This window comes from Bifidobacterium asteroides (genome assembly GCF_009683175.1).
Lineage (GTDB): Bacteria > Actinomycetota > Actinomycetes > Actinomycetales > Bifidobacteriaceae > Bombiscardovia > Bombiscardovia asteroides_H.
In genome coordinates this window covers 287,609-518,294 of sequence record NZ_WKKW01000001.1, presented here as the reverse complement: position 1 = coordinate 518,294, position 230,686 = coordinate 287,609, and the positions used below count along the sequence as shown (strand labels likewise).

211 protein-coding genes, 9 tRNA genes and 1 pseudogene (2 of these 221 cut by a window edge) are annotated in these 230,686 nt (G+C 60.6%); 158 read left to right on the top strand and 63 right to left on the bottom strand.

Annotation, left to right across the window (positions count from 1 at the left end; genetic code table 11):
- The 3 genes from GKC41_RS02375 to dapC form a co-directional block, all read left to right on the top strand.
- Positions 1-159: the 3' portion of an amino acid permease gene (locus tag GKC41_RS02375; RefSeq protein WP_154312780.1), read on the top strand. Its footprint begins 1,365 nt before the window's first position; 159 of the gene's 1,524 nt are visible here — the last part of the coding sequence; its start codon lies off the left edge, out of view; its stop codon occupies positions 157-159.
- A gap of 57 nt (positions 160-216) precedes the next feature.
- A complete protein-coding gene (fdxA, locus tag GKC41_RS02370; RefSeq protein WP_015022367.1) occupies positions 217-534 on the top strand; it encodes a ferredoxin in 318 nt (105 codons plus the stop codon).
- A gap of 70 nt (positions 535-604) precedes the next feature.
- Positions 605-1,759, top strand: coding sequence for a succinyldiaminopimelate transaminase (dapC, locus tag GKC41_RS02365; protein ID WP_154312779.1), 1,155 nt, complete (start codon positions 605-607; stop codon positions 1,757-1,759).
- Here dapC and dinB read toward each other — a convergent pair.
- Positions 1,756-3,027: a DNA polymerase IV gene (gene dinB, locus GKC41_RS02360; protein ID WP_154312778.1), complete on the bottom strand. Its 1,272-nt coding sequence runs from the start codon at positions 3,025-3,027 to the stop codon at positions 1,756-1,758. The genes dapC and dinB overlap by 4 nt on opposite strands.
- A 226-nt stretch (positions 3,028-3,253) precedes the next feature.
- Here dinB and GKC41_RS02355 point away from each other — a divergent pair.
- Positions 3,254-3,340: transfer RNA gene (locus tag GKC41_RS02355), tRNA-Ser, on the top strand.
- Positions 3,341-3,479: 139 nt separating this feature from the next.
- Here GKC41_RS02355 and GKC41_RS02350 read toward each other — a convergent pair.
- A complete protein-coding gene (locus GKC41_RS02350; protein ID WP_154312777.1) occupies positions 3,480-4,142 on the bottom strand; it encodes an IMPACT family protein in 663 nt (220 codons plus the stop codon).
- Between the two features lie 107 nt (positions 4,143-4,249).
- Here GKC41_RS02350 and GKC41_RS02345 point away from each other — a divergent pair, with 107 nt between their 5' ends.
- The 3 genes from GKC41_RS02345 (at position 4,250) to rpsI (ending at position 6,047) form a co-directional block, all read left to right on the top strand.
- A complete protein-coding gene (locus GKC41_RS02345) occupies positions 4,250-4,882 on the top strand; it encodes an AbrB family transcriptional regulator (RefSeq protein ID WP_154312776.1) in 633 nt (210 codons plus the stop codon).
- A gap of 203 nt (positions 4,883-5,085) precedes the next feature.
- The gene (gene rplM, locus GKC41_RS02340) at positions 5,086-5,535 is read left to right on the top strand and encodes a 50S ribosomal protein L13 (protein WP_045935716.1); all 450 of its coding nucleotides are present in this window, start codon (positions 5,086-5,088) and stop codon (positions 5,533-5,535) included.
- Between the two features lie 20 nt (positions 5,536-5,555).
- Positions 5,556-6,047, top strand: a complete 492-nt coding sequence (gene rpsI, locus GKC41_RS02335; protein WP_015022361.1) for a 30S ribosomal protein S9 — start codon at positions 5,556-5,558, stop codon at positions 6,045-6,047.
- Between the two features lie 30 nt (positions 6,048-6,077).
- Here the strand turns inward: rpsI and GKC41_RS02330 are convergent, their stop codons facing one another.
- Entirely contained in the window at positions 6,078-6,224 is a 147-nt protein-coding gene (locus tag GKC41_RS02330; RefSeq protein ID WP_154312775.1) for a hypothetical protein, read from the bottom strand.
- A gap of 93 nt (positions 6,225-6,317) precedes the next feature.
- Here GKC41_RS02330 and adhE point away from each other — a divergent pair, with 93 nt between their 5' ends.
- From adhE to GKC41_RS02190, 28 genes are all read left to right on the top strand, one after another.
- Positions 6,318-9,140 carry a bifunctional acetaldehyde-CoA/alcohol dehydrogenase gene (gene adhE, locus GKC41_RS02325; protein ID WP_324612007.1) on the top strand — a complete coding sequence of 941 codons (2,823 nt, stop codon included), beginning with the start codon at positions 6,318-6,320 and terminating at the stop codon, positions 9,138-9,140.
- 287 nt (positions 9,141-9,427) lie between these two features.
- A complete protein-coding gene (gene rpsJ, locus GKC41_RS02320) occupies positions 9,428-9,736 on the top strand; it encodes a 30S ribosomal protein S10 (RefSeq protein ID WP_006295278.1) in 309 nt (102 codons plus the stop codon).
- 16 nt (positions 9,737-9,752) lie between these two features.
- On the top strand, positions 9,753-10,406 hold the full coding sequence (rplC, locus tag GKC41_RS02315) for a 50S ribosomal protein L3 (RefSeq protein WP_015022359.1): 654 nt from the start codon (positions 9,753-9,755) through the stop codon (positions 10,404-10,406).
- A gap of 4 nt (positions 10,407-10,410) precedes the next feature.
- A complete protein-coding gene (rplD, locus tag GKC41_RS02310) occupies positions 10,411-11,085 on the top strand; it encodes a 50S ribosomal protein L4 (protein WP_045935715.1) in 675 nt (224 codons plus the stop codon).
- Between the two features lie 5 nt (positions 11,086-11,090).
- Positions 11,091-11,393, top strand: a complete 303-nt coding sequence (rplW, locus tag GKC41_RS02305) for a 50S ribosomal protein L23 (protein WP_015022357.1) — start codon at positions 11,091-11,093, stop codon at positions 11,391-11,393.
- Between the two features lie 35 nt (positions 11,394-11,428).
- Positions 11,429-12,259 (top strand): 50S ribosomal protein L2, encoded by an 831-nt coding sequence (gene rplB / locus GKC41_RS02300; protein ID WP_015022356.1) that lies wholly within the window; start codon positions 11,429-11,431, stop codon positions 12,257-12,259.
- Between the two features lie 15 nt (positions 12,260-12,274).
- Complete coding sequence (gene rpsS / locus GKC41_RS02295; protein ID WP_154312773.1) at positions 12,275-12,553, top strand: 30S ribosomal protein S19; 279 nt, start codon at positions 12,275-12,277, stop codon at positions 12,551-12,553.
- Between the two features lie 21 nt (positions 12,554-12,574).
- On the top strand, positions 12,575-12,934 hold the full coding sequence (gene rplV / locus GKC41_RS02290; RefSeq protein WP_024626790.1) for a 50S ribosomal protein L22: 360 nt from the start codon (positions 12,575-12,577) through the stop codon (positions 12,932-12,934).
- Positions 12,934-13,779, top strand: a complete 846-nt coding sequence (gene rpsC, locus GKC41_RS02285) for a 30S ribosomal protein S3 (RefSeq protein ID WP_154312772.1) — start codon at positions 12,934-12,936, stop codon at positions 13,777-13,779. Before rplV ends, rpsC begins: the two co-directional genes overlap by 1 nt.
- 3 nt (positions 13,780-13,782) lie before the next feature.
- Positions 13,783-14,202, top strand: coding sequence for a 50S ribosomal protein L16 (rplP, locus tag GKC41_RS02280; protein WP_015022352.1), 420 nt, complete (start codon positions 13,783-13,785; stop codon positions 14,200-14,202).
- Positions 14,202-14,465, top strand: coding sequence for a 50S ribosomal protein L29 (gene rpmC, locus GKC41_RS02275; protein WP_154312771.1), 264 nt, complete (start codon positions 14,202-14,204; stop codon positions 14,463-14,465). The genes rplP and rpmC overlap by 1 nt, the downstream gene beginning before the upstream one ends.
- Before the next feature lie 2 nt (positions 14,466-14,467).
- Entirely contained in the window at positions 14,468-14,734 is a 267-nt protein-coding gene (rpsQ, locus tag GKC41_RS02270) for a 30S ribosomal protein S17 (protein ID WP_015022350.1), read from the top strand.
- A 79-nt stretch (positions 14,735-14,813) separates the two neighbouring features.
- Positions 14,814-15,182: a 50S ribosomal protein L14 gene (rplN, locus tag GKC41_RS02265; protein WP_015022349.1), complete on the top strand. Its 369-nt coding sequence runs from the start codon at positions 14,814-14,816 to the stop codon at positions 15,180-15,182.
- Between the two features lies 1 nt (position 15,183).
- Complete coding sequence (gene rplX / locus GKC41_RS02260) at positions 15,184-15,519, top strand: 50S ribosomal protein L24 (protein ID WP_015022348.1); 336 nt, start codon at positions 15,184-15,186, stop codon at positions 15,517-15,519.
- Positions 15,516-16,088, top strand: coding sequence for a 50S ribosomal protein L5 (gene rplE / locus GKC41_RS02255; RefSeq protein ID WP_024626788.1), 573 nt, complete (start codon positions 15,516-15,518; stop codon positions 16,086-16,088). Before rplX ends, rplE begins: the two co-directional genes overlap by 4 nt.
- Position 16,089: 1 nt before the next feature.
- Entirely contained in the window at positions 16,090-16,275 is a 186-nt protein-coding gene (locus GKC41_RS02250) for a type Z 30S ribosomal protein S14 (RefSeq protein ID WP_015022346.1), read from the top strand.
- A gap of 80 nt (positions 16,276-16,355) precedes the next feature.
- Positions 16,356-16,754 carry a 30S ribosomal protein S8 gene (gene rpsH / locus GKC41_RS02245; RefSeq protein WP_024626787.1) on the top strand — a complete coding sequence of 133 codons (399 nt, stop codon included), beginning with the start codon at positions 16,356-16,358 and terminating at the stop codon, positions 16,752-16,754.
- A 16-nt stretch (positions 16,755-16,770) separates the two neighbouring features.
- Positions 16,771-17,310, top strand: coding sequence for a 50S ribosomal protein L6 (gene rplF / locus GKC41_RS02240; protein ID WP_015022344.1), 540 nt, complete (start codon positions 16,771-16,773; stop codon positions 17,308-17,310).
- Position 17,311: 1 nt separating this feature from the next.
- A complete protein-coding gene (gene rplR, locus GKC41_RS02235; RefSeq protein WP_015022343.1) occupies positions 17,312-17,683 on the top strand; it encodes a 50S ribosomal protein L18 in 372 nt (123 codons plus the stop codon).
- Positions 17,680-18,441, top strand: a complete 762-nt coding sequence (rpsE, locus tag GKC41_RS02230; RefSeq protein ID WP_024626785.1) for a 30S ribosomal protein S5 — start codon at positions 17,680-17,682, stop codon at positions 18,439-18,441. The genes rplR and rpsE overlap by 4 nt, the downstream gene beginning before the upstream one ends.
- Entirely contained in the window at positions 18,441-18,626 is a 186-nt protein-coding gene (rpmD, locus tag GKC41_RS02225; protein WP_015022341.1) for a 50S ribosomal protein L30, read from the top strand. Before rpsE ends, rpmD begins: the two co-directional genes overlap by 1 nt.
- 2 nt (positions 18,627-18,628) lie before the next feature.
- A complete protein-coding gene (gene rplO / locus GKC41_RS02220; protein WP_154312770.1) occupies positions 18,629-19,093 on the top strand; it encodes a 50S ribosomal protein L15 in 465 nt (154 codons plus the stop codon).
- Positions 19,094-19,278: 185 nt separating this feature from the next.
- A complete protein-coding gene (gene secY, locus GKC41_RS02215; protein WP_324612006.1) occupies positions 19,279-20,607 on the top strand; it encodes a preprotein translocase subunit SecY in 1,329 nt (442 codons plus the stop codon).
- A 248-nt stretch (positions 20,608-20,855) separates the two neighbouring features.
- Entirely contained in the window at positions 20,856-21,428 is a 573-nt protein-coding gene (locus GKC41_RS02210) for an adenylate kinase (protein ID WP_154312769.1), read from the top strand.
- A 314-nt stretch (positions 21,429-21,742) separates the two neighbouring features.
- The gene (locus tag GKC41_RS02205) at positions 21,743-23,548 is read left to right on the top strand and encodes an ABC transporter ATP-binding protein (protein ID WP_418904374.1); all 1,806 of its coding nucleotides are present in this window, start codon (positions 21,743-21,745) and stop codon (positions 23,546-23,548) included.
- Positions 23,541-25,553, top strand: a complete 2,013-nt coding sequence (locus GKC41_RS02200; RefSeq protein ID WP_154312767.1) for an ABC transporter ATP-binding protein — start codon at positions 23,541-23,543, stop codon at positions 25,551-25,553. Before GKC41_RS02205 ends, GKC41_RS02200 begins: the two co-directional genes overlap by 8 nt.
- Positions 25,554-25,842: 289 nt before the next feature.
- Positions 25,843-29,202 carry a DUF5107 domain-containing protein gene (locus GKC41_RS02195; RefSeq protein ID WP_229281562.1) on the top strand — a complete coding sequence of 1,120 codons (3,360 nt, stop codon included), beginning with the start codon at positions 25,843-25,845 and terminating at the stop codon, positions 29,200-29,202.
- Positions 29,199-31,877: a glycoside hydrolase family 2 TIM barrel-domain containing protein gene (locus tag GKC41_RS02190; RefSeq protein WP_154312765.1), complete on the top strand. Its 2,679-nt coding sequence runs from the start codon at positions 29,199-29,201 to the stop codon at positions 31,875-31,877. The genes GKC41_RS02195 and GKC41_RS02190 overlap by 4 nt, the downstream gene beginning before the upstream one ends.
- Positions 31,878-31,964: 87 nt before the next feature.
- Here the strand turns inward: GKC41_RS02190 and gdhA are convergent, their stop codons facing one another.
- Positions 31,965-33,311: an NADP-specific glutamate dehydrogenase gene (gdhA, locus tag GKC41_RS02185; RefSeq protein ID WP_154312764.1), complete on the bottom strand. Its 1,347-nt coding sequence runs from the start codon at positions 33,309-33,311 to the stop codon at positions 31,965-31,967.
- A gap of 385 nt (positions 33,312-33,696) precedes the next feature.
- Here gdhA and GKC41_RS02180 point away from each other — a divergent pair, with 385 nt between their 5' ends.
- The 9 genes from GKC41_RS02180 (at position 33,697) to GKC41_RS02140 (ending at position 38,775) form a co-directional block, all read left to right on the top strand.
- On the top strand, positions 33,697-34,158 hold the full coding sequence (locus tag GKC41_RS02180; RefSeq protein ID WP_045935704.1) for an Hsp20/alpha crystallin family protein: 462 nt from the start codon (positions 33,697-33,699) through the stop codon (positions 34,156-34,158).
- A 184-nt stretch (positions 34,159-34,342) separates the two neighbouring features.
- Complete coding sequence (gene infA, locus GKC41_RS02175; protein WP_015022331.1) at positions 34,343-34,561, top strand: translation initiation factor IF-1; 219 nt, start codon at positions 34,343-34,345, stop codon at positions 34,559-34,561.
- Between the two features lie 25 nt (positions 34,562-34,586).
- Positions 34,587-34,700, top strand: coding sequence for a 50S ribosomal protein L36 (gene rpmJ, locus GKC41_RS02170; protein WP_015022330.1), 114 nt, complete (start codon positions 34,587-34,589; stop codon positions 34,698-34,700).
- Positions 34,701-34,832: 132 nt separating this feature from the next.
- On the top strand, positions 34,833-35,210 hold the full coding sequence (rpsM, locus tag GKC41_RS02165; protein WP_015022329.1) for a 30S ribosomal protein S13: 378 nt from the start codon (positions 34,833-34,835) through the stop codon (positions 35,208-35,210).
- 87 nt (positions 35,211-35,297) lie between these two features.
- Complete coding sequence (gene rpsK / locus GKC41_RS02160; protein WP_015022328.1) at positions 35,298-35,696, top strand: 30S ribosomal protein S11; 399 nt, start codon at positions 35,298-35,300, stop codon at positions 35,694-35,696.
- 75 nt (positions 35,697-35,771) lie between these two features.
- On the top strand, positions 35,772-36,767 hold the full coding sequence (locus GKC41_RS02155) for a DNA-directed RNA polymerase subunit alpha (protein WP_015022327.1): 996 nt from the start codon (positions 35,772-35,774) through the stop codon (positions 36,765-36,767).
- Between the two features lie 126 nt (positions 36,768-36,893).
- Positions 36,894-37,538: a 50S ribosomal protein L17 gene (gene rplQ / locus GKC41_RS02150; RefSeq protein WP_154312763.1), complete on the top strand. Its 645-nt coding sequence runs from the start codon at positions 36,894-36,896 to the stop codon at positions 37,536-37,538.
- 80 nt (positions 37,539-37,618) lie between these two features.
- The gene (locus GKC41_RS02145) at positions 37,619-38,581 is read left to right on the top strand and encodes a tRNA pseudouridine synthase A (RefSeq protein ID WP_154312762.1); all 963 of its coding nucleotides are present in this window, start codon (positions 37,619-37,621) and stop codon (positions 38,579-38,581) included.
- Positions 38,582-38,689: 108 nt separating this feature from the next.
- Positions 38,690-38,775 (top strand) — tRNA-Ser (locus tag GKC41_RS02140).
- A 556-nt stretch (positions 38,776-39,331) separates the two neighbouring features.
- Here the strand turns inward: GKC41_RS02140 and GKC41_RS02135 are convergent.
- On the bottom strand, positions 39,332-40,213 hold the full coding sequence (locus tag GKC41_RS02135; RefSeq protein WP_229281561.1) for a hypothetical protein: 882 nt from the start codon (positions 40,211-40,213) through the stop codon (positions 39,332-39,334).
- 71 nt (positions 40,214-40,284) lie between these two features.
- Between GKC41_RS02135 and nusA the strand changes: the two genes are divergently transcribed.
- The 5 genes from nusA (at position 40,285) to ribF (ending at position 47,232) form a co-directional block, all read left to right on the top strand.
- Complete coding sequence (nusA, locus tag GKC41_RS02130) at positions 40,285-41,343, top strand: transcription termination factor NusA (protein ID WP_154312760.1); 1,059 nt, start codon at positions 40,285-40,287, stop codon at positions 41,341-41,343.
- A gap of 183 nt (positions 41,344-41,526) precedes the next feature.
- Positions 41,527-44,298: a translation initiation factor IF-2 gene (gene infB, locus GKC41_RS02125; protein WP_324612005.1), complete on the top strand. Its 2,772-nt coding sequence runs from the start codon at positions 41,527-41,529 to the stop codon at positions 44,296-44,298.
- A 129-nt stretch (positions 44,299-44,427) separates the two neighbouring features.
- Entirely contained in the window at positions 44,428-44,931 is a 504-nt protein-coding gene (gene rbfA, locus GKC41_RS02120; protein ID WP_154313065.1) for a 30S ribosome-binding factor RbfA, read from the top strand.
- A complete protein-coding gene (gene truB, locus GKC41_RS02115; protein ID WP_154312759.1) occupies positions 44,915-45,973 on the top strand; it encodes a tRNA pseudouridine(55) synthase TruB in 1,059 nt (352 codons plus the stop codon). Before rbfA ends, truB begins: the two co-directional genes overlap by 17 nt.
- A 119-nt stretch (positions 45,974-46,092) precedes the next feature.
- The gene (gene ribF, locus GKC41_RS02110) at positions 46,093-47,232 is read left to right on the top strand and encodes a bifunctional riboflavin kinase/FMN adenylyltransferase (protein ID WP_154312758.1); all 1,140 of its coding nucleotides are present in this window, start codon (positions 46,093-46,095) and stop codon (positions 47,230-47,232) included.
- 14 nt (positions 47,233-47,246) lie between these two features.
- Here ribF and GKC41_RS02105 read toward each other — a convergent pair whose 3' ends face one another.
- The 4 genes from GKC41_RS02105 to radA all read right to left on the bottom strand — a co-directional run bounded on the left by GKC41_RS02105 (position 47,247) and on the right by radA (position 51,291).
- Positions 47,247-48,014, bottom strand: a complete 768-nt coding sequence (locus GKC41_RS02105) for an amino acid ABC transporter ATP-binding protein (protein WP_154312757.1) — start codon at positions 48,012-48,014, stop codon at positions 47,247-47,249.
- Positions 48,011-48,868: an amino acid ABC transporter permease gene (locus GKC41_RS02100; RefSeq protein ID WP_154312756.1), complete on the bottom strand. Its 858-nt coding sequence runs from the start codon at positions 48,866-48,868 to the stop codon at positions 48,011-48,013. Before GKC41_RS02100 ends, GKC41_RS02105 begins: the two co-directional genes overlap by 4 nt.
- 25 nt (positions 48,869-48,893) lie before the next feature.
- Positions 48,894-49,757, bottom strand: a complete 864-nt coding sequence (locus GKC41_RS02095; RefSeq protein WP_154312755.1) for an ABC transporter substrate-binding protein — start codon at positions 49,755-49,757, stop codon at positions 48,894-48,896.
- A 124-nt stretch (positions 49,758-49,881) separates the two neighbouring features.
- Positions 49,882-51,291, bottom strand: coding sequence for a DNA repair protein RadA (gene radA, locus GKC41_RS02090; RefSeq protein ID WP_154312754.1), 1,410 nt, complete (start codon positions 51,289-51,291; stop codon positions 49,882-49,884).
- 90 nt (positions 51,292-51,381) lie between these two features.
- Here radA and GKC41_RS02085 point away from each other — a divergent pair, with 90 nt between their 5' ends.
- Both GKC41_RS02085 and GKC41_RS02080 read left to right on the top strand, forming a co-directional pair.
- Positions 51,382-52,035: a hypothetical protein gene (locus tag GKC41_RS02085; protein WP_154312753.1), complete on the top strand. Its 654-nt coding sequence runs from the start codon at positions 51,382-51,384 to the stop codon at positions 52,033-52,035.
- 67 nt (positions 52,036-52,102) lie between these two features.
- A complete protein-coding gene (locus tag GKC41_RS02080) occupies positions 52,103-52,192 on the top strand; it encodes a 30S ribosomal protein bS22 (RefSeq protein WP_004268639.1) in 90 nt (29 codons plus the stop codon).
- 155 nt (positions 52,193-52,347) lie between these two features.
- Here the strand turns inward: GKC41_RS02080 and rpiA are convergent, their stop codons facing one another.
- From rpiA to GKC41_RS02060, 4 genes are all read right to left on the bottom strand, one after another.
- The gene (rpiA, locus tag GKC41_RS02075) at positions 52,348-53,046 is read right to left on the bottom strand and encodes a ribose-5-phosphate isomerase RpiA (RefSeq protein WP_029678040.1); all 699 of its coding nucleotides are present in this window, start codon (positions 53,044-53,046) and stop codon (positions 52,348-52,350) included.
- Between the two features lie 106 nt (positions 53,047-53,152).
- Positions 53,153-54,148, bottom strand: coding sequence for a ribonuclease H family protein (locus GKC41_RS02070; protein WP_154312752.1), 996 nt, complete (start codon positions 54,146-54,148; stop codon positions 53,153-53,155).
- A gap of 86 nt (positions 54,149-54,234) precedes the next feature.
- The gene (gene pgm, locus GKC41_RS02065; RefSeq protein WP_154312751.1) at positions 54,235-55,908 is read right to left on the bottom strand and encodes a phosphoglucomutase (alpha-D-glucose-1,6-bisphosphate-dependent); all 1,674 of its coding nucleotides are present in this window, start codon (positions 55,906-55,908) and stop codon (positions 54,235-54,237) included.
- A 76-nt stretch (positions 55,909-55,984) separates the two neighbouring features.
- Positions 55,985-57,079, bottom strand: coding sequence for a diacylglycerol/lipid kinase family protein (locus GKC41_RS02060; RefSeq protein WP_154312750.1), 1,095 nt, complete (start codon positions 57,077-57,079; stop codon positions 55,985-55,987).
- A gap of 220 nt (positions 57,080-57,299) precedes the next feature.
- Here GKC41_RS02060 and GKC41_RS02055 point away from each other — a divergent pair, with 220 nt between their 5' ends.
- The 7 genes from GKC41_RS02055 to GKC41_RS02025 all read left to right on the top strand — a co-directional run bounded on the left by GKC41_RS02055 (position 57,300) and on the right by GKC41_RS02025 (position 63,492).
- Positions 57,300-57,977 (top strand): serine dehydratase beta chain, encoded by a 678-nt coding sequence (locus GKC41_RS02055; RefSeq protein WP_154312749.1) that lies wholly within the window; start codon positions 57,300-57,302, stop codon positions 57,975-57,977.
- A gap of 12 nt (positions 57,978-57,989) precedes the next feature.
- Positions 57,990-58,865 (top strand): L-serine ammonia-lyase, iron-sulfur-dependent, subunit alpha, encoded by an 876-nt coding sequence (gene sdaAA / locus GKC41_RS02050; protein ID WP_154312748.1) that lies wholly within the window; start codon positions 57,990-57,992, stop codon positions 58,863-58,865.
- Positions 58,866-59,039: 174 nt separating this feature from the next.
- The gene (serS, locus tag GKC41_RS02045) at positions 59,040-60,326 is read left to right on the top strand and encodes a serine--tRNA ligase (protein ID WP_154312747.1); all 1,287 of its coding nucleotides are present in this window, start codon (positions 59,040-59,042) and stop codon (positions 60,324-60,326) included.
- Between the two features lie 93 nt (positions 60,327-60,419).
- Positions 60,420-60,504, top strand: a tRNA-Ser gene (locus GKC41_RS02040).
- Positions 60,505-60,694: 190 nt separating this feature from the next.
- The gene (locus GKC41_RS02035) at positions 60,695-61,192 is read left to right on the top strand and encodes a hypothetical protein (RefSeq protein ID WP_029678033.1); all 498 of its coding nucleotides are present in this window, start codon (positions 60,695-60,697) and stop codon (positions 61,190-61,192) included.
- A 10-nt stretch (positions 61,193-61,202) separates the two neighbouring features.
- Complete coding sequence (locus GKC41_RS02030) at positions 61,203-61,802, top strand: YbaK/EbsC family protein (protein WP_154312746.1); 600 nt, start codon at positions 61,203-61,205, stop codon at positions 61,800-61,802.
- A 130-nt stretch (positions 61,803-61,932) separates the two neighbouring features.
- Positions 61,933-63,492, top strand: coding sequence for a ClC family H(+)/Cl(-) exchange transporter (locus GKC41_RS02025; RefSeq protein WP_154313064.1), 1,560 nt, complete (start codon positions 61,933-61,935; stop codon positions 63,490-63,492).
- Between the two features lie 27 nt (positions 63,493-63,519).
- On the opposite strand, the gene GKC41_RS02020 is transcribed toward GKC41_RS02025, so the two are convergent.
- Positions 63,520-64,131, bottom strand: coding sequence for a Type 1 glutamine amidotransferase-like domain-containing protein (locus GKC41_RS02020; protein ID WP_154312745.1), 612 nt, complete (start codon positions 64,129-64,131; stop codon positions 63,520-63,522).
- A 146-nt stretch (positions 64,132-64,277) separates the two neighbouring features.
- On the opposite strand from GKC41_RS02020, the gene GKC41_RS02015 reads away from it, so the two are divergent.
- Positions 64,278-65,012 carry a hypothetical protein gene (locus tag GKC41_RS02015; RefSeq protein ID WP_229281560.1) on the top strand — a complete coding sequence of 245 codons (735 nt, stop codon included), beginning with the start codon at positions 64,278-64,280 and terminating at the stop codon, positions 65,010-65,012.
- Between the two features lie 8 nt (positions 65,013-65,020).
- On the opposite strand, the gene GKC41_RS02010 is transcribed toward GKC41_RS02015, so the two are convergent.
- Entirely contained in the window at positions 65,021-65,722 is a 702-nt protein-coding gene (locus tag GKC41_RS02010) for a LuxR C-terminal-related transcriptional regulator (RefSeq protein ID WP_029678028.1), read from the bottom strand.
- 99 nt (positions 65,723-65,821) lie between these two features.
- Positions 65,822-67,135 carry an ATP-binding protein gene (locus GKC41_RS02005; protein WP_229281559.1) on the bottom strand — a complete coding sequence of 438 codons (1,314 nt, stop codon included), beginning with the start codon at positions 67,133-67,135 and terminating at the stop codon, positions 65,822-65,824.
- A gap of 113 nt (positions 67,136-67,248) precedes the next feature.
- Here GKC41_RS02005 and GKC41_RS02000 point away from each other — a divergent pair, with 113 nt between their 5' ends.
- Positions 67,249-69,153 (top strand): PspC domain-containing protein, encoded by a 1,905-nt coding sequence (locus GKC41_RS02000; RefSeq protein WP_154312743.1) that lies wholly within the window; start codon positions 67,249-67,251, stop codon positions 69,151-69,153.
- A gap of 346 nt (positions 69,154-69,499) precedes the next feature.
- Here the strand turns inward: GKC41_RS02000 and GKC41_RS01995 are convergent, their stop codons facing one another.
- From GKC41_RS01995 to GKC41_RS01985, 3 genes are read right to left on the bottom strand one after another with little or no spacing between them, the layout of a single operon-like run.
- Complete coding sequence (locus GKC41_RS01995; protein ID WP_154312742.1) at positions 69,500-71,056, bottom strand: alpha/beta hydrolase family protein; 1,557 nt, start codon at positions 71,054-71,056, stop codon at positions 69,500-69,502.
- A gap of 44 nt (positions 71,057-71,100) precedes the next feature.
- Complete coding sequence (locus GKC41_RS01990) at positions 71,101-71,757, bottom strand: DUF4125 family protein (protein WP_154312741.1); 657 nt, start codon at positions 71,755-71,757, stop codon at positions 71,101-71,103.
- Between the two features lie 12 nt (positions 71,758-71,769).
- The gene (locus GKC41_RS01985; protein WP_154312740.1) at positions 71,770-73,782 is read right to left on the bottom strand and encodes a DUF4037 domain-containing protein; all 2,013 of its coding nucleotides are present in this window, start codon (positions 73,780-73,782) and stop codon (positions 71,770-71,772) included.
- A 401-nt stretch (positions 73,783-74,183) separates the two neighbouring features.
- On the opposite strand from GKC41_RS01985, the gene GKC41_RS01980 reads away from it, so the two are divergent.
- The 4 genes from GKC41_RS01980 to GKC41_RS01965 all read left to right on the top strand — a co-directional run bounded on the left by GKC41_RS01980 (position 74,184) and on the right by GKC41_RS01965 (position 78,650).
- Positions 74,184-75,761, top strand: a complete 1,578-nt coding sequence (locus GKC41_RS01980; RefSeq protein ID WP_154312739.1) for a PTS transporter subunit IIC — start codon at positions 74,184-74,186, stop codon at positions 75,759-75,761.
- Between the two features lie 115 nt (positions 75,762-75,876).
- Complete coding sequence (locus tag GKC41_RS01975; RefSeq protein ID WP_195760119.1) at positions 75,877-76,878, top strand: LacI family DNA-binding transcriptional regulator; 1,002 nt, start codon at positions 75,877-75,879, stop codon at positions 76,876-76,878.
- A 12-nt stretch (positions 76,879-76,890) separates the two neighbouring features.
- Positions 76,891-77,574: a ribulose-phosphate 3-epimerase gene (rpe, locus tag GKC41_RS01970; RefSeq protein WP_154312737.1), complete on the top strand. Its 684-nt coding sequence runs from the start codon at positions 76,891-76,893 to the stop codon at positions 77,572-77,574.
- Positions 77,575-77,750: 176 nt separating this feature from the next.
- Entirely contained in the window at positions 77,751-78,650 is a 900-nt protein-coding gene (locus GKC41_RS01965) for a ribokinase (protein ID WP_154312736.1), read from the top strand.
- Positions 78,651-78,772: 122 nt separating this feature from the next.
- On the opposite strand, the gene GKC41_RS01960 is transcribed toward GKC41_RS01965, so the two are convergent.
- Positions 78,773-78,846 (bottom strand) — tRNA-Pro (locus GKC41_RS01960).
- Between the two features lie 128 nt (positions 78,847-78,974).
- On the opposite strand from GKC41_RS01960, the gene lysS reads away from it, so the two are divergent.
- The 4 genes from lysS to GKC41_RS01940 all read left to right on the top strand — a co-directional run bounded on the left by lysS (position 78,975) and on the right by GKC41_RS01940 (position 83,427).
- Positions 78,975-80,603 carry a lysine--tRNA ligase gene (gene lysS, locus GKC41_RS01955; RefSeq protein WP_154312735.1) on the top strand — a complete coding sequence of 543 codons (1,629 nt, stop codon included), beginning with the start codon at positions 78,975-78,977 and terminating at the stop codon, positions 80,601-80,603.
- 21 nt (positions 80,604-80,624) lie between these two features.
- On the top strand, positions 80,625-81,605 hold the full coding sequence (gene menA / locus GKC41_RS01950; RefSeq protein ID WP_154312734.1) for a 1,4-dihydroxy-2-naphthoate octaprenyltransferase: 981 nt from the start codon (positions 80,625-80,627) through the stop codon (positions 81,603-81,605).
- A gap of 66 nt (positions 81,606-81,671) precedes the next feature.
- The gene (gene menA, locus GKC41_RS01945) at positions 81,672-82,619 is read left to right on the top strand and encodes a 1,4-dihydroxy-2-naphthoate octaprenyltransferase (RefSeq protein ID WP_154312733.1); all 948 of its coding nucleotides are present in this window, start codon (positions 81,672-81,674) and stop codon (positions 82,617-82,619) included.
- Between the two features lie 67 nt (positions 82,620-82,686).
- Positions 82,687-83,427 carry a phosphoglyceromutase gene (locus tag GKC41_RS01940; RefSeq protein ID WP_154312732.1) on the top strand — a complete coding sequence of 247 codons (741 nt, stop codon included), beginning with the start codon at positions 82,687-82,689 and terminating at the stop codon, positions 83,425-83,427.
- A 184-nt stretch (positions 83,428-83,611) separates the two neighbouring features.
- Here GKC41_RS01940 and phoU read toward each other — a convergent pair whose 3' ends face one another.
- A complete protein-coding gene (gene phoU, locus GKC41_RS01935) occupies positions 83,612-84,289 on the bottom strand; it encodes a phosphate signaling complex protein PhoU (RefSeq protein ID WP_154312731.1) in 678 nt (225 codons plus the stop codon).
- A 201-nt stretch (positions 84,290-84,490) separates the two neighbouring features.
- Between phoU and GKC41_RS01930 the strand changes: the two genes are divergently transcribed.
- A complete protein-coding gene (locus GKC41_RS01930; RefSeq protein WP_229281558.1) occupies positions 84,491-85,741 on the top strand; it encodes a sensor histidine kinase in 1,251 nt (416 codons plus the stop codon).
- Here GKC41_RS01930 and GKC41_RS01925 read toward each other — a convergent pair.
- Positions 85,674-85,961, bottom strand: coding sequence for a hypothetical protein (locus tag GKC41_RS01925; protein WP_045935671.1), 288 nt, complete (start codon positions 85,959-85,961; stop codon positions 85,674-85,676). The two genes, GKC41_RS01930 and GKC41_RS01925, sit on opposite strands and share 68 nt — an antisense overlap.
- 139 nt (positions 85,962-86,100) lie before the next feature.
- Between GKC41_RS01925 and manA the strand changes: the two genes are divergently transcribed.
- The 4 genes from manA (at position 86,101) to GKC41_RS01905 (ending at position 90,698) form a co-directional block, all read left to right on the top strand.
- Positions 86,101-87,486: a mannose-6-phosphate isomerase, class I gene (gene manA, locus GKC41_RS01920; RefSeq protein ID WP_324612003.1), complete on the top strand. Its 1,386-nt coding sequence runs from the start codon at positions 86,101-86,103 to the stop codon at positions 87,484-87,486.
- Between the two features lie 293 nt (positions 87,487-87,779).
- Complete coding sequence (locus tag GKC41_RS01915) at positions 87,780-88,691, top strand: CHAP domain-containing protein (RefSeq protein ID WP_154312730.1); 912 nt, start codon at positions 87,780-87,782, stop codon at positions 88,689-88,691.
- Between the two features lie 49 nt (positions 88,692-88,740).
- Positions 88,741-89,481, top strand: coding sequence for a C40 family peptidase (locus GKC41_RS01910; RefSeq protein WP_229281557.1), 741 nt, complete (start codon positions 88,741-88,743; stop codon positions 89,479-89,481).
- Positions 89,482-89,651: 170 nt separating this feature from the next.
- Positions 89,652-90,698, top strand: a complete 1,047-nt coding sequence (locus GKC41_RS01905; RefSeq protein WP_154312729.1) for a universal stress protein — start codon at positions 89,652-89,654, stop codon at positions 90,696-90,698.
- A 72-nt stretch (positions 90,699-90,770) separates the two neighbouring features.
- On the opposite strand, the gene GKC41_RS01900 is transcribed toward GKC41_RS01905, so the two are convergent.
- Complete coding sequence (locus tag GKC41_RS01900; protein WP_045935666.1) at positions 90,771-91,184, bottom strand: OsmC family protein; 414 nt, start codon at positions 91,182-91,184, stop codon at positions 90,771-90,773.
- A gap of 143 nt (positions 91,185-91,327) precedes the next feature.
- Here GKC41_RS01900 and GKC41_RS01895 point away from each other — a divergent pair, with 143 nt between their 5' ends.
- From GKC41_RS01895 to GKC41_RS01885, 3 genes are all read left to right on the top strand, one after another.
- Positions 91,328-92,203, top strand: coding sequence for a thymidylate synthase (locus GKC41_RS01895; protein ID WP_154312728.1), 876 nt, complete (start codon positions 91,328-91,330; stop codon positions 92,201-92,203).
- Positions 92,204-92,292: 89 nt separating this feature from the next.
- Positions 92,293-92,961, top strand: a complete 669-nt coding sequence (locus tag GKC41_RS01890; protein ID WP_154312727.1) for a dihydrofolate reductase — start codon at positions 92,293-92,295, stop codon at positions 92,959-92,961.
- Entirely contained in the window at positions 92,961-93,500 is a 540-nt protein-coding gene (locus GKC41_RS01885) for a low molecular weight protein-tyrosine-phosphatase (RefSeq protein ID WP_154312726.1), read from the top strand. Before GKC41_RS01890 ends, GKC41_RS01885 begins: the two co-directional genes overlap by 1 nt.
- Before the next feature lie 66 nt (positions 93,501-93,566).
- On the opposite strand, the gene GKC41_RS01880 is transcribed toward GKC41_RS01885, so the two are convergent.
- From GKC41_RS01880 to galE, 3 genes are all read right to left on the bottom strand, one after another.
- Positions 93,567-93,642 (bottom strand) — tRNA-Phe (locus tag GKC41_RS01880).
- A 47-nt stretch (positions 93,643-93,689) separates the two neighbouring features.
- Positions 93,690-93,763, bottom strand: a tRNA-Asp gene (locus GKC41_RS01875).
- Positions 93,764-93,835: 72 nt separating this feature from the next.
- On the bottom strand, positions 93,836-94,846 hold the full coding sequence (galE, locus tag GKC41_RS01870) for a UDP-glucose 4-epimerase GalE (RefSeq protein WP_154312725.1): 1,011 nt from the start codon (positions 94,844-94,846) through the stop codon (positions 93,836-93,838).
- 148 nt (positions 94,847-94,994) lie between these two features.
- Here galE and trmB point away from each other — a divergent pair, with 148 nt between their 5' ends.
- From trmB to GKC41_RS01850, 4 genes are all read left to right on the top strand, one after another.
- Complete coding sequence (trmB, locus tag GKC41_RS01865) at positions 94,995-95,837, top strand: tRNA (guanosine(46)-N7)-methyltransferase TrmB (protein WP_154312724.1); 843 nt, start codon at positions 94,995-94,997, stop codon at positions 95,835-95,837.
- Between the two features lie 11 nt (positions 95,838-95,848).
- On the top strand, positions 95,849-97,870 hold the full coding sequence (locus tag GKC41_RS01860) for an elongation factor G (RefSeq protein WP_154312723.1): 2,022 nt from the start codon (positions 95,849-95,851) through the stop codon (positions 97,868-97,870).
- A gap of 112 nt (positions 97,871-97,982) precedes the next feature.
- Positions 97,983-98,369, top strand: a complete 387-nt coding sequence (locus GKC41_RS01855; protein ID WP_154312722.1) for a VOC family protein — start codon at positions 97,983-97,985, stop codon at positions 98,367-98,369.
- A gap of 57 nt (positions 98,370-98,426) precedes the next feature.
- Positions 98,427-99,959, top strand: coding sequence for a xylulokinase (locus GKC41_RS01850; RefSeq protein ID WP_195760118.1), 1,533 nt, complete (start codon positions 98,427-98,429; stop codon positions 99,957-99,959).
- A gap of 301 nt (positions 99,960-100,260) precedes the next feature.
- Here GKC41_RS01850 and GKC41_RS01845 read toward each other — a convergent pair.
- Together GKC41_RS01845 and GKC41_RS01840 are read right to left on the bottom strand one after the other, a co-directional pair.
- A tRNA-Glu gene (locus tag GKC41_RS01845) sits at positions 100,261-100,332 on the bottom strand.
- Between the two features lie 60 nt (positions 100,333-100,392).
- Complete coding sequence (locus GKC41_RS01840) at positions 100,393-101,286, bottom strand: glycosyltransferase (protein ID WP_045935657.1); 894 nt, start codon at positions 101,284-101,286, stop codon at positions 100,393-100,395.
- Positions 101,287-101,376: 90 nt separating this feature from the next.
- Here GKC41_RS01840 and GKC41_RS01835 point away from each other — a divergent pair, with 90 nt between their 5' ends.
- From GKC41_RS01835 to GKC41_RS01790, 10 genes are all read left to right on the top strand, one after another.
- Positions 101,377-102,816, top strand: a complete 1,440-nt coding sequence (locus GKC41_RS01835) for an AI-2E family transporter (protein ID WP_052690779.1) — start codon at positions 101,377-101,379, stop codon at positions 102,814-102,816.
- On the top strand, positions 102,816-104,042 hold the full coding sequence (locus tag GKC41_RS01830; protein WP_154312720.1) for a glycosyltransferase family 2 protein: 1,227 nt from the start codon (positions 102,816-102,818) through the stop codon (positions 104,040-104,042). Before GKC41_RS01835 ends, GKC41_RS01830 begins: the two co-directional genes overlap by 1 nt.
- Before the next feature lie 34 nt (positions 104,043-104,076).
- The gene (locus tag GKC41_RS01825; RefSeq protein ID WP_154312719.1) at positions 104,077-104,922 is read left to right on the top strand and encodes an ABC transporter ATP-binding protein; all 846 of its coding nucleotides are present in this window, start codon (positions 104,077-104,079) and stop codon (positions 104,920-104,922) included.
- Positions 104,919-106,550: a hypothetical protein gene (locus GKC41_RS01820; RefSeq protein ID WP_154312718.1), complete on the top strand. Its 1,632-nt coding sequence runs from the start codon at positions 104,919-104,921 to the stop codon at positions 106,548-106,550. Before GKC41_RS01825 ends, GKC41_RS01820 begins: the two co-directional genes overlap by 4 nt.
- An 86-nt stretch (positions 106,551-106,636) precedes the next feature.
- A complete protein-coding gene (gene dacB, locus GKC41_RS01815) occupies positions 106,637-108,088 on the top strand; it encodes a D-alanyl-D-alanine carboxypeptidase/D-alanyl-D-alanine-endopeptidase (protein ID WP_195760117.1) in 1,452 nt (483 codons plus the stop codon).
- Positions 108,030-109,217: a tRNA lysidine(34) synthetase TilS gene (tilS, locus tag GKC41_RS01810; RefSeq protein ID WP_229281556.1), complete on the top strand. Its 1,188-nt coding sequence runs from the start codon at positions 108,030-108,032 to the stop codon at positions 109,215-109,217. Before dacB ends, tilS begins: the two co-directional genes overlap by 59 nt.
- Positions 109,204-109,806 (top strand): hypoxanthine phosphoribosyltransferase, encoded by a 603-nt coding sequence (gene hpt / locus GKC41_RS01805; protein ID WP_154312716.1) that lies wholly within the window; start codon positions 109,204-109,206, stop codon positions 109,804-109,806. The genes tilS and hpt overlap by 14 nt, the downstream gene beginning before the upstream one ends.
- Positions 109,803-111,917, top strand: a complete 2,115-nt coding sequence (gene ftsH, locus GKC41_RS01800; RefSeq protein ID WP_154312715.1) for an ATP-dependent zinc metalloprotease FtsH — start codon at positions 109,803-109,805, stop codon at positions 111,915-111,917. Before hpt ends, ftsH begins: the two co-directional genes overlap by 4 nt.
- Positions 111,918-111,997: 80 nt before the next feature.
- The gene (locus tag GKC41_RS01795; protein WP_195760116.1) at positions 111,998-113,080 is read left to right on the top strand and encodes a dihydroneopterin aldolase; all 1,083 of its coding nucleotides are present in this window, start codon (positions 111,998-112,000) and stop codon (positions 113,078-113,080) included.
- Between the two features lie 20 nt (positions 113,081-113,100).
- Complete coding sequence (locus GKC41_RS01790; RefSeq protein ID WP_324612002.1) at positions 113,101-113,634, top strand: DUF3180 domain-containing protein; 534 nt, start codon at positions 113,101-113,103, stop codon at positions 113,632-113,634.
- A 105-nt stretch (positions 113,635-113,739) separates the two neighbouring features.
- Here GKC41_RS01790 and GKC41_RS01785 read toward each other — a convergent pair whose 3' ends face one another.
- Positions 113,740-114,654 (bottom strand): acyl-CoA thioesterase, encoded by a 915-nt coding sequence (locus tag GKC41_RS01785; protein ID WP_154312712.1) that lies wholly within the window; start codon positions 114,652-114,654, stop codon positions 113,740-113,742.
- A 39-nt stretch (positions 114,655-114,693) separates the two neighbouring features.
- Positions 114,694-116,370, bottom strand: a complete 1,677-nt coding sequence (gene ettA / locus GKC41_RS01780; RefSeq protein WP_024626701.1) for an energy-dependent translational throttle protein EttA — start codon at positions 116,368-116,370, stop codon at positions 114,694-114,696.
- Between the two features lie 304 nt (positions 116,371-116,674).
- Between ettA and GKC41_RS01775 the strand changes: the two genes are divergently transcribed.
- The 3 genes from GKC41_RS01775 (at position 116,675) to GKC41_RS01765 (ending at position 119,180) form a co-directional block, all read left to right on the top strand.
- The gene (locus GKC41_RS01775; protein ID WP_154312711.1) at positions 116,675-117,301 is read left to right on the top strand and encodes an ECF transporter S component; all 627 of its coding nucleotides are present in this window, start codon (positions 116,675-116,677) and stop codon (positions 117,299-117,301) included.
- A 103-nt stretch (positions 117,302-117,404) separates the two neighbouring features.
- Positions 117,405-119,033 (top strand): peptide ABC transporter substrate-binding protein, encoded by a 1,629-nt coding sequence (locus tag GKC41_RS01770; RefSeq protein WP_154312710.1) that lies wholly within the window; start codon positions 117,405-117,407, stop codon positions 119,031-119,033.
- Positions 119,034-119,103: 70 nt separating this feature from the next.
- Positions 119,104-119,180, top strand: a tRNA-Ile gene (locus GKC41_RS01765).
- A gap of 165 nt (positions 119,181-119,345) precedes the next feature.
- On the opposite strand, the gene GKC41_RS01760 is transcribed toward GKC41_RS01765, so the two are convergent.
- From GKC41_RS01760 to GKC41_RS01745, 4 genes are all read right to left on the bottom strand, one after another.
- Positions 119,346-119,546 (bottom strand): hypothetical protein, encoded by a 201-nt coding sequence (locus tag GKC41_RS01760; protein WP_154312709.1) that lies wholly within the window; start codon positions 119,544-119,546, stop codon positions 119,346-119,348.
- 2 nt (positions 119,547-119,548) lie between these two features.
- Entirely contained in the window at positions 119,549-119,899 is a 351-nt protein-coding gene (locus GKC41_RS01755) for a hypothetical protein (RefSeq protein ID WP_154312708.1), read from the bottom strand.
- Between the two features lie 1,141 nt (positions 119,900-121,040).
- Positions 121,041-121,481, bottom strand: coding sequence for a helix-turn-helix domain-containing protein (locus tag GKC41_RS08940; protein ID WP_195760115.1), 441 nt, complete (start codon positions 121,479-121,481; stop codon positions 121,041-121,043).
- Entirely contained in the window at positions 121,478-121,795 is a 318-nt protein-coding gene (locus GKC41_RS01745; RefSeq protein ID WP_195760114.1) for a PAS domain-containing protein, read from the bottom strand. The genes GKC41_RS08940 and GKC41_RS01745 overlap by 4 nt, the downstream gene beginning before the upstream one ends.
- A gap of 140 nt (positions 121,796-121,935) precedes the next feature.
- Between GKC41_RS01745 and GKC41_RS01740 the strand changes: the two genes are divergently transcribed.
- Positions 121,936-123,147 (top strand): MalY/PatB family protein, encoded by a 1,212-nt coding sequence (locus GKC41_RS01740; RefSeq protein WP_154312705.1) that lies wholly within the window; start codon positions 121,936-121,938, stop codon positions 123,145-123,147.
- Positions 123,148-123,235: 88 nt separating this feature from the next.
- Here the strand turns inward: GKC41_RS01740 and GKC41_RS01735 are convergent, their stop codons facing one another.
- Positions 123,236-124,009: a (S)-acetoin forming diacetyl reductase gene (locus tag GKC41_RS01735; RefSeq protein WP_154312704.1), complete on the bottom strand. Its 774-nt coding sequence runs from the start codon at positions 124,007-124,009 to the stop codon at positions 123,236-123,238.
- 207 nt (positions 124,010-124,216) lie between these two features.
- On the opposite strand from GKC41_RS01735, the gene rpmE reads away from it, so the two are divergent.
- The 8 genes from rpmE (at position 124,217) to GKC41_RS01695 (ending at position 132,457) form a co-directional block, all read left to right on the top strand.
- Positions 124,217-124,429: a 50S ribosomal protein L31 gene (rpmE, locus tag GKC41_RS01730; protein ID WP_015022244.1), complete on the top strand. Its 213-nt coding sequence runs from the start codon at positions 124,217-124,219 to the stop codon at positions 124,427-124,429.
- Positions 124,430-124,532: 103 nt separating this feature from the next.
- Positions 124,533-125,621, top strand: a complete 1,089-nt coding sequence (gene prfA, locus GKC41_RS01725) for a peptide chain release factor 1 (protein WP_101432704.1) — start codon at positions 124,533-124,535, stop codon at positions 125,619-125,621.
- 23 nt (positions 125,622-125,644) lie between these two features.
- Positions 125,645-126,577 (top strand): peptide chain release factor N(5)-glutamine methyltransferase, encoded by a 933-nt coding sequence (prmC, locus tag GKC41_RS01720; RefSeq protein ID WP_154312703.1) that lies wholly within the window; start codon positions 125,645-125,647, stop codon positions 126,575-126,577.
- 76 nt (positions 126,578-126,653) lie between these two features.
- Positions 126,654-127,313, top strand: coding sequence for an L-threonylcarbamoyladenylate synthase (locus GKC41_RS01715; RefSeq protein WP_154312702.1), 660 nt, complete (start codon positions 126,654-126,656; stop codon positions 127,311-127,313).
- Positions 127,310-128,500 (top strand): MraY family glycosyltransferase, encoded by a 1,191-nt coding sequence (locus tag GKC41_RS01710; protein WP_324612001.1) that lies wholly within the window; start codon positions 127,310-127,312, stop codon positions 128,498-128,500. Before GKC41_RS01715 ends, GKC41_RS01710 begins: the two co-directional genes overlap by 4 nt.
- Before the next feature lie 66 nt (positions 128,501-128,566).
- Positions 128,567-130,114 (top strand): IMP dehydrogenase, encoded by a 1,548-nt coding sequence (gene guaB, locus GKC41_RS01705; RefSeq protein WP_029678705.1) that lies wholly within the window; start codon positions 128,567-128,569, stop codon positions 130,112-130,114.
- Positions 130,115-130,308: 194 nt separating this feature from the next.
- Positions 130,309-131,010 (top strand): oligoribonuclease, encoded by a 702-nt coding sequence (orn, locus tag GKC41_RS01700; RefSeq protein ID WP_154312701.1) that lies wholly within the window; start codon positions 130,309-130,311, stop codon positions 131,008-131,010.
- A 40-nt stretch (positions 131,011-131,050) separates the two neighbouring features.
- Complete coding sequence (locus GKC41_RS01695) at positions 131,051-132,457, top strand: PIF1 family DEAD/DEAH box helicase (protein WP_154312699.1); 1,407 nt, start codon at positions 131,051-131,053, stop codon at positions 132,455-132,457.
- Between the two features lie 45 nt (positions 132,458-132,502).
- On the opposite strand, the gene GKC41_RS01690 is transcribed toward GKC41_RS01695, so the two are convergent.
- The 4 genes from GKC41_RS01690 to GKC41_RS01675 form a co-directional block, all read right to left on the bottom strand.
- Positions 132,503-132,973: a GNAT family N-acetyltransferase gene (locus GKC41_RS01690; RefSeq protein ID WP_154312697.1), complete on the bottom strand. Its 471-nt coding sequence runs from the start codon at positions 132,971-132,973 to the stop codon at positions 132,503-132,505.
- Positions 132,974-133,193: 220 nt separating this feature from the next.
- Positions 133,194-133,925, bottom strand: coding sequence for a hypothetical protein (locus GKC41_RS01685; RefSeq protein ID WP_154312695.1), 732 nt, complete (start codon positions 133,923-133,925; stop codon positions 133,194-133,196).
- 80 nt (positions 133,926-134,005) lie between these two features.
- Positions 134,006-135,520, bottom strand: coding sequence for a hypothetical protein (locus GKC41_RS01680; RefSeq protein WP_229281555.1), 1,515 nt, complete (start codon positions 135,518-135,520; stop codon positions 134,006-134,008).
- Entirely contained in the window at positions 135,508-136,293 is a 786-nt protein-coding gene (locus tag GKC41_RS01675) for an ABC transporter ATP-binding protein (RefSeq protein ID WP_154312691.1), read from the bottom strand. Before GKC41_RS01675 ends, GKC41_RS01680 begins: the two co-directional genes overlap by 13 nt.
- A 314-nt stretch (positions 136,294-136,607) precedes the next feature.
- Between GKC41_RS01675 and GKC41_RS01670 the strand changes: the two genes are divergently transcribed.
- A complete protein-coding gene (locus GKC41_RS01670) occupies positions 136,608-138,422 on the top strand; it encodes a proline--tRNA ligase (RefSeq protein ID WP_154312689.1) in 1,815 nt (604 codons plus the stop codon).
- A 134-nt stretch (positions 138,423-138,556) separates the two neighbouring features.
- On the opposite strand, the gene GKC41_RS01665 is transcribed toward GKC41_RS01670, so the two are convergent.
- Positions 138,557-139,411, bottom strand: a complete 855-nt coding sequence (locus tag GKC41_RS01665) for an exodeoxyribonuclease III (protein ID WP_154312687.1) — start codon at positions 139,409-139,411, stop codon at positions 138,557-138,559.
- A 369-nt stretch (positions 139,412-139,780) separates the two neighbouring features.
- Between GKC41_RS01665 and GKC41_RS01660 the strand changes: the two genes are divergently transcribed.
- Complete coding sequence (locus GKC41_RS01660) at positions 139,781-140,281, top strand: single-stranded DNA-binding protein (RefSeq protein ID WP_154312685.1); 501 nt, start codon at positions 139,781-139,783, stop codon at positions 140,279-140,281.
- 119 nt (positions 140,282-140,400) lie between these two features.
- Here the strand turns inward: GKC41_RS01660 and GKC41_RS01655 are convergent, their stop codons facing one another.
- Positions 140,401-142,494, bottom strand: a complete 2,094-nt coding sequence (locus GKC41_RS01655; protein ID WP_154312683.1) for a M13 family metallopeptidase — start codon at positions 142,492-142,494, stop codon at positions 140,401-140,403.
- Positions 142,495-142,668: 174 nt separating this feature from the next.
- Between GKC41_RS01655 and GKC41_RS01650 the strand changes: the two genes are divergently transcribed.
- The 3 genes from GKC41_RS01650 to GKC41_RS01640 all read left to right on the top strand — a co-directional run bounded on the left by GKC41_RS01650 (position 142,669) and on the right by GKC41_RS01640 (position 145,900).
- The gene (locus tag GKC41_RS01650; protein ID WP_154312681.1) at positions 142,669-143,382 is read left to right on the top strand and encodes a DUF308 domain-containing protein; all 714 of its coding nucleotides are present in this window, start codon (positions 142,669-142,671) and stop codon (positions 143,380-143,382) included.
- Between the two features lie 103 nt (positions 143,383-143,485).
- On the top strand, positions 143,486-144,262 hold the full coding sequence (gene map / locus GKC41_RS01645; protein ID WP_154312679.1) for a type I methionyl aminopeptidase: 777 nt from the start codon (positions 143,486-143,488) through the stop codon (positions 144,260-144,262).
- A gap of 348 nt (positions 144,263-144,610) precedes the next feature.
- Positions 144,611-145,900 (top strand): citrate synthase, encoded by a 1,290-nt coding sequence (locus GKC41_RS01640; RefSeq protein ID WP_324612027.1) that lies wholly within the window; start codon positions 144,611-144,613, stop codon positions 145,898-145,900.
- An 18-nt stretch (positions 145,901-145,918) separates the two neighbouring features.
- Here GKC41_RS01640 and dapD read toward each other — a convergent pair whose 3' ends face one another.
- Entirely contained in the window at positions 145,919-146,878 is a 960-nt protein-coding gene (gene dapD, locus GKC41_RS01635) for a 2,3,4,5-tetrahydropyridine-2,6-dicarboxylate N-succinyltransferase (RefSeq protein WP_154312674.1), read from the bottom strand.
- 147 nt (positions 146,879-147,025) lie between these two features.
- Between dapD and GKC41_RS08935 the strand changes: the two genes are divergently transcribed.
- From GKC41_RS08935 to ftsE, 3 genes and pseudogenes are all read left to right on the top strand, one after another.
- The gene (locus tag GKC41_RS08935; RefSeq protein ID WP_255297770.1) at positions 147,026-147,157 is read left to right on the top strand and encodes a hypothetical protein; all 132 of its coding nucleotides are present in this window, start codon (positions 147,026-147,028) and stop codon (positions 147,155-147,157) included.
- 107 nt (positions 147,158-147,264) lie between these two features.
- A complete protein-coding gene (gene prfB / locus GKC41_RS01630; protein WP_154312672.1) occupies positions 147,265-148,398 on the top strand; it encodes a peptide chain release factor 2 in 1,134 nt (377 codons plus the stop codon).
- A gap of 97 nt (positions 148,399-148,495) precedes the next feature.
- Positions 148,496-149,527, top strand: a pseudogene (ftsE, locus tag GKC41_RS01625) (cell division ATP-binding protein FtsE); the annotation flags it as partial.
- Positions 149,528-150,141: 614 nt separating this feature from the next.
- Here the strand turns inward: ftsE and GKC41_RS09070 are convergent.
- Positions 150,142-150,201 carry a hypothetical protein gene (locus GKC41_RS09070; protein WP_367379055.1) on the bottom strand — a complete coding sequence of 20 codons (60 nt, stop codon included), beginning with the start codon at positions 150,199-150,201 and terminating at the stop codon, positions 150,142-150,144.
- A gap of 75 nt (positions 150,202-150,276) precedes the next feature.
- Here GKC41_RS09070 and ftsX point away from each other — a divergent pair, with 75 nt between their 5' ends.
- The 9 genes from ftsX to GKC41_RS01575 all read left to right on the top strand — a co-directional run bounded on the left by ftsX (position 150,277) and on the right by GKC41_RS01575 (position 161,381).
- Positions 150,277-151,200: a permease-like cell division protein FtsX gene (gene ftsX, locus GKC41_RS01615; protein ID WP_154312669.1), complete on the top strand. Its 924-nt coding sequence runs from the start codon at positions 150,277-150,279 to the stop codon at positions 151,198-151,200.
- A gap of 85 nt (positions 151,201-151,285) precedes the next feature.
- Positions 151,286-152,710 (top strand): CHAP domain-containing protein, encoded by a 1,425-nt coding sequence (locus tag GKC41_RS01610; protein ID WP_154312667.1) that lies wholly within the window; start codon positions 151,286-151,288, stop codon positions 152,708-152,710.
- Between the two features lie 92 nt (positions 152,711-152,802).
- The gene (smpB, locus tag GKC41_RS01605) at positions 152,803-153,279 is read left to right on the top strand and encodes an SsrA-binding protein SmpB (RefSeq protein ID WP_110413238.1); all 477 of its coding nucleotides are present in this window, start codon (positions 152,803-152,805) and stop codon (positions 153,277-153,279) included.
- 297 nt (positions 153,280-153,576) lie between these two features.
- Positions 153,577-154,515 (top strand): ABC transporter substrate-binding protein, encoded by a 939-nt coding sequence (locus GKC41_RS01600; protein ID WP_154312666.1) that lies wholly within the window; start codon positions 153,577-153,579, stop codon positions 154,513-154,515.
- A 107-nt stretch (positions 154,516-154,622) separates the two neighbouring features.
- Positions 154,623-155,597, top strand: a complete 975-nt coding sequence (locus tag GKC41_RS01595; RefSeq protein WP_154312664.1) for an amino acid ABC transporter permease — start codon at positions 154,623-154,625, stop codon at positions 155,595-155,597.
- A 16-nt stretch (positions 155,598-155,613) separates the two neighbouring features.
- Positions 155,614-156,426, top strand: coding sequence for an amino acid ABC transporter ATP-binding protein (locus tag GKC41_RS01590; RefSeq protein WP_154312662.1), 813 nt, complete (start codon positions 155,614-155,616; stop codon positions 156,424-156,426).
- An 86-nt stretch (positions 156,427-156,512) separates the two neighbouring features.
- Complete coding sequence (glmS, locus tag GKC41_RS01585) at positions 156,513-158,405, top strand: glutamine--fructose-6-phosphate transaminase (isomerizing) (RefSeq protein ID WP_154313057.1); 1,893 nt, start codon at positions 156,513-156,515, stop codon at positions 158,403-158,405.
- 9 nt (positions 158,406-158,414) lie between these two features.
- Complete coding sequence (locus GKC41_RS01580; RefSeq protein ID WP_154312660.1) at positions 158,415-159,167, top strand: pseudouridine synthase; 753 nt, start codon at positions 158,415-158,417, stop codon at positions 159,165-159,167.
- A 111-nt stretch (positions 159,168-159,278) separates the two neighbouring features.
- Entirely contained in the window at positions 159,279-161,381 is a 2,103-nt protein-coding gene (locus tag GKC41_RS01575) for a beta-galactosidase (RefSeq protein ID WP_154312658.1), read from the top strand.
- On the opposite strand, the gene GKC41_RS01570 is transcribed toward GKC41_RS01575, so the two are convergent.
- Positions 161,338-162,135 carry a type III pantothenate kinase gene (locus tag GKC41_RS01570; RefSeq protein WP_154312656.1) on the bottom strand — a complete coding sequence of 266 codons (798 nt, stop codon included), beginning with the start codon at positions 162,133-162,135 and terminating at the stop codon, positions 161,338-161,340. The genes GKC41_RS01575 and GKC41_RS01570 overlap by 44 nt on opposite strands.
- A gap of 145 nt (positions 162,136-162,280) precedes the next feature.
- Between GKC41_RS01570 and GKC41_RS01565 the strand changes: the two genes are divergently transcribed.
- The 10 genes from GKC41_RS01565 (at position 162,281) to GKC41_RS01520 (ending at position 172,652) form a co-directional block, all read left to right on the top strand.
- Positions 162,281-163,927 carry an ABC transporter substrate-binding protein gene (locus GKC41_RS01565; RefSeq protein WP_154312654.1) on the top strand — a complete coding sequence of 549 codons (1,647 nt, stop codon included), beginning with the start codon at positions 162,281-162,283 and terminating at the stop codon, positions 163,925-163,927.
- A gap of 2 nt (positions 163,928-163,929) precedes the next feature.
- The gene (locus GKC41_RS01560; RefSeq protein ID WP_154312653.1) at positions 163,930-164,907 is read left to right on the top strand and encodes an ABC transporter permease; all 978 of its coding nucleotides are present in this window, start codon (positions 163,930-163,932) and stop codon (positions 164,905-164,907) included.
- Positions 164,907-165,959 carry an ABC transporter permease gene (locus GKC41_RS01555; protein ID WP_154312651.1) on the top strand — a complete coding sequence of 351 codons (1,053 nt, stop codon included), beginning with the start codon at positions 164,907-164,909 and terminating at the stop codon, positions 165,957-165,959. The genes GKC41_RS01560 and GKC41_RS01555 overlap by 1 nt, the downstream gene beginning before the upstream one ends.
- Positions 165,943-166,737 (top strand): ABC transporter ATP-binding protein, encoded by a 795-nt coding sequence (locus tag GKC41_RS01550; protein ID WP_154313056.1) that lies wholly within the window; start codon positions 165,943-165,945, stop codon positions 166,735-166,737. The genes GKC41_RS01555 and GKC41_RS01550 overlap by 17 nt, the downstream gene beginning before the upstream one ends.
- Positions 166,724-167,572 (top strand): ABC transporter ATP-binding protein, encoded by an 849-nt coding sequence (locus tag GKC41_RS01545; RefSeq protein ID WP_154312649.1) that lies wholly within the window; start codon positions 166,724-166,726, stop codon positions 167,570-167,572. Before GKC41_RS01550 ends, GKC41_RS01545 begins: the two co-directional genes overlap by 14 nt.
- 245 nt (positions 167,573-167,817) lie before the next feature.
- A complete protein-coding gene (locus GKC41_RS01540) occupies positions 167,818-168,183 on the top strand; it encodes a GntR family transcriptional regulator (RefSeq protein WP_154312648.1) in 366 nt (121 codons plus the stop codon).
- Positions 168,180-169,040 carry an ATP-binding cassette domain-containing protein gene (locus tag GKC41_RS01535; protein ID WP_154312646.1) on the top strand — a complete coding sequence of 287 codons (861 nt, stop codon included), beginning with the start codon at positions 168,180-168,182 and terminating at the stop codon, positions 169,038-169,040. Before GKC41_RS01540 ends, GKC41_RS01535 begins: the two co-directional genes overlap by 4 nt.
- Positions 169,037-169,999, top strand: coding sequence for a hypothetical protein (locus GKC41_RS01530; RefSeq protein ID WP_154312644.1), 963 nt, complete (start codon positions 169,037-169,039; stop codon positions 169,997-169,999). Before GKC41_RS01535 ends, GKC41_RS01530 begins: the two co-directional genes overlap by 4 nt.
- Positions 170,000-170,087: 88 nt before the next feature.
- Complete coding sequence (locus GKC41_RS01525) at positions 170,088-172,091, top strand: RecQ family ATP-dependent DNA helicase (RefSeq protein ID WP_154312643.1); 2,004 nt, start codon at positions 170,088-170,090, stop codon at positions 172,089-172,091.
- A 78-nt stretch (positions 172,092-172,169) separates the two neighbouring features.
- On the top strand, positions 172,170-172,652 hold the full coding sequence (locus tag GKC41_RS01520; RefSeq protein WP_029678668.1) for an S-ribosylhomocysteine lyase: 483 nt from the start codon (positions 172,170-172,172) through the stop codon (positions 172,650-172,652).
- A gap of 58 nt (positions 172,653-172,710) precedes the next feature.
- On the opposite strand, the gene GKC41_RS01515 is transcribed toward GKC41_RS01520, so the two are convergent.
- Positions 172,711-173,721, bottom strand: coding sequence for a LacI family DNA-binding transcriptional regulator (locus GKC41_RS01515; protein ID WP_154312642.1), 1,011 nt, complete (start codon positions 173,719-173,721; stop codon positions 172,711-172,713).
- A gap of 349 nt (positions 173,722-174,070) precedes the next feature.
- Here GKC41_RS01515 and GKC41_RS01510 point away from each other — a divergent pair, with 349 nt between their 5' ends.
- From GKC41_RS01510 to dnaG, 9 genes are all read left to right on the top strand, one after another.
- A complete protein-coding gene (locus GKC41_RS01510; protein WP_229281554.1) occupies positions 174,071-175,384 on the top strand; it encodes an ABC transporter substrate-binding protein in 1,314 nt (437 codons plus the stop codon).
- A 99-nt stretch (positions 175,385-175,483) separates the two neighbouring features.
- Positions 175,484-176,404, top strand: a complete 921-nt coding sequence (locus tag GKC41_RS01505; RefSeq protein WP_154312638.1) for a carbohydrate ABC transporter permease — start codon at positions 175,484-175,486, stop codon at positions 176,402-176,404.
- An 8-nt stretch (positions 176,405-176,412) separates the two neighbouring features.
- Positions 176,413-177,231: a carbohydrate ABC transporter permease gene (locus tag GKC41_RS01500; protein WP_154312637.1), complete on the top strand. Its 819-nt coding sequence runs from the start codon at positions 176,413-176,415 to the stop codon at positions 177,229-177,231.
- Positions 177,232-177,268: 37 nt separating this feature from the next.
- Positions 177,269-179,272, top strand: coding sequence for a glycoside hydrolase family 127 protein (locus GKC41_RS01495; RefSeq protein ID WP_154312635.1), 2,004 nt, complete (start codon positions 177,269-177,271; stop codon positions 179,270-179,272).
- Between the two features lie 188 nt (positions 179,273-179,460).
- The gene (locus GKC41_RS01490; protein ID WP_154312632.1) at positions 179,461-180,096 is read left to right on the top strand and encodes an N-acetyltransferase; all 636 of its coding nucleotides are present in this window, start codon (positions 179,461-179,463) and stop codon (positions 180,094-180,096) included.
- 42 nt (positions 180,097-180,138) lie between these two features.
- Positions 180,139-181,497 carry an alanine racemase gene (gene alr, locus GKC41_RS01485; protein ID WP_154312630.1) on the top strand — a complete coding sequence of 453 codons (1,359 nt, stop codon included), beginning with the start codon at positions 180,139-180,141 and terminating at the stop codon, positions 181,495-181,497.
- Positions 181,498-181,567: 70 nt separating this feature from the next.
- Positions 181,568-182,026, top strand: coding sequence for an Ohr family peroxiredoxin (locus GKC41_RS01480; protein ID WP_045935606.1), 459 nt, complete (start codon positions 181,568-181,570; stop codon positions 182,024-182,026).
- An 18-nt stretch (positions 182,027-182,044) separates the two neighbouring features.
- Positions 182,045-183,328 carry a deoxyguanosinetriphosphate triphosphohydrolase gene (locus GKC41_RS01475; RefSeq protein WP_154312628.1) on the top strand — a complete coding sequence of 428 codons (1,284 nt, stop codon included), beginning with the start codon at positions 182,045-182,047 and terminating at the stop codon, positions 183,326-183,328.
- A gap of 57 nt (positions 183,329-183,385) precedes the next feature.
- The gene (dnaG, locus tag GKC41_RS01470) at positions 183,386-185,464 is read left to right on the top strand and encodes a DNA primase (protein WP_154312626.1); all 2,079 of its coding nucleotides are present in this window, start codon (positions 183,386-183,388) and stop codon (positions 185,462-185,464) included.
- 121 nt (positions 185,465-185,585) lie between these two features.
- On the opposite strand, the gene GKC41_RS01465 is transcribed toward dnaG, so the two are convergent.
- Entirely contained in the window at positions 185,586-185,795 is a 210-nt protein-coding gene (locus GKC41_RS01465; RefSeq protein WP_154312624.1) for a hypothetical protein, read from the bottom strand.
- A 145-nt stretch (positions 185,796-185,940) separates the two neighbouring features.
- Here GKC41_RS01465 and GKC41_RS01460 point away from each other — a divergent pair, with 145 nt between their 5' ends.
- Together GKC41_RS01460 and GKC41_RS01455 are read left to right on the top strand one after the other, a co-directional pair.
- Positions 185,941-186,219 (top strand): helix-turn-helix domain-containing protein, encoded by a 279-nt coding sequence (locus GKC41_RS01460; protein WP_154312622.1) that lies wholly within the window; start codon positions 185,941-185,943, stop codon positions 186,217-186,219.
- Between the two features lie 49 nt (positions 186,220-186,268).
- The gene (locus GKC41_RS01455) at positions 186,269-187,042 is read left to right on the top strand and encodes an HAD family hydrolase (protein ID WP_154312620.1); all 774 of its coding nucleotides are present in this window, start codon (positions 186,269-186,271) and stop codon (positions 187,040-187,042) included.
- Between the two features lie 10 nt (positions 187,043-187,052).
- Here the strand turns inward: GKC41_RS01455 and GKC41_RS01450 are convergent, their stop codons facing one another.
- Entirely contained in the window at positions 187,053-187,385 is a 333-nt protein-coding gene (locus GKC41_RS01450; protein WP_154312618.1) for a nucleotide pyrophosphohydrolase, read from the bottom strand.
- A gap of 67 nt (positions 187,386-187,452) precedes the next feature.
- Between GKC41_RS01450 and GKC41_RS01445 the strand changes: the two genes are divergently transcribed.
- The 5 genes from GKC41_RS01445 (at position 187,453) to GKC41_RS01425 (ending at position 194,838) form a co-directional block, all read left to right on the top strand.
- Positions 187,453-189,606: a DUF2075 domain-containing protein gene (locus tag GKC41_RS01445; protein ID WP_229281552.1), complete on the top strand. Its 2,154-nt coding sequence runs from the start codon at positions 187,453-187,455 to the stop codon at positions 189,604-189,606.
- 105 nt (positions 189,607-189,711) lie between these two features.
- Entirely contained in the window at positions 189,712-190,656 is a 945-nt protein-coding gene (locus GKC41_RS01440; protein WP_154312614.1) for a nucleoside hydrolase, read from the top strand.
- Positions 190,657-190,748: 92 nt separating this feature from the next.
- Positions 190,749-192,110 (top strand): MFS transporter, encoded by a 1,362-nt coding sequence (locus tag GKC41_RS01435; RefSeq protein ID WP_229281592.1) that lies wholly within the window; start codon positions 190,749-190,751, stop codon positions 192,108-192,110.
- Between the two features lie 244 nt (positions 192,111-192,354).
- The gene (locus tag GKC41_RS01430) at positions 192,355-193,536 is read left to right on the top strand and encodes an SLC13 family permease (protein ID WP_154312611.1); all 1,182 of its coding nucleotides are present in this window, start codon (positions 192,355-192,357) and stop codon (positions 193,534-193,536) included.
- A gap of 54 nt (positions 193,537-193,590) precedes the next feature.
- Positions 193,591-194,838 carry an MFS transporter gene (locus tag GKC41_RS01425; protein WP_154312609.1) on the top strand — a complete coding sequence of 416 codons (1,248 nt, stop codon included), beginning with the start codon at positions 193,591-193,593 and terminating at the stop codon, positions 194,836-194,838.
- 46 nt (positions 194,839-194,884) lie between these two features.
- Here the strand turns inward: GKC41_RS01425 and GKC41_RS01420 are convergent, their stop codons facing one another.
- Genes GKC41_RS01420 through GKC41_RS01410 form a run of 3 tightly spaced genes read right to left on the bottom strand, consistent with a single transcriptional unit; the run spans position 194,885 to position 196,601 of the window.
- A complete protein-coding gene (locus tag GKC41_RS01420; protein ID WP_154312608.1) occupies positions 194,885-195,490 on the bottom strand; it encodes a DNA-3-methyladenine glycosylase in 606 nt (201 codons plus the stop codon).
- On the bottom strand, positions 195,487-195,873 hold the full coding sequence (gene fdxA / locus GKC41_RS01415; protein ID WP_029678651.1) for a ferredoxin: 387 nt from the start codon (positions 195,871-195,873) through the stop codon (positions 195,487-195,489). The genes GKC41_RS01420 and fdxA (GKC41_RS01415) overlap by 4 nt, the downstream gene beginning before the upstream one ends.
- Complete coding sequence (locus GKC41_RS01410; protein WP_154312607.1) at positions 195,873-196,601, bottom strand: helix-turn-helix transcriptional regulator; 729 nt, start codon at positions 196,599-196,601, stop codon at positions 195,873-195,875. The genes fdxA (GKC41_RS01415) and GKC41_RS01410 overlap by 1 nt, the downstream gene beginning before the upstream one ends.
- 58 nt (positions 196,602-196,659) lie before the next feature.
- On the opposite strand from GKC41_RS01410, the gene GKC41_RS01405 reads away from it, so the two are divergent.
- Entirely contained in the window at positions 196,660-199,314 is a 2,655-nt protein-coding gene (locus GKC41_RS01405) for a multicopper oxidase domain-containing protein (RefSeq protein WP_154312606.1), read from the top strand.
- A gap of 25 nt (positions 199,315-199,339) precedes the next feature.
- On the opposite strand, the gene GKC41_RS08705 is transcribed toward GKC41_RS01405, so the two are convergent.
- Positions 199,340-199,585 (bottom strand): TM2 domain-containing protein, encoded by a 246-nt coding sequence (locus GKC41_RS08705; protein ID WP_172636718.1) that lies wholly within the window; start codon positions 199,583-199,585, stop codon positions 199,340-199,342.
- Between the two features lie 833 nt (positions 199,586-200,418).
- Between GKC41_RS08705 and GKC41_RS01395 the strand changes: the two genes are divergently transcribed.
- Both GKC41_RS01395 and GKC41_RS01390 read left to right on the top strand, forming a co-directional pair.
- The gene (locus GKC41_RS01395; RefSeq protein ID WP_154312602.1) at positions 200,419-201,975 is read left to right on the top strand and encodes a hypothetical protein; all 1,557 of its coding nucleotides are present in this window, start codon (positions 200,419-200,421) and stop codon (positions 201,973-201,975) included.
- Between the two features lie 156 nt (positions 201,976-202,131).
- Positions 202,132-202,617: an NUDIX hydrolase gene (locus GKC41_RS01390; RefSeq protein WP_154312600.1), complete on the top strand. Its 486-nt coding sequence runs from the start codon at positions 202,132-202,134 to the stop codon at positions 202,615-202,617.
- A 14-nt stretch (positions 202,618-202,631) separates the two neighbouring features.
- On the opposite strand, the gene GKC41_RS01385 is transcribed toward GKC41_RS01390, so the two are convergent.
- Positions 202,632-202,708: transfer RNA gene (locus tag GKC41_RS01385), tRNA-Arg, on the bottom strand.
- A 38-nt stretch (positions 202,709-202,746) separates the two neighbouring features.
- Positions 202,747-204,648, bottom strand: coding sequence for a 1-deoxy-D-xylulose-5-phosphate synthase (locus GKC41_RS01380; RefSeq protein WP_154312598.1), 1,902 nt, complete (start codon positions 204,646-204,648; stop codon positions 202,747-202,749).
- Between the two features lie 178 nt (positions 204,649-204,826).
- On the opposite strand from GKC41_RS01380, the gene purE reads away from it, so the two are divergent.
- The 3 genes from purE to GKC41_RS01365 all read left to right on the top strand — a co-directional run bounded on the left by purE (position 204,827) and on the right by GKC41_RS01365 (position 206,996).
- Positions 204,827-205,333: a 5-(carboxyamino)imidazole ribonucleotide mutase gene (purE, locus tag GKC41_RS01375; protein WP_154312595.1), complete on the top strand. Its 507-nt coding sequence runs from the start codon at positions 204,827-204,829 to the stop codon at positions 205,331-205,333.
- Entirely contained in the window at positions 205,317-206,483 is a 1,167-nt protein-coding gene (gene purK / locus GKC41_RS01370; RefSeq protein ID WP_154312594.1) for a 5-(carboxyamino)imidazole ribonucleotide synthase, read from the top strand. The genes purE and purK overlap by 17 nt, the downstream gene beginning before the upstream one ends.
- 69 nt (positions 206,484-206,552) lie before the next feature.
- A complete protein-coding gene (locus tag GKC41_RS01365; protein WP_154312593.1) occupies positions 206,553-206,996 on the top strand; it encodes a Fur family transcriptional regulator in 444 nt (147 codons plus the stop codon).
- Here GKC41_RS01365 and GKC41_RS01360 read toward each other — a convergent pair.
- Both GKC41_RS01360 and GKC41_RS01355 read right to left on the bottom strand, forming a co-directional pair.
- Positions 206,968-209,553, bottom strand: coding sequence for a bifunctional lysylphosphatidylglycerol flippase/synthetase MprF (locus tag GKC41_RS01360; protein WP_154312591.1), 2,586 nt, complete (start codon positions 209,551-209,553; stop codon positions 206,968-206,970). The genes GKC41_RS01365 and GKC41_RS01360 overlap by 29 nt on opposite strands.
- A gap of 52 nt (positions 209,554-209,605) precedes the next feature.
- On the bottom strand, positions 209,606-210,970 hold the full coding sequence (locus GKC41_RS01355; RefSeq protein ID WP_154312590.1) for an alpha/beta hydrolase: 1,365 nt from the start codon (positions 210,968-210,970) through the stop codon (positions 209,606-209,608).
- Between the two features lie 189 nt (positions 210,971-211,159).
- On the opposite strand from GKC41_RS01355, the gene GKC41_RS01350 reads away from it, so the two are divergent.
- Positions 211,160-212,080: a metal ABC transporter solute-binding protein, Zn/Mn family gene (locus GKC41_RS01350; RefSeq protein WP_154312589.1), complete on the top strand. Its 921-nt coding sequence runs from the start codon at positions 211,160-211,162 to the stop codon at positions 212,078-212,080.
- Positions 212,081-212,207: 127 nt separating this feature from the next.
- A complete protein-coding gene (locus tag GKC41_RS01345) occupies positions 212,208-214,361 on the top strand; it encodes an LTA synthase family protein (RefSeq protein WP_324612000.1) in 2,154 nt (717 codons plus the stop codon).
- Here GKC41_RS01345 and purD read toward each other — a convergent pair.
- From purD to purT, 6 genes are all read right to left on the bottom strand, one after another.
- Positions 214,358-215,629 (bottom strand): phosphoribosylamine--glycine ligase, encoded by a 1,272-nt coding sequence (purD, locus tag GKC41_RS01340; protein ID WP_154312588.1) that lies wholly within the window; start codon positions 215,627-215,629, stop codon positions 214,358-214,360. The genes GKC41_RS01345 and purD overlap by 4 nt on opposite strands.
- 15 nt (positions 215,630-215,644) lie before the next feature.
- Positions 215,645-216,697, bottom strand: a complete 1,053-nt coding sequence (gene purM, locus GKC41_RS01335) for a phosphoribosylformylglycinamidine cyclo-ligase (protein ID WP_154312587.1) — start codon at positions 216,695-216,697, stop codon at positions 215,645-215,647.
- A gap of 45 nt (positions 216,698-216,742) precedes the next feature.
- Positions 216,743-218,248, bottom strand: coding sequence for an amidophosphoribosyltransferase (gene purF / locus GKC41_RS01330; protein WP_154312586.1), 1,506 nt, complete (start codon positions 218,246-218,248; stop codon positions 216,743-216,745).
- Between the two features lie 16 nt (positions 218,249-218,264).
- Positions 218,265-222,044, bottom strand: a complete 3,780-nt coding sequence (locus GKC41_RS01325; RefSeq protein WP_324612026.1) for a phosphoribosylformylglycinamidine synthase — start codon at positions 222,042-222,044, stop codon at positions 218,265-218,267.
- A 79-nt stretch (positions 222,045-222,123) separates the two neighbouring features.
- A complete protein-coding gene (purC, locus tag GKC41_RS01320; protein ID WP_324611999.1) occupies positions 222,124-222,876 on the bottom strand; it encodes a phosphoribosylaminoimidazolesuccinocarboxamide synthase in 753 nt (250 codons plus the stop codon).
- Between the two features lie 77 nt (positions 222,877-222,953).
- Entirely contained in the window at positions 222,954-224,261 is a 1,308-nt protein-coding gene (gene purT, locus GKC41_RS01315) for a formate-dependent phosphoribosylglycinamide formyltransferase (protein ID WP_154312584.1), read from the bottom strand.
- Between the two features lie 135 nt (positions 224,262-224,396).
- Between purT and GKC41_RS01310 the strand changes: the two genes are divergently transcribed.
- The 5 genes from GKC41_RS01310 to GKC41_RS01290 all read left to right on the top strand — a co-directional run bounded on the left by GKC41_RS01310 (position 224,397) and on the right by GKC41_RS01290 (position 229,180).
- Entirely contained in the window at positions 224,397-225,449 is a 1,053-nt protein-coding gene (locus GKC41_RS01310) for a methionine ABC transporter ATP-binding protein (RefSeq protein ID WP_324611998.1), read from the top strand.
- On the top strand, positions 225,446-226,126 hold the full coding sequence (locus tag GKC41_RS01305; RefSeq protein WP_154312583.1) for a methionine ABC transporter permease: 681 nt from the start codon (positions 225,446-225,448) through the stop codon (positions 226,124-226,126). The genes GKC41_RS01310 and GKC41_RS01305 overlap by 4 nt, the downstream gene beginning before the upstream one ends.
- Positions 226,127-226,151: 25 nt before the next feature.
- The gene (locus GKC41_RS01300) at positions 226,152-227,033 is read left to right on the top strand and encodes a MetQ/NlpA family ABC transporter substrate-binding protein (RefSeq protein ID WP_324611997.1); all 882 of its coding nucleotides are present in this window, start codon (positions 226,152-226,154) and stop codon (positions 227,031-227,033) included.
- A 33-nt stretch (positions 227,034-227,066) separates the two neighbouring features.
- On the top strand, positions 227,067-227,930 hold the full coding sequence (locus GKC41_RS01295; protein ID WP_154312582.1) for a MetQ/NlpA family ABC transporter substrate-binding protein: 864 nt from the start codon (positions 227,067-227,069) through the stop codon (positions 227,928-227,930).
- Between the two features lie 77 nt (positions 227,931-228,007).
- A complete protein-coding gene (locus GKC41_RS01290; protein ID WP_154312581.1) occupies positions 228,008-229,180 on the top strand; it encodes a glycosyltransferase in 1,173 nt (390 codons plus the stop codon).
- Here the strand turns inward: GKC41_RS01290 and GKC41_RS01285 are convergent.
- Positions 229,177-229,953 carry an ABC transporter permease gene (locus tag GKC41_RS01285; RefSeq protein ID WP_154312580.1) on the bottom strand — a complete coding sequence of 259 codons (777 nt, stop codon included), beginning with the start codon at positions 229,951-229,953 and terminating at the stop codon, positions 229,177-229,179. The genes GKC41_RS01290 and GKC41_RS01285 overlap by 4 nt on opposite strands.
- On the bottom strand, positions 229,950-230,686 hold the 3' portion of the coding sequence (locus tag GKC41_RS01280; protein ID WP_154312579.1) for an ABC transporter ATP-binding protein. Its footprint extends 196 nt past the window's final position; 737 of the gene's 933 nt are visible here — the last part of the coding sequence; its start codon lies beyond the right edge, outside the window; the stop codon is at positions 229,950-229,952. The genes GKC41_RS01285 and GKC41_RS01280 overlap by 4 nt, the downstream gene beginning before the upstream one ends.

Below are 230,686 nucleotides of genomic sequence, written 5' to 3'. Positions count from 1 at the left end.
CTCATGCTCAACCTGACCGTGCTGACCTGGATCCGGTTCGTTGTCTGGTTGGCTGCTGGACTGGCCATCTACTTCGGCTATTCCTACCGGCACTCCCTGCTCGGTCGGCATCAGCTGAGTGGGAAGATATCCAAGGCCACCCAGGCCGGTCTGGACTGACCTGGAGCGTCGGCGCTGGAGTGTAGAGTGAATACTCGCATACTCAGGAGGTAACTCATGACCTACGTCATCGCTCAGCCCTGCGTGGACGTCAAGGACAAGGCCTGCGTGGACGAATGCCCGGTGGACTGCATCTACGAGGGCGTCCGCTCGCTCTACATCAACCCCAACGAGTGCGTGGACTGCGGCGCCTGCGAGCCGGTCTGCCCGGTGGAGGCCATCTTCTACGAGGACGACCTGCCCGAGGAGTGGACCTGGTACAAGGACGCGGCGACTGATTTCTTCGCCCAGGTGGGGGATGCCGGCGGCGCTGCTGCGGTCGGCCCCTACGATCACGATCCGGAGGGTGTGGCAGCACTGCCGCCCAACAAGTAGTCGATTAAGGCTGACGAGCCGCGGATGGGAGCCAACCCACCGCGGCTTATTCATAAGAGAAAGGCGGGCCATGGGTTTTCACTCTTTCCGATCCCCCTACGACTGGTCAAGGATTGACCCCTACCGGCGGCGTGCTGAGCAGTGCCCCGGCGGTCTGGTTGACCTCTCGGTGGGTTCGCCGGTGGATCCTGTGCCCAGGTCGGTCAAGGAGGCCTTGGCTGCGGCTGCGGATGATGGACAGGCACGAGGATATCCAAAAACTACCGGTGACGGCCTCCTGAGGCAGGCCGCGACCGACTGGTTCCGTCGTCGCCGCGGGGTCGATCCGGATGCCATTGGCGCGGATCTGGTGCCCACGGTCGGGTCCAAGGAGGCGGTGGCACTCATGGCCTCCCTCCTGCATCTGGGACCGGGGGACCGGGTGGTGCAGCCGAGGGTATCCTATCCCACCTATGCCATCGGAACCCAGCTGGCCGGGGCCCAGGTGACGACCGTGGACGATCCTGCTGATACGGATTCATGGATGAACCTGCCTGGTGTGCGAGCAATATGGATCAATTCGCCAGGCAACCCCAGTGGGCGGATCATCGACCGAGCCGGGTTGGCCAAGATCGTGCGGGCGGCCCGTTCGATAGGGGCCACGGTCCTGAGCGACGAGTGCTATGCCCTGCTGGATTGGTCAGAGCCGGATCGAGTCGGGCGGAATGCGCAGATCCCCGCCTCGCCCTGCATCCTGGAATCGGAAGTTTGTGGCGGCGATGCCAGCGGGATACTCTGTCTGTACTCAATGAGCAAGCAGTCCAACATGGCCGGGTATAGGGCGGCCCTGGTGGCTGGCGATGCCCAACTGGTGAAGGCCATGACCGCCTACCGCAAGCAAGTGGGATTGATTGTGCCAGGTCCGGTGCAACGGGCCATGCGGGCCGCGCTGGAGGATGGCGAGGCTGTGAGGGTCCAGCGCAATATCTACGCCCGTCGCCTGCATGCCCTGGATGAAGCCCTCAGTTCTTACGGATACGATGCCGTCATGCCCCAGGGCGGCCTGTATATCTGGGCACCGGCCCGCTCGGGCGACTGTTGGGCCGATATGGCGGACCTGTCCCGCCTGGGTATTCTGGCCAGTCCAGGGGAGTTCTACGGGGATGGCCACTATCTGCGATTTTCGTCAACCATCACTGACGAGCAGCTGGAGCTGGCCCTGGGGCGTCTGCAGAGCGCCGCTTAGAGGCCCATGCTGACTGAGCCCTTGCCGTAGCGGCTTCTGATGGAGTCCATGGTGGCCTCTGCCTGATCCAGGCGCTGGGACTCGCTGCCGGTGCGACGTTTGCTCTCGTGGATGATGTCTTCCAAGGAAGGCTGGATGGGAGTGTCCTCCACCCGGCTCAGACCGGATGCGCTGACACCGGCCAGACGGATCAGCCTGGGCAGGGGTGTGTCCATGGGCACGCCGTCGGGCAATCCCAGCATGGCCTTGAGCAGACCGACCGCTTGCGGATAGATGCGGTTGGCTGAGTTGACCGGGGTTTCCAGGGTGTGGGCCTTGGTCATATAGCGCAGATCATCGAAGCGCAGTTTGACGGTGATGGTCCGGGCGATCAGGTCGTGCGATCGCAGTCCGGTGGCGACCTCGTTGCTGCAGACGCGCAGGAGGTCGCAGACCTGCTTCATGCTGGTGGTGTCGTGTAGAAAGGTGCGTTCCGCACCCAGGGACTTCTCCGGCGCCCGCGGTTGGACCGGATCGTCGTCCAGTCCGTGGGAGGCCTGTGCCAGCTTCCTGGCTGTAAGGTTCGAGCCCGTGGCCCGAGTCAGATCCCGCTCGTTCATGGTGGCCAGGTCGGCCACGTCCTTGATGGCCCAGGCGTTGAGCCGCTTCTCCAGGGCCGGTCCGATTCCGGGAATGCCACGCAGGGGCATCAGCTGGACGAACTCGGCCTGCCGGGCCCTGGGAATCAGCAGCATACCGTCGGGTTTGGCGTTGGTGGAGGCCATCTTGGCCACCAGCTTGTTGGTGGCGACGCCTACCGAGCAGGTTACGTGGAATTGACGTGCCACGCTGGCCCGGATCCACCGGGCGATGGCCGTGGGCATGCCCCAGCGGATGAGCGCCCCGGACACGTCCATGTAGCATTCGTCCACAGAGACCTGCTCGATCTGATCGGTGATTCGTGAGAAAACCGTATCAAATATCCGTCGTGAGATGCCTCGGTAATAGGCCATGTCAACCGGGAGGAAGACCCCTTGAGGGCACAGTCGTCTGGCGCGTGCCAGGGGCATGGCCGAGTTGATGCCGAAGGCCCTGGCCTCGTAGCTGGCCGCGGAGACCACAGAACGCCGTCCGGTGCCGATGATGACCGGCCGGCCTTGCAATTGCGGGTGTCGAGCGACTTCGCAGGAGGCGTAGAAGGCGTCCATGTCAATGTGCAGCACCGTGCAGCCGGTCTCGTCATGTCCCCAGTCCTTCTTGGCGGCTGCAAGCCTTGGTGCGGTACTCATGGCTCCATGATAGAAGGGGGTCCCGGAGGAACATGCGATAAATTATTCTCAGGCATCGATTCTTGGAGAAGGTTCGTTTTTATGGTTTTTATCCATAAAAGTGAACGGTTCCGTGCCCTGCCTTGCCGCTTCCTGTCGCCCCGGCGAGTCAGGTCGGTCAATCATGGTATTCTATTGTTTTGTTCTCGAAACTCTGGGGCTAGGGCCCCGGCTCGGGAGCCTGCATGGAGACGTGCCTGAGTGGCCGAAAGGGGCACCCTGCTAAGGTGTTGACTGCGCAAGCGGTCCAGGAGTTCGAATCTCCTCGTCTCCGCCTGATGACCGGTGATCGTTGATCCTGCTCGATTGCCGGTCTTATTCATTATCAGTTCATTATCAGTCGGTGCTTGGCATAAGCCTGTCCGGAAGGATATACCCCAGCCAGGCAATGGCTGTATGGATTGCTTTGACTGTTATGAGGCAGACGAAGCCTTGTTCCCGGACAGAGGAATCAGCCTGCGGCCTTCCCCCAGTGTGCTGGGCTGGGCCCGGCCCTGCAGAAGATCATCCAGTCGGCCGTGAAAGGCCGGTACCGCTGCGGGCTCCAGGTCGTAGGTCAATCGGACCCTATCGGTGAAGTCTTCGGTCTCCACGTGTCCTCCCGAGTTGCGGATCAGACGGCGGAGGGGTTCGTACTCTGGATAGTCCACAGCGATCGTGAAGCGCTGCGTCGGGAGCACGCGTGCCGATCTGGCCGCCTTGAGCGCCAGGGAGGCTGCTGAGGAGTAGGCGCGGATCAGTCCACCTGACCCTAGAAGAATCCCTCCGAAGTATCGGGTCACCGTCAGGGCGCAGTCGGTCAGCCCCTGCCGACGCATGACCTCAAGTATGGGCTTGCCGGCCGTTCCGGAGGGCTCCCCGTCATCGCTCATGCGCTCGCTGGTGCGGCCCTCGGGTCCCCAGATCGCGCAGTGGCAGACGTGTCGGGCCTTGGGGTGTTGCAAGCGGACCTCCTGGACGAAGGCCATGGCCGCCTCCTGGTCCTCCACGTGGCAGGCCTGGCCGATGAACTCGGACTTGCGCTCGGTCAGGGAGCCTGTGGCCGGTTTCTGCGGCGTATCCAGTATGGTGAGCAATCGGCTTGCCTCCTATGCCTATCGTCTCCTCGGTTCCTGCGTTATCTCCATGCTAGAGGGGATCCCGGGTCGAGCCCGTTATCAAGGAGACGACCTAAGCTGGCCCCATGACCAATCCCCAGGACCAACCGGAAACCGAATCACCGTCAGCCGGCAAGCCCCACGAGGCCCTGACCGTTTTCTACGAAAGGCTCAGGCACTCTACGGATACGGCCGAGCTGCATGAATTCGCCCGCAGTCCCCTGCCCGACAAGTCCGATCAGGCCGCCTTCTCCCGCTTTACGGCACTGCTGGAGGCCGTCGCCGGCAATGAGCACACGCCGGTGGAGGACAGGATCTACCTGGCACAGACCATGCCCTTCCCCAACATCCTGGTCAAGCTCTCCCAGGATTCCAGCGTGGAGGTCCGTCGGGCGGTGGCCGCCAACAAGGACGACAAGAACTGGTTGGCCGGTCTGCTCACCAAGGACGAGGATGCCGGAGTCAGGGCTGCAGCGTTGACCAATCCCATGACCTCCTGGAAGATGCGCCTGGAGGGCGCCCAGGACGAGCGTACCGATGCTGATACCTTGGACTTTCTGGGAGCTCTCGGCACTCGCGAGGAGCAAAATGCCCCCCATGTGCTGGCTGCCATGGTGCGCCGGGCCGTGGCCCTGAATCCCAACACCGGGCAGGCCACCCTTGATGCCCTGCGCAAGGACCCGGACGGGCAGGTGGCACGGGCAGCAGCCTCCCGCTGAGACCGGGGCGGACGCGAATTTTGACGAATGGCACTCAGGCGTTACAATAATGGATTGTTGTGTTTCCCTAAGGGGTCCTCAAAGCGCTTTTCCCACTCGCCGTCTAGGACTTTAAGGGAGCCCACGGAATACATGGCTTTCGGCCAGCATGGCAGCATGCGGCGCGGAGAGCCCGAAACACAATGCAAGGAAAAGGTTGAATCGTGAAGACTTTCACCCCGAAACCAGCCGATCTGACACATGACTGGTATATCGTCGACGCCTCCGGTGTGGTGCTGGGTCGTCTGGCAGCCCAGGTGGCCGATCTGCTGCGTGGCAAGAACAAACCCACCTATGCGCCCTACGCCGACTCCGGCAACAACGTCATTGTCATCAACGCCTCCAAGATGGTGCTGACAGGCAACAAGAGCGACAAGGTGCTCTACACCCACTCCGGCCGCCCCGGCGGTCTGCGCCGCGACTCCTACGGGCAGTTGATGGAGCACAATCCCGAGCGCATCATCATGACGGCGGTCAAGGGCATGCTGCCCAAGAACAAACTGGCCAAGGTCCAGCTGACCAGGTTGCGGGTCTTCGCAGGCGAGGAGCATCCTCACACCTCCCAGCAGCCCATTGAGTACAAGATCCATCAGGTCGCCCAGCAGGCCAAGTAGGACCAGAGGAGATAATCATCATGGCTGACAACAACAACAGCTCCGCGGTTCTTGAGGCCGAGGAGACCAGCGCTTCCTACACTTCCGAGACCAACGCCGGTGCAGGCACCGGCACCTCCGCCATCGAGCCGGGCTATGGCACCGGCCGCCGCAAGGAGGCAGTCGCCCGCGTCCGTCTGATTCCGGGCTCCGGAAAGTGGAGCATCAACGGGCACACCCTGGAGGAGTACTTCCCCAGCAAGCTGCACCAGCGCGAGGTCAACTCGCCCATCGTGCTGCTCAAGCTCGAGAACAAGTTCGACGTGGTTGTGCGCGTCGAGGGCGGCGGCGTGACCGGCCAGGCCGGCGCAGTCCGTCTGGGCGTTGCACGCGCCCTGAACGCCATCGATCGGGATGCCAACCGTCCTGCCCTGAAGAAGGCCGGGTTCCTGACCCGTGACGCCCGCGTGGTGGAGCGCAAGAAGGCCGGTCTGCACAAGGCCCGTCGCGCCCCGCAGTTCTCCAAGCGCTGACGTTCGCAGTTTCTTCCATCCCCAAGGTCCTCACGGACCTTGGGGATTTTTCATGCTTGGATCCATGCCTGGCCAGCCCAGTTCCAAGCGAACGACAAAGCGCACGTTGGGGTGCGGAAAATGACCAGGAAAACCACGAATTCCCACACGACACGCTTCAAGCGAACGTTCGCTCATCCGGGGGCTCAATGGTGCCCCCTTGGGTCTATATTGTGACTTTCGTCACGTTATGACGGATGTCTTTCGTGGACCGCCACGGTCTGAGACTGTATGAGACCTTCTGCCGGCCCTCATCGGCATCCGCGGAACATGAGGAGGGCCAATATCTTGGCTGGAACGCAGAAGCAGAAGCAAGAGCATCAGGTGAAGGAGCCGGCAACCGGCAGGGAAGACACCCGGGCCGACGGCAGTGAGCTGGCCCGCAAGGAGGTGGATGCCCTGGTCGTCCGAGCGCAGTCGGCTTTACATGCCTTTGAGGAGCTCGACCAGAGCCAAGTGGATCGGATTGTGGCCAAGGCCTCGATTGCGGCCCTGAACAAGCATCTGTCCCTGGCTCAGATGGCCGTGGAGGAGACCGGACGCGGCCTGGTGGAGGACAAGGCCACCAAGAACATCTTTGCCTGCGAGCATGTGACCAATTACCTGGCCAGGCAGCGCACCGTGGGCATCATCAGCGAGAACGATGTGGACGGCATCATCGAGGTGGCCGAGCCGGTGGGAGTTGTAGCCGGCGTGACCCCGGTGACCAACCCCACCTCGACAGCCATCTTCAAGTCGCTGCTGGCCCTGAAGACCCGCTGCCCCATCGTCTTCGGATTCCACCCCTACGCACAGCGCTGCTCGGTGGAGGCGGCCCGGATTGTCCGCGACGCCGCCATCGAGGCGGGCGCTCCGCGCGATTGCATCCAGTGGATCGAGCACCCCTCAGTCGAAGCCACCGGCGCCCTCATGCAGCACCCCGGCGTAGCCACCATTCTGGCCACCGGGGGCACCGGCATGGTCAAGGCCGCCTATTCCTCGGGCAAGCCGGCATTGGGCGTAGGTGCCGGCAATGCCCCGGCATATGTGGACCGCAGGGTCAACGTGCCCCGGGCCGTCAACGACCTGATCCTGTCCAAGCATTTTGACTACGGCATGATCTGCGCTACAGAGCAGGCCATCATCGCCCATCAGGATGTGTATGGCCGGGTGATCGAGGAGATGAAGCGGCGCAAGGCTTACTTCGTCAACCCCGAGGAGAAGGTCAAGCTGGAGGAGTACATGTTCGGCGTGCGGGCCCATGCCGGTACCGATGCGCCCGCTCCCAGGCTCAACTCCGAGGTTCCGGGCAAGTCCCCCCAGTTCATCGCCCGCCAGGCCGGCTTCAAGATACCCGAGGATGTGACCATTCTGGCCGCCCAATGCGACCAGGTCGGCCCCATGGAACCCCTGACCCTGGAGAAACTGGCACCGGTTCAGGCCGTGCTCAAGGCCAGCAACAAGGAGGAGGGCTTCACCCTCTGCCAGCAGATGCTGCGTTATGGTGCCGGACATACGGCGGCCATCCACACCGACGATGAGAGGCTGGTGCGTGAGTATGGACAGCGCATGCATGCCTGCCGGATCGTCTGGAACCAGCCCAGCTCCCTGGGCGGCATCGGCGACATCTACAATGCCATCGCCCCCTCCCTGACCCTGGGTTGCGGCTCCTACGGCGGCAACTCGGTCTCGGGCAACGTCCAGGCGGTCAATCTGATCAATATCAAGCGGATCGCGCGGAGGAACAACAACATGCAGTGGTTCAAGGTGCCCCCCAAGACCTACTTCGAGCCCAACTCCGTCCGCTATCTGCGCGACATGTTCGGCATCCGCCGGGCCGTCATTGTCTGCGACAAGGTCATGGAGCAGCTGGGAATCGTCGACAAGATCATCGATCAGCTGCGGGCCCGGCCCGAGCCGGTCACCTTCCGCATCATCGACTACGTGGAGCCGGAGCCCAGCGTCGAGACGGTGGAGCGCGGTGCGGCCATGATGCGCGATGAGTTCGGCCCCGACACCATCATCGCTGTGGGCGGCGGCAGCCCTATGGACGCAGCCAAGATCATGTGGCTGCTCTATGAGCACCCGGAGATTTCCTTTGCCGATGTTCGGGAGAAGTTCTTCGACATCCGCAAGCGGGCCTTCAAGATTCCGCCCCTGGGCACCAAGGCGAGGCTGGTCTGCATTCCCACCTCCTCGGGCACGGGTTCGGAGGTCACCCCATTCGCGGTCATCACCGACCACAGGACCGGATACAAGTACCCCATCACCGACTACGCCCTGACCCCCAGCGTGGCCATCGTGGATCCGGTTCTGGCCCGCACCCAGCCCAAGCAGCTGGCCTGCGACTCGGGCTTCGATGCCCTGACCCACTGCATGGAGGCCTTCGTTTCGGTCTATGCCAATGACTACACCGACGCCATGGCCCTGCACGCCGCCAAGCTGATCTGGGACAACCTGGAGTCTGCCGTGGGCACCGCCGGCGGCGAGGCCAAGGTGCGCGCCCAGGAGAAGATGCACAATGCGGCGACCATGGCTGGCATGGCCTTCGGCTCGGCCTTCCTGGGCATGTGCCACGGCATGGCGCATACCATCGGAGCCCTCTGCCATGTGGTCCATGGGCGGGCCAACTCCATCCTCCTGCCCTATGTGATCCGCTACAACGGGCGGATCCCGGACGAGCCGACCAGCTGGCCCAAGTACAGCGAGTATGTGGCCCCGGAGCGCTACAGGCAGATGGCCCATGTATTGGGCATCGAATCCGCTACCCCCGAGGAGGGCGTGGAGCTCTTGGCCCGTGCCGTGGAATCCTACAGGGACGAGCGCCTGGGCATGGATGCCTCCTTCCAGGCTGCCGGAGTGGACGAGGACCTCTACTGGCGGTCCCTGGATCAGATCGGCATGCGCGCCTATGAGGATCAGTGCACGCCGGCCAACCCCCGCATTCCGCTGATTGAGGACATGAAGGACATCGCCGTGGCCGCCTACTATGGAGTCACCCAGGAGGAGGGCCACCGGATGAGGGTTGCCCGCCAGGGCGAGGATGTGCTCCAGGAGGCCTCCCGGCGGTCCTGACAGGGCCGGAATTGAGCCGGGGGGTTCCCCTGGAAGCGGTGCGACACGCCCGGATTCTTCTAGGGGAACCCTCGTGCTTTAATAAGAAAGTTGCCTGTTTTGGGCTCGCATTTTGTCAATCACAATAGCGGGTGCAGCGAGGAGTCCCATCCCCACGGGATTCTCCACGGCTGCGCATGGATCCGGCTGAGGCCTGTCGGGAGGAATGTCTCCTTGCGGCCGTCGTTCCGTGCCCTCGAAACAGACTGGGTAATCAGTTCATAGATCGCTAGAAAGGGCGGACGGCAATGGCGGGACAGAAAATCCGCATCAGGCTAAAGTCCTATGACCATGAGGTCATCGACCAATCGGCGAAGAAGATCGTCGAGACGGTGACGAACGCGGGCGCAACTGTGGTTGGCCCCGTTCCGCTGCCGACTGAGAAGAACGTGTATGTCGTCATCCGTTCTCCTCATAAGTACAAGGACTCCCGCGAGCACTTCGAGATGCGCACCCACAAGCGCCTGATCGACATCGTGGATCCCACGCCCAAGGCTGTGGATTCGCTGATGCACATCGATCTGCCGGCGGACGTCAACATTGAGATCAAGCTGTAGGGGAGGAGGAAACCGCATGGCTGAAGAGCAGAGGAACCGCAAGGCTCTCCTGGGCCGCAAGCTGGGCATGTCCCAGGTCTGGGACGAGAACGGCTTCTTCGTCCCGGTGACCCTGGTGGACGTGTCCACCAACGTGGTGACCGCGGTCAAGAACCAGGAGAAGGACGGCTACCAGGCCATCCAGATCGGCTACGGGCAGATCGACCCCACCAAGGTGACCAAGCCGCTGGCTGGACACTTCGCCAAGGCCGGAGTGACCCCGCGTCGTCACCTGGTCGAGGTCCGCACCGCCGATGCCGACAGCTATCAGCCCGGCCAGGAGCTGGGCCTGGACCTGCTGCCCGAGGGCAGCGAGGTCGATGTGACCGGAACCACCAAGGGCAAGGGCTTTGCCGGCACCATCAAGCGCTGGGGCTTCAAGTCCTACCGCCGCACCCACGGTTCGCACAAGAACGAGCGTCGTCCCGGTTCAGTGGGCGCCTGCGCAACGCCCAGCCGCATCCTCAAGGGCAAGCGGATGGCCGGCCGCATGGGTCACGACACCTCGACCGTCCAGAACCTGACCATCGTCTCCGCAGATGCCGAGAAGGGCGTCATCGCCATCAAGGGTGCCTTGCCCGGGCCCCGCGGCGCCATCGTCCTGGTTCGTTCGGCAGTGAAGGGAGCCTGAAACCATGGCTAAGTTGACTCTGAACATCACCGACGCCCAGGGCAAGAACACCGGTACCGTGGATGCACCCGAGCAGATCTTCGGCATTGCCGAGGAGGATGTCCGCTCACACGTGCCGCTGATCCACCAGGTGGTTGTCGCCCAGCTGGCAGCAGCCCGCCAGGGCACGCATTCGGTCAAGACCCGGTCCACCGTCTCAGGCGGCGGCCGCAAGCCTTGGAAGCAGAAGGGCACTGGACGTGCCCGTCAGGGTTCCATCCGCGCTCCCCAGTGGACCGGTGGCGCCATTGTCCACGGCCCGCAGCCGCGCGATTACTCCCAGCGCACCCCCAAGAAGATGAAGGCCGCAGCCCTGCGCTACGTCCTGTCCGACCGGGTCAACGCCGGACGCGTGCACGTGGTCGACTTCGGCATTGGCGAGACTCCGTCCACCAAGGCAGCCAAGGCGGCCCTGCTGCCCCTTGTCGACAACAGATTCACCACCGTCGTGCTGTCCCGTGAGAACATCAACGAGTGGCTCTCCGTGAGGAACCTGCCCACCGTCCATGTCCTCTTCGCCGATCAGCTCAACACCTACGATGTGGTCACGGCCGAGGATGTCGTCTTCAGCAAGGATGGCTTTGATGCCTTCCTGGCTGCCAAGAGCGGCGTCAAGTCCGAGACCGTCAAGGAGGCCTGATTTTCATGGCAGCTATTCACAAGCCAGCACACGACATCATTCTGCGCCCGGTAGTCTCCGAGAAGAGCTACGCCAACTCGGACCGCGGCCAGTACACATTCGTGGTTGACCCTGATGCCAACAAGGTCGCCATCAAGCAGGCCATCGAGCAGATCTTCAACGTGAAGGTCACATCGGTCAACACCCTCAACCGCCAGGGCAAGCGGACCCGGACCCGTACGGGCTGGGGTCGTCGCGCCGCCGAGAAGCGCGCCATCGTCAAGGTGGCCGAGGGCCAGTCGATCGATGTCTTCGGTACCAACAACTGAAGGCTAGCCGAGAAAAGTTAAGGAAGAACTAGATTATGGCTATCCGTACATACAAGCCGACGACCGCGGGCCGTCGCAACGCCTCGGTTTCGGACTTTGCCGAAATCACGCGCTCCAAGCCCGAGAAGTCGCTGGTTCGCAAGCTGAGCAAGACCGGCGGACGCAACTCCTATGGCCGCGTCACCAGCCGCCATCGCGGCGGCGGGCACAAGCGCCAGTACCGCCTCATCGACTTCCGTCGCTGGGACAAGGACGGCGTGCCCGCCAAGGTTGCTGAGATCGAATACGATCCCAATCGCTCGGCCCGCATCGCCCTTCTGCACTTTGCAGACGGTGAGAAGCGCTACATCATCGCCCCGCAGGGCATCAAGCAGGGTGACGTCATCGAGACCGGTCCCCAGGCCGACATCAAGCCCGGCAACAACCTGCCCCTGCGCAACATCCCCACCGGCACCATCGTCCACGCCATCGAGCTGCGGCCCCTGGGCGGCGCCAAGATCGCCCGCTCGGCCGGTGCTGCCGTCCAGCTGGTGGCCAAGGACGGGGCCTACGCCCAGCTGCGTATGCCCTCAGGAGAGATTCGCAATGTCGACTCCCGCTGCCGCGCAACGGTGGGTGAGGTCGGCAACAACGACCACGCCAACGTCCAGCTTGGCAAGGCAGGACGTGCCCGCTGGATGGGACGCAGGCCCATCACCCGTGGTGAATCCATGAACCCGGTCGACCACCCGCATGGCGGGCGCACCCGTGGCGGCAAGCCACCAGTGTCTCCCTGGGGCAAGGGCGAGGTCCGCACCCGCAGGCCCAAGAAGGCCTCCAACAAGATGATCGTGCGTCGTCGTCCAAATGGTAAGAACCGCAAGTAAGGGAGTGTCGGAAAGATGACTCGTAGCATCAAGAAGGGCCCATTCGTCGACGCCCACTTGCAGAAGAAAGTCGACGAGCAGAACGAGAAGGGCACCAAGGACGTCATCAAGACCTGGTCCCGTCGTTCCATGATCACCCCGGACTTCATCGGGCACACTTTCGCTGTGCACGATGGCCGTAAGCATGTCCCGGTCTTCGTCACCGAGGCCATGGTCGGCCACAAGCTCGGCGAGTTCGCCCCCACCCGGACCTTCAGGGGTCACGTGAAGGACGACAAGAAAGCACGCCGCTGAGGCGAGGGAGAGTAGAGACACATGGAAGCTAAGGCAATTGCACGTCACGTTCGCGTGACGCCTCGCAAGGCTCGCCGCGTCGTCGACCTCATCCGAGGCAAGCAGGCGACCGAGGCCGTGACCATTCTGAAGTTCGCCCCCCAGGACGCGGCCGTTCCGGTCCGCAAGTGCCTGGAGAGCGCCATCGCCAACGCTCGCGTCAAGGCGGACAAGGCCAACCAGCCCTTCCGCGAGAACGAGCTGATGGTTCGTGAGACCTACGTGGACGAAGGAACCACCCTGAAGCGGTTCCGCGCCCGCGCCCAGGGTCGTGCGGCCCGCATCAACAAGCGGACCAGCCACATCACCGTAGTGGTGGCCGACAAGGAAGGAGCCCGATAATGGGGCAGAAGATCAACCCGTTTGGGTACCGACTCGGCATCACCGAGGAGCACCGCAGCAAGTGGTACTCCGACTCCAACAAGGCGGGGGAGCGTTACAGCGACTTCGTGCTTGAGGATGACAAGATCCGCAAGGAGATGAACAAGGACCTGGAGCGCGCAGGCGTTTCCAAGATTGTCATCGAGCGGACCCGCGACCGTGTGCGCGTCGACATCCACACCGCCCGGCCGGGCATCGTCATCGGTCGTCGTGGAGCAGAGGCCGAGCGTGTGCGCGCCAAGCTGGAGAAGATCACCGGCAAGCAGGTCCAGCTGAACATCTTCGAGGTCAAGAACGCCTCCATCGATGCCCAGCTGGTGGCTCAGGGCATCGCCGAGCAGCTGACCAACCGCGTCACCTTCCGCCGGGCCATGCGCAAGGCTCAGCAGGATGCCATGCGCGCAGGCGCCAAGGGCATCAGGATCAAGCTGTCAGGTCGTCTGGGCGGAGCCGAGATGAGCCGTTCGGAGTTCTACCGCGAGGGCCGTGTGCCCCTGCAGACTCTGCGCGCCCTGATCGACTACGGCTTCTTCGAGGCCAGAACCACCTACGGTCGCATCGGCGTCAAGGTCTGGATCTACAAGGGCGATATGACCGAGCGTCAGTTTGAGGAGCAGCAGGCTCAGCAGAACAACCGCCCCGGTCGGCGCGGCGATCGTCGTCCCCGTCGTGGCGTCCGTCCCTCCGAGGGACGCACCCGCCGCGAGCAGGATGCAGCCAAGCAGAACAGCGGTGTGGCCACGCCGCCGGCGGCGGCTCAGGAGCAGACCGCCTCGGCGCCCGTCGCAACCGAAGCAAAGGAGTGAGCCGTGCTTATCCCAAAGAGGACTAAATACCGCAAGCAGCATCGTCCGGGTCGTTCGGGCATGTCCAAGGGCGGCAACGAGATCGCTTTCGGCGATTACGGCATCCAGGCCCTGGCTCCTGCCTACCTGACCAACCGGCAGATCGAGGCGGCCCGTATCGCCATGACCCGGTACATCAAGCGTGGTGGCCGCGTCTGGATCACGGTCTTCCCGGATCGCCCCCTGACCAAGCATGCCCTGGGATCCCGAATGGGTTCCGGCAAGGGTGCGCCCGAGTTCTGGGTGGCCAATGTCCGTCCCGGCCGGGTGCTTTTCGAGATCGGCGGCGTGAGCGAGGATGTGGCCCGCGAGGCCCTTCGCCGCGCCACTGACAAGCTTCCCATGAAGTGCCGGATTATTGCACGTGAAGGCGGTGACATCTGATGTCAGTCGGAACAGCCGAGTATTCCATCAAGAATCTGAATGAAAAGACCAATGCGGAGATCGAGGATTTCCTGAAGAAGTCCAAGGAAGAGCTGTTCAACCTGCGCTTCCAGTCGGCCACCGGTCAGCTGGAGAACACCTCCCGCCTCAAGGCCGTCAAGCACGACATCGCCAGGATGTACACCGTCCTGCGTGAGCGCGAGCTGGGCATCAGCCAGGAGCCCGCCGAAGCAAAGGCCAAGAGCAAAGCTGAGGAGAAGTAAGCATGGCTGACAAGCAGGAGCGCAACTTCCGCAAGGTTCGCAGCGGCTACGTCGTGTCCGACAAGATGGACAAGACCATCACCGTTGAGCTGGAGCAGCGTTCGACCCACCCCCTGTACGGCAAGGTCGTCCGCAGCAACCGCAAGGTCAAGGCCCATGATGAGAAGAACGAGGCCCATGTGGGCGACTTCGTGAGTATCATGGAGACCCGTCCTCTGAGCAAGACCAAGCGCTGGCGTCTCGACTCCATTGTCGAGCGCGCCAAGTAACAAGTTCGGCCAGGCTCCGCATTTCATCCCGCCCTGGTGCGGGGTGTCTGCGGAGAACCAGCGCGGCTAAGGAGAATCAATGATTCAGCAGGAATCGCGGCTTCAGGTCGCCGACAACACGGGTGCCAAGGAGATTCTGGCCATCCGCGTGCTCGGCGGGTCGAAGCGACGCTATGCCGGCATTGGCGATGTGATCGTCGCCACCGTCAAGGATGCCATTCCCGGCGGGTCGGTCAAGAAGGGCGAGGTCGTCAAGGCGGTCGTCGTCCGTACGGTCAAGGAGCATCGTCGGCATGACGGCTCCTACATCAAGTTCGACGAGAACGCGGCGGTCATCCTCGGCACCGGTCGTGAACCCCGCGGCACTCGTATCTTCGGACCGGTCGGTCGTGAGCTGCGCGACAAGCGCTTCATGAAGATCGTGTCCCTGGCACCGGAGGTGATCTGAAGTGGTAGCCAAGATCAAGACAGGCGACCAGGTCAAGGTCATCCGCGGCAAGGATCGCGGCAAGGAGGGCAAGGTTCTGCGGATTCTGCCCAATGACCGTCTGATCGTCGAGGGTATTCAGATCGTCAAGAAGCATGTGCGGGCCACCCAGCAGGGTCAGGAGTCGGGCATTGTCCCGACCGAGGCGCCCATCCATCGTTCCAACGTGATGGTCATCGACCCGGAGACCAAGAAGCCGACTCGCATCGGCGTGAACATCAAGGAGGAGGCGCGTGACGGCAAGGTCAAGGTCGTGCGTACCCGCTTCGCCAAGAAGTCAGGCAAGGAGCTGTCATGAGCGATACCACCGTTGAAGCACCGGCAGTCCCTCGTTTGCTGCAGCAGTACCGCGAGAGCATCGTCCCCGAGCTGGAGAAGGAGTTCAAGTTCTCCAACCCCATGCAGGTGCCCAGGATCGAAAAGGTCGTGGTCTCCATGGGCGTGGGTGCCGCGGCACGCGACTCCAAGCTGATTGAGGGCGCGGTCAAGGACCTGACGGCCATCACCGGCCAGAAGCCCAAGATCACCAAGGCCAAGAAGTCCGTGGCGCAGTTCCACCTGCGTGAGGGACAGGCTATAGGCGCCTTCGCCACCTTGCGCGGCGTGCGTATGTGGGAGTTCCTGGATCGTCTGTTGACCCTGGCTCTGCCCCGCATCCGCGACTTCCGCGGCATCAGCGACCGTCAGTTCGACGGCCAGGGCAACTACAACTTCGGTCTCACGGAGCAGTCCATGTTCCACGAGATCGATCCTGATCAGATCGATCACCAGCGTGGTATGGATATCACCGTGGTGACCTCCACCAAGAACGATCAGGAGGCCCGGGCGCTGCTCAAGCAGCTGGGCTTCCCCTTCAAGGAGAACTGATATGGCAAAAACCGCTCTGAGAAACAAGGCGGCACGCAAGCCGAAGTTCAAGGTGCGTGGATACACGCGCTGCCAGGTCTGCGGTCGTCCTCATTCCGTCTATCGCAAGTTCGGCCTGTGCCGCATCTGCCTTCGCGAGAAGGCCCATCGCGGCGAGCTGCCGGGTGTGACGAAGTCCAGTTGGTAAAGATCGACGCTGAAGGTCCGCGGTCGCGGCAGCTTGCTGCCCGGCGGCGGAAACCACGGCGAGGAAGGGCATAAGCCCACATGACAATGACAGATCCCATCGCAGACATGCTGACACGTCTGCGTAATGCGAGTGCGGCCAAGCATGAAACAGTCGACATGCCGTACTCCAAGTTCAAGGCGAACATCGCGCAGATCCTCAAGCGCGAAGGTTTCATCGCCGATTACCGCGCCAAGGAGGCGCGGGTCGGGCAGGATCTGGAGATCACGCTCAAGTACGGCCCCGATGGACGCCAGTCCATTCAGGGAATCAAGCGCGTCTCCAAGCCCGGTCTGCGACGGTACGCCAAGTCGGATTCCCTGCCCATGCCCTTGGGCGGGCTGGGAATCGCCATCATCTCGACCAGCTCGGGACTGATGACCCAGAAGGAATGCCTCGACAGGGGCATCGGCGGCGAAATCGTCGCCTACGTATGGTGAGAAAGGAGAGCTGAACATGGCATCGCATATCGGTAAGCTCCCCATCGCTGTTCCGGCAGGTGTGGAGGTGGCCTTCAAGGGCCAGGAATTCACCGCCAAGGGCCCCAAGGGCTCTGACGGATACACGCTGCCTGAAGGCATCACCGGCAAGGTCGAGGGTAATGAGATCATCATGACCCCCGCCGACGAGGACCGCACCACCAAGGCCAAGCATGGACTGAGCCGCTCCATCGTGGCTTCCATGGTCGAAGGCGTCTCCAAGGGCTACAGCAAGCACCTGCAGATCGTCGGCACCGGCTACCGCGTGGTCGCCAAGGGCAAGTCCCTGGAGTTCTCGCTGGGCTACTCGCACACCATCACTGTTGACCCTCCGGAGGGCATCACCTTCGAGACGCCGAACGCCAACGAAGTGGTCGTCTCCGGCATCGACAAGCAGGCTGTCGGCCAGGCTGCGGCCAACATCCGCGCCCTGCGTGCTCCCGAGCCTTACAAGGGCAAGGGCATCAAGTACGCCGACGAGCACATCCTGCGCAAGGCTGGAAAGGCTGGTAAGTGATATGACGGTCTCGATACTAGGCAAAGGCAAGAAGATCGCCCGTCTGCGCCGCCATGCCCGTCTGCGCAAGCACGTCTCCGGCACGGCAGAGCGCCCCCGTCTGGTGGTCACTCGGACCAACCGCAACATGATCGCCCAGATCGTCGACGACACCAGGGGCGTCACCCTGGTCAGCGAGTCGACCATGGCTTCGGACTACGGCTCCTTCAAGGGCACCAAGACCGAGGCCGCCCGTAAGGTGGGCGAGCAGATCGCGGCCAAGGCCAAGAAGGCCGGCATCACCACCGTGGTCTTCGACCGTGGTGGCAACAAGTACCACGGAAGGGTCGCAGCGGTTGCGGAAGGCGCCCGTGAGGGAGGTTTGGCACTGTGAGCGACAACGAAACTACAAAGGAAACAACCCAGGTGACTGAAGATTCCACAAACGCTCAGTCCAGCCAGGGTGGCAGAAGGGACCGGAACGACCGGAACGATGATCGTCGCGGTGGTCGTCGGGGCGGTTCCCGTGACGGCCGCAGGGATGGTCGTCGTGGCCGTCGCGATCGCGACGAGCGTGACGACATGCTCGACAGGGTCGTTACCATCAACCGCGTCTCCAAGGTCCACAAGGGAGGCCGAACCTTCAGCTTCGCGGCCCTGGTGGTCGTGGGCGACGGCAAGGGCACCGTGGGCGTTGGCTACGGCAAGTCCCGTGAGGTTCCCGCAGCCATCTCCAAGGGTCAGCTGGACGCCAAGAAGCACATGTTCACTGTTCCCCGCATCCGCGGCACCGTCACCCATCCGGTGATCGGGCACGATGCGGCCGGCACGGTTCTCCTGCGGCCTGCAGCCCCCGGAACCGGCGTTATCGCCGGTGGTCCGGTTCGCGCCGTCCTGGAGTGCGCCGGCATCACTGACATCCTGAGCAAGTCCATGGGATCGGCCACGGCTGTCAACATGGTGCGGGCCACTGTGGCTGCCCTGAAACAGCTGGAGGAACCCGAGGAGATCGCGGCACGCCGCGGTCTGCCCTTGGAGGAGGTTGCCCCCGACTCCCTCCTGCGCGCCCGTGCAGCCGGCATCGCCGACGAACGCAAGGAGCGCGAAGAGGCCAAGGCCAAGGCTGACGAGCAGTCGAAGGCAGGTGAGTGATGACCAAGCAGATCAAGATCACCCTGGTCAAGGGCGTGGCTCACGCCACTGACCGCCAGAAGGAGAATGTCAGGTCTCTGGGCCTTCACAAGATCGGCCAGTCAGTCCTGCGTGAGGACACCCCCGTCTACCGGGGAATGGCTGACAAGGTCCGCCACCTGGTGAACGTAGAGGAGGCAGACTGATTATGGCCAGCGACAAGCAAGAGCCAACCATCCTGCAGATGCATGACCTGCGTCCCGCTCCGGGCGCCAAGCGCGACCGCATCCGTGTGGGTCGTGGCGAGGGGTCCAAGGGCAAGACCTCCGGTCGTGGCACCAAGGGCACCAAGGCCCGCTACCAGGTCCGTCCGGGCTTTGAAGGTGGCCAGCTGCCCCTGTACATGCGGCTGCCCAAGCTGCGCGGGTTCAGAAGCCCCTTCAAGAAGGAGTACCAGGTGGTCAACCTGGGTGCTCTGGAAGGGCTCTTCCCCAAGGGCGGCGAAGTCACCGTCGAGGATCTAGTCAACAAGGGAGCGGTCCGCAAGGGCCGCCCTGTCAAGGTCCTGGGTGATGGTGACGTCAAGGCTGCTTTCACCCTCAAGGGCGTCAAGGCCTCGGCCTCGGCCAGAAGCAAGATAGAAGCCGCAGGCGGGTCCGTCTCCGAGGACTGATACTCATAGGGGACAGACCGCAAGGCAGATGATTCCGGCCCTCCCCGCTCCAAGCGGGCGGGGGCCGGAACTCGTTTCCGGCCTGGTTGCCGTCGGGATTTGACGGAGCCATCGGTTAAGCTGGTCGGAGCAAGAAGGTGCGATGCACCGGGACCAACGCGCGGGCGCGTAGGGAGGGAACTTAGGTGAGGACGTTAATCCAGGCCTTCAGGACCAAGGAGTTGAGGAAGAAAATCTTCTTCGTTCTTGGCATCATCATCATCTATCGCATCGGGTCGTTCATACCTACCCCAGGCGTGGATTATCCCGCCGTGCAAAAGTGCATCACCACGGCCGGCAATGAGGACTTCATCGGTCTGGTGAACCTGTTTTCGGGCGGAGCCCTGCTGCAGCTGTCCATCTTTGCACTGGGCATCATGCCCTACATCACTGCTTCAATCGTGGTGCAGTTGCTGCGCGTGGTCATTCCTCGCTTCGAGGCTCTGCACAAGGAAGGCCAGTCAGGCGAGGCCAAACTGACCGAGTACACCAGGTATCTGACCATCGGCCTGGCGGTGCTGCAGTCCACAACCATTCTGGTTACGGCCAACAAGGGTGCGCTCTTCGGCGGTGCCTGTCAACAGCAGGTCATTCCTGACAGCTCCTGGTGGAATATGGCCGTCATGGTTCTGATCATGACCGGCGGCACCGGTTTTATTATGTGGATGGCCGAGTTGATCACCGACAAGGGCATCGGCAATGGTATGTCCGTCCTGATCTTCATCTCCATCTGCTCCGGCTTCCTGCCCCAGCTTTGGAACATCGGTTGGGGGACCAATGGCAAGGACGGCGACTGGGTCAAGTTCGGCATTGTCGTGACCGTTCTGCTGGTTATTCTTATTCTGGTCGACTACGTGGAACTGGCTCAGCGCCGCATTCCGGTCCAGTACACTCGAAGGATGATTGGTCGCAAGATGTACGGCGGCTCTTCCACCTATCTGCCCCTCAAGATCAATATGTCCGGCGTGATTCCACCGATCTTCGCCTCCTCCATTTTGGCTATTCCGACCCTTATTGCCCAGTTCGGCAATTCCGATCAGAGCTGGGTCAAGTGGATTGATGCCAACATGGCAAATACGACCTCGGTCTGGTACATCGTGCTCTACTCGGTCATGATTGTCTTCTTCTGCTTCTTCTACACGTCCATCACCTTCAACCCTGATGAGACGGCCGACAACATGAAAGAGTATGGCGGCTTCATCCCGGGTATCAGGGCCGGACGGGCCACCAGCCGGTACTTGTCATACGTGATGAATCGACTGAACACGGTGGGCGCCATCTATCTGCTCTTTGTGGCTCTGATTCCCACGGTGCTGATCATGCTGCTGAAGATCAACTCCAAGCTGCCTTTCGGCGGCACCACCATTCTGATTATCGCCGGTGTCGGCCTGGACACCCTGCGCCAGGCCAGGGCACAGACCGAACAGTTCCAGTACACCGGCTTCCTGCTGGAGGGCGAACACAAGGAGGGCTGACCCTTCTGCCGAACACCCGCGAGTAATGGCTGACTGAAACAGTTGAAGGTCCGACCCTGGCCCTAGGTGGCATGTGGTCGGACCCTCTTGTATCCGGAAGACGGTTTGCACGAGTTTAGTGAGTGCAACCTGTGTTGGGCCAGGTAGCCACTAGCATACGTAAATGAGGGTTCTGCACGGCTCAGACAGCTAAAATCGTCTGGGCCTTAGAGCTATAAAACAATGGAAGATCGAACAAAGGATAGGGAATGGCACAGCGACTGTTGATCATGGGACCTCAAGGTGTTGGCAAGGGCACACAGGCGGCCTTGCTCAGCAAGCATTACGGGATTCCTGCCATCTCCACCGGCGACATTTTCCGCTACAACCTGAAGAACGGAACCGAGTTGGGCAAGCAGGCCAAGGCCTACACCGACAAGGGTGAGCTGGTGCCAGACGAGCTGACCAACAAGATTGTCAAGGACCGCCTTGGCATGGACGACTCCGCCCAGGGCTGGATTCTGGACGGCTACCCCCGTTCGGCCTCCCAGGTCGAGGCGCTGGACAAGATGCTCCAGGAGCTTGGCACTCCGCTGACAGCTGTGGTGGCCCTGGATGCAGACCATGACGTGCTCATGCAGCGCATCGCCAAGCGGGCCAAGGAAGAGGGGCGGGCAGACGATACTCCCGAGGCCATTGCCAAGCGTCTGGATATCTATGCCAAGGAGACTGCACCGCTGCTGAACACCTATAAGTCCCGTGGCCTTCTGGTTGCAGTGGATGGCCAGGGCGAGGTCGACCAGATCTCCAAGGAGATCATCACCAAGTTGGATGAGCGCTAATCCATAGCCTATTGGGCGAGAGGCCTGTCGACAGCTGAATCAACTCTGAGGATGCCTAGTTCATGACACGCTGGTAAGACTCGCTGATAGGACTGACTGAAGCATAGAAGCTGCATGACCCCAAGGGGCGTGACAGCTTCTTTTTGTGGAGGGCGGAAATCCCCGCGCGTCCGCCCAACCCTGGCGGACAGGATGATAGCCTAGGTGCATTCAGGCCCTCTTTCGAGGGTGTTGCATGTCGGTGATTGGCCGTAAAAGATAGAGAAACCAGTACAGAAACAGAAGAGGTCCATTTGAAGGGGTCTACGGCATCCGTGGTCAGATCGGATAAACAGGAACCAGCGCGTCCGAAGCACACCATCCGAACCATCCTGCGCTCCCTGCGCGAATACCGGAAGGCCAGCTTTCTGGCTCCGGCCTTCGTCTTTCTTGAGAGCGTTCTAGAGATTGTGATCCCGACCATCATGGCCTCCCTGATCGACCAAGGGGTCTCGGGGAGGTCCATGCCGGCCATCTTCAAATTCGGGCTGATTCTGCTGGCCTGCTCAGCCGTCTCCCTCTTCTCCGGGTTCATGTCCGGGCGGTACGCGGCCATCGCCTCTTCCGGCTTGGCCAGGAATGTCCGCAGCGATCTGTTCGCCAAGGTGCAGTCCTTCAGCTTCACCAACATCGACCGTTTCTCCACCGGGTCCATCATCACCAGGCTGACCACCGATGTGACCAATCTGCAGAACGCCTATCAGATGGTCATCAGGGTCGGGGTCAGGGCGCCGATCATGGTCATTGTGGCCTGGCTCTTTTCTTATAGGATCTCCAGGCCCATATCCCTGGTCTTCCTGATTGCCATCCCCATCCTGGGCTTCGGACTGATCGGCCTGTCCCTGCTGGTTCACCCCATCTTCGAGCGGGTCTTCCACACCTACGACCACCTCAACAACGTGGTGGACGAGAACCTCCAAGGTATCAGGGTTGTCAAATCCTACAACCGGGAGGACTACGAGGAGCGCAAATTCAACAGTATCTCTTTGTCCATCTACCGGGCCTTCTGCAAGGCCGAGCGGATCATGAGCCTGAACCCGGCGCTGTTGAACTTCTGCATCTACGCCTCTCTGCTGGTCATATCCTGGATGGGCGCCTCCCAAATTGTGGCCTCTGGGAACAATGCTGCCCTGGGGCTGACCACAGGCGATCTGACCGCTCTGGTCACCTATGCCATCCAGATCATGATGGCCATGAACATGGTCTCCATGATCGTGGTCATGGTAGTGATCTCCCAGGCCTCGGCCGAGCGCATCTGCCAGGTGTTGAATGAGGTCAGTACCGTACACGATCCCGCCAAGCCGGTCATGAAGGTGGCCGACGGATCCATCAGCTTCCAGGATGTGACCTTCCGCTACTCGGACCGGTCCGAACGTCCTGTTCTGAGCCACATCAATCTGGACGTTCCCTCGGGCTCCACCCTGGGCATCGTGGGCGGGACCGGTTCCTCCAAATCCAGCCTGGTCCAGCTCATTCCCCGCCTCTATGACGTCACCGATGGGTCCCTCCAGGTGGGCGGGGTGGACGTGCGCCAGTATGACCTGACGGTCCTGCGCGACCAGGTGGCCATGGTGCTCCAGAAGAATGTCCTTTTCACCGGGACCATCGCCGAGAACCTGCGCTGGGGCAACCCTGAGGCCACGGACGACGAACTGGTGCGCGCCTGCACCCTGGCCCAGGCCGACGGTTTCGTGCGGGAGTTTCCCGATGGCTATCAGACCTACCTGGACGAGGGCGGCACCAACCTCTCCGGCGGCCAACGACAGCGTCTGTGCATCGCACGGGCCCTTCTGAAGAAGCCTGACATCCTGATTCTGGATGACTCAACCAGCGCCGTGGACACCAAGACCGACCAGCTGATCCGCCGGGCCTTCAGCCAGGAGATCCCCGACACCACCAAGATCATCATTTCCCAGCGTCTGGCCTCCGTAGAGGACGCCGATATGATCGTGGTCCTGGAGGAGGGCAGGATTCTCGACAAGGGCACCCACCAGGAGCTCCTGCGAACATGTCAGGAGTACCGATCCATCTACGAATCACAGACCAGGAACCAGAGCGAGGAGGCCAATGACCATGAGTGACGGATCATTCAAGGACCGCAGGCCCCTCCTGGACAAGGCCGCGCCGGGAACGACCCGTCGTATCCTGAGCTACTTGTTCGCCTACCGCTGGCAGCTGGCGGTGATCGTGGTCTGCATTATCATCAGCGCCGGGGCCCAGGCGGCATCGGCCTTCTTCCTCCAGCCGCTGATCGACCACTACATCCTGCCGCTGGTCGGGGCCTCCGACCCTGACTGGGGACCGCTGATGAGGACCCTGATACTGATGGGCTGCCTCTATGCGGTGGGGACCTTCTGCTCCTGGTTCTGGAACTGGCTGATCGTCAAGGTGGAACAGGGCACCCTGAAGACCATCCGCGACCAGATGTTCGCCCACCAGCAGGAGCTGCCCATCGGTTTCTTCGACACCCATGAGCATGGCGACACCATGAGCCGCTACACCAACGACACGGATACACTCCGTCAGGCCATCTCCCAGTCCTTCCCGCAGATGGTCTCCTCGGTCCTGTCCGCGTTGGCGGCCCTGATCTCCATGCTCTGGCTCTCCATTCCATTCACCGTCCTGACCCTGGTCTTCGCGGCGGTCCTGATTGTCGTGGTCCGCGTTCTGGTCACCCGAAGCGGCCGGTACTTCGTTCACCAGCAGCGTTATCTGGGCCAGGTGAACGCCTTCGTTGAAGAGGCCGTCAACGGCCAGAAGGTCATCAAGGTCTTCAACCACGAGGATGCCACCGCCAAGGTCTTCGAGGAGAGGAATGAGGAGCTCTTCCAGGCCTCGGCCCAGGCCAACACCTACGGCAACGTCACCATGCCGGTCGTGGGTAACATGGGCTACCTGCTCTATGTCATCCTGGCCATCGTCGGTGGGCTGGCCGGCATCGCTGGCATGGGCAACGTGGGACTGACCGGGGCAGGGCCGCTGACCCTGGGAACCATCGTTTCCCTTCTGACCCTCTCCCGCTCCTTCATCAACCCCATCGGCCAGGTCTCCATGCAGTTCAACATGGTCATGATGGCCTTGGCCGGCGCCTCCCGGATCTTCGATCTGATGGACCAGCCCGTCGAGTCCGACCAGGGTACGGTCAGATTGGTCAGCGTCGAACTGGCCTCGGATGGCCGGACCATGACCCCCGTCGACCACGAAACAGGTCACTGGGCCTGGAAGCGCGAAGCTGACGACGACGGCAGGCGCTCGCTGGAGGCCGCCATGAAGCTTCCCGGCGATGCCCGCGACGTTGCCCTGAAGGCCAAGGATCAGGCAATCACCTCTCCTGACGGGCGATACACCCTCCTCCAGGGGGATGTGCGGTTCACCGATGTCAGCTTCGGGTATGACCCGAGCAAGCCTGTCCTGCACGACATCACCTGGTTCGCCAAGCCCGGGCAAAAGGTGGCGCTGGTCGGTGCCACCGGTGCCGGCAAGACAACGATCACCAACCTGATCAACCGCTTCTACGACATCCAGCAGGGCCAGATCCTCTATGACGGGATCGATGTGAAGAACATCCGCAAGCCTGACCTCCGTCGCTCCCTGGGCATCGTCCTTCAGGATGTCAATCTCTTCACGGGCACCGTCCTGGACAACATCCGCTACGGGCGCTTGGATGCCACGGACGAGGAGTGCATCGAAGCTGCCAGGATGACCAACGCCGACAGCTTCATCCGCATGCTTCCACAGGGCTACCGGACCGTGCTCGAGGGGGATGGAAGCGGACTGTCCCAGGGTCAGCGTCAGCTGATCTCCATTGCTAGGGCGGCTGTGGCCGATCCTCCGGCCATGATCCTGGACGAAGCCACTTCCTCGATCGACACCAGGACCGAGGAGGTGGTCCAGCAGGGCATGGACGCACTCATGCGCGGCCGGACTGTCTTCGTCATCGCCCACCGGCTCTCCACAGTTCGCAACTCTGATGTGATCATGGTCCTGGACCATGGGCGGATCATCGAGCGCGGCAACCACGATGAGCTGATAGCCAAGCATGGCGAGTACTACCAGCTCTACACCGGAGCCCTGGAGCTGGAGTAGGGCTCTACGGGATTGCCGAAGATCGCAGGAAGATGTTGAAAGGCTTGATCGGCATTAAGTGAACGTCAGCCTAGGGGGTCGGTCCTTGATGGGCCTGCCCCCTTTCATGTGTATGCATCCGTGCATTTTCAGCATTCGACCCGAGCTCAACAGATGCTGGTCAGTCATGACGAACTAGTAGCAATTTTTTAATATTTTCAAACAATTTATGCGGTTCTGAGGCCTGATTCCGACTATAGACTGAGAGCAAATATATACAGTTTGCTGAGCAGACAAGGGGCTGATGACCATGGGCGTCACAGTAAAAGTCACAGAGCTTACGATTCCAACCTACGGGATTGGAAAGCCGGACAAGAATCCGCAATTTATTGAAAATCGAGTCTACCAAGGCTCTTCGGGGCGGGTCTATCCTTACCCGGTCATCGAGACCATCTCGGATGAATGCAAGAATCAGGACTACAAGGCGGTCATCCTGGAGAACGAATACCTTGAGGTGACCGTCCTGCCCGAGCTGGGCGGACGAATCCAGTATGCCCGGGACAAGACCAACGACTATGACTTCGTCTACCGTAACCGGGTCATCAAGCCTGCTCTGGTGGGGCTGACCGGCCCTTGGATTTCCGGCGGCATCGAGTTCAACTGGCCGCAGCACCATCGGCCCAGCACCTTCCTTCCGGTGGACTACACGCTCAAGGACCTGCCGGACGGTGGCAAGGCTGTAGTCTGCCACGATACCGACCGCATCTACGGCACCCAGGTCACCACCACCATCGCCCTGCATCCCGGGGTCAGCGTCATCGAAATATCGGCCCGGCTCTACAACGGCACGCCACTGCCCCAGTCCTTCCTCTGGTGGGCCAACCCGGCCGTGGCGGTCAACGAACACACCAGAACAGTCATGCCACCCGATGTCACTGCGGTCATGGACCACGGCAAGCGCGACGTCTCCCGCTATCCCATCGCCACGGGAACCTACTACAAGCACGACTACTCCCAGGGAGTGGACATCAGCCGCTACAAGAACGTGCCGGTGCCCACCTCCTATATGGCCGCCCATTCGGATTATGACTTCGTCGGCGGCTACGATTTCTCCCGGCAGGCTGGCATTCTGCATGTGGCTGACCATCACATATCCCCGGGCAAGAAGCAGTGGACCTGGGGCTGCGGGGACTTTGGCCACGCCTGGGATCGCAATCTGACCGATGCCGATGGCCCCTATGTGGAGCTGATGACCGGCGTCTTCACCGACAACCAGCCTGACTTCACCTGGCTCAAGCCCTACGAAGGCAAGACCTTCACCCAGTACTTCATGCCCTACAAGCAGGTGGGCCTGGTCAAGAACGCCAGCGTTGATGCGGCCCTCAACCTGGAGGTTGGCCCCGAGCAGACCTTCGGGGCTGCCGGCGAGCATGAGGGGATCGAGGCCCAGGGGCTGAAGGCCGGGCAAGGGCGGGTCACCGTCTACGCCACACGGGTTCAAAAGGACGCACGCGTCCAGGTCGCGGCAGATGACGGATCCATCCTCTACCAGTGGCAGGGCACCCTTGGCCCCGACAATCAGGTCAGGGCCGAATTCGAGACAGGCGATCATCCGGCCACTGCACTGACAGCCCGGGTGGAGGACGCTCAAGGACGGCTCCTGGTCAGCTATCGTCCACAGCCGCCCGCCGGGGGCAAGATTCCCGAGCCGGCACAGGCCGCCGATCGGCCGGAACGTATCGCCACCAACGAGGAACTGCTGCTGACCGGTCTGCACCTGGAACAGTACCGCCATGCCACCTACCGGCCTGATCCCTACTACCTGGAGGGGCTCAAGCGTGACCCGGGCGATGCGCGCATCAACAACGCCTACGGCCGACTCCTGCTTCGACGCGGGGACTTCGCCGGAGCCGAGCAGCACTTCCGCACGGCCATCAAGCGGCTGACCTGGCGCAACAGCCAACCCTATGATTCCGAGGCTCATTACAATCTGGGTCTCGCCTTGGGCTATCAGGGACGAACGGACGAGGCCTACGACGCCTTCTACAAGGCCACCTGGGATGATGCCCAAAAGGAACGGGCCTTCTTCTGCCTGGCCTGCATCGCGGCATGTCGCGGCCAGCTGGAGCAGGCTTTGGATTTCGTCCAGCGTGCCCTGACCCGCAACACCGACAACATCAGGGCCCGCGGGTTCAAGGCCTATCTGCTGCGTCGGCTGGGCAGGCAGGATCAGGCGGACCGAGCGGTCCGCGAGAACCTGGCCCTGGATCGTTTCGACTTCGTATCCGGCTACGAGCGGGTCCTGGCAGGCGGTGATCCGGACGAGCTGTCCGGACTGATGCGCGGGGATTACCTCAACCTGCTGCGGACGGCACGAGACTACGCCGCATTCGGCGCCTATGAGGAGGCTCTACAACTGCTGGACCAGGCTGATCAGCATCAACCCATGGTCCGGTATTATCAAGGTTGGTATCTGCACCTGCTGGGTCGGAAGGATCAGGCCTTGCAGGCCTTCCAGGCGGCCGAGGCGGCACCTTCGGACTATTGCTTCCCCAATTCCCTGGATGATATCGCCCCACTGCGAATGGCCATGGACATGGTCGATGGTCCCAAGGCAGCCTATTATCTGGGCTGCCTCTACTACGACAAGTCGCTGACGGACCGGGCCATCAAGCTTTGGGAGCACTCCCGGCAATTGGACCCCGACTTCGCCACCGTCCACCGCAACCTGGCCATCGCCTACGGCAACAAGAAACACGATTGGCAGGCCGCCGATCAGGAAATCGAGACCGCCTGCCGGTTGGATCCCGAAGACGCCCGGGTCTTTTTGGAGCGGGATCAGCTCCATAGGCTGATGGGCTGGAGCTTTGCCCGTCGGCTGACGGAATTTGAAAAGCATCCAGCGGTTGTGGCCCGCAGGGACGATCTCTATATCGAATACCTGAGTCTGCTCAACCAGACCGGCAGCTATGAACGGGCCTATCAGCTGATGAGAGGCCGGCGATTCCATCCCTGGGAGGGCGGCGAGGGCAAAATCACCGCCCAATACCGAATCTCCCTGAAGCTGATGGCCAAGGATGCCATGGCGGCTCAGGACTGGGATCGTGCTGCGGACCTGCTGGAGCGAGCCATGACCTATCCGGAGAACCTGGGCGAAGGCAAACTGGAAGGTCAGAAGGACAACGATCTGCACTACTACCTGGGGCTGGTCAGGCGAGCCGCAGGTGACCAGGAAGCTGCTGATCAGGAGTTCCGTCTGGCCTGCCTAGGCTCCGGACAGGTGGGGGAGTCGCTCTACTACAACGATCAGCCCGCCGAGATGGTCCTCTTCCAGGGGTTGGCCCACCAGGCCCTGGGCGAGCAGGGTCCGGCCAACGCCTGCTACTACCGGTTGCTGGACTTCGGCGAGCAACACTTGGACGACCATGTGGAAAAGGACTACTTTGCAGTCTCCCTGCCTGACTTCCTGACCTTCGATGCGGACTATACCCGCATGAACCGGGTCCACTGCCTCTACCTGATGGCCCTGGCACACATCGGCACAGGGCAGATCGACCAGGCTCGGGAGTGCCTGAAGCAGGTTCTGGAACTGGATGCCGGTCATATTCAGGCCGGGTTGTTCACTGATGAATTGGACCACAGGACAATTCTTGCCGGGAGGAAGTCATGACCAAGGTTGCATTGGCTGGAGCCTGGCAGGTTCAGTCCCCGTCTGAACTGCGGGGAACCGTCCTGTTGCCAGGCACACTGGACACCAACGGACTCGGACATGATGATCAGGAGTTGTCTGCTGACTATGGCAGCGGCAAGCCCGGACCCATCGGCTCCCGGCTGACCAGGCGGCACACCTTCGAGGGGACAGTCAGATTATCCCGGCAGATTCGATGGACCCCGCAGCCGGGGCAGAGGGTCTTCTTCGAGGTGGAGCGCGCTCGCCGCCTGGAGGTCAGGGTCGGTGAACGCCTGGTTGAGCCCTACCGTCCTCAGACTTTGAACACCCCCCATGTTTTCGAGCTGACTGGACTGCTGACGGGCGATGACCTGCTGCAGGTGGATTCCGACAACGCCTATCAGGGCATGCCCCACGACGCCATTCTGGATTCCTCGACCGCCACTGACCACACCCAGACCAACTGGAACGGGCTTCTGGGAGAGATTGGCCTGCGTGTGGAGGAGGACACCTTCCTGGATAGGGTTCGCGTCTACCCCCATGGCGATGTGCTGACCGCAGAGGTTGATGTGGATTCGGGCCAAGGATTCCATGGCCGCCTGAGGCTCTCTTCCGATGCGCTGGCCCAGCCTATGGAGGTTGCTGCAGACCTGGAACCTGGGCGGCGAACACTGACTTGGCCAGATCTTCCGCTTGACGCCCATGCGGATCGCTGGGACGAATACCAGGGCTGTCTGCACGGCATAACGGTTGAACTTTTGATGCCAGACGGATCCAGGGTGCTCTCGCGGGTCAGCACGGACTTCGGCATCCGTGACTTCGCTGCCGATGAGCAGGGGAGACTGGCTCTCAATGGCAGGGCCTTCTTCCTGCGTGGAGAGGCCAATTGCGCTGAGTTCCCGCAGACCGGTTTCCCGCCCATGGACGTGGGCTCCTGGATTCGTATTCTGGAGGCCTACCGTTCATACGGAGTGAATGTGGTCCGCTTCCATTCGCACTGCCCGCCCGAGGCAGCCTTCGTAGCGGCGGACCGGATGGGGATGATGATGCAGCCCGAGCTCTCCCACTGGGACCACCAACATGCCTTCCAGGAGGATGTCAGCTACCGCTATTACCGCACCGAACTGGAGCAGACACTGCTCTTCCTGGCCAACCACCCCTCCTTTGTCATGCTCACCCTGGGCAACGAGCTGTCTGCGGATGCGACCGGTCACCAGCGCATGGCTCAGCTGGTGCAGGATGCCCGGAGCATTGACGATACCCGGCTCTATGCCAATTCCTCAAACCCGCACTATGGTCAGCTTGGCAGCGACGACTGCAACGAGGTCTACACTTCTGAGTCTTATAAGGGCCACGACCTGCGCTGCTGCTTTGCCAACATGCGTGGGTCCACCAACGCGGTTCATCCGGGCACTGCCCACAATTTCGAGGACACCATGCAGGAAGTCCGCAAAGAGTGCGAGGTGCCGGTCTATGGATTCGAGGTAGGGCAGTATGAGGTGCTGCCTGACTTCCGGGAGATTGAAGAGTTCACCGGGGTCACCCGTCCTGACAATTACGAAATGATCCGTGACAGGGTTCGTGAATCGGGCCTTGACCAGCGTACCTGGTTTGATTGGGTGGCCGCTACAGGCGAACTGTCACGGATCTGCTACCGGGAGGAGGTGGAGTCCGTCCTGCGAACCCCTTCCATGTCCGGGCTATCGCTGCTGGGTCTTCAGGATTTCCCTGGACAAGGCACGGCTTTGGTGGGCATGATGGATGCCCACCTACGCCCCAAGCGCTTCCCCTTCGCCCGCCCTGAACGCTTCCGGTCCTTCTTCACCGACCAGTTGCCGCTGGCAGTCATGGACCGCTATGCCTATACCAACCGGGAGAAGCTCTCAGGGACGGTCAAGGTGGCCAACTACGGTCGATGTACACTGCAGGGTGATCTGCGGCTGCGGTTGCAGGGCCGGGGGGTTGATCAGGAGCGTGTCTTCCGTCAGGTCACATGTCCGGTGGGCAAGCTGACCGAACTGGGGGCCTTCGAACTGCCTCTGGACGGAGTTGAAGGCAACCAACGCTGCCGTCTGAGTCTGGAGATCGACGGCGTGGCCAACGTCTATTCGGTCTGGGTCTACCAGGACAGCCAGTCTGACCGTCCAGACGGTCTGTACGAAGCCAGGAGGTTCGACCAGCAGGCGCGTCGGGTCCTAGACCAGGGGGGCACGGTCTATCTGAGTCCCGACTCCACGGCCCAGTCCCTGCCCGGATCCGTTCAGGCCCACTTCTCCACGGACTTCTGGTCGGTGGGAACGTTCAAGGATCAGAGCGGCACCATGGGGCAGTTCATTCAGGCCGACCACCCTGTTTTTGCCGATTTTCCGACCGACTCGCACACTGACTGGCAGTGGTGGCCCATGGCCACCCAGCGGGCCATCGTTCTGCCCGAGCGCTACCAGTCCATCATCACCGAGATGGACAGCTACGCCTACCTGCGACCCATGACGCAGCTGCTGGAATGCCGTTGCGGCAAGGGCCGGCTTCTGCTCTCCTCCATGGGCCTGCAGAATCTGACCGAATATCCGGAGGCCAGGGCTCTACAGGCCAGCATCTACCGGTATCTGGGCTCCAAGGACTTCAACCCGCGCCAGAGGATCGATCCCGAGGTCATCGACCAGCTGGTCGCCTGAGTCCTGCTGTTCGCTAAAGCGCAATAAGGGGTCCGACGCAATTTCTGCAGGTCGGACCCCTTCTGTTCAGATGGGCTAAGTCCCATCTCAGAGGATGCCCTGGGCCACCATGGCATCGGCCACCTTGGTGAAGCCGGCCACGTTGGCGCCCAGCATCAGGTCGCCCTCATGCCCGTATTCCTTGGAGGCCTGGTAGGACTTCTGGAAGATCCCGGTCATAATGTCCTTCAGCCGCTGGTCCACTTCGTCGAAGGTCCACTGCAGGCGCAGCGAGTTCTGGCTCATCTCCAGACCGGAGACTGCCACGCCGCCGGCGTTGGCGGCCTTGGCGGGCCCGTAGAGCACTTTGTTGTCCTGATAGACCTGGATGGCTTCGGGGGTGGAGGGCATGTTGGCGCCCTCGCAGACCACGGTGCATCCGTTGGCGACCAGGGCCTTTGCGGATTCCTCATCGATTTCGTTCTGCGTGGCGCAGGGCAGGGCGATGTCGCAGGGCACAGTCCAGACTCCCTTGCAGCCCTCGTGGTACTCAGCGGAGTCCACGCGGTCCGCATATTCGCGAATTCGGCCGCGGTGACCCAGCTTGATGTCCTTGACGATATCGAGGTCAATCCCGTTGGGATCGTAGACGTATCCGTTGGAGTCGGATGCCGTCACCACCTTGGCGCCCAGCTGCTGGGCCTTTTCGGTGGCGAAGATGGCCACGTTGCCCGAACCGGAGATGACGACGGTCTTGCCCTGGAAGGAATCCTTGCGCAGCGTCTGCAGGGCTTCCTGGGTGTAGTAGCACAGGCCGTATCCCGTGGCCTCGGTCCTGGCCAGGGAGCCGCCGAAGGTCAGGTCCTTGCCGGTCAGCACGCCCGAGTACTCGTCGCGTATTCTCTTGTACTGGCCGAAAAGGTAGCCGATCTCGCGCGATCCCACGTTGATGTCGCCGGCCGGCACATCGGTGAACTGTCCGATGTGGCGCTGCAGCTCGGTCATGAAGGCCTGGCAGAAGCGCATGACCTCGGCATCCGAACGGCCCTTGGGGTCGAAGTCGGATCCGCCCTTGGCGCCGCCCATGGGCAGCCCGGTCAGCGAATTCTTCAGAATCTGCTCGAAGCCCAGGAACTTGATGACCGACTCCGTCACGGTCGGGTGGAAGCGCAGGCCGCCCTTGTAGGGGCCGATGGCCGAATTGAATTGGATCCGGTAGCCGCGGTTGACCTGGACATGGCCCTGGTCATCGGTCCAGGCAACACGGAACTTGACCGCACGCTCGGGCTCGACCAGGCGCTCCAGAACGCCGTTGGCCTCATACTCGGGATGCCGCTCCACCACGGGCTCCAGGCTGGAGAAAACTTCACGCACAGCCTGCAGGAATTCCGGCTGGTCGCCGTCGCGCTTCTCAACCTGCTGGTAGACGCGCTTGATGTATTCGTTGGTGAGCATCTGAGCTCCTTTGACTAGGAATGGCCGGTCCGTCCGGTCCACACACGATTGGGTCCGCCCTCAAGAGCCTACGGGGGCTGGCGGAATCTTATCCTATGGTAAATGCCTCAAAGTTACGTCACAAGAATTTTGGCCCGTAATGTCTGACATGTGGTCGTTCAAGGCCCGAAGAATGAGAGAGCAGGGATGAGCAATCAAGGCTGCTAGCGAAAGTTGAGTCTCTATGACTCAACTTTTTATTCCTTGGGTGAACATCGGGCATGGAACCCCCAGCCCGCGGTTTGGACAAAGTGAAGGGCAGGGAGCCCGGGAGGACAGGTCAGGATGTCCGCCTGGGGTTCCGGTCTGCAGAAACTACGACTTTAAAGAATCAGGAGATGTGATTATGGCTATGTTTCCCGCACTGATGAACAATTCGATCTTCGGCGACTTCTTCGACGACCCCTTCTTCAACAACTGGCGTGACGGGCGTCGGCAGGGTCAGGGCGCCAAGAACGCGCTGAACAGCCCCCTGATGAACACGGATGTGCGTGAGAAGGACGGACAGTACCAACTCTCCATCGACATGCCCGGCTTCGACAAGAAGGACATCGGCTTGCGTCTGGAGGACGGCTACCTGATTGTCTCCGCCCAGAAGAACAGCGACCAGGGTGACAAGGACGACCAGGGTCGGTGGATCCGGCGTGAGCGCTACACCGGGTCCTGCTCCCGCAGCTTCTATGTGGGCGACAAGGTCCGCCAGGAGGACATTCATGCCCACTATGCAAACGGCACCCTGGAGGTGACCCTGCCCAAGACCAGCATCGAGCCGGCTGACAACACGCAGAACATCGCCATTGAGGACTGAGGGATTCTGGTCCTTATCGGACCGCCTGAACGACTGCTATACTGATTGAGCGACAGCCGTTCAGACGGCCCTTTTGTCGTGTCAACACGCTATTGCCCAATTTTGGGTCCATTAATGCTATACTTGCCATTTGGCGTGTCTTTCGGCGCGCTGTGTAACCGGCCGAGGATCGGATAGAAGGCTTATGGCAAAAGATGGTGTGATCGAGGTGGAAGGGCGTGTGGTTGAGGCCCTCCCGAATGCGATGTTCCGCGTCGAGCTCGAGAACAAGCACCTGGTGCTGGCCACCATTTCCGGCAAGATGCGCAAGAATTACATTCGCATTCTGCCCCAGGATCGGGTGGTGCTCGAAATGAGTCCCTATGATCTGAACCGCGGACGGATTACGTACCGGTACAAGTAACAAGGTACACAAGCAAAGGAAAACCATGAAGGTCAGCCCTAGTGTGAAGAGAATCTGCGAGAACTGCCGCGTGATTCGTCGTCACGGCCGCGTCATGGTGATCTGCAAAAACCCACGCCACAAGCAGCGCCAGGGCTGAGCGGATTCCCAGCGGCAACGAACACCAAAGGCGCTGAGTCACAGCCAACAGGCTGAACCCCGGGTGCGCAGGCCCGGGCCGGGAGACCGGAAGACTCGGTGCACGACCTGCGTAGAACAAAAAGGAATCGCAATGGCACGTCTTGCCGGAGTCGACATCCCCAACGAGAAGCGCATAGAGATAGCCCTCACCTATATCTTCGGTGTGGGGCGTACTCGCGCCAAGGAAACACTTGCCGCGACCGGAGTGAATCCGGACACCCGCGTCAAGGATCTCACGGACGAGCAGCTCATTACGCTGCGTGATTACCTCGAGGGAAACTACAAGATCGAGGGTGATCTGCGTCGTGAGATCGACGCTGATATTCGCCGTAAGATCCAAATCAACTGCTATCAGGGCCAGCGCCACCGCCGGGGCCTGCCCGTGCGCGGCCAGCGGACCAAGACCAACGCCCGCACCCGCAAGGGACCCAAGCGCACCGTCGCCGGGAAGAAGAAGGCGACCAAGTAAGGCCGAATGCGAAGCGGGGATGAGGGTCCCCGATGGTTCGCACTAGCAATCAGTTATTCGTTATTCGTGACAAGGAAACGAGGATCAATGGCAGCAGCAAAGCAGGCCGCGCGCAAGCCTCGTCGTCGGGATCGCAAGTCGGTTCCGGTCGGGCAGGCGCATATCAAGTCAACATTCAACAACACCATCATCTCCATCACCGATCCCTCCGGTGCTGTAGTGGCCTGGGCTTCAGGCGGCGACGTAGGCTTCAAGGGCTCCCGCAAGTCCACTCCTTACGCTGCGGGCATGGCCGCCGAATCCGCAGCCCGCAAGGCCATGGAGCATGGGGTCAAGAAGGTGGATGTCTTCGTCAAGGGCCCGGGTTCGGGCCGTGAGACCGCCATCCGCTCCCTGCAGTCCGCAGGCTTGGAGGTCGGTTCCATCTCCGATGTGACCCCCCAGGCACACAATGGCGTTCGTCCTCCCAAGCGCCGTCGCGTCTGAGCACTAGAAAACCCATGAATCCACCCGCGAAGATCGGTGAGTGCACCACCGGTCGGAGCTGAAAGGATAGCAACAGTGCTTATTGCACAGCGTCCGACTCTTACTGAAGAAGTCGTCAATGCCCAGCGCTCCCGTTTCACCATCGAGCCCTTGGAGCCCGGATTCGGGTACACCCTGGGCAACTCCCTGCGTCGTACCCTGCTGAGCTCCATACCCGGTGCGGCTGTGACCTCGGTCCGCATTTCGGGTGCCCTGCACGAGTTCACCACGCTGCCTGGTGTGGAGGAGGACGTCACCGAGATCCTGCTCAACATCAAGGGCATCGTGCTGACCAGCGAGTACGACGAGCCTGTGGTCATGTATTTGCGCAAGAGCGGCAAGGGCGAGGCCACCGCCGGGGACATCACCCCGCCGGCCGGTGTCACCGTGGCCAATCCTGATCTGCATATTGCGACCCTGGCCGAGGATGGCGAGCTGGAGATCGAGTTTACGGTGGAGCGTGGGCGTGGATACGTCCAGGCCCAGCTCAATAAGCAGGACAACGATGAGATCGGCCGCATCCCGGTTGATTCCATCTACTCTCCTGTGCTCAAGGTCAGCTACAAGGTCGAGGCCACCCGTGTCGAGCAGCGCACGGATTTCGACAAGCTGATCCTGGACGTGGAGACCAAGCCCGCCATCTCGCCGCGTGACGCGGTGGCGTCCGCCGGGTCGACCCTGGTCGAGCTCTTCGGCCTCTGCCGCGAGCTCAACACCCAGGCCGAGGGCGTGGAAGTCGGACCCGAGCCTGTGGTGGAAGAGGCGGATCCGCAGATGTCCGTGCCGATTGAGGACCTGAACCTGACGCAGCGTTCCTACAACTGCCTCAAGCGCGAAGGAATCCACACCATCGGCGAACTGGTCTCGCATACCGAGCAGGATCTGCTGGACATCCGCAACTTCGGCATGAAGTCCATCGACGAGGTCAAGGAGAAGCTTGAGGGCATGGGGCTGTCGCTGAAGGCCTCCCCGCTGGGCTTCGACACCAACAATCTCGAGGGAGGCACCTTCTTCTCGCCTGACGACGAGTGAAGGGTTGCAGCCCTCGTATGAGCGGGCGAGGGGGAAGGGTTCCGTCGCCTGCTGACAGAAATTCCGGGAAGTCGGATGTTCGGGCGTATGCCCACCTGTCCTCCCGGGCCGTAAGGAGATAATCCAATGCCAAAACCTAGCAAGGGCCCACGTCTGGCCTCCAGCCCGGCACACGAGCGGCTGATGCTGGCCAACATGGCCACCAGCCTCTTCGCCAACGGCCGTATCACGACCACACTGCCCAAGGCCAAGCGCCTGCGTCCGCTGGCTGAGCGGCTGATCACCTTCGCCAAGCGGGGGGATCTGCCCGCCCGCCGCCGCGTTATGCGCGTCATCCGTGACAAGTCTGTGGTCCACATACTGTTCACGCAGATTGCCGAGCAGATGCAGCAGCGTGAGGGTGGCTACACCCGCATCACCAAGATCGCACCCCGCCGTGGAGACAACTCTCCGCAGGCCGTGATCGAGCTGGTCACCGAGCCTCTGTCGGCCAAGAAGGCCGTCGTCAAGGAAGCTGAGTCCGCGGCGAAGGTGGCTGCCAAGGACGACAACGCCGAGGTGGCAGCAGCCACTGATGCGGCTGTCGCCGAAGGCGCTGCCAAGGATGCCGTCGACCAGGCCGTTGAGGCCAACGAGTCCGATCAGGACGTGGCCCAGGCCGACCAGGCGGCCGAGGATCTGGAGCAGACCGCTGACAAGGCTGATCAGGCTGAAGCCCAGGCTCAAAAAGATGCCGACGTGGCTGAGGATGCCGAGAAGGCTGCCGAGTAATCGGTCCTTGTGTATCTGGTGACGGGGTCGGGGAGCGTGGCTCTCCGGCCCCGTTTGTCATTGCTGCCAAGGAGGTCGTGATGGAGGATCAGGAAGGGAGGATGTCCCTTGTCAGGCTGCGTATGGACCTGGCCTACGACGGCGGCGGCTTCCATGGTTGGGCCCGGCAGCCCGGGCTACGCACGGTCCAGGGTTGCATCGAGCATGCTCTGTCTCTGATTACCGGAGCCCGCAGATCGAATGGTGAGGTTTCCTATCGCCAAGCCGACTGGGAACCCAGACTGGTCGTGGCTGGAAGGACAGACACTGGGGTCCACGCATCTCACCAGGTGGCACACTTGGACGTTCCCGACGCTGTGCTCGAATCCTGCAGGGGACATATGGGGGTCGATGGTGTTTTGGCTCTGGAACGCCGTCTCCGGCACCTGTTGCCTGCCGACATCGTTCTGCTTGGTCTCGGATTGGCCCCTACAGGTTTCGATGCCCGCTTCTCTGCCCTGGAACGGACCTATCTGTATCGGGTCAGCCAGGGGGGTCAGCCAGGGGATCCGCGCATGCGGGGCTATGTGCTTGACTTGGAAGGGAGCCTGGATCTGCGAGCTATGAACGAGGCCGCAGCGAAGTGTATCGGTCTGCATGACTTCGGATCCTTTGCCAGGCCAAACCCTGGCGGCACGACCATCCGCAAGGTCCTGGCAGCACACTGGGACCTGGTTCCCACTGTGAATCTGTGCGAGGCTGCCCAGGGACAGAATGCCGTCGGATACCTTCCGACCTTTATGGAGTCCGGGCTGACCGTCTTTCGGATTGTAGCCGATGCTTTTGCGCATAACATGGTCCGCTCACTGGTTGCGGCCTGCATCCAGGTGGGCCAGGGGCGACGCTCCGTGCAATGGTTTGCCGACAAGGTGGCCCACCCCCTGCGTGAAGGTTCCACTGGTCCTATAGATGCTCGAGGGTTGACTCTGGAGCATGTAGCCTACCCGCCTGATGACCAGCTTGCTGAGCGGGCGCAGGCCATCCGGGCACGCCGGACACTGTGATTCCCTGGTTGTTCACAGTGGCCGTTGGCTGCGCCACGCCGCTTGCCAGGTAGGGACTCTGTGGCATAATAGAAAAGTTGTTGTTCGGCAGTGTCGGGCAACGACTATGGTTGAGTGTCCGAGCGGTCTAAGGAGCACGCCTCGAAAGCGTGTGAGGGCAACTCCCTCCGCGAGTTCGAATCTCGCCTCAACCGCCCTTATTGGCCCCGGCCCGATGGCCGGGGCCTTTTACGTTTTACCCTGTTGTTGCCTTTCACGGTTTCAGCGGCACACTTGGAGTATCAGGTTTCATAATTGCTGCTGATATGCGGTCCATAGAAGACCGACTTTTTGCGGAGTGACCGAGAGAATGGCACCCTTTTGGTTCATGGATGTCAGATGCGATTGGTCTTCCGTATGCAATATTTGACTACCTAGTTTGGCATGACCATGAGCAGCAATACTCAGCAAATGAAAAGACCGTCCAATGCAGAAGGCGATGTGGTGGTCACACCGGCTCGCCTCCTACATTGCACGGGTTCATACCCCCCTGCGTTCCTGTGGAATACTCCTGTGGAACACGTTCTATAATAGCACCGTCTGAAACTTTGGCGCCACTCGTAAAGTTTTGTGAAATCTGCGGTAAGCAATAGTTAATGTATTGTGCTTGATGATTGCACTTCATGATTGACCAGGTTTTGGGCATGAATGGGCAAGGGTTGCTCGCATATGCGGATGAGGAACCTGCGAGTAGTTGGTCCGTCCTGGACGTCAGTGCTTTGGCACCTGTAGCAGGGCTGACGAAGCGGCCGGGTAGCCGAGGTTCATGGCCATGGACATGTGGGCTACGATCATGTCGACCAGGGCCGATGTGGCCTGCCGGTGGCTTTTCTCGTTCTGACTGGCATCGGTTCGTATGGCGCCTGAGGAGCCGTTCAGTTTTCTCCCCACAGCCAGTAGGGTTCGTGCCGTATCCATCTCGATCAGGGCAGGGGTAGGGGTCTGTATTCCGTTGGCGGGGTCGGTGGACTTTTCAGGGTGCGCCAGCAGATCAGTGGTGGAATAGACCCCCTGCCGGGGATCGTGCTTGGCGCGACCGACCAGAATCTGCGCGGCCGCAGTGTGTGCATCGGCCAGGGTGAGCATCCACGCGGCATCCGTCTTGCGTGCTGCGAGCACCGAAAGTTCGAATCCTGAACGGTCTTCGCCTATGATGGCCTGATCGGCCAATTCGACCGGCAGTGCCTTGGCCAGTGGATCCAACTGCTGTGCAGCCTGAACCAGCCTCAATGTAGCTGTTTGGCGATTGGCCTGTCCGCCCTGGGAGGCCGTCAAAGCCTGGGCTGCATGTACCGTGGCTTCGTCCAAGCGGGCAGGGCACTCACGGGCCGCTTGGATCCAGGCCTGGGCCCGGCTATTTGCCCGATCCCTCTGAATCTGTTCCGACTGCCGGGCTCGCGTCCATGCCTGCTCACATGCTGTGGGACGGAGATTGTCGGGGTCGTGCTGGCTGACATGCACCGCTGAGGGTGCGCATCCTGAGATGGTGGCAGCCAGCAGAAGAACTGCGATACCGGCCCTCATTCGTCGTGCCGGGGTCGCCGGCCGACGACTCGCCCACCCGTGGTATTCAGGAACCGGCTGTGTCTGCATGAAAGGCTAGAATAGTAGGCATTGCAGACTAAAAGAAGCACGGTCTGAATAACTTCATAGGAGGTCTTGACATGGAACTGGACCTGGCTGAAATTCATCAGCTGGCACACGAACAAGGGATTGATGCCGAGACCTTGGATCAAGCATTGAGCGAGGCCCTTCTTCTGGCCTACCAGAAATCGCCTCATGCAGCCAAGCACGCACGGGTTGAGCTGGATGAACGTGCGGGAACCTTTACCATCTGGGCACAGGACGAAATTGCTCGCGAACCCACGCCCGACGAGCCTGAACCGGGATACGATTTGGGCGAGGAATATGATGACACGCCGAAGGACTTCGATCGGCTGGCGGCCTCCACGGCCCGCCAGGTCATCCGCCAGCTCTTCCGCCAGGCAGATGATGAGCGAGTCTTCGGAGCTTTCTCGGGTCAAAAGGGCCATCTGATCACCGGAGTCGTGCAGCAGGATGCCAGCGATCCCGGCAACGTGCATGTGGCCGTAGATAATGTCGAGGCCATTTTGCCCCGTCGTGAGCAGGTGCCTGGAGAGCATTACCAGCACGGCCAGCGGATCCGTATCTACGTGGTCAATGTCTCCCGTGGGCTCAAGGGACCGGAAATCATCGTGTCGCGTTCCCACCCGGAGCTGGTTCGCCGCCTCTTTGAGCGGGAGGTGCCCGAGCTGATCTCCGGTGCAGTCTCCATCATGGCCATTGCCCGTGAGGCCGGGGCCAGAACAAAGATCGCGGTCCGTGCCAACACCAAGGGGGTCAATCCCAAGGGCGCGTTGATCGGCCCGGCGGGTGCTCGCGTTCGTGCCGTCATGGAGAACCTGGGGCCTGAGAAGATCGACATCGTGGACTGGTCCAAGGACCCCGCCGAATTCGTGGCTGCGGCCCTATCCCCGGCCGTGGTCCGTCAGGTGCAGATCGTCAGCGAGCCCAACCGCACGGCCATTGCCTTCATCAAGGATGCCCAGCTCTCCTTGGCCATTGGTAAAGAGGGCCAGAACGCCCGTCTTGCCGCCAAGCTGACCGGATGGAAGATTGGCATCGAGTCCGAGGAGGCCCACCAGCAAAAACTACGTGAACTGCAGGCGCAATCGGCTTCGGCTGCTGGTGAAGACGCCTGAGAGCAAACATCCGACGACGCGAGTATGCTGGACCCGGTATCCCGAGTCCGGAGGTTCATGCCGTCGGCCCCGGCACAGAGACGAGGTAACACGATCATGGTCGCACGATGAGACAGGATATGTTCGCCGTCATGAAAGAGTGATCGCGCCGGTCATATGCGCGGTCCGGTAAGGAGAAAGTAAGTGCCCAAAGCACGCGTGTATGAGCTGGCCAAGGAATTTGGCGTAGACAGCAAGACTGTTCTGGCGAAATTGAAGGACATGGGCGAATTCGTCAAGTCCGCATCCTCCACTGTCGAGGCCCCTGTGGTTCGTCGACTCAAGAACGCTTTCCCTCAGAAGGGACAAAGCGACGCTGGGCAGGCCGCTGCGCGAAATGCCCGCCCCGGTAGCCCTAATCACGGAAGCGGCCAGGGTCAGCATGGCCGTGCGCAATCCAGCGGTACCCAGCTGCCAACACCTGGGCCCAAGCCCGGACAGAATCATCGGTCCTCGGTCGGCGGCGAGGCGCCACGGGGTCAGCAGCGTCCCGGTGGCCACTTCCCCAAGCCCGGCGCATCCCAGGGTAATCGCAACGAGCACGAGCAGCGCAACCAGTCCCGTGGCCCCAAGCCTTCAGCCATGGGCAGGCCCGGCCCCCAGGGCTCGCGCAACAACGGTCGTCCCGGTGGCTCCAACGCTGCGGCGGCACGTCATGGCGCACGGCCGGGAGCATCCGCGCCTCGTCCAGGCAACAATCCCTTCAGCCGCAAGCAGGGGATGAAGGCCCCTATGCCTTCGGACATCCCCAGGCCGCACCCCATGGCCAGACCCACCGTCAACGACTCCCGCAGGGGTCGGGGCGGATTCCGCAACGGTCGTGGCGGCCGCCCCGGGCAGGGCGCCCGTCCAGGGCAGTGGGGCCATAGCCGTCCAGGCCAGCAGACCCACCAGGGCGGCGGCAGCCGTTTCGGGGGTGCTTCGTCGGCGCCTTCAGGTGGCTTCCGTGGCGGTTCCGGCCGTGGTGGTCGTGGTCGCGGCGGTGCTGCTGGAGCATTCGGTCGCCAGGGAGGCAAGTCCTCCAAGGCCCGCAAGAATCGGATGGCCAAGAGGCATGAATTCCAGGAGATGAAGGCACCCGTCATCGGCGGTGTGCGCATCCCCGCAGGCAATGGACGTACCGTCAAGCTGCGTCAGGGCGCCACCCTGGCCGACCTGGCCGACAAGATCAACGTCAACCCTGCCGCCCTGGTCACGGTGCTCTTCCACCTGGGAGAGATGGCTACTGCCACCCAGTCCCTGGATGAGGCCACTTTCCAGATTCTGGGCGACGAGATTGGATGGAAGATCCGCATCGTCTCCGCCGAGGAGGAGGACAAGGAGCTCCTTCAGCAGTTCGACATCAACCTGGACGAAGAACGTGAGGACCAGGACGACAAGAACCTGCAGCCCAGGCCTCCGGTGGTTACGGTCATGGGCCATGTCGACCATGGTAAGACCCGGCTGCTGGACACCATCCGCAAGACCAACACGACCACCCAGGAGGCTGGCGGCATCACCCAGCGCATCGGGGCCTACCAGGCCACGGTCACCCTGGATGGGGAGGATCGCAAGATCACCTTCCTGGATACCCCTGGCCACGAGGCCTTTACGGCCATGCGTGCCCGTGGTGCCGAGCTGACTGATGTGGCTGTCCTGGTGGTGGCCGCGGACGACGGCGTCATGCCGCAGACCGTGGAGGCCATCAACCATGCACAGGCCGCACATGTGCCCATCGTGGTGGCTGTCAACAAGATTGATGTCGAGGGAGCCAATCCCCAGAAGGTACGTGGTCAGCTGACCGAGTTCGGACTGGTATCCGAAGAGTACGGCGGCGACACTATGTTCGTCGACATCTCCGCCAAGCTGGGTACCAACGTGGACAAGCTCCTGGAGGCCGTCCTGCTGACTGCCGATGCAGATCTTGACCTTCGGGCCAACCCTGACATGGACGCTCGCGGTGCCACGGTCGAGGCCCGCCTGGACAAGGGCCGTGGAGCTGTGGCCACTGTGTTGGTCCAGCAGGGAACCCTGCATGTAGGCGATGCCATTGTGGCTGGATCGGCCTATGGCCGTGTACGTGCCATGCTGGACGAGAACGGTCGGCAGATGGACGCTGCCGGTCCTTCCACACCTGTCCAGGTGCTGGGCCTTACCTCGGTGCCTACCGCCGGCGACCTTTTCCTGGTCGCGCCCGACGACCGCACAGCCCGTCAGATTGCCGAGAAGCGCGAGGCTTCGGCCCGCGCCGCACAGCTGGCCAAGCGCCGCAAGGTGGTCTCCTTGGAGAGCTTGAAGGAGCAGTTCGCCAAGTCCGAGGTGGACATGCTCAACATCGTCATCAAGGGCGACTCCTCCGGTTCGGTCGAGGCCCTGGAAGACTCCCTGATGAAGATTGAGGTCTCCGACGAGGTCGGGATCCAGGTCATCCACCGGGGCGTGGGCGCCATCACCCAGAACGACGTCAACCTGGCCACGGTCGACAAGGCCGTCATCATCGGCTTCAACGTCCGGCCTAACCGGCAGGTCCAGGACCTGGCAGACCGCGAGGGCGTGGAAATCAAGTACTACTCGGTCATCTACAACGCCATCGAGGACATCGAGGCGGCGCTCAAGGGCATGCTCAAGCCGGAGTACGAGGAGGTCACCACCTCCCACTCCGAGATCCGCGAGATCTTCCGCTCTTCCAAGTTCGGCAACATCGCTGGCGTCATGGTCCAGGACGGCACCGTCAAGCGGGGCACCAAGGCTCGCATCGCCCGCAACGGGGTGGTCACCATCAACGACCTGGAGATTTCCTCGCTGCGCCGGTTCAAGGACGACGTCAACGAGGTGTCCGAAGGATACGAGGCTGGCATCAACCTGGGCTCCTTCAACGACATCGAGGTGGGCGACATCATCGAGACCTATGAGATGCGGGAAGTGGAACGCAAGTAGGGCCTATCGACCATCCGACCACATGTCGGAGGGTCTGTGGTGATCCGCCCCGGTCTGGGTACTCCCTGGCCGGGGCGGATCACCATGAATGAGACGATTGGTCATGGACGGTTCGAGAAAGGAATCATGATGGCTGGAAATCCCCGCGCTGTACGCATAGCAGCCCTGATACAACGGGTTGTGGCCTCTGCGCTGGAGTCCCAGATGCACGACAAGCGCCTGGCAGGGGTCACCGTCACTGAGGTCCGGGTCACCAACGACCTGCAGATAGCCAAGATCTACTGGACCCAGCTGGGTCGGTCCGGACACGAGGCCGGGGAGCGCAAGCGGGCCCAGCAGGCCCTGCGGCAGGCATCCGGCAGGCTTCGCACCCTGGTCGGCGCCCGGGCCGGTCTGCGATTGACGCCTACGCTGCGCTTCATCTACGATGAGGTGCCTGCCGAGGCTACCGAGATTGAGGATGTGTTGACTGCGGCCCATCACCGAGACGAGGCCATGGCCAAGGCCCGGGTCAATGCCAGCTATGCCGGTGATCCCGATCCATATCGGCATGACGACGAGGAAGAGACCGATGGGTCGGACTCCGTCCCTGATGAACCTGCGGCGGAGGATGCGGATGAAGCCGACCGCTGAGCCGTCGGACGGTATTAAGTCCGGCGCCGGTGAACAGACCTCGGGCATCATCCTTGTTGACAAGCCGAGCGGTGTGACCAGCCATGACGTGGTGGCAGCCGTTCGGTCCAGCCTCGGCATGCGTCGTGTAGGTCATGCCGGGACCCTGGATCCCATGGCCACCGGCCTGCTGGTCCTTGGATTCGGCCAGGCCACGCGGTTGCTGACGGTCATCGTCGGCCATGACAAAACCTACCGGGCCACCATGCGCCTGGGACTGGGCACGACGACGGACGATGCGGACGGGGATTTGCTGCCGGTGCGCCCTGGAGCTGCGCAGAGGGTGGACGAGCTGACAGCCCAGGGTCTGCAGGATCTGATTGATCGCTGCTTCACCGGCTGGATCGACCAGGTGCCCGATGCCTTCTCCGCCATCAAGGTCAAGGGCAGGCGGGCCTATGACCTGGCTCGCGCAGGCCAGGAGGTCAGGCTGGAACCCAGACGTATTCGGATTGCGTCCTTCCGTCTGCTCGACTTCCGTCGTGTGGAGTTGTCCGACCAAGGCGCCAGGGTGGTCGATGTGGATGTGGAAGTGACCTGCTCCAGCGGCACCTACATCAGGGCCCTTGCTCGCGATTTGGGTGAGCGGCTGGATCTGGGCGGCCACCTGACCGCCTTAAGAAGGATTCGCGTGGGCCCGTTCGACCTGGAGGATTCCAATCTGGCATCCAGGGTTGTGGGCGGTAAGGCCGTCCCCCGCACCTACCGGAACCGACAAGGTCAGACCGTTGTTCGCAACCGTATGGTCCCGGACCACGACCGGCAGGGCATGTTGGATGGCTCGCTGAGTCTCGTGCAGGCGGCACGCATGAGCATGCCCGTCCTGAACCTGGATGTCGACCAGGCCGCCAGAGTGGCCAATGGCGGATTCATGGATCTGTCTGTAGCCGAGCCCACGGCAGCCCTGGCCGGACCTGAGGGCAGGCAGCGACTGGCTGCCATCCTGGTGCCCAGTTCACGAGGCGGGGCCAAACCGGATGTGGTCTTCCATCCCGAGGCTTGAATGTGCAGGTCCGTGTTTGGCCTCAGGGTCTTGTCAGGATGAGACGGTGGGAATACAGTGCTTAAGGAATTTTCGGCGCCCGGGTTCGGGGGCCGCCATGACCAAGTGATGGGAAACGGATGAAGGTCAGCCAGGTCAGCCCGGATGAGTCGGGTATTGTCAGGTGGCCGGGAACCTTGGGGACCCGGTCCAGCGTGGTTACCATCGGTGTCTTCGACGGCATGCATCGGGGTCATCAGGCCATCCTGCGCCGGGTGGTCGAGCTCGCTGCCAAGGATCGGGACCGGCCCATGGCCCTGGTCTTCGACCCTAGTCCCAAGCTGGTCCATAGCTATGCCGACAGCCATGACATGATTGAACCGCCCTCGGATCTTATTCGCCATGACCCTGATCAGATCATGCCGATGGAGGAGCGCTTGCGGCTGATGGCCCAGCTGGGACTGGATCAGGTTGTGGTGGTGCGATACACGCTGGCTTTTGCCGCCAAGTCCTATCGATTCTTCCTCAAGCAGCTAACCGAACAGCTGGCCATGCGAACGCTGGTCCTGGGCCGCGATGCGCAGATGGGCGCTGGTCGGGTCGGCGATATCAACGCCATTGGTGATCTGGCGGACACTGGACTGTTCAACCTGGAAGTCGTGAAAGATCAAGGACCCGGGGACTGCACCCTGCCTGACGCTGACGGCCTGGAGCGGCGTCGGGTACGAGCCTGGAGCAGCTCCCACCTTCGGCAGCTGATCCTGGATGGCGATGTGGATACGGCACTGGATATTCTGGGCCGGCCGCACATGGTTCAAGGCACAGTGGTCCATGGGGAGCAGCGGGGCCGCCGCTTGGGATTTCCGACTGCCAACCTTGCTCCCGACGGCCAGGGGATGATGCCCGCTGATGGAGTCTATGCAGGCTGGCTGGTCGACCTGGGACTGCCTACGGATCCGATGGCGACGCCAGAGGGCCGGGAGGGTCGGCTGGCTCAGGGTTCGCCCTGGCGGATGCCCGCCGCCATCTCCATCGGTACCAAGGAGACCTTCCTGGCACCGGGGGAGCGGATGCCGAGAATCCTGGAGGCCAATGCCGTCCGGCCGGATTGGGTGGACCTCTACGGCCACCGGGTCCGGGTGGAGTTCCTCAGCCGTCTGCGCAGTCAGAAGCGGTATACGGGCGAGGAGCCCCTCAAACGACAGCTGGCCTTGGACGCCGATCGCACCCTGGAACTGACCAAGGCCACAGGAAGAGTGTTCTCCGCCACTGAAAGCTGAAGGTACTGGGGAACTCACAGTCCCCGGAAGTGGCTGAAGAACTCCCTGGTGCGCGGATTCTCCGACTCGTCCATGACCTCTTCCGGAGTTCCGTTCTCGGCGATGACACCGTCCAGCAGCAGAACCACCCGGTTGGCTGCGTGATGCGCGAAACTCATTTCGTGGGTGGCCATGAGGATAGTGGTGCCTCCGGCGGTCAGCTCCGAGACCATGGCCAGTACCTCGCCCACCAGCATGGGGTCCAGGGCTGAGGTGATCTCATCCAACAGGAGCAGTTCCGGGTCGGTCATCAGGGCTCGGACGATGGCCACCCGCTGTTGCTGACCGCCGGAGAGCTGGTCGGGGTAAGCCCCGGCCTTCTTCCTCATACCGATCCGATCCAACAGATCCAGGGCCCGCTCCTTGGCCTGGTCCTTGGGCATGCCGTGGACCTTGATGGCTCCCAGGGTCAGGTTTTTCAGAACGTTCATGTGGGGGAAGAGGTTGAACTGCTGGAAGACCACGCCGATTCTGGCCCGGCAGGCATCCTGGTTGATCCTGGGATCGGTGATGTCGGTGCCGCCCAGCCAGATCCTGCCGTCGTTGACGGTCTCCAGCAGGTTGATGCACTTCATCAGGGTGGACTTGCCTGACCCGGATGGACCCAGAAGGGCCACGGTCTCATGAGGCATGATGGTCATGGAGATGCCGCGAAGGACCTTGTTGCCCCCAGGGTAGGTTTTCCGCACATCCTCCAGACGGAGCACCGGCTGGTTCTGATCGGTGCCTGCTTGTTCGCTCATACCATGCCTCCGCTCTGTTCGCGCTTGCGCAGTCGGTTGGAATACCAGTCGTTGAGAAGAATGAAGGGGACCGAGGTGGCGATGAAGAGCACAGAGGCCACCACGTAAGGGGTGAAGTTATAGGAGGTGGCCACAATGATCTGGGCCGCTCTGACCGCGTCAACAGCTCCCAGAACCGAGATCAGACCCACGTCTTTCTGCATGGAGATGAAGTCGTTCATCAGTGCCGGAGCCACCTTGCGCAGGGCCTGGGGGATGACCACCAAACGCATGGTCTGTCCTGAGGTCAAGCCCAGGGAGCGTGCAGACGCCCTCTGGGAGGGGCCGACGTCCTGGAAGCCGGCCCGCAGCACCTCGGCGATGTAGGCCGAATAGGAGAGGATGACCGCCACGGTGCCCAGCAGTGCTGCCGGAATCCGGTTGAAGATGGCCAGTCCGGGGATGCCGAAGCCAATCAGGTAGAGGACCACAATCATGGGGATGCCCCGCATGATCGTGGTGTAGACCTGGGCCAGCACCCGCAGGGGAAAGAGCAGTGGGTTCCGGCTGGTGCGGATCATAGCCAACAGGGTGCCCAGCAAAGCTACGCCGATGACTGCGAAGAAAAGGACCTCCAGATTGAGCCAGAGCCCCTGGAGGACCTTGGGGAAGGCTTGGGCGAAGTAGGCGCCGGAGAAAAACGACTGCTTGACTCGGGGCCAGCCAGGTGAGGCGTGCAACCCCAGGGCGATCAGCAGGGCCAATACAAGCGTACTGGCGATGCTGACCGCCACGGAGCGCAGATTCTGTCGACGGCCGTAGCGTTCCCGTTCCCGTTGGATATCGCTGACCGCATCCTGTGCCGAGGTGGCCATGAACGACAAGGTTTCCTTTCTTCTCTCAGCCCAGGGTAGGCAGGGAGGTGTAGACGTGCAGCCACTGCTTCTGCAGCTTGTCCAGGGTTCCATCCTTCTTCAGGGCGGTGACAGCCTTGGAAGCCGCCGGGGTCAGCTTGGAGCCCTTGGGCAGGACTATGCCCATGCCCTCCGGGTCCTGCGAGCCCTTGATCTGTCCGAGGATCTTGGCGTTCTTGACCTGCCCGGAATCGACCATGGTCACGGCTGAGGGAGTGTCCACGACAAGTGCGTCGATCTGATTGGCATCCAAGGCCTGGGATGAAGCCACGTCGTCGTTGAAGGTGTCGATGTCAGGCTTGACCAGCTTGTGAGCCATCTCGTATGAGGTGGAGCCGACCATGGCCCCTATCTTGGCGTCCTTGATCTGGGCGAGGGAGGTTGCGGAAGCGTATGGAGAATTGTTCCTGACGACCAGCGACTGGGTGGAGTTGTAGTAGCTGGGTGTGAAGTCCACAGCCTGCCGACGCTCCGGGGTGATGGAGAACTGCTGGATGTTCAGGTCGTAGTCCTTGCTTCCCGGGGCGATGGCGGCATCGAAGGTGGTCCTGGTCCAGGTGACGTGTGCCTTGTCGAAGCCCATTTTCTTTGCTACGGCATAGGCCACGGCCGCCTCATAGCCCTTGCCGGATTCGGGCTTGTTGTCCTGCACGTATGGGGCGTATGCCGGGTCTCCGGTGGCGATGGTCAGGGTGCCGGGCTTGATGGTCTGCTGGGTGATGTCCTGCTTGTCTGCCGACTGCCCACTGTTGCTCGATGAGGAGCCACAGGCCGCGCCGGCCATGAGCGTGACTGCCGTGAGTGCGGCCGCTGTCAGCCTGCGTATGGTTTTCCTAGTGAAGATGGTCATGCTGATCTGCTCCTCGCGATGATGATGGGTGTCGGTCTTCCAGCGACTCCATCCTAGTCCGGCAGGGTAACGAGTCGGCAGGTGAACGCCATATGGTGCGATAGGGGACCAGCGGCCACCGGGTTCAGACCAGTCCCAGGGCTTCCAGGGCCTCGGCCAGACAGGTGACCTCGACCACCTCCAGTCCCTGAATGGGCTTTCGGCCTCCCGAGTGCCGGTCTGGCGGGACCAGCGCCCGGGTGAATCCCAGCCGGGCAGCCTCCTGCAGCCGGTGGTTGAGCTGAGGCACCGGCCTGACCTGCCCGGTCAGGGATATCTCGCCCATGGCACAGGTCGTGCGCAGGATGGGCCGGGATTTGGCTGCACTGGCCAGCGCGGCCACGATGGCCAGGTCACATCCGGGCTCCTTGGCCAGTCCGCCGGCAATGGTGGACACATACAGGTCCCGTGTCAGCAGGTTGACGCGGCCGTGACGGTAGAGCACCGCGGCCAGCATGGCCAGACGGTTGGCGTCGATCCCGTTGGTGTTGCGTCTGGGCGTGGGCAGAACAGATGACGTGACCAGGGCTTGGATTTCGATGGGCAGGCTACGGTGGCCGTCCAAGGTGAAGGTCACGCAGGTGCCCTCCACCTCCTGCCCGGTCGTGGACAGGAAGAGTCCCGTGGGGTCGCTGACCTCCTCGATGCCCTGCTCGCCCATGTCGAAGCAGCCCACCTCGTCGGTGGGGCCGAAACGGTTCTTGACAGCCCTCAGCAGGCGCAGGGCGGTCTGGGAGTCGCCCTCGAACTGGCAGACCACATCGACCAGATGCTCCAGGGTCCGCGGCCCGGCGATGGAGCCGTCCTTGGTCACATGGCCGACCAGGAGGGTGGGGATGTCTTGCGATTTGGCCATGTCGATCAGGCTGATGGCCACTTCGCGCACCTGCGTTGAGCCCCCGGAGATGCCGTCGACCTGGCTGGAGACGATGGTCTGGGCGGAGTCCACAATGGCCAGTGCCGGCTTCTCGCGCTCGATCAGCCCCAGCACCGTGGCCAGGTCGGTGGTCGAAGCCAGGAGCAGCGAATCCTTGAGTGCTCCCACCCGACTGGCTCGCATCCGCACCTGGGCCTGGGACTCCTCGCCCGATATGTAGAGCACCTTGCCTCCCTGGCCGCCCCGGTCGGCCACTCGGCCGGCGGTCTCCAGCAGGAGGGTGGACTTGCCTATGCCTGGCTCGCCGGCCAAGAGGATGACCGACCCGGGTACGATGCCCCCGCCCAGGACCCGGTCGAACTCCTCGAATCCTGTGGGGATGCGCTTTACCTGGTCCGTACCTACCCGGGTGATGGGTCGGGCCATGCCGTTCTTCGGGGGCGCAGGTGCCGTATGGCTGCCGCCGGAGGAGGACAAACCCCCGCCTGCACCTACGACATGGGCTTCGTGGAATTCCTCGATGGTTCCCCACTGGCCGCATTCTGGGCAGCGTCCGAACCACTTGCCGCCGGTCCATCCGCACTCCGTGCACACGTATTGCGTCGTCGTCTTGGCCATACCTGCACGCTATCGGGATTCAGGGACGAGGAACTGGGCTTTTACGGCATCTTCGCAGTGCCGACACCCTGCCCATGAGAGAATGGAGACATGGCTGACAATCCTTCTGCACCCCTGTCCTCTTCCTCTGACTCCTCCGCGCACGCCAAACAGCGCCGTCGACGGATCGGTCTGGTCATCGCTCTGGCGGCGGTGGTGGTCCTGGTGCTCCTATCGGCCTTCGTCTGGCCTCACTGGGCGGTGCGCAGCCAAGAGCCCGTCGCTCAGGCTTCGGCCTCCGCATCTTCACAGCCTTCGCAAGCCAGCAGTCCCAAGGCTAAGGCGGTTCCTCTGCCCGATTCGGCTTCCGAGCTGCTCAAGGCCATGCCCGATACGGTGGGCGAGTTCGCCCGCGTCAAGGCGGATCCTGACAGTGAGTGGAGCACCCGTACACCTATCGAGGAGTACAACCTGGTCTACTCCACAGGAAGGTCGGGCGGGGATGTGACCCTTCACCTGGCTCAGTGGTCCAGGAGCGAGGATGCCAAGGCACTCTATGACAGCCAGTCCACGGGCATGTCCGGTAAGGAGCTGGCCTCGGGCAATGTTCGTAGCGGCGGCACGGTCACCGGATCCTACCTGGAGAAGGCGGATGGCGACGACGAGCACAAGGCCCTGGTCATCTGGCAGAATGATACAGTGGTCTTCCGTGCCCAGGGCCAGCGGACTGCGCTGGAGGCTTTTTACAAGGCCTTCCCGCTTTAGTCGTCCCGCAAGCGGTGTACGATAAGCAAGTTGGACACTTCCAGGTAACTAAGGATCGGAGGCTCGGATGGGTTCTGTCATCAAGAAGCGCCGCAAGCGGATGAGCAAGAAGAAGCACCGCAAACTGCTGCGCAAGACTCGTCACCAGCGCAAGTAGCTTTATGACTTATGGCCCATCAGGGCCAACGAAGCCCCCCGCATCGAATGGACGCGGGGGGCTTCATGTTCATATCATCGCTGGTCATCGTGGCCAGCCGGATGTCCCCGGGTTTTTAGGTACCGTCAGCCGGGAGGCAAGATGTTCGCTGATGGTCACTTGTTGGCGTTGGTCATGACCCGGGGCCCGTTGGGGTCGCCCACGATGACCGTGTCGACCATGTTGAGGAAGAGGCCGTGTTCCACGACACCCACGGTTGTGATCAAGTCCTGGGCCAGATCCTGCGGGTGCTCGATCCGATCCAGATGCAGATCGATGATGTGGTTGTGCTCGTCGGTCAGAACAGGCTGCCCCTGGCCGTCCAGCCGCAGTACCGGGTTGTATCCGCGCTCCTTGAAGCGATCCAGGACGTGGCGCTCGCCGAAGGGGATGACCTCCACTGGCAGCGGGAAGCGGCCGATCGTGTCGACCACCTTGGACTCGTCCACAATCCAGACGATCCTTCGGGAGTTGACGGCCACGATCTTCTCCCAGAGCAGGGCTGCGCCGCCGCCCTTGATGCCGTTGAAGTCCTTGTCGACCTCGTCGGCCCCGTCGATGGTGACATCGATGTGATCCACCTGATCGATGTCGACAATGCGGATTCCATAGCCCTCAGCCTGCTCCTTGGTCCGCCGGGAGGTGGTCACGCCGGTGAACTCCAAGCCCTCTTCCTTGACGCGCCGTCCCAGTTCATCGACGAAGAACCGGACCGTGGATCCGGTGCCCAGTCCGGCGGTCATGCCATTCTCGACCAACTTGGCTGCTTCGATGCCGGCGGCCTTCTTCAGTCTGTCCTGCTCGGTCTTGTCCATACACGCTCCTTCATGCCCGCATGCGCTCAACCGCTGATGTCTGCGGGTCTTGTTGGTTCAGGTTCACTCCAGTGTAGACGATGGCCCCTGACGGTCCAGGAACCGCTCAATCCTCCACTTCGATGGCATGCAGGCGGAAAGGCGCCTCCTGGATGGCCACGTAGCCGTCAGGGTCGATGTCCGCATCTATATCGATGCTGCCGACGATATGCAGGTCCTGCCCGGTGAACATGCTGCTGCCGGACGGGGGTGGCGTGATGCGGATGCGGCCACTGGCTCTCAGTCCCCGAGCTCCGGAGTTCTTGGTCTCCTGGTCAGCTGTATCGGCGTCCGAGGTTTCCTTGAGCGCCGATACAGGTTCGTCTTCCTGACCATCGGCTATGTCGGGGTCGGGTGTGACATTGGCTGCGTCAGCCGTCGCTGCCACAGGTTCGGCCTGCTCGGCATCCACAGCCTCGGACTCGACGGCGGTTTTCGCCAGGTCTTTCTGCTCCTCCTGGTTCAGGCGAGCCTTCTTTCGACCCAGCTCGTCCAGGACTTGGGGTCCTCCGTCCAGCTCAGCCTTGACTGCGGGCGGCACCTGTGTGCCCTTGGCGTAGGGGGAGGCCAGCAGTGAGCGCCAGCCTTCGATGGGCAGACAGCCTTCCCGGTCGCCCTTGCCTGCAGCTGTGGCGTAGCCGCGTGCCAGGGTGTCCACTTTCTCGTTGAAGGTGTTGCCCGCGTGGCCCTTGACCCAGACAAACCTGACCGATCCCGTCCGTGCCCGGATCTCCCGGTCGATTGCTTCGATAAGAGGGCGGTTCTTGACCGGCTTACCCTGGGAGTTCTTCCAGCCCTTCTTCTTCCACCCGGGCACCCAGGTGGTGGAGCAGTTGATGGCGTATTGGGAGTCGGTTTCGATGACCAGAGGGCGTTCGCCTGGATGGGCGCGCAGGGCCTGCAGCACGGCGCACAGTTCGCCGATCTGATTGGTGCCGTTGCTGGCGCCGCCCGCATCCGCGTCGCCGCCCTCGTGATCGGCCCAGGCCCAGCCCATGGGGCCATTGGGATTGCTCAGTGCGCTGCCGTCGGTGGAGACGACCAGATTCTTGTCATTGGTCATGGTTCCAGTCTAAGCAAGAAAATAGAGACCCCCGCACCAGCGATGGCTGATGCGGAGGAGGGAAGGCAGGCGGTCTTGTCTGCAGCTCAGCCCAGGGCCTTGGCGACCACCTGGTCGGCATCGTCCAGAACCTGGTCCAAGGCCTCAGGGGAGACGAAGGATTCAGCGTAGACCTTGTAGATGTTCTCGGTGCCGGAGGGGCGAGCGGCGAACCAGTTGTTCCGGGTGGTCACCTTGATGCCTCCGATTTTGGCCCCATTGCCCGGGGCCTCGGTCAGCCTGGCAGTGATGGGCTCGCCGGCCAGGGTGGAGGCCGTCACATCGTCGCCGTTCAGCCGGGCGAACTTCTGCTTCTGCTCCAAGGTGGTCGGGGTGTCCACCCGCTTGTACCAGCTTTGGCCGAAGCGCTCCACCTGCTCCTGGTGGAGCTGGGCCGGGTTCTTTCCGGTCTTGGCTGTTATTTCGGCAGCCAGGAGGTCGGGAATCAGCCCGTCCTTGTCGGTTGTCCAGATACGGCCGTCACGGCGCAGGAAGCTCATCCCGGAGCTCTCCTCTCCTCCGAAGGCCACCTCGCCCTTGAAGAGGGGGTCAACGAACCACTTGAAGCCCACAGGCACCTCGATCAGCCTGGCACCGATGGAGGCAGCTACGCGGTCGATCAGGGAGGAGGAGACCAAGGTCTTGCCGATACCGGCACCCTGGGGCCATCCGGGTCGGTTGCCCGAGAAGAGGTATTCCACGCAGACGGCGATGTAGTGGTTGGGGTTCATAACGCCGGTCCCCGGGCAGACGATGCCATGACGGTCGGCATCCGGATCAGTGCCGCCCACCAGGTCGTAGGAATCCCAGGCCCCGGCGTTGAGGCGATCCACCAGACCCTTCATTGCATATGGGGAGCTGGGATCCATGCGGATCTTCCCATCGTGGTCGATGGTCATGAACCGCCAGGTCGGATCCACCTCAGGGTTGACGACGCCAATGTTCAGGCCGTACTTTTCATTGATCAGCGGCCAGTAGTTGACCGAGGCGCCGCCCAGCGGGTCAATGCCCAGACGGACCCCGGAGGATCTGATCAGATCAAAGTCGATGACATTGCCCAGATCGGCCACGTAGTGCTCCCGGTAGTCGAAGCGCTCCACCAGGTCGGATTTGATGGCATCCTCGAAGGGAATCCGCCTGACCTGTCTGTAGTCGCCCAGAAGCTCGTTGGCCCGTTGGGCGACTGCGTTGGTGGTTTCGGCCGGAGCCGGACCGCCTGTGGGCGGGTCATACTTGAATCCGCCATCAGTGGGCGGGTTGTGGGAGGGGGTGACCACGATGCCGTCGGCCAGGTCCTTGCCGGAGAAGCGCTGTGTGCCGTCGGCTGCCCGGTTGTGTGTCAGGATGGCCTGGGAGACGGTTGGAGTGGGAGTGTAGTCATCATTGGCATCAATGCGCACCCGTACTCCGTTCGCGGTCAGGACCTCGATGGCCGTCTTCCAGGCGGGCAGGGAGAGGGCGTGGGTGTCGCGGCCCAGATAGAGCGGACCGGTTACTCCGTCCTTGGCCCGCTGTTCGGCTATTGCCTGGCTGATGGCCACAATGTGGGCCTCGTTGAAGGATGTGGTCAGGGCGGAGCCACGATGCCCGGAGGTGCCGAAGGACACCCGCTGGGAGGGGATGGAAGGGTCGGGGACGAGATCGTAGTACCTGCCGATCAGATCGTCGACGTTGATCAGATCTTCGGGGCTGGCAGGCTTGCCCGCATTCTGTGCTGTCATGGCTCCCATCATGCCACCCCGGCATGAGAAAGCGGACAGATGCGCAACAGGCTCCTTGGGTCTAATTCAGAAGGCCTTAGTCAGACTGGGGCACCCGCACGTCCAGGGCCTGGCGTTCCACGCTGAGTGCGATGTGGCGGGTCTCGCCCAGAATATCGCCGTCCACCTGGGCCAGAGCGGGCTTCTCCAAGCGGATCTCCGCCTTGGTCCCCTGCAGCTGGACGATGGTGGAGTTGGTCGACAGGGGGCTCTGGCTGGACTTGCGGGTGATGGTCTGATGCATAACATCGCCGAAGAGGTTGGCCCAGCCGATCAGGCCGGCGGAGGTGTCGATGATCTCGAAGTCCAGGATGCCGTCATCGTAGGAGGCGTCGGGCATCAGGGAAAATCCTGGAATCTCCCCGCAGTTGCCGGCCATGAAGGTGCGGAAGGTCACTGAGGTATTGGTCTGCGTGACTTGGTCGGGCCGGGTGATGGCGATGTCGGCGGTGTACTTGGGTGCGAACAGATGCTTGGCGCCGCTGATGAAATAAGCAAGCCAGCTGACGGTCTTCTTCAGGTTGGGGTCGGTGTCATCGATCATCAGGGCGTCGAAACCGATGCCGGCAATGATCAGGAAGGCGTGACCATGGCCTTGCTCCTGACCGTCTGCATCGAGCAGGGCCATGCGACCCACATCCACCTGGGTGGACCCGTGCGAGGTGGCCACGGCCAGGGCAGCGTCCAGATCGCCTACGGGAATGCCCATGTTCCGTGCGAAGAGGTTTCCGGTCCCGATTGGGATGATGCCCATGACATGGTCGCTGGAAGCCATGGCGCTGGCTACGGTGCGCACGGTCCCGTCCCCGCCCACGGCAACGACTACGTTGGCCCCACGCTCCAGTGCCATGCGGGCACAGGCTTTCCCGTCCCGATCCAGCTGGGTTTCGATGAAGCTGAATTCGCGGATGCCCTTGTCCCGGCAGTATTGCTGGATGCGCTCGCGGGCGGCGGCGGCCTGGGGTTTGGAGGGGTTGATAACGAAAGCGTAGCTGAGCTGGTCGTCGTCCCGGGCCAGGATTTGCATGGCGAACTTATGCCGTCTTTGGGCGCGGACGATCAGCACCACCGCAGTGACGACAATGGCCGCCGCTGCCAGGATGGCGAGGATGACGACCGCTGGAATTGGCATGACTCTATTTTGCGCGCCGTGCCGACCCGATATCTCTGGGTGTGTCCGACGTGAACGAACCCTCTACAGCAATCACGCTGACAGTATGAGCTGATTGAGTTATGAAAACCGCAAAGTTATGATTGCACTCGGTCCATGTGGTCCCCTCGGTCTAGAGCTGCAACGGCTTCGTACGCGGGAAGTCTGGGAAAGCCAGGGGGTATGGGGAGAGGAGGCAGTCATGGACAAGTACAAGAGCGTGTTCGACATCATAGGTCCCATCATGATTGGACCCTCCAGTTCGCACACAGCTGGGGCCGTGGCCATCGGCCGGGTTGGGCACATCCTTGCCGGAGGTGTTCCGAGCCGTGCTGATATTCATTATTATGACTCTTTCGCCCGCACGCACAGCGGCCACGGTACCGACTATGCCATCATCAGCGGCCTGCTGGGTTTTGCCCCGGACGACCCCCGGGTGCCTGATGCCATTGGCATCGCCCGCAGGCAGGGCATGGAGCTGACCTTCCATGAGGAGGACGAACCCAGCCCCATCGACCACCCGAACACCGCCGTCCTGGACCTCCAGGGACCAGCCGGGCGGGTGATCTATGCGGCTTGTTCCATCGGGGGCGGGACCATTGAAGTGCGGCGTATCAACTTGGACGGCTGCCTGATCACTCCTCCAGGGCTTCTACCCATTCTGCTGGTGGAACTGGATGAATCCGCAAACGATGCCGGTCGGCGATTGGAGCGCATACGCGATCTGCTTCGGGAGGAGGGCGTGACCAAGCAGACCAGGTATGAACCCCATGGTCCGGCTGGCATGGCGGTGTACGAGTTTGATTTGGACAATCCGCTGTCCGCGCAACAGCAGAAGCAAATCGCGGGTCACTCGTCCCGGATGATTTATATCGACTAGGAGGCATGGCGCATGTTCACTTCAATCGCTGAACTTGTGAGTATGGCCGAAGAGCGCGGCTCGTCGATATCTGAGGTGGCCATCGACGAGGAGGTGCGGCGTTCGCATCAGACCCGTGAACATATCTGGGCAAGAATGGCCAAGAACCTGCATGTCATGCAGGCCGCCGTGGCCAGGGGATCCCAGGGCGATGGCGTGTTCTCCAAGACTGGGCTGAGTGGTGGTCAGGCGGCCCTGCTGGAGCATTACCGGAAGACACGAACCAGCCTGAGCGGCGATGCCATCCTGCAGGCCGTTGAGGCCGCTATGGCTACCAATGAGGTCAATGCGGCCATGGGCATCATCTGCGCGACGCCTACTGCCGGCTCCTCCGGGACCCTGCCCGGAGTGCTCACCGTGCTCAGGAACCGACTGGGGCTGGATGACGATGGGCTGATCCGCTGCCTGTTCACTGCAGGGGCTTTTGGACTGGTTACGGCCAACAAGGCGATGATCTCCGGAGCTACAGGCGGCTGTCAGGCCGAGGTGGGCAGCGCATCCGGCATGGCTGCCGCTGCAGCGGTTGAGGGCGCAGGGGGCGATCCTGATGCCTGCGCCCAGGCTTTTGCCATAGCCATGAGCAATCTGCTGGGCCTTGTCTGCGATCCCGTGGCTGGCCTGGTGGAGGTGCCTTGCGTAAATCGCAACGCCATCGGAACCGCCAACGCTTTGATTGCTGCTGACATCGCCTTATCGGGCGGCGTCAGCAGGATTCCGCCCGATGAGGTCATCGCAGCCATGAAGTCCATAGGCGAGAGCATGCCCTCATCACTGAGGGAGACCGGCATCGGCGGGCTGGCGGGCACTCCCACCGGCAAACGGTTCCGCAGGACTGTATTTGGCAAGTGATGCGGGGCAGGCGCATATATAAGGGACGGATGGCTCCCCCGCTCGCCTTCTCGCCGTGGTTGCTCTTCCTGACTGGTCCGCGGTGGCCAGGCCGGTTGCGGCAGAGGTCATAAGGCTCGGAAAGAGGTGTGCGGGGCCGGTTTTCGTGTCCCCTGAAAGTCATAGAATTCAGATATGTTAGATATCAGGTTCATTCAGGAACATCCGGATGTTGTCCGTGAATCACAGCGCAAACGCGGCGAATCGGTCGAACTCGTCGACGAAGTGCTGAAGGCGGACAGCGAGCGCAGGGCTGCGCTCAAGGATTACGAGAGCTACAGGGCCGAGCAGAAGTCGCTCGGTAAGCGCATGGGCTCGGCCTCTCCTGATGAGAAAGCCGACCTTCTGGCCCGGACCAAGAGCCTGTCGGACAAGGTGAACGCCAGCAAGGCAACCTCAGACGAGGCCAACGCCAAGTACACCGATTTGATGTGGAAGTTCAGCAACGTAGTGGAGCCCGAGGCTCCCGAGGGTGGCGAGGACGACTACGTGGTGGTCAAGAAGATCGGCACTCCGCGCGACTTCGCCAAGGAGGGCTTCGAACCCAAGAACCACCTGGACCTGGGCGTGGGCGTGGCCGGCATCGATATGCGCAGGGGCGTCAAGGTTTCCGGATCCCGCTTCTACTTCCTGCGCGGGGATGTGGCCCGGCTGGAGATCGCCATGCTGACCATGGCCGTGGACCAGGCCATGGAGCATGGATTCATTCCTACCATTACGCCCACCTTGGTCCGGCCTGAGGTCATGGCCGGCACCGGCTTCCTGAATGCCCATGCCGACGAGATCTATCGCCTGCGTGAGCCCGACGACCAGTATCTGGTGGGCACCTCCGAGGTCTCCCTGGCCGGCATGCACGAGGACGAGATTCTGGACCTGAGCAAGGGTCCGCTGCGCTACTGCGGCTGGTCCAGCTGCTACAGGCGAGAGGCCGGCTCCGCCGGCAAGGACACCATGGGCATCATCCGCGTCCACCAGTTCGACAAGGTGGAGATGTTCGTCTACTGCAAGCAGGAGGATTCCCGCGACCAGCACCAGCAGCTGCTGGCCATGGAGCAGGAGATGCTGGCCAAGGTGGACGTGCCCTATCGGATCATTGACACCGCTGCAGGAGACCTGGGATCCTCGGCTGCGCGCAAGTTCGACTGCGAGGCCTGGGTGCCCACCCAGGGTCGCTACCGCGAGCTGACGTCAACCTCCAACTGCACCGAGTACCAGGCCCGCCGTCTCAACGAGCGCGAGCGGCTGGAGGACGGCTCTACGCGTCCTGTCAGCACCCTGAACGGGACCCTGGCCACCACCCGCTGGTTGGTCGCCATCCTGGAGAACCATCAGAACGCCGACGGCTCTATCGTCATCCCTGAAGCCATGCGCTCCTATGTGGGCGGCAAGGAGGTCATCGAGCCCAAGACCTGGGAGGCCTGAGCCGCTTCTGTTGGAAGCAACCGACATTCCGTTGGTGGTTGGACCAACCTTGATGTCGTATGATGAGTGACGTGTCTGATTGGCACGTCTTTTGGACAGGTGTCTGAGCGGCCGAAAGAGACGGTCTTGAAAACCGTTGTGGCGCAAGCCACCGCGGGTTCGAATCCCGCCCTGTCCGCTTGGTCGATGCCCCGGAGCCATATCCGGGGCATTTTTGTATTTGCTGGAATCCTATGCTTGCAGTCCTGAGGTCAGCGATTGCAGAGCGGTTTGGGCTGGAACCTGGTGTCTACAATGATGGATGGTAGCCATGCTTAATCACGCGAGCCGACCCTTGGGTGCCGACTCTGCAAGGGAAAGGTCGGGTCGTGGATCAATTCATCGCCATTGTCTCTCTGATCGGGGATTGGTTGCTTTTCACATTCCCACTCTTCCAGGGGCTGATGGAGCTGCAGGAATATCAGGAGCTCCTGGACGACTTTGATCAGCTCAGCAAGAATTGGGATGAGGTCTCGCCCTGGTGGTGGCTGGCCCCCATCGTCAAGATCCACTTGGAGCGCAAACGCGGGCACGAAATTCTCCGTCAGGCCACCAGGACCCGATCAGAACGGCGACGGGCGCTGAGCTTCCTTGACCAGGCGACTGCCTGGTACTTCGTGTCAGTTGCAGGTTGGTTGAAGATGATCTCCTCCTCTTATGAATTGCTTGAGACATACGAGGCCAAAGAGAACATATGGCTGCTGGTCCTTCTGATCGTTCTACTGACCTCCGGCGGTCTCTTCAATGCTTACTACCGCATAGACAGGAAGCGGATAGGCCAGAAGGAGAAGGAGCTGAAGCCCGACTCAGAGGTGGCTAACGACTGACGAGGCGTCCATGAGACCAGGCAATGGCAGCACCGATCCTGCAGCCAGAGCAGAGCTTGACGCCTCAGCCGGTATGGATAAGGGATCATTAGGCTCGGGGGACAGGATGGTTCCCCAGCCGGTGCGAGAGCTTCTGGATGGTTTGAGAACAAATTGGCGAGTCGCTCAACACCCGCCCTTGGACACCATTGACCAGGGCATGGAGCTGGGCATTGCTGACCTGCTGGGGATTTCTATAGAAAACCTCTCCAAGTTCCTGCTGCTGGAGGATGCTGGAGGTCTGCTGATACTTCTGGTGGCCAAGGGCATAGAGCGGCCTGATCTGCGCCAGGTGCGAGAAGTGGTCGGATGCCGGAGGCTGCACATGGCCTCGGCTGCCACCCTGCGCCAGTGTCTGGATACGGTGCCGGGTCGGGTCTCGCTGCTTGATCTTGTGGGCCATCGCGGCCAGGTGGACACCGTCGTCCTGGACGGTAATCTGACGGCAACAGACGAACAGACAGCACTGCCGTTGGGCTCTGACGATGTGTCCGTCTGCTTGCCCGGCTCCTGCCTGCCGGATCTTGTTCGGAAGCTGGTATCCCGGGTGTTCATACTCTCTGAGAGCTGAAGTCGTCGACTCAGCCATTGCTCCTGGTCTCTGCCTTGGGGGATGCTGGAAACCGTTGTGCGCGAAGGAGGGAAGGAGCAGGCCGGTGAGGCTGAATCTGTCTTGGAGAAAAGGGCCATCGGCAGATGAGATGGATCAGACCCATCCTTCCGACCAGCTGCAGGCGACCAGATCGGGTCGAGCCAGCCGGTGGCTGGTGGCGTTCAGGGCCGCCTGTTGCGGACTGCTGGTGGGAGTACTGGTGGTGCTCTACCGGCAGGGCATCGGTTATGGCACAAGGTTCGCTCGATGGGCCTACGCGCAGATGCGTGACCAGACCCTGATGATTCTTCCTTGGCTGCTGGCCGCCCTGCTGGTAGGACTGGCCTTGGCCTGGATGGTCCGCCGGGTTCCTATGGCCTCGGGCTCCGGCATTCCGCAGGTGGAGGGAGTGGTCATCCACGGCATGCGCATGCCTGCCCTGCCTGTGCTGGGCGTACGGTTCCTGGGCGGTCTGGCCTGCGGCATGTTCGGCCTGTCTCTGGGACGCGAAGGGCCCTCGGTGGAGATCGGCGCGGCCGGTTCCCAGCTAGTTTCCCGAGGATTGCGCCGAGACCGTGTGGAGGAGACCTGCCTGGTTACCTCTGGCGCGGCTGCCGGTCTGTCTGCGGCATTCAACGCGCCCCTGTCGGGGATGGTCTTCGCCCTGGAGGAGATCCACAGGTCTTTTTCTCCCATGATTCTTCTTTCGGCGGCCATGGCCTGCCTGAGTGCTGATTTCATCGCCAAGAACCGCTTCGGCCTGCGCCCGGTCCTGGACTTCACCGCTATGCCCCAGCTGACCATCGCCCAGTATCTGCTGATGATCCCCCTTGGGTTGGTGGCCGGCCTGGTGGGAGCTGCCATGAACCGTCTGTTGCTGGGTGCACAGAGCCTTTACAGCCATCTGTCCTCGAAACTGGGGCCGGTGATCTCCCTCTTCCTGGCCCTGCCGGTCGGATTGATGCTGCCTGCCGTCCTGGGTGGCGGCGAGGACCTGATCGGCAAGGCGGAAGGCGTTCGCGAGGTGGCTTGGTCGGTGGCCGTCAACCTGCTGGTCCTGCTCCTGGTCAAGATGCTCTTTACGGCCACTTCCTTCGGCAGTGGCGCCCCTGGTGGCATCTTCATGCCCATTCTGGCTGTCGGTACGCTGACCGGGTCCCTGTGCGGGATGGGTGCGGCCGCCCTGGGAATGCCCGTTCGAATCATTCCGGTCTGCGCGGTCTGTGCCATGGCTGGCACCCTGACGGCCTCGGTCAAGGCCCCCATAACCTCCATCCTGCTGACAGTGGAGATGTCTGGCTCCTTGGTTCACATGCTCCCCGTGGCCCTGTGCGCTTTTACTGCTCTGATGGTGTCCGATTTGTTGCATGTCGAGCCTATTTACGAGGCTCTTCTGGAGCGTTACCGTCGAGGGCATGCTCCCGATGACCAGGCCCCTGACAGGGTGACTGTCGAGTTTCCCATAGAGCATGGCAGCCCGGCGGCTGGTCGTCTGCTGGGACAGGTTCCCTGGCCGCACGGATGCGCCGTTGTCGGTCTGCGCAGGGGCGAGCATCGGCTGATTCCCGCTGGTGATCTGCGACTGCTCGCAGGAGACGGTGTCATCCTGCTCTGTCCGGGTGATCGCCTGGACCAGGCCCGTCAGGTCATGGAAGGCCTCTGTCGCTGAGGGGTGCTTTTCCAACTGGTGTTTTCTCTAAAGGATGGTCAGGCACTGCCCGTGGACTGCCACGGCCTGGCTGTTGCTGATGGCCACCATGGGTCCATCATCGTTGTAGCGGTCCATAATTTTCCTGGTTACCTCGGCGAAGGGCTCGGAATCCAGGTGGGGGAGGATGCGGAAGCCCACCAGACCCAGTCCGGCGGTGGTGTCCAGATCCGGGGCGGCCGAGCGCGGATCCATGGCATCCAGGAAGCCGATATCGGGACCGGTCACCACAGCGCCAGCCGATTCGCCGATGTAGGGTTTGCCCTGATTCACCTGCTGTCTGATCAGATCCGCAGCGCCTGAGCGACGCAGCTCCTGCAGCAGGAAGAAGGTGTTACCGCCGGACAGGTAGATTAGGTCGTCCTCCTCCAGGCTTCGGCGTATGGTCTCCAGATCGGCGGTCGAGACTTCCAGGTCGTCGATCCTGCAGCCCATGTCAGTGAATGCCTTGCGAGCTTCTTGGACATAACCATCCGAACGCTGTGGGAGGTTGGCCGTGGGAATGAAGGCCACCGTACGATTCTTGGGCGAGTCCTCAAGGAAGGCGGGCAACCTGTCAGCGGTAGCGGAGAATGAGGATGTGAGCAGCAGCCGACGCATGACGGCTCCTTTCGTACCGGGCGGGACTTCCGCCCAGGGCAGGTTGCAAAACATAAGATTAGACCATGGCTGGCTTCAATATATCCATGCATGACCTTCGCCTGGTGATTGACCACGTTGTAGGTTCGGATGCCTAGTCTGGGGGCATGGCAAGGCAGCATCAGGAGTTCCGGAAGGAATCGGGTCAAGACATCTCGAGTGACATGTCTGGTTATGATTTCTCCGGCAACGACAGGTTCAGCGATGACCGCCCCGATCCTGCGGCCCCCGGCGGCAGCATCATCTTCGCGTTGCCCGGGACCTTGGTGGATTGGGATCCGCGCAGAGCCCTGGTCGGGCAGTACCCTGACGGGGTGATCGATATGGTGCTGGACCCGGAGGACCCTTGGGGTTTCGCCTGTGTCAGCAGGCAGATCAATCTGGGCGTGGATCCGCAACAGGCACTGGCCGACTATGAAACCACTCACGGGCCTGCGGTCGCCTGGGTGGTCCGCGTCTGTCTGGAAAACTACACCCTGGCAGTGAAGGGCCTGCTTCCCGGGGCGTCGGAGCTGTTGGAGGATCTGCGGCGGGCAGGCCTGACCCTATGGGGCCTGGCGGCAACGACCCGTCAGCTGATCGAAGCGGCATCCGAGGTCCTTTCACCGCTCTCTGCGCTGAAAGGTGTACTGATCTCATCCGAGGAGCATATGGACCTTTCCGATCCGCTCTTCTATCGTCTGGCCCTGCGCCGCTTTGCCATCAGCCCCGGGCATACGATCTTCGTTGATGCGGATCCTGAGCATGTTGCTGTGACTGACCGACTGGGCATGGATGGGATTGTTGCCGATGATATCCGCGGTCTGCGTCAGCTCCTTCGTCAGCGCGGCATCGTCTGCTGAGCGGACTTTCAGACGATGCGGCGGTCTGCGGCCCAGCGGGTCAGTTCGGTCCGGTTGGACAGCTGAAGTTTGCGCAGGACGTTGGAGACGTGGGTCTCAACCGTCTTTATGGAGATGAACAGCTCGGAGGCCACCTCGCGGTAGGTGTAGCCCCGGGCGATCAGGCGCATGACCTCCTGTTCGCGCGCGGAGAGCCGGTCCAGTTCGTCGTCTTCTGCCAGGCCGGCATCTGCGACCTCGTCCTCCTGGAAGGCGGAGAGCACGAATCCGGCCAGCTTGGGCGAGAAGACGGCGTACCCTTCGTGCACCTGGCGGATTGAAGAGACCAGATCTTTGGCGGAGATGGTCTTGGTCACGTAACCACGGGCTCCGGCACGGATGACCGAACCCACGTCCCTGGGTGAGTCGGATACGGAAAGGGCCAGAAAGACCGACTGGGGGGAGAGGGGATGGGAACGGCTCAGAATTTCGGCACCTCCGCCGCCCTGGCCGCCGGGCACGTGCACATCCAGCAGAACCACGTCGGGACGGGTCTGCCTGACCATGAGGATGGAGGACTCCACATCCGCCGCCTGACCCACGATGTGAAAATGCGGCTGCAGGGTGGTGATGACGCCGGTGCGGAACATCTCATGGTCGTCGACGACGGCTACGCGAATGTTTGCGGACCCATCCTGGGCTTGATGGGGCTCTGCTGCAGTCGTGGTCATGGGCGTGGTTCAGCCCGCCTTTCCCGACGCAGGGTCCTCAAGTGTGAATGGGATCGGACCGGCATGCGTCTGTGAATGAATGGTTCACCATGCATCCTATCATTGCTGGGCATCGGTCCCTTTTTCGGCCTGACCGACCTTGCCCTCCTGATGCTGGCTGGCCTCGGACAGCGGCATGTGCATCCTGACCTCGGTGCCCCAATCAGGGCGGGAGACGATTTCGACCCTGCCGCCCCGCCGACGAATCCGGCCGATAATGGACTCGCGTATTCCCATACGGTCAGCTGGAATCGCATCCATATCAAAGCCCGAACCGTGGTCGCGCACGTAGACCTCAACCTGATTCCTGCGGGCCTCGCAATATACGGAGATGGGTTCACCGCCGTGGGTGACGGCATTGACCAGGGCTTGCCGGGCCGCGTTGAGCAGGGCATCGGTCTGGGCGCAGGGCATGGCGTCGCCCACGGTGACCACCTCGATTGGCTTGCCTGAATCGTCCTCCACCTGTGCGGCTATCTGGCTCAGTCCGGTGCTGACGGACCGGTCTGAAGGGGTGCGTTCCTGATAGAGCCAGTTGCGCAGATCGCGCTCCTGGGATCGGGCCAGGGTGAAGACGGTATGTGGGTCGTCGGCATGCAGCTGAATCAGGGCCAGGGTCTGCAGAACGCCATCGTGCAGATGGGCTGCCATATCGGCCCGCTCCTCCTCGCGTTCCTTCATGGCGCGTTCATCGCCCAGCTGGCTAATGATTGAGCCGACCCAGGGCACGACCACTGCGGTTACGCCTACAAGAAGCAGGCCGGCCAGGACTATCAAGGTCAGGGCCCAATGCAATTCCTGGGTGGACAGCAGGAAGATTACCGCAGCCGACAGGATCAGGGCCAGGCTTCCGATCAGGGCCGGCAGGTGGTAGCCGGTTCCTTGGTTCTCCGGCCTCAGCCAGGCCAGGACCAGTCCAGCGCAGAAAAGCAGGCAGGGGACGACAAAGGCGGGGCGCATACCGCTGCTGAGCAGAATGACCGCGGTCAGCAGGAGGATGATGCCCAGACCTGCCAGCAGTCTGGTTACCCGCCCGGGGGTGATGCTGTGATCCTCCTTCTGACCTGGTTGCCCAGTAAGGATGCTGGGCGCCAGCGGGGCTGACCGCGGATCATGCGGTTGGACTGCCTGGGTGGGATCGCCCTGGGGAAGTGTCAACCAAAGAAAGCAGTAGACCACGCAGGTGATCATTTTGGGAGCCAGGAGAACCATGACCAGGCGTATCCAGAAGACGGGGATACCCAGGTGCAAACTGACGCCCTTGCAGACTCCGCACAGGATCCTGCCCTTGTGCGGCCTCATCAGGGGCATGCGCGCAGGGTGCAGAGGAGGCGGTTCCTTCAGCGTTTGCTGTTCCTGCATGGTTGCGTTCATGCTTCCATTATCGTTTTCGGACGGTGCCGATAAGGCAGTAAGGGGAAGAAATCAGGGTTGAATCAGGGTGTTCCCCCATAAGATTCACGCTCGCTGGGTGTTGTAATGAAGACATGAATGGTGAGATGAACGGCAATGGCCCTGAGAACGGCTGGCAGTGGAAGTCCGACAGGTTCTTCCGTGCCTGCAGGGAGTCCTATCTGATTCGTGACCAGGGATGGATCGGTGGCGTCTGCGTAGCCTTGGCCCGTCGGCTGGGCTGGAGCGTGACCCTGGTCAGAGCGCTGATGATTTTGGCGGTCTTTTTCTTCGGCACCGGTGCTGCCTTCTACGGTTTTGCCTGGTTCGTCTTGCCGGACCGGCGTGGGGTCATCATTGCCCAGGAGCTGATTCACGGGATTTGGCACGCTTCCATGGTGGGCATCATCATTTATTGGCTGCTGGCAATCCTGATTCCTGGAGTCGGAATCTTTTCCCTGGCTTTGGGTGCGTTGATCCTGTACCTGCTCATCCGGTGGAGCCGCAACAAGGCCCTGGAGTACCAAAGAGGGTACTGGGCTGGGCCGGATGCCGGCAGGCCGGTTTCGGGCGATCCTTGGGTGATGGGACCGCAGTATTCGGAACGGCCGAGTGGCACAGGTTCGCAGTGGTATTCGAATCAGCCTGAGTACCCAAGCTTTTCGGGGTATGAGGGATACCAGGATTACACAGGGACGCGAAGCGATGCACAGACGGCAAGTAATGCGAGCTCGGAAGGATTCAAGGACCAGCCGGAGCATTCCGATTCGTATGGAACTTTGGGGCAACAAGGGGAGGTAACCTCTCTTGGACCCATCTCTGAGACAGAGGATTCGGCCAACGCTGGCAGCGATTCGAATAATACTCAAGATGGGGGCAATCCCATCGCTGGTGCAGCTCCCGGAGGCTGGGCGGGGGCAGAAGGCCCTGCAGAACCTGCTGGGAACACGAATCAGTCATATGGATTCGGTGCCTGGCCGGGCTATGGTACAGGGGGATCATTCTCGACAGGGCCGGGAATAGCCCCTAAGGTTCCGTCGGTTCCGCCCCGGCTACGACGTCGCCCCGCTGGACCTGTGCTGGTCAGTCTTCTGTCAGGACTGATCCTGGTCTCCGGAGCAGGGGTCTGGTGGATGGCCACGAACCCCTATCGCGGATTGAATGCTGCCTTGACCTATGCTCTGATCTGGGCTGGAGGCGTCACGCTGGCACTTGGCGTGGTCATACTGGTCCTGGGCTTGATGGGCCGCAGGTCTGGAGGGTTGACCCCCATTGCCTTGATGGCCTGCCTGGTTGTCCTGATTCTGGCTACCGGTTCGGCCGTACCAGGCATTGAGCAGACCCAGAACCGCAGGGTCTTGGCCGACTACGCCACAGTTCAGGTTAACGGCAATAACCATGGGCGTTTGTTGGGGGCGGACAGTGCAGACATGAGGCGTTATCGCCGCGGTATCAAGCTTGTCGGAGACCAACACGATCAGGGAAGTGCCGTCATTGACCTGACTGGTTATGAGCAGAAACACGGCACCCATCATGTTCAGATTATGGATGATGCGGTGAGTACAGTCTCAGGCTGCCCGACGGGCACCGTCCGCCTGGCTGTGGCCTATGCTGACGTTCGCCTGCTCATACCTAAGGGATGCAGTTTGTCCTATAGGGAACACGCCGACCTCTACAGGGTCTTGGGATCAGGGGCGGCTGACTGGATAACCGAGACGGAACAAGGAAACTGGATGTGGTGGGGCAATACGTCGTCATCGGCTGAACGACGCGATTGGGAGGAAGCCCTGCGAGCGTCCAAGGAGGATCAGTGGCATATGCCCGACGAACCCGAATTGATCGTCGAAGCCAATCTCATGGCCGGTGCACGGGTCACCGTGCAAGCCCGGGGGAGTGCTACCCAGCCGAAGCGGGCGCAGCTCTACAGCGGCTTGATCAATGATTATTGGGATTACAGCTACAATCCATGGCAGTTTGGGGAGGATCAGGAAGATGACTGATACGCAGCAACCAGAAGGAGACCAGCCGATGGATCGTCAGGAACGCATCACCAAGGCCATGCCGGTTGAATCCCCACCCCCGATTTACCAGGTTCGGATGCAGCCGCCGGAGCCGGTCCGTCCTAGCGGGCCCAGCCTGCCTACCATCATTTTTGGCGCCCTGGTTGGACTTTTGGCTCTGACCATGTTGGCTCTAGGATTGGTCTTTCTGCGTTACGGTACGGATCTGACCATAGTCGTACCCTGGCAGCGGGTTATTCCATTGATTTTTGCCGGCATGGGCGTAGTGCTGATTGGCGCGTCTGTATTAGCCTGGCTGGCATCGGCAAGGCGCACCCGCTCTATCTCAAAAGACCAGGATATTCCAGAAGATCAGGCTGCCAAGAATGGCCAGAGACCCCAGCAGGATCAGGGTCAGGGTCAGCCAGTGGCCAGCCCCGGCAACAGCCGGCTTGCCGTCAGCTCGGTTGAAGACAGAGGTCAGAGTGCTCGCCAAGAGCAGGATGAATACCAGACACAGAACGGACAACAGGGACCAGCATGATGCCATCATCGAGGACAGATGCATGAGGCCAAGCGCCTTGCGGACCACAGTAAAGGCATAGGCCAGCAGGGCAGCCATAAGTCCTGCGGCTAACAAGCCTAACGACCAGAGCCGTCCGGTCAGGCCTTTGCTGAAGCCTGACTGTCTGCGGTCTTTGCCTCGAGCCCGCAGATGTGAGCTCAAGGCTCCAATCAGGGCAGAGACCAGGGCGGCAGCCAGCAGAATGGGGCCACAGACCATCAGCACCAGAAGGGCGGTGAGCGAAGGTATCAACCCTGTATTCGTGTGCTCGGGCACTTGATTGAGCTGATGGGGCTGGCTGCCGGCAATCATAGGAGTTGACCACTGGTTGGCTTGGGTGCCCAGTGCCACGGCGTTGATCCAGTCTTCCAGATTATGGGTATATCTGGGTTCCAGGGGTAACCCGGCCTTGGCCAGTCGACTGCCGGTGCGGATCTGATGGTTGGTGGGGTAGTAGCGCAGGGTCACGTTGTCGTTGCCGTTTGCATGAGTTCTGCGGATGATCTCGCGCGCCCCCTGCTCGACTGGCATGGAGACATCCTTGGTGCCGAAGTTGATCATGACTGGCATCCGCAGCTGGTCCAGATAGGGCAGGGAGGGGAAGTCGGCGTACTCCAGGCCCAGCAGGGACAGGTCCATGCCCATGAGCCGGGGTATCACGTTGCGGATTCCCTTAGGTGCGCCAATCAGATCCAAGTAGCTGGTGGCCGCCATGGCCATCTGCTGTCGTCCCGGGTAGACGGGAGGCGAAGTGAGGATGGAGAAGGCGATGCTGGGGTCCTTGGCGGTCATGATGGACGATATCCAGGTGCCCTCGGACTCGGCGTACAGGCCTACTTTGGTCGGATCCACGCCCGGCCAGGAGCGCAGGCGGTCAAGGGATCGTCCATAGTCAGCGGCCATGGCCTGATAGTCGCGGTGGAAGGTGGTGTAGGTGTCCAAACGCTTGTCGGGCACCAGGGTGGTGATGCCGGCCGAGGCCATGGCTGAAGCCAAGTCGCCGTATACTTCGGAGGATTTGCCCGTTCCGGCGCCATGGATGAACAGGCAGGCTGGTCCAGTGCCCTTACGGTCGCTTGGCTCTCTGACGATGGCCTGGATATGAACTCCGCCATCCAGAGTGATGCTGATCTTCCGCTCCATGACTGGGTGGGTGCCCTCAGGGGTAGTGGGACCCAGCCTCGAGGCGACGGCAGTGGAGCGGGTCGAGACCTGCAGATGGTCGCGGTAGGGTTCCACCTGCCAGTCCGGCGTCATGGCTTGGCCCAAAAGGAGCATGACCAGCAGGATGACCACAAAGGAGGCGGCGGTAAAGCCCGCCCGTTTCAGCTTTTGCACCCGTCAACTCTACCTGACCGCTCGACTGGTTGGTCAGATGGACCTCATGATTGTGGTTCAGGTGATTTATCCTGAGCCTGTTCGGCTTCGTCCAGGGTCTCAAAGCCGTTCAACTGCACCGTGGCCAAGATGGTTTCCTCGGTAAGATTGCCGCCCTTGGCCTCGATTTGGTCCACCATGGACTGGTAAAGATCCAGTGTTCGGGCCGAGTAGGTGCCCAGTTCGCCACGCAGATAGGTCTCGAAGGAGGTGGCCTCCGGCGTGTCCTCGCTGGTGCGCAGGACCCGCATCTCCTGACCTAGACGGGGGTAGCGCTCGCGGAAGTCCTTGGCCCAGGCCACCTGTCTGTCGATGATGCGCTCCTGCCGCTCCTGGCGATCCAGACCCAGCCTGGGCAGGTAGGGGGCGATGCTGCTGTGGTACTGGTCCGGGGCTGTGGACTCCATCATCCGCCCATATTTCTCGGTCAGCAGGTTGCGTCCCACCTTGTCGGCCTGATCCAGGTCGTCCGCATAGCTGGTCAGCAGGGGGTGTGGCCAGGTCAGAAACTGGCTCAGGCGCATCTGGTGGAACATGGGCCAGTTGCCCTGACAGTTGGCCGGACCACCCTCGTTGTTGACCTGCTGGAACTGCTCCCATTCGTGGCGGACGATCCGCTCGCGCAGGGATTCCTCATCCTGACATTGCTCGTCGTTAGCCATCTTTGGCTCCTTTCAGATGCTGTGCAGAACCGGATCGTCGCTGGAGATGTGGGCCTCGACATAGGGGCGCTGCCACTCCAGGAAGGTCTCGGGGCTGTTGGTTAAGCCCTCCGCTTGCAACTCTTCTACGATTCCGGCGCAGATTGACTCTACAAGTTTGCTGACGCGTTCAGCGGCCGGTCGGGCTCCCTTGCCGCCTTCGCCGAAGCCTTGCCCTCCGTAGCAGGCAGCCGAGGCCAGGCGCAGAATGTCTTCCAGTTGCTCGGTCAGGTCGGCCAGCCTGGTGGCCATTCTTCCGCTCAGTCGCCGAAGGGCCGCGAAGGTCCACTTGTAATAGGGAAGATACCCGACGGTAAGCGGATTGTTGATCAGGAAGATCAGGGAGGCGCAGGCTTTGATGAATTCGTTGATTGACAGCATAGCCGCAGCACCATCGCCCCGCTGTAGACTCCGCGGCAGGTTATACTGGCCAGCCTGGGCGATCATGCCCAGGCGACGGGAGATCAGACAGAGGCGCACATCGTCGGGCATGGCCTTGAACCCCTGCCGGGTGGCCAGCATCTGTCCCAGAGGATCCGCGAAAATCTTGCCATTGGTGGCTGCTGCCAGCGTGGCCTCGTCCAGGAGCAGCCATTCGTGGGGGTGATCTTCCGGGGGCGCCTGCCGGTAGCCGGTCAGAGATTCGAAGAAGGCGCCGATTTCAAAGACGCCAACGCGTCGGTTAGCCCCCTTGGCTCTGACGCTGTCGGTCCGCGAACCGAACCCCATGAACTCAGTAGGCAGGGCCTCATAGTCCTTCTGCAGCTGGTCGCCGATGGCCTGGTAATCCTCGCTGGTCAGCCACAGGCAGAAGCCGGGGCCAAAATCGTGGTCCCGGGATATGGCATCGTCAAAGCCGTAGCAGTCCGAGCCATGGCCCATCAAGCCCACGGCAATCCGGCTGCGATATTGAGGGTAGCGTTCCTCCAGCATGGGACGGCCCACCTGCTCCCAGTAGGCCTTGGCCAGGTCCAGACCTTGAATATCGGGGCGAAGGTCGTGCCGATCGTTGTCATCGTTCTGATTTCTGGTCTTCGGCTGGCTGGATGATGCTTCGTCAGCCTGATCGGATTGGCCCTTGTCCCCGGCTTCTTCGGCGGCGGTCTGGGCCTGGTCCAGATTGGCCTTGGTGATCTGGTAGTAGTCGCTGCCCCTGCCATACCGGTCCTCAATGATGGCGAGGGCCTTGCGATAGGTGTCTGCCGATTGACCGAAGCGACCGGTCATGTAGCAGACCTGGGCAAAGCCTGCCAGGGCCGAGGCGTAGTGCGCACTGTTTTCCAGGTGGCCGGTTCGATAGATGCCCAGGGCGGTGCGGGCCTGGTCCCAGGCCTCCTGCAGGGTCTGCGGATTGTCGTTGCGCTGCATGAGCATAAGGGCCAGGTTGGTGTGTGTGGTGGCCAGATCCAGGTCCCGGGAAGGATCGGTACTGGAATTCTCAAGGATGTCCATGGCCTGGCGCAACTCCTGTTCGGCCTGGTCGGGCCGGTCGGTTTCGCTGTAGAGCATGGACAGGTTGTTGTGCAGGGCAGCCAGCCGCCGGTCCTTGGGCCCGAGGGTTTTGGCTGCAGAGGCAAGTGCCTGCCGGTAGAGATCCTCAGCCTGGTCGTACTTCTTGGCTGCCCGTAGACCTGTGGCTGCATTGATCAGCGTGGTCGTCCAGGCCTCGGACCCCTCGATGCGCATGCGTGAGGCCAGTTCGATGGCACGCTGGATCATCCACATGTTCTCCTGGTGGCGCCCCTGGGACCGGTAGAAGCCCATGGTTTCGTTGAGCACGGTCAGCAGTCCGGCGTCATCACCCGCATTTTCCGCATCCACCAGCGCCTGCTGCAGGTATGGCTCGGCCTCGTCGCGGGCCTTGCCGGCGTTGAAGATGGCATCCAGTCCATCCAGGAAGGCTTGGGTGTCGAAGCTGCCGTCCGGTTGCATGTAGGACTGTTGAGGCTCTTTCTGCTTGCTGTCCTGCCAACCGACCTCGTCCATGTGGCCTCCGCTCGTCATCAATGATGGAATCGTGATGCACGCGATTATACGATGCGTCAATTATTCATATACATTCTACGGCTTGAACTTCCGCGGGGACCTGCGGGTCTGGGTCGGTTTGCTCACAGTCAGGAGATCAATTATTTATCGTCAATGAGTAATCGGTTTCGTAATCTAGTGGGATATATAAGGATGTCAAAGGCGGAATAGGCTGTCCGTCCAAATGGTGTTGCGATTTTCTTGGTATCCAAAAACGCTGTTATAACAGCGAAGAATCAACTTTCTAGTCTCTTGTGATTGACGTTTTTGCCTTGTGGCTGCTTGCGCGATCGCGGCAAATGGTATAAGACTTTGAGTAACCGGTTACGCAATCGTGTCGTACAAGGAGGTATCGCAGCACCATGAATCTCGATTCAGTTGTGCAGGCACTGGACCACGGTTTCAATTGGTTCATAGGCCTGGGCGGCGCAGCCATGATGTTCTTCATCATCACCCTGTTGTCGCTGGCTTTCGGTGTCAAGCTGTCCAAGGCATTTGAGGGCGGTTTGAGAATGGCCATGGCCCTGACCGGCATGAGTGCGGTCATTGGGCTGCTGACCAACACCTTCAGTCCGGCTCTCAAGGCCTTTGTGCGTTATACCGGCCTTCAGCTGTCGGTCACGGATCTGGGTTGGGCGCCCATCGCCGTCATTACCTGGAGTTCGTTGTATACGCTCTATTTCGCTCTTATCTGCATTGTGACCAATCTGGTCATGCTGGCTTTGAAGCTCACCAACACCCTGAACGTCGATCTGTTCAACATTTGGAATGTATCCATACTTGGCCTTCTCATCAACTGGAGCGCCGGCGGAAACTTCTTCCTCATGTCCGTTTTCGTGGTCTTCATTTATGCCTTGATGCTCTTCAATGCTGATGCCATGAAGCCCACCATCGATGATCTGCTTGGCTACGATCAGGACAACATCACCACCACGGCTCACCCTGCCTTGCTCGTCACTCCAGTGGTTGTCCTCCTCGACCGTCTGATCAGTAAGGTCCTGCCTTTCATCGATCGGTTCGATTTTGATGCCGAGACTTTGAACAAGAAGATCGGATTTCTGGGAAGCAAGGGGGCCATAGGCGCATATTTGGGCGTCTTTGTGGGTCTTCTGGGTCGCCAGGATGCTGCCCATATCTGTGCGCTGGCATTCTCCTCCGGTGTCTGCCTGGAGCTTTTCGGAGTTGTGGGCGACTGGTTCGCTCCCGCTATTGGTCCCCTATCTGAGGGTGTCACCTCTTTCATGGAGCGTCGCATGAAGGGGCGCAAGCTGTATATCGCCATTGATTGGCCCATTCTGGCCTCCCGGGCTGAGCTCTGGGCTGTGGCCAACATCCTTGCGCCCATCCTGTTGCTGATCGCCATGATTCTTCCCGGCAATTCAGTGCTCCCCCTCGGAGGGATCATCCTCACCGTGCTGGCGCCCTCACTCCTCATAGGAGCCAGGGGCAAGGTGGTGAGAATGACCCTGATAGGGACCATTATGATTCCCCTCTTCCTTTGGGCCGCAAGTCTGATTTCGCCCTTCCTGACCCAGACTTCGAAGGCTATGGGAGTCTTCCCCGCCGGACTGGGCAAGAACGAGATGTTTTCGGCCGTGGACTCTGATCCGCTGGAGAAGATGCTGGCCATGCTGATAGGCAATGCGGTTCGGACCCTCGACTTGAAAACCATCGGCTTGGCTCTGCTGGCCTTGTTGGCTTATATCGGGCTTTTCGCCTGGTATGTCAGAAGGCTTCGCAGGGAGTCGGCAGCAGGAATCAGCGTCGGTTCGGTTGCTGTTGACCAGCTCGATGCCGCCCCCGGGGCTGGTTCAGTTTCCGCACAAGGTGGAGTTGCCTCAGACCTTGAGTCTCCATCATCTTCTTCTCTACCCCCTGTCGGCAAGCGCGCGGATGAGCCGGACAGAGCTGGAGTCGGGGGTGATGCCTCGAGTCTATAGAAGTCCTGGAAACCTCGCTGAAATCACGTCTCCGGTTTAACCTGAAGTAACCGGTTAGGCCCAGGGAATCCATCCCATGCAGGGCCCTCCATCGCAAAGATATAAGGATCGACTGATGGTGACGATTAGGGATATTGCGGAGCTGAGCGGTGTTTCCACAGCAACCGTGTCGCGCATTCTCAACAAGAAAGGAGGGGCCAGCGATGCGACGGTAAGCAAGGTCAACGCCATAGTCAAAAAGCTTGGATATCAGCCGAACTTCGTGGCAAGGACCCTGTCCGAGCAGTCATCGGATTTGGTCGCTCTCTTGGTTCCCGACCTGGGCAATCCCTACTTTGCTGATTTATCAGGGAGGATAGAACAGGCCGCAGACCGGCGAGGACTCCATATATATCTATGCAACAGCAAGGATGAACGCGATAAGGTCGATTATTATCTGCGGTTTATGGAGGGCATCCGAGTCCGCGGGGCCATCATCAGCTCCTTGTTCGTTAATGAAGAAGACCTGACCAAGCTCAATAACCAGGGTATCTACACGCTCACGATGGATCGGGCATGCTTCTCCCATCCGTATTCGGCCTTATATGTGGATCACCGAGCGGGAGGGTACAAGGCCACCAGGTATCTGATCCAACAGGGTTCCTGCAGTCATCTCATGTTCATATCAGGACCTGAGCAGGAGAAAAGTTCTGAGGATCGGTATGCCGGGTACCTGAAGGCGATCACCGAGGCAGGGGTGAAGCCGGTTGTCAAACTGACGACTTCCTTCTCCCTGGCCGGAGGATACCAGGCGGCAAAGGGTTTCCTTGAGGATCACCCAGGGTCCGTGGATGGCATCTTCTGCTCTGATGACATTATGGCCATCGGAGCCATGAGGGCCTGTGCCGACCTGGGAATCCGGATACCTGAGGACATGCGGGTCTTTGGCTATGACGACATCGAACTGGCTGAATATTCCGTGCCACGTCTAAGCACGGTCAATCAGCTTCCCGAGGATATAGGCGAGCAGATCATGGATCTGTTTGAAAGCACCGTGTCCACCAAGGGGAAGCCGCAGAAACGTTCAATCGAACCGCACCTTGTCATTCGTGACAGCTCACAGACAAGGGGCGTGTAAATAGGAGATGTAATGCTGGAAATAGGGCCATCGCTCATGTGCGCCGATCTGGGCAACCTGGAACGTGATGTCAGGGAGCTTGATGCGGCGGGCGTTGATTTCTACCATATCGATGTGATGGACGGATCGTTCGTTCCGAATTTCACCCTTGGTCCCGACTTCGTACACAGGGTGCGGGCCATTACCGACAAGCCGTTGGACCTGCACATGATGGTGGAGCGGCCCGAACGCTATATTGACATGTTCGCTCTGGCCGGGGCTTCCGGAATCGCCATTCATGCAGAGTCCACCAGAAACCTGCAGGGGACTCTGACGGCAATCCATAAGGCAGGCCTCAAGGCGGGAGTAGCCATCAGCCCGGCTACGCCGCTGGACGTGTTGGACTACATATACGACGTCACGGATTATGTGATTCTGATGACGGTCAATCCCGGCTTCGCAGGGCAGCGATTCATCGAACCCATGTACGGCAAAATCAGTGATTTGGCCGATCGAATCCGCAGACGAGGCATGAATATCCCCATTGAGGTGGATGGGAACATCGGCCGCCAAACCATTCCTGAATGTGTACGCAGAGGAGCTACCAGATTCATCGGAGGCACCAGCGCCATATTCCGCGAAGGTCACAGCCTTGCCGAAAATGTTCGTGCCACGCGTGAACTCTTCAAGGAGGCGGTGGGCCCGCAAGAGGTCTGACATCCGTTTCTTGTTCTCGATCGGTTACTGATGAGCCGATTATTGCGCATCAGCATGCTTGCCGACTGAGTCCAAACCAGTTGTAAAACACATCACACGCTAAAGCCGAGAGCCGCTGCGTGAGGCGAAGCCTTGCCTGATAGCGGCAAATTCATACCAATTTTGAGGAGATTATCATGCATTATGACGTCATAGTACTGGGTAGCATCAATCTGGATGTCAAGGCCTTGGTGACCAGCTATCCCAGACATGGGGATACGGCCACAGCAAAGAGCATCACCATGCTGCCGGGCGGGAAGGGTTCGAATCAGGCCGTGGCTGCAGCCAAGTTGGGAGGCAAGGTGGCCATGCTGGGCGCGGTCGGTGAGGACGGCGCAGGCAAGCAGATGCTTGACAATTTAAGCGATTGGGGTGTCGATACCCGGTTCGTCATGCGCAATGGCAATGAGGGGACCGGAACATTCATCGTCCAGGTGGATCAGACCTCCGAGAACACCATGGTGGGAACGCTTGGCGCCAATGACACCATCACGGCCGCAGAAGTGGATACAGCCTTGGATCAGATGGAGGCTCCGGTTCTGCTTATGCAGCTGGAGACCAGTCGCGAGTCCGTTCTGGCTGCTTTGAAGGCCGGCAGACGCAAGGGCATGTACATCATCCTTGATCCCGCTCCGGCTGACGGTTTCTTCCCCGAGGCGCTCGCCTATGCCGATTGTGTCACGCCCAACCAGCAGGAAACCGAGCGGATCACCGGTATTCATGTGACCGACAAGGTGGAGGCGGTCAAGGCTGCCAAAGCCATAGCCGGCATGGGGCCGAAGACCGTCATCGTCAAACTGGGTGCAGATGGCAGTGTGGTTTTGCACGAGGGGGAGATCTACGAAATCGACTCAGTCAAGGTCCACGCACTGGACTCCGTCTGTGCCGGTGATGTGTTTGCCGGCGCCCTTGCGGTCAACTATGCCCAGCATGGGGATTTTCTGAAGGCGGTGAATTTTGCCAACAAGGCGGCCGCCATCAAGGTCAGTCGTGTGGGCAACCATCAGGTCTTCCCCACCTTGGCCGATATGCGCTGACCGAAGTCAAGCACAGCTGCATGCAGTTTGACGAGTAATCACGCGCAGTGAAAAATGCGGTAAGACAATTAAGAGGGATGAGGAAGAGGCCGGCATTATCTGCCGGCCTCTTATCGCTTTTGTCGGGGTAGGGGGATTTGAACCCCCGGCCTCTTCGTCCCGAACGAAGCGCGCTACCAAGCTGCGCTATACCCCGTGACAACGTTCTATATAGTACACGTACCGTCGGCCAAACGCCATCGTCTGCGCGGCGCGACCGTTCAACCGCTTGCCGGTCGGCGGTACCCGGGGCCAAGTACCGGCTCATGCGTAAAATAGCAGTTTATGAATGACTCATCGGAAGAAACCCCTCGTCTGACTACGGTCGAGCGTGCTCAGGCGCTGCTGGACCAGGATATGGCCATCACGGAGAAGATCGATCAGGGCGCCCAGTTGGATGACGCCATTGATCCCGGCAACCTGACGGACAGCGCTGAAGGCCATCCCGAACAGGTGCGCATGCGTGTGGCCAAGAGGGCTCTCATGCTCAAGGAGGGCATTGAGCCCTACCCGGTCCATCTGGATGTGACCGATCGCATTGAGGATGTGCGCCGTAAGTATCAGGACCGCCTTGAGCCTGGCCAGGAGACCGAGGATGTGGTTGGTATCGCCGGCAGGGTCCTCTTCCTGCGCAACGGCGGCGGCCTCTGCTTCGTCCAGCTGGCGGCAGGCGACGGCACGCGCATCCAGGGCATGGTTTCCAAGCGTGAGATCGGCGCTGATTCTCTCAAGCGCTTCAAGCAGCTGGTCGACTTGGGCGACCACCTCTACCTGCGTGGCCGTGTGGTCGCCTCCAAGACCGGCGAACTCTCCGTCTTCGCCACTGAGTGGAACATCGCGGCCAAGGCCCTGCAGCCCCTGCCCGCCCTTCACAAGGAACTGACCGAGGAACAGCGCACCCGCAAGCCCTACCTGGCCATGATCGCCGATGAGGATGTGCGGGCCATGGTCCGCCGCCGTTCCAAGGCCGTCTCCTCCCTGAGGCGTACCTTCGAGGACCACGACTTCATGGAGGTCGAGACCCCCATGCTTCAGACCGTGCATGGCGGCGCCGCGGCCCGGCCATTCACCACGCATATGAACGCCTTCGACATCGACCTCTACCTGCGCATCGCCCCTGAGCTCTTCCTCAAGCGCTGCCTGGTCGGTGGCATTGAGCGGGTCTTCGAGATCAACCGCGACTTCCGCAATGAGGGCGTGGATGCCACCCATGCCCCGGAGTTCACCATGCTGGAGGCCTATCAGGCCTACGGCACCTATGACACCATCGGAGAGCTGACCAAGGAGCTGATCCAGAAGGCGGCCATGGCCACGGCAGGTTCGCTGACGGTGACCCTGAAGGATGGCAGCCAATACGACTTCGGCGGCGATTGGCGTCAGATCAGCATGTATGAGTCCCTTTCCGAATCCCTGGGCGAGGAGATCACCCCGCAGACCGGCGTGGACCATCTTCGGACCATTGCTGACAAACTGGGCCTGGAGGAGGAGCCGGCCGAGAACCACGGCAAGCTGGTCGAGCACCTCTGGGAGCACTTCTGGCAGGACAAGCTGTACGAGCCGACCTTCGTGCGTGATTTCCCGGTCGAGACCTCGCCCCTGGTCAAGGCCCACCGCACCAAGCCGGGCGTGGTCGAGAAGTGGGACCTTTACGTGCGCGGGTTCGAACTGGCCACGGGCTATTCGGAGCTCAACGATCCGGTGGTCCAGCGGCAGCGGTTCGTCGAGCAGGCCAAGATGGCCAGCCGCGGCGATGTCGAGGCCATGGACATTGACGAGGACTTCCTTGAGGCCCTGGGCGTGGGCATGCCTCCCGCAGGCGGCATGGGCATGGGCATCGATCGTCTGTTGATCGCCCTTACCGGTGCATCCATTCGCGAGACCATCACCTTCCCCCTGGTCAAGCCGCTGGTCTGAGATAACAGGGGAGGGACGGTCATGAATATCAGGCTTTGGATGGATGGTATGCGTCCCAGGACGCTGCCTGCATCGGTGGCGCCTGTCTGTGTGGGCGCTTCGGCTGCACTCTTGGAGCGGTCACGGCTGCTGGAACAGTGCACCAGCTCCTGCTCGCCCACGCCTGTCGACCCTGCCCTGAAGGCGATCACGCCGGGACGGCTGGCCCTGATCGTGGTCTTGCTGGTCCTGCTCGCCCTGTCTATGCAGATTGCAGCCAACTTCGCCAATGATTATGCCGATGGCGTTCGCGGCACCGACTCAGGCCGTGGAGGCGAGGAAGCCACCTCCGGCAGGCCCAGACGTCTGGTCGCCGCCGGCGTGCCGCCCAGGAAGGTGCTGTACGCCACCATGATTTCGGCGGCCTTCACCTGCCTGATGGGTCTGGCAGTCATGGCACTGACCGGCCACTGGTGGATGATTCTGGTCGGGGTCTGCTGTCTGATCGCCGGCTGGTGTTACGTGGGCGGCCCGCATCCATACGGCTACCACGGACTGGGTGAGGTCAGCGTCTTCATCTTCTTCGGTCTGGTGGCCACCCTGGGCACTGAGTACTTTCTCATTAATCGGGTCGATGCCGCCGGCATCCTGGGTGCCTGCGTCTGCGGGCTCAACGCCGTGGGCCTGCTCATGCTCAACAATTACAGGGATCTGGACGACGACCGCCTTGCCGGCAAGCACACATATGCGGTTCTGGTGGGGGCGCGTGCAGCGGCTATCTCCATTTACCTGGTCTACATCCTGAGTCTGGTTCTGGGCCTGATCCAGTTCGTTCCGGCTGTCATGCGACATGGCCTGCCGGGCTTCCCTCTTGTGCTGGTTCTGCTGCCAGTAGCCGCTGTTTTCCTGCTGATCTGTCGAGCCTTTGCCCGTGGGCAGGTGCCCAAGGCTTTCGGTATGGCAGGCAAGGGCACCCTGGTCTCCGCCATATGTTGGTCGGCTGGCCTGCTCCTGCAGCTGTGAAAATCTTGGTACTCTCATAAGAGAGCAGATAGACTTTCAAGCGATTTGGTGGATAATCAGGCAATCATGTTCATCACACTTCAGGAATACAAGGACGCACTGCGACCATCGGCCTTGCTCTGCTCGCCCACGCCGGTTCTGATCGGCACGGCGGTGGCCCTCCGACAGCTGTTCGACCAAGGGTCGGGGCCGGATGCGCGCTTCTGGCTGATTGCTCTCTTATGCTGTCTGACGGCTGTATTCATCCACAGTACCTGCAATCTGGCCAATGATTACTTTGACGGCATCAGGGGTACTGACGAAGGCCGGAGTAGCCTTTCGGGCGCGGGGGCCGACGGTTCGGTGCCTGATTTGCCCAGAAGAGGGGTGGCCGGTGGTGTGGAACCCCGCAAGGTCCTGCTGGCCGCCTACCTCAACATCCTTATGGCCTGCCTGTCCGGCCTGATTCTCTGCTGGGTGACAGGCCACTGGTGGATGATCCTGGTAGGCATCTTCTGCCTGCTAGGAGCCTGGTTTTACACGGGAGGCAAACACCCTTACGGCTATAGGGCCATGGGCGAGCTGAGCATCATGATCTTCTTCGGCCTGGTGGGCGTGCTGGCCACCCAGTACCTGGAGACCGGCGGCATCGACCGTCACGGGTTCATCGGTGCCTTGGTCGGAGGTCTTATCTGCATTCCCGTTCTGGAGATCAACAACTATCGGGACATTGATGCGGACCCCTTGGCCGGCAAGTACACGCTGTCTTCATTCATCGGAGCCAAAGGCACGCTGATTCTGATGGGGTCCTGCTATGTACTGGCTGTGATCCTGGGTGTGGTCGAGTCATGGTCCCTGTCCGGCGGCTCCTTTGCGAACGTCTGGCCGCGCCTGCTCTGCCTGTTGCCTGTCGTGGTGCTGGCCATTGCCACCACAGTGGCCAGCTGTCGGAATCGCTTCAGTAGGGCATTCGCGCTGTCGGGCTATACGGATCTGCTGACAGGGTTCTGCTGGCTGGGTGTCTGTCTGCTTTAAGAGACTGTTCTATAGGGGGAGCTGTAGATCCGCCAAACGGTCCCTCTCAGGTCTTAGAATTTTCACTATGACCTACAAACTAGTATTGCTCAGGCACGGCCAGAGCGCATGGAACAACACCAATCAGTTCACCGGCTGGGTGGACGTCCCGCTGACCGAGCAGGGCGAGCAGGAGGCCCGCAAGGGCGGCAGGCTGCTCAAGGATAAGGGTGTTCTGCCGGACATCGTCTTCACCTCGCTGCTGCGCCGCGCCATCAACACCGCCAACATAGCTCTGGATGAGGCTGACCGTCTTTGGATCCCCGTCAAGCGTGACTGGAGGCTGAACGAGCGTCATTACGGAGCATTGCAGGGCAAGAACAAGACCGAGATCCGTGAGAAGTACGGCGACGAGAAGTTCATGCTCTGGCGCCGCTCCTATGCCACCCCGCCGCCCGAGATCGACCCTGACGACGAATACTCGCAGTCCCATGATCCTCGGTATGCCGGAGCCCCAGTGCCCCGCGCCGAGGCACTGGCCAACGTGGTCAAGCGCGTCACCCCTTACTGGGAGAGCGACATTGTCCCGGAGCTCAAGACCGGCAAGACCGTCCTGATTGCCGCTCATGGCAACTCGCTGAGGGCCATCGTCAAGATGCTCGACAACCTGACCGAGGACGAGATCGCCAAGGTCAACATCCCCACGGCCATCCCCCTGGTCTACGAGCTGGACGAGAACTTCAAGCCCATCAAGCCTCGCGGCGAGTACCTGGATCCGGAGGCAGCCGCAGCCGGTGCTGCTGCCGTGGCGGCCCAGGGTCAGAAGTGAGCCCCAGATCCATCTGATGATGTGAATCGGACCTTGGATACAGAGCATCCAAAGTTATTGAGGTGGTGTCTTCTCCCTTTGTGGAAGGCACCACCTTTCGTAGTTATTCTTGGTGGTTGGGGGAGTAAAAAAGGACCGTCATCCGACCAACTATCAGGTGACGGGCCGCCCCTCTGCTGTCTGTTCAGTCCAGATCGAGGTCGAGATCCTTGGGGTCCTTGGAGGGGTCGAAGCCCGAGACGATATATACCACGCGCCGGGCCGCCGAGACGCCATGGTCTCCCAGTCGCTCCATGAAACGTGCCACCAGGACCAGGTCGATCAGCTGCTGCCTGGTTCCCTTCCAGTCGTCTGAGAGGGCATAGCCGAATGTCTGCTGGTGGAGCTTGTCCATCTGGTCATCGCTGACGATAATCTGCTCGGCTATGGTCGTGTCTCTGTCGGAGAGCATCTCGACCAAGCGGTCGGCCATGACATCCAGAAAGTCCTGCATCTGTTTGAACAGGGGGATGACCTCGTCGGGTAGGGTCGGTTCGGGGTAGGAGCGCCTTGCGGTCTCGGCGATGTGCCTAGCCAGGTCTCCCATGCGTTCGAAGGTGGCTGACAGACTCAGCGTGGAGACCACCACCCGCAGATCGGTGGCCACGGGGCTCTGCTTGGCCAGGAGCCTGATGCATTGGTCGATGATGCTGGCCTGGAGGTTGTCTATATCGGCATCCCCGTCGATGACTTCCTGGGCGGTCTCTACGTCGCTGTTCATCAGGGATCGCCCGGCTTTTTTGATGGCATCGCGAACCTTGGCGGCCATTCGATCGAGATCGTCGGCCACCAACCCCAGCTCCTCGTTGAAAATCACGCGCATTGTTCTTCCCTTTCGGCCTCGGTCAACGATATGACTCCAGTCTATGTGACCAAGGTGGCAAGAAAAAGTCAGAACCGAAGAATGTCGGGCCATAGGAGCGGCAATCGATGTCGGATATGCGAGAATAAAGCCGGAACTGCCGATGAGACTTGGTTGATGTCGTAGCGTCCGGGGTCGGCGCCGGACTGGAGGGAAGTCCTTATGAGACGGTTCATGGACCGCCTACGCAGCCTTATGGGCAACCGGAGCAAGGATGGTGAACAGGCCGATGGTGAGGCTTTGGAGGGCTCGACCCAGGCCTTGCTTGCGCTTATCCCCGCCGCCGCGGTTGTGGTTGATGGCGATGACGAGGTTGTCCGCTCCAGCCCGGATGCCTACAGGCTGGGAATCGTCAGCAACGACGAGATCTCAAATCCGAAGATCATCGAAGCCATCGGGCAGGTACGGCGTTCGGGCGGTCGACGCAGTTTTAATCTGATCACGCGAACGCCTACCGAATTCGCTTTGGATGCTGCAGCTGAGAGCACGGAATCCGATGACTGGGATATTGACGAGGCCGAGGATCCTGTGGGTACGACCCGTGTTCAGGCCCAGGCAGTATCCAGAAGGAACTGGCTCAAGGTCACCCTGGGTCGCATCGACCAGTCCTTGGTGGTGGTGCTTATCGATGATGTGAGCGATTCGGTCAGGTTCGTTCGGACCAGGGACGCCTTCATGACCAACGTATCCGAGCAGATGCTCAAGCCGGTCCAGGCCCTGGAGGAGCTGGCGGCACAGCTCAAAAACACCTCCCACCTGGAGGGTGATGACCCAGAACTTCTTCGCAGCCACCTGCGCAGCATCTCCAAGGATGCCTCCTCGGTCCAGCGCTACAGTGCTTATCTGGGGCATGTGCTCAAGGATCTCCTTCTGCTGATCCGGGCTCAGGAGCGGATCAAACCCAGCAGGGAGAATGTGCTTGACGTGGCTGAGCAGATTCGTGCAGTGGTACAGGATGAGCAGGATAGAGCCGACCAGGCCCATGTGACCCTGCGATGGCGATGCGACCGGCCGCTGACTATTCATGGCGACGGGCAGCAGATCAGAGTGGCTCTAGCCAAGCTGGTGGAGAATGCTATCTCCTATTCGCCTTCGGGCTCTATCGTCTCCCTGGTGGCACAGGCCTCCAAGGACGGGAACTACGGAATCATCAGGGTGGTCGACCACGGCCGAGGCATATCCAAGGCCGACCAGGGCAGGATCTTCGAGCGCTTCTACCGGGCCGACAACCAGAATGAAGAGACTGCCGTAGGCATCGGTCTGGGGCTGGCCATCGTCAAGCATGTCGCTTTGACCCACCATGGCTCGGTCACTGTCTGGAGCGCGCCGGGAGAGGGGAGCACCTTCACACTGATGCTTCCTCTGGCTCAGGGTCCGGTTGCTGGGCAAGACGGCGATAATCCCAACGATTGAAGTGCTCCCAGATCATCAGCAGAATGCCCACGCCAACCCCGGACAGGCAGACAATCAGGGGCTTGGTGACCGTCATCCCGGTCAGGGCCAGAATGCCCACCACGACCAGCGCCAGAATCCAGGCACCGGTACCGAACAGGAAGATGCGTCGCAGGTCCACCTGCACGGGCCGAGGCGATGGCCTTCGGGCATCCGGGTCGAAAATGGGAGCCAGCTTCATACCCCCACTGTACCGTTTGCAATGACATGCGGTGACCCCCACGCCTTGCCCAGGCTTCGACCCGTGTCATATTATGACGGAGATTGGTGGGTTCGTATGCACCGGCCCATGGAGGGATTTCCCGTGGAAAGGGGAGTGCGTGTATCCGATCCAAGCTGTGGAGAAGCACTACGCCTGGGGCTCACATGACCGACTGCAGCGCATGTTCCATCTGCATGAGCCGGAGGGATGCCAGGGGGATACCTTGGCGGAGATGTGGTTCAGTGGGCACACCGAATCCCCCTCGCCCCTGACCCTGCCCGACGGGTCGCTCATACCGCTGACCGAGGCCATTCGTCGCAATCCCATGGCAATGCTGGGTGAGCGCGACTCCCGCCTCTTCGGCCCCACCCTGCCCTACCTGTTCAAGATCATCTCGGCCCGCATCCCTCTGTCCCTGCAGGTGCATCCGCTGGATTTCGAGGCTCGCGCCGGCTTCAACCGTGAGAATGCCCTGGGGGTACCTGACGACGATCCCAGCCGCTCCTTTCATGACAGTCTGGCCAAGAACGAGATGGTGGTGGCCCTGGAGCCCTTCCAGGCCTGTGTGGGCTTCGCAACCATCTCCACACAGCTGACCCTCCTGCGCGCCGTGGATCATCCCCTGGCCGAGCTGATGACCGAGGCTCTGACCGCCCGCACCTTCCATCTGGGGGTCCCTCCGGCCCGTTTCGCTTCGGCCGATGCCATGATGCCGGTCTCCTCCTTAATTTGGCCTGACTCCCGCCGACGTATCTTCCGGGCCTTCCACGCTGCCGTGACTGCCGAGCCGGAGGCCGCCCAAGGCCTGGACGAAGCCTTGGAGGCAGCTGCCGGGCGGCTGCGGTCCAGGCGGGCAGGGGCCGTGCTGGACCATGCCCTGTGTGCAGCCCGGTCCTTTCCGAATGACCCCGCCGTGCTCTGCTTGCTTATGCTCAACCCCGTGGACCTGGAGGAGGGCGATTCGGTCTATATCCCCGCCGGGACCCCTCACGCATACATCCATGGCACTGCAGCAGAGATCATGACCAACTCCGACAATGTACTCAGGGCCGGTATGACCCCCAAGCATCGTGACATTCCCAACCTCCTGCGCAGCCTGGACTGCCAGCCTTCAGCCCCCATCGATCCATCCAGCTCCATGATCGCCACCCTGATCATGCACAATATGGTGACCTACCGGCCCAAAATCAACGAGTACATGCTGGTCTACGGGCATGTGCAGGAGGGTGGCGCCACCTGGCCCCTGCTCAACAGGCTTCAGCAGCGTTATGGGGATCTGATAGAGCGTCTGGGGCCTCGCCACCTGATGATCCCCCGCAGAGGACCGCGCATCATCGTCTGCACTGATGGGCGGATCCGTTGCGCAGCCGCCGACCAGTCCTGTGTATTGGACCAGGGACAGGCCCTTTTCGTCCCGTCCGAGGATGGCCGTGTCGACATCACCATGCCTCAGGATTCCGACGATGCCGGCGGGTCCTTCCTCCTGGCCTCGACCCCGGTCTGACCTTTTTTGATCCTGGTTCGCTCAGGGTGGACCAGGCAGGGTTCAAAACCGAGGGACACGCCGTGGCGGACGGCACGCATGCCGGTTTGCTCATGTTCGCCTCATGTCCGTATAATCCTAGCGTATTCCGTGGTTGTCGAAGATGAGCGACCACCGAAGCCATGCTTGAGTACACCAGTATGGACAATTCAGGTCATTTGGCCTGGGTTCTCGCTTGCGTTATGGTGTTCCCTTGTGATGGTTCGTGATACGGCACGAAAGTCGCGTCGGAACATAAACGGGAGTGATTCTAGATGAAGCATGCTGCGCACAGGGCTTCGGCCAGGCGAGGCGCAGGTGTCGGCAGTTGGTCGACCGGCCGATCTTCAGGCGTAACCCAGGCAGCGGGCATTGAGGGTCTTGATGATGCTCTGGCGGCCAAGCTCAACCAGGCGGCCCCTCGAACCCGTCGTTCCATCCGTCTGGCGGCAAAAGCCTCAGCCCGTCGCTCCCATATCATGACCGGTTCGGCCCTGACTGTCCTGGTCGGTGCTGCCGCTTCCTCTATGGCGGTCAGTCAGGCTCGCGGGGATTGGTCCCTGCCCTTGGCTGATAGTGTCGCCATCAATTTGGTCACCCCTTCATCTTCTGCTGGCTCCTCTGACTCAAATGGTGGTGCAAGGGTCTCCCGCTCTGATTACCGTCAGCCCCTGCCGACGGCCTCACAACGTAACGAGGGCAGCTGGGAGCTGGGCGAATCCGAACTCGATGCCGGACAGATGTCCAAATCCCTGGCCAACAATCCGGTCGTGGCTGTGCTGATGGATGCCAATCGATCGGTTCTGCCTTCAGGGTTCAACCCCAACCATGCCACTGGAGATGCTGGCAATGTCTACGAGTTCAGCCAGTGCACCTGGTGGGCCTACGTCCGGCGTCACCAGCTGGGTCTGCCGGTGGGTTCACACATGGGCAATGCCAAGGATTGGTCCGGCTCTGCCCGCTCCCTGGGCTATTGGGTGGACAACACGCCGCGCAATGTCGGCGACATCGTGGTCTTCCAGGCCGGCCAGGAGGGTTCGGATTCCACCTACGGCCACGTGGCCATCGTTGAGAAGATCAACCCCGACGGCTCCATTGTCACCTCGGAGTGCGGTGCCGTCATGAACGGAAAGACCTACTCCCGCACCTTGTCCAATGTGCACGCTTTCAACTACATCCACTACTGATTCTTGGCTAGTTCATTCTTGTTCCTAATACGTGATAGAATTGTGACCGATGAAAAAAACACGCAAGTATGTGAGCATGATGGCAGCTGCCACAATCTGTGGCATGCTCTCCATCGGTATACCCGCCGTGGCCCAGGCCAGTGACGGCAGTGAAGCCGTAGTTACTTCGTCGCGTTCATTCACTCCCGGCAGCAAGGTGCGTGCCGACCTATTGACCGAGTCGACGGCTACCACCGTCGAAAAGGACAGCAGCTGGGGTGGCATTGAGTCTTTGAACGTTCCTGCCACCAAGTCCCAGGCCGAGAAGGATGCTGAAGCCAGGGCCCAGCAGGCTCAAGAGCAGGCTCAAGAGCAGGCCCAGGCTGCAGCCAGTCGGCGTCAGTCCGCGCAGCAGGTCAGTCGTTCGGCTGCTCGTGCCAGCACCACCAACACGGTTACGGATGCGCCGGTCTCCGGCACGGGTGCAGATGTGGTCAACTACGCCCTTCAGTTCCAGGGGATTCCTTATGTGTATGGCGGGACCGATCCAGCCACGGGCTTCGACTGCTCTGGATTCACCCAGTATGTGTTCGCCCACTTCGGCATCAGCCTGCCCCGGACGGCCGATGCGCAACGTTCAGCGGGTGTACCGGTCACGGATCCTGCTCCTGGCGACCTGCTGGTGACCTCTGATGGTAGCCATGTGGGCATTTATGTCGGCGGTGGCCGCATGATTCATGCCCCGCGTCCCGGTCGGACCGTAACAGTTCAGAAGCTTTATCGGGATTTCGAGTATCGTCGTCTGGTCTAAGGCATAGTTGTTGCGCAGGCTCAACGCCCCTACGGGGGCGTTTTGCATATTCGGAGTCGAAGTTCCTCGCGTGTTGGCCCCTGCCAACTTATTGATGAGGTCTGCATGCGATATTCTGACAGAAAGAGCGATGTCGGTTTGTCATCGCCAAGTTTAAAGGAGGTCGTCGGATGAGCAACGACAAGGCTGTTCTGGTAGGCGTCGATGGCTCGGACGCCAGCTACAAGGCGGCGTGGTGGGCCGCCAACTACGCTAAGCATGCAGGGTTGACCCTGCAAATCGTCTGCGCATATTCTCTTCCCTCGTATGCGGCCGTCTCCTTCGACGCGACATACACCACCATGGGAGACGACGTTGCGGCTCACAACGACGCCCAGGAGATTCTCTCCAAGGCCAAGGCCATCGCCGATGAGCAAGGTGTAGGGGCAGCCACGCTGATTGTGACGGGGGATCCTTCATCGGTCTTCGTGGAGCTGAGCCGCAACTACCGGCTGATTGTCATCGGGAACCGGGGCAAGGGCGGCCTGGCTGAGCGCCTGCTGGGCACCACCAGCTCCAGCCTGCCCGCCTACGCTTACTGCCCTATCGTGGTCGTTCCTTACACCGACGACGACGGCAACCTGATGCATCTGAGTAACGACATCAAGCGGGTTGCCGTGGGTTCTGACGAGTCCAAGTGGGGGCTTAAGGCCCTGCAGATCGCCGCCGCCTTCGCTGACAGCTGGAATGCTGAGCTGGATGTCATGTCGGCGGTACCCAATATCTCCGGACTGACCGGTACGGGTTCGTCCGAGGAGCGCAGCGTCATGGACTCCTACCTGGATGACCTCAATACCCGAATCGAACCGCTCATGAAGACCTATCCCGATCTGCGCATCAACAAGACCGTGGTGCCGGGATCGGCTGTTGAAGCCCTGACACAGGCCAGTAAGACCCATGATGTGGTCGTGGTCGGCTCGCGTGGTCGCGGCGGCTTCACCGGGCTCCTGCTGGGATCGACCAGCCAGGGGCTCCTGCAGCATGCCGTCAGCCCCGTCTACGTGGTGCCGCGCAAGTACGTGGAGGCCGAGGAGTCCGGGCTCAAAGCTGCTGCAGAGGCGGCTGAAACCACCGACGTGGCTGAGATCACCGGTGTGGAGCAGGTCTCTGTGGATTCGGCCAAGCCTGAGCAGTTGGCCGACCTGGAGTCGACCATCGACCCCGAGCACGAGGAGTAAGAGCAAGGAGCGGAGACCCCGGAAGTTCCATGAACCTGGGGGTCCCCGCTCCTCTCTTCTTGTCCTGTCGGATCAGTGGCGAACCTTGACGGAGATCCTTACCGGGGTCTCCCGCTGATAGGTGTGTGCCACGGTGCAGGACTTGGCGATATGGCGGCGGACCCGCTCCTCCAGCTTGTCTGCATCATCCTGGGCCAGCCTGGCCGAAGTGGCATCGACGTCCACCTGCTCGTCGAAGCTCAGGTAGGCGTCATCGTCGGCATCATAGGTGCCGTCCACCACGATTTTCGCCCCCTTGCCCTTGCCTAGGGCGCTCTCCACGGCGAATTGGCTGGAGAGGGCTCCACAGGCGGCCAGAGCGATTTTCATCAGGTCGCCGGGGTTGAACTGATCCTCGCCCTTGCCGAAGGTGATGTGGGCACCGTTGTCGCCATAGGCGTTCCAAGTGCCGTTTTCGTCGCGTTCGACCCAAAGTCTCTTGCCCATCTGTTCCTCCTTGTCCGGCACCCGGCCGGGTGCGTCATCCGGATCCGACCCTGTGGCCGGACCTGTTCCTCCAATCTAACCCGGACTTGGCGATTCGTCACAGGGGCGCGCTCAGCTGACCGAGGACTTGATAGTATGGCCGCATGGCCTTGACTTCCGAAGAACTGCAACGCATCCGTACACGTATCCCTGAGCGTCCCGACTCGGACATTCCAACTCCCTATGAGGATCTGGTGCGCACCATCCTGCGCGAGGGTACTTTGAAGTCCGACAGGACGGGAACTGGGACCATATCCCTGTTCGGGCGACAGATGCGCTTCGACCTGTCGCATTCCTTCCCGCTGATCACCACCAAAAAGGTCTACTTCCGTGGCATCGCCTACGAGCTGCTTTGGTTCCTGAAAGGGTCACAGAATGTGCGCTGGCTGCAGGAGAACCGCGTCCATATCTGGGACGAGTGGGCCGACCCGGAGACCGGGGATCTGGGCCCGGTCTACGGTGTTCAGTGGCGTAGCTGGCCCGATCCGACCCCAGAGGACCCCCATCACACCATCGACCAGATCGCCAAGGTGCTGGATTTGATCCGCACCCACCCGGATTCCCGTCGGATGATCGTCACTGCTTGGAATCCAGCCCAGGTTGACAGCATGGCCCTGCCGCCCTGTCATGCGCTCTTCCAGTTCTATGTGGCGGACGGCAGGCTGAGTTGCCAGCTCTACCAGCGCTCCTGCGACATGTTCCTGGGGGTGCCCTTCAACATCGCATCCTATGCACTGCTAACCCTGATGATGGCCCAGCAGGCGGGTCTTGAGCCTGGGGAGTTTGTCTGGACCGGCGGTGACTGCCACATATACGACAATCATGTGGAGCAGGTTCTGGAGCAGCTGTCGCGCAAGCCCTATCCATATCCGACCATGCGCATTCGCAAAGCCGACTCAATCTTCTCCTATCAGTACGAGGACTTCGAAGTGGTGGATTATCGATGCCACCCCGCCATCAAGGCCCCCGTGGCGGTCTGATGCTGCGCTGAGCCGAATACGGGCACCGTCGGATCCGAAGATTAGAATGTACTCGTATATCTACTCACTATGAGGAGTGAACGCAACAGATGGAGCATGACAATAGTCGAAGCGGCTATCACGAACCCGAGCCCGGTCAGGCCGGGCTTCTAGGCGATGAGGAATGGCGGCATCAGGAAGAAGAGATAGGCCATCGCTCATCGGTGAATATGATCTGGGCGCAGGCGCGGGCCACTGACGGCCGGCGCGGCGCCATCGGTTACCACAATGCCCTGCCTTGGCATTTGAGCGAGGACATGCGGCACTTCAAGGAGCTGACCGTATCCCATCCTGTCATCATGGGGCGGCGGACCTGGGTGTCCATGGGGGAGCGGCCCCTGCCCAAGAGGGACAACATCATCCTGTCCAGCGACCCAGGGTTCCATGCACCCGGCGCTACCGTGGTATCTGCGGCCGACGATGCTCTGGAGTTGGCCAGGCAGGAGGCCATTCCCGACGATGGGATGGATCGCAGTGAAATATGGGTCATCGGCGGGGCAGGGGTCTTCAGCACCTTCTTTCCGTTGGCGGATGCGGCCTACGTGACCGACCTGGACCTGCAGACTCCGGCCGACGTCTTTGTGCCCGATATGGAGGAGTTGGTCAACAAGCGGTTCTGGCATGTGCGTGATAAGACCCGGTGGATGACCCCGGCCAAACCAGACCAGGCGGCTGCCATCCCGCGGTTCCGGTACGTCACCTATGGGAAGGTGCGTTGATGGGTCAGGATTCTGAAGGAAAGGCCTCACGGGGTCCCTACAACGTCATGACCGTCTGCACCGGCAACATCTGCCGGTCACCCATGGCTGAGGTCATCCTGCGCAAGTTCTTCCAAGATCGCGGACTGGACGAGGACCGGGTGAGGGTGGAATCCAGCGGAGTCAGCGACGAGGAGTTCGGCAACCCCATAGATCGGCGTGCCCAGAAGGTGCTGCGCGAGCGGGGCTATGAGGTGCCTGCTGACCACTTCGCCCACCGGATCACCCGGGAGGAGGCCGAAGACGCCGACCTGCTGCTGCCCATGACTGTCGATCATATGCGCGCCCTGTTGCGTCTGCTGCCCTCAGGCAAGCGATCTGCAGTTCATCTCTACCGTGGCTTCGACCCGGATTTGCCTAAGCCAGCGCCGGGCCGGGAGAGTCAAATCGATCTGGTGGACCCCTGGTATGGCGGCCCCCGTGAGTTCGAGGTGGCCATCGATCAGATTGAGCACACTGCGCCTTACATCGTCGATTGGGTGGTCCGTCAACTGTCCTGAACGATAGATGGGTGCAAATATCAATTAAGCCCCTGGATTCCTTATGAATCTCAGGGGCTTAATGGCTGGTGGCTCCGAGCGGGATCGAACCGTTGACCTAGCGATTTTCAGTCGCTCGCTCTACCAACTGAGCTACAGAGCCATGAACAGTCGAAAAGACCCGGACAAACCGGGTCAGACCATTCCCAGCGACTCCGGCCGGACTTGAACCGGTGACCTCCGCCGTGACAGGGCGGCGCTCTAACCAACTGAGCTACGGAGCCGAGGCTGCTCGAACAGCCAAGAGGAAAGTTTACATGAGCGCCGGAGGAATGCAAGCCCCGGCGCGTCGCTGCCTAGTCCTGCTGCTGCCAGCCATCCGTGTCGATGTGGTGGGCGGGGTTGGCCTGCCAGGCCTTCCAGGCTGATTCGACGATCTCCTCGACGCCGTACTTGGCATGCCAGCCCATCTCGGTGTTGATCCGGGTGGGGTCGCCGATCAGGTGCGGCGGGTCGCCAGCCCGGCGGGGCTTGATGGCCTCGGTGAAGGGCAGGCCGGTCACTTTCTTGACCTCGTCCACGATCTGGCGAACGGATGTGCCCTGGCCGGTGCCCACGTTGAAGGCGTCGTAGCGGCGCTGGTCGCGGTCCAGGTAGTCCAGGGCGGCGATGTGGGCGTCGGCCAGATCGGAGACGTGGATGTAGTCGCGCACGCAGGTGCCGTCGGGGGTGGGGTAGTCGTCGCCGAAGATGGCGGGTGCCTTGCCCTGCCGCAGCCTGTCGAAGAGCATGGGGATCAGGTTGAGGACGGCCGGGTCCTCCAGGCTGACTGGTCCGCAGCCGGCCACGTTGAAGTACCGCAGGGCGCAGAAGCGGATGCCGTAAGGCTGCTCGCAGGCCCGGGCCATCCATTCGCCGACCAGCTTGGTCTGGCCGTAGGGGTTGATGGGGACCATGGGCTGCACGTCTTCGGGGACCACGTCGACCGGGGGCTCGCCATAGGTTGCGGCCGAGCTGGAGAAGACCAGCTTCTTGGCATCGGTCTTTGCCATGGCCGACAGCACGTTGATCATGCCGTTCAGGTTCTGCTGGTAGTACCAGATGGGCTTCTCCACGGACTCGCCCACCTGCTTGCGGGCAGCGAAATGGATGACCGAGTCGACCTTGTTCTCCTTGATGATCTCAGCCAGACGCTGGTCGGCGCCCGGTGCGGACACATCGGCGCCATAAAGGCGGGCATTGCCTATCCGGCTGGGCTTGCCATAGCTGAGGTCGTCAACCACGACGACCTCCTTGTCGGCCTCCTGCAGGGCGTGGACCACATGGGCGCCGATATATCCGCAGCCACCTGTAACCAAAACTGACATCTGCATGCCTTTCCTGTCGAAACCGGACGAAAGAGCTTGTTCGGTTTTGCAATCTTTTGTTGTTTTTTGTTCTAGATTGAGTATATCACGGGCACATGTGACCGTTGTGCCCGCTCGTATCCGCTTTCTAGGATATATATGAGCTGTGATGAGTGCAGAAGAACAGGGCAAGGCTCCCATGAGATCCATCGTCTCCTATGTGAGGCGGTCCGAGAAGCTGAACGGCCGGCTGGGGAGGGCTTGGGCTCAGTATTCCTCCAGATACCTGCTCGATTTGGGCCAGGCTGAGGGCTCGTTGATGGTAGCCGAGGACCTGCGTTGCGATGCAGCAATGATCAGGTCGGTCTGGGGACGGGATGCGCCGCTGATCGTCGAGATCGGATCCGGCCAGGGGGAGAACGTCGTCGCCAGCGCGCGGGAGCATCCTGATCTGAACTACCTAGCACTGGAAGTCTATCAGCCGGGGTTGGCCCATACCATGCTGATGGCCGGTAAATCCGACCTTGATAATCTGCGGCTGGCCCAGGTCAACGCTCCAGATTTTTTGGCCCGGATGGATTCCGGACTGATCAAGGAAGTCTGGACCTTCTTCCCCGACCCCTGGCCCAAGATGAAGCACCACAAGCGTCGTCTTGTCCAGCCGGCCCTGGCTGAAGAACTGGCGAAGTGTTTGGTACCAGGCGGCATCTGGCGAATCGCAACCGACATCGAGGATTACGCCCTGCATGTGCATGAAGTGATGGATGGCAATCCGAAATTCAAAAACCTGGGCACTCTGCCGGTCAGTCTGCCCACTCAGCATGTCGGCAAGGGGACGGCTGATAAGGCCAAATCCCTGCCTCATACCATGTTCATGGAGTCGGAGCGGTTCGAAGGCAGAATCGTAACCAACTTTGAGCGCAAGGGGATTCAGGCCGGCCGGGTCATTCACGACCTGACTTATCAGGTTTCGGCAGACCGACCACAGAATGCGCATAAACGTGAAGCCTGAGGGAGGCCTCGATGGTCAAGAAAATAGTGGTGGGGATGCTGGCACATGTCGATGCCGGCAAGACCACGCTCTCGGAGGCCATGCTCTACCGGGTCGGGGAAATTCGCCGTCTGGGCAGGGTGGACCATGGCGATGCCTTTCTGGACACCAACGATCTGGAGCGTCAACGTGGCATCACCATTTTCTCCAAGCCAGCCCGGCTGACCTACCACGATGTCGATCTGACCCTCATCGATACACCCGGCCATGTGGATTTCTCGGCCGAGATGGAGCGCGTCCTGTCGGTCTTGGATTATGCTCTTCTGGTCGTCGACGCAACCGCTGGATTGGAAGGGTATGTCGATACACTTTGGCGGCTTCTGGCACGCTACGAGGTACCCACTTTCATTTTCGTCAACAAGTTGGATTCCCCTGGTGCTGATGCCGCCCGCATCCTTCAAAGCTGCAAGCAACGCTGGTCTCCGGGTTGCTTCGATTTGAGCCGTGGACTCGAGCATGGCGATATGGAGGATGTGGCCCTGCTTGATGCGGATGTCATGGATGAGTACCTCAAGACTGAGGGTATATCGGATGAGAGTCTGGCAAGGTTGGTTGCCGACCGCCGTCTCTTTCCATGCTTCCTTGGGTCTGCCCTGCGTCTGAACGGGGTCGACGCCCTCCTGGAGGGGCTGGAGCGGTACACCCTTTCGCCGGTGTACGGCAAACAGTTCGGGGCAAGAGTATTTAAAATATCGCATGATGACAAGGGTGCCAGGTTGACCTGGCTCAAGGTGACCGGTGGCGACCTGCCGGTCAAATCCTCTTTGACTACCGAACTCCGTCATGGAGATGAATCCAGCAAGACATCGGGTTCCGTTGTTAAGGCGTACGGGACAGCCGGAGATATGGGGGAAAACGGGCACGTTGAGACCAGGGAGACGGTTGATCAGCTTCGTGTATACTCGGGAGCTTCCTATACCTTGACGGACTGCGCCCAGGCTGGAAGCATCGTGGCAGCAACCGGCCTTGACCTGACACGTCCGGGGCAGGGGCTTGGGTGCGAGCGGAAGGATCTGACTCCTGTGCTGGAGCCGGTGTTGTCCTATGCAGTCGAGGCCGAAGGGGTGGACCCGCACCGCCTGTTGAGCGCCTTGTGCATCCTGGAGGATGAGGATCCCCTCTTGCATGTTGTCTGGCAGGAACGGCTCCAGGAGATTCACCTGCGTATCATGGGCCAGGTTCAGTTGGAGGTGATTCAGGAGGAGCTGGATCGACGGTTCGGCATGCAGGTCTCCTTCAGCCAGGGCGGGATCCTATACAGGGAGACCATCGCGGCCCCCGTCGAAGGAGTTGGACATTTTGAGCCCCTCCGCCACTACGCCGAAGTCCACCTGCTCCTCGAACCCACGGAGCCGGGCAGGGGCCTCAGTTTCGCGTCGACCTGCAGTTTGGACCGCCTTGACGGGAACTGGCAGCGGCTTATCATGACCCACCTGGCGGAGAAGGAGCATCTGGGCGTTCTGACGGGGTCGCCCATCACCGATATGCGCATCACCCTGCTGGACGGCCGCGGGCACATCAAGCACACCGAAGGAGGGGACTTTCGCCAGGCCACATACCGGGCCGTCCGGCAGGGGCTGATGAAGGCCCGCAATATACTGCTGGAGCCCTGGTACCATTTCAGACTCACCGTTCCCCAGGCGAATCTTGGCAGGGCCATGTCAGACATTTATCGGATGAAGGGTAACTTTGCGGAGCCACAGGCAGACGGGGATGTTGTCGAGCTGGAGGGGGATGCACCGGTATCGCAGATGCGTGATTATGCCATGGAGGTCAGTGCCTATAGCCACGGTTGCGGGCATCTGACATTTGTCTTCAACGGGTATCGTCCCTGCCAGGACCAAAATGCCGTGGTGGATTCCATCGGCTATGACCCCGAGTCCGACCTGGAGAACACCCCTGACTCGGTCTTCTGCGCCCACGGAGCAGGGTACCCGGTCAAATGGAACAAGGTGGAGGACTTCATGCACCTGCCCGGCGGCCGGTACATCTGAAGCACAGCCTTGAGGTCTGCGCTTGGTTATCCTCGGCATCGAGCGGTACGAGGGAAGGATAATTCTGGGCGGTTTGCCATTGTTGCTTGATGATTCACCTAGAATTACGGGCATGATTGATCATCTGACGCTGAAGGTCCGTGACATCCAGGCTTCCATCGATTTCTATAGCAAGGCCCTGGCGCCATTGGGGTACGTGGCCAAGGCCCACCACGAGCCCACCATTGGGTTCGGTGCAGAGGATGACGGGGCCCACTCGGACTTTTATCTGACGCCGTACGAGGAAGGAACTGGCTCACCGGTGACCCACATAGCCTTCAGGGCCGCCGATGCTGCAACGGTGGATGCCTTCCACAGGGCGGCGCTCGCTGCCGGAGGCCGTGACAATGGTGCTCCGGGGCTGCGCGATTATCATCCCAAGTACTACTCGGCTTTCGTCTTGGATCCGGACGGGAACAATGTCGAAGCTGTGGTGGACTGGTCAGGTGCCCAGGGGTAACTGCGTCAGTCCACATACGGGATCATGTCAGTATCCGGGCGGCTGGGAAAGCCTAGTATGACCGGTATGACCTATACAGCCGCATTCGACGTGGGGACCACGCAGGTCAAGGCCGTTCTTGTGGATGGCCAGGGCTCTGCAAGAGAATGCGCGTCCAGCGGTCTTCTGCCGATTGACACGGGTGACGGGCGTATCGAGCAGAATCCCGAGGATTGGCTACAGGCCTTCATCGAGGTGTCCCGTGACCTTTTGGCCAGGGCCGGGGGGAGCATCGAGCACTTCAAGAGCGACCAGGTCACCGGCATCATCATGAGTGGGCAGATGCAGGACCTGATCGCCCTGGATGCACAGGGCCAGCCCGTCGGACCAGCGATCCTGTACGCGGACGGCAGGGCCGAAGAGGAGTCTGCCGAGCTGGTTGAAGCCTATGGGGCTGAGTCCTTCCGCGCCCACGTGGGGAACCCGTGCGATGGATCCCTACCTGTAGCCAAGCTGATGTGGATGTCCAGGCATCAGCCCCACCGGTATGCGCGGGTTCGCCATGTACTCATCGATGCCAAGGATTATCTGATTTGGTGGCTGACCGGTGTCTACTGCGGCGATGTGACGGCCTGCTCGACGGCAGGTGCCATGGATCTGCGCTCGCGAACGTGGAGAAGGGACATCCTGGAGGCAGCAGGCGTGGATGCCGCGATCTTCCCGGAACTCCATTGGCCATGGGAAAGCGTTGGTACCAGCACGTCGGGCGCGTCCGCTGCCACAGGGTTTGCTCCGGGAACCACGGTCTATGCGGGTATGGGGGATGCTGGGGCGTCCACCTTGGCCGGCGGGGTGTTCCATCCTGGTCAGTTCAATATCAACCTGGGCACATCCGGGTGGATCGCCACAGTGACAGACCGGGCTGTAACTGACCGCCCTGGAATGGTCAATCTGGCCTATCTGGGTACAGACAGCATCATCAACACGGTGCCTTTCTTGAATGCCGGCAACGTGCATGCTTGGGCCGCCGGAGTCTTTGTAGGGGGCGGTCCGACCGAGGGCGACGGCGACCCCTATCGACGCATGAGGCACTTGTTGGAATCCAGCCCGGCAGGAGCGCGCGGTGTGACATGCCTGCCCTATCTGGTGGGGGAGCGCTTCCCGATGATGAATCCTTCGATCCGTGGAGCCTATGTCGGCATTTCTTCCGAGACCGAGGCCTGCGACCTTGCCCGAGCGGCGCTGGAAGGCGTGTCCTATTCGATTCGCCAGGGGCTTGACCTGATGGGCACGCCTATCGAACGCGTCACTCTGATTGGTGGTGGTGCACGTGAACCCCAGTGGTGCCAGATGCTGGCGGATATCCTTGACGCGCCCGTTCAGGTGCTTGATGATGCCCATCTCATGCCTGCAGTGGCCTTGGCCGAGCTGGTCTCTGTTGGCAAGCAGACCGGCTCGTCTTCCCGGCCCGATCTGCAGGCCTTGGAAAAGTTGGTGGAAGCGAACCTTGTTGGACGGGTCTATTTACCCGACGACGCAAACCGCCATGTGTACGATGCTGGTTACAACCGGTTCCGACGGTTATATCCGGCTTTGGATTCCCTCCGGTAAGCGCCCATCAGATGCAGTCGTCGCTCATGGCTGGCAATGATGATTCAGACTGGCCTACGGATGGCAACAGGCTTGATTGCTTTCGCATGCTCGCAGACTACACCAAGCAAAGCTACAGAAATTCAAACAAGGAAGTCGTCATTTTGCTAGGGATTTTCCCTCCAAGGCGAGTTATACGTGTGTACTATAGTGTGCACTATCTTAGCTTGATAGAGCTCTAAACGGCCCGATTTTGGTTTTTCACTGAATTTTGTACGAGCCTGCTGCGGCGATATTCCGCCATTTCCGGCTCTGTGACTTGTACCCCCGGAGAGAGTCGAACTCTCGCTGTCAGATTGAAAGTCTGGTGTCCTAACCGTTAGACGACGGGGGCGAACGTGCCCATGATACCCGCCCCCTATGGACCAGGCAAGCCTGGTGTGCCGTCCGCTGGTCAGTGGTCCTCCTGATCCAGTTCCTGGTCGCGCCGGTGGAAGAGCTCCATCTGTTCGCGGATCCAGACACGTTCCGCAGGGTTGATGTCTGCGGATTCCAGGTACTTCTGGTAAACGGGGTAGAAGGCTCGCAGGATGGGGTAGATGGCGTAGAGGGTGTGCTCGGGCTTCTGCTCCCGGGTGTGCTGCGGGTGGGCGTCGAAGGTGTTCTTGAATCGCTGCATGTAGTGGCGGAAGGATGTGAAGGAGGTGTCCATCCGGCGGGCGCTGATGCCCACGTTCATGTCCTTGCAGTAGACCGTCTTGAATCCCTGATCGATCAGGTGCAGGGAGATATCGACATCCTCGTGCATGATGTCCTCCTTGTCCCTGCAGACCTGGTTGCGTATGGCCCGCCAGGCCGTGGCTCGCAGGGCCATATTGGATCCGTAGAGCAGGTATTGCCCGTCGTCCGCCCGGTAGATGGCCCGGCGGATGGTGTTGTCGCCCTTGAGCCCGATCTTCTTGCCCGGCATGTCGTAATAAGCCACTGGCCCGGTGGCGCCCATGGCCTTGGGGTCCCGGGTGAAGATGCCGGAGACCACCTCGACCCAGTTGGGACGCAGCATGCAGTCGGCGTCGATCCGGCCCAGCACGTCGCCGGTGGCCCGGTCAAGTCCGTAATTGCGGGTGGGGATCAGCCCCTGTTCGCTGTCCTGGTGGAGGAGCTTGACATGCTGGTCAGGGTGCTGGTCGATGAATTGCTGGACGATGGAGGCCGTTGCGTCCGTGGAGTGGTTGTCGACTACCAGCACCTCCTTGGGTGCCTGGCTCTGCCTGGTGGCGTTCAGGAGGCAGTCTTCAATGCGTTCTTCCTCATTCCAGGCGGGTATGACTATGGAAACGGTCAACATACCCATTAGGATACGTGTGCCCGGATACACTGTCGGCTCAACCTGCGTCCCATGCCCCGCCATGTCAGCCATCTTGGGATAATGGAACATATGGCCAACGAGCAAAAGCAGCGCTTCGATTTCGCGACGGTCTTCCCGCCCAAGGGGGATCCGCGCCGACCTCCGGAATGGTTCGGCCGCGCCCTCCTCTACGTGGTCATAGCCGTCTTCCTGGCCTGGTTCGCCTACTCCTCCTGGTGGAAGATCGAATTCCTGGTGCTGGACGTGGTGATCGCCATCTTCGTCTCCCTGGCCATGGAGCCCCTGGTGCTCAGGCTGGTCAAGCATGGCTGGCGACGGGGAGCGGCCTCGGCGGTCACCCTGATAGGCCTGATCATTATTGTGATCGTCCTCCTGGGCATGTTCGGCAATCTGCTGGTCCAGCAGGTCATCGGCATGGCCAACGGCTTGCCGGCCCTCTATGAGCAGGTGGCGGAATTCATCGCCAGCCGCACCCCCTGGCACCTGCCGGCCATGCAGGATCTGGGCGGGGAGATCGTCAAGAACATCCAGACATCCTGGGTGACTGACTTCGCCGGGCAGGCCTTGACCACGACCGTGGGTCTGGCAGGGTCCTTCATCAATATAATGACCGTTCTGCTGGTCATCTACTACATCTCCGCTGCAGGCCCCAAGCTGCGCCGCAGCCTCTGCCAGTGGCTGGCCCCCAGGAGCCAGCGCCGCTTCCTCTTCGTCTGGACCATCGCCCAGGACCAGATCTCCAGCTTCCTGTTCAGCAGGACCATCCTGGCGCTCATCTCCGCGGCCTGTATGTCGGTCTTCCTGGTCATTCTCAAGGTGCCCTACTGGCTGCCGCTGGCCCTCTTCTGCGGGCTAGTCTCCCAGTTCGTGCCCACCATCGGCACATACATAGGCGGGGCCGTTCCCATAGTGGTGGCCTGGGGGAGCCGTGGACTGCTGATGGCTGTTATTGTGCTGGTCTACATCATCATCTACCAGCAGATCGAAAACATGATCCTGGCCCCCAAGATCTCCCAGCGGACCATGGACCTCAACCCGGCCATCGCCTTCCTCTCCGTACTGGCACTGGGCGCGGTCTTCGGCGCCCTGGGCGCCTTCCTGGCCCTGCCTCTGGCGGCCAGCTTCCAGGCCATCTTCTCGGCTTCGGTCAAGCATTACGAGCTGATCGACTCACCGCTCATGCAGGATCCCAAGCCGGTAGGCAAGTCCAAGGTGGTCGAGGGTGTCGAGGCCTTCAACGAGCACGTGGTCCAGCCGGTGGCCAGCCACGTGGGCAGCCGGTCCGCCAAAGGGAGCAGCGCCAGGGTTCGAGTGGAGGACCCTGTCATGACCATTGCCAGCCAGCTCTATCCGACATCCTCGCCGACGGCCAAGGATCTGGACGAGTCGGCTACGGTGCCCATACCCAAGTCGGCATCGGCTCCGGTAAAGCACAGGCCGCTCAAGGGTACCGAGACCGGGGACGAGGCCTCCGAGGGGGAGGACAACCCCCGCAAGGAGTGGCGCTGATGGCTCTGCTCAAAGTACTGGACGTTCTGATGCTGCTGCTGGGTGGAGTTGGCATCGTCTACCAGGCCATCTGCATCGTCATCTCCTTCGTCTCCAAGCCGGTGGTCTTTCCCGAGGCTCTCTTCGACAAGCGGTTCGCCGTCCTTATTTCCGCCCGCAACGAGGAGAACGTGGTCGGTCATCTGATCAACTCCATCAAGGAGCAGACCTATCCATTCTCCATGGTCGATATATGGCTGGTGGCCGACAACTGCACCGACAACACAGCCGGGCTGGCCAGATCCCTCGGCTGTCACGTGGTCGAGCGGCAGGACCCGGACCGGGTGGGCAAGGGCTACGCTCTGACCTTCCTGCTGGAGCAGATACTCGATCGGGGTCTTGACTCCCGTTATGATGCCTACTTCGTCTTCGACGCGGACAACATCCTGGACCGTCATTACATCGAAGAGATGAACAAGGCCTTCCAGTCCGGCTTCCGCATACTGACCAGCTACCGGAACTCGGTCAACTTCTCGGACAACTGGGTCTCCTCAGGCTCGGCCCTATGGTTCATCCGCGAATCCCGGTTCCTCAACACATCAAGGATGGTCATCGGCTCCAGTTGCCATGTGGGTGGCACCGGCTTCATGTTCTCCAGGGAGGTTATGGAGCGCAACAACGGCTGGAAGTTCCATCTGCTGACCGAGGACCTGGAGTTCACCATGGACTCGGTTCTGCATGGCGAGCGCATCGGCTATTGCGGCACCGCCATCCTCTATGACGAGCAGCCGGTCACCTTCAAGCAGAGCTGGCGACAGCGGCTGCGTTGGAGCAAGGGCTTCCTCCAGGTCTTCCGCTACTACGGGCCTGCCCTGATCTCCCGGGCCTTCCGTGAACGCGACTTCTCAGCCGTGGACCTGACCATCCTGATCTGTCCCTTGACCGTCTTGGGCCTGGTCCGCTGCTTCTTCGGCCTGCTCTTCCCGGCTCTGGGTTTTGTGACCTGGACCAGCCAGGTGACCACCCTGATCGATGGCATTGCAGCTGGGATTCTGGGCCTCCTGGCCATGATGGGCCTGGCTGCCCTGACCGTGCTGGCCGAGCGGGACAAGATCGGCGCATCCAACAAGGAGCTTTTTGCCTACTGCCTGAGCTTCCCCATCTTCATGCTCAGCTACGTGCCCATCTCCTTCCAGGCCATTTTCGCCAATCCGGGATGGAAGCCCATCGAGCACTCGGGGCATTAAGGCCGGTCATTCCTCGAATGATAGACTTAAGGCCATGTCCGATGAAGCGCAAGCAACCAGCATGACCGCCCAGACGGCGGTGGTTCCTCCGCCAGATCCGCAGGCGGCGGTTTCTATCCGTGCCCTGGTCAAGTGCTACCAGGGCCGGCCTGCTGTCAACGCCCTCTCTGTGGACATTCCCAGGGGATCCTTCTACGGGATAGTCGGCCCCAATGGTGCAGGGAAGACCACCACGCTGAACATGATGACCGGTCTCCTGGTGCCCGACTCCGGCAACGTCATGATTCTGGGCAGGGACGTGTGGTCGGATGTGGATACGGCCAAGCGGGTCATCGGTGTCATGCCCCAGGGCGATCAGATCTTCGACAGGCTGACGGGTCTGCAACTGCTGGTCTACTCGGGCATGCTTCGACGGATGCCGCGCAATGAGGCCCTGGGCCGTGCCAAGGACCTGCTGGAGGCCTTCGACCTGACTGATGCCGGCGGCAAGCGGGTCTGTGATTATTCATCGGGCATGACCAAGAAGATCTGCCTGGCTACGGCCATGATTCATTCCCCCAGGCTTCTCGTGCTGGACGAGCCCTTCGAATCGGTCGACCCGGTCTCCAGCGCCAATCTCAAGGACATTCTGGCCGAGTATGTCGATACCGGAGGGACGGTGGTCATTTCCTCCCATGTCATGGCCCTGGTGGAGCGGATGTGCACCCATGTGGCCATCATCGACCATGGTCTGGTTCGGGCTGATGGCACGGTGGCCCAGGTCGCTGCCGGCGAGGATCTGGAGGATCGCTTCCTGGAGCTTGTCGGCGGCCGTCATCAGGCTAAGCGAATCGCCTGGCTGAACGGCTCCGGGTCCGAGGAAGACCAGGAGACGCAATGAGCACGGCAGCCACCATCATCGCCATGCGTTGGTCCATGACCTGGGGCACAATCAAGCACTCCTCCTGGCAGGTGGTCGGGGCCATCATCAGCCTGCTCATGGCCATAGCCATCTGCCTGGCCTCGTGGCAGGCTGCGCTGACGCTGGGGATCTGGCTGCCCAGTGCCGGTCCGGGTGACCGGCAGCGTATGGGATCCATATTGGTTCTGTTCCTGGCCGGACTGACTCTGGGAGTGATCCTGATTCAACTGGCCTTTCTGGGCCAGGGGTCGAACCTGAGCCCTTCGCGATTCGTCCTGTACGGGATTCCTGACGGCCAGCTGCAGGTAGGCCTCTACCTGGCCGGATTGACCGGGCCTGCGGGATTGACCGGCCTTGTCTGTTTCCTGGCCCTGACAGCCATCTATGCCCGCATGGGTGTCGGAGCCGCAATCGTGGCTTTGATCGCAGCCCTGCTGGCTGTCATGGTGATGCTGGCCTTGTCCCGGGCTGTTTTGGAGCTGGTCGGTACCCTGGTGGTCTCCCGGCGCACCCGATCCGGGCTCTACCTGCTGGTCACCATGGTGATCATGCTTTTGTGCATGCTGCCCTCTCTGCTGGACAGCGGGATTACGGATGGCATGGCAGTCGACACTGACTCCCTCAAGTCCGTGGCCGACATACTGGCCTGGACACCACTGGGCGCCGCCGTCCGTCTGCCGGAGGATTTCCTTGCGGGATCGTGGTGGGTTCTGGTCGGACGTCTGTGTATGGAGCTGGTCACCCTGGCTCTCTGTTCCATGATCGGCATGCTGTGTCTGCGCCATAGCCGTTTGCATGCCGGGGCGAGGACTGAACGGTCGACTGCCCCCAAAGGGCTTGGGATGCTGGGTCGGTCCCGGGACGTTGTGGACGCCATGGCTGCGCGATTGCTGATCTATCTTCGTCAGGACCCCCGCAGACTTGTCAGCTATCCGCTTCTGCTGGTTGTGGTGATTCTGTACGCGGTAATCTTCCGTCAGATGCCCATGATGTTATGGCTGGGACCGATTTTGGGCGTCCTGATGCTGGAGATTCCCGAGGGCAACGCCTTGGCCTACGATGGGCTCGCCCTGCGCATGGAGATAGCGGCGGGGGTGAAGGGTCGTGAGGACCGGCTGTCCCGTGTCCGCAGCCATCTGATTGTAGCTCTGCCCTGCATACTCCTGCTTGGGCTGGTGACTTTGGTACTCTCCGGGGCGATGAAGGGCGGTCGAGATCTGGTCATCTCCTTGGATATGTTGGCCGCGACCATAGGATTGCTCCTGTCCGGATTGGGAGTTGCCCAGGTCTTCTCGGCCCTGCTGATTTACCCGGTACCCTCCATGGATCAGCCCTTCACCTCGCCGCAGGGACGTGCCGTTGCCCAAGGCTTCCTGCCCATGCTGCAGTTGCTGGCCAGCCTGGTGATCATGCTGCCCACCTTCCTAGTGGCATTGCTGGCCATGATCACGGGCGGGATTCTTCCGTCCTGGCTGCCTATGCCGGTCGCACTGGCCAACGGCCTGATTGTGCTTGCCATAGGCGTCGCTTTGGGGTCCCGGATCTTCGATCGTCGACAGTCGGCCATTCTGCTGACACTGGATCGCTATGCCTCTCTGCAGTCCTGAGACGGTGACAGGACCAGTACTAGGCTGATTGGATGATGCCGACCGAGCCGAACTCGGTTGGCGAACACAAGCCAGGGAGTGAGCAATTGGGTGACAGACATCAGCTGCGCATGACACGCCGTCGTCAAACCAAGCGACGCTGGCGGGTGGCCCTGGCAGCGCTTGTGGCTATCATGTTGGTCCTCGGCTATGCATGCATGGACTTGGCCGACCTGGCTCCCGGACCGCTGACCTTGGCCAAGACCAGTCATTCTTCGGCTCCCCCTGCGGTCATGATGGGCGAGCCGCCCACCCTGGTCGCAGACAAGCCTGGGTCCGCAGTGGATGCCGGTCAGGTTCAGCAGTTGGTTAACACTTTCGCCGGCACGCCGGGCCTGGGCAATGCATACTCGCTGGTCGTCCGGCAGGCTGATGGGCGCGTGCTTGCTCAGAAGAACGCCGACCAGGCGCGCCAGCCGGCCTCCACCATGAAGACCTTGACAGCAGCCGCCGCAGCATCCGTTCTGGATATGTCCTCACAACTGGATACTGAGGCGGTTCTGAATTCCTCTTCCTCCTCGCAGGCGACGCTGACCCTGCGCGGTCACGGCGATATGCTGCTGGGGGTCGGCAAGGACGATCCTCTGCACGTCAATGGCCGGGCCGGCCTGCGGACTCTGGCCGAGAAGACGGCCCAAGCCCTGCACCAGCAGGGGATCAGCCGAGTGACCCTGGCCTACCAGGACACACTCTTTGGTGACGATCGGTCGCCGAAGGGAATTGAAGCAAACAATGCTGATGGAATCTACTTCCAGGAACCTGTCGCTATGGCCGTGGATGAGGCCAGGCAGGGACGGGCCGAGCCTTTTGCCTATCCGGACGCGGGCGGGGTCTACCTGCCTAGGGTCCAAAACCCCGCAGGGGCTGCTGCAGCAGTCTTTGCCAGTCGCCTGAAGGATTCCGGGATCCAGGTGGACAATGCCCAGGGTCCTGATCGGACCGACCATGCCCAGGGCAAGGTTGTGGCCCGTATCCGCTCGGCACGGCTCAGCGAGATCATGTCGCTGATGCTGCGCAACTCCGACAACAGCCTGGCCGAGCTCTTCGGCCGTCTGACCGCCTTGGCCCTGAACATGCCCAACAGCCCGGCCGGGGCTGTGAAAGCCGTGACCAGCACGCTGAACAAGCTGGGCGTAGATACCACGGGCCTCAACATGGCCGACTGCTCGGGGCTGACCCCTGGCTCCAGCCTCAAGGTGGGCACCTTGGCGGACGTCCAGCAGCTGGCCCTGTCCGAGAAGGGGCTCACCCCCCTGGTCAAGGGTCTGTCGGTGGTGGGGCTGACCGGCACAGCAGCCAGGCGGAAAATAGACAATCAGGCTGACGGGCTGATCCGGGTCAAGACCGGCACCTTGGACCATGTGACTTCACTGGCGGGCAACGTGATTCGGCGCTCAGGCGGTGTTCTGGTCTTTGCCGTAGTCGTCAACGATCCCGAGGATGTGGCTGCTGCCCGGCACGCTGTGGACACCCTGGTCGGATCCCTGGATCGGCTCTGAGCGGGAAGCGGCCTGGATCATGGTCTATTCGGCAGAGATGAAAAAGGCGGTGGGGCTCCTGCGCTCGAACCTGGACCGGGAGGGCCTGGGTCTGCAGGATAGGCGGTTCACCCATCACGGGGTTCATCGGCCCGATTCGGATGCCCCATTGATCCTGGTGGCCTGCTCTGGAGGCCGTGATTCGCTGGCTCTGGCCTGCGTGGCCCACCTGGTGGCCGATATGACCGGGCTGCGGTGTGGGGCACTGCTGATCGATCATGGTCTGGTGCCTGATTCGGATCGTATCGCCGAACGTGCGGCTGGAACCTGCCGGGAGCTGGGAATGGATCCTGTCCGCGTCACCAGAGTGAAGGTACCCGTCACTTCGGCCGGCCCTGAGGCCGATGCCCGTGCGGCCCGCTACCAGGCCCTCTCCGAGCAGGCCCTCGGGTTGGGTGCCAGGGCCGTTCTTCTGGCGCACACCCGTGACGATCAGGCCGAAACGGTGCTGATCGGCCTGATCCGCTCCCAGGGGCTGGAGGCCATCACCGGTATGGCCCGGCGTGTGGAACGTAGAGGAATGTGCTATCTGCGTCCATTCCTGGACCTGGACCGGAAGGATACCACGGCCATTTGCCGCCAACAGGGCATCGCTTGGTGGGACGACCCCACCAACGGCGATGATCAGCCGGCTGGTTCCACGCTTCCCGAGACGCTGCCGCTGCGCTCGCGGATCCGTCATGACCTGCTGCCCGCCTTGAATCGCTTCGCAGGCCGGGACATGGTCCGCCGACTGGCCCTGGGCGCGGATATGGCCCGTCTGGATCAGGATTACCTGGATTCCCAGGTGGATGGGTTGTTCCAGCGACTGGTGGCCTGCCCTGACACGGACCAAAAGGCCGAAGGGGTGCTGGCCTGCTTGGATGCCCACGGATTGGCCGACTGCCACCCGGCCCTGCGCACCCGTCTGCTGGCCCAGGTGCTGACCAGGCTGGGCATACGGTTCACTGCCGTGCAGGTCCGGGCCCTGGATGATTTGGTCTGCCGATGGCACGGGCAGCAGGGCCCTCGCTTTCCCAGCTCCCATACAGCAATCCGTAAGGGTCAAGTCATTCTCATATGCAATGATGGAGACCATGCGCATCGCTGATATTCAATCCCATATCGACCATGAACTGGTGTCCAAGGAACGGATAGAAGAGCTGATCAACCGGACGGCCGAGCAGGTCAGCCGGGATTATCAGGGTAAGAACCCGATCATGCTGGCCGTGCTCAAGGGGGCTTTCAACACGCTCGCCGCCCTCTCACAGGCCGTCACCATACCGGTGCAGATCGAGTTCATGAGCATCTCCAGCTATCCGGCAGGCAAGACCAGCGTTTCCAGGGGGGACCTGGACATCAGGATGGATCTGGACTGCGATGTGCGCGGACGGCATATTCTGATCGTTGAGGATATTATCGATTCCGGCTACACCTTGCACTGGCTGGTCGAGCATCTCAAGGAGCGAGGAGCCGCATCGGTGGAGATCTTCACCCTGCTGGACAAGACCTCGCGACACGAGGTCGAGGTGGATGTCAAGTATCCAGGGTTCGCCATACCCGACGAATTCGTTGTGGGCTTCGGGTTGGATTACGACGAGCAGTACCGTAATCTCGACTCGATAGCCGTACTCAGGTCCGAGGAATACATGGACCCGACCCAGGAACAGGATCATCAGGATCAGGGGGAGCAGTCATGAGCTACTCGCAGGGACCGCAGCAGGGTCCGCCCAATGGAGGCAGGGACAATGGGGACAAGGGCAACAACCCCTTCAACTTCAACCTGGGCAACAACGGTTCCGGCCCCAACGGGGGCAACCGATCATTCTGGCGTTCCCCCTGGCTCTGGGGGATTCTGGCCGTGGTCATCATCCTGGCCATTTTCGGCTTCTTCAGCAGCCAGAACGGCGCCCAGACCATCGACACCCAGGATGGCCTGGAGCTGCTGAACGACCGCAGCAGCATGGTCAAGAAGGCCGAGATCACCGAGAAGATGCAGGTCGTCGAGCTCAAGCTCAACAGCGACTTTGTCAAGGATGTACCCGGCTTCCGCGGCAACCGCACCTCCAAGAACTTCGGCAAGGACGTGCAGTTCTACTACGTGGAGGCCCAGGGGGAGCAGGTTGTCAAGGCCGTCGAAAAGGCCAAGCCCTCCGAGGGGTACAACTCGGTGGTGCCGCAGACCAGCATGATGAGCTACCTGATCTCCTCCATCCTGCCCATGCTGATCATTCTGGGGGTCTTCTGGTTCCTGCTCTCGCGCATGTCCTCGGCGGCCGGCGGCGGCATGTTCGGCATGGGGGGCAAAAAGAACTCCGCCAAGCTCAGCGACGGGCAGACCCCCAAGACCAAGTTCTCGGACGTGGCCGGCGAGGAGGCCGCAGTCCAGGAGGTGGAGGAGATCAAGGAGTTCCTCAAGGATCCCTCCAAGTACAAGGCCCTGGGCGCCCGCATACCCCGTGGCGTCCTGCTCTATGGTCCCCCCGGAACCGGCAAGACACTGCTGGCCAGGGCCATCGCCGGTGAGGCCAGCGTGCCCTTCTACTCCATGGCAGGATCAGACTTTGTCGAGATGTTCGTCGGTCTGGGCGCCTCCCGAGTGCGCGACCTGTTCGACGAGGCCAAGAAGAATGCGCCGGCCATCATCTTCATCGACGAGATCGATGCAGTGGGCGGCAAGCGCGGCTCCGGCATGAGTGGCGGCCACGATGAGCGCGAGCAGACCCTGAACCAGCTGCTGGTCGAGATGGACGGCTTCGACAACGACACCAACCTGATCATCATTGCAGCCACCAACCGCCCGGACATCCTGGACCCGGCCCTGCTCAGGCCCGGCCGGTTCGACCGGCAGGTGGCCGTGGAGGCCCCGGACCTGGAGGGCCGCGAGGCCATCCTCAAGGTCCACGCCAAGGGCAAGCCCTTCGTGCCGGATGTGGATCTGCACACTGTGGCCGTGCGTACGCCTGGCTTCACCGGCGCCGACCTGGCCAATGTGCTTAACGAGGCGGCTCTGTTGACCGCTCGCTCGGATGCCCAGCTGATCGACAACCGGGCTATCGACGAGGCCATCGACCGTGTGCTGAGCGGACCTCGGCGGCGGACCAAGGGCATGGCCCTGGCTGAGATGCGCAACACCGCCTACCACGAGGGCGGCCACGCCATGGTTGCTGCGGCCCTGCACCACACCGACCCGGTCACCAAGGTGACCATTCTGCCGCGTGGACGGGCCCTGGGTTACACCGCGGTCATGCCTACCACAGACCGCTACTCGCAGTCCCGCAACGAGCTGCTGGACCAGATGGCCTACGCCATGGGTGGCCGGGTGGCGGAAGAGGTGGTCTTCCATGACCCGACCACCGGCGCCTCTAACGACATCGAGAAGGCCACCAGCATCGCCCGGCAGATGGTCCTGCAGTATGGATTCTCATCCAAGCTGGGGGCCATCAAGTGGGCTGATGAGAACGACCAGGATGCCGGACTCGATGCCCTGAAGCCCCACAACTATTCGGAGAAAACCGCCGAGGCCATCGATGAGGAAGTCCACAATCTCATCGAGACGGCCCACCAAGAGGCCTGGCAGATCATCACCGAGAACCGTGACGTGCTGGACGAGCTCGTTCGACAGCTCCTGGTCAAAGAGACCCTGAACAAGGACGAGTTGGCTGCGGTCTTCGCTGGCCTGCGCAAGGCTCCCGAGCGTCAGCTCTGGCTGTCTGCGCCGGATCGGCCGGATTCCGAGCAGCCCCCGGTGGAGATCCCCGAGGAGCTCAGGCGCAGCGTGAACGGGTCGTCCACAGAGGACCAGCACTGAATTCCGGATTGGCCCGGTGAAGTAAATGGTCCAGGACCAAGTGGCAGTGGATGTTCCAAGGCGAGGGAGGAGCGTACATCATGGATTCCATCCGTTTGAGTTCCATCAAGGTCGCACCCCTGCACGGCCAGCAGAAGCCTGGGTTGGGCTACCAGGTCGATGCCGTCCTTTACCTGGATTTGAGTGAGGCAGGCAGGCTCAACGACGGCACCCAGACCGTGGACTATGTGCAGATTGTCCGTCGGATCGTCAACCTGATCCAGAACGAGCCGGCTGATGAGATTCTGGAATCCCTGACTGCCAAGGTGGCTGATGCCATCCTGCTCTCCCACCAGATTCGCCGCACACGGGTCACAGTCACCCGTCTGGGTGCTGACCAGGGAACTGGGGTCGATTTTCAGGTGGGCGTCACCCTTGAGCGTGCAGCCGACGATCAGGTGGAAGGCAACCCTGCCAGCATGGAATCCGGGCGGGTTAGCGGCGGCGGGAATGCTTCTTTAGGACATCCCTCCTTCCTGCTGTCTGGTCAGGCTGATTCTGGCCATGCGGCACAGGCCCGGCTGCGTCACCCACTGACCTCCTCCACGCAGAGCGGCCTGTCCTCGGATCCGGATAGTGATAACGAAGCGTCCACTCAGCCGTCTGTTGGAGGAGCCAAGCCACAGGGCTTTCTGATGCGTGATGTGATTGCGCTGGAAGGAGCATCGGGAACCGACCGGTTGACCATGCTCCGTGCTCTGGCAGCCCTGGACGGAATTCCCGGCAGTCAGCTGGTCGGCATCTCGCCCCTATATGCCTACCGGGATGATCAGGGGGATCAGCGTCTATCGGCTGTGGTTATCCTACAGACGCCTCTGAATCTGGAGGAGCTGCGGTCTGCCCTGGACATGGTGGCCGCTCCTATCAGAAAGATGGGCGGGCTGGATGCCGATGTGGTGGAGGTGGAGACCTCGGACGGCTCGATTCTGCCTTCACAAGACCGTCCTCCTCTGCTGACTGCTGATGCTCCATCGCGCATTTTGATTCCCTGGGCCTATTTGGAGCCGGAACACCGCCTGCCTGGTGCTGACGGGTCCTGCCTGGCAAGCCTGGCCAACCGTGCTCTTGACCGCGATCGCATCAGCCTGGTCTCGGAAGACTGGATACTGGACGGTTTGTCATGAGGGCCCGCCGCACACCGCTCGTGCACTATCTGGTTGCCCTGGTCCTTGGGCTGATGGGAGGCGCCGGCATCTCGAAACTGGGCATGTCCACCAGGACGGACCTCATGGGGGTTCCCTGGCTGGTCAGCGTATTGCTCTTCCTGCTGGGGGTGGCCATCCTGATCATGGCCTTCCAGGTGCATCGCTACGCCAAGGGAGACCGTAAGGAGATGGATTTGCGCTTCGCGGTCAATGTGCTGATCATGAGCAAGGCCTTGGGCATCGCTTGTGCGGCTCTGTTGGGCTGGTACGGCAGTCAGGCCCTGATCAGCATGGGTCATGCAGGCGCGCCCTATTACACACGGGTCATGCAGGAGTGCCTGGTCGCCTCCCTGGTCTGTCTGCTCGATGTGGTGGCCGGAGCCGTGGGGGAGTGGCTCTGTCAACTGCCACCGGATGACGGACCTGAGAACCCCGATCGGCGCAAGAAGTCCTCACGAAGACCCATGGCCGATGCGGCCGATACCGCTGATAGGGCGGAGATAAAGGCTGAATCCAATCAGAAGCATGGCTGAACAAGGTTCGAGGCCATAGCTCACAACATTCCGGAAGATGGTCGGCCTGCTGTCGACCAGGCTGTGGACCCTTCGAGCGGGGGAATACGTTGACCCAGTGGACGTTCAGTCCTTGGGCACCCTGATCATGGCCTCCTGAACCATGTAGGCGGCCAGGTCACCCTGGCGGTTGTAGACCTTGGCCATGCACAGGCTGCGGCCGTGGTCGGCTACAGGGGACTCCTGGATGAAGCAGTGCCAGTCACAGGGGTCCAGATCCTGATACCACCACATGGCATGGTCGATGGAGGCGAAGGAGATCCCCGGGGTGGTCATACTCAGCCCGGCACGGCGCAGGGCGGGCTCCATCATGATCTGATCGCATTCCATGGCCAGCAGGGCCCGGCGCATCAGCGGGTCCAGTTCGGCTCTCCCCTGGGTACGGCTCCAAATGGCCTGGCGACTCCTGCTGTCATCCTTGGAATCCCCATGTTCTGCATCATCTGCATCGTCCAGCAGGACCGTGCCGCCGACATGACGCATATCGAAGGGACTCTGATGGGCGTAGTAGTCCGCGAAGGAGGACTTGTCGGCATAGGGTTCCATCAGCTCCCGGGAGCCAGGCAGGTCCTCCGGATCGGGCAGCCCCGTCGGCATGGGGTCGTCATAGCGGACGCCCTCCTGGCCGACCTGCTGGTAGGAGAGCAGGGCGTTCAGGATGGTCCGTTCCCCCTGGTGCAAATCGACCCGTCGGGAGGAGAAGGAACGCCCGTCACGGATGGTCTCCACATCCGCCTGAACATCCTGATCAAGCAGTCCAGTGCGCAGGTAATAGGCGTGCATCGAGTGGGGCAGTCGGCCTTCGGGCACGGTCCGCCCGCCGGCCATGATGGCCTGGCCCAACATCTGGCCCCCGTAGAGGCGGCCGGTGGGGAAGTCCAGCGATTTGCCCAGGAAACGGGAACGGCCATCGGCAGACTGCTGCTCCAGCAGGTTCAGCCCGGCGATGGCCTGGGCCAGTGATTCATCCTCGACGCTCATGCTTCTCCTTGGCCCTCGATCCCTTGTGATTTGCTCCGCTCAGCGGGTCAGCTTGCGGTGGATACGGTGGGGCCTGGAGGCCTCCTCGCCCAGACGCTTGACCTTGTTCTCCTGGTAGGCCTGGAAGTTGCCTTCGAACCAATACCAGGAAGCCGGATTCTCGTCCGTGCCCTCCCAGGCCAGGATATGGGTGGCGATACGGTCCAGGAACCAGCGGTCGTGGGAGATGACCACAGCGCAGCCGGGGAAGGCCAGCAGAGCATTCTCCAGACTTTCCAGTGTCTCCACGTCAAGATCGTTGGTGGGCTCGTCCAGGAGGAGCAGGTTGCCGCCCTGCTTGAGGGTGAGTGCCAGGTTCAGCCTGTTGCGCTCGCCGCCCGACAGGACGCCGGCCGGTTTCTGCTGATCCGAGCCCTTGAAGCCGAAGGAGGCTACGTAGGCGCGGGTGGGCACCTCGACGCCGCCGACCTCGATGAAGTCCAGCCCCCCGGAGACCACCTCCCAGAGGTTCTTGTTGGGGTCGATGCCCTCGCGGTTCTGATCCACGTAGGAGATCTTGACCGTGTCGCCGACCTCCAAGGTGCCGGATGTCAGTGGCTCCAGGCCCACGATGGTCTTGAAGAGCGTGGACTTGCCCACGCCATTGGGGCCTATGACGCCCACAATGCCGTTTCGAGGCAGGGTGAAGCTCAGATCGTCGATCAGGACGCGGTCGCCAAAGGCCTTGTGGATGTGCTCGGCCTCCAGCACCTTGGAGCCCAGGCGGGGCCCCGGCGGAATCTGAATCTCCGAGAAGTCCAGCTTCTTGTTGTTCCGGGCCTCATTCTCCATCTGCTCGTAGCGTTCCAGACGAGCCTTGTTCTTGGCTTGCCGGGCCTTGGGGGAGGAGCGGACCCATTCAAGTTCGTTGTTGAGACGCTTGGCCAGTTTGGCATCCTTCTGCCCCTGGACCTCAAGACGCTTGGCCTTGGTCTCCAAGTATGTGGAGTAGTTGCCCTGGTAGGGGTAGAGGTGGCCACGGTCCACCTCGCAGATCCACTCGGCCACATTGTCCAGGAAGTACCGGTCGTGGGTCACGGCCAGGACGGCGCCCTTGTAGGTGTGCAGGTACTGCTCCAGCCAGAGGATGGACTCAGCATCCAGGTGGTTGGTGGGCTCGTCCAGCAGCAGCAGATCGGGGGCCTCAAGCAAAAGCCGGCATAGAGCCACCCGGCGGCGCTCACCTCCCGAGATGACCGAAACCGGGGTGTCCGGGTCGGGGCACTGCAGGGCATCCATGGCCTGGTCCAGCTGGGAGTCAAGGTCCCAGCCGTTGGCGGCATCGATCTGCTCCTGAAGCTGGCCCATCTCGGTCATGAGAGCGTCGTAATCAGCGTTGGGATCGGCCATCTGCTCGCCGATCTGGTTGAAGCGATCCACCTTGCTCATGATGTCGCCGAAGGCCATGCGAATGTTCTCACCAACGGTCTTGTCCTCGTCCAGCGGTGGCTCCTGCTGGAGGATGCCTACCGTATAGCCGGGGGTGAGCTGTGCCTCGCCGTTGCTGACCGTGTCCAGGCCGGCCATGATCCGCAGCAGGGTGGATTTGCCCATGCCGTTGGGGCCCACCACGCCGATCTTGGCGCCGGGCAGGAAACTCAGGGTCACATCGTCCAGGATGACGCGGTCGCCGAAGGACTTGCGCGCCTTGATCATCTGATAAATGAATTCGGCCAAGAAGCTACCTCACAGAACCATAGAAAGACAGTGCAAACTGCATTCATCGTAGTGGGAACTTCTGACTTATGCGCCGGGCTGATAAGCAAGCCGAGGCAGGCGGATGGCCGCCTATAAACAAGACCTATGGCCAGACCCTGGTCCTGCCGCCTTGGTCGGGGTAGCCTTGAGTCGGCGTTCCCGCCCGGCATGCGCAGGTCAAGGAACGCCGGACGGGCCTTTGCCGGCTTGGGTGGGTTCCTTCCTATCGCTGTGCGCATGAGGAACGGACCGTCTGTTCTATGGCGGTCGTAAGGGAGTATCAATGACGGTGAAACAGCAACAGGGTCGGATTTCCGCATCTCATCGGTTGCGCTGGAGGCCACTTGACATTGCGGTAGGCGCCGGCCTGGGCGCGGTGTCGGGGTTGATCTACTGGTTGGCCAGCCTGCTGGCCTCGTGGATATTCCCGCTGATGACGGCCCTGCTTCCGGGGATGGCGGCCCTTTTGCATGGGGTCTTCTACTTTCCCTGTACCCTGTCCCTGTTGATACTGCGCAAGCCCGGCGCGGCCGTCTACGTCGGCATCATCAGCGTCCTGGTCGAGATTCTGCCTGGCAACGCCTATAACGTGCCGATGATTTTGGTGGAGGCTATCGTCGAGGCCCTTTGCGCGGAATTGGCTTTCGGAATATTCCGCTATCGCCGCTGGACCCTGGGAACGACCGTTCTGGGGGGCGTCCTGATAGCCTTGGTCTATAACGCTTTTCTCCTGGCCTTCTACTATCAGGGGGTCTCCCTCCTCAGCCCGAGGGGGATTATCGGCACCGTCTGCGAACTGATCAGCGGAGTGGTCCTGGCTGGTCTGACCAGCTGGTTCCTCTTCCGGGCCATCGGCAGCACTGGTGCTCTGGATCGGCTTGCATCCGGGCAGGATGTCAGGCAGGTCTGAATATCGGCATCCTCGACAAACCGACTGTATTGACCATATGTTTATTGACTCAGTGTTTCTTATACAGCTGTGACAGCCCGTAACGGGCAGGAAGGGTCCTATTATGACCAAGCTTCGTTCCTATCTCGCAGCAGCGGTGCTCCCGCTCATCCTGGTAGCGGGTGCCTGTGGCACCTCACAGGCTTCCCGAGAAGACCGGATTGACCCTCAGGCCGCCATCAGCGTCAACAATGCCGAACCTACTGCCCCCCTAATTCCCTCCAGCACCAACGACACTGCGGGCTGGAAGGTGGTGACCCAGCTCTTCGATGGGTTGGTCACCTTCGATGCCAAAGGCGGGATGACCCTGGTCGAGGCCAAATCGATTACTCCCAATGAGGATGCCAGCCGGTACACGATTGTCCTCAAACCGGGACTCACCTTCAGTGATGGGGAGAAGATCACAGCCAAGACCTATGCGGATTCCTGGTCTTTCGCGGCGAATGCAGCCAATGGGCAGCTGGGTGCCTCGGCTTTTTCGACCATCGCTGGGTACGAGCAGGTGCAGGATGAGCATGGCGACCCCAAGGCTCCTCTGTCTGGTCTTCGGGTGGTTGACGACCTGACCTTGGAGGTGACCATGAGCAAGCCGGATTCCTCCTTCCCCTACAAGGTGGGAGATGTGGCCTTCCTGCCGCTGCCGGCATCCGCCTACAGGGACATCAAGGCCTTCGGCAAGAAACCGATCGGGAACGGGCCCTACCGCTTCAAATCATGGGTGCCTAATCAGGGAATCAAGCTGGAGAAGGATCCCTCATACAAGGGACCACGCAAGGCTCGGAACGGAAGCCTGGAGTTCAGAGACTACCAGAGTCTTGATGCCGCCTATGCCGATGTCCAAGCCGGCCACCTGGACGTGCTCGATACGGTTCCGGTCTCCCGCCTGAAAACCTTCCATACCGATTCGGGCCTGCAGCCTTTGATTAAGCCGGGTCCGGCCTTCCGCTCCCTGACCATCCCGCAGGGTCTGCAGCATTTCCAGGGGCAGGAAGGCGCCCTTCGCCGGGCGTCCCTGTCATATGCCCTGGATCGCGCGAAAATAGCGGACAAGGTCTTCGCTGGCTCAGTTACGCCGGCCACTGATTTCCTTGCCCCGACCATCAGGGGGAATGCCTCCGACATCAAAGGCCGGGAGGTGCTGGACCACGATCCGGACCTGGCCCGCAAACTCTGGAAGAAGGCTGACGCCATCGCTCCCTGGGAGGGCACGCTTCGCATCGCTTACAGCGCCGACGGGACCGACAAGGACTGGGTTGATGCGGTTCTGCATGAGTACGCCCAGGTTCTGGGCATCAAGACGGCACCGAATATCTTCCCGACGGGTAAGGAATTCAATACGGCGGTTCATAACCGTCAGGTCAACAGTATCTTCAATTCGGGCATCACCTCGGACTATCCCCACCCCGAAGGCTACCTGGTTCAGGGATATGCCTCCAGCCAGGCCGATGGCAAGGGGCTAAATAACGGGGACTACAAGAGCGCGGAATATGATGCCATCCTTACCCGGGCCGCCTCCAAGACCGACCAGGACGAAGCCATGCAGGATTACCGCCAGGCCGAGTCCGTCCTCTTCAAGGATCTGCCGGTGCTGCCGCTCTGGTATAGGAAGGTCTCGGCAGTGGCCGGCAAGCAGGTTCGCCAGGCTCCTTTCGGATACATGGGTCTGCCTGTCTACAATCAGGTCACCAAGTAGGTCCGACGACCCGGACCTGGCTGATGACGAGTCGTTTTGATACCATGACTCTGGCCGATATGTTCGGCGCGGGGCCTTAGCTCAGTCGGTTAGAGCAAACGACTCATAATCGTTCGGTCCAGGGTTCAAGCCCCTGAGGCCCCACCAAACGAAACCCCTACAGGCACAAAGCCTGCGGGGGTTTTCTCATGCTTACGGGGATGGGGTTCGAGCTCAAAATGTATACTAAATGTATACTATGTTGCACGGGAAAACCGGTACGGTCGGGCGGGCATAGAAAAAGCCCCGCCGGAGTGGGGTTCATATTTTGCCTTACACGAACAGGTCCCAGATGCTGAACGTCGTCTTCCGGTAGATCTTGTTGTAGGCGGCTTTCCCGGGGTTCCGTATCCACCCCATGCCCTTCCTCCCGTATCCGGGGATGAGGGCCTTTCTCGCCTGCCGCTTCCACTTGCCCGTGGTTCGCGCCTTGAATGAGCGTCTGGGGCTTGGGGTGCGCATGCCGATCTTCATGGCTACTTTCCCATATGGGACTGCAAGTACTCGGAAAGGCTATCAAAGAAGGTCGTGAGGTTCTTCGCATTCTTGGAACCCTGCCATACGGTGTTGCCACCAATCTTCGCCGCCACAGTGACGTTGACTTTCGCTCCGTCTCCGCTGGGGGAGACGACTGCTGTCATCTTCTCGCCCCATGTGGTCATGCTGATGCCGGTGTTGAAAGTGCAGGTGCAGGACAGGTCGTCGGCGTGCTTAAGGGCGAAGCGTCTTGACTTTTCTAGCATCCCTTTCATCCCGTTGTACACAGTGCTGACCGGGAGATTGTAATAACGCTCCTGCGCATCCTGATTTCCGCCGAATAGTCCCATTTCATTCGTCCTCTCCTTGCGTCTTCAGTGATTATCAGCAGATTATCAGGAGCGGCCGAATTGCATAGTTCTCTGGATGTTTCCTGAATTGTTCAGGTGTAGCGAACACAAGGTGTGACTAGACTGCGAATACGACGATCCGTGCCATATTTGGCAATCGTTTGACGGTAGCCAGCAGAAGGCTTCTCAAAGATTGTTTGAGGGCTAGAGGTCTCAATAATACCAGTTGATGTATCGTTTTGTCATCACCTGCGGGTCGGGTGCAGTGGGGCATGTCACCGACAAGAGCCGCCTCGCAGACGGCATGACTTAGGAGCCAGATCTCGGTGCACTACCGCAGACCCAACAAAAAGCGAATTGCCACTCAGGCATATACGGACCAAATTGACACTTATTGTGTCCCGTCGTATCTTTAAAGCGTTCGCACAGATGCTCGAGTGAAGCCCAGAGAAGGGCTCTACAGGACATAAAAAAGGGAAGCCACTCACGGCCTCATAATCGTTCGGTCCAGGGTTCAAGCCCCTGAGGTCCCACACAAGCAAGCCCCGGAACCTTGAAAGTTCCGGGGCTTTATTAGTGGATTGAATTAAGAGCTCAAGGTTTTTGCCTGAACACTGGTTCACGTCTTCAATGACTGCCAGTGCAATAGCGAGGGTTTTGTGCCCCGAACTTTCTTGATAGTCTTAGTAGAAGGACAGCCCCGGCTATTGTCGGGGCCATCCTCTCGCCGCCTAGCTCTAGCATCCATGATTCACCGATGCAATATGTATGGCTTCACATGTAAGCCGGGGGAAAAGAGCTAGGCGCGTTTTTTATGTCGGATCACAGGACACCTTCGGTGTATATCCACTTTTCGGTGCCCCAAGCGTGCATACGTAGACAGCCATAAGATCTGCGCATGTCGCAATAATCCGGAAGCGTTTCCGCAGAAGCGCTAAGTATGAGAATTTATCAGGGAAAAGAATACGGGACGAGCTCGAGTCGGAGCCGTCGGCATATGCCGGGAAACTATACGCATGTACATCTCCTCTGGAGCTGAAAATAGTTCAACCCCTGTAGGTCCATCGTGTATACGTCCCCCGTATATCTGTTTTCAATCATACACCCTGGAGGGGGTGTGTCAAAGCTGAGCAGGGCGAGCCTAGGTGCTCTGATCAGGGCCTACAGCGGCATTGCGTATCGTATGCAAATAGCGGTAGACGCTGGGGGAGGAGATCCCTAGAGCCCGGGCAACCGTGTCCACTGAGCCCTTGACCAGAAAGACCCCTGACCCGTCCAGTCGCGAAATAAGCTGCATTCGCTCCTGCCGGTTCATCCTTGCCGGAGAAATACCGAGCTCTGTGGCGAACTTGGCGATATTATGCGTAACCACTTCGTCTGCGTTGACGGAGAGGACTTCACGGGTCGATTGGTCGGTCCCGGTCTCGACATCTGATTCTTCCGGGGCGGTCGCATCGTCGTTCAGCTCCGCAATAGGATCGGACAGTCCCAGAGCATCCAGATAAGCACTGGCCCGCCTGAGCTCTTGGCTGGCCTGTCGGAAGGCGGAATTGTCAAAATTGATGCAGAGAAAGCCGATCACCCGAGCCTCGAGTTTCGCACGAACAAAGTAGAGGAGACCATAGGGTGTCCATGGACGGTGTAGCTCGTGTAATGGGTCAGATAGTTGTGCTGGTCGTATTCGTGGTTCTGCCAGATGTGCCGGACCAGGTCGGTGGCTGGGCTGCCTATGGTTCGCCCGCTCAAATTGCCGTTGGCGATGGCAACCACCGAATGTGAGAAATCCCTGACGTTCTGAAGCACCACTTCCGTCTTAGGTCCGAGGATTTTACCCAGGAAGTCCACTAGCGGGACGAAAAGCTGCAGAGAAGATGAAACGGGCTTTGATGCACTCATTTTGTCACCCCATCCTCTGACTAAGGCCAGATAGTACCATCGCTGCTTTCGTATTGGACGCAGACACTCGGACGGAGCCCACGGCTGTAGACTGGCGGAAGGTCGCTGCGAGCGCATCTGCACGGGATGAGAGGTTGACTATGACATACGATTTCACCAGCATCATGGATAGGCACGGTAAGGACGCAATCGCGGTTGACGGCCTGGGCGCCGAGCCTGGATTCGCCCCCGACCCTCCCAAAGAGGGCTTCGATGTCATCCCCATGTGGGTGGCCGATATGAATTTCCCCACGGTGCCGACCATACCCGAGGCCATCATCGAGCGTGCCAAGCATCCGGCCTTCGGCTATTTCAATCCCACTGACGAGTACTACGATGCCATCATCAACTGGCAGCGCACCCGCAATGGTGTGGAGGGCCTGACGGCCGGGGACATCGGCTATGAGAACGGGGTCCTGGGCGGGGTTGTCTCGACTTTGACTGCCTTTGCCGCTCCCGGCGATGCGGTATTGCTCCACAGCCCTACCTATGTCGGCTTCACGTCCTGCATCGAGAACAACGGCTACCACATCGTGCACAGCCCCTTGAAGAAGGACGATAAGGGCGTCTGGCGGATGGACTTCGAGGATATGGACCGCAAGCTCAAGGAGAACAACATCCATGTGGCGGTCTTCTGCAGTCCGCACAACCCCTGCGGCCGCGTCTGGGAGAAGTGGGAGATCGAGAAGGCCATGGAGGTATATAAGGAGAACGACTGCGTGGTCATCTCCGACGAGATCTGGTCGGATCTGATCCTGTCGGGCCACAAGCACATCCCCACCCAGTCGGTCAGTGAGGATGCCCGCAACAGGACGGCTGCCTTCTATGCACCCAGCAAGACCTTCAACCTGGCCGGGCTGGTCGGCTCCTACCACATCATCTACAACAAGTATCTGCGTGACAGGATTGTGGCCAAGGGGTCCAAGGCCCACTACAACGACATGAACGTGCTGTCCATGCATGCCCTGATCGGGGCCTACAAGCCCCAGGGACAGGAGTGGGTGGATGAACTCCGGCAGGTTTTGACCGGGAATGTGGACTACGCCTACGATTACATCCGGCAGCATTTCGAGGGAGTCGAGCTTTCCAAGCCTCAGGGCACCTACATGCTCTTCCTTGATTGCACGCAGTGGTGCAAGAACCATGATCTCAACCTGGACCAGCTGCTCAAGCGTGCCTGGGATGTGGGTGTGGCCGTCCAGGACGGGCGGCAGTTCAAGGCTCCCTGCGCCATCCGCATGAACCTGGCTCTGCCTTTGAGCCGTGTCCAGGAGGCCATGGACCGTCTGGACAAGTACGTCTTCAACGCCTGAATGATCCCTGAACGATCGTGGACCCTCGCTGTCGGACAGAGCCGATCGGCGAGGGTCCATCATATGCGGGCGAATCCTTGCTAAAAACTCACTGGAACTGCATGCCGCCGTCCACAATCAGGGTCTGGCCGGTGATGTAGTCAGAGTCGTGCCCAGCCAGGAAGGCTACGGCATTGGCCACATCCTCGGGCTCGGAAAGCCGCCCCAGGGCGATGCCGTCTGAGAAGGTGGACATGCCCCACTCGTCATCCTTGCCGGCGTTGGCCCCGACCTGATGTGCGATGTCCATCATCATGGGCGTCTTGACGATGCCGGGGGCGTAGGCGTTGGCGGTGATGCCCTCCTTGGCCAGATCGCGTGCAGCCACCTGGGTCAGGCCGCGGATGGCGAACTTGGTGGAGGAATAGAGCATCAAATTGGGATTGCCCACCACCCCTGCCTGGCTGGCGGCGTTGATGATCTTGCCCCCGTGGCCTCGATCACGGAAGGCCTGGACGGCGGCCTGCATGCCCCAGATGGTTCCTGCCACGTTGACGTGGTAGACCTTGTCGAACAGCTCCGGGGTGATGGAATCGATGGGGGTGGTCGGTCCCAAGCCAGCGTTGTTGACGATTACATTGAAGTCGCCCAGTTTGGTGGCCGTCTTCTCTACCGCCGAGCGCACCTGGACACGATCGGTCACGTCCAGGGTGACAGCCATGGCCCGTCCCTCAGATTGATTGATGGAGTCGGCCACTGCCTGGGCCTTGTCGGTGTTCATGTCCGCCACGGCCACGGCGAACCCGTCCTTGGCCAGACGGCGTGCAATGGCCTCGCCGATTCCCTGAGCCGCCCCTGTAACGAACGCCACTTCCTGCTGCATTGCTGCCCTCCTTTGTCGCCTCGCCGGGCCGGTCGGTCCGACTGTTTGATTCTAAAGGGCGAGCGGTCCGCCACACCGGTTGGCTGATTCGGCGTGTGGCGCAAGGGGGTCGTATTCTCCCCGGGTTGCGCTAGACTATTACGCGGTTGCCGGTTCACGTCCGCCACAGGGGCGGTCGACCCGGGGCCCTTGGATCTAGGAGTAACCATGAAGCAGGGAATTCATCCCGATTATCATCCCGTTGAGGTCACGTGCTCGTGCGGCAATACCTTCATCACCCGTTCGACCGCTCCCGGCGATCATATGACGGTTGATGTCTGCTCGCACTGCCACCCCTTCTACACCGGCAAGCAGAAGATTCTGGACACCGGTGGTCGCGTGGCTCGGTTCGAAGCCCGTTACGGCAAGAGGACCAAGTAGCACTTCCAACGCCAGTCCCTTCCGGGTCGCTCTGCTATGCCCGGTGGGGACTGGCGTTTTTTATGACTTGAACCATGCGGATAAGCGGACGGGAAGGGTGCAGATGAGCGAGGAGCAGTTTCCGGCGGCGGTGGCTGCCGTCGAGGAGTACGGTCGCCTGGAAAAGCAGATGAGTCAACCCGAAACGGCTTCAGATCCGGCGCAGATCCGCAAGTTGGGTCGCAGACATGCTGAGCTCGCTCCCATTGTTGAAGCCTATAAGGCCTACCAGAGCGCCTTGGAAGACAGCCAGGCGGCCGAGCAGATGGCACGGGAGGATCCTGACTTCGCGCAAGAGGCCAAGGCCATGGCTGACCGGATACCGGACCTGGAGCAGACCCTGCGCACCGCTCTTATTCCGCGCGACCCCGATGACGGCCGCGACACGATCATGGAAATCAAGGCCGGCAGCGGCGGCGAGGAGGCGGCCCTCTTCGCCGGCGATCTGATGCGCATGTACGTGCGGTATGCCGAAAAGCGTGGCTGGACCACCGAAATCATGAGTGAGAACCGTACTCAGCTGGGCGGGGTCAAGGATGCCCAGCTGGCCATTCGCGCTCGCGGCCAGGTGGCTCCTGCCGACGGCGTCTGGGCTTCACTCAAGTACGAGGGCGGCGTCCATCGGGTCCAGCGTATTCCCGTCACCGAGTCCCAGGGCCGCATTCAGACTTCAGCCGCCGGAGTCATCGTCTTTCCTGAGGCCGACGAGGACGACGACGAGATCGAGATCGACCCCAAGGACCTCAAGGTTGACATCTTCATGAGTTCCGGCCCGGGAGGACAGTCCGTCAATACCACCTACTCGGCTGTGCGCATGACCCACATTCCCACCGGCATCGTGGTCTCCATGCAGGATGAGAAATCCCAGATACAGAATCGCCAGGCTGCCCTGCGGGTGCTCAAGTCCCGTCTGCTGGCCATGAAGCACGAGGAGGAGGCCGCCCAGGCCGCCGACATGCGCCATTCCCAGGTCCGTTCCCTGGATCGGTCCGAGCGTATCAGGACCTACAACTTCCCGGAGAGCCGGATCGTGGACCACCGAACCGGCTACAAGGCCTACAACCTGGAACAGGTGCTGGACGGCGACCTGCAGGCCGTTATCGACTCCGATATTCAGGCCGATGAGGCCCGCAGAATGGCATCACAGGGGTGAATCAGCAGGAGCATGGGACCAGTATGGCTGAGCTGGTCGATAGGGGCCATCGCCTGCTGGCCCAGGCCGGTGTGCCTACGCCGCTCAATGATGCCAGGCTGCTGCTGGCCGATGCCCTTGGATGCGATCTTCATCAGCTGGATCAGGCCCTGCTCTTGGACCGGACAGCTGAGGAACTGCTGACGAATGAAGCTGGTCGCAGACAGGCTGATGGTTTTCAGTCGGCGGCCCTGGACCGTTATCGGTCCCATCTGCAACGGCGGGCCGGACGCGAACCCCTGCAGTACATTCTTGGCCATGCCTACTTCCGTTATTTGGATCTCCGCCTGGGACAGGGGGTCTTTATTCCCCGTCCTGAGACCGAAACGGTGGTCCAGGCGGGAGTGGATGCCTTGACCAGGGTGGATCATCCACTGGCAGTGGATCTGTGCTCGGGCAGTGGGGCCATCGGCCTGTCCCTGGCCACAGAGGTTCCAGGAGCGCGGGTCCGGGCCGTGGAGGTCGACAAGGAGGCATATCGGTGGGGCGCGTTGAACGCCGCCGCTCAGGAGGCCGCCATCCGGGAGGTTGGATCCGATTATCGGCTGATGCTGGCCGATGCCGCAAATGCCGCCACCCTGTCTGATCTGGATGGCCGGGTGGATCTGGTCATCAGCAACCCTCCCTACGTCCCCATGGATGCGATTCCCAGCCAGCCTGAGGTGCGTGACTGGGATCCGGACCTGGCCCTCTATGGCGGTTCGCCTGACGGGTGTCTCTTGCCCTGCCGCATTCTGGACAGGGCCATGGTGCTGCTGGCTCCCGGCGGTCTGCTGGTCATGGAACATGATGCCTCCCAGGGGCCGGCCATGGTCGCTGCTGCACAGGCCCGGGGGTACCTTGAGGCACGCACCCATCAGGACCTGACTGGTCGAGACCGTTACCTGACAGCCCGGCGGCCAGTCTTCGCGTCCTAGCGGCCTGCCATGGTCCTGGGATAGATTAGTAGCTGGTCACATGAACATTTTGAGCCGAAAGGTCGTGATGCAGGGTATGAGCCAGGTGATGACCTATGACAGTCGGTCGCCGCAGTTGCTGGCCCAGGTGGTGGCCGCCGGTGGGCTGGCGGTCATTCCTACCGACACGGTCTATGGCATCGTCTGTGATCCATGCAACGACGAGGCCATCGATAGGCTCTTCCAGGCCAAGCACCGTCCCAGGACCAAGTCCATCCAGGTGCTGCTGGATGGGGCCGAGGCCATGAAGCGGCTGTATCTTAGCCTGCCTGCTCCTCTTGATCGCCTGGCCGACGCCCTGTTGCCGGGGCCTTTTTCACCTATTGCCCTTGTAGGGCAGTCCTGTCCTCTGCGTACCCCTCGGCTGGAGCCCGATGGTCCTACCCAGGCCGTCAGAGTGCCTGACTCGCCCATCTGTCGTGCACTCCTGCAGGTGACCGGGCCTTTGGCCGCTTCCAGTGCCAACCGATCGGGTAATCCCAGCGTGGAGACCGTCCAGCAGGCCAGAGCCGAGCTAGGTGATAGCGTCGACCTTTACCTGGACGGGGGACCGACTCCTGGTTCAGTAGCCAGCACGGTGGTGGCAGCCGACAGGACCGATCCTGATGGGATACACGTGCTGCGACAGGGTGTAATCGGCGAGGCCCGGGTCCGTGCCCTGCTGTCGGGCCGCTCCAGCGGAGGGGAGGGTCAGTGAGGGTATACCTGTTCATCGCTGCCATCGCTGGCGGGGCCACCTGGCTGGTCATGCCCATGGTCCGACATCTCGCCATCCGGGTTGGTGCCGTAGGTGTGGTCCGCGCTCGCGACGTGCATAAGGTGCCCACCCCTCGGATGGGCGGCCTGGGCATGCTGATCGGCTTTGCCGTGGCCATGTGCTTCGCCTCCCGCATTCCTTTTATTACAGGCCTCTTCCAGTCCGGCCATCAGGCCTGGGTCATCCTGGCCGGGGCAGTCGCCATCTGTCTGCTGGGCATAGCGGACGACCTTTGGGACCTGGATTGGATGCTCAAACTGGCCGGCCAGCTGTTGATTTCGGTCTTCGTCTCCTGGGGTGGTATCCAGATCATCTCCCTCCCACTGGGATCCTTGGTGGCGGCCTCGCCCAGCCTGTCCATGGCCATCACAGCGTTTTTGATCGTGGCCTCCATCAATGCGGTCAACTTTGTGGACGGACTGGACGGCCTGGCTGCAGGGATCGTGGCCATCGGGGGCATCGCCTTCGCCATCTATTCCTATATCATTGCCCGCATCTCACCCGACTACGCCTCACTGGCCACCCTGATCGACGTGGCCATGGTGGGCATTTGCGTGGGATTCCTCCTGCACAACTGGCATCCGGCCAAGCTCTTCATGGGCGACTCAGGGTCCATGCTGCTGGGATACCTGATTACTTGCGCATCCATTGTGGTCACCGGCCGCTTGGATCCGGCCACCATTCATGCCAGTATCTATCTGCCGGCCTTCATGCCCATTCTTCTGCCCATCCTGGTGCTTTTCCTGCCTGTTCTGGACATGTGCCTGGCCATCGTCCGAAGGCTCAGCCACGGGCAATCCCCCATGCACCCCGACCGCATGCACCTGCACCACCGTATGCTGCGCATCGGCCACACGGTTCGTTCCGCTGTCCTTATTCTCTGGGGCTGGGCCGCCTTGATCGCCTTCGGTTCGCTCTTTATCCTTTTCTTCCGCCTGCGATATGTCCTGATTGGTCTGGCCTTGGCCGCCATACTGCTGACCTTCGCCACCCTCTACCCTTACTACCGTCGTCGACTTCCCGAAATCAGGCGCGAGAACGCCCTTCTCGCCGCACAAGGCTCACAGCATGCGGCCAGACCGCCCTGGCATCGCAAGGGCCGCCATGATAAAGATGGGGTCGACTGATTCACCAGATGAAATGGTACGGACACGGTACCGTTAACGGTCAAGAAGCACTTGTAGCATGGTGCTATGGCTATGGAAAACCCACAAAGCGAACCTTCCTCCTACACTCAACTCCCCGACGCCTTCCAGAAAATCGGTCTGGCCTATGACGACGTCCTCCTGCTGCCCAATGAATCCGATGTCATCCCCTCCGAAGTAGACACCACCACCCGGCTGACTCGGAACATCACCATGAAGTCCCCTGTATTGTCGGCCGCCATGGACACCGTCACCGAGGCCACCATGGCTGTGGCCATGGCCCGCAACGGCGGCATCGGCGTCCTCCACCGCAATCTCAGCATCGAAGATCAGGCCAATCAGGTCGATATCGTCAAGCGGTCCGAGTCCGGTATGATCTCCGACCCCCTGACCGTCACTCCGGATGCCACGCTGACCGACCTGGACAAGCTCTGCTCCACCTATAAGGTTTCCGGTCTGCCCGTGGTGGACCGTCGGCAACGGCTGGTGGGCATCATCACCAACCGTGACATGCGCTTCGTCAACCCAGCCGACTTCGATCGGCTCAAGGTCAGCGACATCATGACCAAGGACCACCTGATCACTGGTCCGTCCAACATCACCAAGGAGGACGCCCACCAGCTTCTGGCCAAGTACAAGGTGGAGAAGCTTCCCCTGGTCGATGACGAGGGCAAGCTGACCGGGCTGATCACCGTCAAGGATTTCGTCAAGACCGAGCAGTACCCCGAGGCCACCAAGGATGAGCGCGGCCGTCTGCGTGTGGCTGCTGCAGTCGGTTTCTTCGGTGATGCCTGGCAGCGCATCACCGCCCTGGCCGATGCCGGGGTCGACATTCTGGTCGTGGACACCGCCCATGGTCACGCCAAGCTCATGCTGGACATGATCCGTCGGATCAAGGCTGATCATGCTTTCGACCATGTGGATGTGATCGGCGGCAACGTGGCTACCCGCGAGGGCGCCCAGGCGCTGATCGATGCCGGTGTTGACGCGGTCAAGGTCGGTGTGGGCCCTGGCTCCATCTGCACCACTCGTGTGGTGGCTGGCGTGGGTGTGCCCCAGCTGACCGCGGTCTATGACGCCGCGCTGGCCTGCCGTCCTGCCGGAATCCCTCTGGTGGCCGACGGTGGAATCCATTACTCGGGCGACATCGCCAAGGCCATCGTGGCAGGAGCTGATTCGGTCATGCTGGGCGGTCTGCTGGCAGGTACTGAGGAGGCTCCTGGCGAGAAGGTCCTCCTGCACGGCAAGCAGTACAAGGTCTATCGGGGCATGGGCTCGCTGGGCGCCATGGCCCCGCGCGGCAAGAAGAGCTACTCCAAGGACCGCTACTTCCAGGCCGACGTCACCAGTTCCGACAAGGTGGTGCCCGAGGGGGTCGAGGGCGAGGTGCCATACCGCGGTCCGCTCAACTACGTGCTCTACGAGCTGGTCGGCGGCCTGCATCAGACCATGTTCTACACCGGTGCGCGCACCATCCCCGAGTTGCAGCGCAAGGGCCGGTTCATTCGGATCACCGATGCCGGCCTGCGTGAATCGCATCCCCATGACATCGTCATGACCAAGGAGGCCCCCAACTACTCAGGCTTCCACAACTGAGCCCACATAGGCAGGTGATCGGCGCAGGATCTCATCAGGACCTGCGCCGATTGCATATCTCAAATCGGTCATGGCCCGGTCGGCCGGGCTGGCGAACCCTCCGCCGGTCACGTGCTGGCGGTATCTTGTAATGTTCCGTCCAAGGCGGCGGAAGGAGCGATCCGGGAGGCAACCCGGATCTGAAAGGCGTACAGATGAGCGATAAGAATGATCTGACTTTCTCGGCGGAGGAATCCCGCATGATTTGGATAGACTGCGAGATGACCGGTCTGGATATCTTCCATGACGAGCTGTGTGAGGTCTCTGTGGTACCCACCGACTTCAACATGAAGGTCCTGGACAAGGGCATCGATCTGGTCATCAAGCCCTCCCAGGCGGCCCTGGATCATATGGGGGACTTCGTCAGGAAGATGCACACCTCCTCCGGCCTGATCGAAGAGATGAAAACCGGCCTGGACCTGGAGGAGGCCCAGCGCCAGGTAATCGAGTACGTCAAGCCCTTCCTGCCCAAGAACGGCAAGGCCCATCTAGCAGGCAACTCGGTAGGTTCAGACAAGAAGTTCCTCGATAGGTACATGCCCGACCTGATGGCTCTTCTGCATTACCGGGTCATCGACGTGAGCACCCTCAAGGAGCTGTCCCGCCGCTGGTACCCGGACGTCTACAAGAACAAGCCGGCCAAGCACGGCGGCCACAGGGCCCTGGCCGACATCATCGAGTCCATGGACGAGCTGCGCTACTACCGCTCCATGTTCTTCCTTCCGGCTCCCGGACCCGACCAGGCCCAGTCCAAGGCCGGTGCGGAACTGATCGAGCAGACCAGCCTGCTGCGCCATTACGAAGAGTCCGGCAACCCTGTCGAGGATGCCAACAAGCCCGAGAAGACCGACTACTGACAGGCGTGGCCATGTACCTCTGACGTGGCACCATGGAGGCATGCAGCAATCCGAAGCCTTGACCATATTGAGTGCTGGGGCCAATGCCTTCATCACAGGCGCCCCCGGGTCAGGCAAGACCTTTGTGCTCAATGAGTTCGTCGCTCAGGCTCGTCAGGCCGGGGCGGTTGTCGCAGTGACAGCCTCGACTGGCATCGCCGCCACGCACATCAACGGCCAGACCATCCACTCCTGGAGCGGAGTAGGCATCGCCACCTGCATGACCGAATCGCTCTTGAAGCGGATCAAGACCCGCCGTCGCAGGCAGATTGAGGGCACCGACATCCTGGTCATCGACGAGGTCTCCATGATGCATGCCTGGCTCTTCGACATGGTGGACCAGGCATGCCGGGCCGTCCGTCATAGCCCCGAACCCTTCGGAGGAATCCAGGTGGTCCTTTCCGGGGACTTCTTCCAGCTGCCACCGGTGACTCGGTCCAACCGGGCTGCAGGAATACTACCCAGCCCTGAATTCCAGGCTGCCCGGGAACGCTATGCCCAGGCCGGTAAGGATCCGGACGGGTTTGTAACCGAATCACTGGTCTGGCAGGACCTGGACCCGGTCATCTGTTACCTGACCGAACAGCACCGCCAGGACGATGGGCAGTTGTTGACGGTCCTGACCGATATCAGGGAGGGCGGCGTCACCCAGGAGGACCATGATGTCCTGGCCGCCCGTGTTGGCGCAGTGCCCGCTCCTGGCCAGGTGGCGGTCCACCTCTTCCCGGTCAACAAGCAGGCCGACACGCTCAACGACAAACGCCTGGCCTCCATTGACGAAGAGGCTCACCATTACCAGGCCACATCCCGGGGCGAGGCCAGACTTGTGGAGCGTCTGAAGAAGAACATGCTGGCCCCCGAGGATCTGGCCCTGAAGACCGGAGCCGCAGTCATGGCCCTGCGCAATGACCAGGATCATCAATATGTCAACGGCTCTATAGGTACAGTCAGCGGATTCACCAGCTCGGCCAAGGGGGGATGGCCGATCGTCTCCTTCCAGAACGGCAACGTGGTCACCATGAAGCCGGCCGCCTGGGAGACCATGGACGGGGACACGGTCTTGGCCGCCGTCAACCAGGTGCCTCTTCGCTGTGCCTGGGGGATCACCATCCACAAGTCCCAGGGGATGACCTTGGACAGGGCGGTCATGGACCTGAGACGGACCTTTGCGCCAGGGATGGGATACGTGGCCCTCTCCCGTGTGGAAAGTCTGGATGGGCTCTACTTGACAGGCATCAATGAGCACGCCTTCCTGGTCTCTCCCGATGCTATCGTTCTGGATGCTGGTTTGAGGGCTGAGTCCAAGGCGGCCTGTGCCCGTCTGCAGGATGAAGGTCCTGAGTCCTTCACCAAGCGCGCCGTTGGTCAGGAACCGGAAGACGAATTCAGCCAGGACGGGCTTTTCTGAAGGGTCGGCCTTACCTGTCTTGGGCCGGTGCGGTCGTTCGGGTCGCTAGAGACACCATGACAGGCGGACCATGTCTTTAAGGGTGATTCCGTTCTCGACAATGGGCTTCTGGTAGCGGTCTACAAAATAATCCCGCACAATGCGGTCCATGCGAAATCCGCATGTCTGGTAGAAGCAAAGGGCGCCAAAACTGGTGGATCCGGTGCCCACTTCCAATCTTCTCAGACCCAGCCCGACAGTTTCCATCTTGGCTCGCTCTATTAATCTGCTTCCAAGTCCCTGTCTGCGAAAAGCACGGTCTACGCTGATATCGGCGATTTCCAGGGTATCCGTGTTTCGTCTGACAAGCAGCATGACACCGGCCAGGGCTTGTTCCACTCGGATTTCATAGGCGCGGGAATTGGTGAAAACGTCATGGATTATCCGTTCCGAAGGATCTGCCTCCAGGAGAAGCGTCATGTGCTCTGCATCGAGGTCGGTGAAGGTCTGGATGGTAACACCCGGCTCTGATGACATAGGTGCCCGCCTTGTCCTTGTAAATCAGAAAACCTGTTTGATATACAACCATCATATCTTGGCCCTCTTTATAGGAGAGGGTAATACTGGAGAGATGCCGGATGTCAGGATGTTAGGTTGAGGATTTACAGACCTTTTCCGGTATGCGCCGTTTGGTTTGGGTTCGGTTGACGGCCAGGTGGACTCGGACAAACTCCTGCGCTGCTAAGGCCGGCAGGGTCTAACACCTCTCACAAGCAGCTGTGCTGGCTTTTATTTCTTGTCCATGATCATTCCCCCGGCCTCCGGTGACCGTCCAGAGTATGACGGCGAAGACCGTCAAGACTGTGGCAATCGCCGGCCAGATCCCCTGTCCAGGAACTGGCGGTTTGATGTCCTCGGGGTATAGACGAAGCGTCAGCCCCATGCCTACCTGCATACCTTGGCTGGCGATATTGATCACTGCCAGCCCTACGCCCAGCCCAAGCCCGTAGAAACGGCCCAGTAATGCGATGCCGAGCATGACCAATGATGCGTCGACCAGGCCGTTGCAGGAAGCCAGCCTAAGTAGCGACTGCGCGTTGGTCGGGTCGCCGTGGGAGCTAGGTATGGTAAGGAGGAGGCTGAAAAGAAACGGCAGCATCAGCACGCCTGTCCCGGCAGCCAGGGCTCGCCAACGGACGCGTGCCAGGTTCAGGCGCTCCCAGGTGGGCATAAGCGGGGCAAGCATGACCAAGGCGCATGCGCTGAACGCCGCGTAGGCCAGCTCGGCCATGGGCACCATACTGGGCACGGCGCTTTTGCCTTGTGGGCATTGGGTATGTACGGCGCCGTTGAATACCGCTGCATGTGGGTCAGGAACGCAGACGTACCCATAATAGGCTGGCCGGGCATAGATCTCCCCGCCGGTAGCGGAAGCGGAGGCGGTGGCAAGCAGGAAGGGCACGGTCACAGCCAGCACGACAAATGCCAAAGCCGCCCATGGGCGTCGCCCAGCCAGCCATCCGACCGGGATTCCGCCTTTCAAGGTACCACGTCGATGCCGGCCGCCCATCAGTGGTTCTTCCCCAGATCATTGATGACATTGGACGGCGTGACGGCGCAGCGTTCGATCTCAGAGAGGTTGCGACGCACATAGGCATGGAACTCTTCATTAGTGGCATCGTTGAGCAGATCGGCGGCAGGGCCTCGGGCGCTTCCCATCCCGGATGCCCCGCTTCCTCTGCCACCCATCGACTCGTAGGCGGTCTCGCTCATGCGCACGGGCAACTGCTCCAGCACGAAGGCGGACACGCTGGCACCGTCATCCAACGTCCCTTGTTTATAAACGTTTTCAAGTGCCGTAGCCGCGCAGTCGGCATGGACGAATTCCTTCACGATGGCCTCTGTAACGTTTTCTAGGCCGCTGTATCGTCCAGTGCGTTCGGTGACTGTGTCGGTCATTACCTGTATCTTTTTGCCGCCCAAGTGTTGCAGTTCGGTCATGCCTTGCCCGGTGAGATTCCATGCCTGGCCATGGGTTGTGGGCGTAAAGGCGTTGCCCAGCAAAAGCACAAGGCCCGAGCTGTCCTCCACACTGTCCTTGGGGAACCATGAGGCGGCCGACCGCATATATCGCATATAGCGTCTCAGGTGGGCATCATCATCCGGGTGGGCACACACTGATAGCGGCACGCCGTCTATGCTTTTGCAGACGGGGGTGAACGGAGCGGACCGGCGCCATTCTGCCGGACCGGACATGGCGACCAGGCCCCCGGCAGCAGTCGGAACAAGCAGAAGCACCGCCAAGGGGGCGACTATCCATGACAGGCCGGGCCGCCACCGGTGCGCGGTCAGAATGCATGCCGCTGTGGACGCGGCCAGCACTACTACGACCAAGACCCAGCGTGCTGTCACCGCTGAAGGGTTAATACTGAGTCCCGGCTCGGCACCGATGCCCGTGTTCATCACGGGCATCGCCACCGCAAGCGGCGACCCCCAAGATTGGGGAAACACATCTCCCCTGGGGGTGCGTGGCATCAGCAGCATCACGCTGACCCAACACAGAGCGGCAGGCAGGAGCGTGGCCGGAGCCAGGGACCAGCGGCTACCCATGATGGTGCCGAATGAGTAACCTAGGGCGAACATAGCTGCCGGCACTGCCATTCCCATGAGCAAGGCTCCCACGGGAACCGACCCGCCAGTGAACCGCAGTGTCTGGACGATGGCAGGAAGACATCCTGCCGCATAGGCCAGGGCACACAATGTAGCACCCTTGAGGACAGGAACGCCGTATCTTCGGACAGCCGAGCCTCCAATCCAGGGTGGCGCCACCATAGATCGAGGGGAGCATGCCTTCCAGGCGCCCCATGCCCCGAACATGCAGGCGATTACATCAGTTACCAGATGCATGAAGGTCAGATCAAGCTGTAATTGGGCATTTGTCAACGCGAACAAAGACACGTCTGATCGGCCAATTCCGTAGTTGCTCACCGAGCTTACGGCCGGATACGACATCATTGCAAGAAAGAACACCAGCGAGCTCACCGGTGACAAGGGATTAAGCAACCGGGCCATCATGAAATCCATTCCTGGTCGGATGGCAGAGGCTCGGTCCCTGTCAGCAGTCGTCGATAACCGGATTCCCAAGGAGATGCCATAGAGTCCTCAGGAGCGGCCAAGGCGGCGAGATCATCCATGCCCCCGTTCAGGAGCAGATGCCCGTGATCGAGCACCAGTACACGGTCGGCAATTGCGGCCAGGTCCTCGACCAAATGTGTGCTCACCAGCACTGTGTGGCTGTCGGCATAGGCATCGAGGAATTTACGCACCTCAATGCGCTGCACTGGATCGAGGCCAACGGTCGGCTCATCCAAGACAAGCACGTCGGGACGGGCGACAATTGCACACGCGATGCCCGCACGTTGACGCATGCCACCGGACAGGCTGCGCACCTGATGCCGGGATTCCTCGGACAAGCCCACCTGTTCCAATGCCCACACCGCTGCATCACAGGAAGCATTCCAGGACAGACCGCGCGCCCAGGCGGCGTACCGCACGTTGCGCATCAGGCTGGAAGCATTCATCAGCTCGAACGATTGCGGCAAATATCCGATCCGACTCCTGGCCCGATGTCGTCCGGAGTTGGTCAGCACATTCGCGCCGGCTATCCTGACACTGCCCGACGAAGGACGCGACAAGGTGGTCACAATATTCATCAGCGTCGTCTTGCCGGCACCATTGGGTCCCAAGAGCCCGAATACGCCATTGCCGAAGTTCAAGGACACATCTGACAGCGCCTGTTTACGGCCGTAGGAGAAAGACACGTGCGAGAGAGAAACGTCTACTTTATAAGTCACCATTGAACCAAACTAATAAAAAGATTGAACTAGTTTTACTTCAAAATTCATTTAATTGTACATTACACAACTGCTCGAGTCAAATCGGTGTGCTTGACAAAGCGCATGAACGGTATTCGGCATTGTTCTAAGAAGTTGCAGTCTCTGTGTTCCGCAGCGTCTCGATTGATCTCAAGAGATGATCCGAGGCGTGGCCGCCAGAACTATGTATGATGGACGCGATCAATAATTTCCAGATTTCAGGCTCTCCTGCAGCAAATTGTCACAGGTCATCTTTTATGGCTGCTTGTCCCTTTGCGCGCATATCTTTGGGAGGTATGAGAACCAAAGCCATGCGCATGTCAACCCTCTTTCTGCGGACCCTCAGGGAGGATCCGGCCGACGCCGATGTGGACTCGGCCAAACTCCTTCAGCGTGCCGGATACGTCCGCAAGGTGGCCCCGGGCATCTTTACCTGGCTGCCACTGGGTCTGAAAGTCCTTGACAAGGTCCAGGCCGTGGTCCGTGAGGAGATTAACGGCATTGGCGCCCAGGAGGTCCACTTCCCGGCCCTGCTGCCTCGCGAGCCCTACGAGGCCACCCACCGATGGGAGGAGTACGGCGAGAATCTCTTCCGCCTCCAGGACAGGCACGGCGCTGATTACCTGCTGGCTCCCACTCATGAGGAGATGTTCACCCTTTTGGTCAAGGACATGTACTCCTCATACAAGGACCTGCCGGTGGTTCTCTATCAGATCCAGACCAAGTACCGCGACGAGTTCCGTCCCCGCGCCGGGCTGATCAGGGGTCGCGAATTCATTATGAAGGATGCTTACTCATTCACCGTGGATGAGGAGGGGCTGAAGAAGGCCTACCAGGATGAGCGCGGCGCCTATGAGCGGATCTTCAAGCGACTGGGTGTCAATTACGTAATCGTTCATGCGGTCTCCGGGCCCATGGGGGGATCCGAGTCCGAGGAATTCCTGGCTCCGCTGCCCATAGGCGAAGACACTTTTGCACTGGCTCCCTCGGGGAAGGCGTGGAACGTGGAGGCGCTGACCACCCCGCGTCCTGAGCCCGTCGACTATGCCGAGACCCCGGCCATGCAGGAGCTGGATACCCCCGACTCGACCACCATCGACACCCTGGTAGAGCGGTTCAACCAGCTGCATCCTCGTGAGGACGGTCGTGACTGGACCGCTGCCGATACTTTGAAGAACCTGATTGTGGCCGTCAAACACCCTGCGGATGATGACCATCCCGAAGGCTGGCGGGAGCTGGTGGCCGTCGGCCTTCCGGGCGACCGTCAGGTGGACATGAAGCGGCTGGAGGCCCAGTTCGCCCCGGCCGAAATCGAGGAGGCCAATGAGGCTGACCTGGCTGCACACCCCGAGCTGGTCAAGGGATATATCGGTCCCCGTGTTCTGGGTCCTCAGCGCTCGGACAGCGAGTCTGCCGCCCATATCCGCTACTTCCTCGATGCCCATGTGGCGTCTGGCTCAGCCTGGGTGACCGGTGCTGATGCCGAAGGCGTGCACCTGGCCAATGCGGTCTACGGTCGTGACTTCCAGGCCGACGGAGTGGTGGAGGCCGCTGAGGTCCGTCACGGTGACATGAGCCCTGACGGATCAGGGCCGCTCAGCTTCGAGCGTGGCGTGGAGATCGGCCAGGTCTTCCAGCTCGGACTGAAATACTCTGACGCACTGGGTCTGAAGGTTCTGGACCGCAATGGCAAGGCGGTGCCGGTCTGGATGGGTTGCTATGGCATCGGCATCTCTCGCGTGCTGGCCTGCATCGCCGAGATGCATCATGATGACAAGGGTCTGGCCTGGCCCAAGGCTGTCGCCCCTGCTGTGGTTCATGTGGTGGCCACTGGCAAGAAGCAGGAGGCTTTCGATGCCGCCGAGAAGCTGGTTGCCGACCTGGAGGACCGTGGCGTGGAGGTCCTCTACGACGACCGGCCCAAGGTGTCTCCAGGGGTCAAGTTCAAGGATGCCGAGCTGATCGGGGTCCCCCTGGTCGCCATCGCCGGTCGCGACACCATTGCCAACGGCACCATCGAGATTCGCAACCGCGACGGCTCGGAGGTGCAAGCAGTTCCTGCCGATCAGGCCGCTCAGGTAATCGTGGATCGGATTGCAGCTCTGCAGTAGGATATGCCGCACTTATAGTTGCCTGCCGCAACCAATATAAATATAGAGGGGTGGGGCCTTGGCCGCGTCATGATCTATGCGACCAAGGCCCCACCCTTTTGGTTGCATCGGTTTTGGTTCGGGAACCTATCCGGTCAGATGCGCAGCAGGATGGGCAGGTGGTCCTGGCGCTCGCCTGTGTCCACGGGTTCGCTGGTGCTGACCTGGTCAGCGATTCTGTTGGAGGTCAGCCAGTAGTCGATGCGCCAACCGGAGTTGTTGATCTTGCTTTTTGGAGCCCGCTGGGCGAACCAAGTGTAGATGCTGCGGTGGTCATCGTAGAAGCCGGCGGCATCGCCATGGATCTTTCGGAAGGTGTCGGTGAAGCCTGCATCCAGCAGAAGGCCGAACTTCTCGCGCTCCTGATCAGTGAAGCCGGCGGAATGGTGGTTGGATGCCGGGTTGGCGATGTCGATCTCCTCATGGGCCACGTTGAAGTCGCCACAGGCCAGGACCGGCTTGCGGGCATCCAGTTCCTGCAGGTACTGACGGTAGCAATCGTCCCAGACGCCGCGCGGCTTGAGCCGGACCAGTCCCGATCCGGAATTGGGGGTGTAGACCGTGGTGACGAAGCAGTCCGGGAACTCCAGAGTGAGCATGCGGCCCTCGTCGTCCATGGTGTCCGGAGCGCCGATGCGGGGACGGGTCACTGTAGGTTCCGGCAGGCTCTTGCGGTAGAGCATGAGCGTGCCTGCATAGCCTGTGCGGGCCGGGGCCTCGGAGCGGCGGTCCACCTCCTGATAATCGGGGAAGTAGCGCATGAGCGCCTTAAGGATGCCCGCGGATTTCTTCTGGTCACCGTTGAGTTTGGTCTCCTGGATGGCTACGACATCGGGGTCCAAATCCCGTATGGACTCCACCACCTTCAAGGAGAGGGCGCTGCGGCTGCTTTTGCCCAGCAGGGCGGCGTTGAGCGAATCGATATTCCAACTGACCAGCGTGTGAACCATGACTGCGGGTCCTTCCAAACCGTGCCGATGTATCTGCTCTCACAGTTTAGCCCAGGCCAATGCTCGATTGTCCTGGGTGCTGAAAGGGACATTGCCAAACCAGCCATGGGCAGGGTTGTCCACCTCGCGAAACAAGCCGAGCCTGTTCGACCACAATGGTCTGCAAATCAGGTGCGGAGACGTGGGCGGAGGCAGGATGGATTCACCGTTCGACGGAGGGTTCCTGGCTGGGGCCAGTCCCTTCCCCCGCTCCGATTATCCGCGCTCCGGTCGGGGATCCTCCGTCGAATGGCCTCACCGCTGCAGAATCAGGAATCAACTGGCAGATTTACAGCGTCGGATTCATAACAACAACAGAGAGGTTCCGGTATGTCCATCAACGAAATAAAAACAACCGTCTTCGGCTTCACGGGGACCCAGCCAACGCGTTTGGGACAGCCGGGGTCCACGCCTGTCTGCTCCTTTAGATTGGGCTCTACACCGGCCTATTACGATGCTGCAGCTGGGGTGTGGAAACGGAAATCCACCACCTGGCTGACGGTCAAAGCCTTCAGGACTCTGGCGGTCAATGCCCTGGCCTGTCTGCACAAGGGTGATCCGGTAATGGTTTCCGGCTCCTTGGTAACGGAGGAGTGGACCAGTGACGGTCAGCCGCATAGCAGTCTGGTCTTGGTGGCGGATGGCATCGGTCACGACCTGGCACGTGGACAGGACACCTTCACCAGGATCAGATCTGGTGATGCGCCTATTGATGAAGGGGCCGACGGTCCGGATCCGTGGACCACGCCGCCGTCATCTTCGCCGTCCGAAACTGCCTCTGCGTCATCTGCAGCCGAGGTGGCATCGGTGAAGGCTCCCAATGCCGGATGAGCAAAGGTTGTTTCGGCCAAGCAAGACGAAGGCGGGAGGCCGACTGATTGCCGTCGACCTCCCGCCTTGATCAGCGGGCTAATCGAAGCCGTCAAATAACGATTTCAATCAGAACAGGTTTACCAGATCTTGACCCGTGCGTCGGGTTCCAGCCACATGCCGTCGTCGGCGGTGACCCCGAAGGCCTGATAGAAACGATCCACATTCCTGACGATGCCGTTGGTGCGGAATTCAGCAGGGGAGTGGGGGTCGATCTGCAGATACTGTTCGGCCAGCTGATCCCTGTTCTTGGTCCTCCAGATGGAGGCATAGGACAGGAAGAACCGTTGCAGGCCGGTGTAGCCGTCCATGACCGGAGCCGAGGCCAGTGCCTGGTCCATAGCCGCATCGTCTGTCCCGACCGTGCCGCCCTCCTTCTTCTGCAAGGAGAGGGCATAGGCCTTGATGGCGATGTTGACGCCTCCCAGGTCCCCGATGTTCTCGCCGATGGTCAGCGCTCCATTGACATGGGGTGCCTGCTCGGGCTTGTCGGCGTACTTCTCGGCAAGCTGTTGGGGGACGAAGCCGTTGTACTGCTCGATGAGAGCCTTGGTCCGCTGCTCGAAGTTCTCACGGTCCTGCGGGGTCCACCAGTCTTGCAGACGTCCGTCACCGTCGTACTTGGAGCCCTGGTCGTCGAATCCGTGGCCGATTTCGTGGCCGATGACCGACCCGATGCCTCCGTAGTTGACGGCATCGTCGGCTTCTGGATCGAAGAAGGGCGGTTGCAGAATGGCTGCTGGGAAGACGATGACGTTCAGCGTGGGCTCGTAGTAGGCGTTGACCGTCTGAGGATTCATCAGCCACTCTTCCTTGTCCACAGCCTGACCGGCTTTGCCGAACTGGTAGCCGGACTCATAGAGGTTGGCCCGCCGCACGTTGTCGACCAGGCCCAGCTTTTCGTCCACAGCCAGGGCCGTATAGTCGCGCCAGTGCTCGGTGTAGCCGATCTTGGGTGAGAATTTGTCAAGCTTGGCCAGAGCCTTGACCTTGGTCTGTTCGCCCAGCCAGTCGCTTGAGGTGATGGAGACCCGGTAGGCATCGATCAAGTCCCCAACCAGGGCCTCCATGCGGGCCTTGCTGGAGGCAGGGAAGTGCCGGCGCACATATTCGCGTCCAACCTCCTCGCCGCAAATGCCGTTGACCAGGGAAACGGCTCGCTTCCAGCGGTCACGCATCTTGGTCGTGCCTGAAAGGACCTTGCCGTAGAAGTCGAACCTGGCCTGATCGAAGTCGCTGCTGAGCAGGCCTGCCCACTCGATCAGGGTGTGCACTCGGGCCCAGAGCTTGAGATCCTCAAGGTCGCTGGTCTTCCAGAGCTCGTTCAATCCCTGCAGGAAGGAGGGTTCGTGCACAATGGTCCTTGACAGGGCTGTGTTCAGATCGATCGGTTGCAGATTGGCGACAGGGCTGGCTGCATATGCCTTCTGCCAGGACTCGATCCAGGTGTGCAGATCGAAATCGGCGAGCGTTGATTCCAGGTCGGCCAGGGTGGTGGGGTTATAGGTACGATCCTCATCACGGGTGGACACGTTGTCCCAGTGGCGTGAAGCTATACGAGTCTCGACCTCAAGGAAGGACTCCGCCTGCCTGTGGGCATCCTCCTGGTCGTCAGCGTAGCCGGAGAGCCTGAGCAGGGAGGCCACCATGTCGGTGTAGGCCTGGCGTACGGGTGCGTAGCTCTTCTCCCGGTAGTAGGCCTCGTCGGGAAGCCCGAGTCCGGCCTGCTCCATATGCGCCACGTTGACGCCGGCGTTGCCCGGATCACCGTAGATGGCAATGCCGAACAGATCGGGGCCACCAGTGGGATTGAGCCGGCCCAGCAGGTTGGTCAGTGCCTTCTTGTCGGGCACGGCATCAATGGCCTGCAGGTCGGAGCGGATGGGTTCCATTCCTGCGGCTTCGATGGCATCGGTGTCCAGGAAACTGCGATAGAGCAGGGCTGACTTGACAGCTGGGGACTCCGGGTCCTCGAGGATTTCATGGATCTGTGCTTCGGCATCCTCGGCAAGCTTGTCGAAGGAGCCGAACCGGGAGCGGTCCTCGGGCAGACTGTAGGTGTCGATCCAGGGGCCGTTGACGAAGCGGAAGAGGTCGTCCTGCGGCCGAATGACCGAGGAGAAGGAGGCCGGATCAAGTCCGGAGGAGGTCTTGGATTCAGTAGATTGTGCCATGCCACAAGCCTAGCCATCTTTGGTGACATGCCATGCCCTGGGTTGCAGGAAATCAGCGGACCGGCGAACCATCCGCCGAAGGGAAAAGCAGCGATTGCCCCCTTGGTGATTTAAACTTGGAAGACGGTAACAGGACAGCGGCTCGGCTGCCCTGAGTGAGCGAAAGAGGACGGTATGACGGATCCCATGCAGGGCGGTCAGCCCAATCAGTACGGTGGCCAGGATTCTTCGCAGAATAACGGCCAATATCAGAACAATTACGGCCAGAATAATTATGGCCAGTATGGGCAATACCCCGGCTACCAAGGGCGCCCGCCACGGATGGATCCATTCTCCATGATCGCCGAGGATCTGGGATTCAGAACCCTGCGGGCCATCCGCATCATTATGGGCGTCATGGGCGTGATCGGTGTCATCCTGGGCCTGGCCCTTCTGCTCAGGCCGGACAAGACCCTGATCGCCGTGACCGTGGTGCTGGGTATCTACTTCATCATCTCCGGCGTGGTCCGTCTGGCCACCTCCATCGTGACCAAGGGGCTTCCTGGCGGTTGGCGTGTGCTGGGCGTCCTCTTTGGCGCTCTGATCGCCGTCGGCGGTATTGTCATCGTCAGGAACACGGCCCTGTCCGCTTCTGCGCTGACCCTACTGGTCACCATCATTGTGGGTATCAGCTGGATTATGGAGGGAGTGATGAGTCTGGCCGCCTCCTGGGGACTCCCGCATTCAGGCTGGGCCATCTTCTCGGGCATCGTTTCAATCATCGCCGGAATCATCGTCATGATCTACCCGCTGAGCTCCGTCATCTTCCTGGTCATCTTCAGCGGGTGTGCCCTTCTGGTGCTGGGAGTCGTATCCATCATCAGGGCCTTCACCTTCGGCCGGAACTGAGAGCCGGACTCGTCCGACTGACCCGATAATACTGAGAGGTAGTACTTGGGCAGGATCCTGAGGGGTGGCACCCGCGGGCACCAATTATGAAAGGACGCAGAGGATGATCGAGCTCAAAACCAAGCAGGAGATCGAACAGATGAAGCCGGCGGGCAGGTTCGTCGGCAGCATCCTTAAGGAGCTCAAAGCCATGAGCAAACCCGGGATCAACCTGCTGGAGCTGGACGACTACGTCAAGGATAGGATCAACTCCCGTAAGGGAGCCACCTCCTGCTATGTGGACTACGCACCTGATTTCGGTACCGGCCCCTTCGCTCACTACATCTGCCTGTCCGTCAACGATGCCGTCCTGCACGGGGTGCCTTATGACTACAACCTCAAGGATGGTGACCTGCTTTCCCTGGATCTGGCCATCAACGTGGACGGCTGGGTGGGCGACTCGGCTATCAGCTTCGTAGTGGGTGAGCATGCCGATCCAGAGGATCTGCGGCTGATTCGGACCACTGAAGAGGCCCTGAAGGCGGGTATCGCACAGGCTCAACCTGGCAACCGCCTGGGTGACATTTCCGCTGCAGTCGGTGAGGTTGCCCATGAAAACGGATACAGCGTCAACCTGGAGTTCGGTGGACACGGGGTAGGACGAATCATGCACGGTGATCCCCATGTGCCCAACGACGGCACGCCTCATCACGGTTACAAGCTGCGCCCGGGTCTGGTCATCGCCATTGAACCTTGGTTCCTGGCGACCACCGATCAGATTTACCAGGATCCCAAGGATGGTTGGACCCTGCGCTCTGCAGACGGATCGCGCGGCGCCCACAGCGAGCACACCATCGCCATCACCGAGCAGGGGCCTGTCATCCTGACAACCGGGGACTGAGTCGAAGGCTGTCCAAAGTCGAATTAGGACTATAAGGGACCCAGGAATGTCCACAATGTGGATGCTCCTGGGTTCCTCTTTGATGCCGGCCCTGTTTGATACCTGCACTTTCCTCCTTGCCCTGTGCCGGCACGCTGGTGCGGGGACGAAGACGGCACTGGCTTGGACCTGCGCGTCGTTGGTGGAGGTGACGGATTCATGCTTGTGGTTACAAGCCGGTAATCGAAGTCGTGGTTGTTTCTGCTAGCATGTCGGCAATTCCACGCCGGTACAGGTGCCGGTAGCCTGATCCGGCCTGGCCGCCGACTCTCACTGGCACCTCACTGGTTGATCAACAGGAGGTGCGTGGTGTCTACAGCACGGTTGTCCATCGATTCCGAACAGGTTGATCTTCCCCTGGTTCGCGCCACCGAAGGGCCCGATGGCATTCTGGTCTCCTCCCTGCGCAACGACGGCTGGGTCACGCTGGATCCGGGCTTCCAGACCACGGCCCAGTGTGTTTCGGGAATCACCTTCATTGACGGCAAGCGGTCCATACTGCGCTACAGGGGCTATGCCATAGAGGACCTGTGCGCTCAATCCAATTTTCTTGAAGTGGCCTGGCTGCTGTCCCACGGCGAGTTGCCTGATGCCGAGCAGTACCAACGGTTCCGCAGCCATGTCCTGGGTTACACGGTCGTAGGGGAGGACTTCCGCCATCTGCTCTCGTCCTTCCCGCGCCAGGCTCATCCCATGAGTGTGCTGGCTGCGGCGGTCAATGCCCTGGCCGGCTTCCACCCGGACACCTGCAATGTTGATGATCCCGACCAGCTGGATGAGGCCAGTGCCATCATCATGGCCAAGGTGCGCACCATCGTCTCCCTGATCCACCGTCGTCGCCGTGACCAGCCGCTGCTCTACCCGGACAGGACCTGGGGCTATGTGGAGGACTTCCTGCGGATGAGCTTCGCCATGCCCTACCAGCCCTATCAGGCCGATCCTCTCAAGGTGCAGGCCCTGGACAAGCTTCTGATCATACATGCCGACCATGAGCAGAACTGCTCCACCTCAGTGGTCCGGATTGCCGGATCAGCACGGGCCAACCTGTATTCGGCAGTGGCTGCCGGCATCAATACCCTGTCAGGTCCCCTGCACGGCGGCGCCAACGAGGCCGTGTTGCGTCAGTTGAAGAGCATACGGGATTCCGGACTGGGCGTGCGGGGGTATGTGGACCAGGCCAAGAGCGAGGGGCGGAAAATCGCGGGTCTGGGCCACCGGGTCTATAAGTCCTATGACCCGCGCGCGGCCATTGCCAAGCAGTGGCTCTACAAGCTCATGGACGAACCCGATCAGGATAGGAATGCCGAGGATGCGGAGCTCTTCGACGTGGCTCTGGAGCTGGAGGACCTGGCACTGCATGACGACTATTTCGTCGAACGCCATCTCTATCCCAACGTGGACTTCTACACCGGGCTCATCTACCGCGACATCGGCTTCGACCCGGAGATGTTCACCACGCTCTTCGCATTGGGACGCATCCCCGGATGGATCGCCCAGTACCGGGAGATGCTGGACGATCCTGACACGAAAATCGGGCGTCCCAGGCAGGTCTATACCGGTCAGGGCCCACGCGACTACCTGCCCATGGAGCAGCGCTGAGCCCCATGACCGCCGGGCTCAGTTGGCGTGCAGCCGCTCGTTCAGCTCGATGCCCTTCTTGCGGGGCAGGGCTTTGACCTGGCCAGTGCGGGAGTCGCGGATGAAGAGCAGATGATCCCGTCCGCTGAGCTCCGCCCCCTTGACCACCTGATCGCCCAGGCCGATCTTGGTGCCGGCGGTGACGTAGAGCCCGGCTTCGACCACGCAGTCGTCGCCCAGTGAGATACCGATGCCGGCGTTGGCCCCCAGCAGGGAGTGCTGACCGATGGAGACCCGATGGCGGCCTCCGCCGGACAGGGTGCCCATGATGGAGGCTCCTCCGCCGATGTCCGAACCGTCGCCGACCACGACCCCCTGTGAGATCCGGCCTTCGACCATGGAATGGCCCAGGGTTCCGGCGTTGAAGTTTACGAAGCCTTCATGCATGACCGTCGTTCCCGGCGCAAGGTGGGCGCCGAGCCGAATCCGGTCGGCATTGCCGATGCGGACTCCCTCGGGAACCACGTAATCAACCATGCGGGGGAACTTGTCCACGCTCAGCACCGTTACCTGCGTCACCGGGATGCCCGGCATGGACCGGCTGGCCGCAGCCATGACCCCTGACCTACGCAGGGCGAAGTCCTCCACGGCGAAGGGTCCGTAGTTGGTCCAGACCACCGTGGTCAGTTGTTCGAAGATCCCGTCCAGGTTCATGCTGTTGGGCGGGGTCAAGCGCATGCTGAGCAGGTGAAGCCGCAGATAGGCGTCGGCGGCATCGGCTATCGGGCCATCCAGATCAGCCACGGTGAAGACCGGCACCCTTCGGATGCCGCGGGCGTCGGGCTGGTTGTGTACCTGGTCGCCGAAGTCGTGGTTGGGGCGGTTCTCCGGGGTTGGCGGTGTGGAGATCTCGGCCTTGGGGTACCAGACGTCCAGGGTCCGGCCCTGCTCGTCCTGGCTGGCCAGGCCCCAACCCCATGCGGTGCGTGCTGTGCTCATCGTTCCTCCTTCAGGCGGTGCACTCGTGTTGACATCAAGTTGTCTTACAGGATAAACCGGTCGACGCTCAAATACAGGCAGTCCGTCCGGCAGTCGGGTCTGGATTGGCGCCAGCCAGGTCCCAGCCGATAGGTAAAATTACCGACTATGAGTGCCTACAGTCATGAGCGGGAGCGCCGGGAGCGTCGGCGCCGCAATACGGCCAGAGCGGTCTGCCTGGTCATCGCCGTGGCTCTGCTGGCCAGTCTTGTCATCCCGGCCATCTTCAGCGGCCTTTGACCCGGTCCGTCCGGTCGGCGGGAATCCGGCCGTCACAGGCAAAGGCACACAGGAATGAAGACGGTGGTCGGCTCGTGCGGAGCCGGTCCGGAAAGCGGTGAGACGGTATGGCAGAGATGGATTTTGCTCAAGCATTGGAGCAGGCCAAGGCCAAGTACGAGATGATTTCCAAGGCGCTGGACCCGGATGGTCTGCGCTCGCGGATTGCGGATCTGGAGCGTCAGGCCAGCGCGCCCGGACTCTGGGACGACCAGGAGAATGCTCAGAAGGTGACCAGCAGGCTCTCGGCCCTGCAATCCCAGCTCAAGCACCTGGAGTCCGCATCCTCCCGGCTGGATGATGTGCAGGCCTTGGAGGAGCTGGGCCAGGAGGAGCATGATCAGGACACCCTGGTGGAGGCCCGCAAGGAGATCGACTCTTTGAGATCCGACCTGGATGACATGGAGATTCAGACCCTGCTGGACGGGGAGTACGACGAGCGCGCTGCCGTGGTCACCATCCGCTCGGGCGCCGGCGGGGTGGACGCGGCCGACTGGGCGCAGATGCTCCTGCGCATGTACATGCGTTGGGCTGAGCGGCATGGCTTCTCCACCAAGGTCATGGACACCTCTTACGCGGAGGAGGCCGGCATCAAGTCGGCCACCTTCCAGGTGGATGCCCCCTATGCGTATGGGCGGTTGTCGGTGGAGGGCGGCACCCATCGTCTGGTGCGGATCTCGCCCTTCGACAACCAGGGCAGGCGGCAGACCTCTTTCGCCGCCGTCGAGGTCATCCCCCTGGTGGAGCCCACCGACCACATCGACATCCCCGACTCGGACATCCGAGTGGACACCTACTGCTCCTCCGGCCCAGGCGGCCAGGGTGTCAACACCACCTATTCGGCCGTGCGCATCACCCACCTGCCGACCAACATCGTGGTCACCATGCAGGATGAGCGCAGCCAGATCCAGAACCGCGCGGCTGCCATGGCTGTTCTTCAGTCCCGGCTGCTGGTTCTGCGGCACGAGGAGGAGGCCAAGAAGAAGAAGGAGCTGGCCGGCGACATCAAGGCCAGCTGGGGCGACCAGATGCGCTCCTATGTGCTGCATCCCTACCAGATGGTCAAGGACCTGCGCACCGGATACGAGACCTCAGATACCCAGGGGGTCTTCGACGGTGACATTGACGCCTTCATCGAGGCCGGCATTCGCTGGCGGCATCAGCAGCGGGTCCAGGCTCGCGAGGAGGAAGCCAGCAAGTAGAGCTTCGTCCGGCTCAGGTCTGGTCGGTGTTTCATGAGTGAGTAGTGTCGGTCTTCTTGATAGCCTCTGTATGGGAATACCGAGGAACGGAGTGTAAATGGCGTTGATTTCGCTCAAGGGCGTGACCAAGATTTACCCCAAGGGGTCTCGTCCGGCCTTGGATAACATCAGCCTGGATGTCAATCGCGGGGATTTCGTTTTTCTGGTGGGCGCCAGCGGGTCGGGCAAGACCACTCTGCTGCGTCTGCTCCTGCGCGAGGAGGAGGCCACCGAGGGGGAGATCCGCGTGGCCGGCAACGACCTGCGACGTCTGCGCAACCGCGAGATCCCCGGCTACCGGCGTTCCATCGGTTTCGTATTCCAGGATTACAAGCTGCTCAACAACAAGACCGTATGGCAGAACGTGGCCTTCACGCTGGAGGTCATCGGTGCCCGTCGGTCCACCATCAAGACCCTGGTGCCTCAGGTGCTCAAGACCGTGGGGCTGACGGGCAAGGAACACAACTATCCCCACGAGCTCTCAGGCGGCGAGGCCCAGCGTGTGGCTCTGGCCCGGGCCTACGTCAACAACCCGGAAATTCTGCTCGCGGATGAGCCTACCGGCAATCTTGATCCCACCACCTCCCTGGGCATCATGGAGGTCCTGGATGCCATCAACAGGACAGGCACCACTGTGGTCATGGCCACCCACAACGAGGAGATTGTCAACTCCATGCGCAAGCGGGTGGTGGAATTGCATACGGGTCGGATCATGCGCGACGAGGCCCACGGTTCCTACGATTCTTCGCGCTTCTTCCCCGATGCCGAGGTTGCGGCGCGCTCCCATCACGCCATCGGGGATCCCGCCGACGGCGATGCCCTGGACCGTGCACGCGAGGCAGGAGTTGGAGGGCGCCGTCCGGTGCGGGTCGTCGTGCAGGACGGGAACAGCCCGGCCACCGAGCCCATCGCGGATGGGACCAAGGGGGCCAAGCAGGTGGTCCAAGCGGTGGCGCAGGCCGTCAACCAGGGTCAGTACGGCGACGAGGGAATCGCACGGCTGGCCAAATCCATGCATTCGGGGAGAACCGGGCGTTATGGGCAGGTCTTCACCTCGGTGGAGGACACCCTGACCTGGGGCAAGGGTCTGGGCAGCCTTGAGTCCGCGCAGGAAGATCCTGGTCAGCACGAAGACACAGCTGCAGGGTCTGACTCGGATGAGCGATTCCGCAGGCCTGTGGCCCAGACCAGCAAGGATCGATCCGGTCAGTCGAGTGACGGTTCCGGTGACAGGGACCACGACAAGGCAGGACATGCTCATACAGAACGTACAGCTTCCAGAAAATCCCCCAAGCCTGCCCGTGGTTCGGATGCTGTTCAGCCCAAGGCGACCGCTGAAGGCAGGCCCCAGGATCGGCAGACCGAAGAATCGGGCAGCAGGCAGCGGGACGGGAAACGCGGCGATGACAGCAAGGGTCTCGCGCATGACGAACGCAATCGTGATCAAGGTCAAAGAGCGCCCGAGAAGGACGACAAGGCCAATGACCGACGATCGATGAAAAGTTCTTCCGCCAAGACCTCTGATGGTGGGCAACGGTTCAAGAGGCCCGATCAGCCTTCGGGGGCCGATGGCTCCAGCCCGGCAGAGCCGACCGGCGAATCAGATCAGACTGCAGGCCGGAAGAAGCAGGACGTCCCCAAACCCTCAAAACAGTCCTCCAACAAGGCCAGGACCGATAAAAAGGTCTCAATGAGCGACAATCATCACGATGCTGAGCCCATGGGAGCCCCGCCGGCTCCTCCTGCTCCGCCTGAAGCCCCCAAGGCGGCAAGGAAGCCCCGTCGAGAGAACGAAGCACAGGCTCGGGATGAGCATGATGACAAGAAGAAGGCAGCACGATGAGACTGCGGTTCATCCTTTCCAGCACCTGGGACAACCTGCGCCGCAACGGGTCCATGATCCTTTCGGTCATGCTGGTCACCTTCATCTCATTTCTGTTCATAGGCGCCTCGGGCCTCATGCAGGCTCAGATCAGCAAGGCCAAGGGAGACTGGTACGACCAGGTGGAGGTGGTGGTCTGGCTCTGCCCGGACGGCACCAGCCAGGCGGCCTCATGCGCGACCGGCAAGGCCCCCACCAATGACGAGATCGTCAAGCTGGAGAACACCATCAATACCGAGCTGAGCGACTCCGTGGCCAAGATCACCTATCAGAGCCGTGAGGACTTCTTCAAGAACACCTTCCTCAAGCAGTACCCTGACGGTACCTACGAGGGAAGGACCATGACCGCAGCGGACATGCAGGGTTCCCTGCGACTCAAGCTCAAGGACCCGACCAAGTACCAGGTGGTCTCCGAGGTGCTGTCCGGTCGCGATGGGGTGGAGGAGGTCTCCGATCAGCGTCAGATATTCGACCCGGTCTTCAAAATCCTCAACAGGGCCACGGCGGTCACTCTGGTCCTGGCTGTGGTGATGGTGATTGTGGCCATTCTGCTGACCGGCACCACCATCAGGATGAGCGCTGCCGCACGTCGGAACGAGACGGAGATCATGAGACTGGTGGGAGCCTCCAACTGGACCATTCGGCTGCCCTTCATCCTGGAGGGCGTGGTGGCCTCCCTGCTGGGTTCACTTCTGGCTGTCGGAGCTCTGAGCGCCATCGTCAAGCTCTTCATTACCGACTGGCTGGCTCGCACGGTCCAATGGATGCCCTACGTGGACCAGTCCACGGTCCTGCTCATAGCCCCAGCTTTGATCCTTGGGGCCATGCTCTTGTCCGCACTGGCCTCCTCCATCTCCCTGCGACGGTATTTGCGGACCTGATTTGTGGCGACCGGCCAATCGATTTGGGGCGCAATCTCTGTCATAATGATGACTAGCATGGATAGCGATAGTGAGGGACTTGACCATGAATCGTACCAAACGGTGGGAGGCTATCTGCGGCCTCGTCGGATCGTTGGCCATGATGCTGGGCGGCGGAATCCTCGGACTGTCCGTAGCGCCTGAACCTGCCCGGGCCGACTGGAGCAGCTACCAGCAGAAAGTCCAGAACCACGCGGCCCTGAAGAGCAAGCTGGCTGGCGTCAGCGCCCAACTTGCCAACCAGATACTGAGCCTTGATGATCTGACTTCCAACCAGATTCCGGCTGCGCAGCAGAGTGCCATCGATGCCCAGCAGCAGGCCGAGCAGGCTGACAGCCTGGTCCAGGCCACCAACGATCGCCTGGAGGCGGCCCGCAAGGATCGCGCAGATCTGGAGGCCAAGATTCGTCAGACCGGCCTCGATTATGACGATGCCAAGGCTGGCGTGGCTCAGATGGCCAGAAAGAGTTTCCACGGGTCCGAGACTTCTCAGATCATGGACGTGGTGACCAAGTCTTCAAGCACCCAGGACTTCGTGGACAAGATGCAGTCCGATGCGGCTGTGACCAGGTCCGAAGCCAATACGGCCAATGATGCAGCCAATACCCTCAACTCCTCCATGAACAGGAAGCAACGTCTGGAGGCCATCGAGGAGCAGATCAGCACGCTCAAGGCCAAGGCCGATCAACAGCAGGCGGTGGCCCAGCAGGCTGTAGCGGCGGCTCAGGCCAAGCAGGACCACCTGCAGGCCCTGCGTGACCAGGGGGCCGCAGCACGCAAGCAGCTGGAGAGTCAAAAGGCTGCCCTGACCACACAGTCGGCCCGTGAAGCCGCAGATATCGTGGCCACCGAATCCATGATCGACTCGCTGAACACCGGCAATCCGGGCGGCAGCGCTGACCCGCATGCCGGAGGAGCCCAGCAGATCAGCAATGGCGGCGGATCCCGTCCGGCACGGAATCCACGGCCTGCCCCGCCCAGTAACAATGGCGGCGGTGGTAATAGCGGTAGAGGCAACGGTGGCGGCGGCGGCGCCTCCGGCATGAATTATGCAGTGCCGGGCAGCTGCCCCTCAGGTTCCGGATTCTGCTATGGCCATAGCACCGGCAATACAGTGGGTGGCAGCGCCTACCCCGCACGGCAGTGCACACTTTGGGCCTATATACGCCGTTCGCAGTTGGCTCTGCCTGTAGGTTCCTATATGGGTAACGGGGCTGATTGGGCCAATACGGCACGTGGCCTGGGCTACCTGGTCAACAACACCCCTCATGTCGGTGCTGTCATGGTCTTCGCCCGTGGCCAGCGGGTCACTCGTTGGAACGCCAACTGGTCCTATGGCCACGTGGCTGTGGTCGAGCGGGTCAATTCGGATGGATCGGTGCTCATCTCCGAAGGGGGCACCGGCTTCGCCGCCTTCCCCACCTATGAAACGGTCTATGGGGCAGGCAACTACCAATACATTCATTACTGATGCCGATGCGGGCCAGGTCCGCCACTTGGAACGGCATTATCACTGTCCGGAGTGCCAGGTAGCCTCCTTGGCGCGATCGAGAGGAGGATATTATGGCTAAGGAAACAGGCACGTCGATGATCGCCCAGAACCGCAGGGCCCGTCATGACTACCAGATTGAGGATCGGTACGAGGCCGGCATCGCGTTGACCGGGACCGAGGTCAAGTCTCTGCGAGAGGGGCGTGCATCCCTGGCCGAGTCATTCGTCAGCATTGACCGGCGGCACGAGGTCTGGCTGGAGAACGCCAATATCCCTGAATACCTCAATGGCACCTGGAACAACCACGCCCCCAAGCGCAAGCGCAAGTTGCTCCTCCATGCCAAGCAGATCGTTCGTTTGGAGCGGCAGATTCAGGCCAAGGGCTATACAATCGTCCCTTTGAGTCTGTATTTCAAGGACGGCAGGGTTAAAGTCGAGATCGCTGTGGCCCGAGGAAAGCGTGAGTATGACAAGCGCCAGTCTCTGAGGGAGGAGCAGGATCGCCGCGAGGCTCAAAGGGCCATGCGCTACCGCAACCGGCGGGGCTAAGCTTCGAGCCATACCTTCAGATAGACCTACCGAATTCCCTGAATTTCATAACGACCGACAATCGCCCACTGAGGGCTTCCCGTTCTATACACATTCGACACGCCCGGGGCTGGCGGCAATCGACAGTGTTGAATAGCGTCTTTGGCCTGCTATGGAGCCAAAAATACCAGGGTAGTCAGTCAGCAGGATTGAGTTAACCTTATTCTGTATGCATAAAAATACAAATGTGTGCATAATAGTGCATGTCAATCAAGAGCAATCGGGGTCGCTTCGGGGCGGTCCGGAAGAGGAGAAGACATGGGCAAGATCAAGGCGGTGTTGGCGACGGCTCTGAGTATCACCCTGCTGGCCTCCATCGGAGCCTGCGGAACCACAGACGAGGCGGACACCAGCAGTGCATCGGGCAAGGCCACCACAAGCTCCCACCCAGCGGCTTTTGACGTCAGCGGTATCAAGAAGGATCCGGCCATCGCGGCCAAGGTGCCCGAGTCGGTTTCCAAGGACGGCAAGCTGACCGTGGGTATGGAGACCTCATATGCGCCTGGCGAGTTCATGAGTGAGGATGGAAAGACCCCGATTGGCTTTGACGTGGACCTGTCGAACGCCATTGCCAAGGTCATGGGGCTCGATGGGGAGATGGTCAGCGCCTCCTTCGATACCATCATCCCGGCCATCGGCAGCAAGTATGACGCGGGCATCGCCAGCTTCACCATCACCAAGGAGCGGATGCAGTCGGTCGACTTCGTCACCACCTTCAAGGCAGGTACGGCCTTTGCCGTCAAGAAGGGCAACCCCTCCAAGATCAACCCTGACGACATCTGCGGCGTCAAGGTCGGCGTGCAGACCGGGACCATCGAAGAGCAGCAGGCAACCGACAAGATCTCGGCCGAGTGCAAGGCCAAGGGCAAGAAGCCGGTGGACGTGCAGTCCTACAAGCAGCAGACCGATGCAGCCACGGCAGTGGTCAACGGCAAGATCGATGTCTTCTACGCTGACTCCCAGGTGACCGGGTATGCCATCAAGCAGACCGACGGCCAGTTGGAAAAGCTGGGCAAGGATACCGACATCGTCCTGCAAGGTGCCGCTCTGAAGAAGGGCAGTGGCATGGCCGAGGCCACCCAGGCGGCTCTTCAGAAGCTGATTGACGACGGCGTCTACGCCAAGATCCTCAAGAATTGGGGCGTCCAGAGCGGTGCTGTTGAGAAGGCGGAGATCAACCCTGCGGTCTCTGACTGAGGCAAGGCCAGGCGCGGGTCGTCACACCGGGCGACCCGCGCCTCAGCAGGTGGTTCGGCCAATGGATCAGGCCTGAACAAGTACAGCGGTGCGGAAGGAAGCAGGAGATGCATACCAAGAAGGGGACGGACCAGATTCAGATCCCCGGCAGAATACATGCCAGGCCGGTGCGCAAACCGGGGCCGATCGTGGCTGCCGTCATCGTGGCCATCTTCGTGGCCATGCTGATCCACGGCATGGTGACCAATCCCAACTTTGACTGGCCCACGGTCTGGAAGTACCTCTTCAATGAGCACGTCCTGGACGGCATCAAGTGGACCCTGCTACTGACCGTCTATGCCATGGTCCTGGCCACAATCCTGGCCATCATCCTTGCAGTCATGCGCAAATCGTCCAATCCGGTCCTGCGCTGGGTCAGCTGGTTCTTCATCTGGTTCTTCCGCGGCACTCCTGTATACACCCAGCTGGTCTTCTGGGGCCTGCTTTCCGTGTTGATACCCAAACTGGCCATCGGCATCCCCTTCGGTCCCGAATTCTGGAGCATCGACACCAAGACCGTGCTGAACGCCACTGTGGCCACGGTTCTGGGCCTGGGGCTCAACGAGGCCGCCTATCTTTCCGAAATCGTCCGTGCCGGCATCGAGGCTGTGGATCCCGGCCAGGAGGAGGCAGCCAAGGCCCTGGGCATGCCGCCATCCATGATCATGCGGCGGATCGTCCTGCCTCAGGCCATGCGCATCATCGTGCCGCCTACCGGCAATGAGACCATCGGCATGCTCAAGACCACGTCCCTGGCTCTTGCCGTGCCCTTCACCCTGGAGCTCCAGTTCGCCACCAACGCCATCGCCAACCGCATCTACAAGACCATCCCGCTGCTGATTGTGGCCTGCATCTGGTACCTGGTCATCACCTCCGTTCTGATGGTCATCCAGGCCCAGCTGGAGAAGCACTACGGCAAGGGCTTCGACTCGCGGCCCCTGGCCGGGTCGGGGGCCAAGGACGGCAAGGATGGCGAGGACCCGCAGACCCGCCAGGAGACTGACAAGGTCAACAAGGTCATGATGGCCGGGCTGAACGCCTGAGCGCAGGAGGAGAATCATGGACGAGGACAGGCAGACCAGGAAAGACGGTCAAGGCGGCAAGGATCCGGCCATCGTCATCAGAAATGTGCACAAGGTATTCGGCAATCAGCATGTGCTGCGTGGAATCAACCTGGAGGTCATGCCCGGCACGGTAACGGCCGTCCTGGGGCCTTCCGGTTCCGGCAAGTCAACGCTACTGAGGCTGATCAACCAGTTGGAGACCCGTACAGCCGGCGAGATTTATGTAGACGGCGAGCTGACCGGATACCGGAAAATTGATACCGGCAAGGGCCCTGTGCTGCAGACCCTGGACGACAAGGCCATTGCCAGGCAGCGCTCCAAGATCGGTATGGTCTTCCAGCGTTTCAACCTCTTCCCCCACATGACCGCCTTGGAGAACGTCATGGAGGCGCCGGTACATGTGGGACGGGTTCCCAAGACCGATGCCCGCAAGGAGGCACAGGCACAGCTGGAACGTGTAGGGCTGGAGGACAGGATGGACTACTATCCCGCCCAGCTCTCCGGCGGCCAGCAGCAGCGTGTGGCCATCGCGCGAGCCCTGGCCATGCACCCTGACATCATGCTCTTCGACGAGCCCACCTCAGCCCTGGATCCGGAGTTGGTGGGGGAGGTCCTGGGGGTCATGCGGCAGGTTGCCCAACAGGGCATGACCATGGTGGTGGTCACCCACGAAATGGGCTTCGCCCGCGAGGTGGCTGAGCAGATCGTCTTCATGGACCAGGGTGTCGTAGTGGAACAGGGAGGCCCTGACACCATCGACCATCCTCGCACCGAGAGGTTCACTGAATTCCTGCATACCGTGCTCTAGTCTCAGGCTCTGCCAGGTTGTAGAAATTCCGGCAAGAAGCCTTCTGGACGGGCAGAGGTGGAACTCCCGTGGCTAGACTGGGGCCCATGTGCGGAATCGTCGGTTATGCGGGATCAGTACGGACGGCCTGCGGCAGACCCCTGGAGGTCTGCCTCAAGGGCCTGGAACGCCTGGAGTACCGGGGCTATGACTCGGCCGGAGTGGCCCTGGCTGCCCCTGGGATGGCACGGGTGGCCGTACGCAAGAAGGCCGGGCGCTTGGGCAATCTGGTCGCCGATCTGAAGGCCAAGCCAATGCCCGAGGCAACTGTGGGCATCGGCCACACCCGTTGGGCCACCAATGGCGAACCCACTGACATCAACGCCCATCCCCACATCAGCCGCGACGGCAAGGTCGCGCTGATCCACAACGGGATCATCGAGAACGCATCCAGGCTTCGTCTGGACCTGGAGACCGAGGGGTACACCTTCGTCTCCTCCACGGACACCGAGGTGGCTGCCAAGCTTCTGGGCAAGATCGCCCAGGAGATTATCGTTGCCACCGGCCAGCCGGACATCTTCGAGGCCGTCAGGCGGCTGGCCCGTATGCTCAAAGGGGCTTTCACCATCTTGGCCGTGGACTCAAGGCAGCCCGATCTGGTGGTGGGTATCCGACACGATTCGCCGTTGGTGGTTGGCCTGGGAGACGGAGAGAACTACCTGGGCTCCGATGTGGCCGCCTTCGTGGCCTATACCCGTCGAGCCATGGAGCTGGGTCAGGACCAGGCGGTCTGTATCAGCGCGGACCAGGTCGTGGTCACCGACTTCCAAGGGCATCCGGTGGAACATCCGCGCCGCTACACCATCGACTGGGATGCCTCGGCCGCCGAAAAGGGCGGGTGGGACTCCTTCATGGACAAGGAGATTCACGAGGATCCTGCGGCGGTCTCCAACACTCTGCTGGGTAGGTACGACGAGTCAGGCGACCTGGATCTGGACGAGGTCCATATCGATGAGGATGTCTTCCGTCAGATCGACAAGATTATCGTGGTGGCCTGTGGCACGGCCTCCTACGCGGGCCTGGTGGCCAAGTACGCCATCGAGCACTGGGTCCGCATTCCGGTGGAGGTCGAGCTGGCCCACGAGTTCCGCTACCGTGATCCCATTCTGACCCCGCGCACCCTGGTCGTGGCCATTTCCCAGTCCGGGGAGACCATGGACACGCTGATGGCGCTCCGGCATGCGCGCGAGCAGGGTTCACGGGTTTTGGCCATCTGCAACACCCAGGGGTCCACCATCCCCAGGGAGTCCGATGCCGTGCTCTACACGCACGCCGGCCCCGAGGTGGCTGTGGCCTCCACCAAGGCCTTTCTGGCCCAGATCGTGGCGGCCTACCTGCTGGGGCTCTATCTGGCCCAGGTCAAGGGAACCATGTATCGAGACGAGATCCACCAGACCATCGACAGCCTCAAGGCCATGCCTGCCAAGATTCAGAAGGTGCTGGACAGTCAGGCCGAGGTCATCAGTCAGACGGCTCAGCGCATGTCCAAGGCCCACTCCTTCCTCTTCCTGGGGCGGCATGTGGGCTATCCGGTGGCCCTGGAGGGGGCGCTCAAGCTCAAGGAGATCGCCTACATCTTCACCGAAGGGTTCGCCGCTGGCGAGCTCAAGCACGGGCCCATCGCCCTGGTGGAGCCGGGGGAGCCTGTGGTGGTCATCGTCCCCAGCGCCCGGGGCCGCAATGTGCTGCACGATAAGGTCATCTCGGCCATCGAGGAGGTCAAGGCCCGCGGTGCCTTCACTATCGTTGTAGCCGAGGAGGGCGACCCGGACGCCGACCGCTATGCTGACGTGGTCTTTTGGCGGCCGCCCTGCCCGACCCTGCTCAGCCCCCTGGTGGATGTGGTCCCCCTGCAGTTGTTCGCCCTGGACATGGCCCGGCTCAAGGGCCTGGACGTGGACAAGCCCCGCAACCTGGCCAAGTCGGTCACTGTGGAATAGAGGCTGTCCATGGTCGTCGGGTCCGAGCAGCGGGGGCATCGGATCGTTCTGGAGGAGCCGCAGATCCCCTTCGAGCCCAAAGTCATCTATGAGGACCGTCGCATCATTGTGGTCGACAAGCCCCACTTCCTGGCCACCATGCCCAGGGGGATGTGGCACGCGGAAACCGTGTTGATCCGGATGCGACGGCTCTACGGGGAGCCCGACATCATACCCGCCCACAGGCTCGACAGGGCCACCGCGGGTGTGCTTGTCCTTGTGCGCGATCCGGCCGCCAGGCGGGCATACCAGATGCTCTTCCAGGAGCATCGCGTGCGCAAGGTCTACCAGTGTCTGGCGCCGGTGCGACCCATGGTTCGTCCGCGGACCGGCACCGTGCGACATCTGGATCCGCCGCGGGTCTTCCCGCTAGAGCGCCGCTCCCGGGTTATCAAGCGTCGAGGGGTTCTCCAGGCCTGGGAGGAGCGCGGACCGGTCAATGCCGTTACCAGGATTGAACTGGCGGCGGGCCGGGGATGTCTGGCCACCTACACGCTTTATCCGCAGACCGGCAAGACCCATCAGCTTCGTGTGCACATGAATGCCCTTGGGCTGCCCATCGTGGGCGACGATCTTTACCCCAGAATCCAGGCCCGGGCCTACGACGACTTCTCCCGGCCACTGCAATTGGTGGCCCGTCGTCTGGAGTTCACCGACCCCTTCACCAGGGTTAAACGCATCTTCACCTCCTCTGTTCCCTTGGATCCTCAAGGAGAAGCCTGAACAGTCAGCCTGCTGGGACATAATGGTCAGGGGGATCCCGGAGCCGCGGGACGACGTGGACGCGGTAGGCATCCCCGTCCGAGAATCCAGACGGACCAGGAGGTTCTACCCATGAGCAAACCGACAAGGCGGGCCTATCGATGGCCCAAGCATCTCAAGGGTCAGCAGTCGCTCTGGTACGGATGCGACTACAACCCCGACCAGTGGCCCGAGGATGTCTGGGATGAGGACATCAGGCTGATGACCAAGGCAGGGGTCAACGTGGTGGCCCTGGCGGTCTTCTCCTGGTCGCGTATTGAGCCCAGCGAGGGTGTTTTCGACTTCGATTGGCTGGATCGGATCATCGACAAGCTCGGCCGGTCAGGCATCGGGGTCAACCTGGCCTCGGCCACGGCCACGCCGCCGCTCTGGCTGACCCAGGCCCATCCCGAAGTTCTGCTCAGGGACGAGCGAGGCGATACGGTCTGGCCCGGAGCCCGGCAGCACTGGCGGCCCACATCGCCGGTCTTTCGCTCCTATGCCTTGAAGCTCTGTCGGGCCATGGCCGAGCACTACCGGGACAACCCCTATCTGGTGGCCTGGCATGTGGGCAATGAGTATGGCTGTCACAATCGCTTCGACTATTCCGACGATGCCATGAGGGCCTTCCAACGCTGGTGCCGCCGCCGCTACAAGGACATCGACGCCGTCAACCGCGCCTGGGGCACGGATTTCTGGTCGCAGAGGCTGAGTGACTTCTCGCAGATTCTGCCTCCGCGTTTCATCGGCCAGGGGAATTTCCAGAATCCGGGCCGCATGCTGGACTTCGAGCGGTTCAGCTCCGACGCCCTCAAGGATTTCTATATGGCCGAGCGGGACACCCTGGCTGAGATCACTCCGGATATACCTTTGACCACCAACTTCATGGTCAGCGCCGGCGGATTCACCCTGGACTACGACGACTGGGGCAACCAGGTGGACTTTGTGGCCAATGACCACTACGCGACGCCAGGCAGGGATCATCTGGAGGAGCTGGCCTATTCCTCCAGCCTGGTGGACGCCATTGCCCGCCGACGTCCCTGGTGGCTCATGGAGCAGTCCACATCGGCCGTCAACTGGCGGCCGGTCAATCCCCGCAAGGAGCCTGGACAACTGGAGCGCGACTCCCTGGCTCACCTGGCCTTGGGTGCTGATGCCATCTGCTACTTTCAGTGGAGGCAGTCCCGGGCCGGCGCGGAAAAGTTCCACTCGGCCATGCTGCCCCATGCCGGCGAGGACACGGCTGTCTTCCGCGACGTCTGCCAGCTGGGTGGGGACCTGCAGGGGCTCTCGCAGGCCGGTTTGGCCGGCACTACGCTGGCCAAGGCCCCGGTGGCTCTGGTCCTCGACTACGCAAGCCAGTGGGCCAGCTCCCACGCGTCCTCGCCCAGCGACCGGGTCGAGCATGGCCAGGAGCCGCCGGTCTGGTACCGGGCCTTTCTGGACAACGCCATCCGGCCTGATGTCCTGCCGGTCAGGGCCACCTGGGAGGAGTATCCGCTGGTGGTCCTGCCGGCCCTCTACCTGATCGACGCCGAACTCTCCAAACGGCTGCACAAGTATGTGCATAGTGGAGGGCGGCTGATCGTCACCTGGGGCAGCGGTATCGCCGACGAGCAGGACCGTGTCTGGACCGGCGGTTATCCGGGGCCGCTTCGGGACCTGCTGGGGCTGTCGGTCGAGGAGTTCGCGCCCATGGCTCCCGGCACTCCCGGTCTGCTGGACCATCTGGACCTGACCGACGGGGTTACGGCCCACGATTGGGCCGATGTCATTGGCCACTTGGACAAGGGCACCAAGGTCCTGGCAAGTTACCGGGCGGATCCCTGGACGGGGATGGATGGCATGCCGGCCATGACCGTTCACGACTGGGGTCACGGCAAGGCCGCCTATCTGGGTTGCCGTCTGGACGCCCAAGGTCTGGCCAAGGTCCTTCCTGCCCTCTTGGAGGCCATGGATGTCGCCGATATGAGGTCGGCCCAGGGCGACCCCGATCTGTTGAGAGTTGAGCGAGTCAGCCAGGATGATCGGACGCGCTTTGTCTTTCTGTTCAATCGCACCAGGCATCCGGTGCAGGTTCAGGTGGAGGGCCAGGTCCTGGTGGGCTCGCTGACCGGCATCGACAAGGACGGCAAACAGGCCATTCTGCAGGTCAATGGCGCGCTGGTGCAGCGTGTGGTCGGCCATCGGCATTGAGCTGGTGAATCCTGTACATGCCGGCGAAGATCAGCTCGGGATCGTAGACCTCGATCAGATTGGTGTCCTGTGAGAAGGTACGACCCATGCCGCCCGTGGCCACCACATGGAAGTCCCGGCCTATCTCGCTGCGGTACTGGCGGATGATCCGCTCCAGGCCGCCGAGGAAGTTGTAGTATAGCCCGGCCTGCATGGCCGTCCTGGTGCCCGTGGCCATGATGGTCTGAGGACGGGTGATTTCCACCTGGGGCAGCTGGGCGGTCTGGCCGGCAAGGGCCTGGGCTCCTGAGCGGATGCCCGGTACGATCAGGCCTGAACGTATGGCGCCCTTGGCGTCCACATAGTTGAAGGTGGTGGCCGTGCCGAAGTCGATGACTAGGACCGGCCCTCCGTAGCGGTGGAAGGCGCCCACGCAGTCAGCGAGACAGTCGGCGCCCAGGGAACGCGGGTCATCCAGCCGTATGTTCATGCCGGTCTTCACACCGGGGCCCACCACCATAGGGTCGATGGAAAAGAAACGGATCAGGCAGGACCTGACGGCGTGCATGACCGCGGGAGCCACAGAGGAGATGATGGCGTCCTGCACATCCGCAGTCTTGTAGCCGGCCAGGGCCATGAGCTGCCTCAGCAGAAGCCCGAACTCATCGGCCGTGTGGTCGATTCTTGTGGTCAGTCTGTAGGAGGCGGCGACCCGGTCGCCCTCCATGAATCCGACCTCGATGTTGGTGTTGCCGATGTCGATGGCCAGCAGCATGTCTCTTCCTCCCTGCCGTCGTCCGGGCGCGTGGCGCTTTCCGAATCCATCCTAAGCGCATAAGCCTGGGTGATGGCTTCAGGGAGTATGCTGGTGGGCGGTGATCGACCAGAATGGCGGTCAACCGCAGCATAAGGATTCGTCAATGAATGCAGATCGACACGGCACGCATGCGCATGACAGCGTGACCGCAACAGATACAGATGCGGCCCAGGAGTCAGGCCCCAGCACCGATCCCGAACTCAACGCCAGGATCAGGCCCATGAGGTCGGGCGGTAACACCCTGCCCTGGAAGCTGCTCAGTCTCCTGCTGGCCCTGGCCTTGGCATTCTCCCTGTGGACCGGGCATCGTGGTGCTACTGGCCAGGCCGAGGGCGGAACTGTAGCGGATTCGGTCACGGTGGGGCTCAAGCTTGCTCCCACCAACTTGGACATCCGCAACCAGTCGGGCACGGCGCTGGATCAGCTTCTGATCGGCAACGTCTATCAGGGCCTGGTGTCACGGGATTCCCGGAACCGGGTGCGCCCGGGCCTGGCCAGGACCTGGAATGTCTCCGAGGACGGGCTGGTCTACACTTTCAACCTGCATGAGGGCATCCGTTTCTCCAACAATCATGCTCTTCGGGCCCAGGACGTGGTCGACTCCATACGCGGGCTTATGGCAGGACACTATCAGGGTAGCGAGATGCTGGAGGGTTTCCAGGACGTTGAGGCCACGGATCCGCTGACGGTGCGTCTGACGCTGTCCAGACCCTACCAGGACCTGCTCTGGCAGCTGAGCGGCCGGGCTGGCCTGGTCTTTGACCGGCGGGCCCATTACGACATGAAGACCCAGGCCGTGGGTTCCGGCCCATATCTGCTGGAAAGCTTCCGCCCAAACGACTCGGTCACGCTCAAGGCCGATCCGCACTACTGGGGGAGCGACAAGCCTAAGACGCCAACCATCGTCATCCGTTACCTCAATGACGACAATGCTGCCGTCAACGCCCTGCGCAGCGGGGATGTGCAGGTGCTGGCTCCGGTCACTGAGAATCTGGCCAGCTCCTTCCGCAACAACCCCGACTTCCAGGTCAAGGAGGGCAATGACACCGACAAGTACGTCCTGGCCATGAACGGCAAGGGCGCCGCCACATCCGACCCGCGGGTGCGGAAGGCCATCCGCTATGCCATCGACCATCGGCAGCTGATCGCCTCCCGGGGCGGATCGGACAGGGCCCTGGGCGGACCAATACCGTCCCTGGATCCCGGCTATCAGGATCTGACCGGACTCTACCCCCACGATCCGGAGCAGGCACGGCGGCTTCTGTCCCAGGCCGGATATGGTCCCGACCACCGGCTGAAGCTGCGGCTGACCTACGCCAACACCTACGGCAGCGAGTTGGGCGATCAGCTGCGCTCGCAGCTGCGCCAGGTGGGCATCGACCTGGACGTGCGGGTGGTGGAATTCTCGGTCTGGCTGCAGGACGTGCATGCCAACAAGGACTACGACCTGTCACTGGTGGATCATGGCGAGAGCCACGACTTCCATCAGTGGGCCAACCCCAACTACTACTACAACTATGACAATCATCAGGTCCAGGAGCTCTACCAGAAGGCCATGGCCACGACCTCGGCCGATGACTCCAACAGGCTCCTGGCCCAGGCCGCCCGAATCGTCAGCAACGACGCGGCGGCGGACTGGCTCTTCAATTACCGGGTGACCACGGCCTGGCGGACAGGGTTGGAGGGCTTCCCGGTCGATCTGAACCAGTCCCTGATGCCCTTGTCCGACGTGACCTACAGACGGGGGTGACCATGGCCAGATTCCTGATGCGCCGTCTGGTGCTCTTCGTCTTGGCACTGATGGGCATCTCCCTGCTGATCTTCCTGGCACTGCGCATCCTGCCCGGTGACGTGGCCGCCGTCATGGCCGGGCTGGATGCCCCGCCTGAGCGTGTCGACCGGCTACGTCGGCAGATGGGACTGGATCGCTCCTATCCCCGGCAGTATCTGGATTGGATCAGCGATTTCCTCAAAGGGGACCTGGGCAGGTCCATTCTGACCAACCGTTCCATCGCCTCTCAGGTGGGCATCCGGGCCCAGATCACCTTCCCTTTGATTCTTTTGGGACTGGGCGTGGCCCTGCTGCTGGGCATACCCCTGGGTTGTGCGGCAGCTCTGGCACGCTCGCCTCGGATGCAGTCCTTCAGCCACATGGCAGCCATCGTGGGCGGATCCGTACCGGCCCTCTGGTCAGGACTGCTGCTGATCATGCTCTTCGCCAAGGGCAGTGGGCTGATTGGTCTGCTGCCCTCCCAGGGCTTTCCTACTCTCGGCTGGGCTCAGCCGGGCCAGGCCCTGGCGGCTTTGATTCTGCCTGCTCTGTCCACCGGCATCATCGTGGGCGCCGGCATCATGCGATACACCCGTTCCCTCCTGGGCGACATGCTCTCTTCCGGGTATGTGGACATGGGCATGGCCTGCGGGATGACCCGGACCCAGGCCGCCCTGCGCATCGGTCTGCGGCTGGCTTCCCCCCAGCTGGTCTCGGTGGTCGGGCTGACCATGGCCGAGATGATCACCGGGGTCATGGTCAGCGAGAACCTGTTCGCCCTACCGGGCCTGGGCTCCATGCTGATCACCGATGTGGGCAACCGGGATCTTCCGGCTGTTCAGTCCGAGCTGCTTCTTCTGGCGGCCTTCTTCCTCTTCCTGGGACTGCTGGTGGACGTTACCCATAAGCTGATCGATCCGCGTTTTCGAGGTGCGGCCAGGCAGGAGGTGGCTGACTGATGAGTTGGGAGCATACTGACAGGCCCCGCCGGGGATCGCGGGCCGCCTTCCCCGGCCGACTGGGATTCCTCGGACGGATGCGGGTGGTGCTGGCCAGCATGTGGCGCAAGGCTTCGGAGCGATACTCGCTGATTGTTCTGGTCATGTGGATCCTGTTCTCCCTGGTCTCCAGGTTCTGGACCCCGGTCCCTATCTGGACCACCGACGGATACCGGATCTGGCAGGCCCCCAGCCGCGACCACCTTCTGGGAACGGACGGCACCGGGGCAGACATCCTCTCCTGGCTGATGGCGGGGTCGGCCACCAACCTGGCCATCAGTCTTCTGGCGGTCCTCCTGTCGGGCGTATTGGGACTCCTTCTGGTCATGGCCATGGTCTCGCGCCGCTCTGGAGTATCGCAGGTGGTCGTAGTCCTGGTCGATGCTCTGATCTCTCTGCCTACAGTGTTGCTGGCTCTGATCCTGGCTGTCCCCCTGGGACCCAGCATCGCCGTGGTCGTCGTGGCCTGCGGATTCGGCTACGGACTCAACCTGGCCCGGATTGTAAGGCCCCAGGCGCTCCTGGCGGCGGAATCGGACTATGTGCAATCCGCCCGGCACAGCGGGGTCGGGTCCTTCAGAATTTTCTGCACGCACCTGGTGCCCAATGTCATTCCGGTCCTGTGCGTGCAGCTTTCCATGTCGGCGGGGACCTCCGTTCTGGCTGAAGCAGGGTTGACCTACCTGGGGGTTGGCGTCCCCTCCGGCCTGCCCTCCTGGGGGCACTCGCTGACCACCTCGGTCAAGTTCATCAACGTCTTTCCGCTGACCGTGCTCTGGCCCGGCCTGGTGGTCACCATGGTGGTGGTGGCGCTGAACCTGTTCGGTGATGCCCTGCGTGATGCCATCGATCCGGTCACCAACCCCGGGCTCAGGGCCGCCGTGGCTGCCGCCGGACGGTCGGCTCTTCAACCTGCGCCTCAGGCAGTTTCTGCGCAATTAGATGATTCCGATCATCTTGTCGAGAATGCGATGTACGCAGGCGAGGGAGGCAATGATGTCGCTAAATATTGACGGCCTGAGCCTATCCATCAATGGACGCACCATTCTTGACAGGGTGAACCTCAGGGTGGCGGATGGACAACGGGTCGGCCTGATCGGCTCCTCAGGCTCCGGAAAGTCGATGATTGCCCGCAGCGTTCTTGGCACCGCACCACTGACGGCCTCCCTTTCGGGATCCATTCTGGTTGACGGGCTTCAGATTCTCGGTTCCGATGACCGGTCCCTGGCGGATCTGCGCGGTTCCCGGATGGGCATGGTCTTTCAGAATCCTTCTACAGCTCTGAACCCGGTAAAGAAGATTTACGACCAGGTGGAGCTCCCTCTTCGCCGCCACTATCGCCTGAGCGCCCAAGAAAGGCGCAGACGGGTCATGGAGATATTGCAACAGGTCGGGTTGGATGCGGATCTGGCTGGCTCCTATCCGCATGAGCTGTCCGGGGGTCAGCAGCAGCGGGCGGCTATAGCCACGGCCCTCGTCACCAAGCCCAGACTGATACTGGCAGACGAGCCGACCACAGCCCTGGATGCCATCACCCAGCGGCAGATCGTGGATCTGCTGGTCTCCCTGGTCGACCAAAGCGGGGCCTCCCTGCTGTTCATTACCCATGATTTCTCGGTCCTCGCCAGGGTTGCCGATTACTGCTACATCCTTGATGCAGGGCGAGTGGTGGAAAGCGGGCAGACGCAGAGCATTCTGCACAGCCCATCCAGTCCACAGGGCAGGACCCTGGTGAGGGCGGCCAGAGAGCTGACGCTGCGCGCAGATGGAGGCAAGCATGGGGAATACTGACGTTGCACATACCGATCCGATCCTGATCGGGAAGGGCCTGACCAAGGTCTATGCCTCCACTGGCAGCGGCACGGCTTTAAAGGCTGCAGTTGACGGAATCGATGTCTCACTCCTGCCGGGGGAGTGCCTGGCAATCATAGGGGAGTCTGGTTCAGGGAAAACCACGCTTTCCCGTCTGCTCCTGGGTCAGTTGAGGCCTGATGCCGGGCAGGTGGCGTATCAGGGCAGTCCTGTTCTGCGTGGTTCTGCGGCCGCCAAGTCGCTTGCCCGAGATTCCGCCCTGGTCTTCCAGAACCCCTTTGCCTCTTTGGATCCCCGGTGGACCATCGGCCGGTCAGTCGCCGAACCCCTTCTGGCTGCCGGGCGCAGGGGGAGCGGACACCTATGGCATCGTCGTCAGGACGGGACGGGTCTTGCCGATCAGGTGGCCAAGGTCTTGTCAGCGGTTCAGCTTGACCCCGACAGGCTCATGACGGCCTATCCCTCGGATCTGTCCGGAGGCCAGGCCCAGCGGGCGGCCATAGCCCGGGCTCTGATTGTCAAGCCCCGGATACTCTTGGCTGATGAGCCTATGAGCGCCGTCGACGTCTCGGCGCGCGTAGGGATTCTCCATACATTTCAATCCATCATGGCCCGGTCCAGGCAGCAGGCCGAGCCGTCAAATGGCATGTCCATGATCATCATCTCCCATGATCTGGGCGTTGTCCAGCACATCGCGGACAGGGTCATGGTGCTCGTCCGGGGTAAGGTGGTGGAGGAGGGGCCAGTGAACGCCATTCTCAATCATCCCAAGCAGTCCTATACCCGGCAGTTACTGGCAGCTGCGACCCTGTAGGTACCGGATTCATCCGGCATTCCGGCAAGCGGAATTACATGAGGATATGCCCGTCCTAGCCGGGATGAAGGTGGGCGGCGGGAGCATATGCGCAGAGCAATCGGGCGGGTGAGGACTATATCTGATTTGACGGTTAGGAGAACGAATCGTAGACTGTTGGTTAGTTACTTAAGTAACTAAGTAGTAAGCAGTTGTAAAGGTTCTAATTCGACGCTCCGAATCAAGGCAGACAAGGCGGTCAAACGATGGCGATCGAAATACCGGATGGTCGGCCCGTTTTCGTGAAGGTGGCGGACCGGTTGGCCGAAGCCATAGCCGAGGGTCTGGTCGCCGACGGTGAAAGGATTCCCAGCACCACGGAAATCTCCACCGCCTACCAGATCAACCCGGCCACCGTTCTCAAGGGTATGAACCTACTGGTCGACAGGGGCCTTCTGGAGAAACGGCGGGGACTGGGCATGTTTGTCGCTGCCGGTGCGGGCCGGAGTGTTCGTGAGCGTCGCAGGAGGGAACTCCTGAACGGAAGGTTCCAGGATCTGGTCGAAGAAGCCAAGGCTCTGGACGTATCCCGTGAGGACCTGGACGCCATCATAGAAAGGGTCTACCAATGAGTCTGACAGTTTCCAAGGTGGACAAATCGTACGGAAAGCTGAAGGCCCTGGATGAGATATCACTCTGCTTTGAGCCCGGCAATATATATGGACTCTTCGGGCGGAACGGGGCCGGCAAGTCCACCCTGTGCAATCTGATGACGGGCAGGGCACTTCCTGACCAGGGGCTGATCCACCTGGATGGAAGCGATCTGGTCAACGACTCAAGAATCGCTCGCCGCGTGGCCCTGGTCAACGAAACCTGGCCCTATCCATCCCGACGGCACATTAGACAAGCATTTGCCATGGCTGAGGGGTTTTACGGCGGTTTCGACTGGCACTTGGCTGAGGGTATTCTTAGGAGCTTCGCATTGAGGCCCACTGACACCTTTGCCTCCCTTTCCATGGGGCAGCGTCAGGTGGTCAAGGATGTCATCGGACTCTGCCTGCCTGTGGATTATCTCATTCTGGATGAACCGACGACAGGAATGGATGCGGCGGCCAGGGAGAGGATCTACTCCTGCGTTCTGGAGGCCTATCAGCGTCGCGGGCCGACCATGATCATCGCCACCCATATCCTCAACGAGGTCAGCCAGCTCATCTCCCGCGCCACGATCATCGACCAGGGGCGGGTCCTGCGATCTTTCAGTGTGGATGATCTGTCAGCCCTGGGGACCACTGTCACTGGCCGTCCGCGTGATGTGGAGGGCTACCTTGCCCAGGGCGATCCGAAGTTGTTGGGCAGGCAGCGCATCGGCGACCTGCTGCGCGTCAGCTTCGAGGGTCCGGTGCCCGACGAGCAGCCCAAGGGGCTTATTGTCGCCCCCATGGACTTGCAGACCTACTTCGTCCAGATTACGGAAGGTGCGGCACAATGAGTAACACGCAAGTTGCAGAGTCGATAGGGACGAAGGCCAAGCCGGGGTCAGACAGCCCCGATCTAGGTGCTGGACCTGCTGAAGGCTGGGCTCGAATCAAGAGCTTCCTGTCGCCTGCGGTGCAGACCCGGATGGCCCTGCGCTTACAAGTGATGCCGAGGCTGATCGTCTTTTTGATTTGGGCTCTCGTCCTCGCTCTGGGAGTTATGGGGTTTATCCCCTTGAGCTCTGGATTCACCGGTCTGTTCACCGAGATGGTACTCATGGCCACCGCCCTTGTCTGCTCCCTGACGACTTTTCGGCCCCTGATCTCCAACGCTGTGACCCGTTCTACAATCGCATGGACCCAGATCATCTCCAATGTGGTCATGGCCCTGGCGACAACCACTTTCATGATCGTGATCGCGATTATCAGCAGCCTAGGCCAAATCGGATGGATGCCCTTTACGGAAAGTTACCAAAGATTTCTCGTACAGGGCTGTTCGCCTTGGAGGCTGACTTTTGATCCCTGGAGCCTGTCATGCTTTAACCGGTCGTATGTCCAGCAGCCGTCCCGTTGGCTGGCTCTGGCGCTGCATATCTTTATGGTGCAGGTGGTCTTCGTTCTGCTGGGCCAGGTGCTGGGTGACCTCGCTGCCCGTCTTGATTTAAAAGGCGGATGCCTGCTGCTGGTAGGGCTGTTGATCTGTGTTGGTTTCTGGCATTCGATTTCCGGCTGGAATTTCTGGGGATGGCCGCAGACGGCGGTTCAGATGATCAACCTGGCGCGCGGCCATTGGATGTACAAGACCTTGAGTCCCTTCATGAATACTGACCTATGGGGATACTTCACCGTGTATGTGCTTTGGCCCCAGGTGGTTTTCACCCTGGTCTTCTCCGCCATATGCATCCTGTTCAGCTACTGGCTCACCAGTCGTCGGCAGCTCCCGGCCATCCAAAGGTTCAGCATTCTCAATTAGTAGCAGAATAGCTGCATTCCGGCGACGATTGACCACATGGTCGTTCGCCCACTGCTTGACTCCTGCCGGGGCAATAGACTGGGGAATCATGGTGGACATCCAGGATGCAGGGCAGGCGCTGAAGCAGTATTTCGGATATGAGTCCTTTCGCCCGGGTCAGGAGGATCTGGTCAAGGCCATCCTGAACGGGCGGGACTGCCTGGGTGTTATGCCGACCGGTGCCGGCAAGTCCATCTGCTATCAGATTCCTGCCACTCTTCTGGACGGTCTGACCATCGTTATCTCCCCCTTGGTCTCCCTGATGAAGGACCAGGTGGACGGGTTGGAGGATGCCGGCATTCAGGCCGGGTTCGTCAATTCGACCCAGGATATGGATGAGCAGTCCCTGGCCCTGGCTCAGGCCGCCCAGGGACGTAGCAAGATCCTCTATGTGGCTCCCGAGCGGCTGGATGCCCCTAGATTCAGAGAATTCGCCCAGCATACGAGGATCTCCCTGCTGGCTGTGGATGAAGCCCACTGCGTATCCCAGTGGGGTCAGGACTTCCGCCCTGCCTACTTGGGCATCGGCGACTTCATAAGATCCCTGCCTAACCGGCCCACGGTGGCAGCCTTCACCGCTACGGCGACCGAGAAGGTCCGGCGCGATATCGTATACATGCTGGGCTTGGACGACCCTTACGTCGCGGTGACGGGATTCGACAGGCCCAACCTTTTCTTCGACGTGATCAAGCTGGAGAGCAAATACAAGAATCGCTGGGTGGTCCAGTATGCCCTGAAGCATGGCGATGACTCAGGCATCGTCTACTGCGCCACCCGCAAGGAGACCGAAGCCCTGGCGGATGATCTAATCAAGGCCGGTGTCGGCGCTGTCAGCTACCACGCTGGCATGGGTGCCCAGGACAGGGAACAGGCGCAACGGGACTTCGTCAACGACAAGGTGCAGGTGGTCGTGGCCACCAATGCCTTCGGTATGGGCATCGACAAGTCCAATGTGCGCTATGTCATTCATCACAACATGCCTGAGAGCATCGAGGCCTACTACCAGGAGGCCGGCAGGGCAGGACGCGACGGCGAGCCGGCTCGTTGCTCCCTGCTGTGGAACGAGAGCGACATCGTCACCCGCAGGCGCCTGCTGGACATGGACAACGGCAACGACAGACTGACTGGTGAGCAGGCTGAAGCCGTCAGGGCCGAACACCGGCGTCTGCTCAACGTCATGATCGGCTACTGCAGGACCACCGGCTGCCTTCACCAGTATATGCTGCGTTACTTCGGCGAGGAGGTGGACCAGGCTGCTGCAGGTCTTTCTCCTGCTGAGGCCGATAAGGGCAAATCGGTACCAGTAGGGCATCCCGAGACGGGAAGCGGTGGTTGCCAGAACTGTTCCAACTGTCTGAGCACCTTCACGACCATCGATGTCAGCGATGTGGCCCGTGCCATCAGCAGATGCGTACATGACGTGCATCAGGGGTTCGGTTCCGCCAAGATCGCCCAGATCCTCCGTGGCTCACGCTCGCAGGACCTTCTTCGGCGCGGGCTGGATCGGTGCCCCAGCTATGGCGCCCTTACCCAGGTTCCAGAGGCACGAATCCGCGACGTGCTCAACCAGATGGCCTCGGACGGGTATCTGTACATCACCGAAGGACGGCTGCCTTTGGTCCACTTCGGACCAAAGGCCGCGCAGACGGTCAGTCCGGACTTTCATTATGAGATCAAACGGACGGAACGCCCGAGTACTTCAGGCAAGGTCTTTGGTGGCGGGACTTCTTCGACACTCGACGATGACGGTCTCGAGCAGGCCGGTGCAAGCGATGCCAGCCCAGAGGACGAGGAACTTTTCCAGAAGCTGCGCGACCTGCGGACCAGCATAGCCCGCGAGATCGGCAAGCCTCCCTATATCGTCTTCTCCGACAAGGCGCTGCGCGATATGTGCCGCCTTCGGCCCGTCGATGATGCGACCTTCCTGGCTGTCAATGGAGTGGGGCAGCACAAGCTGGAGCAGTATGGACCCCGGTTCATGGGGGTCATCTCAGAGTTCTCGGCCAGGAAAGCAGTGAATGTGGTCATGGGTGCCGCCGGATCTGATAGGTAGGTCGGCCTACCATGAGATATACATGACTTCATCAAGGTTGCCTTTCATACCGGGCGCCCGACAGGAAAGGAAATAACAATGGCTGACAAACCTATTGTGGAGAGCTTCCAGCTGGATCACACCAAGGTCAAGGCGCCCTACGTTCGTCTGATCGACGAGGAGAAGGGCCCTCAGGGAGACATCATTTCCAACTATGATCTGCGCCTGGTTCAGCCCAACCAGAACGCCATCCCAACTGCCGGGCTGCATACCATCGAGCACACCATCGCTGTGCTCCTGCGCGAGCGCATCCCCGGTTATATCGATTGCTCGCCCTTCGGCTGCCGGACGGGCTTCCACCTGCTCGCCTGGGGCCGTCATTCGACCGAGGATGTAGCCAAGGCTCTGAAGGAGTCGCTGGAGTTTATCGCCGAAAAGGCCACCTGGGACGACGTGCCCGGCACCGAGATCACCTCCTGCGGCAACTACCGCGACCATTCGCTCTTCTCGGCCAAGCAGTGGAGCCGCGACATCGTGGCCGCCGGCATCAGCTCCGATCCTTACGAGCGCAAGCTGGTCTGAACGCTGGCAGAGGGGCCCAGGCTGAAGATGGGAGTTCGGCCTGGGTCCCTATCCTGCTTTAATCCATGGGTACCGTTGACTCCCGTTGAATCAGACGGCAGGGTACGTATTCAATCCCATGGTGCGGCTGTCCTTTGATGGCATCCATGAGCTGCCGAGCGGCAATGCGGCCAATCAGCTCGGTGTTGTTGTCTATGCTGGTCAATGAAGGTCTGGAGGCGTTGACCAGCACGTCCCAGTTGTCATGGCCTACTACCGCCACATCATCGGGAATCGACAGTCCCTGTTGCTTCAGTGCATCGATGCAGCCCCTTGCCAGTTGGTCGCTTTGGCAGACGACTGCATCAAAATCGACACCTTGGTCAAGCAATAGCCTGGTAGCAGCGCGTCCCCAATTTTCATTCCAGCGACCGTATCGGATTGGCCCAGCAGGTTCAAGACCGAATTCTGCCAGTGCCTCTAGTGATCCCTTGGTCCGGTCTGTGGCTGCTGTAAAAGTTTCATCGCCTCCAATGATGGCTATTTTGTTGCGTCCGCAGGAGATGAGCGAATTGACTGCGATTCGTCCGGCATCGACATTGTCGCAGGTGACAGAAGCATCATTGGGATTGGTCGACGGTCCATATGCATAGACCAAAGGAACACCTACGTTTCCCAGACTGGAACGGGGATTGGTTTCCCTTTGCACGATGAGCAGGCCGTCTACATTCAACGAGAGCAGTTTTTCAACATGGCTACGCTCCAGTGCTTCGTCACCTCGTGCGTTCGCCAGCAAAACAGATACGGAGCCAGCGCGCAGCTCGTTTTCGGCCCCAATCAGGATAGGGGTTGAAAAACGGCCGGTCAGGTCGGAGGTGACTAGGCCGATGATGCCGCTCTTGCCGCTGGCCAAGGACTGAGCCATCTTGTTTGGGCTGTAGTGCAGACGTTCTGCCGCTGCCCGAACCTTTTTTCTGGTCGCGGGACTTACCCTGGGCTGGTCATGAAGAGCTTTAGAAGCCGTCGACAGTGACACCTGAGCCATTTGTGCCACGTCCGACAGCCTGACAGTCCGTGTTGTCTTCTCCATGTCCGACTCCAGTTCGCGAATTTTCCGAGCAGTTGATTGTATCGTGTATTAATCCTTATGCTAGTGCGGCCTTCCGAGGATTTCGGTAGTCGCGAAAACTCAGAACGGATATTTTCGCATTACTGTATTGAAAGTAGAAGAAAATAAACCAATTAACAATATTCAACAGCTTTGTAACATTATGAGAAAGCGATTTTGCATTTTCGCTTATATCGCATATGATGAAAGGGCTTTCGGCGTGGATCATTCGGTTGGACTTAAATGACGCTCGTCGAATGCTAAGCGGAGTTTCCGCTGCCAGCTCTCAACGATGAGCGGGAACGTAGAGAAAGAAGCAGATATGATCTCGATGAAGAGCATCGTACGTACGACGACGGCCATAGCCGCTGCCGCCATGCTCCTGCCATTGGCCGCATGTGGAGGAGGATCGCAGTCCGGCGCGGTTTCCGACAAGATACCGGCCAAGGGGACGGACGACGGGGCGCAAATCACCCTGTGGACCAGATCACCACTGGAGCGGCAGGCAAAAAATGTGGTTGGGGTGTACAACAAGTCCCATAAGAATAAGGTCAAGTTGGAAATCATCCCCAACGACGATATGGAAGGCAAGGTTGGCGGAGCATCCCAGACTGGTTCGCTGCCCGATATTCTAGCGGGTGATGTGGTCCGTATTCCCTATTGGGCTTCTGAGGGCATCTTCAAGGACATCACCAAACAGATCGATGCCCTGTCGAATAAAGCCGATCTTCAACAGGGACACATCAAGGCTGGAACCGTGGATGGCAAGAAATACACACTGCCATTCATCACCGATGTATCGATCATGGTCTGGAACAAGGACCTATACCAGCAAGCCGGTCTGGACCCGGAGAAAGGTCCGGCCAGCATAGAGGAATTCACAAGTCAGGCCAAGAAGATCGCCGGTTTGAACAAGGACGGGGTCTCAGGATCATATCTGGCTGGCCAATCAGGCGGGGCGCTGGCGTTCGATCTTTTCCCGTCCTCATGGGCTGATGGTCATGAAGTGATGAACGATGACGGCAGCAAGGCCTCTTTGGACAACCCCTCTATGAAGGCCACCCTGGACGCCTACCATCAGCTTGCTGAGACCACCAATGGCCTGGGAGCAGGCTCCAAGGAGGAGACGGGCGCTACTTGGACAGCCCCATTCGCCAACGGAAAGGTCGGTGTGATGCCCTATCCCAACACCTCGGTGACCGCAGTCATTGAGGCAGAGAAGAAGGGCGGTTTCAAGGTTGGTGTGGCTCCTATACCCGGCACTGAGGAGGGCAAGACCGCAACTTTCCTCGGTGGGGATGCCATGGGAATTTCCAAGGACAGCAAGCATGTCGCTCAGGCTTGGAACTTCCTTTCCTGGCTGATGCAAGCAGACAGCCAGAAGCAGGTGTTCGCCGACAAGGGTGATACCGCTTCGAACATCCGTACTCTGAAGACCGCTTATACCGATGCTGATCCGCGGGTGCAGACCATCAATTCCGTCATTATCGATGGTCATGGTCAGACTCCCAAGTCTCCGGCCTTCAACGAGGCATTCAATGCCGCCGGGTCACCCTGGCAGCTGCTGATTCAAAATGCCGTCTGGGGCAAGGGTAATTTGCAAGCCGACAATCAGGCGGTCAGCAAGGTGCTGTCCAAGGAGTGAATGGCCGTAAATACGGATCCATCGGTTTCGCCAGAAGGGTTGCGGAGGAACCTTTCTGACGATAGCCGAGGATTGGTATGACCAACGAAGGGGTGCAATATGTCAGGCAGCAGTGAGCAAGCAGTAACACGAAGACGAAGCAGGGTACGCGGAAGAAGAATGCGCCGAGGGATGATTTATGCCCTCCCGGATTGGCTGTTCATTATCGTTCTCTTCGTCGTTCCAATCGTCCTGCTGATCGTCATGGCGGGTTCTCGCTGGACTTTGATGGGTGGTAATCGGGGTTGGAATTTCCCGACGAATTTCACCAAGGTTCTGCACAATGAACTGCTTGGCCATGCCATCGGGTTCACATTGGAGTACACGGTCATAGTAACCGTTATTCTCCTGGTACTCGGGCTGGGATTGGCCTTGCTCGTGCAGGAGTCCAGTGCGTGGAACAACGTACTTAGGACCTGCTTCCTGCTGCCTAGCGCCACCGGATTGGCTTCAGCTTCCTTGCTCTTCTATGCTCTATATTCTCCTCAGGTGGGACCGGTCACAAAAATCCTGGCTCATCTGGGTCTCATGGATGCCAATGGTTCTGTGCTGGCCACCGGACAGAGTGCACTTTGGGCCACCATTATTGTCATTGTTTGGCGGTTCTCGGGTTACTACATGCTGCTCATGATGATTGGTCTGCAATCCATTCCGGGTGATCTTTACGAAGCCGCACGCATGGATGGGGCGGGTACTTGGCGGATTTTCAGATCAATCACCCTGCCTTTGATGCGGCCGACCATCATCATGTGCTTGGTTTACTGCGTTACCGGGTCCATTCTCGCTTTCGATCAGTTCTTCATCCTGACCAAGGGTGGACCCAACAACGCGACCATGACCGTGGTCGAGCTCATTTACAACTTTGCCTTCGACTCCAAGAAAGACCTGGGCATGGCTGCAGCGCTCTCTTTGATTGTGCTGTTGGCCCTGGTCGTCATCAATTCCATTCAAATGCGCGGTCTGCGCGACAATACCAAGTAAGGGGAATCATGACTACGCCCTTGTGGAAACGCTGTATAAGCAGGATTCTTCAGGCCCTGCTGGCTCTGGTCTTCATTGCTCCCCTGATATGGGTGGTCATCTGCTCCTTCAGTCCGCAGACAGGATCTGCCCAGACGGACGGCTGGGGGCCGGGCAATTATCTGACCTTGTTGCATTACCAGGACGGGTTGCCTACCTACTTAGCCAATTCGGTGGTAATCACCCTGGTTACGGTGGTTCTTTCCGTAATCGTCTGCACTATGGCTGGGTACTCCTTCTCCAGATTCGAGTATCCAGGTCATGATCTGGGATTCATGGTAACGCTGTCCATTCTCATGGTGCCGTATGCATCCCTACTGATACCGCTCATGGTTTGGTACAAGGACATCGGTCTGAACGATTCCCTGGTTGGCGTCGGTCTTGTCCTGACTCTTTTCCAGTTGCCCATGAGCACCTTCATTATGCGGATAGCTTTTGATGCCATTCCCAAGGATATGGAGGAGGCCGCCATGGTGGACGGATGCAACAGCATGCAGGCCCTGGTCAAGATCCTGATGCCTGTGGTCAAACCTTCCATGGTGACCGTGGGACTGTTGGCCTTCCTTGAAGCATGGAATAATTTCATGATTCCCCTCTACCTTGTCGGGTCCTCGCACGCCCCCCTGCCATTGGCCTTGGTCAACATGCGTCAGCAGACCATGGGCGTCATTGACTATGGGGCTACAGAGGCTGGTGTGGTTGTGTTGCTCTTGCCTGCAGCAATCCTCTTCCTGGCGCTTCAGAAGTATTACGTCAAGGGATTCATGGCAGGCGCAGTCAAGGGCTGACGGTCCGCGTTGACGATCGTCGGCAGAAGGAGAACGAATGAGAAAATCACAGTTGCGGGGGAAGCCACTGCCTAGTGAACCCCGAGTCAGGATTACATCAACTTTTTGGAAACAACGGCGGGAGCAGATCGCACGAGTGGTTTTGCCCTATCAGTGGCAGGTTCTCAATGATCAAGTCGATGTAAATGTGCCTGATGACCCAGCCGGCAATCAGGGTTCCGACCCACTCAGTCATGCCGTCAGCAATCTGCGCATTGCCGCTGGTGAACAGGATGGAGAATTCAAGGGCATGGTCTTTCAGGATTCCGATGTCTATAAGTGGCTGGAAGAAGCCGCCTATGTGCTGAAGTATCATCCGGATCCCCACCTGCAAGAGGTCTGCGACAGCACTGTGGACATTATTTCTCGGGCTCAGGCTCCAGATGGTTACCTGGTCACTGCTTTTCAGATTGGGACGGGTCCTTGGGCAGATCGCAGGCCTTTTACGCAGCTACAGCGATCCCATGAAACCTACAGTATGGGTCACTACATAGAAGCGGGACTCGCTTATTATCAGGTCACCGGCAACAGGCAGGCACTGGATATAGCTTGTCGGATGGCTGATTGCATTGATGCGCATATAGGACCTGAAGAGGGGAAAATCCACGGTGCCGATGGTCATCCTGAAATTGAGCTTGCCCTCTGCAAGCTCTTTGAAGCCACTGGTGAAGAGCGGTATAAGCAATTGGCTGCCTATCTCATCGATGTACGTGGGCAGGATCCATGTTTCTACGCAAAGCAACAAGAGAGCGCGCCGGGTAAACAAATCGCCCCTGATATGGCCGATTATCCTCTGGAGTACTTTCAGGCTGACCGCCCGGTTCGCCAGCAACAAACAGCCCATGGCCATGCAGTGAGGTTGATGTATTTATGCACGGGTATGGCTCATTTGGCTGCCATTACCCAAGATGCAGACTTGGAACGCACAGTACGCAGACTATGGCGCAACTTGGTCGACAAGCGTATGTACATCACCGGGAATATCGGGTCCACCCATGTCGGGGAGTCCCTTACCTACGATTACGACCTGCCTAATGACACTATGTACGGTGAAACCTGTGCGTCGGTCGGAGCTACCATGCTGGCCGAGAGAATGCTTGCGCTGGATGCAGATGGTGAATATGGCGACATACTGGAGCGCGAGCTTTTCAACGGTGCCTTGGCAGGCATCAGTCTGGATGGACGTCAGTACTTCTATGTCAATCCTCTCCAGGTTGATCCCGAGGGGGTGGACAATCCGGATCGTCATCACGTTCTGGCACATAGAGTGGACTGGTTTGGCTGCGCCTGCTGTCCCGCCAACATCGCCAGACTGATTGCCTCTGTGGATAGATATATTTATGCAAGGCCCGATGACTCCACGGTGCTCAGCCATCAGTTCATCGCCAATCAGGCCAGCTTTGACAATGGCCTTGAAGTTGTGGAGTCCACGAATTTCCCATGGAGTGGTCTTGTTGACTACGACTTGGAGATGTCCACGGATGCTTCCGGACCAGTTCGTTTCGGCATCAGAGTGCCCAGTTGGACGGCGGATTCGTACAAGTTGACCCTTGACGGATTCGAAGAATCGACGAAGCTTGACCGCGGATTCCTTTATGTGGATCTGGCTCCCGGCCAAAAGAGCCATGTTCATCTGGAAATGGATATGGCCGTTAGGCTCATGAGAGCCAACTCGCGAGTTTCGTCGGATGCCGGATCTGTTGCGCTTATGCGAGGCCCCCTGGTCTATTGTGCCGAGTCGACTGATAACCCGGGGGAGCTTTGGCAGTACCGGGTCCTTGTCAATCCTCAGAAAGTGACATCTGAATTCCACCAGGATCTGCTTGGCGGCGTTGATGTGCTGACCGTACCAGCCAAGCTTGATTCCGAGGATGGCCCTGATGATCCTCTCTACATGCCCCTTTCGAATAAGCACGAGCGGTCTGTAAACATGAAGTTGGTTCCTTACTATGCTTGGGCCAATCGAGAGACGGGAAGCATGAAAGTCTGGCTGCGAAGCTGATAAAGAAAAAGGTTCTGACTTTTGATGTGGGGCACACGATAGCCCAAACTATTCCCTGATTCGCTCAATGCGTACTCACTTCGTGACTACCTGCTGATGGATACACTCGTACTTCGGCAATCGCGGGGGCGGGTCTCGCCCCTGCCGCACCGGTCGAGAAAGAGGTAGCCACAGTGAGCAGGTACGCGATGGAAACTGCACGTTGGATCCGTCATGCCACAATGGACGACTTTGAGGCGATCATGCCTGTCTACGCCTACGCCAGAAAGCGGATGGCCGAGACCGGCAACCCCCATCAGTGGGGGGACAAGTATCCCCTGCCTGAGCGCATCCGCGAGGACATCGCCGGGGGCCACACCATGCTCTTGGTTGACGATGCAGCTGATATGGATCAAATCCCAGAGGATCCCGCCTATCCTGAACCCGAGTTGGACGAGCATAAGGGCAGTCACGAGCGCATCATCGGCGTCTTCGCCCTCTTCCATGATCCGGAACCTGATTATCGGGTCATCGATGGCAGCTGGCTGGATGACCGGCCCTATACCACCATCCATCGGGTGGCCGCCTCGGGGCTGGGGCGTCACGCGGCCGGGGACCTGCTTGACTGGAGCATGCGCCGGTACGAGAACATCCGCGCCGATACGGGACTAAAGAACTATGCTATGCAGCACATCTTGGAGACTCATGGCTTCACCCGCTGCGGCAACATCATCATGCCTGAGAACAAGGAGATCGAGAACGTGCGGGTGGCCTACCAGCGGCACGATCGTCCCCTTGACCTGGCTGAGCGCGAAAGGGAGGCCAGGCGCTTGGTCACAGTCTGAGAGCGGGGGCAGACCGTCGCAGCGCCGTCGCACAATGGAGCCATGACATTGAGTGCAGCACCGGCATGGCAGTTCTCCGGGCCCGAGGGCCAGCGGCATTACGAGCAAGCGCTTCGGGCCTATCCTGGGCAGATCATCGTGGACTTGCGGACCTTGAAGGCCAATATGGCCACCCTGGTTAAGCTGGTTCATTCCACGAACCCCGGTGCTGCAGTCATGGGTGTGGTCAAGGCCGATGCTTACGGCCATGGGCTCATCCCTGCTGCTCTGGCGGCACTGGCTGGCGGGGCCACCTGGCTGGGTACGGCCCAGTCCCGAGAGGCCCTTCGTCTGCGCCGAGCAGGCATCGGCCCCGACCGTTGCCGGATTCTGTCCTGGATGTTCAATGGGGACCGCGCCCCCTTCGACCAGCTGATTCAGTCTGACATTGACTTGGGCATCGGCTCCCTGAAGACCATGGACATGGCGGCGCAGGCGGCAGACCAGGTCGGCAGGCCTGCCCGAGTCCATATCAAGGTGGACACCGGCTTTGGACGCAACGGCTTCACTCCTGAAACCTTCGAGGATGCCCTGCGTGAGCTCTCCCGCCTGGCTGCCCAGGGTCTGTTGGAACCTGTGGGGCTCTTCAGCCACCTGGCAGTGGCGGACATGCCTGGCGTTGACGAGTTCGTGTCGTCCACTGACGAGCAAATCGCCCTGTTCGAGGAGTTCTCCGATAGGATGACCGCCTCAGGCATGAAGCCTGAAATCCGGCATCTGGCCAATACCGCAGCCACGCTCACCCGTCCTGGGATACGTTATGACCTGACACGTCCTGGCATCGGCCTGTACGGTTACGAGCCCGATCCCTCCATGGGGGTTTCGGCCGATTATGGTCTGCATCCGGCAATGACCCTTCAGGCCCAGTTGGGCACCGTCAAGGATATGCCGGCCGGTCATGGCATCTCTTACGGGCGTACCTATCTGACGGAGAAACCGACAAGCACGGCCATCATGCCCCTGGGTTACGCCGATGGTATCCATCGGTCAGCCTCAGGCTTCGACCGCGAGGGCGCTATGGGCCGGAAGCACCTGGGAGGTCCCGTCCGTCTGATGACTAGCCAAGGGCCCAAGTTGGTTCGCGTCGCTGGAAGGGTCTGCATGGACCAGTGCGTACTGGATCTAGAGGGCATGGCTTCCGACTTGGGAGTGAGCGAGGGCGATACCGTGGTTCTCTTCGGGCCGGGCCAGGGGGAGGATCAGGCTGAGCCAACCGCCGATGACTGGGCCCGGGCCGCCGATACCATCAGCTATGAGATCTTCACTTGCCTGCGTAGCAGGATTCCACGGCTCTACATGGGTGTGCATGAGGTGGTCGACCCCTCCGACCTGCACCTGATCGCCCCTGAATCCATCCTTTGAGACCACTATCACAGGTAGAACCTGGGCTCGGGGCCTTGTCAAGGGGCAACATAAGTGGTGAGATGAGGTTATGACTACATATACAGGAAATGAACCAAGCAATATATCATACACAGCCGTAGCTGACATCACTGGAGGCCGCGAAGGCCATGCGGACAGCCATGAGCCTGATCTCTCCCTGGACCTGGATACACCCAAGGCCATGGGGGGCAAGGGCCAGGGAACCAACCCCGAGCAGCTCTTCGCAATCGGCTGGGGTGCCTGCTTCCAGGGAGCCATGGGTCTGGCCGGCAAGGAGTTGCGCGTGCCGGCCACCAAGCTGGCCCAGAGCAGGGTGCGTACCCATATCTCCCTTGGTGACCAGGGCGAGTCCTTTGGTATCAAGGCTCTGATTGAAGTCTGCCTGCCGGGGGTCGATCGTGATCTGGCCACCCGTCTGGTGGAGCGCACCCAGGAGCTCTGCCCCTATTCCAAGGCCACGGCGGGCAATGTGCCCACCGAAGTGGTGGTCGTGGACAATCTGGACTGAACGGAGCGGACGCGCCTGATGGGCACTGACGAGGAGGGCGGATCCCGCCTGCTGGCTGAGGGCTACTCCGCCCATGATCAGGAACGGTGGGCGCCAGAGCCTCCAAAGACCAGTAGCAGGACTGCCTTCGAACGTGACCGGGCGCGCCTGGTTCATTCTTCGGCGCTGCGTCGGTTGGGGGCCAAGACGCAGATCCTTGTCGCCGGCACTGACGACTTTGCCCGCACACGACTGACCCATACCCTGGAGGTGGCCCAGATCGGACGGCAGATCGGCACCATGCTGGGCTGCGACCCCGATGTGGTGGACTGCGCCTGCCTGGCCCATGACCTAGGTCATCCGCCCTTCGGCCACAACGGCGAGCGTGCTCTGTCCTCGCTGGCCTCCGACATAGGAGGGTTCGAGGGCAACGCGCAGACCCTTCGACTTCTGACCAGGTTGGAGCCCAAGGTCTTCCACCCGGACGGACGTTCAGCAGGGGTCAACCTGACCAGGGCAGCCTTGGATGCTGCGGTCAAATATCCCTGGACCCTGGCCGAGGCCTCGGCTCATCCCAAGGGGGAGAGGACCGCCAAGTTCTGCGTCTATCCAGATGATCAAGAGGTCTTCCATTGGCTTAAGCAGGGAGCACCGCAGGCCAGCACGCCTATGGAGTGCCAGGTCATGGATCTGGCTGATGACATCGCCTACAGCGTTCACGACGTGGAGGATGCCATCGTGGTCGGCTCATTCGTGCCCGAACGACTGGCTGAGCCTCGAATCATCGATGGCGTGGTCCGGGCCGCCCGATCCTGGTATGGGGACCGCTGGGATGCTGACCAGCTGGTCCGGGCATTGGAGACCGTCCGTGGCATGTTGCCGCTGGGTTTCGATGGGTCACGCCGCGCCCTGGCTACGTTGAAGAACACCACCAGCTATCTGATAGGCCGCTTTGCCGACTCCGTGGAGGCAGCCACTCGAAGCCGCCATGGCCAAGGTCCGCTGACCAGGTACTCGGCAGGGCTGGTCATCCCTCCCCGGACTTCCTATGAGATTGTGGCCTTGAAGGGGATTGCCGTCTACTTCGTAATGGCTCCACGCGAGAAGGAACCCTTCCACGAGGAGCAATTGAAGATTGTGACTGACCTGGTTGAGGTGATGATGGCCGACTCGCCAGCACCCTCGGATGCTCTGGAGGATGTCTTCCTGGAGGATTGGCGCCAGGCGGGTTCGGACGGGGAACGCTTGAGGGTGGCCATCGACCAGGTGGCCTCACTGACGGACGGTTCGGCGCTGGCCCTGCATTCCCTGGTCTGCCCGTAGGCCTGCGGCATTTATGCCGGGCGCAACACATCGCCCTGGGCCGGTAGGCTGGGTGTCATGTCCGGAATGATCAAGAAGGAAGACATCGAGAAGGTCAGAGCCAAGGCCGATCTGTATGAGATCGTATCTGAAAGCGTGACCCTGAAGCCTTCCGGTTCCGGCACCTACATGGGCTTGTGCCCCTTCCACGACGAGAAGTCTCCTTCTTTTTCGGTGCGTCCGTCCATGGGGGTCTGGCACTGCTTCGGCTGCGGCCTGGGTGGCGATGTCTTCACCTACGTGGAGCAGGAGGAGAACGTCGAGTTCGGCGATGCCGTCGAGATCCTGGCAGACAAGTACCAGATCGAGCTGCATTATGAAAACTCCCGTCAGGACAAGCGTCGCGGGTCCAAACGTTCCCGCTTGCTGGAGGCCAACGAGGAGGCCCAGCGGTTCTTTGTCTCGCAGATCATGAGCAAGGAGGCGTTGGCGGCGCGCAAGCTCTTGGCAGGTAGGACCTTCTCCCAGGCTGACAGCGCTCATTTCGGTTGCGGATACGCCCCACGCGGATGGGACAACCTGGTTCGTCACCTGTCCACCAAGGGTTTCACCCAGCAGGAGATGCTGGATGCCGGACTGGCCAGGCAGGGGCAGCGGGGAGTCTACGACTACTTCAGGGGCAGGGTCACCTGGCCTATCAGGGATTCCACGGGCCGCACCCTGGGCTTCGGCGCTCGCAAGCTCTACGAGGACGACGGCATCAACGCCAAGTACATCAACACGCCTGACACCCAGCTCTACCGCAAGAATCAGGTGCTCTACGGCATCGACCTGGCCAAGGATGCCATCGTCAAAAAGCGGCAGGTTGTCATCGTGGAGGGGTATACCGACGTCATGGCCTGCCACCTTGCCGGCGTCGACACGGCTGTAGCCACCTGCGGCACTGCATTCGGCGAGGACCACGCCAAGATCGTCCGTCGACTCATCTCTGATGACGCCTTGGGGGCTATCCAACTGGTGGGACCGGTCCAGGGCTCCCGGGTGGTCTTCACCTTCGACGGGGATGCCGCCGGGCAGAAGGCCGCCCTGCATGCTTTCGGCCTTGACGGGAGCTTCCTGACGCAGACCTTCGTAGCGGTGGCCCGGGAAAATCTGGATCCCTGTGATCTGCGTATCCGGTACGGTGATGAGGCCGTGCGATCATTGGTCGAGCATGCCCGGCCGCTGTACGACTTCGTCATCGACACCGCTGTGGCCATGTTCGACACCCAGTACACCACCGGGCAAATGGGGGCTGTCAAGGCTGTGGCACCCATCCTGGCGCAGATCAGGGATCGCTCCCTGGTGGGGGCCTACACCCGCAAGACCGCCAGAAAAATCGGCGTGGATCTGGATCTGCTGCGTCAGGAGGTCAACAGGGCCCGTCGCAAGCTGCATGTAAAGGACCAGGATGCCTATGCGGTCCGCACTCCTCACCGCGGTGCAAATGAATCGGGGGGTCGCGCGGGCCATGGCAGCGACGACGCCATGCAACGCCGGAGGATACAGCGTGAGGATGCCCTCCGACAGGGCTATCATCACATCGATGATTCGGTCTTCATTTGCGAGCAGCAGTTCATGGGCGTGCTTATCCAGATTCCCGAGGCGGTCGGATCCGATGCCTTCGGCCAGCTGAGTCCGGAAAGTTTCGAGGTTCCGATTTTCCGCTCGCTCTATCGGGCGGTGCAGGCCGCCGGGGGACTGCCCGACAGGAAAACGCCCCAGGGACTGTGGATGCATAATCTGACCAAGGCTGGCGGGCCCATGCTGGAGTCGGCCATCAACGAGCTGGCTGTCATGCCCTTGCCGCTGAATTTGGATAAGCAGGAGGATAGGCAGAGGGGCTCCAAGAAAGGCGATAAGGGAGACGAACAGGGTGCAGACTCCGATGACACGGATGTTCAGCTGAAGCAGCCTAGCCCGGAGGAGCGTCAGTATGCTTCCGAGTTGCTGGCAAGACTGTTGGACGCCACCTACATGCGGCTTATTGCCTCGGCCAGGCATCGGATGAATCAGTTACCCGACGGTCAGGAAAAGTTCGACCTTCTTGGCCAGCTCACCCAGTACGAGACCCAGCGCAACGAATTGCGCAATCAGGTCTTCGGTAACGCTGAGTGAACTGGTGATCAGATAGGTTGGTCCTCCCTATCCTTGTTGACATCTTTGCTTCCGAACAGGGGCGGGAAGGACTTGGGTTTTTAGTTTCCTGTAAGGCGGAGAAGTAGAGCTGGGAGTTGATTCAGGTCATCACGGTGACCATAATCGCAGTCATGATGCCACCCAGATAGGGATTCCTGGTGTGACGGTAGATCGCCTGAGCCTCCAGATGCAGGACGGCTAGTTGGACCAAGGGTGTCAGCGTCCAGTCGGGTGTCTGCGTGTCGATACCAAAAAGACTGTTGGCTCCGATGACGAAGAAATATCCATATCTAGGCGCTACTACAAGCAATGCAGTAGCTTGAACAGCGACAAATCCATTGTTGATGCAAGGCAGAGTTTGAGAATTCTTCCTTGTTTACAAACCCGTAATGCCTTACAGATATAGTATTACTGGTAAAGCATGATAATTCACTCTTTGTCCCTACTTTGGTCGTATGGCACATTCTCAAGTACCGAGTGGGTGGGGGGAATACGCTGTGGTATTAGGCTTGAACATACAACGTCGAAGGACGGCTTTGCATTACAGCCAAGAGTTCGTCGCCTATAATGCCAATCTTTCCCGGTTTGCATATCAACAGCTGGAGCATGGTCAGTCGCGACCCGGGAGTCCGGCAAATCCTAGTTTGATCAACATCATGGCAATTGCTCAAGTGCTTAATGTAAGTCTGGATGAGTTACTGCCTGATCCATGGCCGGATCTTCATGCACAGTAGTGTGGGGTGACGCCATTTTCAAGACAAGCCTTGCCGATAGGGTGAATGCATGAACATGGAGCATCAAAAGGAAGAAAGCCGTGCCGGGTCGACTGACAAAGCCCGGTCTGCTATGGGTCACCGACCGCTTGCGGTCTTCTGGGACATGGACGGAACCTTGATCGATTCAGAGCCCTACTGGCATCAGGCGGAGGTCGATCTGGTGCGCGAGCATGGGGGGGACTGGAATGCCGACATGGGCTGGCAGGCTTCCGGCAAACCTCTCACCAAAGTGGCAAGGTTAATGCGGGAGCGTGGTCTTGACCTTCCTGAGGACCAGATTCCGGATTTGTTGATCGATGGGGTAATCGCCATGGAGGAGCGTCACATGCCATGGATCGAAGGGGTTCGTGCCATCCTGACAGACCTGGTTGAGGCTGGCATCCCTTCGATTCTGGTCACTACTTCGCCACGCCGCATGGCTCAGGCTGTGGTCGCCAAGGCACCCAAGGGGGCTTTTGCCGACTATGTTTGCGGGGATGATGGGCTGGCGCAGAAGCCTGATCCTGCCCCCTATCTGCATGCGGCCGGTCTGGTGGGCATCAACAGTCCTGATCTGATGGCCTCCTGCCTGGCTTTCGAGGATACCTTGACCGGCATCACTTCGGCTGTGGCATCAGGAGCCACCACTGTGGCCTATACCGGCACCAATCCGGTCGACACCTCGTCAGGCCCTCAGTTCGCTTCCATAAACAGCTATCGGGGAGTCTCCTTGGATGATCTATCCGCACTGATCGCCAAGCGACTCGGACGGTCGGGGCCGTCGGCTGCGCAGACCTGCTGAATCGATCCGCCTACTGCAGGGGCCGGTATTTCCGGCTGGAGCCGCGTGAGGTTGCCACCGGATACCTCTCGGCCGTCCTTTGCAGTTTGTCCATGATGATTTGGTCCATGTCCAGATCCAGCCGATCCGCCAGCTGGATGCAATAGGTGAGCACGTCAGCCAGTTCGTCGGTCACGTGGCCCTCATCTCCGTCCCTGGGATCATCCCCCCACTGATAGCATTCCAAGAGCTCGGCGGCTTCGATGCAGATTGATTTGGCCAGATTTGCGGGCGTATGGAATTGATCCCAGTCGCGCTCGTGCACAAAATCCATAACCGCTGTTTCCGTTTCCTTGCTGATCATGATTTCGAGCCTATCAGTCGGCTCTCCTTGCATCAGTTTGGTATGGGTTCGTGGCATAGTGAAGATCATGGATTCATCAAGTGCGCCGCAGCCTGTAGTGATGACTCTGCCCTATGGCAATTTCAGGGATGAGGATTTTTCCAAGGCTATTGCCGAGTACAAGCAGTCGGAAGCTGTCGGCAGCCGGGACAGCAATTTCGAGGAGAGGCTGCTTGAGGAGTTGTTCCTGCGCTATCCCACTGTATATATTGTCTCTGCCGACCTAGGGGACAGTGGCAAAAAGCATGGTGGTGGACCTCCTTATGTGGTTTATGTCGGGGAAACCAACGACATTCGTTCTCGGACCAGGCAGCATATAGAGCTGGATCCACGGACCCGGACGGATTGGGAGCGCCTGGTGCGATTTATGCGTAGTCATCAGGACAGGGTTTGTCAGTACATCATCGGTGATCGCCACTTCAATAAGTCTTTGACCCTGGATATGGAAAATCGGTTGATGGGGTATATGCAGAGCGTCGATGCGGTCAAGCTGGTCATGAACCGGAGAACCAACGCTCAGGACATGTATTACACCAGCGATGAGTTCGACAGCATTTTTTCCAAGGCCTGGCAGACCCTGCACGAAATGGAGCCCGATCTGTTTCCGGAAGAGAAGGCGATCCTGGACTCCGCCCTGTTCAAGGCCTCGCCCTTCCGCAAACTCACCGACGAGCAACGGCGGGCTGAAGAGGCTGTGCTGCATGTGTTGGAGTCGGTCATTGTTCAAAATCGTGACGAGGGTTTCCACTCATTGACGGAATCGACAGGACCGGTTCGGATCAACGATAAAGTCCATACCCAGGTCATTGTCGTTCAGGGCATGTCAGGGACCGGCAAGACCGTTTTGCTCAGCCATCTCTTCTATCAGATATGTGCCAGATATGGCATCTATGGGAACATGAACGGCAAGGACGATAACCGTTCGGCAAAGGCCAGGCAGCGTTCCTACATCATTGTCAACCAGGCCGAGCAGGCCAATGTCTATAACCAGATGGCTCTGAAGCTTGGATTGCAAAAGCAACGCGGCCAGTGCGTGGTTGGCGCTGTCCAGTTCATCAATCGGTTCAGCAAGCACACCAATCGAAATGGCCGATCCACGGGCAGGGCGGCGGATCCTATGAATAGCGTCGATGCCAAGGCGGATGTGGTGCTGATTGACGAGGCACACCTGCTGCTGACACAAGGGTCGCAGAGCTACTCCGGAGGCAACCAGCTCTACGATATTCTCCGGCGGTCAAAAGTGGCCATCGTGGTCTTCGACCCGGAACAGGTCTTGCGTGGATCCCAGTTCGTGGATGCCCAGGAAAGTCGGCTTCTGGGATTGACGGGTTCCGAGCATGGCACAACCTTCTCGCGACCCATGCTCATCCGTGAGAAGTCACGGGATGGCCGGCATGCACGCGAGGATACCTTCCAGGTCAGTCATGTTCGTTTGGACCAACAGATGCGCATTCAGGCTGACCCTGCAACCTGCGCTTGGCTGGATCGGATGACAGCCAAGGATGGCGTCATTGGTCCCTTGCGTCCGGATCCTTCGGAACATCCTTATGAGATCAAGGTATTTGACTCGCCTACGGACTTGAGGAAGTTCATTCGCCGAAAGGACCAGGAGCAAAGGGGCGAGGGCTCCTTGGGCCTCTGCCGACTCCTGGCCACCTATGACTGGCCTTATAGCAGCAAGAATCACCCGGATCCACGCGAACCCTCCCGACATTGGCAGGTTGCACTACGCCAAGAGGATTCAGGCCAGTGGGTGTGGGCCGAAGAGGGGCAGGACGGGGATGGTGAATTCGCCATGCCCTGGAATTACGAGCTATATGAGGCGCAGGGAAACTCCACTGCAAATCACCGGATCGCCTGGGCCGAGTTGCCTTTCACCATTGATGAGGTGGGTTCCATCTTCACCATCCAAGGTTTTGATCTCAACTACGCGGGGGTCATTATCGGGCCCTCGGTCACTTACAGGAACGGAAAGATCGAATTCGAACCGAAGCTCAGTTTTAACACATTGGCGACCAATCAGCGGTCGGAGCCGGAGATGAATCCTGTGGATAATCTTCGGCACGAGTTCAATGTGCTGCTCAAACGAGGGGTGCACGGATTGGGGCTATTCGCGGTCGATCCCGAGCTTCGGGATCGACTGGCCTGGGCAGTGGGTGGGTTCGCCCAGGTCCGGGACTGACCAGTCTAACGCGCCTACATCGATTGAATGCCAATCAGCGGTATCATGTCCTGGGCCATGGTCAATGGCCCAGGACATATTCATGAGAAAGGCGTAGGCGAGTATATGACGACGCGCAAGATCATCCTGGACTGCGATCCAGGTCATGACGATGCGGTGGCTATCCTTCTGGCAGTAGGCGATCCGCGGATCGACCTGATCGGAGTGACTACGGTTGGCGGCAACCAGAGTCTGGACAAGGTTACCTATAATGCGAGGGCTGTGCTGGAGAAGGCACATGCGCGCCAGGTGCCGGTCCATGCCGGATGCGATAGGCCGTTGGTGCGTCCTCAGGAGGTGGCCGCTTCCATCCATGGCCAGACTGGTCTTGATGGTGTCGAGCTGCCTGAGCCTACCCGGCCCCTGGATTCCGGCCATGCAGTCGACTGGATCATCGAGACCATCATGCGCGAGGAGCCGGGCACGGTGACCCTGGTTCCCACTGGACCCCTGACCAACATCGCCATGGCCGTCCGCAAGGAACCCCGCATTGTCGATCGCGTCCGCGAGGTCGTGCTCATGGGCGGCGGTTACCATGTGGGCAACTGGAGCGCTGTCGCTGAATTCAATATCAAGGTGGATCCCGAGGCTGCTCATATCGTCTTCAATGAGCCTTGGCCGGTCACCATGGTGGGGCTGGATCTGACTCATCAGGCCCTGTGCACACCGGAGGTTCAGCAGCGCATCGAGGGCATCGGCACCGATCTGGCCCGCTTCGTCAGTGGGCTGATGGACTTCTTCCGCAAGTCCTACCAAGACAACCAGGACTTCGTGGACCCGCCCGTGCATGATCCCTGCACTGTGGCCTATCTGATTGATCCCTCTATTGTGAGCACCCGTCGCTGCCCGGTGGATGTGGAACTGCGCGGGGACCTGACCTGTGGGATGACCGTGGCCGATCTGCGCGGCCCGGAGCCCTCTGCTGAGGACTGCCACACCCAGGTGGCCGTCAAGCTGGACTTCCAGGGATTCTGGGACCTGGTGGTCAAGGCCATCACCGCGATTGGATGAGATCAATGAAGACTTCGAACACAGCCGCGCCCAAGAATGACAAGCCCGTTGCCACGACCGCTGGTGGCTCCGGCGCTTCTATAGTCGCCTTGATGACGGCCCTGATGGCCGCCGTCTTCGCCTTCCAGCTCAACGCCTCCATGCTCTCGCCGGCCCTGACGACCATGGGGACCGAGCTCAATGCCAGCAGCTCCAGCATCGGTCTGACCCAGACGGTGTTCTTCACCTCCTGTGCGGTCTTCTCCCTCTTTCTGCCTCGGCTTGGCGATCTGGCTGGCCGCAAGAAGGTGCTGCTGGGCATGCTGAGCCTGACGGCCCTGGGATGCGTGGTTTCCGCTCTGGCTCCCAATGTGACGGTGCTCATGATTGGTCGCGTCATTCAGGGGGTGGCCGGTCCGGTCGTTCCCATGACCCTGATCATGCTGCACGCCGAAGTGACTGATGAGGCCCGCTACGCCAAGCTCATGGCCGTTTTGACGGCGGTCAACGGCGGCATCGGCGGCGTGGATGCCATCCTGGGTGGATGGCTGGCCGGCACTTTCGGCTTCCGCTCGGTCTTCTGGTTCATGGTGGCCATTGCGGTGATTGCCGTCCTTCTGGTGGCCCTCTTCGCCCGCGAGAGCTATGCAGACGATCGCCCCCGCATGGACTGGGCCGGTGTGGTCTGCCTGTGCATCGCCTTCCTGGCGGCCTACCTGGCTATCAATGAGGTCGAGAAGCTGGCCCAGGCGCGCTGGATTCTGGTAGTCGTCGAGATCCTGGTGGCTGCGGTCTTCTTCATGATCTTCTGGAAAGTCGAAAGCTCCACGTCGGCGCCCATGGTCACCACCACCTACCTCAAGCAGCGGCGTACCTGGGGCCTGCTGCTGACGACTCTCACCACCATGGTGGGTGTCTTCGCCATCATGAACGGGATAGTTCCAGCTCTGGCCCAGGACGGCGAGGTCGGCGTTGGTTTGAAGGCCAGTATCGTCTCCTTTGCCACACTGACCCCATATGCCCTGGTTGGCCTGGTCTTCGGCCCGGTGGCCGGGACGCTGGCCTCGCGCTTCGGCTACCTCAAGGTTCTGAGAGTGGGCCAGTTGGTCAGCGTGCTGGGACTGGTCTTTGGCATCTATGTCTGCCTGGTCCCCAGTATCTGGAGTCTGGTGCTCCTCTCCCTGATCCTGGGCGTCTCCTATGCGGGGACGGCCAACATCATGCTCAACGGGCTGGGCGTGGTCCTGTCTCCTTCGGACAACACCGGGTATCTGCCGGGACTCAACGCCGGAGCCTTCAACCTGGGCTCAGGCCTGAGCTATGCGGTCCTCTACGCATTCATGAGCGGCTTGGCGGCTTCCGGTGGAGCCCGTACCGGCTATGTGGCGGCCATGATCGGCGGCGGCGTGCTGGTGCTGATTGCCCTGGCTCTGTCCTATCTGATTCCGGATCCGGAGCGAATGAACGACAAGTAGTATTGCCATCTGATAGGGGTCCTGCAAATGCAACCTATCCGCAGGGCCCCTATTCACGTTTTATGAGCATCCGACTCTGCGCCTATCCGACAAGGGTCAAAAGTCGGGGCCAGACAGACTAGCAGCCAGTAGCGCCGAGTGTCCCGACCATGGGCTCAGGGCCGGAAAATAGCGCCAGGAGAGGTCCTGTAAGCCATGGGCGGGCGCGTAAACTAAGTGAGGAATTCGTTCGCCGGAGGTGACCATGCAACATCGGGTGATCGGACTGCTGAAAAACGAGACCGTCCTGGTCGTCGCGGCAGTCATCGCTCTCGTATCCTGCATCCTCATTCCTCCCGACCGGCAATATCTGGGTTACATCCACGTCAATACCCTCACCCAGCTGGGATCCCTGATGATGGTGGTTTGCGGATTTCAGCGCATCGGGGTCTTCCATGCCATCGGAGCCGGCCTGCTGAGTCGTGTCCGCTCGGTGCGGGGCCTGGCCTTGGTCCTGGTTTCTCTGCCTTTCTTCTCTAGCATGTTCATCACGAACGATGTAGCCTTGGTCACCTTCGTGCCCTTCGCTATTGCTGTTCTCATCATGGCCGGGCTGGAAAACCATGCTCTGCTGATCGTCACTCTGATGACCCTGGGTGCCAATGTGGGCAGCATGCTGACGCCCATCGGCAATGCTCATAACTTATATCTCAAGGCCCGCTCCGAGATGCCTACTGGTGAGTTCCTCCTCCTCATGGCGCCTTATGCCTTGGTTGCCGCTTTGATGCTCTTCCTGTGTTGCTGGTTTGCCTTCAGGAATCAGCATCTGAACAAGTTTGAAGGCATGGATGCGCAAGAGATTCGACGCAGCATATTAGCACCCAGGGAGGAGGGGATACAGCCTCAGGTCAAGGAGATGCAGCAGTCCAGCGGATGGCGCATCGCCATCTATCTCCTGCTCTTTCTCGTCTGCTTGCTGGGTGTAGCCAAGTTGATTCCCCAGTGGGCCATGGTTCTGGTGGTGGCGCTGACCTTCCTGATCTGTGACAGGCGGGTGTTTTTACATGTGGATTGGGGATTGCTGCTGACCTTCGTGGCTTTCTTCATCTTTATAGGCAATGCCAGGAGGATCTCCCAGTTCTACAACCTGGTCAGTGGCCTGGTCAATATTCATCCTCTGATTACCTCGGTCCTGTGCAGCCAGGTCATCAGCAATGTGCCGACGGCCCTGCTGGTCTCAGGTTTTTCGACAGCCTGGCGTCCGATTATTCTGGGCACCAACCTGGGTGGGCTCGGAACCCTGGTCGCTTCAATGGCCTCACTGATTTCCTACAAGGCTGTAGTCAAGCAGTATCCGGGCAAGAAAGGCTATTACCTGAAAATCTATACCGTTTTTAATCTGCTCTTCCTCGTCGTGTTGGTTGGCATGGCCCTGCTGCTGGAGTAGACTGCCCTCCATCAACCAAATGGTGCCGCTAACATTGAGAGGGAGGCAGGAACGATGGAACCGGCCCCGTGCAAGTCTAAGCCAAAGCACACAGGGATATTGACCAGACGGAATCTTGGGGTTCTGGTCGGAATCATGGCCTTGGCCATCATGTCGCGGTTTGACTCCATCATCTCTCCTTCCGTTGCAGCCATCCAGGCATCCTTTCCCCATACCGATCCCTCCACCGTTGAATCGGTGGTCTCCATAGGCTCTTCGGCAGCTATAGTTTCAGCTCTTTTATTTGGCCAACTCTTGACCAGAATGAGTTTCAGAATTGCTGCCTGCATCAGCTGTCTGTGCGTCGCCCTGGGCGGCTTGATGCCCTTGGTGGTGCACAGCAGCGTAAGCCAGCTTCTCCTGTTTGCCTTGGTAGTCGGGTTTGGCGTGGGTATCGCTACCACAGTTCTCCCTAGTCTGTCGGCCAGGTTCTTCTGCGGGAAGCAGCTGGCGGCGCTGATGGGGCTGGTTCTTGCTGTTCAGGATGGCTCTTCCATGCTGGTTCTTGCCCTGGGCGGTGTTCTGGCCAAGGGAGGGTGGCTGCACAACTATTGGCTCTATTTCCTGGCCTTGCCTGCCCTGGTCCTGGTCATCTTCATGGTCCCCGGGGTCGGTGCCGTCGAGGAGGAGTCGGGAAAGGTCGTAGGTTCCAAAGTATCGTCCTCCCGAAAAAGCGGACAATGCTGGTGGGCTACCATTTCCTGTATTCTTATCGGGTTTCTGAGCATTTTCCTGGTCGCGGTCCTCTACAACAAGCTTGCGGTCTACATAGCCAAGTACGGTCTGGGCGGCACCAGCGCAGCCGGGGTGGCCCTGATGTTCAACACGGGTTCCTCGGTCGTGATCGGGCTTAGCATCAACGGCATCAAGCGGATTTGTCGACAATGGACCATTCCGGTCGCCTTCCTTCTGATGGCCCTGGGCGCCCTGCTCTTCCTGACTACCCGCTCCTTCCCGTTGGTCTGCTTATCCGCCTTTTTGGTTGGTTCGGGCAGCGCCATCAATATGGCTACCTGCCCCTTCCTCCTGTCCAATCTGACTCCACGCAAGCGCTATCCACTGGTAATGGGAATCTTTTCGGCCACCACCAGCCTCGGTTTTACGGCATCCACCTGGGCCTTCAAGGCTTTTTCATCAGTGTTCGGACTGAATCCGGTAACAGGCAGTTTCATAGGCATGCTGATCATCGCTCTGCTGGCTGCTGTCATTCTCTCGCTTGTCCGATTCCAGAGCTGTGTGGAATCGCGCTACGTTGAGCAATAAGCCGCCCTTTAGGCCGTAGAAGTCAGAAGTGTAGGATTCCGTCCTTTCATCGCGACAGGTAGGGGTTGCCGGTGATGACGAACCGTCGCAGGGTCTCTTTGGCATGGGATATGCCTATTCGGGGGGTTGCCGTGATGGTCTCGTCCTGGGCCAGCCCTGCGGCTGCCAGGCGGATGGGCGGTTTCCTGAGGTCATGGCCGTAGTTGCGCTTGTCGATGTCCAAGGCCTGACAGAGCTTGGCGGGACCGTTGGTCAGTTCCCGGTCCGGGTGACGGCCGTGCCTGTGGCTACGTAGAAGATCCAGACCCTGCACTGGCTGGCAGGCTCGAATCAGTACCCCAGCGCCGAATCCGTCCTCCTGACAGGAGACGTTCATGCAGTAGTGCATTCCATAGGTAAAGTAGACGTACATGTGTCCGCTGGGGCCGAAAAGGGCATCGTTGCGGGCCGATCGCCCGTGATAGGCATGGCTGGCCGGATCATTCTGATCGTAGGCTTCGGTTTCCACGATCCGAACCCTGGCCTGTTCACCTTCCGACTCGTAGTCCCGGATGATCAGGCAGCCCAGAAGCATCCGGGCGGCCTCCTCCACAGGACGGTCCAAAAAGTTAGGGAAGACCAGGTAATCGTCCTGGCCTGAACCGGCCTTCATTCCGTTTGGTCCTTGCGGACCCAGACCGCGCGCTGGCCACGTGATTCCGGCTGAATGCAGACGAAATTATCCTGGTGGGGCAGAGCTGCGACCTGTGGATGGTCGTGATCGTAGGGTCCCTGGGCCTGGGCGCCGCCTGCATCGCCGACCTGGGCAAAGAAGTCTTCGGAGGCATCCTTGAACCAGGTCCATTCCTCCGGCAGATCCTCCTCGTAGAAGATCGCTTCCACGGGGCAGACCGGCTCGCATGCGCCGCAGTCGATGCATTCGTTGGGGTTGATATACAGGTTCCTTGGGCCCTCGTAGATGCAATCCACCGGGCACTCGTCCACGCAGGCCTTGTCCTTGACGTCCACGCAGGGCTGGGCAATCACGTAGGTCATTAATTTACGCTCCTTCTTGGTTGGTTGTCTGCTGTTGCTACTTTCAGGAAGCATCCCTTTGGCGAGGACAGAGGTTTCAGCGACACGCTGGCCTTTTTGTCCCTGGCCGCCTTGCTGCTGCCCTCCACGATTCCTTGGACCATACCCAGATGGATTGTGCAGATAATGGGATGGGCGTTGACGCTGTCCAAGAAGGGGCATGAGGTCAGATACAGACTCGCTGAATCCGGTTCTGCCGTAACCGGAGCAAACCCCAGGGTGGCCAAAGTGTTCAACAGTGTCTGCGTCATGCTTGATGACAGGTCCTTTTCTGCATTCCCTCTGCTTTGTCTGGCCAGGGCACGACCCCAGACCTGACCTGCTTTCAGTGCGGCTCTATCCCTGCTGTCAGTATCGGGGCAGGCGGTTTCCAGAGCCATGCAAAGCGAGGAGATCATATCCTCCCTGACCCGGTTCATGAATGTGGGGGAGTATATGACAGCGGGTCTGCCCCGTCCGGCTGATTGACCGTCGCTGTCGTTTCTCCGGCGGACTGCTTCGCCCTGTTCGACCAGATGTTCAAGATGGAAACGAGCGGTCGTCGGATGGATGCCAAAGGCTTCTCCAACCTGCTGTGCGGTCAGACCCGTACCGGTCTGTTCGGCCGCCACATGCAGATAGTCCAAGATTGCGGAGCGGATCTCCTCCCCGCTTCTACGCTTGCCGTGGGCTTGAATTTCCTGACTCATCGATTAAATTGTATAACTATCAAATCAATTATCAACCCAGGACAAGGCGGACAGACTCATGCACAATGACCAGAAGATGCGCAAGTCCGGCGGCAGAATGGCCTTGCCCAGGTCCAGGATGGTCCTCCTTATCGGCGCAGGTCTGGCTGCATTGCTTGGCCTTGTTGCGGCATTGATCCGTTCGGATCTGATCCACCCCTCGGGCAGGGTCCCCCTGGCTGATCTGCATGGCGGGCTCATGGTCTATGGGTTTTTGGGCGCTGCCATTGGTCTTGAAAGGGCAGTGGCTTATCGTAGTGGCGGATCCAGCAAGCCCTCATGGGGATTTTTCGCTCCCGCCTTGGGCTTGCTGGGGTCTCTGCTCTGCCTGCTGTCGCTGATGGTTTCGAGCCCCGCTGTTGCCCCGGCATGGGTCAGAGTGGAGCTTTTTGGCGGCATTCCGTGGACTTTGTCCATGTTGGTCCTGACAGCTATGTACTTGGCCATCTGGCGTCGACAGCCTTCTGCGGAGGTGCTCATACAGGTCCTCGGATCCCTGGTGGGTCTGGTCGGGGCTGCTGCATGGGTTGCAGGATTGGACGCCTCGGTTCTAGCTCCAACATGGCTCTTCTTTCTGGTTCTGACCATCGTCGGTGAGCGGGTGGAACTGGCCAGGGCGGTCTTTTCGGATGTCCGTCTTGAATCGGGGATTCTGGGACTCAGCCTCCTGGCGGTCCTGATGCTGCCGGTCCAAGCCATGGCGCCTTCGGTCGGCTATCCGCTTCTGGGGCTGTCACTGGGCCTGCTCCTCCTGGTCATGGCCAGTCATGATGTGGCCAAGGGCACCTTCCGTCATGGAGGCCTGCCAGGGTTCATGGGCACCTGCATGCTGTCGGCCTATGCCTGGGGACTCCTGGCTGCCCTCATCTGGATGGCGGCACCTCTGGATTCCAGCACCTACTGGGGCGACATGGCACTGCATGCCTTGGCTGTGGGATTCATCATGACCATGGTCATTGCCCATGTCTGCATGATCGTCCCCTCCGTCATTCGCAGGCCTCTGCCATTTCATCCGCTCCTTTGGGGCGCTTGGGCGCTTATACAAGTTGGTTTGCTGATCAGGCTCCTCGGAGCCATCCGGCTCTATACGCCCTTGTGGAAGGCGGGGAACCTGCTGAATGTCCTGGGAATCCTCTCCATGATGCTGACCGTGGTCTACCTGGCTGCTCGTGGCAAGCAGGTCCTGGCATCCAAGCGCTACCGTCGGCGCCGGCCCGAGGGTTCGCAAGCTGAATATGTCGGGACCCAGGCCCTGCGGATGGACCTGATCGCCACCTCGGCTACAGTGCTGGTCCTGGCGGCCGCCGTTGTTTTGATGGCCCTGCGGCCGACGCTGGCTGTCTCGGTCGGGGCTGCGCCCACCGGAGGCGTCCAGGAGGCTTCGTCGAAGAGCGTCCAGCCGACGGGTCACATCAGCCGAGCTTCAATCAGAGTAAAGGGGATGGCCTTTGTGCCGGATATCATCACCATCGAGGCAGGCGACCGGCTGGTTGTAAATTTTCAGAACACCGGAGATCAACGGCATGACTTGGTTTTCGCCAATGGCAAGAGCACGGGGTCAGTTCCGGTAGGCCAGAGCGTCTCGGTTGACGTAGGGGTCCTGGGGGGCGACACACTGGGCTGGTGCTCGTTGGCAGGGCATCGTCAGATGGGCATGGAGCTCAAGGTCCAGGTAAAGGGTGGAACAACTACCGAGCAAGTGCAGTCCTCTGCTGGGCGGGCGGCCCTAAGTCATATCCCATCAGCTGCCAAGCTCAAGTCACAGGCTGAGAAAAGCGACCCCGCCAAGGCCGCCCTTGCGCCACTGGACAATCAGGGGAAGGCTGGAACCAGAAAATACACGCTGGACGTCAAAGAGCGCAAGGAGCAGGTGGCAGCAGGGCTTGATCGCACGGTCTGGAGCTTCGATGATGCGGGCGATCCACGGGATGAAGGGTCGCGCCCCCTGGCTCAAGGTCCGGTGCTCAGAGGTCGGGTGGGAGACACCTTTGAAGTAACCATCAGGAACAAGGGAAGCATGAGCCATTCCATTGACTTTCATGCCGGCCCGGCCGTCCCTCAAACCATGATGCGCAACATAGAGCCAGGCAAGGAGCTCCTGTATACCTTCACCGCGGATCGGGCTGGCATTTGGATGTATCACTGTAGCAGCGACCCCATGTCAAACCATATTGCCAACGGCATGTATGGGGCTGTGGTTGTCGATGACGGTACCCTGCCGCCGGTAAGCGCGGAGTATGTTCTGGTCCAGTCCGAAATTTATCTGGGGTCCAATGGAGGGACTGCCGATGCTGGAAAGGTGGCGGCCATGAACCCGGATATCATGACCTTCAACGGACGGGCCTTTCAATATGACGCCCACCCTCTCAAGCTGGAGAGGGGGCAGAGGGTCCGCATCTGGGTTCTGGATGCGGGTCCCAACCAGCCTCTGTCCTTCCATATCGTGGGAACCCAGTTCGATACGGTCTGGACTGAGGGCCGCTTTCTGATAGGCGGAGGTCTAGATGCGAATTCTGCCGGTGCTTCATCGGCCGGAGCGCAGGTCCTACCCTTGCTGCCGGCCCAAGGTGGCTTTGTGGAGCTCAAGGTCGATCAGCCAGGCGACTATTCCATAGTCAACCACGTCATGAGCCTGGCCGAGAAGGGTGCGCATGGCATCCTGCGGGTGTCATGACGCAATTAATCGGCGTCTGTCGTCTTCAATCCTGCAGCTGGAGTCCCTTGCCGTCCATGTGGTAAGGCGAGCCTGGATGTGAGCCAAGAATCTGCGCACCTTCTACGATGGCCCATACTGAAGAGATGAGAGGGCCGATGAAGAGGACGAAGATGGTGATCAGCAGCTGAGCTACCCCACGCCCGGTCTTACCCAGATAAAAGTTGTGTATGCCGAAGCCGCCTAGGAAGAAAGCCAGAATGGCTGCTGTGACCTTCGACTTGTTCGACATACCCGGTCCGCTGATATATTGGGCCTGAAGCTGCCAAGGTTGAATTTGGGCCGGTCCGCTGGTGCTGTTGGATTGAGGCGTATATGTGGTTTGGCCATAGGGATTCTGCGGCCCTCCCTGGGTGCTCGTGCTCGGAGCCTGCCAAGTTTGATTCGCATCCGGGTACCCGTTGGCAGTTGCTGAGGGATTACCCTGCTGGGAAGCAGACTTGTAGCTTTGGTTGGCAGGCTCTTGCCCGTATCCCCTGTAGCCTGAATAATTCTGGCTTGCCTGAGCCGTCGGGTCTTGGTTCTCGCCTGTTTGCTTATCTGTGGGTTGATGCCAATCGTTCATGGTTGCCTTTCTTATCCATACCATTGTGGGAATGCAACATTATATCTCCAAGAGGGTTTGACTAAAGAGAGGACTTGGCCCTGAAATCTGTTCAGCCAAGACTTAAAAAAGTAGGGCAAAGAATTATTTGGTCATTATTTGGCTATGGATATGTGCTTTGCGCCGGTGGCGTCGGCTGTTCTGTGGATCCTATGGAAAACGGCTGATCCTGGGTTTGGTTGTTGAATCGAATATGCTTTGCCAGAGCAGAGCGCGGGCTTGCAGACAGGCAGAGAGGGTCAGTGAGCAAGTTTCTCATTCATAGTTACAGGCATATTCGAGTTTGTGTTTATTTGCAGATGGTTCCCAAGGGAAGCGGCAACCGTTGTGTGGAATATTCCTTGTCTCCATGACCAGCAATCGGTCTTTTCGGCGTTTTCTTTCATGACTCAGTTGCTTGTACCGGCTTTAAGGGGGGATGTGCTGAACGAGCAGGTAAACACGAGGTCTAGCATATAGACATGAGTCAGAGCGTAGGTTCATATGCCATCATGCTGACCAATTTCGATTCGGAGGAACAGCTGAACGATTGGAATCAGGTCAGGCTTCTATGCAACAGCAAGCATAAGCAGAAATGCGATCAAGAGCGCATTCCAGAGGTGAATTCGAAGTTCTGGTCAGATGGTCCTGACGGCGTGAGCGTCTGTGAAAGAACCATTCAGCAGCATCCGGAGTTCCTAGAACGATTTGCCGGCATTCTCAGAACGGCATTCCTTTATAGTCCCCATGTCCTTGTCACTGATGCGGAGCTCTTTGATGGCGTCTATTTTCTGGCATTTGGTCCTGATGTCGTCCTTGACCTTCTGGGGCAGAATGGCTATGAAAAGCCTTTCCTCACCGTATCCGGCAGGCAACCGACCTTGGAGCAGTGCCTGTTGCAGTTCACGACAGTGCCGCTTGACCATCAGCATCAACTTTCAGCCGGAGAAGAGACGGTTGACCTGCCGGATATAGGTACGCTGCGTCCGCTTGAATATCAGGTCCTACAGAAGACCATCACCTCTGAAGAAAGTCAACGATTTATTCCACAGGTCAGAGCTGTCTTGGATGGGCATGCAGGCGATCATTGGTCGATAGCCCAGAGGATCGCTTGCTTGTACGCTGTGTACAGCCAGCAGGACCCGTCTGATGATACCTGCCAATTGCTGGCTCAGCGCTGGCAGGAATGGATAGATGCTGAACAGAAGGGTCTCATCAGGTATGAGCAACAAGATTCTCAAAGCGGGTCGAATTCCGGCATCGTCCGTAGCTTCAATGATGCCTTTCTTCCTGTTGTCAGAGAAAACGCCGATTGCCTGCGTTCCTGGTGTTCCACATCCAAGGCGAACGAGGCGGAAAAGACCGCATTCCGGAATGTTTTGGACAAGATAAGTCATGAGCCGAGACGGTCCAAGGCCTTTGCGCTTATCAGGCATTCTGCTTTGCCCTTGGGCACGACTGATTGCAATAGGACCATGGAATGCGATCAGCAAACGCTGGTGGACTGGTACCAGTTCGTCTACCGCTTGGCAATGGCGGATTACCTGGGCTGCTGCCTTATGGCCGTACAAAGCAAACCGAATTCGTATGAGCGCTATGCTGGCCGGACAGGTGGGCGCTCATTGATGCTGTCGGGCAAGGTAACAGAATTGTTGGGGCAGATGCCTTCCGGCTGTTTCGTGCAGTTCTGTTATCAGTCAAGAGATGCGATACAGCAGTGGCGTAATTGTCGACCGAACGCCCCGGACTCTGACCAGCAGCGGCATATTCGCAACATTGCCTATTGCGTTCAGAAGTTTGCATCGCAGCTAGACCGAAAACAGGACAATTGTAAAATTATCAAACAGTTTATTGCGACCCTGATCATCGCATCCATATCTGTTTTTTGTGACAAGATCATTTTTTCAAGTTCAATATCCATTATCGTGATATTGACTGGGGCCTGGTTCATTGAAGTATTTCCCGAGTTGCTGACAATGATGGAGTGGATGCACGATCAGCATACGGCAACACAAACCATGGTATTCGCTCAACGGTAATCATCGACCAGGAAGGTGACTGTGAAAAACGCTGACGAGTTGAGGCCTAGGGTTCCTCTGCAGGAAATAAGGCGTAGGAAAGTCTTCGAGGAAGCCGGGGGAGCCGACTTTACTGTGACTGCTGTGGACGTCAAGGTGAGGGACACAGGTGCAAACATGACCTTGCACGTGGCATCTGTCAAACAGGGTCGACCGGGTGTGATCTGCGTGACGGTCGTAGAACGAGGGGGGGAGGACTTCTATCTGATAGCGCGCCACTGGCGGGTCGCTGTAGAAGACCGGTTATGGGAATTTCCGCGAGGTATGGGGGAGCAAGGCGAGAATCCACAGACTACAGCCATCCGTGAATTGCACGAAGAGACCGGACTGTGGGCTCAGCCTGACGCCGTCCGTCAGTTGCACAGGCTTCATGCCGATGCCGGGGTGCTTCAAGACGACGTGCGGGTGATGGAAATACGGCTTGATGACGTTTCATCCATTCCTGTACTCGATAGCGTCAAGCAAGGCGGTGATTGGGAATTGGAGGATCTGCAATGGCTGCGGTCAGCTGATATTACCAATATGATCCATGATGGACGACTGATTGATGGGCCTACCATTGCCGCATTCTCGATACGAGAGATTAATAAGCACATACAGTGAGTTCGTAGTGCAATTGGTGACCCCGGAGAGATTCGAACTCTCGACCTACAGATTAGAAGTCAGTTGCTCTATCCAGCTGAGCTACGGGGCCAAACCCTTTCATTGTACCCGCCTGGGTCCACCGGCGGGTCAGATCCATGAAGCCTGGTCGGTAAGGGCATCCGATATGGCTCGAGTCATTGCCGGAACGGTCATGCCATACCTTTCCAACAGGGTGGTCTTGGGGACCCGGTCGTTGAACTCCTTGGCCGCTCCGAAGGCCAGGGTGTGAACCTGACTAGGTCCGTAGTATGCAGCCACGGCTTGGCCCCAGCCGCCGTCCAGCTGACCGTCCTCGATGGTGACCACCAGGGAGTGGGTGCTGGCCAGGGCCTCCAGGGTCTGCTCATCCAAGCTGTCGTAGCGATGGGGATCTACCAGTGTGGGCTTCAGCCCCGTGGACCTCTTCAAGGAATCAGCAAGATCGCGGCCAAGTGGAAGGGCATCGCCGAGAGCCAGTAGGGCTACGGTCTTACCTTCTTGCAGGATTCGATAGTGATCCCAGGGAGCAGCGTCCGATCCGCATTCAGCATTGGTCTTCGAGGGATTTGCAGCCAGCTCCATTGGCTTGCCTGCGCGTTCTGTCGCCAGCGTGCGCTCGCCGGGCACCCTGATGACCACCGGCTGCCGGGCCGGACCCGTGGCCCAGGCCAGCATGTCAAGGAATTCGGCCCCGCTGGTCGGAGCCAGGCAGGTCAGTCCGGGGATGCCTCGCATCATGACCATGTCGGCCGCGCCGGAATGTGTGGCATCGGTTTTGGCAACGCCGGTGGAGAAGACCAGCAGAGTCACCGCACAGCCGTTCAAGGCCATCTCCTGCTCAATCTGGTCGTAGGCCCTCTGGAAGAAGGTGGCCGATGTGGCGACCACGGGCGTGCCTCCGGCCTTGGCGATGCCCGCAGCGTAGGCTATCGCGTGGGATTCGGCGATGCCCACGTCCCGGTAGTGGTTCCCGGCCCGCTGGCGGAAGTCGGGATCGATACCGTTGGACAGCGGCGTAGCAGGGGAGATGACTACCAGGCCCGGCTCTTGTGGGAACCTGGCCTCCAGGGCCTGCATGGCCATTCTTCCGTAAGTCTTTCGTGAGTTGGGCAGGCGACCAAGAGAGTCCAAGCCGTCCTGCCAGTGGTTGGCCTCCACCGGACCTTCAGCGGGCAAATCCGGCAGGGAAGTCATATGAGCTGTTTGTCCATCGCTCTGAGCTATGGAAGTCGGGCCGATTTGTCCCTGACTGCCCTGTCCCAGCCCCAAACCCTTGCGGGTGTGGATATGGACCACCACTGGATGATCAGTGTTCTTGACCTGGCGGAAAGCCTCGATCAGATCCTCGATTCGGTTGCCCTTCTCCACGTAGCGGTAGTCCAGTCCAAGGGCGCGGAAGGGATTGTCCGGGCTGCGTCCTCCACTGGCACGCAGGGCCGCCAGACTCTTGTAGAGTCCCCCGTGGTTCTCGGCGATGGACATTTCGTTGTCATTAACCACGATGATCAGATTGCCACCCTGCTCTGATGCCCAGTCCAGCCCCTCGAAGGCCGGTCCGCTGCTCAGGGAACCATCCCCGATGAAGGCGATGATGTTGGCCTTGCCGCCGGTCGCATCCCGCTGGGCGGCCATTCCACAGGCCAGACCGATGGAGGTGCCAGTATGCCCCAGCATGAAGTCGTCGTAGGGGCTCTCCCTGGGCGAGGTGAATCCGGACAGATCCTCATGATGCTCGGGATCCGTGTAGGCCCGGCGCCGACCGGTCAGAATCTTGTGAGTGTAGGCCTGATGGGAGACGTCGAAGATCAGATGATCATGAGGCATATCGAAGACGTAGTGCAGGGCGATGATGGGCTCGATGGTGGCTAGATTGGAGCCCAGGTGGCCGCCATGACGTCGACAGAAGCGGATCAACAGCTGACGGATCTCATCGGCCAGTCGATTCAGCTCTTCTACGGAGAGAACCTTCAGATCCTGTGGGGAGTCGATGCTGTCCAGAAGCTTGCCCATAACCCTCCTGTCGATTTCCGTGATGCAATCCAATGATTATAGGTCTGGGGCGGGGGTTTGGAGCCGCTGAAGGCCCGATGTTCACCAGGCCCGGCCCTTACATCCATAGGACCGTCACGATTGGCTGCTTCTCCCCGGTCTTGCGTAGTATCGAATGTGCATGAACATTGGAGGGCCAATGGCTGACAATACACATGAAGGGGCACGCGTCGCAGTGATCATGGGATCATCGAGCGACTGGGAGACGATGAAGGAAGCCTGTCGGATGCTGGACCGGTTCGCTATCGTCTACACCAAGGAGGTCATCTCCGCCCATCGCACACCTGGGCGCATGGCGGAGTTCGCGCATCAGGCTCGGAGCCAGGGCATAGGGGTCATCATTGCCGGGGCCGGTGGGGCAGCCCATCTGCCGGGCATGGTGGCGGCCCAGACCACGCTACCGGTCATCGGGGTGCCCGTGAAGTCCCACGCCTTGAGCGGGGTTGATTCACTCCTGTCCATTGTGCAGATGCCTGCCGGTATTCCTGTGGCGACCACGGCCATAGGAGCATCCGGGGCTACCAACGCCGGTCTGCTGGCGGCTTCGATTCTCTCCATCAATGAACCGAGGCTGGCTCAGGCCCTGGATGGCTACCGTGCCGAGCTGGCCCGATCCGTGGAGGCTTCCAATGCCAAGCTTGTCTGAGGAGACCAAGGGAAGGATCGACCACCTGGAGCCGGGGTCCGTCATCGGTATCGTGGGTGGCGGCCAGCTGGGACGGATGATGGCCCTGAGCGCCCGCTACCACGGATTCCGTATCGGTGTGCTGGACCCCACACCCGATGCTCCCGCAGCCCAGGTGGCCGACTTCCAGGAGACGGCCGACTATGACGACCTCGACGCTATCAAAAGGCTTGCCGACCGCAGCGATGTGCTCACCTACGAATTCGAAAATGTGGATGCCGACGCACTGGATCAGGTGAGGGACCGTGTGGCCATCCCCCAGGGAACCGACCTGCTCAGGGTCACCCAGGACCGTGTCCACGAGAAGACCTTCATCAACCGCCATGGCATCAATACCGCCCCTTGGAAGCAGGTTGACGGTCTTGAACAGCTCGACTCAGCCCTGAAAGAGCTGGGAATGCCCGCTGTGCTCAAGACGCGAACCGGCGGCTATGACGGCCACGGTCAGGTGGTCCTGCGCACGAAGGAGGATCTTCAGGCCCTGCAGGCGCGGATGAAGGGCCGGGACTTCCCACCCTCCGTGCTGGAGGGGTTCGTGGACTTCGCCTTCGAGGCCTCCATACTGGTCTCAGGCAACGGGAAGGACTATGTCACCTTCCCCATGGTGCGCAACGAGCACCGTCACAACATCCTGCACATGACTCTGGCGCCGGCCCAGGTCGAGCCTGAGATGGCCGACCGGGCGCGTGACATGGCCCTGACCCTGGCTGACGGCTTCAAGCTGGCCGGGACCTTGGCCCTTGAGCTCTTTGTCATGCCCGATGGCGGTCTGGTGGTCAACGAGTTGGCCCCACGCCCCCATAACTCCGGTCACTACACCATCGAGGCCTGTTCCATGGACCAGTTCGATGCCCATGTCCGGGGCATCGCCGGGTGGCCCCTGCCCAATCCCCGCCTGCTCAGCCCGGCGGTCATGGTCAACGTTCTGGGCCAGCATGTGGCCCCGGTCAGAAGGCTGCTTGGTGAGCACCCCGAATGGTACCTGCATGATTACGGCAAGGCCGAAGTGCGCACTGACCGCAAGATGGGGCATCTGACGGTGCTGACCGACGATCCGGAGCGGACAGCCAAGGATCTGGAGGCCACAGGCTGCTGGTCCGACCTGGACTGAACCGAATCCTCACATCTGTACCGGCAATCCGGATGTAGGCTTGGTGGAGCCCAAGGAGTGTGTCTAATCATGAACGCTGGCTCATCCGTCGGCCGCCGGACGCGGCAGAAGAACGCCATCTGGAGGGTTCTTCAGGCCCAGAACGATTTCGTCTCAGCCAAGGAGCTGCACAGGCTTCTTCGCGACTCGGGCCAGCGAATCGGCTTGGCCACGGTCTACCGTCAGCTGGGCTCCCTGCATATGTCCGGCAGCCTGGACTGCATCGAGCACGGAGGCATTCGCCTCTACCGGGTCTGCCTGGCCCAGCGGAGGCACCATCACCATCTGGTCTGTGAACACTGCGGCAGGACCGTCGAAATCAGCCCGCCCGACGATGGCTGGCTGAAGGCCGTGGCAGCTGAACATGGCTTTACGGTCTCCTCGCACACCTTGGAGGTCTACGGCCTGTGCAGCAGCTGTCGGGACCGCTCCAGTCAGACAGGCGTCAGTGATTCTCCCGGCCCTTGGGCATGATGGTCTTGATGGCATCCCAGGCCTGCGAAGCCTTGAGATTAGGCAGGTAGGCCTGGACCACGGCCAGTCCGATTTGGGCCAGCTGGGCAGGGTCAGGATAGCAGATATAGACCGGGTGCTCGCTGGGCTGGAACTTCTTCTTGAAGAAGAAGAGCGATCGGAAGCCATAGGCCGGTTCCATCAGGTCGGCTACCATATGCAGGGCATGCTGCAGGAAGGCGGTCCGATCTTCGCCGCCGTCCATGCCGGCCAGGGGAGCGGCCGACAGGCTCATGAATTCCGCCGTGCCCTGGTCGCGTAGCCGTTCGGCCATCCGTGCGATCAGGAACTCCATGATTCCATTGGGGCTGTCGGTCCTGTGCCTCATGAAGTCCAGAGTCCAGCCGATCACCTGACCCTGGCGGTAGGTCGGCATCCAGCTGGTCACGGCCAATACTTTGCCCCGGTCATCTACCGCGTAGAGGATGGCCATTCGCGGGTCCCTCAGTTCATCAAGGCCACCCAGGGTGAATTTCATCTCAGGCAGCGCTTTGAGTTCGGCCCATTGCTCGGAGATGTCCACAATCTGCGATTGGACGTCCCAGGAGGCATCGTTGAATGTGGTCAGCACATCGGTGATGTTGTCTCGCTTGGCCTTGTTGATGGCTGTGCGAATATCCTGCCACTTTTTGCCTTTGGTCTGCCAAAGACTGGGGGTGACCACCATCTCTGTGCCGACTGTCAAAGTGGACCAGCCACGTGCGGCCAGCAGATCACGTTGGGGCTTGTGGACGCTGTAGAAGACCGGTGACCAGGAGTGGGTGTTGCAGAAGCGCGTGAATTCGTCCAAGTCGTCCGCATACTCCTCAGGGTCGCCGAATGGGCCAGTGGTGGTCAAGGCTATGCCGTGCAAAAGCCGGTAGGCGATGCCAGAGTGGCCGCTGGGGGAGAACCAGTAGCTGTTGCCCTCCCAGGTGGTCATGAAGGACATGCTTTCGCCACCGTACTCGACCAGCTTGTCAGCCTCCTGGCGTTCGCTGCCATTCTGGATGACCGAGCTGCGCATCCAGGAGAGCAGAACCACCAGAACCACCAGCCAGAAGATCAGCCCTATTCCATGGCTGACCATTCTCCCCGTGGGGGTACGCGGCACCAGGGCTGGAAGGAAGCGTGAAGCCACTCCATTGGGCAGATAGAGCGAAGGCAGCTGGGAGAGTGCTCTGCTGGTGGTGGGTCGGGGGTTGAAGGAGCCGGGACTGATGGCAGTGAAGGCCATGTAACCCATGGCGGTGGCCAGGAAGGCCAGGACGATGGCTGCCCAGCCCAGTTGTAGACGTGAAGTCTTGGTCCGCACAAGGAAGATTCCCAGGTTTCGCACCAGGAACCAGCTGAGAATCAGCGGCGGCAGGGTGATGATCAGCAGGGAGGGGATGGCGCCGTGACGGATGGCCTGGGGCAGCCCTTCGCCGATGGTCAGTGGGAATACCAGGAAATAGAGCAGGGCCATGACGACGGTCAGGGCGTTGAGGACCACACCGGTGACAGCGGCGACCCGGCGGCCGTGGTAGATGCCCCAAGCCGCAACCAGCATCACCAGGGTGGGCATGATCAGGGAGGAGATGCCGGTGGGGGCGTGGCCGGCGACCAGGCCGTAGTGGGCGTAGCAGCTGACCTGGTTGTTTTCTGCAAGGCAGCGAGACAGTGCAGCGCTTCCGCCTGTATTGGAGCCCATGAATGTACCCAGGGGGGTGAGGAAGCCGGCGCGGATGCGGGAGGAAACGGTGACCAAGGGGCCAAGTGCCAGAACCGTGGCGACCGCTCCCAGCAGGTGGCGGGTCTCGTAGGATCCGCTATGGCCGTGCGGATTGGCATCCTGGACCGGTCCGTGCCAGAGGTGTCCTGTCATGTGTCCGATCAGCGCTGCCGCCAGGGCGCAATAGGAACCCGGATTGCCGGTGTAGAGCACCATGAGGATCAGCGCTGTGTAACCGATGGTGGCAATCCTGCGTCGCCAGAGGAAGTCGCTGAAGGGGATGGATGCCATCAGGGAACCGACCACCAGGATGATGGGGCTGAGCGACATGGGCACTTTGATGAACCAGGCCCAATGATCCTGGAGGGCGTTGATCAGCCAGCAGATGATCAGACCGACCGCCGCGCCGCCTACGGCACTGATGACCGCTGCCAGCACGGTGCGCCTGCGCCCCAGCCTGGTTTCTGCGATGCATAGCATTACCAACACCAGGGCAACGTCGATAGCCAGCGGCAGAGGACCCGGGGTGATGACCAGGGATACCAGCAGTCGTGCAAACTGGATCAAGAGCGAGGGCCGACCCTGTCCATGCAAGGGTCGGGAGGCCTGACGAATAATCAGATCGGACAGAGGCATGCCCAGCCGGTTTCTGCCAGGAATGCGCAGCAGCCAGATCAGTAGCCAGCTGATCAGATTGAGCAGGATCAGTCCGAGGCTGAAGGCCAGTGCAAGGGCGTGACGTCTGGCCCATCGTGCCAAGTCTGTCAGCAAGACACTCTTGGCTGAAGGTTCCATCAGTCTGGATCCCTTATTCGTTGTCTGCATGATTGCGGTGGCTCTTTCTGCTGATGATCTCTATTGACCTGCTGTATCGGCTTCAGCTGATGTTCATCTCAACAATATCCGGAAAGTCCTGGACTGGTTGGGACATTGGTCCAAGCCCCATGGCTTCGCCCAGCCATTCCAGTCCGGGCTTCCAGGCAGTCTTGACTGTATGCCAGTCATGGCCCGACCCTTGGGTTATGACGGCCTCCACGCTCATACCAGCCTGGTCGGCGGCCTTGGCGATGACCATCATATTGTGTTGGGACTCCTTGTCGTTGGAACCGGCGGCAGTGAATAGCCGCTGGCTCGATGGCGCCCGATCCTTGATGGCTTTGGCGGGAACCTGGGCCAGGAAGCGTTTCCGGTCGCCGCCGAAGTAATCTTGGATCATCTGGTCCCGTCGACCCTGGGTCGGCTCCAGCTCCCCGTCGGCCGGGAGCATGTTCCCGTAGACGTCGGGATGCCGCGCACCCAGCTGAGTGGAGCAGGTCCCTCCCTGGGAGAATCCTCCGATGGCCCATAGCTGGGGTTTGCTGTCGACCGGCAGGTTGGCCCGGATCCAGGCAGGCACGTCATGGCTCAAATAGGTTTCGGCCTTTCCGTAGACGGGTGAGTCTACGCACAGGCTGTTGTGGAAGGAGGATCCGTTCTGGTCGGGGGAGACCACCACTGGAGCCAGTCCATCGTGTTCGGCCGCATAGGCATCCATCATGGCGGGGATGGACCCGGCGGTGAAGAGCCGGTCTGGGCTGCCGGGTTGACCGGCCAGAAGGACGAAGACGGGCAGAGCGGGGGGCTTCTTGCTCAACGCAGCGGGCGGTAGGTAAATATCGGCTGGACGTGCCAGGAAACGTGAGCTGTCATTGGGGATGTGCACGCTGTAGGAGCGGCCGGTGCGGGGATAGGTCGGCAGGATGCCCTTGGAGGCCCTGGCGCGCCACTGGGCCACGCTCATGGCCGGTCTGGCCGCCTGATGACTCCCATAGTCAGGATAGAGAGTGACGTCGAACAGGGATCCCAGAGTGGTGAACTCTCCGTAGATGATATCCACTCTAAGTCCGGTGGACAGCAGGCAGAGCAGGATGCTCAGGGCTGCCAGGAGGCGGCGCCATCCCCGGGAAGTGACCAGGACGCAAATGGTGAACCCCACAGCTAGGAAGCCCAAGGCCACGGTGATAATGACCATCCAGCCCAGGGAAACTCCGAAGAGCATGAAGACATCGGAGACCAGCCAGGTGGCCAGCAGTCCCAGGGCTCCTATGCCTGCGGCGATGGCGATCTGCCTCAACAGGGTCCGCCAGCGTCCATGGGTCAGTCCGGTCAACACCAGCAGAACCAGGGCCAGGGCCGTCAGGGTGAACAGTGTTGCGGGAAGCCATCCCTGGGTCAGATGGACCTTTGCCAGCCATGTACCCATGCAGTTCCTTCCAGCAAAACGTATCCGCAGTTCAGTATAGGGAGTGTTCAGGCGGATGATTGCCATTTGCCTGGGCAACCTTCCTGGCCATTGGTTGTTCTATGGTAGATTTATTGATAATCAATCTCAGTAACGCTCGTAGGGTTTGCCAAATGACCCCACGTTGGTGCCAGGAAGGAACCCATATCCATGCATGCCAGCAGCCCACGCCTTCGCCGGACCCGCACCTTGGTCGCCGCCCTTCTGGCCGGACTGACCCTGCTGACCAGTCTGACAGGCTGTGGTAATAGCGAAGCGTCCTCGTCGCCCACCGGGTCCGGCCTTTTGCAGGTGGTGGCCAGCATCAATCAGTGGCAATCCCTGGCCGAGGACTTGGGCGGCAACCAGGCCCGGGTGGACACCATTCTGAGCAACACTTCGACTGATGCCCATGACTATGAGCCGACGACGGCCGACATCGCCCGAATCAGCCGTGCCGATCTGGTCATAGTCAACGGGGCCGGCATCGACGACTGGGCTGCCAAGGCCGCTGAAACCGGGCAGGCCAAGTTGGTGGACATATCCAAGGCATCGGGGCGCAAGGCCGGCGACAACCCCCATCTCTGGTTCTCCTCCCAGGGCAGGAGCGCGGCTGCCAAGGCCGTGCATGAGGCCTATCGGCAGCTGCGTCCAGGCCGCGAGGCCGATTTTGACAAGGCCTACCAGGACTGGCAGGTTCGACAGACCCGGCTGGACAATCTGATAGCCGATGCGCGCAGGCAGACCCAGGGACGTCACTATGCGGCCACGGAATCGGCTGCCTATTATCTCTGTCATGACCTGGGCATGGAGGACCTGACCCCCGAGGGGTACCTGCGGGCGGCCGCCAACGAGAGCGAACCTTCGCCCGAGGACCTGGTGGCCTTCCGTCATCTGCTGGCATCCGGGCAATTGGACATGCTGGTGCTCAACGTTCAGGAGGTCAATCGAACCTCCAAGGATCTGGCCATTGAGGCGCGCAAGGCCCATGTGCCGGTCTTCGAGGTCAGCGAGCAGCGCCCCAACAAGTACCGGAACCTGGAGGATTGGATCAGCGCCCTGGTCCAGCGGGTGCCGGGCGCCAAGGCCTGATGGGTCCGCTCGCTCTTCATGTTCGCTAAGGGGTGTTTTCATGGGGCTTGTCGTCCTTAATGGGAACAATGGCACAGGTATCGGTAAAAGGCCTATGGGGCCCAGTCACCAAAGTCAGGAGTAAGCGGTGAAGGATCATAAGCGTCAGCCCGGCCGGTGGACATCCTGGATGCAGAACATGACCGGACGTCTTCGGGTGCGTGGGTGGGTCTACCTGCTCGCCTTCATCCTGATTGACTTCCTGTCGGTAGGCATCCTTCAGTGGGGGGTCTCCCTGAACAGTTCCCGCGTAGAGCTGTCCAACCCGCTGATCGGCTTCTGGGGCTTCATCTCGGCCATGTGGACCCAGCGTCGGTTCGTCCTGGTGCTCAACATGCTGGCTATAGGCCTGGTTTACCTGGCCCTGGCCTACCTGACCAATCGCTTCTGGGCGGCATCGGGCCTGATTCTGGCCATCTGTGCGGTCATTGCGATCATCGAGCGTTTCAAGGTGCGTGCACGGTATGAGGCTGTCCTGCCCTCCGATTTGGACTTTCTCCATGCCGATGCGGCCAACCTGGTCTCCTTCCTGCCGGCCCGGTCCCTGATCATGATTGTGCTGGGAGTTGTAGCTTTGATTATTCTCGGATTGCTCTGCTGGGTGGTGACACGGATGGATGCCCGTCGTGGCCGTCCGGTGGCCACCGGCAACAAGCCCCTGGGCGCTGGACTGCGTACCGTAGGAGTCCTGGTCCCGGTCCTGGTGGTGGCGCTCTTCATGTCCACTGTGGGCACCTACGGCAGCCCCGCCTATCGCTTCTCGCAGTTCATGGGCGACATACCCTCCATGTGGGACTCGGTCTATGACGCCCAGCGCAACGGGGTCTTCGTGTCCTTCTCCCGGCAGCTGCGGCCCAAGGTCATGGACCAGCCCTCAGGATACAGCCGTGCCACCATGCAGTCTCTGGCCCACCGCTACCAGCTTTCGGCGGACCGCATCAACCGTGACCGCAAGTCCTATATGAACGAGTCGAGCCTGGTCTATATCCTCTCCGAGTCCTTCTCGGACCCCACACGGGTGCCGGGCGTCGCACTCAACCAGGACCCCATGCCCCATATCAGGTCCATCAAGGAGGGCACCACCAGCGGGCTCATGCTCTCCTCCGGCTATGGCGGGGGTACGGCCAATCTGGAGTTCCAGGCCATGACCGGCCTGTCCATGGCCAACTTCGATCCTTCGCTGACCTCTCCCTATCAGCAGGTCATCCCTCACCTGAGCTGGATACCCACGGTCAATCAGGCCTGGGGGTCCCCATCCAGGTCCCTGGCCTTCCACCCCTATGAGTCCTCCATGTACTCCAGGGCCGAGAACTACAAGAAGTTCGGCTTCTCCCACTTCTACTCGCTGACCGGCCCTGACCAGATAGCCCACCAGGACCGCATCGACCGCAGCCAGTATGTGGGGGACCGGTCCGCCTACGATTCCGCCCTGGAGCAGATGGGCGACGACAAGGGCAACCAGTTCGTCGAGGTCATCACCATGCAGAACCACATGCCCTACAACGACTGGTATGACGACAACAACTTCTCGGTCAGCTCCTCTGACCCCAACATGCCCCTGGGCGACGATGAGATGCAATCCATCCGCACCTACGCCAAGGGGGTCAGTCTGACCGATCAGGCCACTGCCGATTTCCTGAACAGCCTGGACTCCCAGAGCAAACCGGTCACCGTGGTCTTCTATGGGGATCATCTGCCCGGCATCTATGGCACGGCCGGTTCGGACCAGCGCAACTCCCTGGCCCTGCATCTGACCGACTACTTCATCTGGTCCAACAAGGCCTCGGATGCATCGGGGACACAGGTCAGCAACAGCGCCTATTCCTCTCCCAACTTCTTCCAGGCCCAGGTGGCCGAACACATGGATACCAAGGTCTCTCCCTTCACGGCCTTCCTGACCGAGCTGCATGACAAGATCAGTGCCATCGAGCCCCCGGTGGCCAACCAGATCCAGGACTGGAACAGGATCCCTGCAGGGCAGACCAACTATCTGGATGCCCAGGGCCAGCCCATGAATGCGCGTGACTTCGACCGGACCACCCGGCAGCTCTTGAATGACTACAAACTGATCCAGTACGACATCATGGCGGGTAAGCACTACCTGCAGGGGACCGGCTTCAACACCACTCCCACCCGCCGTTCGGATGCAGCCCGTCAGAAGGCCAAGGAACAAGCCCGCCAGGAGGAGCAAAGCCAGGATAAGGACAGCGACAGCGAGGGCTCGACCAGCTCGGCCAATTAGGCTTCCAGGCCGCGGTGGCCGATGTCGTGCCGATAGAAGAGGCCAGGCATCGACAATCCGTCCAGACGGTCATAGACTCGGCGGGCTGCCTGGGCCAGGTCGTCGCCTCGGGCCACCACCAGAGCGGTCCGTCCCGAGGAAGATGTCAAACCAGTTGAAGCTGAGCCGGACACCCCGGCGTAGTAGGCTCTGAGGTCCTGCTCCGGAGCGATCAAGGGCACGGGCACTCCAGTCTTGGGATTGCCGGGATAGCCTTCTGCTGCCAGGACCACACCCAGGCGGCTGTGGGAGTCGTCCCAGGTGAATTTCGGCTCCCCACCCTCCATCAGCGTGCGAATGGCGGTGCCCAAGTCGCTGGTAAGGGCAGGCAACACCACCTCGGTCTCCGGGTCTCCCAGTCGTGCGTTGAATTCGATGACTTCAGGACCCTTGTCAGTGACCATCAGCCCTGTGTACAGAACTCCGGTGAAGGGACTGCCCTCCTGGGCCAGGGCACGGACGGTGGGCGCGACGATGGTATCCAGGGCCTTTTGGGTCAGTTCCGGACCGAACTGTGGCAGAGGGGAGTAAGCCCCCATGCCGCCAGTATTGGGACCCCGATCCCCGTCATAGGCGGGCTTGTGGTCCTGGGACAGGGGCATGGGCCAGAACTGCTCGCCACGGACGAAGCACATGAGCGAGCACTCCTGACCCACCAGCTGATCCTCGATGACCACCTGGGCTCCGGCCTGACCGAACTTATGGTCAATGAAGATGGCATCCAGGGCCTGCATAGCCTGGTCCAGGTCGGCGGCCACCGTCACGCCCTTGCCGGCTGCCAGTCCGTCAGCCTTGATGACTACTGGTGCGCCGTGCGAGCGCACATAGACCTTGGCCGTCTCCAGGTCATGGAAGACCGCATAATCAGCGGTCGGGATTCCATGCCTGCGCATCAGGTCCTTGGCAAAGCCCTTGGACCCCTCTATGCGGGCCGCAGCCTTGCTGGGTCCAAAGGCGGGGATGCCGGCAGCCTGCAGTTCGTCGACCAATCCAGCCGTCAGAGGAGCCTCGGGTCCTACGAAGACCCAGTCGATGCCCAGCTCGCGTACTGCAGCGATCAGTTTTTCGGGTTGTGTGGGATCCTCTCGAAGCAGGCTGATGCCGTCCGGTTCCATGCCCGGGTTGCCCGGGGCGCACCAGACCCGATCCACTCCTGGCCCGGACAGCAGGGTGGTGGCGATAACGTGCTCCCTGGCTCCCGATCCGATGACCAGTACCTTGTCCGCCATGATGGGCTCCTCTCGCTATTGCTGACGACCGTCTTCGTTAAGAATGACCTGCTGGCCGTTTTGAGCACCTGTCACCCGACCGATCAGAGCGTAGGGCTCCTGCTCCTCATCCAGGACTGCGCGGGCCTGGTCCAGCCGGTCAGGGGAGACGACCAGGACCATCCCAATGCCCATGTTGAAGATGTTGTACATCTCCAGATGGTCGACCCTGCCCATCTCCTCGATCATCGTGAAGATGGGCGGCACCTTCCAGGAATCGAGGTCGAAGCTGGCAGCCAGACCCTCGGGCAGAATCCGGGGTACCTTCTCCACGAAGCCGCCCCCGGTGATGTGCGCCGCACCCCTGAGCAGGCCAGAGGCGAAGAGCGGGCGCAGCGTCTTGACGTAGATGCGGGTGGGCGTCAGCAGTTCCTCACCCAGGGTCCGTCCGCCAAGCTGGTAGGGCCGGTCCTCCAGCTTCATGCCCCCCTGGTCAAGCAGGACCTGACGAATCAGGGAGAATCCGTTGGAGTGGACTCCCGAGGAGGGCAGGCCGATCAGCTGGTCGCCTTCTGTGATGGCCGAACCATCCACCAGGGACTCCCGTTCGACCACACCCACGGTGAATCCGGCCAGGTCGTACTCGTCGGGCTGGTACATGTCGGGCATCTCGGCGGTCTCCCCGCCTACCAGGGCGGCCCCGGCCTGGACGCAGCCGTCGGCGACGCCCTTGACCACCTGCTCCAGCAGAGCCGGGTCGTTGTGCCCGCAGGCGATGTAGTCCAGGAAGATCAGTGGCTCGGCCCCCTGGGCGATGATGTCATTGACGCACATGGCCACGCAGTCCTGGCCGATGGTGTCATGGCGGCCGGCCTCCCGGGCCACCATCAGCTTGGTGCCTACGCCGTCGGTGCCCGAGACCAGGACCGGGTGGCGGTAGTTGAGTGCAGACAGGTCGAAGTCGCCGCCGAAGCCGCCGATGTCACCGGCGCCCGGCCTATGGGTTCTGGCCGTGTGGGAGCGGATCCTGTCGATCAGTTCGTATCCGGCCTCCACCGATACCCCAGCCTGCTCATATGCCTTCGGCATGGTTACCCCTTTCTCTGCTTTGTCTGTCCTGCTCTTCGTTACTGCTCATTGATCTGTTCTCTGCCCCGACCCTGCAGGCATGTCAAGTCCGTAGGATCCCTTGGAGGCCTCCAGCCGGGCCCGGTCCTCCGGAGTCAGCGAGGCCAGGAAACCCTGCTCGTAGTCGTCAAGCCGCGTTGGGTAGTCTCCGTTGAAATAGGCCACGCAGAGCCCTTGGTAGGGTGCATCACGGCCCAGACCGATGGATTCCACCAGACCGTCCAGACTCAGGTAGGCCAGGGAATCGGCCTCGATGGCTTCCCTGATCTGCTCCACGGACTTTTTGGCGGCGATCAGTTCGGAGGTCCGTTGAATGTCGATGCCGTAGTAGCAGGGGTAGCGCAGGGGCGGGGAGGCGATGCGCATGTGCACCTCGCTCGCCCCGGCCTCCCGAAGCAGACGGACGATTCTACGCGAGGTGGTGCCCCGGACGATGGAATCGTCGATGACCACCACTCGCTTGCCGGCTACGACACCGCGCACAGCGGCCAGTTTCATCCTGACACCCTGCTCGCGCATGGCCTGGCTGGGCTGGATGAAGGTGCGTGCCACATACTGGTTCTTGATCAGCCCCATTTCATTGGGCAGTCCGGCCGCCTCGGCATAGCCTGAAGCTGCCGACAGGGAGGAGTTGGGCACCCCGATGACCATGTCGGCGTCCACCGGGGCCTCCCGGGCCAGCCTTGCCCCCATCCGCTTGCGGGCCGAGTGGACGTTTACCCCATAGATATTGGAGTCAGGCCTGGCGAAGTAGATGAACTCCATGGAGCAGATGGACAGGCAGGTCTGATCGGTATAGCGCTCGATGCTGTAACCCGAGTCATCCACCCGGACGATTTCGCCGGGGCCGATGTCACGCACCAGTGTGGCGCCGACCAGGTCTAATGCACAGGTCTCCGAAGCCAGAACGTAGGCCCCACCTGGCAGCCGGCCCAGGGAGAGGGGACGGAAGCCGTTGGGATCCATGGCTCCAATCATGGCATCCTCGGTCATGAGCAGGTAGGCGAAGCCGCCATGGACCTGGCGCAGGGCCTGTTTGAGCGCCGCCATGAAGTCCTTTTCGGGGCTGCGGCGGATCAGGTGCATGAGCACCTCGGTGTCGGAGTTGGAGTGGAAGATGGCCCCCTGATCCTCCAGCTGTGCCTTGAGGCTGTTGCAGTTGGTCAGGTTGCCGTTGTGGGCCAGGGCTATATCCCCGTCGTGGAAGCGGAAGACGAAGGGCTGGATGTTCTCGATGGACCCTGAACCTGTCGTGGCGTAGCGCACATGTCCGACGGCCCGGTCCCCGGTCAGCGGTGTCAGGCTGGACTCGTCCGGGAAGACCTGAGTCAGCAGGCCCAGACCCCGCCGTCCGATCAGGTGCCCCTGGTCGTTGGAAACGATGCCGGCACCCTCCTGACCGCGGTGCTGCAGGGCATGCAGGCCGAAGTAGGTCAGTCGGGCGGCATCGGGGTGGCCCCAGACCCCGAAGATCCCGCACTCCTCGTGGATGCCTTCAAGCTCCAACGACATGGTCTATGTCCTTTCCTTAGGCGGCAAAGTAGTCCACCCCCGACTGGAAGAGCGGTTGCGTATTTTTTCCGGGCACATTCAGATACAGGTCGGGGCCGCTGCGTTCCGTGTGACCCATCTTGCCCAGCACCCGGCCGTCCGGGCTGGTGATTGCCTCGACGGCCATGTCTGACCCATTGGGGTTGACCAGCGGATCCATGGAGGGATGACCCTGCTCATCCACATACTGGGCAGCCACCTGTCCTCGGTCAATCAGGGTGCGCAGGAGGCTAGGCTCGGCCACGAACCGTCCTTCGCCGTGGCTGATGGGCATGGTGTGGATGTCGCCCATCCGGCAGGCACTCAGCCAGGGGGAGCGTGTGGAGCTGATCCGGGTGTGGACCAGGCGGCTCTGATGGCGTCCGATGGTATTGACAGCCAGGGTGGGATCCTTGGGTGAGCCGGTGACGATTTTGCCATAGGGAACCAGGCCCAGCTTGATCAGCGCCTGAAAGCCGTTGCAAACGCCCAGGACCAGTCCGTCCCGGTCCTGCAAAAGCTCCTGGAGGGCGTCGGCAACCTGGTTCGAGCGCAGGAAGGAGGCCACCAGTTTGGCCGAGCCGTCGGGTTCATCGCCGCCGGAGAAGCCACCGGGCAGCATCAGTATCTGGCTGTTGCGGATGGCCTGGGCCAGGCGGCGGGAGCTCTCGGTCACGTCCTCGGCATTCAGGTTGCGGATGACCACAGTCTCCACCTGGGCTCCAGCATCCCGGAAGGCTCGTGCGGAGTCGAATTCGCAGTTGGTGCCGGGGAAGACGGGCATGACGACCCTGGGTCGGGTGGTCATGGAAGTCCCCTTGGCTCTGTGTGCTGCTGGCCTGCCGAACTGGCGGTCGGCGCGGCCGATGGTCGGCACCGGGTCGCCTTGGCCCCGGTATGGGAAGATCGATTCCAGACCCCTGGCACGGATTTCCTCAAGGCCGGCCAGGTCCAGATCCTCGCTGCCGCAGCGCAGGCGATAGTTCTCGCGAGTGTGCCCCAAGAGGTGTAAATGCAGACCGGAATCCTGAATGGACAGAGGCTCTGGACCAGAGGCCTCCAGAATGAAGCTCCCATAGGCGGGACGGAAGAGGGCAGGTATGGCAGTGTCTGGCGCCAGGTCCAAGCCGATCCTGTTGCCCAGGCACATCTCCATCAGGGACTGGGCCGTGCATCCGTAGCCCGGAGTGGCTGCAGCATCAACCAGACCCTGACTGATCAACGCCTCCACCTGGTCCATGACGGTCCGCAGGCTCTCCGGATCGGGCAGCAATCCGTCCGCCTGGTATTCGGGCGTCACGAGGTAGACCTGCCGGTTGGGGGCCTTGAACTCCGGGGAGACCGCATCCTTGGCCTGCCCCAGGGCTACTGCAAAGCTGATCAGGGTGGGCGGCACATCCAGGTCCTCGAAACTGCCGGACATGGAGTCCTTGCCGCCTATGGCACCCACTGCCAGGTCCAGCTGGGCCTGAAGGGCTCCCAGGACGCCGGCTACTGGCAGACCCCAGCGCCGGGGGTCGTCGCCGGGCTTGGGGTAATACTCCTGCAGGCTCAGGTGGGCCCTTGACCGGCTGAAGCCGCTGGCGACCAGCTTGGCCAGGCTCTCGACGACGGCCAGGTAGGCGCCGGTGTAAGTGTCCTGGCTGCTGATCCAGGGGTTGAATCCCCAGGCCATGGCCGAGGCGGTGGTGGTGTGCCCGTCCACTGGCAATTTGGCCACCATGGCCTGTGCCGGCGTCAGCTGTCGGGCTCCGCCAAAGGGCATGAGGACGGTGCCTGCACCGATGGTGGAGTCGAACTGCTCGGCCAGACCCTGTTGGGAACAGACATTGATGTCTGCAAGCAGGGCCCTCATGCGTGCGTCCAGGCTGCCTTGAACTTCGAAGGGGGCGTGGTAGGGAGCAGGGACCGGCACTTGGGCATCGGCCTTATGAGGGGCGCCGTTGGAGGCCAGGAATGCTCGGGGGATATCCACGATGGTCTCTGATCGCCAGGTCATCCGGAGCTTAGGTTCCTCGGTGACCTCGGCGATGACGGTGGCCTCAAGGTCCTCCTGCCGGGCGTAGTCGATGAAGGCGGGCGCATCTTCGGCAGCCAGGGCCACGGCCATGCGCTCCTGGCTCTCGGAAATGGCGATTTCAGTCCCGTCCAGCCCCTGGTACTTGAGCGGCACCCGATCCAGGTTCACGTTCAATCCGTCCGCCAGCTCGCCTACGGCCACGGCAACGCCGCCGGCTCCGAAGTCGTTGCAACGCTCAATCAGCCTGGCTGCCTCCGGGCGACGGAAGAGGCGCTGGAGCTTGCGCTCCTCAGGGGCATCGCCCTTCTGCACCTCGGCTCCGCAGCGTTCCAGACTTTCTTCGTTCTGGGACTTGGAGGCTCCGGTCGCGCCGCCGATTCCATCGCGGCCGGTCCTTCCGCCCACCAGGATGATCAGATCACCGGGGGCGGGTCGGCGACGAATCACGTGGTCGGCCGGGGTGGCGGCCACTACAGCGCCCACCTCCATCCGCTTGGCCGCATAGCCGGGGTGGTAGATCTCACGAACCTGCCCGGTGGCCAGCCCGATTTGGTTGCCATAGGAGGAGTAGCCATCGGCCGCTTGACGGACGATCCGGCTCTGGGGTAGTTTGCCCGGCAGGGTCTGATCCAGGGGTTTACGTGGATCTGCTGCCCCGCTGACCCTCATGGCCTGGTAGACGTAGCCCCTTCCGGACAGTGGATCACGGATGGCCCCGCCGATGCAGGTTGCGGCACCGCCGAATGGCTCGATCTCGGTGGGATGGTTATGCGTTTCATTTTTGAACAGAAAGAGCCAGTCTTGATCCTGGCCGTCCACGTCGACTTTGGTCCGGATAGTGCAGGCGTTGACCTCTTCGGATTGGTCCACGTCGTTCAGGATTCCGCGCTTCTGTAGGTATTTGGCTCCGATGGTGGCCATGTCCATCAGGCATTCAGGTTGGTTCTGACGGCCCAGCTCTCCTCGGATTGCCCGATACTGTTCCAGCGTTGCCCGGACTCGGGGGTTGTCCGCCTCGATTCGCTCCAGCCTGGTATTGAAGGTGGTGTGCCGGCAGTGGTCGGACCAGTAGGTGTCGATTACCTTGAGCTCGGTCAGGGTGGGGTCGCGCTTTTCCTGGCGGTAGTGGTCCCGGCAGAAGCGGACATCCGGCAGATCCATGGCCAGATCCAGCTTTTCAATCAGCGCTTCGAGTTCAGGATCATCCAGATCGCGGAACCCGTCCAACACTGGTACTGGATCCGGGTCGTCATCAGGCATGGCCAGGGTCTTGGGCTGCTCCAGCCCGACCACCCGTGAGTCGACCGGATTGACCAGGTAATTGCGGATGGCCTCGATCTGCCCGGCCCCCAGGTCGCCCTGGAGCAGGTAGACGGTGGCTGTGGCCACCAAGGGGCGGGCGCCCTGGCCGATCAGCTGGACACACTGGGCTGCTGAGTCGGCTCGCTGATCGAACTGACCGGGCAGAGGGGCCACGGCGAAGAGCATGGGGGAGTCCAGCGGCGGCAGCTCCTCATCGCCCTTCATGCGCAGGGCCTGCTCCAGCTGCGTGGCCACCAGGTCGGTCTGGGGCTGGGCGAAGACCGTGGGCAGACAACGTCTGAAGAGGTCTTCGTCGATTCCCTCCAGATCGTAGCGGTTGAACATGCGCAGGCCGGTCAGCCCTTGCACGCCCGGCAGGGTGCGGAGTTGTTCGGCAAGCCTTTCGGCGGCCTGGTCGAAGCCCCGCTTTTTCTCGGTATAGACACGGAAGAGCACAATGGATCCTTTCGCGATGGACTGGTTGGGGACCAATGAAAAACCCGGAGGCGATATGCTCGCTTCCGGGTCCACCGATTCAGCTGTTCGATTGGCTTTCGCGTTCCTCCAATTCGGTCAGCCCATCCAGAATGGTTTGATAAGCCGGAATGATGCTGCCCAGGTCCCTGCGGAAGATGTCCTTGTCCAGGTGGGTGACATGGCCGTCATTATTGTTGCCAATCGCCCAGAGTCGGCAGGTGTCGGGGGTGATCTCGTCGCCGAGAAGGATGATGCCCGATCCGGTCTTTCCCATTTCGATCTTGAAGTCCACCAACTCTACGTTGATGGCGCGGAAGATGCTGGTCAGCGCTCCGTTGATCTCCCGGGTCTTAGCGGCGATGATGTCCAAATCCTGCTCGGTGGCCAGTCCCAGGGCCAGAATGTCATCACGGTTGATAAATGGATCATCCAGGGGATCGGACTTGTAGAAGAATTCCAGCACCGGCTGTTTCAAAGCAGTGCCTTCCGCAATCCCGTACCGCTGGGAGAAGGAGCCTGCAGCCCGGTTGCGCATGACGATCTCCAGGGGGAACATGTCCAGCCGGCGATTGAGCTGCTCGGTATCCGAGATGCTGCGTACGAAATGGCTGGGGATGCCCCTGCGGGCCAGCAGGGAGAATATCACCGTGGTGATCCTGTTGTTCAGTCTGGCCTTGCCTTCGATGTTGGCCTTCTTGGCTCCGTTCCCCGCGGTTGCCTGGTCAGTGTACTCAACCCAGAGTATGTCCGGGTCATCAGTCTCGTACAGTTTCTTGGCCTTGCCTTGATAGCGCATTCCCAACTTTTCCACTGTTCGCCTTCCTCGAGTTTGTTGCGAATTGGAAACTTCTGCACTGCTTGGGACACGACCACCATAGCAAGCCCGGGTTACATCCCCGCGCCCACTCGTGGTTTCAGATCGTTGACCACGGCTTCGGCACGCCCGATGGCGGTCTGCAGGTCAGGACCCATGGCCAGGGCCACGCCCATGCGACGCTGGCCATGCACTTCTGGCTTGGAGAAGATGCGCAGATCGGTGCCTGGGTGGTCAAGGGCCTGGGGCAAGCCTTGGAAGCTGACCGGTCCCTGGCCCCTGACCAGGATGGGCCGGCTGACCGCGCATGTGCCTTCCGGCAGACTCAGGGTCAGATCCTCCTGGTGGACGGGAATGCCCAGGATGGCCCGGGCGTGAAGATCGAACTCGCTCAGCCGTTGGGAGATCATGGTCACCATGCCGGTGTCATGGGGGCGCGGCGCCACCTCGTTGAAGAGCAAGGAGCCGTCGCGCAGGACGAAGATCTCCACACCGTAGATCCCCCAACCGGTCTCGCCACTCTGGCGGGCCAGGGAGGTCATGGCCTCAACCAACCGGGTGGCCATACTCCGGGCCTGCTGCAGGATGTCAGGATTCAGATCCGCAGGTTGCCAGGAGAGGCGGTAGTCCCCGTCCTCCTGACGCTGGCCGATGGGCGTGCAGGTGGCCACGCCGGCGCAGGAGGCCACGGTCAGAACAGTCAGCTCATGGGCCAGGGGGGCCAGGGCCTCCACGATGACCTCGGCCTTGCCCTGATGCCTGGTGGCTGCCCGGCCTTGGGTCAGTGCCGAATTCCATGCTTGCGACAAACCCTCCCTGCTCCGCACCAGGGTCTGTCCGTGGCCGGAGGAGCTCATCAGGGGTTTGACCATGCAGGGGTAGCCCACCTGGTCCGCCGCGCTGGCCAGCTCTTCTGGGGAGTCGGCGAATCGATAGGGGGTGGTGGGCAGGCCCACCTGCTCGTGGGCGAAGACGCGCAGGGCCCGGCGGTCCATGCACATGGCCGCCAGGGGGGCGGCAGGCACTACCTGGATGCCCCGGGCCGCGGCACCGACCAGGCGGTCTGTGGCGATGGCCTCCACTTCAGGCACGATCAAATCGGGGTGGACCTTGTCGATCAGGTCCTCCAAAGCCTGGGGATCGCTCATTTTCACCTGGTAGCCCGCATGGGCCACCTGGGTGGCCGGTGCGCCAGGGTAGGAGTCCGCCGCGCCAACCCAGGCACCCAGCCGCATCAGACTGATGGCAATCTCGCGTCCGAGTTCGCCGGCTCCCAACAGAAGGACCCGTGTGGGTCTTGGTCCCAGAGGAGAGCCGAACGGTCGCTCCCCGGGATTGATGGTATTGATAATCCGCTGCTGACCGGATGCGCTCATACCCATATTCTGCCACCGACCCGTAGACCAAGCAGGTGAATTATCGATACATGCCTATAAACGACATCTATAGAGGCCTTCTTGTCCACTGGCCGCCGGGACGATTACCATGTCATGCAGTCGACCAGGGAAGGCGGGAACGTGAGCGAGCGGACACCGGCGGTGCGGATGGAGCACCTGACCAAGACCTATCACAGCGACGACGACGAAGACAAGACGGCACTGGCCGACATCGATCTGACCGTCGAGACCGGGGATATTTTTGGCATCATCGGACTGAGTGGGGCGGGCAAGTCCACTCTGGTCCGCTGCATCAACGGGCTGGAGGATTACGACTCGGGCAGCGTCAAGGTTCGCGGCCGTGAGGTCAAGGATCTGTCACCGGCTGAGTTGAGGGACCTGAGGCGTCGTACCGGTATGATCTTCCAACACTTCAACCTGATGCCTTCCAGGACGGTGGCCGACAATGTGGGTCTTCCCCTGCGGGGGGGCGGCCGCGACCGTGCATCCCGACGGGCCCGGGTGGCCGAGCTTCTGGAACTGGTAGGGCTGACCGAGCTGGCCGATCACTATCCTGCCGAACTCTCCGGCGGCCAGCAGCAGCGCGTGGCCATCGCCCGGGCCCTGGCCAACGAACCGGATATCCTGCTCAGTGATGAGGCCACCAGCGCACTGGATCCGACCACCACACGCTCCATTCTTCAGCTGCTGCGTGACCTGCACGACCAGCTGGGCATCACCGTCGTCATGATCACCCATGAGATGTCGGTCATCCGACAGATCTGCAACCGGGTGGCGGTCATCGACCAGGGCGTCATTGTGGAGCAGGGCAGGGTCTTCGACGTCTTTGCAGATCCCAAGGCCCAGCTGACCAAATCCTTCGTGGCCACAACCTCCAACCTGGATAAGGTCAGGGATCTGATGGCCGCCGATTCGCCCCTGGTGGCCCTGCACCCCGGGCAGATCCTCATGCGCATGTCCTATGTCTCCAAGGAGGTCTCCGAGGCCCTGGTCTCCACCATCAGCCGTCGCTACAACCTGGACGTCAACATCATCTTTGGCGACATCGATGTGGTGGAGGGGGCGCCCCTGGGTGGACTGGTGGTCAGGATGGGCGGCGACGCTGAAAATATCCGCCAGGCCATGGAATACCTGCGCTCGCGCAACATCGGAATCGAGGTTCTCAAGTCATGACGTCCCTGCTTACCACCTGGTTCCCCAACGTCATGAGCCGGCTGCCGGAGTTCTTCAGCAGCATGGTTCAGACCCTGGTTATGGTCGGCGTCTCCGGGGTGATCTCCTTCCTGCTGGCTCTGGTCATCGGGGTGGGACTGATCATCAGCCGACGCGACGGCATCCGTCGCAACGGCCTGGTCTTCACCGTCCTGGACAAGCTGATCGACCTCTTCCGCTCCATCCCCTTCATCATTCTGGCGGCGGCCCTGGTGCCGGTGACCAGGTTGCTCATGGGCACGGCCATCGGGCCCAAGGGGGCAATCTTCCCGCTGGTCGTGGGCATCACGCCCTTCTTCTCCCGACAGATCGAATCGGCCCTTGCCGGTCTGGACCCTGGGTACGTCGAGGCGGCGGAGTCCATGGGTATGACCACCTGGCAGATCATCTGGCATGTCTACCTGCGTGAGGGCATCCCCTCAATCATCCGGGTGACCACCATCACCATCGTCAGCCTGGTGGGCGAGACCGCGACCGTGGGCATCGTGGGCGGCGGCGGTCTGGGTGACTTTGCCATCCGTCTGGGCTACCAGCGGTCCATGAACGACGTGACCATCGCCACCATCATCGTTCTGGTCATCTTCATCGCCCTGATCGAACTGTTCGGCCGGCTTCTGGCCGAAGTCGTCGAACACTGAGCAACCCGGGAAAGGTCAGATTATCGTGGTCGGTCGTAATCGCGTCGGCAAAAAGAACAGAGCCAAGATCCAGCTGGCGGCGCTCAGCCTGGTCATCGTCCTCCTGCTGGCGCTGGTGGTTGGCACCGATGTCCGTCTGAACCAGGTGGGTGCCGATGTCAAGGTCGTCAAGGTCGGGGTCATCGGCAGCTCGGACGATCAGATCTGGAAGGCCGTCCAGGCAGAGCTGGATCGGCGGGGCGAACGCATCAGGATCGAGCTCAAGCCCTTCCAGGATGCCATCTACGTCAACCAGGCCACAGCCAACCGCGAGGTGGACTTCAACGCCGCACAGCATTACGCCTACCTGGAGGACGATGTGAAAACCAACCACTACCAGCTGGCCGTGCTTGGCAATACATACATCTCGCCCATGAACCTCTACTCGCAGCGCTATGCCAAGCCCTCACAGTTCCAGGACGGCGACCGGGTGGCCATCCCCAACAACGCCACCAACATGGGCCGGGCCCTGAAGGTCCTTGCCGATGCCAAGCTGATCGGTCTGCGCGATCCCAAGGCCACCAACCCGCTGCCCGAGGATGTGGTGGACAATCCCAAGCATCTGCGCATCGAGCAGGTGGATCCGGCCGGTATCCTCAACCTGCTGCCTGATTATGCGGGCGGGGTCACCAATGCCAACTTCGTGGTCGACGCAGGTCGCAGCGTGCACGATGCCATCCACGAGGTTCCCTACGATCTGCAGAACCCGTCCAACAAGCCTTACATCAACATCATCGTTACCACCAAGGATCAGCGGGACAACCCCACCTACGCCGCAGTGGTGCGCGCCTACCATTCCAAGCCCGTGGCCGACACCATCGTCCGTGTCTACAAGGGCGCCTGTCTGCCGGCCTTCAAGGTTTCCTGATGCGATAGGTTCCAGCAATGAAGGAGGACGGATATGAGCACCAGAAGAACCAAGGCCAAACGAGAGCTGGCGGCTGTCTCGGTCGTCATCCTGGTGGTAGCCGTCCTGATGGGAGTGGCCTATGTCAAGGTCAATCAGCCCGAACGCGGCCAGCGGGAGATCAGCATCGGCCTGGTGGGCGATGCCGATGAGGAGATCTGGAAGGCCGTTCAGCATGAACTGGACCAGCGCCGGGCAGGCATAAAAATCAAGCTCCGATCCTTCCAATACGGGCGTTACGCCAATCAGGCGCTGTCCAACGGGGAAATCGACCTGAACGCCTTCCAGCACTATGCCTTTTTGGAGCAGGAGTCCAAACAGCACGGGTACCGGTTCGCAGCGATCGGAGACACCTACATCTCACCCCTCAACCTGTACTCCAAGAAGTACCGCAGCGTTGACCAGATAGGCTATGGCGAGCGGCTGGCCATTCCCAGCGATCCCATCGACCTGGGCCGGTCCCTGAAGGTGCTTGCCAGCGCCGGACTGATCGGGTTGCGCGACCCCAAGGCCACCACGCCGGTTCCCGAAGACATTGTCGACAATCCGCGCGGGCTGGTCCTGGACCAGGTCGATCCGCCGGGAATCGTCAAGGTCCTGCCCGACTATGCGGCCGGCATCACCAACACCAATTTCATCCTGGATGCCGGCATGAAGATCCAGGATGCCATCTACCAGGTGCCCGGCGATCTCAAATCGCCAGCCAATCACCCCTATGTCAACATCATCGTGGCCAGGCAGGCCGACAAAAACGACCCCGCCTATACGGCTCTAGTCTCCGCCTACCACAGCCGCTACGTGGCTGATGCCATCAACCGCTACTACCGCGGTGCGGCCGTCCCGGCCTTCTCCTACTAATAGTGGGTGCAATCGGGTGGTCGCCTTGTCTTGGTCCGGCCCAAGTCTGCAACTGTTGAACAGCGGAGGGAACGTTGATGAGGGATCATGATCGCCTGACGCTGGCCCTGGTCCTGGACTCCTTCGGCAACAGGGGCAATGGGACTTCAAACTCCGCCATCCAATACGCCCAGGGTCTGGAGGTGCTGGGGCACAGGGTCCGTCTGGTGGGGGCGGGCTCGACAGACTATCCGGCACGGGTGCATCGAATCCCTCTGGTCTCCCGTGTGGCGGCCAGGCAGCAGATGAGCTTCGCTCGTCCCGATCCGGAACTCTTCCGACGGGCCTTTGCCGGTGTGGACCTGGTCCATATCTACGAACCCTTCGCCTTCGGCCGCGCGGCCTTGGCCCAGGCTAGGTCCATGGGTATACCGGTGACCGCAGGGTTTCACATCCAGCCTGAGAACATCACCTATTCCGCAGGTCCATTGCGCTGGTGGCCCGGGGTGGACGCGGCTATCTACCGGCTCTTTCGGTTCTGGCTTTACGATCATGTCGGACACATCCACGTTCCTACCCAGCTGACGGCCGACCTGCTGCGCTCGCATGGGTACAAGGCCTGCCTGCACGTCATATCCAACGGGTACCAGCCCAGGTTCAACCCTGGTGACCGATACGAGCGGCAGCGATCCGGTCGGTTGATCCAGGTCGTGGCCTCCGGCAGGCTGGCTCGGGAAAAGGATCATCTGACCCTGATCCGTGCCCTGGCCTTGTGCAGGAACAAATACAGGATCCGCTTGACCATAGCAGGTACAGGTCCCATGGAGCGCCGGCTGAGAGCGGAATCCGCTCGGCAGCTGGCCGGCATGCAGGTTTCGATTGGATTCCATCAGAACGCGACCATGCCTGATCTGCTCAGGCAGGCCGACCTGCTGGTCCACCCATCCATCGCGGATCTGGAATCCGTCAGCGTCCTGGAGGGGATGGCCTGCGGCGCAGTCCCGATCATCGCCCGATCCAGCCTGAGCGCCGCCGGTCATTTCGCCTTGACGCAGCACTCGCTCTTCCCAGTCGGCAAGGCTCAGGCACTAGCTGCGCAAATCGACTGGTGGGTAGACCATCCCGATCCCCTTGCAGTCTGGTCAAGACGCTATGCCGAACATGCCAAGGAACACTACTCCCTGGATACCTCCGTCAAGGCCTTTGCCCATATGGCCGTGCAGGCCGTCAGCGATCGAGAGCCGGACCAGGTGCAGTCTAACCTGGCTTAGATTTCCTGCTTGGATATGATCAGAGCCGACCCGAAGATGGCCACCAGGACCACGCCTGCGGATACTCCGGCGTAGATCCAGGCCTGATCGGCCTTCAGAGTGTTCAGGACGATCTGTTCGCCGAACCCGACGAAGTCGAGGTATTTCAGCCAGTTCAATTTAAAGGCATACTCCACCAGGCCGATCAGCATGGGCCATATCACGATCACCACCGCTGGGATGACCAGGGATTTGGTAAGGATCAAGAGGATAATGCCCAGGCTGATGATGACGGAGATGCAGAAGCTGACCGATAGGGTCATGACGGCCACATCTTTGCATAGGATGCCCCAGTCTACCCCCGGTTTCCTTCCTAGGGCCAGTCCGGTGATCAGGATGGTGATGAAGTAGCACAGGGTTAGGAGGATGATGTCGATCAGGATGGTCACATACTTGCCGAGGATGAACTGTATGCGCGAGATGCCCGATGTCAGCGTGTTCTTCAGAGTGTGCTGGCTGTATTCCGCACCAATGACGATGACGAAGACCGCGATGTAGAAGTAGATTAGAGACGAGGCGGAGGCGACACCTGCTTGCAGGCCTGTCCTAATGGTCCAGCTTTGCCCTTCGATTTCCGACAGTTTATGAGCGTATTCTTCGCCTCCGGTGGTGATTCCTATAGTGGTCTTGCGCCATGTGGTCACTATGCCGAGTGCCATAGTGGCAATGAGCAGAATCAGCATGCCGATGGATCTCCGCTGCCTGTAAAAGTCGGCCCTGATCTGGTTAATCATTGTTGTTTCCTCGACTCTTGAGAATCCTTGTTGAGCAGATCTGTGAAATATTCCTCCAACGATCCCTTCTGCTGGCTGATTTGATTGACCAGGATGCCTTTCTGAACAAGAAGACTGTTGATGGGTCCCGGTTCCAGATTCCCTTGCCTGATCAGAATCTGATGGTCGTCAAGGACTTGGAAGGGGCCGATTCCCTGGCGATCCAGGAGCATGGCGGCCCTGGAGCTCTGGTCCACGTCAATCAAAAGTCCATTTTGATTGATCCGGTCCAGTTCATCCTTGTTGACCTCCTTGATTAGGCGGCCGTGGCTGATGAATCCGAACCGGGAGGAGACCAAATAGAGTTCGCTCAGAATGTGACTGGAGATGAGAATGGTCGTCTGGCGTTCCTTGTTGAGCCTGTCCAGGAGTGTTCTGAATTCCATAATTCCTGCCGGGTCCAGGCCGTTGATGGGCTCGTCCAGAATCAGGAAATCAGGCCGTGTGAGGATGGCCATGGCCAACCCCAGGCGCTGACGCTGGCCAAGAGAGAGGTGACCGGCCCGAGTCTTGGCCTTCTCGCGCAGACCAACGAAGTCGATGGTCTGATCGATGGCCTTGTCGTCGGCCAGCCCGTGCTGGATGGCTGTCAGCTTCATATTCTGGCTGACGGTCAGTTTTTTGAAGGCGGCCGGAGCCTCAATGATCGAGCCTATTCTGCTTAGTATGCGGCTGTCCTTGCCAATTGTGTGCC

Bases quoted from the DNA above. Each gene is read 5' to 3' on its own strand.
- rplC (WP_015022359.1), top strand. From the start codon at position 9,753: ATGGCTGAAGAGCAGAGGAACCGCAAGGCTCTCCTGGGCCGCAAGCTG.
- GKC41_RS01305 (WP_154312583.1), top strand. From the start codon at position 225,446: ATGACGTCCCTGCTTACCACCTGGTTCCCCAACGTCATGAGCCGGCTG.
- GKC41_RS01410 (WP_154312607.1), bottom strand. From the start codon at position 196,601: ATGAGTCAGGAAATTCAAGCCCACGGCAAGCGTAGAAGCGGGGAGGAG.
- GKC41_RS01735 (WP_154312704.1), bottom strand. From the start codon at position 124,009: ATGCAGCAGGAAGTGGCGTTCGTTACAGGGGCGGCTCAGGGAATCGGC.
- GKC41_RS01355 (WP_154312590.1), bottom strand. From the start codon at position 210,970: ATGGGTACATGGCTGGCAAAGGTCCATCTGACCCAGGGATGGCTTCCC.
- rplW (WP_015022357.1), top strand. From the start codon at position 11,091: ATGGCAGCTATTCACAAGCCAGCACACGACATCATTCTGCGCCCGGTA.
- GKC41_RS01500 (WP_154312637.1), top strand. From the start codon at position 176,413: ATGACTACGCCCTTGTGGAAACGCTGTATAAGCAGGATTCTTCAGGCC.
- GKC41_RS01890 (WP_154312727.1), top strand. From the start codon at position 92,293: ATGGAGCATGACAATAGTCGAAGCGGCTATCACGAACCCGAGCCCGGT.
- GKC41_RS01770 (WP_154312710.1), top strand. From the start codon at position 117,405: ATGACCAAGCTTCGTTCCTATCTCGCAGCAGCGGTGCTCCCGCTCATC.
- GKC41_RS02105 (WP_154312757.1), bottom strand. From the start codon at position 48,014: ATGAGCGAACAAGCAGGCACCGATCAGAACCAGCCGGTGCTCCGTCTG.
- GKC41_RS08935 (WP_255297770.1), top strand. From the start codon at position 147,026: ATGAGTGCCTACAGTCATGAGCGGGAGCGCCGGGAGCGTCGGCGCCGC.
- map (WP_154312679.1), top strand. From the start codon at position 143,486: ATGATCGAGCTCAAAACCAAGCAGGAGATCGAACAGATGAAGCCGGCG.
- rpmJ (WP_015022330.1), top strand. From the start codon at position 34,587: ATGAAGGTCAGCCCTAGTGTGAAGAGAATCTGCGAGAACTGCCGCGTG.
- GKC41_RS01785 (WP_154312712.1), bottom strand. From the start codon at position 114,654: ATGAGCGTCGAGGATGAATCACTGGCCCAGGCCATCGCCGGGCTGAAC.
- trmB (WP_154312724.1), top strand. From the start codon at position 94,995: ATGAGTGCAGAAGAACAGGGCAAGGCTCCCATGAGATCCATCGTCTCC.
- GKC41_RS01590 (WP_154312662.1), top strand. From the start codon at position 155,614: ATGGACGAGGACAGGCAGACCAGGAAAGACGGTCAAGGCGGCAAGGAT.
- GKC41_RS01600 (WP_154312666.1), top strand. From the start codon at position 153,577: ATGGGCAAGATCAAGGCGGTGTTGGCGACGGCTCTGAGTATCACCCTG.
- menA (WP_154312733.1), top strand. From the start codon at position 81,672: ATGTTCATCACACTTCAGGAATACAAGGACGCACTGCGACCATCGGCC.
- GKC41_RS01580 (WP_154312660.1), top strand. From the start codon at position 158,415: ATGGTCGTCGGGTCCGAGCAGCGGGGGCATCGGATCGTTCTGGAGGAG.
- GKC41_RS01505 (WP_154312638.1), top strand. From the start codon at position 175,484: ATGTCAGGCAGCAGTGAGCAAGCAGTAACACGAAGACGAAGCAGGGTA.
- GKC41_RS02095 (WP_154312755.1), bottom strand. From the start codon at position 49,757: ATGACCATCTTCACTAGGAAAACCATACGCAGGCTGACAGCGGCCGCA.
- GKC41_RS01445 (WP_229281552.1), top strand. From the start codon at position 187,453: ATGGATTCATCAAGTGCGCCGCAGCCTGTAGTGATGACTCTGCCCTAT.
- GKC41_RS01885 (WP_154312726.1), top strand. From the start codon at position 92,961: ATGGGTCAGGATTCTGAAGGAAAGGCCTCACGGGGTCCCTACAACGTC.
- rplB (WP_015022356.1), top strand. From the start codon at position 11,429: ATGGCTATCCGTACATACAAGCCGACGACCGCGGGCCGTCGCAACGCC.
- gdhA (WP_154312764.1), bottom strand. From the start codon at position 33,311: ATGCTCACCAACGAATACATCAAGCGCGTCTACCAGCAGGTTGAGAAG.
- GKC41_RS01650 (WP_154312681.1), top strand. From the start codon at position 142,669: ATGACGGATCCCATGCAGGGCGGTCAGCCCAATCAGTACGGTGGCCAG.
- GKC41_RS01455 (WP_154312620.1), top strand. From the start codon at position 186,269: ATGAACATGGAGCATCAAAAGGAAGAAAGCCGTGCCGGGTCGACTGAC.
- GKC41_RS02200 (WP_154312767.1), top strand. From the start codon at position 23,541: ATGAGTGACGGATCATTCAAGGACCGCAGGCCCCTCCTGGACAAGGCC.
- rpsC (WP_154312772.1), top strand. From the start codon at position 12,934: ATGGGGCAGAAGATCAACCCGTTTGGGTACCGACTCGGCATCACCGAG.
- GKC41_RS02190 (WP_154312765.1), top strand. From the start codon at position 29,199: ATGACCAAGGTTGCATTGGCTGGAGCCTGGCAGGTTCAGTCCCCGTCT.
- purE (WP_154312595.1), top strand. From the start codon at position 204,827: ATGGCTGACAATACACATGAAGGGGCACGCGTCGCAGTGATCATGGGA.
- GKC41_RS02015 (WP_229281560.1), top strand. From the start codon at position 64,278: ATGGCAAGGCAGCATCAGGAGTTCCGGAAGGAATCGGGTCAAGACATC.
- GKC41_RS02055 (WP_154312749.1), top strand. From the start codon at position 57,300: ATGGACAAGTACAAGAGCGTGTTCGACATCATAGGTCCCATCATGATT.
- GKC41_RS01690 (WP_154312697.1), bottom strand. From the start codon at position 132,973: ATGTCATCAGAGCCGGGTGTTACCATCCAGACCTTCACCGACCTCGAT.
- fdxA (WP_029678651.1), bottom strand. From the start codon at position 195,873: ATGACCTACGTGATTGCCCAGCCCTGCGTGGACGTCAAGGACAAGGCC.
- GKC41_RS01610 (WP_154312667.1), top strand. From the start codon at position 151,286: ATGAATCGTACCAAACGGTGGGAGGCTATCTGCGGCCTCGTCGGATCG.
- rpsH (WP_024626787.1), top strand. From the start codon at position 16,356: ATGACAATGACAGATCCCATCGCAGACATGCTGACACGTCTGCGTAAT.
- GKC41_RS01555 (WP_154312651.1), top strand. From the start codon at position 164,907: ATGAGTTGGGAGCATACTGACAGGCCCCGCCGGGGATCGCGGGCCGCC.
- GKC41_RS01290 (WP_154312581.1), top strand. From the start codon at position 228,008: ATGAGGGATCATGATCGCCTGACGCTGGCCCTGGTCCTGGACTCCTTC.
- rpsM (WP_015022329.1), top strand. From the start codon at position 34,833: ATGGCACGTCTTGCCGGAGTCGACATCCCCAACGAGAAGCGCATAGAG.
- GKC41_RS01525 (WP_154312643.1), top strand. From the start codon at position 170,088: ATGGTGGACATCCAGGATGCAGGGCAGGCGCTGAAGCAGTATTTCGGA.
- GKC41_RS01655 (WP_154312683.1), bottom strand. From the start codon at position 142,494: ATGGCACAATCTACTGAATCCAAGACCTCCTCCGGACTTGATCCGGCC.
- GKC41_RS01820 (WP_154312718.1), top strand. From the start codon at position 104,919: ATGAGCACGGCAGCCACCATCATCGCCATGCGTTGGTCCATGACCTGG.
- GKC41_RS02005 (WP_229281559.1), bottom strand. From the start codon at position 67,135: ATGAACGCAACCATGCAGGAACAGCAAACGCTGAAGGAACCGCCTCCT.
- GKC41_RS01755 (WP_154312708.1), bottom strand. From the start codon at position 119,899: ATGGGACTATTCGGCGGAAATCAGGATGCGCAGGAGCGTTATTACAAT.
- GKC41_RS02195 (WP_229281562.1), top strand. From the start codon at position 25,843: ATGGGCGTCACAGTAAAAGTCACAGAGCTTACGATTCCAACCTACGGG.
- purF (WP_154312586.1), bottom strand. From the start codon at position 218,248: ATGTCGTTGGAGCTTGAAGGCATCCACGAGGAGTGCGGGATCTTCGGG.
- rplF (WP_015022344.1), top strand. From the start codon at position 16,771: ATGGCATCGCATATCGGTAAGCTCCCCATCGCTGTTCCGGCAGGTGTG.
- GKC41_RS01900 (WP_045935666.1), bottom strand. From the start codon at position 91,184: ATGGGCAAGAGACTTTGGGTCGAACGCGACGAAAACGGCACTTGGAAC.
- sdaAA (WP_154312748.1), top strand. From the start codon at position 57,990: ATGTTCACTTCAATCGCTGAACTTGTGAGTATGGCCGAAGAGCGCGGC.
- GKC41_RS01680 (WP_229281555.1), bottom strand. From the start codon at position 135,520: ATGGATTTCATGATGGCCCGGTTGCTTAATCCCTTGTCACCGGTGAGC.
- GKC41_RS01930 (WP_229281558.1), top strand. From the start codon at position 84,491: ATGAGACGGTTCATGGACCGCCTACGCAGCCTTATGGGCAACCGGAGC.
- rpsJ (WP_006295278.1), top strand. From the start codon at position 9,428: ATGGCGGGACAGAAAATCCGCATCAGGCTAAAGTCCTATGACCATGAG.
- dapC (WP_154312779.1), top strand. From the start codon at position 605: ATGGGTTTTCACTCTTTCCGATCCCCCTACGACTGGTCAAGGATTGAC.
- GKC41_RS01460 (WP_154312622.1), top strand. From the start codon at position 185,941: ATGGCACATTCTCAAGTACCGAGTGGGTGGGGGGAATACGCTGTGGTA.
- GKC41_RS01575 (WP_154312658.1), top strand. From the start codon at position 159,279: ATGAGCAAACCGACAAGGCGGGCCTATCGATGGCCCAAGCATCTCAAG.
- dnaG (WP_154312626.1), top strand. From the start codon at position 183,386: ATGTCCGGAATGATCAAGAAGGAAGACATCGAGAAGGTCAGAGCCAAG.
- glmS (WP_154313057.1), top strand. From the start codon at position 156,513: ATGTGCGGAATCGTCGGTTATGCGGGATCAGTACGGACGGCCTGCGGC.
- GKC41_RS01535 (WP_154312646.1), top strand. From the start codon at position 168,180: ATGAGTCTGACAGTTTCCAAGGTGGACAAATCGTACGGAAAGCTGAAG.
- fdxA (WP_015022367.1), top strand. From the start codon at position 217: ATGACCTACGTCATCGCTCAGCCCTGCGTGGACGTCAAGGACAAGGCC.
- GKC41_RS01665 (WP_154312687.1), bottom strand. From the start codon at position 139,411: ATGGTTCACACGCTGGTCAGTTGGAATATCGATTCGCTCAACGCCGCC.
- rpsI (WP_015022361.1), top strand. From the start codon at position 5,556: ATGGCTGACAACAACAACAGCTCCGCGGTTCTTGAGGCCGAGGAGACC.
- dinB (WP_154312778.1), bottom strand. From the start codon at position 3,027: ATGAGTACCGCACCAAGGCTTGCAGCCGCCAAGAAGGACTGGGGACAT.
- GKC41_RS01440 (WP_154312614.1), top strand. From the start codon at position 189,712: ATGACGACGCGCAAGATCATCCTGGACTGCGATCCAGGTCATGACGAT.
- truB (WP_154312759.1), top strand. From the start codon at position 44,915: ATGAAGCCGACCGCTGAGCCGTCGGACGGTATTAAGTCCGGCGCCGGT.
- GKC41_RS01910 (WP_229281557.1), top strand. From the start codon at position 88,741: ATGAAAAAAACACGCAAGTATGTGAGCATGATGGCAGCTGCCACAATC.
- GKC41_RS02010 (WP_029678028.1), bottom strand. From the start codon at position 65,722: ATGACCACGACTGCAGCAGAGCCCCATCAAGCCCAGGATGGGTCCGCA.
- prfB (WP_154312672.1), top strand. From the start codon at position 147,265: ATGGCAGAGATGGATTTTGCTCAAGCATTGGAGCAGGCCAAGGCCAAG.
- GKC41_RS02025 (WP_154313064.1), top strand. From the start codon at position 61,933: ATGGATCAGACCCATCCTTCCGACCAGCTGCAGGCGACCAGATCGGGT.
- GKC41_RS01715 (WP_154312702.1), top strand. From the start codon at position 126,654: ATGAGCCAGGTGATGACCTATGACAGTCGGTCGCCGCAGTTGCTGGCC.
- dapD (WP_154312674.1), bottom strand. From the start codon at position 146,878: ATGAGCACAGCACGCACCGCATGGGGTTGGGGCCTGGCCAGCCAGGAC.
- GKC41_RS01560 (WP_154312653.1), top strand. From the start codon at position 163,930: ATGGCCAGATTCCTGATGCGCCGTCTGGTGCTCTTCGTCTTGGCACTG.
- GKC41_RS02135 (WP_229281561.1), bottom strand. From the start codon at position 40,213: ATGCAGACACAGCCGGTTCCTGAATACCACGGGTGGGCGAGTCGTCGG.
- GKC41_RS01510 (WP_229281554.1), top strand. From the start codon at position 174,071: ATGAAGAGCATCGTACGTACGACGACGGCCATAGCCGCTGCCGCCATG.
- rpsQ (WP_015022350.1), top strand. From the start codon at position 14,468: ATGGCTGACAAGCAGGAGCGCAACTTCCGCAAGGTTCGCAGCGGCTAC.
- orn (WP_154312701.1), top strand. From the start codon at position 130,309: ATGAGCGATAAGAATGATCTGACTTTCTCGGCGGAGGAATCCCGCATG.
- rpsK (WP_015022328.1), top strand. From the start codon at position 35,298: ATGGCAGCAGCAAAGCAGGCCGCGCGCAAGCCTCGTCGTCGGGATCGC.
- GKC41_RS01915 (WP_154312730.1), top strand. From the start codon at position 87,780: ATGAAGCATGCTGCGCACAGGGCTTCGGCCAGGCGAGGCGCAGGTGTC.
- prmC (WP_154312703.1), top strand. From the start codon at position 125,645: ATGGCTGAGCTGGTCGATAGGGGCCATCGCCTGCTGGCCCAGGCCGGT.
- prfA (WP_101432704.1), top strand. From the start codon at position 124,533: ATGAGCGAGGAGCAGTTTCCGGCGGCGGTGGCTGCCGTCGAGGAGTAC.
- ftsH (WP_154312715.1), top strand. From the start codon at position 109,803: ATGAGCTACTCGCAGGGACCGCAGCAGGGTCCGCCCAATGGAGGCAGG.
- GKC41_RS02060 (WP_154312750.1), bottom strand. From the start codon at position 57,079: ATGCCAATTCCAGCGGTCGTCATCCTCGCCATCCTGGCAGCGGCGGCC.
- GKC41_RS01495 (WP_154312635.1), top strand. From the start codon at position 177,269: ATGAGAAAATCACAGTTGCGGGGGAAGCCACTGCCTAGTGAACCCCGA.
- GKC41_RS01435 (WP_229281592.1), top strand. From the start codon at position 190,749: ATGACGGCCCTGATGGCCGCCGTCTTCGCCTTCCAGCTCAACGCCTCC.
- GKC41_RS01350 (WP_154312589.1), top strand. From the start codon at position 211,160: ATGCATGCCAGCAGCCCACGCCTTCGCCGGACCCGCACCTTGGTCGCC.
- GKC41_RS01835 (WP_052690779.1), top strand. From the start codon at position 101,377: ATGGCCAACGAGCAAAAGCAGCGCTTCGATTTCGCGACGGTCTTCCCG.
- GKC41_RS02345 (WP_154312776.1), top strand. From the start codon at position 4,250: ATGACCAATCCCCAGGACCAACCGGAAACCGAATCACCGTCAGCCGGC.
- GKC41_RS01695 (WP_154312699.1), top strand. From the start codon at position 131,051: ATGCAGCAATCCGAAGCCTTGACCATATTGAGTGCTGGGGCCAATGCC.
- GKC41_RS01395 (WP_154312602.1), top strand. From the start codon at position 200,419: ATGAGTCAGAGCGTAGGTTCATATGCCATCATGCTGACCAATTTCGAT.
- GKC41_RS01295 (WP_154312582.1), top strand. From the start codon at position 227,067: ATGAGCACCAGAAGAACCAAGGCCAAACGAGAGCTGGCGGCTGTCTCG.
- pgm (WP_154312751.1), bottom strand. From the start codon at position 55,908: ATGACAGCACAGAATGCGGGCAAGCCTGCCAGCCCCGAAGATCTGATC.
- GKC41_RS01775 (WP_154312711.1), top strand. From the start codon at position 116,675: ATGACGGTGAAACAGCAACAGGGTCGGATTTCCGCATCTCATCGGTTG.
- GKC41_RS02085 (WP_154312753.1), top strand. From the start codon at position 51,382: ATGGCTGACAATCCTTCTGCACCCCTGTCCTCTTCCTCTGACTCCTCC.
- GKC41_RS01540 (WP_154312648.1), top strand. From the start codon at position 167,818: ATGGCGATCGAAATACCGGATGGTCGGCCCGTTTTCGTGAAGGTGGCG.
- GKC41_RS01425 (WP_154312609.1), top strand. From the start codon at position 193,591: ATGGAACCGGCCCCGTGCAAGTCTAAGCCAAAGCACACAGGGATATTG.
- purM (WP_154312587.1), bottom strand. From the start codon at position 216,697: ATGCCGAAGGCATATGAGCAGGCTGGGGTATCGGTGGAGGCCGGATAC.
- ftsX (WP_154312669.1), top strand. From the start codon at position 150,277: ATGAGACTGCGGTTCATCCTTTCCAGCACCTGGGACAACCTGCGCCGC.
- rpmD (WP_015022341.1), top strand. From the start codon at position 18,441: ATGACCAAGCAGATCAAGATCACCCTGGTCAAGGGCGTGGCTCACGCC.
- hpt (WP_154312716.1), top strand. From the start codon at position 109,204: ATGCGCATCGCTGATATTCAATCCCATATCGACCATGAACTGGTGTCC.
- GKC41_RS01675 (WP_154312691.1), bottom strand. From the start codon at position 136,293: ATGGTGACTTATAAAGTAGACGTTTCTCTCTCGCACGTGTCTTTCTCC.
- rplN (WP_015022349.1), top strand. From the start codon at position 14,814: ATGATTCAGCAGGAATCGCGGCTTCAGGTCGCCGACAACACGGGTGCC.
- GKC41_RS02210 (WP_154312769.1), top strand. From the start codon at position 20,856: ATGGCACAGCGACTGTTGATCATGGGACCTCAAGGTGTTGGCAAGGGC.
- GKC41_RS02020 (WP_154312745.1), bottom strand. From the start codon at position 64,131: ATGCGTCGGCTGCTGCTCACATCCTCATTCTCCGCTACCGCTGACAGG.
- purT (WP_154312584.1), bottom strand. From the start codon at position 224,261: ATGGGTATGAGCGCATCCGGTCAGCAGCGGATTATCAATACCATCAAT.
- GKC41_RS01795 (WP_195760116.1), top strand. From the start codon at position 111,998: ATGGATTCCATCCGTTTGAGTTCCATCAAGGTCGCACCCCTGCACGGC.
- ribF (WP_154312758.1), top strand. From the start codon at position 46,093: ATGAAGGTCAGCCAGGTCAGCCCGGATGAGTCGGGTATTGTCAGGTGG.
- infA (WP_015022331.1), top strand. From the start codon at position 34,343: ATGGCAAAAGATGGTGTGATCGAGGTGGAAGGGCGTGTGGTTGAGGCC.
- smpB (WP_110413238.1), top strand. From the start codon at position 152,803: ATGGCTAAGGAAACAGGCACGTCGATGATCGCCCAGAACCGCAGGGCC.
- GKC41_RS02250 (WP_015022346.1), top strand. From the start codon at position 16,090: ATGGCAAAAACCGCTCTGAGAAACAAGGCGGCACGCAAGCCGAAGTTC.
- rbfA (WP_154313065.1), top strand. From the start codon at position 44,428: ATGGCTGGAAATCCCCGCGCTGTACGCATAGCAGCCCTGATACAACGG.
- GKC41_RS01925 (WP_045935671.1), bottom strand. From the start codon at position 85,961: ATGAAGCTGGCTCCCATTTTCGACCCGGATGCCCGAAGGCCATCGCCT.
- GKC41_RS01975 (WP_195760119.1), top strand. From the start codon at position 75,877: ATGGTGACGATTAGGGATATTGCGGAGCTGAGCGGTGTTTCCACAGCA.
- alr (WP_154312630.1), top strand. From the start codon at position 180,139: ATGACATTGAGTGCAGCACCGGCATGGCAGTTCTCCGGGCCCGAGGGC.
- nusA (WP_154312760.1), top strand. From the start codon at position 40,285: ATGGAACTGGACCTGGCTGAAATTCATCAGCTGGCACACGAACAAGGG.
- GKC41_RS01985 (WP_154312740.1), bottom strand. From the start codon at position 73,782: ATGGACGAGGTCGGTTGGCAGGACAGCAAGCAGAAAGAGCCTCAACAG.
- GKC41_RS01550 (WP_154313056.1), top strand. From the start codon at position 165,943: ATGTCGCTAAATATTGACGGCCTGAGCCTATCCATCAATGGACGCACC.
- serS (WP_154312747.1), top strand. From the start codon at position 59,040: ATGTTAGATATCAGGTTCATTCAGGAACATCCGGATGTTGTCCGTGAA.
- tilS (WP_229281556.1), top strand. From the start codon at position 108,030: ATGTGGCTGCTGCCCGGCACGCTGTGGACACCCTGGTCGGATCCCTGG.
- GKC41_RS01855 (WP_154312722.1), top strand. From the start codon at position 97,983: ATGATTGATCATCTGACGCTGAAGGTCCGTGACATCCAGGCTTCCATC.
- radA (WP_154312754.1), bottom strand. From the start codon at position 51,291: ATGGCCAAGACGACGACGCAATACGTGTGCACGGAGTGCGGATGGACC.
- rpsS (WP_154312773.1), top strand. From the start codon at position 12,275: ATGACTCGTAGCATCAAGAAGGGCCCATTCGTCGACGCCCACTTGCAG.
- GKC41_RS01480 (WP_045935606.1), top strand. From the start codon at position 181,568: ATGACTACATATACAGGAAATGAACCAAGCAATATATCATACACAGCC.
- GKC41_RS01850 (WP_195760118.1), top strand. From the start codon at position 98,427: ATGACCGGTATGACCTATACAGCCGCATTCGACGTGGGGACCACGCAG.
- phoU (WP_154312731.1), bottom strand. From the start codon at position 84,289: ATGCGCGTGATTTTCAACGAGGAGCTGGGGTTGGTGGCCGACGATCTC.
- GKC41_RS01760 (WP_154312709.1), bottom strand. From the start codon at position 119,546: ATGAAGATCGGCATGCGCACCCCAAGCCCCAGACGCTCATTCAAGGCG.
- GKC41_RS08705 (WP_172636718.1), bottom strand. From the start codon at position 199,585: ATGTCGAACAAGTCGAAGGTCACAGCAGCCATTCTGGCTTTCTTCCTA.
- GKC41_RS01990 (WP_154312741.1), bottom strand. From the start codon at position 71,757: ATGGCTAACGACGAGCAATGTCAGGATGAGGAATCCCTGCGCGAGCGG.
- menA (WP_154312734.1), top strand. From the start codon at position 80,625: ATGAATATCAGGCTTTGGATGGATGGTATGCGTCCCAGGACGCTGCCT.
- lysS (WP_154312735.1), top strand. From the start codon at position 78,975: ATGAATGACTCATCGGAAGAAACCCCTCGTCTGACTACGGTCGAGCGT.
- rplQ (WP_154312763.1), top strand. From the start codon at position 36,894: ATGCCAAAACCTAGCAAGGGCCCACGTCTGGCCTCCAGCCCGGCACAC.
- rplE (WP_024626788.1), top strand. From the start codon at position 15,516: ATGAGCGATACCACCGTTGAAGCACCGGCAGTCCCTCGTTTGCTGCAG.
- GKC41_RS01365 (WP_154312593.1), top strand. From the start codon at position 206,553: ATGAACGCTGGCTCATCCGTCGGCCGCCGGACGCGGCAGAAGAACGCC.
- GKC41_RS01390 (WP_154312600.1), top strand. From the start codon at position 202,132: ATGACCTTGCACGTGGCATCTGTCAAACAGGGTCGACCGGGTGTGATC.
- GKC41_RS02330 (WP_154312775.1), bottom strand. From the start codon at position 6,224: ATGAGCGAACGTTCGCTTGAAGCGTGTCGTGTGGGAATTCGTGGTTTT.
- GKC41_RS01520 (WP_029678668.1), top strand. From the start codon at position 172,170: ATGGCTGACAAACCTATTGTGGAGAGCTTCCAGCTGGATCACACCAAG.
- GKC41_RS01840 (WP_045935657.1), bottom strand. From the start codon at position 101,286: ATGTTGACCGTTTCCATAGTCATACCCGCCTGGAATGAGGAAGAACGC.
- GKC41_RS01895 (WP_154312728.1), top strand. From the start codon at position 91,328: ATGGCCTTGACTTCCGAAGAACTGCAACGCATCCGTACACGTATCCCT.
- GKC41_RS02180 (WP_045935704.1), top strand. From the start codon at position 33,697: ATGGCTATGTTTCCCGCACTGATGAACAATTCGATCTTCGGCGACTTC.
- GKC41_RS01430 (WP_154312611.1), top strand. From the start codon at position 192,355: ATGCAACATCGGGTGATCGGACTGCTGAAAAACGAGACCGTCCTGGTC.
- GKC41_RS01595 (WP_154312664.1), top strand. From the start codon at position 154,623: ATGCATACCAAGAAGGGGACGGACCAGATTCAGATCCCCGGCAGAATA.
- purD (WP_154312588.1), bottom strand. From the start codon at position 215,629: ATGGCGGACAAGGTACTGGTCATCGGATCGGGAGCCAGGGAGCACGTT.
- GKC41_RS01860 (WP_154312723.1), top strand. From the start codon at position 95,849: ATGGTCAAGAAAATAGTGGTGGGGATGCTGGCACATGTCGATGCCGGC.
- guaB (WP_029678705.1), top strand. From the start codon at position 128,567: ATGGCTATGGAAAACCCACAAAGCGAACCTTCCTCCTACACTCAACTC.
- rplR (WP_015022343.1), top strand. From the start codon at position 17,312: ATGACGGTCTCGATACTAGGCAAAGGCAAGAAGATCGCCCGTCTGCGC.
- rplV (WP_024626790.1), top strand. From the start codon at position 12,575: ATGGAAGCTAAGGCAATTGCACGTCACGTTCGCGTGACGCCTCGCAAG.
- GKC41_RS01980 (WP_154312739.1), top strand. From the start codon at position 74,184: ATGAATCTCGATTCAGTTGTGCAGGCACTGGACCACGGTTTCAATTGG.
- GKC41_RS02080 (WP_004268639.1), top strand. From the start codon at position 52,103: ATGGGTTCTGTCATCAAGAAGCGCCGCAAGCGGATGAGCAAGAAGAAG.
- adhE (WP_324612007.1), top strand. From the start codon at position 6,318: ATGAGACCTTCTGCCGGCCCTCATCGGCATCCGCGGAACATGAGGAGG.
- GKC41_RS01420 (WP_154312608.1), bottom strand. From the start codon at position 195,490: ATGAAGGCCGGTTCAGGCCAGGACGATTACCTGGTCTTCCCTAACTTT.
- GKC41_RS01940 (WP_154312732.1), top strand. From the start codon at position 82,687: ATGACCTACAAACTAGTATTGCTCAGGCACGGCCAGAGCGCATGGAAC.
- rplO (WP_154312770.1), top strand. From the start codon at position 18,629: ATGGCCAGCGACAAGCAAGAGCCAACCATCCTGCAGATGCATGACCTG.
- rpiA (WP_029678040.1), bottom strand. From the start codon at position 53,046: ATGGACAAGACCGAGCAGGACAGACTGAAGAAGGCCGCCGGCATCGAA.
- GKC41_RS01825 (WP_154312719.1), top strand. From the start codon at position 104,077: ATGTCCGATGAAGCGCAAGCAACCAGCATGACCGCCCAGACGGCGGTG.
- GKC41_RS02000 (WP_154312743.1), top strand. From the start codon at position 67,249: ATGAATGGTGAGATGAACGGCAATGGCCCTGAGAACGGCTGGCAGTGG.
- galE (WP_154312725.1), bottom strand. From the start codon at position 94,846: ATGTCAGTTTTGGTTACAGGTGGCTGCGGATATATCGGCGCCCATGTG.
- GKC41_RS01380 (WP_154312598.1), bottom strand. From the start codon at position 204,648: ATGGGCAAGCTTCTGGACAGCATCGACTCCCCACAGGATCTGAAGGTT.
- GKC41_RS01740 (WP_154312705.1), top strand. From the start codon at position 121,936: ATGACATACGATTTCACCAGCATCATGGATAGGCACGGTAAGGACGCA.
- GKC41_RS01745 (WP_195760114.1), bottom strand. From the start codon at position 121,795: ATGAGTGCATCAAAGCCCGTTTCATCTTCTCTGCAGCTTTTCGTCCCG.
- GKC41_RS02030 (WP_154312746.1), top strand. From the start codon at position 61,203: ATGAGACCAGGCAATGGCAGCACCGATCCTGCAGCCAGAGCAGAGCTT.
- GKC41_RS01965 (WP_154312736.1), top strand. From the start codon at position 77,751: ATGCATTATGACGTCATAGTACTGGGTAGCATCAATCTGGATGTCAAG.
- purK (WP_154312594.1), top strand. From the start codon at position 205,317: ATGCCAAGCTTGTCTGAGGAGACCAAGGGAAGGATCGACCACCTGGAG.
- rpmC (WP_154312771.1), top strand. From the start codon at position 14,202: ATGTCAGTCGGAACAGCCGAGTATTCCATCAAGAATCTGAATGAAAAG.
- rpe (WP_154312737.1), top strand. From the start codon at position 76,891: ATGCTGGAAATAGGGCCATCGCTCATGTGCGCCGATCTGGGCAACCTG.
- GKC41_RS01660 (WP_154312685.1), top strand. From the start codon at position 139,781: ATGTCCATCAACGAAATAAAAACAACCGTCTTCGGCTTCACGGGGACC.
- rplD (WP_045935715.1), top strand. From the start codon at position 10,411: ATGGCTAAGTTGACTCTGAACATCACCGACGCCCAGGGCAAGAACACC.
- GKC41_RS01490 (WP_154312632.1), top strand. From the start codon at position 179,461: ATGGAAACTGCACGTTGGATCCGTCATGCCACAATGGACGACTTTGAG.
- GKC41_RS01405 (WP_154312606.1), top strand. From the start codon at position 196,660: ATGCACAATGACCAGAAGATGCGCAAGTCCGGCGGCAGAATGGCCTTG.
- GKC41_RS01360 (WP_154312591.1), bottom strand. From the start codon at position 209,553: ATGCAGACAACGAATAAGGGATCCAGACTGATGGAACCTTCAGCCAAG.
- GKC41_RS02070 (WP_154312752.1), bottom strand. From the start codon at position 54,148: ATGACCAATGACAAGAATCTGGTCGTCTCCACCGACGGCAGCGCACTG.
- GKC41_RS01670 (WP_154312689.1), top strand. From the start codon at position 136,608: ATGAGAACCAAAGCCATGCGCATGTCAACCCTCTTTCTGCGGACCCTC.
- GKC41_RS01530 (WP_154312644.1), top strand. From the start codon at position 169,037: ATGAGTAACACGCAAGTTGCAGAGTCGATAGGGACGAAGGCCAAGCCG.
- GKC41_RS01830 (WP_154312720.1), top strand. From the start codon at position 102,816: ATGGCTCTGCTCAAAGTACTGGACGTTCTGATGCTGCTGCTGGGTGGA.
- GKC41_RS02100 (WP_154312756.1), bottom strand. From the start codon at position 48,868: ATGGCCACCTCGGCACAGGATGCGGTCAGCGATATCCAACGGGAACGG.
- GKC41_RS01565 (WP_154312654.1), top strand. From the start codon at position 162,281: ATGAATGCAGATCGACACGGCACGCATGCGCATGACAGCGTGACCGCA.
- GKC41_RS02145 (WP_154312762.1), top strand. From the start codon at position 37,619: ATGGAGGATCAGGAAGGGAGGATGTCCCTTGTCAGGCTGCGTATGGAC.
- GKC41_RS01545 (WP_154312649.1), top strand. From the start codon at position 166,724: ATGGGGAATACTGACGTTGCACATACCGATCCGATCCTGATCGGGAAG.
- GKC41_RS01450 (WP_154312618.1), bottom strand. From the start codon at position 187,385: ATGATCAGCAAGGAAACGGAAACAGCGGTTATGGATTTTGTGCACGAG.
- GKC41_RS01515 (WP_154312642.1), bottom strand. From the start codon at position 173,721: ATGGAGAAGACAACACGGACTGTCAGGCTGTCGGACGTGGCACAAATG.
- GKC41_RS01905 (WP_154312729.1), top strand. From the start codon at position 89,652: ATGAGCAACGACAAGGCTGTTCTGGTAGGCGTCGATGGCTCGGACGCC.
- rpmE (WP_015022244.1), top strand. From the start codon at position 124,217: ATGAAGCAGGGAATTCATCCCGATTATCATCCCGTTGAGGTCACGTGC.
- GKC41_RS01285 (WP_154312580.1), bottom strand. From the start codon at position 229,953: ATGATTAACCAGATCAGGGCCGACTTTTACAGGCAGCGGAGATCCATC.
- GKC41_RS01570 (WP_154312656.1), bottom strand. From the start codon at position 162,135: ATGCTGCTGGCCATCGACATCGGCAACACCAACATCGAGGTCGGATTC.
- GKC41_RS01475 (WP_154312628.1), top strand. From the start codon at position 182,045: ATGGGCACTGACGAGGAGGGCGGATCCCGCCTGCTGGCTGAGGGCTAC.